The sequence below is a fragment of the Paraburkholderia kirstenboschensis genome (assembly GCF_032806925.1).
Classification (GTDB): domain Bacteria; phylum Pseudomonadota; class Gammaproteobacteria; order Burkholderiales; family Burkholderiaceae; genus Paraburkholderia; species Paraburkholderia kirstenboschensis.
Genome location: NZ_CP136512.1, coordinates 1 through 230,686, shown reverse-complemented (window position 1 = coordinate 230,686; position 230,686 = coordinate 1). Strand labels below are relative to the sequence as shown.

General features: G+C 62.6%; 183 protein-coding genes, 4 tRNA genes, 6 rRNA genes, 12 pseudogenes and 2 riboswitches (1 of these 207 cut by a window edge). Of the genes and pseudogenes, 107 read left to right on the top strand and 98 right to left on the bottom strand.

What is annotated here, in order from left to right; genetic code table 11:
- The 14 genes from RW095_RS09690 to rrf (RW095_RS09625) all read left to right on the top strand — a co-directional run.
- Positions 1–429, top strand: partial view of a DeoR/GlpR family DNA-binding transcription regulator gene (locus RW095_RS09690; protein ID WP_027779716.1) — the 3' portion only. The gene continues 327 nt to the left of window position 1, outside the view; the window shows 429 of its 756 coding nt (coding positions 328–756); its start codon lies beyond the left edge, outside the window; its stop codon occupies positions 427–429.
- A 526-nt stretch (positions 430–955) separates the two neighbouring features.
- Entirely contained in the window at positions 956–2,044 is a 1,089-nt protein-coding gene (phnS, locus tag RW095_RS09685) for a 2-aminoethylphosphonate ABC transporter substrate-binding protein (RefSeq protein WP_317018722.1), read from the top strand.
- A 119-nt stretch (positions 2,045–2,163) separates the two neighbouring features.
- On the top strand, positions 2,164–3,264 hold the full coding sequence (gene phnT, locus RW095_RS09680) for a 2-aminoethylphosphonate ABC transport system ATP-binding subunit PhnT (protein WP_317018720.1): 1,101 nt from the start codon (positions 2,164–2,166) through the stop codon (positions 3,262–3,264).
- A complete protein-coding gene (phnU, locus tag RW095_RS09675; RefSeq protein ID WP_317018719.1) occupies positions 3,242–4,189 on the top strand; it encodes a 2-aminoethylphosphonate ABC transporter permease subunit in 948 nt (315 codons plus the stop codon). The genes phnT and phnU overlap by 23 nt, the downstream gene beginning before the upstream one ends.
- Complete coding sequence (gene phnV / locus RW095_RS09670) at positions 4,179–5,042, top strand: 2-aminoethylphosphonate ABC transport system, membrane component PhnV (protein ID WP_317018718.1); 864 nt, start codon at positions 4,179–4,181, stop codon at positions 5,040–5,042. The genes phnU and phnV overlap by 11 nt, the downstream gene beginning before the upstream one ends.
- Before the next feature lie 84 nt (positions 5,043–5,126).
- On the top strand, positions 5,127–5,873 hold the full coding sequence (locus tag RW095_RS09665; RefSeq protein ID WP_317018717.1) for a phosphonate utilization associated transcriptional regulator: 747 nt from the start codon (positions 5,127–5,129) through the stop codon (positions 5,871–5,873).
- Positions 5,874–5,937: 64 nt separating this feature from the next.
- Complete coding sequence (phnA, locus tag RW095_RS09660; RefSeq protein ID WP_317018716.1) at positions 5,938–7,215, top strand: phosphonoacetate hydrolase; 1,278 nt, start codon at positions 5,938–5,940, stop codon at positions 7,213–7,215.
- A complete protein-coding gene (phnY, locus tag RW095_RS09655) occupies positions 7,212–8,663 on the top strand; it encodes a phosphonoacetaldehyde dehydrogenase (protein ID WP_317018715.1) in 1,452 nt (483 codons plus the stop codon). The genes phnA and phnY overlap by 4 nt, the downstream gene beginning before the upstream one ends.
- A 4-nt stretch (positions 8,664–8,667) precedes the next feature.
- Positions 8,668–9,228 carry a phosphonate degradation HD-domain oxygenase gene (locus tag RW095_RS09650; RefSeq protein ID WP_317018713.1) on the top strand — a complete coding sequence of 187 codons (561 nt, stop codon included), beginning with the start codon at positions 8,668–8,670 and terminating at the stop codon, positions 9,226–9,228.
- A 547-nt stretch (positions 9,229–9,775) separates the two neighbouring features.
- Positions 9,776–11,310 (top strand): 16S ribosomal RNA (locus tag RW095_RS09645).
- 76 nt (positions 11,311–11,386) lie between these two features.
- Positions 11,387–11,463: transfer RNA gene (locus tag RW095_RS09640), tRNA-Ile, on the top strand.
- 54 nt (positions 11,464–11,517) lie between these two features.
- Positions 11,518–11,593 (top strand) — tRNA-Ala (locus tag RW095_RS09635).
- Between the two features lie 380 nt (positions 11,594–11,973).
- Positions 11,974–14,854: ribosomal RNA gene (locus RW095_RS09630) — 23S ribosomal RNA — on the top strand.
- 223 nt (positions 14,855–15,077) lie between these two features.
- A 5S ribosomal RNA gene (rrf, locus tag RW095_RS09625) occupies positions 15,078–15,191 on the top strand.
- The 16S, 23S and 5S rRNA genes sit together here with 2 tRNA genes alongside, the layout of an rRNA operon.
- Before the next feature lie 140 nt (positions 15,192–15,331).
- Here rrf (RW095_RS09625) and RW095_RS09620 read toward each other — a convergent pair.
- A pseudogene (locus RW095_RS09620) lies at positions 15,332–16,335 on the bottom strand (LysR family transcriptional regulator).
- A gap of 195 nt (positions 16,336–16,530) precedes the next feature.
- Here RW095_RS09620 and RW095_RS09615 point away from each other — a divergent pair.
- The 3 genes from RW095_RS09615 (at position 16,531) to RW095_RS09605 (ending at position 20,720) form a co-directional block, all read left to right on the top strand.
- Positions 16,531–18,696, top strand: a complete 2,166-nt coding sequence (locus RW095_RS09615) for an FUSC family protein (protein ID WP_317018712.1) — start codon at positions 16,531–16,533, stop codon at positions 18,694–18,696.
- Between the two features lie 141 nt (positions 18,697–18,837).
- Entirely contained in the window at positions 18,838–19,050 is a 213-nt protein-coding gene (locus RW095_RS09610; protein WP_128586852.1) for a hypothetical protein, read from the top strand.
- Between the two features lie 155 nt (positions 19,051–19,205).
- Positions 19,206–20,720: an acetyl-CoA hydrolase/transferase family protein gene (locus tag RW095_RS09605; RefSeq protein WP_317019810.1), complete on the top strand. Its 1,515-nt coding sequence runs from the start codon at positions 19,206–19,208 to the stop codon at positions 20,718–20,720.
- A gap of 62 nt (positions 20,721–20,782) precedes the next feature.
- Here RW095_RS09605 and RW095_RS09600 read toward each other — a convergent pair whose 3' ends face one another.
- Positions 20,783–21,037: a GlsB/YeaQ/YmgE family stress response membrane protein gene (locus RW095_RS09600; RefSeq protein ID WP_317018710.1), complete on the bottom strand. Its 255-nt coding sequence runs from the start codon at positions 21,035–21,037 to the stop codon at positions 20,783–20,785.
- 367 nt (positions 21,038–21,404) lie between these two features.
- Between RW095_RS09600 and RW095_RS09595 the strand changes: the two genes are divergently transcribed.
- Positions 21,405–21,941, top strand: a complete 537-nt coding sequence (locus tag RW095_RS09595; protein WP_317018709.1) for a hypothetical protein — start codon at positions 21,405–21,407, stop codon at positions 21,939–21,941.
- A gap of 76 nt (positions 21,942–22,017) precedes the next feature.
- On the opposite strand, the gene RW095_RS09590 is transcribed toward RW095_RS09595, so the two are convergent.
- The gene (locus RW095_RS09590) at positions 22,018–23,181 is read right to left on the bottom strand and encodes a metallophosphoesterase (RefSeq protein WP_317018708.1); all 1,164 of its coding nucleotides are present in this window, start codon (positions 23,179–23,181) and stop codon (positions 22,018–22,020) included.
- A gap of 401 nt (positions 23,182–23,582) precedes the next feature.
- On the opposite strand from RW095_RS09590, the gene RW095_RS09585 reads away from it, so the two are divergent.
- Positions 23,583–23,921 (top strand): hypothetical protein, encoded by a 339-nt coding sequence (locus tag RW095_RS09585; protein WP_317018707.1) that lies wholly within the window; start codon positions 23,583–23,585, stop codon positions 23,919–23,921.
- Positions 23,922–23,931: 10 nt separating this feature from the next.
- On the opposite strand, the gene RW095_RS09580 is transcribed toward RW095_RS09585, so the two are convergent.
- Positions 23,932–24,516 carry a malonic semialdehyde reductase gene (locus tag RW095_RS09580; RefSeq protein WP_317018706.1) on the bottom strand — a complete coding sequence of 195 codons (585 nt, stop codon included), beginning with the start codon at positions 24,514–24,516 and terminating at the stop codon, positions 23,932–23,934.
- Positions 24,517–24,734: 218 nt separating this feature from the next.
- On the opposite strand from RW095_RS09580, the gene RW095_RS09575 reads away from it, so the two are divergent.
- From RW095_RS09575 to yjfF, 5 genes are all read left to right on the top strand, one after another.
- Positions 24,735–25,349: an alpha-ketoglutarate-dependent dioxygenase AlkB family protein gene (locus RW095_RS09575; RefSeq protein ID WP_317018705.1), complete on the top strand. Its 615-nt coding sequence runs from the start codon at positions 24,735–24,737 to the stop codon at positions 25,347–25,349.
- Positions 25,350–25,674: 325 nt separating this feature from the next.
- On the top strand, positions 25,675–26,661 hold the full coding sequence (locus RW095_RS09570) for an ABC transporter substrate-binding protein (RefSeq protein WP_128586840.1): 987 nt from the start codon (positions 25,675–25,677) through the stop codon (positions 26,659–26,661).
- A gap of 260 nt (positions 26,662–26,921) precedes the next feature.
- The gene (locus tag RW095_RS09565; protein WP_317018704.1) at positions 26,922–28,541 is read left to right on the top strand and encodes a sugar ABC transporter ATP-binding protein; all 1,620 of its coding nucleotides are present in this window, start codon (positions 26,922–26,924) and stop codon (positions 28,539–28,541) included.
- A complete protein-coding gene (locus RW095_RS09560; RefSeq protein WP_317018702.1) occupies positions 28,538–29,581 on the top strand; it encodes an ABC transporter permease in 1,044 nt (347 codons plus the stop codon). The genes RW095_RS09565 and RW095_RS09560 overlap by 4 nt, the downstream gene beginning before the upstream one ends.
- Positions 29,578–30,675: a galactofuranose ABC transporter, permease protein YjfF gene (gene yjfF, locus RW095_RS09555; protein ID WP_317018701.1), complete on the top strand. Its 1,098-nt coding sequence runs from the start codon at positions 29,578–29,580 to the stop codon at positions 30,673–30,675. Before RW095_RS09560 ends, yjfF begins: the two co-directional genes overlap by 4 nt.
- Positions 30,676–30,938: 263 nt before the next feature.
- Here the strand turns inward: yjfF and RW095_RS09550 are convergent.
- Both RW095_RS09550 and RW095_RS09545 read right to left on the bottom strand, forming a co-directional pair.
- Positions 30,939–32,169: pseudogene (locus RW095_RS09550) on the bottom strand (MFS transporter).
- 67 nt (positions 32,170–32,236) lie between these two features.
- The gene (locus RW095_RS09545) at positions 32,237–33,016 is read right to left on the bottom strand and encodes a putative hydro-lyase (protein WP_317018700.1); all 780 of its coding nucleotides are present in this window, start codon (positions 33,014–33,016) and stop codon (positions 32,237–32,239) included.
- 178 nt (positions 33,017–33,194) lie between these two features.
- Here RW095_RS09545 and RW095_RS09540 point away from each other — a divergent pair, with 178 nt between their 5' ends.
- On the top strand, positions 33,195–34,136 hold the full coding sequence (locus RW095_RS09540; protein ID WP_317018699.1) for a LysR family transcriptional regulator: 942 nt from the start codon (positions 33,195–33,197) through the stop codon (positions 34,134–34,136).
- A gap of 12 nt (positions 34,137–34,148) precedes the next feature.
- Here RW095_RS09540 and mdcH read toward each other — a convergent pair whose 3' ends face one another.
- The 8 genes from mdcH to RW095_RS09500 form a co-directional block, all read right to left on the bottom strand.
- Positions 34,149–35,081, bottom strand: coding sequence for a malonate decarboxylase subunit epsilon (gene mdcH, locus RW095_RS09535; RefSeq protein ID WP_317018698.1), 933 nt, complete (start codon positions 35,079–35,081; stop codon positions 34,149–34,151).
- Positions 35,081–35,776, bottom strand: coding sequence for a malonate decarboxylase holo-ACP synthase (locus RW095_RS09530; protein ID WP_317018696.1), 696 nt, complete (start codon positions 35,774–35,776; stop codon positions 35,081–35,083). The genes mdcH and RW095_RS09530 overlap by 1 nt, the downstream gene beginning before the upstream one ends.
- Complete coding sequence (mdcE, locus tag RW095_RS09525; RefSeq protein WP_317018695.1) at positions 35,776–36,591, bottom strand: biotin-independent malonate decarboxylase subunit gamma; 816 nt, start codon at positions 36,589–36,591, stop codon at positions 35,776–35,778. Before mdcE ends, RW095_RS09530 begins: the two co-directional genes overlap by 1 nt.
- Positions 36,588–37,475 (bottom strand): biotin-independent malonate decarboxylase subunit beta, encoded by an 888-nt coding sequence (locus tag RW095_RS09520; RefSeq protein WP_317018693.1) that lies wholly within the window; start codon positions 37,473–37,475, stop codon positions 36,588–36,590. Before RW095_RS09520 ends, mdcE begins: the two co-directional genes overlap by 4 nt.
- Positions 37,472–37,786 (bottom strand): malonate decarboxylase subunit delta, encoded by a 315-nt coding sequence (locus tag RW095_RS09515; RefSeq protein WP_317018692.1) that lies wholly within the window; start codon positions 37,784–37,786, stop codon positions 37,472–37,474. Before RW095_RS09515 ends, RW095_RS09520 begins: the two co-directional genes overlap by 4 nt.
- On the bottom strand, positions 37,774–38,727 hold the full coding sequence (locus RW095_RS09510) for a triphosphoribosyl-dephospho-CoA synthase (protein ID WP_317018691.1): 954 nt from the start codon (positions 38,725–38,727) through the stop codon (positions 37,774–37,776). Before RW095_RS09510 ends, RW095_RS09515 begins: the two co-directional genes overlap by 13 nt.
- Before the next feature lie 203 nt (positions 38,728–38,930).
- Positions 38,931–40,592, bottom strand: coding sequence for a malonate decarboxylase subunit alpha (gene mdcA, locus RW095_RS09505; protein ID WP_317018690.1), 1,662 nt, complete (start codon positions 40,590–40,592; stop codon positions 38,931–38,933).
- An 8-nt stretch (positions 40,593–40,600) separates the two neighbouring features.
- Positions 40,601–41,374 carry a GntR family transcriptional regulator gene (locus RW095_RS09500; protein WP_317019809.1) on the bottom strand — a complete coding sequence of 258 codons (774 nt, stop codon included), beginning with the start codon at positions 41,372–41,374 and terminating at the stop codon, positions 40,601–40,603.
- Between the two features lie 170 nt (positions 41,375–41,544).
- Here RW095_RS09500 and RW095_RS09495 point away from each other — a divergent pair, with 170 nt between their 5' ends.
- Positions 41,545–42,843, top strand: coding sequence for an MFS transporter (locus RW095_RS09495; RefSeq protein WP_317018688.1), 1,299 nt, complete (start codon positions 41,545–41,547; stop codon positions 42,841–42,843).
- A gap of 72 nt (positions 42,844–42,915) precedes the next feature.
- On the opposite strand, the gene RW095_RS09490 is transcribed toward RW095_RS09495, so the two are convergent.
- Positions 42,916–43,848 (bottom strand): DMT family transporter, encoded by a 933-nt coding sequence (locus RW095_RS09490; protein WP_317018686.1) that lies wholly within the window; start codon positions 43,846–43,848, stop codon positions 42,916–42,918.
- A 102-nt stretch (positions 43,849–43,950) separates the two neighbouring features.
- Between RW095_RS09490 and RW095_RS09485 the strand changes: the two genes are divergently transcribed.
- On the top strand, positions 43,951–44,838 hold the full coding sequence (locus RW095_RS09485; RefSeq protein WP_317018685.1) for a LysR family transcriptional regulator: 888 nt from the start codon (positions 43,951–43,953) through the stop codon (positions 44,836–44,838).
- Positions 44,839–44,883: 45 nt separating this feature from the next.
- On the opposite strand, the gene RW095_RS09480 is transcribed toward RW095_RS09485, so the two are convergent.
- On the bottom strand, positions 44,884–46,443 hold the full coding sequence (locus RW095_RS09480; RefSeq protein WP_317018683.1) for a carbohydrate porin: 1,560 nt from the start codon (positions 46,441–46,443) through the stop codon (positions 44,884–44,886).
- A gap of 262 nt (positions 46,444–46,705) precedes the next feature.
- Here RW095_RS09480 and RW095_RS09475 point away from each other — a divergent pair, with 262 nt between their 5' ends.
- The 8 genes from RW095_RS09475 (at position 46,706) to hutC (RW095_RS09440) (ending at position 54,686) form a co-directional block, all read left to right on the top strand.
- Positions 46,706–47,392, top strand: a complete 687-nt coding sequence (locus tag RW095_RS09475; RefSeq protein WP_317018682.1) for a hypothetical protein — start codon at positions 46,706–46,708, stop codon at positions 47,390–47,392.
- A gap of 28 nt (positions 47,393–47,420) precedes the next feature.
- The gene (locus RW095_RS09470; protein WP_317018681.1) at positions 47,421–48,257 is read left to right on the top strand and encodes an arylamine N-acetyltransferase family protein; all 837 of its coding nucleotides are present in this window, start codon (positions 47,421–47,423) and stop codon (positions 48,255–48,257) included.
- Positions 48,258–48,760: 503 nt separating this feature from the next.
- On the top strand, positions 48,761–49,621 hold the full coding sequence (locus RW095_RS09465) for a transporter substrate-binding domain-containing protein (RefSeq protein WP_317018680.1): 861 nt from the start codon (positions 48,761–48,763) through the stop codon (positions 49,619–49,621).
- Between the two features lie 87 nt (positions 49,622–49,708).
- Positions 49,709–50,431 (top strand): ABC transporter permease, encoded by a 723-nt coding sequence (locus tag RW095_RS09460; RefSeq protein WP_317018678.1) that lies wholly within the window; start codon positions 49,709–49,711, stop codon positions 50,429–50,431.
- A gap of 13 nt (positions 50,432–50,444) precedes the next feature.
- Positions 50,445–51,200 carry an ABC transporter permease gene (locus RW095_RS09455; RefSeq protein WP_128587422.1) on the top strand — a complete coding sequence of 252 codons (756 nt, stop codon included), beginning with the start codon at positions 50,445–50,447 and terminating at the stop codon, positions 51,198–51,200.
- Between the two features lie 35 nt (positions 51,201–51,235).
- Positions 51,236–52,027, top strand: a complete 792-nt coding sequence (locus tag RW095_RS09450) for an ABC transporter ATP-binding protein (protein ID WP_128596634.1) — start codon at positions 51,236–51,238, stop codon at positions 52,025–52,027.
- Between the two features lie 38 nt (positions 52,028–52,065).
- Positions 52,066–53,742 (top strand): HAL/PAL/TAL family ammonia-lyase, encoded by a 1,677-nt coding sequence (locus RW095_RS09445; protein ID WP_317018675.1) that lies wholly within the window; start codon positions 52,066–52,068, stop codon positions 53,740–53,742.
- A gap of 260 nt (positions 53,743–54,002) precedes the next feature.
- Entirely contained in the window at positions 54,003–54,686 is a 684-nt protein-coding gene (gene hutC, locus RW095_RS09440) for a histidine utilization repressor (RefSeq protein ID WP_317019808.1), read from the top strand.
- Between the two features lie 40 nt (positions 54,687–54,726).
- On the opposite strand, the gene hutC (RW095_RS09435) is transcribed toward hutC (RW095_RS09440), so the two are convergent.
- The 5 genes from hutC (RW095_RS09435) to RW095_RS09415 all read right to left on the bottom strand — a co-directional run bounded on the left by hutC (RW095_RS09435) (position 54,727) and on the right by RW095_RS09415 (position 58,741).
- Positions 54,727–55,557 carry a histidine utilization repressor gene (gene hutC, locus RW095_RS09435; RefSeq protein ID WP_317018674.1) on the bottom strand — a complete coding sequence of 277 codons (831 nt, stop codon included), beginning with the start codon at positions 55,555–55,557 and terminating at the stop codon, positions 54,727–54,729.
- Positions 55,558–55,608: 51 nt separating this feature from the next.
- Positions 55,609–56,472 (bottom strand): amino acid ABC transporter ATP-binding protein, encoded by an 864-nt coding sequence (locus tag RW095_RS09430; RefSeq protein WP_128585088.1) that lies wholly within the window; start codon positions 56,470–56,472, stop codon positions 55,609–55,611.
- Between the two features lie 17 nt (positions 56,473–56,489).
- Positions 56,490–57,152 carry an amino acid ABC transporter permease gene (locus RW095_RS09425; protein WP_317018672.1) on the bottom strand — a complete coding sequence of 221 codons (663 nt, stop codon included), beginning with the start codon at positions 57,150–57,152 and terminating at the stop codon, positions 56,490–56,492.
- A 19-nt stretch (positions 57,153–57,171) separates the two neighbouring features.
- Positions 57,172–57,822 carry an amino acid ABC transporter permease gene (locus RW095_RS09420; protein WP_317018671.1) on the bottom strand — a complete coding sequence of 217 codons (651 nt, stop codon included), beginning with the start codon at positions 57,820–57,822 and terminating at the stop codon, positions 57,172–57,174.
- A 91-nt stretch (positions 57,823–57,913) separates the two neighbouring features.
- Positions 57,914–58,741, bottom strand: coding sequence for a transporter substrate-binding domain-containing protein (locus RW095_RS09415; RefSeq protein ID WP_027780241.1), 828 nt, complete (start codon positions 58,739–58,741; stop codon positions 57,914–57,916).
- A gap of 218 nt (positions 58,742–58,959) precedes the next feature.
- On the opposite strand from RW095_RS09415, the gene RW095_RS09410 reads away from it, so the two are divergent.
- Together RW095_RS09410 and RW095_RS09405 are read left to right on the top strand one after the other, a co-directional pair.
- Positions 58,960–59,934: an isopenicillin N synthase family dioxygenase gene (locus RW095_RS09410; protein WP_317018669.1), complete on the top strand. Its 975-nt coding sequence runs from the start codon at positions 58,960–58,962 to the stop codon at positions 59,932–59,934.
- Between the two features lie 27 nt (positions 59,935–59,961).
- The gene (locus RW095_RS09405) at positions 59,962–61,383 is read left to right on the top strand and encodes an FAD-binding oxidoreductase (protein WP_317018668.1); all 1,422 of its coding nucleotides are present in this window, start codon (positions 59,962–59,964) and stop codon (positions 61,381–61,383) included.
- 10 nt (positions 61,384–61,393) lie between these two features.
- On the opposite strand, the gene RW095_RS09400 is transcribed toward RW095_RS09405, so the two are convergent.
- Together RW095_RS09400 and RW095_RS09395 are read right to left on the bottom strand one after the other, a co-directional pair.
- Complete coding sequence (locus tag RW095_RS09400; protein ID WP_317018667.1) at positions 61,394–64,804, bottom strand: alpha/beta fold hydrolase; 3,411 nt, start codon at positions 64,802–64,804, stop codon at positions 61,394–61,396.
- A 190-nt stretch (positions 64,805–64,994) separates the two neighbouring features.
- Positions 64,995–65,786 carry a hypothetical protein gene (locus tag RW095_RS09395; protein ID WP_317018665.1) on the bottom strand — a complete coding sequence of 264 codons (792 nt, stop codon included), beginning with the start codon at positions 65,784–65,786 and terminating at the stop codon, positions 64,995–64,997.
- A gap of 341 nt (positions 65,787–66,127) precedes the next feature.
- Between RW095_RS09395 and RW095_RS09390 the strand changes: the two genes are divergently transcribed.
- The gene (locus RW095_RS09390) at positions 66,128–68,065 is read left to right on the top strand and encodes an ATP-binding response regulator (protein ID WP_317018664.1); all 1,938 of its coding nucleotides are present in this window, start codon (positions 66,128–66,130) and stop codon (positions 68,063–68,065) included.
- A gap of 162 nt (positions 68,066–68,227) precedes the next feature.
- Here the strand turns inward: RW095_RS09390 and RW095_RS09385 are convergent, their stop codons facing one another.
- The 4 genes from RW095_RS09385 to RW095_RS09370 form a co-directional block, all read right to left on the bottom strand.
- Positions 68,228–68,989, bottom strand: coding sequence for a response regulator transcription factor (locus tag RW095_RS09385; RefSeq protein WP_317018662.1), 762 nt, complete (start codon positions 68,987–68,989; stop codon positions 68,228–68,230).
- Positions 68,990–69,311: 322 nt separating this feature from the next.
- Positions 69,312–69,464, bottom strand: a complete 153-nt coding sequence (locus RW095_RS09380; RefSeq protein ID WP_317018661.1) for a hypothetical protein — start codon at positions 69,462–69,464, stop codon at positions 69,312–69,314.
- Entirely contained in the window at positions 69,439–70,443 is a 1,005-nt protein-coding gene (gene cydB / locus RW095_RS09375) for a cytochrome d ubiquinol oxidase subunit II (RefSeq protein WP_317018659.1), read from the bottom strand. Before cydB ends, RW095_RS09380 begins: the two co-directional genes overlap by 26 nt.
- A gap of 23 nt (positions 70,444–70,466) precedes the next feature.
- Positions 70,467–71,879: a cytochrome ubiquinol oxidase subunit I gene (locus RW095_RS09370; RefSeq protein ID WP_131317612.1), complete on the bottom strand. Its 1,413-nt coding sequence runs from the start codon at positions 71,877–71,879 to the stop codon at positions 70,467–70,469.
- A gap of 599 nt (positions 71,880–72,478) precedes the next feature.
- Between RW095_RS09370 and RW095_RS09365 the strand changes: the two genes are divergently transcribed.
- From RW095_RS09365 to ilvD, 3 genes are all read left to right on the top strand, one after another.
- Entirely contained in the window at positions 72,479–73,330 is an 852-nt protein-coding gene (locus tag RW095_RS09365) for an NAD-dependent epimerase/dehydratase family protein (protein ID WP_317018656.1), read from the top strand.
- 29 nt (positions 73,331–73,359) lie between these two features.
- Positions 73,360–74,658, top strand: a complete 1,299-nt coding sequence (locus RW095_RS09360; RefSeq protein WP_317018655.1) for an MFS transporter — start codon at positions 73,360–73,362, stop codon at positions 74,656–74,658.
- 289 nt (positions 74,659–74,947) lie between these two features.
- Positions 74,948–76,807, top strand: a complete 1,860-nt coding sequence (ilvD, locus tag RW095_RS09355) for a dihydroxy-acid dehydratase (protein WP_317018653.1) — start codon at positions 74,948–74,950, stop codon at positions 76,805–76,807.
- Positions 76,808–76,953: 146 nt separating this feature from the next.
- On the opposite strand, the gene RW095_RS09350 is transcribed toward ilvD, so the two are convergent.
- The 3 genes from RW095_RS09350 to garL all read right to left on the bottom strand — a co-directional run bounded on the left by RW095_RS09350 (position 76,954) and on the right by garL (position 80,948).
- On the bottom strand, positions 76,954–78,969 hold the full coding sequence (locus RW095_RS09350; RefSeq protein ID WP_317018652.1) for a glycoside hydrolase family 28 protein: 2,016 nt from the start codon (positions 78,967–78,969) through the stop codon (positions 76,954–76,956).
- A gap of 203 nt (positions 78,970–79,172) precedes the next feature.
- Positions 79,173–80,087 (bottom strand): 2-hydroxy-3-oxopropionate reductase, encoded by a 915-nt coding sequence (locus tag RW095_RS09345; protein ID WP_317018650.1) that lies wholly within the window; start codon positions 80,085–80,087, stop codon positions 79,173–79,175.
- Positions 80,088–80,141: 54 nt separating this feature from the next.
- Positions 80,142–80,948 (bottom strand): 2-dehydro-3-deoxyglucarate aldolase, encoded by an 807-nt coding sequence (gene garL / locus RW095_RS09340; RefSeq protein WP_317018649.1) that lies wholly within the window; start codon positions 80,946–80,948, stop codon positions 80,142–80,144.
- Positions 80,949–81,172: 224 nt separating this feature from the next.
- Between garL and RW095_RS09335 the strand changes: the two genes are divergently transcribed.
- Positions 81,173–82,780, top strand: a complete 1,608-nt coding sequence (locus tag RW095_RS09335; RefSeq protein ID WP_317018647.1) for an aldehyde dehydrogenase (NADP(+)) — start codon at positions 81,173–81,175, stop codon at positions 82,778–82,780.
- A 113-nt stretch (positions 82,781–82,893) separates the two neighbouring features.
- Here the strand turns inward: RW095_RS09335 and RW095_RS09330 are convergent, their stop codons facing one another.
- The 3 genes from RW095_RS09330 to kdgD all read right to left on the bottom strand — a co-directional run bounded on the left by RW095_RS09330 (position 82,894) and on the right by kdgD (position 86,322).
- Complete coding sequence (locus tag RW095_RS09330) at positions 82,894–83,637, bottom strand: FadR/GntR family transcriptional regulator (RefSeq protein ID WP_201703129.1); 744 nt, start codon at positions 83,635–83,637, stop codon at positions 82,894–82,896.
- A gap of 232 nt (positions 83,638–83,869) precedes the next feature.
- Positions 83,870–85,219 carry an MFS transporter gene (locus RW095_RS09325; RefSeq protein ID WP_317018644.1) on the bottom strand — a complete coding sequence of 450 codons (1,350 nt, stop codon included), beginning with the start codon at positions 85,217–85,219 and terminating at the stop codon, positions 83,870–83,872.
- A 185-nt stretch (positions 85,220–85,404) separates the two neighbouring features.
- A complete protein-coding gene (gene kdgD / locus RW095_RS09320) occupies positions 85,405–86,322 on the bottom strand; it encodes a 5-dehydro-4-deoxyglucarate dehydratase (RefSeq protein ID WP_317018643.1) in 918 nt (305 codons plus the stop codon).
- A 233-nt stretch (positions 86,323–86,555) separates the two neighbouring features.
- On the opposite strand from kdgD, the gene garD reads away from it, so the two are divergent.
- From garD to RW095_RS09285, 7 genes are all read left to right on the top strand, one after another.
- Positions 86,556–88,145, top strand: coding sequence for a galactarate dehydratase (gene garD, locus RW095_RS09315; RefSeq protein WP_317018641.1), 1,590 nt, complete (start codon positions 86,556–86,558; stop codon positions 88,143–88,145).
- Positions 88,146–88,271: 126 nt separating this feature from the next.
- Complete coding sequence (locus RW095_RS09310) at positions 88,272–89,114, top strand: NAD-dependent epimerase/dehydratase family protein (protein ID WP_317018639.1); 843 nt, start codon at positions 88,272–88,274, stop codon at positions 89,112–89,114.
- Complete coding sequence (locus RW095_RS09305; RefSeq protein ID WP_317018638.1) at positions 89,111–90,064, top strand: SMP-30/gluconolactonase/LRE family protein; 954 nt, start codon at positions 89,111–89,113, stop codon at positions 90,062–90,064. Before RW095_RS09310 ends, RW095_RS09305 begins: the two co-directional genes overlap by 4 nt.
- 659 nt (positions 90,065–90,723) lie before the next feature.
- Positions 90,724–91,716, top strand: a complete 993-nt coding sequence (locus RW095_RS09300) for a TRAP transporter substrate-binding protein (RefSeq protein ID WP_128587178.1) — start codon at positions 90,724–90,726, stop codon at positions 91,714–91,716.
- A 161-nt stretch (positions 91,717–91,877) separates the two neighbouring features.
- Positions 91,878–92,348: a TRAP transporter small permease gene (locus RW095_RS09295; RefSeq protein WP_027779401.1), complete on the top strand. Its 471-nt coding sequence runs from the start codon at positions 91,878–91,880 to the stop codon at positions 92,346–92,348.
- Between the two features lie 7 nt (positions 92,349–92,355).
- Positions 92,356–93,708 carry a TRAP transporter large permease gene (locus tag RW095_RS09290; RefSeq protein WP_317018636.1) on the top strand — a complete coding sequence of 451 codons (1,353 nt, stop codon included), beginning with the start codon at positions 92,356–92,358 and terminating at the stop codon, positions 93,706–93,708.
- Between the two features lie 78 nt (positions 93,709–93,786).
- On the top strand, positions 93,787–94,992 hold the full coding sequence (locus RW095_RS09285) for a porin (protein WP_317018634.1): 1,206 nt from the start codon (positions 93,787–93,789) through the stop codon (positions 94,990–94,992).
- Between the two features lie 110 nt (positions 94,993–95,102).
- On the opposite strand, the gene RW095_RS09280 is transcribed toward RW095_RS09285, so the two are convergent.
- The 3 genes from RW095_RS09280 to RW095_RS09270 form a co-directional block, all read right to left on the bottom strand.
- Positions 95,103–95,294, bottom strand: a complete 192-nt coding sequence (locus RW095_RS09280; RefSeq protein WP_128587183.1) for a 4-oxalocrotonate tautomerase — start codon at positions 95,292–95,294, stop codon at positions 95,103–95,105.
- Positions 95,295–95,397: 103 nt separating this feature from the next.
- Positions 95,398–96,174: a class II aldolase/adducin family protein gene (locus RW095_RS09275; RefSeq protein ID WP_128587185.1), complete on the bottom strand. Its 777-nt coding sequence runs from the start codon at positions 96,172–96,174 to the stop codon at positions 95,398–95,400.
- A gap of 54 nt (positions 96,175–96,228) precedes the next feature.
- Positions 96,229–97,092 carry an urea transporter gene (locus RW095_RS09270; protein ID WP_317018632.1) on the bottom strand — a complete coding sequence of 288 codons (864 nt, stop codon included), beginning with the start codon at positions 97,090–97,092 and terminating at the stop codon, positions 96,229–96,231.
- Between the two features lie 251 nt (positions 97,093–97,343).
- Here RW095_RS09270 and RW095_RS09265 point away from each other — a divergent pair, with 251 nt between their 5' ends.
- Complete coding sequence (locus RW095_RS09265; protein WP_317018631.1) at positions 97,344–97,898, top strand: putative glycolipid-binding domain-containing protein; 555 nt, start codon at positions 97,344–97,346, stop codon at positions 97,896–97,898.
- On the opposite strand, the gene RW095_RS09260 is transcribed toward RW095_RS09265, so the two are convergent.
- The 6 genes from RW095_RS09260 to RW095_RS09235 all read right to left on the bottom strand — a co-directional run bounded on the left by RW095_RS09260 (position 97,873) and on the right by RW095_RS09235 (position 104,508).
- Complete coding sequence (locus tag RW095_RS09260; protein ID WP_317018630.1) at positions 97,873–99,219, bottom strand: alpha/beta fold hydrolase; 1,347 nt, start codon at positions 99,217–99,219, stop codon at positions 97,873–97,875. The genes RW095_RS09265 and RW095_RS09260 overlap by 26 nt on opposite strands.
- A 56-nt stretch (positions 99,220–99,275) precedes the next feature.
- Positions 99,276–100,187 carry an SDR family NAD(P)-dependent oxidoreductase gene (locus RW095_RS09255; RefSeq protein WP_317018629.1) on the bottom strand — a complete coding sequence of 304 codons (912 nt, stop codon included), beginning with the start codon at positions 100,185–100,187 and terminating at the stop codon, positions 99,276–99,278.
- Positions 100,188–100,232: 45 nt separating this feature from the next.
- Positions 100,233–101,828 carry a flavin-containing monooxygenase gene (locus tag RW095_RS09250; protein WP_317018628.1) on the bottom strand — a complete coding sequence of 532 codons (1,596 nt, stop codon included), beginning with the start codon at positions 101,826–101,828 and terminating at the stop codon, positions 100,233–100,235.
- Between the two features lie 161 nt (positions 101,829–101,989).
- Entirely contained in the window at positions 101,990–102,835 is an 846-nt protein-coding gene (locus tag RW095_RS09245) for a MerR family transcriptional regulator (protein WP_317019807.1), read from the bottom strand.
- Positions 102,836–102,893: 58 nt separating this feature from the next.
- On the bottom strand, positions 102,894–103,493 hold the full coding sequence (locus RW095_RS09240; protein WP_317018627.1) for a GNAT family N-acetyltransferase: 600 nt from the start codon (positions 103,491–103,493) through the stop codon (positions 102,894–102,896).
- A gap of 127 nt (positions 103,494–103,620) precedes the next feature.
- Positions 103,621–104,508, bottom strand: coding sequence for a DMT family transporter (locus RW095_RS09235; protein WP_317018626.1), 888 nt, complete (start codon positions 104,506–104,508; stop codon positions 103,621–103,623).
- A 113-nt stretch (positions 104,509–104,621) separates the two neighbouring features.
- Here RW095_RS09235 and RW095_RS09230 point away from each other — a divergent pair, with 113 nt between their 5' ends.
- Complete coding sequence (locus RW095_RS09230) at positions 104,622–106,064, top strand: aminotransferase-like domain-containing protein (protein ID WP_317018625.1); 1,443 nt, start codon at positions 104,622–104,624, stop codon at positions 106,062–106,064.
- Between the two features lie 50 nt (positions 106,065–106,114).
- Here the strand turns inward: RW095_RS09230 and RW095_RS09225 are convergent, their stop codons facing one another.
- The 3 genes and pseudogenes from RW095_RS09225 to RW095_RS09215 all read right to left on the bottom strand — a co-directional run.
- Positions 106,115–107,188 (bottom strand): TAXI family TRAP transporter solute-binding subunit, encoded by a 1,074-nt coding sequence (locus tag RW095_RS09225; protein ID WP_317018624.1) that lies wholly within the window; start codon positions 107,186–107,188, stop codon positions 106,115–106,117.
- 58 nt (positions 107,189–107,246) lie between these two features.
- The gene (locus RW095_RS09220; RefSeq protein ID WP_317018622.1) at positions 107,247–108,296 is read right to left on the bottom strand and encodes a hypothetical protein; all 1,050 of its coding nucleotides are present in this window, start codon (positions 108,294–108,296) and stop codon (positions 107,247–107,249) included.
- A 353-nt stretch (positions 108,297–108,649) separates the two neighbouring features.
- Positions 108,650–109,795: pseudogene (locus RW095_RS09215) on the bottom strand (MFS transporter); the annotation flags it as partial.
- On the opposite strand from RW095_RS09215, the pseudogene RW095_RS09210 reads away from it, so the two are divergent.
- Together RW095_RS09210 and RW095_RS09205 are read left to right on the top strand one after the other, a co-directional pair.
- A pseudogene (locus RW095_RS09210) lies at positions 109,794–110,195 on the top strand (TetR family transcriptional regulator C-terminal domain-containing protein); the annotation flags it as partial. The pseudogenes RW095_RS09215 and RW095_RS09210 overlap by 2 nt on opposite strands.
- 331 nt (positions 110,196–110,526) lie before the next feature.
- Positions 110,527–111,048, top strand: a complete 522-nt coding sequence (locus RW095_RS09205; protein WP_317018621.1) for a response regulator — start codon at positions 110,527–110,529, stop codon at positions 111,046–111,048.
- A 61-nt stretch (positions 111,049–111,109) separates the two neighbouring features.
- On the opposite strand, the gene RW095_RS09200 is transcribed toward RW095_RS09205, so the two are convergent.
- Positions 111,110–111,730: a Fur family transcriptional regulator gene (locus RW095_RS09200; RefSeq protein ID WP_317018619.1), complete on the bottom strand. Its 621-nt coding sequence runs from the start codon at positions 111,728–111,730 to the stop codon at positions 111,110–111,112.
- A gap of 141 nt (positions 111,731–111,871) precedes the next feature.
- On the bottom strand, positions 111,872–112,498 hold the full coding sequence (locus tag RW095_RS09195; RefSeq protein WP_317018618.1) for a glutathione S-transferase family protein: 627 nt from the start codon (positions 112,496–112,498) through the stop codon (positions 111,872–111,874).
- A 195-nt stretch (positions 112,499–112,693) separates the two neighbouring features.
- On the opposite strand from RW095_RS09195, the gene RW095_RS09190 reads away from it, so the two are divergent.
- Positions 112,694–114,388, top strand: a complete 1,695-nt coding sequence (locus tag RW095_RS09190) for an ATP-binding domain-containing protein (protein ID WP_317018616.1) — start codon at positions 112,694–112,696, stop codon at positions 114,386–114,388.
- A gap of 13 nt (positions 114,389–114,401) precedes the next feature.
- Here the strand turns inward: RW095_RS09190 and RW095_RS09185 are convergent, their stop codons facing one another.
- A complete protein-coding gene (locus tag RW095_RS09185) occupies positions 114,402–115,355 on the bottom strand; it encodes a phosphoribosyltransferase (protein WP_317018615.1) in 954 nt (317 codons plus the stop codon).
- A gap of 220 nt (positions 115,356–115,575) precedes the next feature.
- Between RW095_RS09185 and RW095_RS09180 the strand changes: the two genes are divergently transcribed.
- Positions 115,576–116,118 (top strand): molybdopterin-dependent oxidoreductase, encoded by a 543-nt coding sequence (locus tag RW095_RS09180; RefSeq protein WP_317018614.1) that lies wholly within the window; start codon positions 115,576–115,578, stop codon positions 116,116–116,118.
- Positions 116,088–117,938, top strand: coding sequence for an ATP-binding response regulator (locus tag RW095_RS09175; RefSeq protein WP_317018613.1), 1,851 nt, complete (start codon positions 116,088–116,090; stop codon positions 117,936–117,938). The genes RW095_RS09180 and RW095_RS09175 overlap by 31 nt, the downstream gene beginning before the upstream one ends.
- A 27-nt stretch (positions 117,939–117,965) precedes the next feature.
- Here the strand turns inward: RW095_RS09175 and RW095_RS09170 are convergent, their stop codons facing one another.
- The 3 genes from RW095_RS09170 to RW095_RS09160 form a co-directional block, all read right to left on the bottom strand.
- Entirely contained in the window at positions 117,966–118,820 is an 855-nt protein-coding gene (locus RW095_RS09170) for a helix-turn-helix domain-containing protein (protein WP_317018612.1), read from the bottom strand.
- A gap of 283 nt (positions 118,821–119,103) precedes the next feature.
- On the bottom strand, positions 119,104–120,444 hold the full coding sequence (locus RW095_RS09165) for a type II toxin-antitoxin system HipA family toxin (protein WP_317018611.1): 1,341 nt from the start codon (positions 120,442–120,444) through the stop codon (positions 119,104–119,106).
- A gap of 2 nt (positions 120,445–120,446) precedes the next feature.
- A complete protein-coding gene (locus RW095_RS09160; protein ID WP_128590615.1) occupies positions 120,447–120,701 on the bottom strand; it encodes a helix-turn-helix domain-containing protein in 255 nt (84 codons plus the stop codon).
- A 269-nt stretch (positions 120,702–120,970) separates the two neighbouring features.
- On the opposite strand from RW095_RS09160, the gene RW095_RS09155 reads away from it, so the two are divergent.
- From RW095_RS09155 to zwf, 5 genes are all read left to right on the top strand, one after another.
- Entirely contained in the window at positions 120,971–122,311 is a 1,341-nt protein-coding gene (locus RW095_RS09155) for an NAD(P)/FAD-dependent oxidoreductase (RefSeq protein ID WP_317018610.1), read from the top strand.
- Positions 122,312–122,359: 48 nt separating this feature from the next.
- Positions 122,360–122,992 carry a C39 family peptidase gene (locus RW095_RS09150; protein WP_317018608.1) on the top strand — a complete coding sequence of 211 codons (633 nt, stop codon included), beginning with the start codon at positions 122,360–122,362 and terminating at the stop codon, positions 122,990–122,992.
- A gap of 156 nt (positions 122,993–123,148) precedes the next feature.
- Positions 123,149–123,421 (top strand): hypothetical protein, encoded by a 273-nt coding sequence (locus RW095_RS09145; RefSeq protein WP_317018607.1) that lies wholly within the window; start codon positions 123,149–123,151, stop codon positions 123,419–123,421.
- 195 nt (positions 123,422–123,616) lie between these two features.
- Positions 123,617–124,552, top strand: coding sequence for a bifunctional Delta(1)-pyrroline-2-carboxylate/Delta(1)-piperideine-2-carboxylate reductase (gene lhpI / locus RW095_RS09140; RefSeq protein ID WP_317018606.1), 936 nt, complete (start codon positions 123,617–123,619; stop codon positions 124,550–124,552).
- A 297-nt stretch (positions 124,553–124,849) separates the two neighbouring features.
- Positions 124,850–126,331 carry a glucose-6-phosphate dehydrogenase gene (gene zwf, locus RW095_RS09135; RefSeq protein ID WP_317018604.1) on the top strand — a complete coding sequence of 494 codons (1,482 nt, stop codon included), beginning with the start codon at positions 124,850–124,852 and terminating at the stop codon, positions 126,329–126,331.
- Between the two features lie 75 nt (positions 126,332–126,406).
- On the opposite strand, the pseudogene RW095_RS09130 reads toward zwf, so the two are convergent.
- The 4 genes and pseudogenes from RW095_RS09130 to RW095_RS09115 form a co-directional block, all read right to left on the bottom strand.
- Positions 126,407–127,185, bottom strand: a pseudogene (locus RW095_RS09130) (DotU family type IV/VI secretion system protein).
- Positions 127,182–128,527 (bottom strand): annotated as a pseudogene (tssK, locus tag RW095_RS09125) (type VI secretion system baseplate subunit TssK). The pseudogenes RW095_RS09130 and tssK overlap by 4 nt, the downstream one beginning before the upstream one ends.
- 288 nt (positions 128,528–128,815) lie before the next feature.
- Complete coding sequence (locus tag RW095_RS09120) at positions 128,816–129,772, bottom strand: LysR family transcriptional regulator (protein WP_317018603.1); 957 nt, start codon at positions 129,770–129,772, stop codon at positions 128,816–128,818.
- Positions 129,773–130,562: 790 nt separating this feature from the next.
- On the bottom strand, positions 130,563–131,615 hold the full coding sequence (locus tag RW095_RS09115) for an NAD(P)-dependent alcohol dehydrogenase (protein ID WP_317018601.1): 1,053 nt from the start codon (positions 131,613–131,615) through the stop codon (positions 130,563–130,565).
- Positions 131,616–131,956: 341 nt separating this feature from the next.
- Here RW095_RS09115 and RW095_RS09110 point away from each other — a divergent pair, with 341 nt between their 5' ends.
- Positions 131,957–132,946 carry an AraC family transcriptional regulator gene (locus tag RW095_RS09110; RefSeq protein WP_317018600.1) on the top strand — a complete coding sequence of 330 codons (990 nt, stop codon included), beginning with the start codon at positions 131,957–131,959 and terminating at the stop codon, positions 132,944–132,946.
- A 21-nt stretch (positions 132,947–132,967) separates the two neighbouring features.
- Here the strand turns inward: RW095_RS09110 and RW095_RS09105 are convergent, their stop codons facing one another.
- Together RW095_RS09105 and RW095_RS09100 are read right to left on the bottom strand one after the other, a co-directional pair.
- Positions 132,968–133,309, bottom strand: coding sequence for a zinc ribbon domain-containing protein YjdM (locus tag RW095_RS09105; protein WP_317018598.1), 342 nt, complete (start codon positions 133,307–133,309; stop codon positions 132,968–132,970).
- 91 nt (positions 133,310–133,400) lie between these two features.
- Positions 133,401–134,878 (bottom strand): annotated as a pseudogene (locus RW095_RS09100) (diguanylate cyclase domain-containing protein).
- 181 nt (positions 134,879–135,059) lie between these two features.
- Between RW095_RS09100 and RW095_RS09095 the strand changes: the two are divergent.
- From RW095_RS09095 to RW095_RS09080, 4 genes and pseudogenes are all read left to right on the top strand, one after another.
- Positions 135,060–135,992 (top strand): 2-hydroxyacid dehydrogenase, encoded by a 933-nt coding sequence (locus RW095_RS09095; RefSeq protein ID WP_317018596.1) that lies wholly within the window; start codon positions 135,060–135,062, stop codon positions 135,990–135,992.
- 132 nt (positions 135,993–136,124) lie between these two features.
- Positions 136,125–137,234, top strand: coding sequence for an ABC transporter substrate-binding protein (locus RW095_RS09090; RefSeq protein ID WP_317018595.1), 1,110 nt, complete (start codon positions 136,125–136,127; stop codon positions 137,232–137,234).
- Positions 137,234–139,069, top strand: a complete 1,836-nt coding sequence (locus RW095_RS09085; RefSeq protein ID WP_317018594.1) for a sensor histidine kinase — start codon at positions 137,234–137,236, stop codon at positions 139,067–139,069. The genes RW095_RS09090 and RW095_RS09085 overlap by 1 nt, the downstream gene beginning before the upstream one ends.
- Positions 139,070–139,224: 155 nt before the next feature.
- Positions 139,225–140,408 (top strand): annotated as a pseudogene (locus tag RW095_RS09080) (ABC transporter substrate-binding protein); the annotation flags it as partial.
- Between the two features lie 81 nt (positions 140,409–140,489).
- Here RW095_RS09080 and RW095_RS09075 read toward each other — a convergent pair.
- The 5 genes and pseudogenes from RW095_RS09075 to RW095_RS09055 all read right to left on the bottom strand — a co-directional run.
- Positions 140,490–140,804: pseudogene (locus RW095_RS09075) on the bottom strand (TCP-1/cpn60 chaperonin family protein); the annotation flags it as partial.
- A gap of 37 nt (positions 140,805–140,841) precedes the next feature.
- Positions 140,842–141,132, bottom strand: a complete 291-nt coding sequence (locus RW095_RS09070; RefSeq protein ID WP_317018592.1) for a co-chaperone GroES — start codon at positions 141,130–141,132, stop codon at positions 140,842–140,844.
- A 100-nt stretch (positions 141,133–141,232) separates the two neighbouring features.
- Entirely contained in the window at positions 141,233–142,381 is a 1,149-nt protein-coding gene (locus RW095_RS09065; RefSeq protein ID WP_317018590.1) for a CMD domain protein, read from the bottom strand.
- Between the two features lie 19 nt (positions 142,382–142,400).
- Positions 142,401–143,912 (bottom strand): NAD(P)/FAD-dependent oxidoreductase, encoded by a 1,512-nt coding sequence (locus tag RW095_RS09060; RefSeq protein WP_317018589.1) that lies wholly within the window; start codon positions 143,910–143,912, stop codon positions 142,401–142,403.
- Positions 143,909–144,925 (bottom strand): LysR family transcriptional regulator, encoded by a 1,017-nt coding sequence (locus tag RW095_RS09055; RefSeq protein ID WP_317018588.1) that lies wholly within the window; start codon positions 144,923–144,925, stop codon positions 143,909–143,911. The genes RW095_RS09060 and RW095_RS09055 overlap by 4 nt, the downstream gene beginning before the upstream one ends.
- Positions 144,926–145,272: 347 nt before the next feature.
- On the opposite strand from RW095_RS09055, the gene RW095_RS09050 reads away from it, so the two are divergent.
- The 8 genes from RW095_RS09050 to RW095_RS09015 all read left to right on the top strand — a co-directional run bounded on the left by RW095_RS09050 (position 145,273) and on the right by RW095_RS09015 (position 154,207).
- On the top strand, positions 145,273–146,460 hold the full coding sequence (locus RW095_RS09050; RefSeq protein WP_394365116.1) for an ABC transporter substrate-binding protein: 1,188 nt from the start codon (positions 145,273–145,275) through the stop codon (positions 146,458–146,460).
- 31 nt (positions 146,461–146,491) lie between these two features.
- A complete protein-coding gene (locus tag RW095_RS09045; RefSeq protein ID WP_317018584.1) occupies positions 146,492–148,315 on the top strand; it encodes an ABC transporter permease in 1,824 nt (607 codons plus the stop codon).
- Between the two features lie 10 nt (positions 148,316–148,325).
- Positions 148,326–149,234, top strand: coding sequence for an ABC transporter ATP-binding protein (locus RW095_RS09040; RefSeq protein WP_317018583.1), 909 nt, complete (start codon positions 148,326–148,328; stop codon positions 149,232–149,234).
- 42 nt (positions 149,235–149,276) lie between these two features.
- Positions 149,277–150,017 (top strand): ABC transporter ATP-binding protein, encoded by a 741-nt coding sequence (locus tag RW095_RS09035; RefSeq protein WP_317018581.1) that lies wholly within the window; start codon positions 149,277–149,279, stop codon positions 150,015–150,017.
- A 316-nt stretch (positions 150,018–150,333) separates the two neighbouring features.
- A complete protein-coding gene (locus tag RW095_RS09030; RefSeq protein WP_317018580.1) occupies positions 150,334–151,173 on the top strand; it encodes an ABC transporter permease subunit in 840 nt (279 codons plus the stop codon).
- Positions 151,174–151,223: 50 nt separating this feature from the next.
- Positions 151,224–151,910: an ABC transporter ATP-binding protein gene (locus RW095_RS09025; protein ID WP_317019806.1), complete on the top strand. Its 687-nt coding sequence runs from the start codon at positions 151,224–151,226 to the stop codon at positions 151,908–151,910.
- Between the two features lie 33 nt (positions 151,911–151,943).
- Positions 151,944–152,948 (top strand): NrtA/SsuA/CpmA family ABC transporter substrate-binding protein, encoded by a 1,005-nt coding sequence (locus RW095_RS09020; protein ID WP_317018578.1) that lies wholly within the window; start codon positions 151,944–151,946, stop codon positions 152,946–152,948.
- 14 nt (positions 152,949–152,962) lie between these two features.
- Positions 152,963–154,207, top strand: a complete 1,245-nt coding sequence (locus RW095_RS09015) for an acyl-CoA dehydrogenase family protein (protein ID WP_317018577.1) — start codon at positions 152,963–152,965, stop codon at positions 154,205–154,207.
- Between the two features lie 48 nt (positions 154,208–154,255).
- Here RW095_RS09015 and RW095_RS09010 read toward each other — a convergent pair whose 3' ends face one another.
- From RW095_RS09010 to RW095_RS08995, 4 genes and pseudogenes are all read right to left on the bottom strand, one after another.
- A complete protein-coding gene (locus tag RW095_RS09010) occupies positions 154,256–155,311 on the bottom strand; it encodes an LLM class flavin-dependent oxidoreductase (protein WP_317018575.1) in 1,056 nt (351 codons plus the stop codon).
- A 387-nt stretch (positions 155,312–155,698) separates the two neighbouring features.
- Positions 155,699–157,093 (bottom strand): annotated as a pseudogene (locus RW095_RS09005) (IS30 family transposase); the annotation flags it as partial.
- Positions 157,094–157,229: 136 nt separating this feature from the next.
- Positions 157,230–159,815 carry an adenosylcobalamin-dependent ribonucleoside-diphosphate reductase gene (locus RW095_RS09000; RefSeq protein ID WP_317018574.1) on the bottom strand — a complete coding sequence of 862 codons (2,586 nt, stop codon included), beginning with the start codon at positions 159,813–159,815 and terminating at the stop codon, positions 157,230–157,232.
- A gap of 215 nt (positions 159,816–160,030) precedes the next feature.
- Complete coding sequence (locus RW095_RS08995; protein WP_128586112.1) at positions 160,031–160,318, bottom strand: DUF3331 domain-containing protein; 288 nt, start codon at positions 160,316–160,318, stop codon at positions 160,031–160,033.
- Positions 160,319–160,680: 362 nt separating this feature from the next.
- Here RW095_RS08995 and RW095_RS08990 point away from each other — a divergent pair, with 362 nt between their 5' ends.
- Positions 160,681–161,781 (top strand): AI-2E family transporter, encoded by a 1,101-nt coding sequence (locus RW095_RS08990; RefSeq protein ID WP_317018572.1) that lies wholly within the window; start codon positions 160,681–160,683, stop codon positions 161,779–161,781.
- A gap of 52 nt (positions 161,782–161,833) precedes the next feature.
- Here RW095_RS08990 and RW095_RS08985 read toward each other — a convergent pair whose 3' ends face one another.
- Both RW095_RS08985 and RW095_RS08980 read right to left on the bottom strand, forming a co-directional pair.
- On the bottom strand, positions 161,834–162,706 hold the full coding sequence (locus RW095_RS08985) for an alpha/beta hydrolase (protein ID WP_317018571.1): 873 nt from the start codon (positions 162,704–162,706) through the stop codon (positions 161,834–161,836).
- Positions 162,707–162,885: 179 nt separating this feature from the next.
- Positions 162,886–163,995, bottom strand: a complete 1,110-nt coding sequence (locus tag RW095_RS08980; RefSeq protein ID WP_317018569.1) for an OpgC domain-containing protein — start codon at positions 163,993–163,995, stop codon at positions 162,886–162,888.
- A gap of 476 nt (positions 163,996–164,471) precedes the next feature.
- On the opposite strand from RW095_RS08980, the gene RW095_RS08975 reads away from it, so the two are divergent.
- A complete protein-coding gene (locus tag RW095_RS08975; RefSeq protein ID WP_317018568.1) occupies positions 164,472–165,632 on the top strand; it encodes a porin in 1,161 nt (386 codons plus the stop codon).
- A gap of 115 nt (positions 165,633–165,747) precedes the next feature.
- On the opposite strand, the gene RW095_RS08970 is transcribed toward RW095_RS08975, so the two are convergent.
- Positions 165,748–166,077, bottom strand: a complete 330-nt coding sequence (locus RW095_RS08970; protein WP_317018566.1) for a hypothetical protein — start codon at positions 166,075–166,077, stop codon at positions 165,748–165,750.
- 270 nt (positions 166,078–166,347) lie between these two features.
- Here RW095_RS08970 and RW095_RS08965 point away from each other — a divergent pair, with 270 nt between their 5' ends.
- Positions 166,348–166,764, top strand: a complete 417-nt coding sequence (locus RW095_RS08965; protein WP_317018564.1) for a hypothetical protein — start codon at positions 166,348–166,350, stop codon at positions 166,762–166,764.
- Between the two features lie 458 nt (positions 166,765–167,222).
- The gene (locus RW095_RS08960) at positions 167,223–168,158 is read left to right on the top strand and encodes a M23 family metallopeptidase (protein ID WP_317018563.1); all 936 of its coding nucleotides are present in this window, start codon (positions 167,223–167,225) and stop codon (positions 168,156–168,158) included.
- Positions 168,159–168,179: 21 nt separating this feature from the next.
- On the opposite strand, the gene RW095_RS08955 is transcribed toward RW095_RS08960, so the two are convergent.
- Both RW095_RS08955 and RW095_RS08950 read right to left on the bottom strand, forming a co-directional pair.
- A complete protein-coding gene (locus RW095_RS08955; protein ID WP_317018561.1) occupies positions 168,180–168,998 on the bottom strand; it encodes an alpha/beta fold hydrolase in 819 nt (272 codons plus the stop codon).
- 440 nt (positions 168,999–169,438) lie between these two features.
- Entirely contained in the window at positions 169,439–169,837 is a 399-nt protein-coding gene (locus RW095_RS08950; RefSeq protein ID WP_128586108.1) for a hypothetical protein, read from the bottom strand.
- Positions 169,838–170,155: 318 nt separating this feature from the next.
- On the opposite strand from RW095_RS08950, the gene RW095_RS08945 reads away from it, so the two are divergent.
- Genes RW095_RS08945 through RW095_RS08935 form a run of 3 tightly spaced genes read left to right on the top strand, consistent with a single transcriptional unit; the run spans position 170,156 to position 174,173 of the window.
- On the top strand, positions 170,156–170,611 hold the full coding sequence (locus RW095_RS08945; RefSeq protein WP_317018559.1) for a (2Fe-2S)-binding protein: 456 nt from the start codon (positions 170,156–170,158) through the stop codon (positions 170,609–170,611).
- A 1-nt stretch (position 170,612) separates the two neighbouring features.
- On the top strand, positions 170,613–172,865 hold the full coding sequence (locus tag RW095_RS08940) for a xanthine dehydrogenase family protein molybdopterin-binding subunit (RefSeq protein WP_317018558.1): 2,253 nt from the start codon (positions 170,613–170,615) through the stop codon (positions 172,863–172,865).
- A 12-nt stretch (positions 172,866–172,877) separates the two neighbouring features.
- The gene (locus tag RW095_RS08935; protein ID WP_317018556.1) at positions 172,878–174,173 is read left to right on the top strand and encodes a cytochrome c; all 1,296 of its coding nucleotides are present in this window, start codon (positions 172,878–172,880) and stop codon (positions 174,171–174,173) included.
- 95 nt (positions 174,174–174,268) lie between these two features.
- Here the strand turns inward: RW095_RS08935 and RW095_RS08930 are convergent, their stop codons facing one another.
- The 7 genes from RW095_RS08930 to RW095_RS08900 form a co-directional block, all read right to left on the bottom strand.
- Positions 174,269–174,925: an amino acid ABC transporter permease gene (locus RW095_RS08930; RefSeq protein ID WP_027779333.1), complete on the bottom strand. Its 657-nt coding sequence runs from the start codon at positions 174,923–174,925 to the stop codon at positions 174,269–174,271.
- A gap of 2 nt (positions 174,926–174,927) precedes the next feature.
- Positions 174,928–175,674, bottom strand: a complete 747-nt coding sequence (locus RW095_RS08925; protein WP_317018554.1) for an amino acid ABC transporter permease — start codon at positions 175,672–175,674, stop codon at positions 174,928–174,930.
- Positions 175,675–175,715: 41 nt separating this feature from the next.
- Complete coding sequence (locus tag RW095_RS08920; protein WP_317018552.1) at positions 175,716–176,540, bottom strand: transporter substrate-binding domain-containing protein; 825 nt, start codon at positions 176,538–176,540, stop codon at positions 175,716–175,718.
- A gap of 66 nt (positions 176,541–176,606) precedes the next feature.
- Positions 176,607–177,683 carry an ABC transporter ATP-binding protein gene (locus tag RW095_RS08915; protein WP_317018551.1) on the bottom strand — a complete coding sequence of 359 codons (1,077 nt, stop codon included), beginning with the start codon at positions 177,681–177,683 and terminating at the stop codon, positions 176,607–176,609.
- Positions 177,684–177,723: 40 nt separating this feature from the next.
- Positions 177,724–178,614, bottom strand: a complete 891-nt coding sequence (locus RW095_RS08910; RefSeq protein ID WP_317018549.1) for an ABC transporter permease — start codon at positions 178,612–178,614, stop codon at positions 177,724–177,726.
- Entirely contained in the window at positions 178,611–179,600 is a 990-nt protein-coding gene (locus tag RW095_RS08905; protein WP_317018548.1) for an ABC transporter permease, read from the bottom strand. The genes RW095_RS08910 and RW095_RS08905 overlap by 4 nt, the downstream gene beginning before the upstream one ends.
- Positions 179,597–180,694 (bottom strand): ABC transporter substrate-binding protein, encoded by a 1,098-nt coding sequence (locus RW095_RS08900; protein ID WP_317018546.1) that lies wholly within the window; start codon positions 180,692–180,694, stop codon positions 179,597–179,599. The genes RW095_RS08905 and RW095_RS08900 overlap by 4 nt, the downstream gene beginning before the upstream one ends.
- Positions 180,695–181,211: 517 nt before the next feature.
- Here RW095_RS08900 and RW095_RS08895 point away from each other — a divergent pair.
- Positions 181,212–182,105 (top strand): LysR substrate-binding domain-containing protein, encoded by an 894-nt coding sequence (locus RW095_RS08895; RefSeq protein WP_317018544.1) that lies wholly within the window; start codon positions 181,212–181,214, stop codon positions 182,103–182,105.
- Between the two features lie 47 nt (positions 182,106–182,152).
- Here the strand turns inward: RW095_RS08895 and RW095_RS08890 are convergent, their stop codons facing one another.
- Both RW095_RS08890 and RW095_RS08885 read right to left on the bottom strand, forming a co-directional pair.
- Positions 182,153–183,235, bottom strand: a complete 1,083-nt coding sequence (locus tag RW095_RS08890; protein WP_317018543.1) for a calcium:proton antiporter — start codon at positions 183,233–183,235, stop codon at positions 182,153–182,155.
- Between the two features lie 489 nt (positions 183,236–183,724).
- Entirely contained in the window at positions 183,725–184,090 is a 366-nt protein-coding gene (locus RW095_RS08885; RefSeq protein ID WP_317018541.1) for a BON domain-containing protein, read from the bottom strand.
- Positions 184,091–184,521: 431 nt separating this feature from the next.
- Between RW095_RS08885 and RW095_RS08880 the strand changes: the two genes are divergently transcribed.
- Positions 184,522–185,169, top strand: coding sequence for a DNA-3-methyladenine glycosylase (locus RW095_RS08880; protein WP_317018540.1), 648 nt, complete (start codon positions 184,522–184,524; stop codon positions 185,167–185,169).
- 263 nt (positions 185,170–185,432) lie between these two features.
- Positions 185,433–185,777, top strand: a complete 345-nt coding sequence (locus RW095_RS08875) for a DUF4148 domain-containing protein (RefSeq protein WP_317018539.1) — start codon at positions 185,433–185,435, stop codon at positions 185,775–185,777.
- Between the two features lie 433 nt (positions 185,778–186,210).
- On the opposite strand, the gene RW095_RS08870 is transcribed toward RW095_RS08875, so the two are convergent.
- Complete coding sequence (locus RW095_RS08870) at positions 186,211–186,654, bottom strand: CBS domain-containing protein (protein WP_027779322.1); 444 nt, start codon at positions 186,652–186,654, stop codon at positions 186,211–186,213.
- A gap of 301 nt (positions 186,655–186,955) precedes the next feature.
- Between RW095_RS08870 and ribA the strand changes: the two genes are divergently transcribed.
- A complete protein-coding gene (gene ribA / locus RW095_RS08865) occupies positions 186,956–187,606 on the top strand; it encodes a GTP cyclohydrolase II (RefSeq protein WP_317018536.1) in 651 nt (216 codons plus the stop codon).
- A 65-nt stretch (positions 187,607–187,671) separates the two neighbouring features.
- On the opposite strand, the gene RW095_RS08860 is transcribed toward ribA, so the two are convergent.
- Both RW095_RS08860 and RW095_RS08855 read right to left on the bottom strand, forming a co-directional pair.
- The gene (locus tag RW095_RS08860) at positions 187,672–187,839 is read right to left on the bottom strand and encodes a hypothetical protein (RefSeq protein WP_317018535.1); all 168 of its coding nucleotides are present in this window, start codon (positions 187,837–187,839) and stop codon (positions 187,672–187,674) included.
- Between the two features lie 9 nt (positions 187,840–187,848).
- Positions 187,849–188,745 carry an NmrA family NAD(P)-binding protein gene (locus RW095_RS08855; RefSeq protein WP_317018533.1) on the bottom strand — a complete coding sequence of 299 codons (897 nt, stop codon included), beginning with the start codon at positions 188,743–188,745 and terminating at the stop codon, positions 187,849–187,851.
- A gap of 201 nt (positions 188,746–188,946) precedes the next feature.
- Between RW095_RS08855 and RW095_RS08850 the strand changes: the two genes are divergently transcribed.
- Positions 188,947–189,828: an AraC family transcriptional regulator gene (locus RW095_RS08850; RefSeq protein WP_317018531.1), complete on the top strand. Its 882-nt coding sequence runs from the start codon at positions 188,947–188,949 to the stop codon at positions 189,826–189,828.
- A 25-nt stretch (positions 189,829–189,853) separates the two neighbouring features.
- On the opposite strand, the gene RW095_RS08845 is transcribed toward RW095_RS08850, so the two are convergent.
- From RW095_RS08845 to RW095_RS08835, 3 genes are all read right to left on the bottom strand, one after another.
- Positions 189,854–190,681 (bottom strand): anti-sigma factor family protein, encoded by an 828-nt coding sequence (locus RW095_RS08845; protein WP_317018530.1) that lies wholly within the window; start codon positions 190,679–190,681, stop codon positions 189,854–189,856.
- Entirely contained in the window at positions 190,678–191,196 is a 519-nt protein-coding gene (locus RW095_RS08840; RefSeq protein WP_128590591.1) for a sigma-70 family RNA polymerase sigma factor, read from the bottom strand. Before RW095_RS08840 ends, RW095_RS08845 begins: the two co-directional genes overlap by 4 nt.
- A 138-nt stretch (positions 191,197–191,334) precedes the next feature.
- Positions 191,335–192,066 carry an anti-sigma factor family protein gene (locus RW095_RS08835; RefSeq protein WP_317018528.1) on the bottom strand — a complete coding sequence of 244 codons (732 nt, stop codon included), beginning with the start codon at positions 192,064–192,066 and terminating at the stop codon, positions 191,335–191,337.
- Positions 192,067–192,326: 260 nt separating this feature from the next.
- Between RW095_RS08835 and RW095_RS08830 the strand changes: the two genes are divergently transcribed.
- The 3 genes from RW095_RS08830 (at position 192,327) to RW095_RS08820 (ending at position 194,340) form a co-directional block, all read left to right on the top strand.
- Positions 192,327–192,593: a DUF4148 domain-containing protein gene (locus RW095_RS08830; protein ID WP_317018526.1), complete on the top strand. Its 267-nt coding sequence runs from the start codon at positions 192,327–192,329 to the stop codon at positions 192,591–192,593.
- A 119-nt stretch (positions 192,594–192,712) separates the two neighbouring features.
- On the top strand, positions 192,713–193,804 hold the full coding sequence (locus tag RW095_RS08825) for a catalase family peroxidase (RefSeq protein ID WP_317018525.1): 1,092 nt from the start codon (positions 192,713–192,715) through the stop codon (positions 193,802–193,804).
- Complete coding sequence (locus RW095_RS08820) at positions 193,801–194,340, top strand: cytochrome b (RefSeq protein WP_317018523.1); 540 nt, start codon at positions 193,801–193,803, stop codon at positions 194,338–194,340. The genes RW095_RS08825 and RW095_RS08820 overlap by 4 nt, the downstream gene beginning before the upstream one ends.
- A 10-nt stretch (positions 194,341–194,350) precedes the next feature.
- Here RW095_RS08820 and RW095_RS08815 read toward each other — a convergent pair whose 3' ends face one another.
- Positions 194,351–196,831: a GcvT family protein gene (locus tag RW095_RS08815; RefSeq protein ID WP_317018522.1), complete on the bottom strand. Its 2,481-nt coding sequence runs from the start codon at positions 196,829–196,831 to the stop codon at positions 194,351–194,353.
- A 277-nt stretch (positions 196,832–197,108) separates the two neighbouring features.
- On the opposite strand from RW095_RS08815, the gene RW095_RS08810 reads away from it, so the two are divergent.
- The 6 genes from RW095_RS08810 to RW095_RS08785 all read left to right on the top strand — a co-directional run bounded on the left by RW095_RS08810 (position 197,109) and on the right by RW095_RS08785 (position 204,431).
- The gene (locus RW095_RS08810) at positions 197,109–197,936 is read left to right on the top strand and encodes a DeoR/GlpR family DNA-binding transcription regulator (RefSeq protein WP_317018520.1); all 828 of its coding nucleotides are present in this window, start codon (positions 197,109–197,111) and stop codon (positions 197,934–197,936) included.
- A gap of 332 nt (positions 197,937–198,268) precedes the next feature.
- Positions 198,269–201,733: a DEAD/DEAH box helicase gene (locus RW095_RS08805; protein WP_317018519.1), complete on the top strand. Its 3,465-nt coding sequence runs from the start codon at positions 198,269–198,271 to the stop codon at positions 201,731–201,733.
- A gap of 249 nt (positions 201,734–201,982) precedes the next feature.
- Positions 201,983–202,252, top strand: a complete 270-nt coding sequence (locus RW095_RS08800) for a hypothetical protein (RefSeq protein WP_317018517.1) — start codon at positions 201,983–201,985, stop codon at positions 202,250–202,252.
- A gap of 200 nt (positions 202,253–202,452) precedes the next feature.
- The gene (locus RW095_RS08795; RefSeq protein ID WP_317018516.1) at positions 202,453–202,737 is read left to right on the top strand and encodes a hypothetical protein; all 285 of its coding nucleotides are present in this window, start codon (positions 202,453–202,455) and stop codon (positions 202,735–202,737) included.
- Between the two features lie 142 nt (positions 202,738–202,879).
- A complete protein-coding gene (locus RW095_RS08790) occupies positions 202,880–203,668 on the top strand; it encodes a peptidoglycan DD-metalloendopeptidase family protein (protein WP_394365115.1) in 789 nt (262 codons plus the stop codon).
- 88 nt (positions 203,669–203,756) lie between these two features.
- Positions 203,757–204,431, top strand: a complete 675-nt coding sequence (locus RW095_RS08785; RefSeq protein ID WP_317018513.1) for a septal ring lytic transglycosylase RlpA family protein — start codon at positions 203,757–203,759, stop codon at positions 204,429–204,431.
- A gap of 456 nt (positions 204,432–204,887) precedes the next feature.
- Here RW095_RS08785 and RW095_RS08780 read toward each other — a convergent pair whose 3' ends face one another.
- The 5 genes from RW095_RS08780 to RW095_RS08760 form a co-directional block, all read right to left on the bottom strand.
- Positions 204,888–205,709 (bottom strand): IclR family transcriptional regulator, encoded by an 822-nt coding sequence (locus tag RW095_RS08780; RefSeq protein ID WP_317018511.1) that lies wholly within the window; start codon positions 205,707–205,709, stop codon positions 204,888–204,890.
- 102 nt (positions 205,710–205,811) lie between these two features.
- Entirely contained in the window at positions 205,812–206,540 is a 729-nt protein-coding gene (locus RW095_RS08775) for an SDR family NAD(P)-dependent oxidoreductase (RefSeq protein ID WP_317018509.1), read from the bottom strand.
- 19 nt (positions 206,541–206,559) lie between these two features.
- Positions 206,560–207,861, bottom strand: a complete 1,302-nt coding sequence (locus tag RW095_RS08770) for an MFS transporter (RefSeq protein ID WP_317018508.1) — start codon at positions 207,859–207,861, stop codon at positions 206,560–206,562.
- A gap of 55 nt (positions 207,862–207,916) precedes the next feature.
- Positions 207,917–208,666: an SDR family NAD(P)-dependent oxidoreductase gene (locus RW095_RS08765; RefSeq protein WP_317018506.1), complete on the bottom strand. Its 750-nt coding sequence runs from the start codon at positions 208,664–208,666 to the stop codon at positions 207,917–207,919.
- The gene (locus tag RW095_RS08760; RefSeq protein ID WP_128596727.1) at positions 208,663–209,184 is read right to left on the bottom strand and encodes a 2,4'-dihydroxyacetophenone dioxygenase family protein; all 522 of its coding nucleotides are present in this window, start codon (positions 209,182–209,184) and stop codon (positions 208,663–208,665) included. Before RW095_RS08760 ends, RW095_RS08765 begins: the two co-directional genes overlap by 4 nt.
- An 846-nt stretch (positions 209,185–210,030) precedes the next feature.
- On the opposite strand from RW095_RS08760, the pseudogene RW095_RS08755 reads away from it, so the two are divergent.
- The 3 genes and pseudogenes from RW095_RS08755 to RW095_RS08745 all read left to right on the top strand — a co-directional run bounded on the left by RW095_RS08755 (position 210,031) and on the right by RW095_RS08745 (position 212,241).
- Positions 210,031–210,768: pseudogene (locus tag RW095_RS08755) on the top strand (response regulator transcription factor).
- Positions 210,765–211,883: pseudogene (locus tag RW095_RS08750) on the top strand (FecR domain-containing protein). Before RW095_RS08755 ends, RW095_RS08750 begins: the two co-directional pseudogenes overlap by 4 nt.
- A 25-nt stretch (positions 211,884–211,908) precedes the next feature.
- A complete protein-coding gene (locus tag RW095_RS08745; protein ID WP_317018504.1) occupies positions 211,909–212,241 on the top strand; it encodes a hypothetical protein in 333 nt (110 codons plus the stop codon).
- A gap of 5 nt (positions 212,242–212,246) precedes the next feature.
- Here the strand turns inward: RW095_RS08745 and bluB are convergent, their stop codons facing one another.
- From bluB to cobA, 5 genes are read right to left on the bottom strand one after another with little or no spacing between them, the layout of a single operon-like run.
- Positions 212,247–212,927 carry a 5,6-dimethylbenzimidazole synthase gene (gene bluB / locus RW095_RS08740; RefSeq protein ID WP_317018502.1) on the bottom strand — a complete coding sequence of 227 codons (681 nt, stop codon included), beginning with the start codon at positions 212,925–212,927 and terminating at the stop codon, positions 212,247–212,249.
- Positions 212,911–214,209, bottom strand: a complete 1,299-nt coding sequence (locus RW095_RS08735; protein ID WP_317018501.1) for a cobyrinate a,c-diamide synthase — start codon at positions 214,207–214,209, stop codon at positions 212,911–212,913. The genes bluB and RW095_RS08735 overlap by 17 nt, the downstream gene beginning before the upstream one ends.
- Before the next feature lie 2 nt (positions 214,210–214,211).
- Positions 214,212–214,814, bottom strand: coding sequence for a cob(I)yrinic acid a,c-diamide adenosyltransferase (gene cobO / locus RW095_RS08730; RefSeq protein WP_317018499.1), 603 nt, complete (start codon positions 214,812–214,814; stop codon positions 214,212–214,214).
- Positions 214,811–215,233, bottom strand: a complete 423-nt coding sequence (locus RW095_RS08725) for a cobalamin biosynthesis protein (RefSeq protein WP_317018497.1) — start codon at positions 215,231–215,233, stop codon at positions 214,811–214,813. Before RW095_RS08725 ends, cobO begins: the two co-directional genes overlap by 4 nt.
- Entirely contained in the window at positions 215,230–215,997 is a 768-nt protein-coding gene (gene cobA / locus RW095_RS08720; protein ID WP_317018496.1) for a uroporphyrinogen-III C-methyltransferase, read from the bottom strand. The genes RW095_RS08725 and cobA overlap by 4 nt, the downstream gene beginning before the upstream one ends.
- 230 nt (positions 215,998–216,227) lie before the next feature.
- Positions 216,228–216,472, bottom strand: a riboswitch (cobalamin riboswitch).
- A gap of 69 nt (positions 216,473–216,541) precedes the next feature.
- Positions 216,542–216,822, top strand: a riboswitch (cobalamin riboswitch).
- A 156-nt stretch (positions 216,823–216,978) separates the two neighbouring features.
- On the opposite strand from cobA, the gene cobW reads away from it, so the two are divergent.
- From cobW to RW095_RS08700, 4 genes are all read left to right on the top strand, one after another.
- On the top strand, positions 216,979–218,082 hold the full coding sequence (gene cobW, locus RW095_RS08715) for a cobalamin biosynthesis protein CobW (protein WP_317018494.1): 1,104 nt from the start codon (positions 216,979–216,981) through the stop codon (positions 218,080–218,082).
- Between the two features lie 6 nt (positions 218,083–218,088).
- Positions 218,089–221,928: a cobaltochelatase subunit CobN gene (gene cobN / locus RW095_RS08710; protein ID WP_317018493.1), complete on the top strand. Its 3,840-nt coding sequence runs from the start codon at positions 218,089–218,091 to the stop codon at positions 221,926–221,928.
- A complete protein-coding gene (locus RW095_RS08705; protein WP_317018491.1) occupies positions 221,925–222,995 on the top strand; it encodes an ATP-binding protein in 1,071 nt (356 codons plus the stop codon). The genes cobN and RW095_RS08705 overlap by 4 nt, the downstream gene beginning before the upstream one ends.
- A 74-nt stretch (positions 222,996–223,069) precedes the next feature.
- Complete coding sequence (locus RW095_RS08700) at positions 223,070–223,720, top strand: vWA domain-containing protein (protein ID WP_317018490.1); 651 nt, start codon at positions 223,070–223,072, stop codon at positions 223,718–223,720.
- A 36-nt stretch (positions 223,721–223,756) separates the two neighbouring features.
- On the opposite strand, the gene RW095_RS08695 is transcribed toward RW095_RS08700, so the two are convergent.
- Positions 223,757–224,701 (bottom strand): flagellar brake protein, encoded by a 945-nt coding sequence (locus RW095_RS08695; protein WP_317018489.1) that lies wholly within the window; start codon positions 224,699–224,701, stop codon positions 223,757–223,759.
- A 509-nt stretch (positions 224,702–225,210) separates the two neighbouring features.
- Between RW095_RS08695 and RW095_RS08690 the strand changes: the two genes are divergently transcribed.
- The 5 genes from RW095_RS08690 to rrf (RW095_RS08670) all read left to right on the top strand — a co-directional run bounded on the left by RW095_RS08690 (position 225,211) and on the right by rrf (RW095_RS08670) (position 230,627).
- Positions 225,211–226,745 (top strand): 16S ribosomal RNA (locus RW095_RS08690).
- 76 nt (positions 226,746–226,821) lie between these two features.
- A tRNA-Ile gene (locus RW095_RS08685) sits at positions 226,822–226,898 on the top strand.
- 54 nt (positions 226,899–226,952) lie between these two features.
- A tRNA-Ala gene (locus RW095_RS08680) sits at positions 226,953–227,028 on the top strand.
- 380 nt (positions 227,029–227,408) lie between these two features.
- Positions 227,409–230,289: ribosomal RNA gene (locus RW095_RS08675) — 23S ribosomal RNA — on the top strand.
- Positions 230,290–230,513: 224 nt separating this feature from the next.
- Positions 230,514–230,627, top strand: a 5S ribosomal RNA gene (gene rrf / locus RW095_RS08670).
- Positions 230,628–230,686 lie beyond the last annotated feature (59 nt).

The following is a 230,686-nucleotide window of genomic DNA, read 5'->3' as shown; positions in this document are numbered from 1 at the left end:
CTCGACCGGCACCGCCTGTCGGTCTATACGAACGACTGGCGCATCGCGCTGCTGCTCGGACGGCGCAACGACAATCGCGTCACGCTATTGGGCGGCGAGCTGTCCGATATCGAAGACGCCACGTTTGGGCTCGACACGGTCCACCAGCTCACCCAATATCACGCGGACTTCGCGTTCATCGGTGCAGGCGGCATCTCGCCTGACGGCTATCTCACCGACTACAGCCGCATGGCCGCCGAGGTGCGCAGCCGCATGATCGCCGCCGCCGACACGGTGGTGGTCGTCGCCGACCATTCGAAGTTCGGCCGTGTCACGCCGGTGCGGATCAACGGCATCGAGTCGGCGCGTTATCTCGTGACCGAACTGGCGCCCGAGCGCGCGATCGGCAAGGCGATTACGGCCCATGGTCCGGAAATCGTGATTGCCTGAGTCGGCGTGCAAGACCAGCGCGTGCGGCACGGCGACGGGGAGCGACACGCGTCGCGCCACACATGCTGCAGGCAGAGCGCAGCTCGGCGTGATTCGATCCACGGTCAGCAGCCATGCATCAGCGGCTGTGCTCAACCTCTTCACGCAACCTCTTCCGCTACCGCGTTCGGCTTGGCTATTATTGGCGAATTGTGTCAATTTTTGGAATTCGACAGAATAGTCATGGCGTTGTCATCGAAACCTGTGATCCTTGCCGTGCCCATGCAGGCATGGCAGGCAGCGCGAACGTGGTAGACAGGCTGTAAGTCTCGCTTGGCAAGACGCCGCGGAGTTGTCGGCAATCTGCAATCGGTTGGCCGCATCGGGGTCGGCTGCGGCAACATGCAATAACTCACGCAAGCAGCACTTAGCAACACGCACGCAAGCAGCAAATAAAGCGCAAACGGCGCGCACCACGCGCCGTTCAATCACAACAGGTATCGGGTTTTCCCGACCGTCTGGTTTTTTGCCTTTCGGAGAAAGCGACATGACAAAGACAAACTCCCCTCAGGCCACGGGCCTCGCACGCAAACTTCTGCCGGCGCTGGTCGCCGCCGCGATGTTCGGCGGCGTGGCCGTGCAGGCCCATGCTGCCGATGCGGTGGTGCTGTACACCGCCGACGGCCTGGAAAATCTCTATAAAGACGTGCTGCCGGCGTTCGAAAAGAAGGAGGGCGTGAAAGTCAACGTCGTCACGGCGGGCAGTGGGGAAGTCGTGAACCGCGCGACCATCGAGAAGGACCAGCCGAAGGCGGACGTGATCGTCACGCTGCCGCCGTTCATTCAGCAGGCGGATCAGAGCGGTCTGCTTCAGGCATACCAGAGCGCGAACTACAAGAACGTGCCGGCGATCGCCAAAGCGCCGAACGGCTCGTGGGCGACCTTCGTGAACAACTATTTCTCGTTCGCGATCAACCCGGAAGTCACGAAAAACCAGCCGAAAACTTTTGCCGATCTGCTGCATCCGGACTACAGCGGCAAGATCGCTTACTCGAACCCGGCGACGGCGGGCGACGGCATGGCCGTGATTATTCTGACGTCATCGCTGATGGGTGAGGACAAGGCATTCGACTATCTGAAGAAGCTGGAACAAAGCGCCAAGTTCCACACCAAGGGCACGGGTTACCTCGACGTTCTGCTCTCGCGCAACGAAATCGCGTTCGCTAACGGCGATCTGCAAATGGATCTGGACGACGCGGCCAACGGCGGCCTGTCGCTCAAGCCTGTGTTCCTCGCGGCTGCACCGGGCGAGCAACCGACCACGTTCCAGTTGCCGTATGCAATTGGCCTCATCAAGAACGGTCCGAACCAGGCGCAAGGCAAGAAGCTGATCGACTATCTGATGTCGACGGAAGTGCAGGCCAAGGTGCCGGACATCTTCGGCATTCCGGGCCGTACCGACGTGCCGCTCGCCGGCAAGAACGGCGAGACGGTCAAGCAGGCGATTGCGGGCGTGAAGCTGATTCCGGTGGACTGGAACCACGTAATGACGAAGAAAGCCGACTGGACCGCCCGCTGGAAGAGCGAGGTGATCGGTTCGTCGGGCAAGCAGATCGAAGTGGTCAAGCCGAAGTAAGCAGCTCTTCGGTCCCGCTTCTCAGTCTCGCTTCTCAGTCGAAGCACGCAGCGCTCTCGCGATCGGTGTGGATCGCCGGCGCGCTGCCTGAGCATCAATCTTGTTGGAGGATGAATCCGGTGAATACGGCCAGTCTTGCTCGGCGAGGCGCGCTCGACGCCTCACTGGACGCGCTCGGCGCCGCGCGTTCGGACGCGCCTGGCGGCGTGCAGATCGACCATCTGACGGTGCGCTTCGGCTCGCGCACCGTGCTCGACGATCTGTCGCTGACGATACAGCGCGGCGAACTGCTCACCGTGCTCGGCCGCAGCGGCTGCGGCAAGACTACGCTGCTGCGGTTCATCGCCGGGTTCATCGAGGCAGACGGACTTTCCGGCACGCTCACCGTCGCGGGCCACGATCTCACGCACGTGCCGCCGCATAAGCGCAACCTCGGCCTGCTGTTCCAGAGCTACGCGCTGTTTCCGCATCTGTCGGTATTTGAAAACGTCGCGTTCGGCTTGCGCGCGCGGCGCATATCGGCGAAGGACATCGCGCGACGCGTGGCCGAGGTGCTGAAGCTCGTGCAACTCGACGACGCCGGGCACGCGATGCCCGCGCAGCTTTCCGGCGGCATGCAGCAGCGCGTGGCATTGGCGCGCGCGCTCGTGATCGAGCCGGACGTGCTGTTGCTCGACGAGCCGCTCTCCGCGCTCGATGCCAATCTTCGCGCGTCGGTGCGCTCCGAACTGAAGGCGCTGCATGAGCGCCTGCCGGATCTGACGATTGTCTGCGTGACGCACGACCAGGATGACGCGCTCGTGCTGTCGGACCGAACGCTGCTGATGCGCGACGGCCGCATCGCGCAGCTTGGCACGCCGCAACAGTTGTACGACGCGCCAAACGACGGGTTTGTCGCGCGTTATCTCGGCACGGCGAATCTGCTGCCGCCGCAGGTCGCTTTCGGCATGGACGACGCGCGCTACAACGAACGCGAGCGTGTCGCCTGTCTGCGGCCGGAAGCGCTGCGCATCGTGCCGCTTGGTGAAGGGCAGTTGCATGGCGCGATAACGTCGGTCGAATGGTACGGCTCAGTGTTGTCGGTGTCGGTCGCGCTCGACGCGATGCCGAACGAACCGCTGCTCGTCACCATGCAGCGCGGCCACGGCATGATGCCGGAGAAAGGCGCGCGCGTTTCCTTGCGTTACGAGGCTGACGATGTCGTCCTTATCCACCCCTGAGGCGTCCAATCCGCTTCCCGCCTCGGAGGCAGCCGACGCCCGCCGCAGCGCGAGCGCCGCTTTGCATCGGGCCGCGGTAAAGCGCCGCGAGCGCGCGGCGCAATGGCATCTGCTGTTCATCGCGGTGGTCGTGCTCGGGCCGCTTGTCATCTACCCGCTCGTGCGCCTGGTGCTGCTGAGCCTGAGCGGGCCGCATGGCATCGGTCTACAGGCGTATGCGGCGTTCTTCGGCAATCCGGAGACTCGCGGCGTGATCGGCACGACGCTGTGGATTCTGTTCGCCAGCGCCGGACTCGCGTCGCTGCTCGGTGTCGCACTTGCGTCGTTGCTGTTTTTCAAGCCATTTCCGGGCGCGCGGATGGTCACGCGCTTTCTCGAACTGTTCGTCGCGTTCCCGTCGTTTCTGGTCGCCTTCACGCTGATCTTTCTGTACGGCTCGCAGGGCTCGGTCAGCATCGGCTTGCAGCGGCTCTTTCATTTAGAGGCTCCGCCGCTCGATTTCCTGTTCGGCGTGGGCGGCGTGATTCTCGCCGAGGTCGTGTTCTACGCGCCGTTCGTCGTGCGGCCCACCCTGGCCTCGTTCGCCACGCTCGACATGCGTCTGATCGAAGCCGCCAGAAGTCTTGGCGCAAGCGGCTGGATGGTCGCGTTCAAGGTAATCGTGCCGCTTGCGTGGCCGGGTATCGCTGCGGGCACGATCCTGTGCTTTCTGCTGACGCTCAACGAATTCGGCATTCTGCTCGTGCTCGGCAGCGCGCATCTGATCACCTTGCCGGTCGCCATTTACAGTTCGGCCACCGTCGACCTCGATCTGCCGACGGCGGCAGCCGGCGCGGTCGTCATGCTGATCATGTCCTTGTCGCTGTACGCGTTGTACCGCCAGGTCAATCGTCGCAAGGTAAAAGGAGCGGGCCATGGCCGATGAACTCGACCCGACCGTGCTGCCGGTCATGCACAAGAAGGCGCGCCCGGTGCGCCGGAGTTTCGTCGTGCGGATGCTCGGCGGGCTGTTTCTCGGTTTTGCCGCGCTGTTGTGCTTCTGGCTTTTCGTGTTGCCGGTAATCGTGGTCGGCTTGTCGAGCGTGGCTGCGCACTGGTCCGGCACGATCCTGCCGGCCGGCTTCAGCACCCGTTGGTTCGAGCGGCTCGGGTCGAGCGACTTCGACGCGCTGACGACGAGCCTCGAGATCGGCATGGGCGTCGCCGTGCTCGGCACGATTCTCGGGCTGTGGCTTGCGCTCGCGCTCGAAGGACGCGACCGGCGCGGGCTCGGCGTGTTCGTCGACACGATTGCGATGATGCCCAACGGCGTGCCGAGCGTGGTGCTCGGGCTCGCGGTACTGATCGCCTATCACAAGCGGCCGGTGGACCTGTCGAGTTCCGCGGCGATTGTCGTGTTCGTCCAGCTCGCGCTCGTGCTGCCCTTCTGCTACCGGTGCGCGGCGGCGGCATTGCGCCCTGAACTGACGATTCTGCGCGAAGCCGCCGCGAGCCTCGGCGCGCCTCCGTCGATGGTGCTGCGCCGCGTCGTGCTGCCGCAACTCGTGCCGGCGATCCGCGCGAGTCTCGCGCTCGGCTTCGCGCTGTCGCTCGGCGAACTGGGCGCGACGCTCACCGTGTATCCGCCCGGTTTTGCGACGGTGCCAATCGTCGTGGTCGGCCAGGTCGAGCGCGGTTACTACCTGCCGGCGTCCGCGCTGTCGCTGATTCTGCTGCTCGTTTCGCTCGCCGCGCTGCTGCTGATTGCGGCCCGTGTGCCGCGTCGTCGGATCGACTGAACTCTCGTTTCCTCGTTTCCCTGGTTGCGCGTCGTGCGGCGCGTAGACATTCCGCAAACTTTGGATGTGGCGAAATTTGTCAAAATGACCGAATATATGCAAACGACTTCTGTCGATCCGATTGAGGTTGTGCGCAGGCATTCGCTCACGACACTGGTTCGCGACGAAATCGAAAGGCACATCGTCCAGGGCGAACTTGCGCCGGGCGCCAAACTCAACGAAGCGGACTGGGCGGCGCGCCTGCAGGTGTCGCGCGGGCCGGTTCGCGAGGCGTTCCGCGCGCTCGAGCAGGCCGGGCTCGTGCGCACCGAGAAGAATCGCGGCGTGTTCGTGCGGACGGTGTCGCTCGCCGAAGCCGATGAGATTTACGCGGTGCGCGCGGTGCTCGAAGAGGCGGCGTGCCGGATGTTGGCCGCGAACATCGACGCGAGTCAGCTGGCGGTGCTGCGCGATCGGCTCGATGCCATGCGCGCGGCGCTCGATGCGCAAGATCACGATGCGTACGCGCGGGCCAACGTCGCGTTTCATGACGCGATCGTGGCGGCGGCGGGCAATCTGAAGTTGTACGAGACGTATCGAAGGCTGGTGAGCGAGTTGAGTCTTTTCCGGCGTGCGGCGCTGGTGGTGCATGCGGATGCGATGGAGCGCTCGCTTGCGGAACATCGCGCGATTCTGACTGCGCTGGCTTCGCGCGATGCCGCGCATGCCGCGGCGCTAATGCACGCGCACGTGAACGGCGGCTTGCAGCGCGCGCATGCGGCGTGCGAGGGAGGCGGCGTGACGGCTGGGGCGTTGGGAACGGCGCGCAGTGCGCCGGCTTCGGACGACTGAAGCGATCGCGTCGTCGTAACGCATTGGCTTGAGCACGCGTGCGTGGCACGCAGGGACGGGAACAATGGCAAGCGCAAACGAAAACGCGAAACAACGCACGATCGAAGTCAACGGCCGCGGCTACCGGCTGCCCTTGGAGCCGACGGTTGTGATCTGCGTCGATGGCTGCGAGTTCGATTATCTGGAAGCCGCGGTCGGGGCCGGCGTTGCGCCGTTCATCGGCATGATGCTCAAGGGCGGTGCGGCCTTCAAGGGCGATTGCGTGATTCCTTCGTTCACCAACCCGAACAATCTGTCGATTGTCTGCGGCGTGCCGCCGTCGGTGCACGGCATCTGCGGGAATTACTTCTGGGACCCGGACGCGAACGGCGGCGCGGGCGCGGAAGTGATGATGAACGATCCAGCCTATCTGCGGGCCGGCACCCTGCTGGCAGCGGCAGCCGAGGCGGGCGCGCGCGTCGCGGTCGTCACCGCTAAAGACAAGTTGCGCCGGCTGTTGGGCTGGCAGCTGAACGGCATCTGCTTTTCCGCGGAAAAAGCGGACACCGTGACGCGCGAGGAAAACGGCATCGACGAAGTACTCGATCTGGTCGGCTTGACGCTGCCCGACGTGTACAGCGCGGGGCTTTCGGAGTTCGTGTTCGCCGCCGGCGTGCGGCTCGCGCAGACGCGCAAGCTCGACCTGATGTATCTGTCCACGACCGATTACATACAGCACAAATGGGCGCCGGGCACCGAAGGCGCGAACGCGTTCTACGCGATGATGGACGGCTATCTGGCGAAGCTCGACGCGCTCGGCTGGGTGATCGGGCTCACCGCCGATCACGGCATGAACGCGAAGCACGATCCGCAAAGCGGCGAGCCGAACGTGATCTATCTGCAAGACGTGCTCGACGAATGGCTCGGCGCTCGCAAGGCGCGCGTGATCTTGCCGATCACGGATCCGTATGTTGTGCATCACGGCGCGCTCGGTTCGTTTGCGACAGTCTATTTGCCACGCGATCTCGGTGCCGCGCAGGTGATCGAGCGGATTCGCGGGCTGCAGGGCGTCGAAGTCGCGCTCGATAACCACACCGCGTGTGAGCGTTTCGAGCTGCCGAATGACCGCGTCGGCGATATCGTCGTGATCGGTACGAAGCATGTGGTGCTCGGTACTCGCCGCGACGAACATGACCTGTCGGGGCTCACGGTGCCGTTGCGCTCGCATGGCGGCTTGTCCGAGCAGGAAGTGCCGCTCCTTTTCAACCGGCGTATCGACGGATTGCCGTGCCTGGAGAGCGGAAAGAGGCTGCGCAATTTCGATATCTTCGACGTCGTGTTGAACCGCGTGTCGGCATCATGAACGCGACGCTGCGGGACCATCCGGCGTTCCGGACGGAAGCGCTGCGCCTCAAAGGCGAACGCGCTGCGCGGCCACGCTCGCTCGATGTAGTCGACCCTTATACAGGCACGCGCGTGGGCACGGTCGCGCTCGCGAGCGTCGACGATGTGCGCGCCGCATTCGAATACGCCGGTGCTTATCAGGCGAAGCTCACGCGTTATGAGCGCTCGCAGATTCTCGAACGCGCGGCCACGTTGTTGCGCGACAAGACCGAAGAGGCGTCGGACCTGATCTCGCTCGAATCGGGGTTGTCCAAGCAGGACTCGCGCTATGAAATCGGCCGCGTGGCTGATGTGTTCAAGTTTGCGGCAATCGAAGCATTGCGCGACGACGGGCAGAGTTTCTCGTGCGATCTGACGCCGCATGGCAAGCGGCGGCGCGTGTTTTCGCAGCGCGAGCCGCTTGCGGGCGTGATCGTCGCGATTACCCCGTTCAACCATCCGATGAACCAGGTCGCGCATAAGGTCGCGCCGGCGATCGCGACGAATAATCGCGTGGTGCTGAAGCCGTCCGAGAAAGTGCCGCTGTCTGCGCTTTATCTCGCCGACATTCTGTACGAAGCCGGCTTGCCCGCGCCGATGCTGCAAGTGCTGACAGGCGACCCGCGCGAAATCGCCGATGAACTGATCACGCATCCGTTGGCTGAACTCGTCACGTTCACGGGCGGCGTGGCGATCGGCAAGTACATCGCGGCAAAGGCGGCGTACCGTCGCGTCGTGCTCGAGCTAGGCGGCAACGATCCGCTGATCGTGCTCGAGGACGCCGATCTCGAGCGCGCAGCGACGCTCGCGGTGCACGGCTCGTACAAGAACTCCGGACAGCGCTGCACGGCGGTCAAGCGGATGCTCGTGCAAAAGCGTGTGGCGGCGGACTTTGCCGACCTGGTCGTCGAGAAGACGCGGGCCTGGACTTTCGGCGATCCATTCGATGCAGCCAATCAGATGGGCACGGTCATCGACGTCGCCGCCGCGCAGCTATTCGAGGCGCGGGTGAATGAGGCGATTGCCGGCGGCGCGCGGCTACGTATCGGCAATCGACGCAATGGCGCGCTGTATTCGCCTACGGTGCTCGACGGCGTGGAGCCGGGCATGACCCTTGTGCGGGAGGAAACCTTTGGGCCGGTGTCGCCGATCATCGGCTTCGACACGCTCGACGACGCGATACGTATCAGCAACGGCACATGCTTCGGATTGTCTTCAGGTGTATGCACGAACCGGCAGGACGCGATCACGCGCTTCATCAACGAACTGCGAGTGGGGACGGTCAACGTGTGGGAGGTGCCGGGTTATCGGACAGAGCTGACGCCGTTTGGCGGCATCAAGGACTCGGGGCTCGGTTACAAGGAAGGCGTTCAGGAAGCGATGAAGAGCTTCACTAACCTCAAGACTTTTTCCTTACCGTGGGAGTAATAGCGTGGCATTGAGTGTGACGGACATCCGTTCGCTGTTCGAGCAGTACGGTGACATCGCCTATAGCGGGGAACCGGTGACGCAGCTCCAGCACGCATTGCAGAGCGGTGCGCTGGCCGAAGAAGCGGGCGCCGGTGACCAACTCGTCGCGGCGGCGTTTTTGCACGATCTCGGGCATCTGCTCAATCTCCAGGGCGCGACGCCGACGGAGCGGGGCATCGACGATCTGCACCAGTACTTTGCGTTGCCGTTCTTGCGGGCAGTTTTGCCGGATGCGGTGTTGGAGCCGATCCGTTTGCACGTCGACGCGAAGCGCTGCCTCTGCGCAACTGACGACGGGTATTTCGATCAGCTTTCCGCCGATTCGGTGCGGAGCCTGGATCTGCAAGGCGGCATCTTCAGCAGCGAGGAAGCGGAGAGGTTTCTGCAGAAGCCGTACGCGCAGGACGCGCTGCGGCTGCGCAAGTGGGACGACCGCGCGAAAGAAGAACACCGTGTAACGCCGGACCTGAATCACTACCTCGATGTGGTAGTGCGCGTGATGCGTAAGAGCGCGATTGTCTGACCAGGATGGTGTAGTTTTAGTCGGTCCTCGCCGTTGCGTTAGTGCTACTTCTTGCGCAATTTCCGTGTGTCGAAATAACGCTTGCAAGGCGCTGGTCGGCTCGCTAGAATCTCGCTCTTCGTGCTCCGGACGCCGGGGCACGGGAAGCGGGAGAGCCAGCAGTGGCAAGGCTTCCAGCGGTCGCAGCAGGTTCAGTCAGTAGCAAAAACCTGTTGACGGCGCAGCCGGAGTTCTTCATAATCTCGTTTCTCTGCTGCTGATGCAGCGACGCAGAACGAAGCGGTGCCGGGTGGGTGGTGGTAAGGGCAGCGCAGCGTGAAGCGGACCGATCTTTAAAAACTAACAGCCGATAAGTGTGGGCGCTTGATGCGCGACGCGAGTCCTGCCTTTGCGGAGTATTGCGTGGGGTGGGGCGTTAAAGCGAAAGTATCAAGTCTCACACAGTAATGAAAAAGGAAGGTTTGGCCGTTGAAAGATGGTTGAACACTTCGTCAGTACGTTGAGTGAGCGACCGGGTTCGAAAGAGCCCGAAAACAGTAACAGGTTTGAACTGAAGAGTTTGATCCTGGCTCAGATTGAACGCTGGCGGCATGCCTTACACATGCAAGTCGAACGGCAGCACGGGAGCAATCCTGGTGGCGAGTGGCGAACGGGTGAGTAATACATCGGAACGTGTCCTGTAGTGGGGGATAGCCCGGCGAAAGCCGGATTAATACCGCATACGCTCTGCGGAGGAAAGCGGGGGATCCTTCGGGACCTCGCGCTACAGGGGCGGCCGATGGCAGATTAGCTAGTTGGTGGGGTAAAGGCCTACCAAGGCGACGATCTGTAGCTGGTCTGAGAGGACGACCAGCCACACTGGGACTGAGACACGGCCCAGACTCCTACGGGAGGCAGCAGTGGGGAATTTTGGACAATGGGCGCAAGCCTGATCCAGCAATGCCGCGTGTGTGAAGAAGGCCTTCGGGTTGTAAAGCACTTTTGTCCGGAAAGAAAACTTCTGGGTTAATACCCTGGGAGGATGACGGTACCGGAAGAATAAGCACCGGCTAACTACGTGCCAGCAGCCGCGGTAATACGTAGGGTGCAAGCGTTAATCGGAATTACTGGGCGTAAAGCGTGCGCAGGCGGTTCGCTAAGACAGATGTGAAATCCCCGGGCTTAACCTGGGAACTGCATTTGTGACTGGCGGGCTAGAGTATGGCAGAGGGGGGTAGAATTCCACGTGTAGCAGTGAAATGCGTAGAGATGTGGAGGAATACCGATGGCGAAGGCAGCCCCCTGGGCCAATACTGACGCTCATGCACGAAAGCGTGGGGAGCAAACAGGATTAGATACCCTGGTAGTCCACGCCCTAAACGATGTCAACTAGTTGTCGGGTCTTCATTGACTTGGTAACGTAGCTAACGCGTGAAGTTGACCGCCTGGGGAGTACGGTCGCAAGATTAAAACTCAAAGGAATTGACGGGGACCCGCACAAGCGGTGGATGATGTGGATTAATTCGATGCAACGCGAAAAACCTTACCTACCCTTGACATGTATGGAATCCTGCTGAGAGGTGGGAGTGCCCGAAAGGGAGCCATAACACAGGTGCTGCATGGCTGTCGTCAGCTCGTGTCGTGAGATGTTGGGTTAAGTCCCGCAACGAGCGCAACCCTTGTCCCTAGTTGCTACGCAAGAGCACTCCAGGGAGACTGCCGGTGACAAACCGGAGGAAGGTGGGGATGACGTCAAGTCCTCATGGCCCTTATGGGTAGGGCTTCACACGTCATACAATGGTCGGAACAGAGGGTCGCCAACCCGCGAGGGGGAGCCAATCCCAGAAAACCGATCGTAGTCCGGATCGCACTCTGCAACTCGAGTGCGTGAAGCTGGAATCGCTAGTAATCGCGGATCAGCATGCCGCGGTGAATACGTTCCCGGGTCTTGTACACACCGCCCGTCACACCATGGGAGTGGGTTTCACCAGAAGTAGGTAGCCTAACCTGCGAAGGAGGGCGCTTACCACGGTGGGATTCATGACTGGGGTGAAGTCGTAACAAGGTAGCCGTATCGGAAGGTGCGGCTGGATCACCTCCTTTCTCGAGCTAGACGCGTCAAGGTGTTGAGCGCTCACGCTTATCGGCTGTAGTAGTGAAGAAACGCAGACAGACTCAGGGGTCTGTAGCTCAGTCGGTTAGAGCACCGTCTTGATAAGGCGGGGGTCGATGGTTCGAATCCATCCAGACCCACCACTGTCTTGTCTGGTGAGCTGACCGTCTAAAAACCTCTGGGATATCTGTATGACTGGGGGATTAGCTCAGCTGGGAGAGCACCTGCTTTGCAAGCAGGGGGTCGTCGGTTCGATCCCGTCATCCTCCACCAATCCTCAATGCGTAGCGTTCTGTGTGAAAGACCCAGAGCGTTGTGCATTGGCGATTGAGCCAGTCAGAAAGATGCATGGTTATAGCAACCGTGCGATCGGCTGAACGTTCTTTAACAATCAGGAAGAAGTAGTAAAGAGATTCACGAAAGTGTACCTGGAGATGGGTACATGAGTAGGTGAATCAGGGTTGTGATTGTATCAATGTATTTTTTAAGTGATCGAAAGATTGCTTTGGAATACGGCGCAACACGAATACTCAACCTGTAACGGTTGTGCAAGCTGCCCGGCCTTCCCAGTGAAGGTTCCATCCCCTGCGGGGATCGGATGGGAGTAGGCGCTAAAGCGCCAACTCGCATCGGGAGAGACACACCCGTTATAGGGTCAAGCGAACAAGTGCATGTGGTGGATGCCTTGGCGATCACAGGCGATGAAGGACGCGGTAGCCTGCGAAAAGCTTCGGGGAGCTGGCAAACGAGCTTTGATCCGAAGATGTCCGAATGGGGAAACCCACCTCTTTTGAGGTATCCGTAGCTGAATACATAGGCTACGTGAAGCGAACGCGGTGAACTGAAACATCTAAGTAACCGCAGGAAAAGAAATCAACCGAGATTCCCAGAGTAGTGGCGAGCGAAATGGGACCAGCCTGTACTCTTTATTCTTGCTGTTAGTCGAAGGCTCTGGAAAGTGCCGCCATAGCAGGTGATAGCCCTGTAGACGAAAACAGCTGGAAAGAACTAGGTGTACGACAAGTAGGGCGGGACACGTGAAATCCTGTCTGAAGATGGGGGGACCATCCTCCAAGGCTAAATACTCGTGATCGACCGATAGTGAACCAGTACCGTGAGGGAAAGGCGAAAAGAACCCCGGGAGGGGAGTGAAACAGATCCTGAAACCGCATGCATACAAACAGTCGGAGCCTTCGCAAGGGGGTGACGGCGTACCTTTTGTATAATGGGTCAGCGACTTACATTCAGTGGCAAGCTTAACCGATTAGGGCAGGCGTAGCGAAAGCGAGTCCGAACAGGGCGTTCAGTCGCTGGGTGTAGACCCGAAACCAGGTGATCTATCCATGGCCAGGATGAAGGTGCGGTAACACGTACTGGAGGTCCGAACCCACTAACGTTGAAAAGTTAGGGGATGAGCTGTGGATAGGGGTGAAAGGCTAAACAAACCTGGAAATAGCTGGTTCTCTCCGAAAACTATTTAGGTAGTGCCTCGTGTATCACCTTCGGGGGTAGAGCACTGTCATGGTTGTGGGGTCCATTGCGGATTACTACGCCATAGCAAACTCCGAATACCGAAGAGTGCAATCACGGGAGACAGACATCGGGTGCTAACGTCCGGTGTCAAGAGGGAAACAACCCAGACCGCCAGCTAAGGTCCCCAAATATGGCTAAGTGGGAAACGAAGTGGGAAGGCTAAAACAGTCAGGAGGTTGGCTTAGAAGCAGCCATCCTTTAAAGAAAGCGTAATAGCTCACTGATCGAGTCGTCCTGCGCGGAAGATGTAACGGGGCTAAGCCATATACCGAAGCTGCGGATGCACATTTATGTGCATGGTAGGAGAGCGTTCCGTAAGCCTGCGAAGGTGCACTGGAAAGTGTGCTGGAGGTATCGGAAGTGCGAATGCTGACATGAGTAGCGATAAAGGGGGTGAAAGGCCCCCTCGCCGTAAGCCCAAGGTTTCCTACGCAACGTTCATCGGCGTAGGGTGAGTCGGCCCCTAAGGCGAGGCAGAAATGCGTAGCTGATGGGAAGCAGGTTAATATTCCTGCACCATTGTTAAATGCGATGGGGGGACGGATCGCGGAAGGTTGTCCGGGTGTTGGAAGTCCCGGTCCTTGCATTGGAGAAGGCGCTCAGGCAAATCCGGGCGCGGAATTCAAGGGTGCGAGGCCATTCACTTCGGTGAAGAAGCAATCGGAAGTGGTTCCAAGAAAAGCCTCTAAGCTTCAGTTTAACAGGACCGTACCGCAAACCGACACAGGTGGGCGAGATGAGTATTCTAAGGCGCTTGAGAGAACTCGGGAGAAGGAACTCGGCAAATTGGTACCGTAACTTCGGGATAAGGTACGCCCCTGTAGCTTGACGCCCCTGCGGGCGAAGGGTGAAGGGGTTGCAATAAACTGGTGGCTGCGACTGTTTAATAAAAACACAGCACTCTGCAAACACGAAAGTGGACGTATAGGGTGTGACGCCTGCCCGGTGCCGGAAGATTAAATGATGGGGTGCAAGCTCCTGATTGAAGTCCCGGTAAACGGCGGCCGTAACTATAACGGTCCTAAGGTAGCGAAATTCCTTGTCGGGTAAGTTCCGACCTGCACGAATGGCGTAACGATGGCCACACTGTCTCCTCCCGAGACTCAGCGAAGTTGAAGTGTTTGTGATGATGCAATCTCCCCGCGGCTAGACGGAAAGACCCCATGAACCTTTACTGTAGCTTTGCATTGGACTTTGAACCGGTCTGTGTAGGATAGGTGGGAGGCTGTGAAGCGTGAACGCCAGTTTGCGTGGAGCCATCCTTGAAATACCACCCTGATCTGTTTGAGGTTCTAACCTTGGTCCGTAATCCGGATCGGGGACAGTGCATGGTAGGCAGTTTGACTGGGGCGGTCTCCTCCCAAAGTGTAACGGAGGAGTACGAAGGTACGCTAGGTACGGTCGGAAATCGTGCTGATAGTGCAATGGCATAAGCGTGCTTAACTGCGAGACCGACAAGTCGAGCAGGTGCGAAAGCAGGTCATAGTGATCCGGTGGTTCTGTATGGAAGGGCCATCGCTCAACGGATAAAAGGTACTCTGGGGATAACAGGCTGATACCGCCCAAGAGTTCATATCGACGGCGGTGTTTGGCACCTCGATGTCGGCTCATCTCATCCTGGGGCTGTAGCCGGTCCCAAGGGTATGGCTGTTCGCCATTTAAAGAGGTACGTGAGCTGGGTTTAAAACGTCGTGAGACAGTTTGGTCCCTATCTGCCGTGGGCGCTGGATATTTGAAGGGGGCTGCTCCTAGTACGAGAGGACCGGAGTGGACGAACCTCTGGTGTACCGGTTGTCACGCCAGTGGCATCGCCGGGTAGCTATGTTCGGAAGAGATAACCGCTGAAAGCATCTAAGCGGGAAACTCGCCTTAAGATGAGATATCCCCGGGGCTTCGAGCCCCTTGAAGGGTCGTTCAAGACCAGGACGTTGATAGGTCAGGTGTGTAAGCGCAGTAATGTGCTCAGCTAACTGATACTAATTGCCCGTAAGGCTTGATCCTATAACAGGTGTGTCTCGACCCACGTTAGCGCCTTGAGCGCTTACGCGGGTCCGATCCCCGAAGGGGATGCGCTGAACCTCCCCAGGAGGTCGCAGCACACACGGTTGGGATTCAGTGTTGTGCCTGAAACAACACAACCCGCCTCACCTGATGTTGACTCATCAGAACTACTTCTTCCCCGATTGGCTGTACTGCCCCACCGGCAGTACGGCAACCCGTCATGCCTGATGACCATAGCGAGTCGGTACCACCCCTTCCCATCCCGAACAGGACCGTGAAACGACTCCACGCCGATGATAGTGCGGATTGCCCGTGTGAAAGTAGGTAATCGTCAGGCTCCCCAGCAGCATCAGAAACCCCACCCCTAAAAGGGTGGGGTTTCTGCGTTTACGCGCGTTCACGCGGCCCGGACACTAGCGCCCGGACGGCCCAATCTCCTTGCCGCCGCAGTGCAGAACTGCAACGGCGTTTCCGGCGCTAGATCACTACGTCGTGAATTTCCGCAGCCGGGTCTGGAATGCCGCGTGGCAGCGTACCCACAGCGGTATCCGTTGGCGCCATCTCTGCCAGCAACGCCTCATCGCGTGCAATCAGCTCCGGCAAACGTGTGCGCAAGAACTCGACCCATGTCCTCGTCTTTGCGTCGATACACTTCCGCGACGGATACAGCGCATAAACATTCATCTTCTGCAGCGTGTAGTCTGGCAACACGCGCACCAAGGTACCGTCGCTCAATCCGGCGATTACTGCGTAAAGCGCACCATGCCAATGCCCATCCCTTCCCGGATCGCAACGACTAGCGACTCCGCGATATTCACCTGTACTGGACCGTCGATCTGCATCGCCTCACTGCCGTTGGGCCCGTCGAGTACCCACTCGTGCGGCGCGAACGCGGGCGTTTGCAGAATCAGGCAGTGATGATCAGCGAGATCCGCCGGCCGCTGCGGCGCACCGTGCGCACTGACATACGCGGGCGATGCGCAAAGTATGCTGAACGTCGTTCCGAGCGGAAGCGAAACGAGGTCGGAATTGGGTAGCGCCGACGCTCCAATCACCGCGACATCCGCGCTGCCTTCGAAGAGATCGGGCATGCGTTGCGACAACGTCAGCTCCACAGTGACTTCCGGATAAAGCTTGCGATAGCATGAGATCGGCGGCAACACATAATGCTGGCCAATACTCGCAAAACTATGCATGCGAAGCGGGCCGCTCGGGCGCTCGTGCGCGCAACTGGCTTCTTCTTCGGCGGTATCGAGGTCGGCAAGTAGTTGCTGGCATCGCTTCAGATAACGCTCGCCGGCGGTAGTAAGCGCCAGACGGCGTGTGGAGCGATTCAGCAATCGCGTGCGTAGATGAGCCTCGAGTTCGGACACTGCGCGCGACATGGCGCCGGTCGTCGAACTAAAAGACTGCGCCGCGGCGGTAAAACTGCCGGCTTCCACTACGCGCGCGAATACGCGCATGTTTTGTAAAGTATCCATCGATCCTTCTATTTCACGGCTAAGGCAGTATTGTCCGCTCGACTGATCGACTCATTGTTGTTTGTTCTGGAAGGGACGTTCCGCCGGCGTCCAGTTAATGCCGGCATCGGATGCTTTTACAATCGGCGCCTTGTTCGCCGGTGTCCGCATTAACCGGCGCCTTCTTCCGCGACAACCCAGGCGCATTGCCTTCCGATGAAACGCCAGCGTGCGATCGGCCCGACCTCAGATTCCACTGGAAAGTGGTGCGCGTTGTTGCAAGGTTTGAGTCCTGGCGTTCTCGACTGGGCGAGCACGGACGGACTCGTCTGGCTGCACCTATTGAAGACGGTCACTGCAGGATTGCTTGCACTAGGCATAGCGATGTTGCTGGATTTGCCCCAGCCGCGTATTGCTATGACTACCGTTTTCGTGCTGATGCAACCGTTCAGCGGGATGGTGCTCGCGAAGAGCTTCTATCGGGTTGTGGGGACGGCGGTGGGCGCAATGGCAGCGTTGGCGCTCGGCGCGCTGTTCGTTCAGCAGGCTGAGTTGCACATGGTCGGTATGATTGCCTGGATCAGCGCATGTATCGCGGCGGCGGTCCGGTATCGGCACTTCAGATGGTACGGCTTTGTTCTCGCGGGTTACACGGCGGCGCTGATCGGCATTCCGAACGTGACCACACCCGACGGTCTTTTCCTCGCTGCACTGACGCGGGCAGCCGAAGTGACGGTTGGGATTGTGTGCTCAAGCGCAGTAAGTGCGTTAATCGTGCCCCAGCGCTCGAGCCTTGCACTGCTGCGGACACTACAACTCCGATACCGCAATTTTGCCGCGTTCGCGGCTGACGTGCTTTCTCACCAGGTCGATCGCAGAGCGTTTGAGCGGCGTTTCGCGGCCCTCGTCGACGAGATCGTGGGCTTTGAAGCAACGCGCATTTTCGCCGCCTTCGAAGATCCGGCGATGCGTTTGCGCAGTCATCGCCTCGGCCGTCTGAACAACGAGTTCATGGACGCTTGCGCGCGTCTGCATGCGCTGCATCAGTTGCTCAAGCGCTCTCACGCCAGCGACGCGTCCGCAACGATGGCCACTATCGCCCCGCACCTACGTGAACTGGCGGCATTGCTCACATTGCGGCGGGACGCGTCTGTCGACGTATCGCATGTGAGCGCCCGACTACGCGAATTCCAGACGGCTCTTCCGCGGCGTGTCCGACAGATAAGAAAGCAACTGCACGAACCATCGGCAGAATTGCTGGCGGATTTCGATACGGCAGCAGAGCTGCTTTACCGCTTTGTCGATGAATGCGCGAAGTACTCGGACACTTATGACACGCTTGCCCACCGTAAGCCCGGCCCGCAAAAACGCGGCGCAAACCACTACGTTAGTATAACGAACGGTTATGCGGTCGCCTTCACGTTTATCCGCTCAGCTACGGTGATGAGTATTGCCGCCTGCTTCTGGATTGCGACCGGCTGGCCGAGCGGCGGCCTCGCTGTGATTGGCGCAGCGCTTGCTTGCGCGCTGACGTCGACCTCGCCGGACCCTACGAATATGGCTGTGCAGATGGCGCTCGGCGCCGCGCTGGCGACTCTGGTCGGTTACGCGTTCACCTGCTACGTCTACCCGAACATCGACGGTTTCCCGCTTCTCTGCGTGATGCTTGCGCCCGTGTTGGCGCTGGGCGCGCATCTCGCGACCCGCAAGCGGACAGCGGGGCTTGGCGTCGGCTTTTCAGTGTTCTTCTGTCTACTCGCTGGACCGGATAACGTCGTGGCCTTCGAGCCTGACGTGGTCATCAACAACGGCATTGCCCTCGCAGCTTCGATGTTGCTTGCCGCCATTGTCCTCGCCACTGTCTTTCCCGCCGATATGCCGTGGCTCATCGAACGAATCATGGACGATCTGCGAGCCCAGGTCGTGCTCGCATGCAAAGACCAGCGGCCGGAACTCAACCAACGTTTTCAGTCGAGCACGCACGACCTCGCTTCGCAATTGCGTCTATTGCTGTCGCGGCGTTCGCGGCGCCGCCGCCATGCATTGCGCTGGATGCTGGTGACGCTCGAAGTGGGTCACGCCGTAATCGACCTGCGCAACGAAGCGAGCCGCGCCCGATATCTGCAAGCCCTCGATCCGCGTTGGCCTGCGGCCGTCGAAAGTGTACTAGATCATCTCGCGCAGCTGTTCGAGCGGCCCGACGCGCGAACTTTGGACCGCGCCTTCGTATCTGTCCGGTCCGCTATCTGGATCGCTCAGGACCTGTTGGAGGCGGTTCACACAGATCCCGGCAAACGTCACGACGCGCAGCGCATTCTGAGTTGTCTTCATTTCATTCGCACAGCGTTGCTGGACAAAGATGCGCCATTCAAACCGCGCTGACGGACGTATGTGCCCTCGCGTCACGCGCGATCTTTCCGTCGGATGGAAAGGTCACTTCCGGGCGGCCCCGTTTATTCGCGCACACAGCGGCCATATAGTTTTATTGCTGTCACGCAGTAACCGTTAGTCCTGGAGAACGAAATGAACTTGAAGATTGTCCTGACCGCCTGCTCTTTGTTTGCTGCTGTCGCTCATGCACAGACACCACAGGTCGCCCCGCAACAGCAGGCGCCGCAGCCGGTTGCCCAACGCAACGACGGCGTTGCCCCGGCGAATCCGGCCGCCGCGCCGGCGAACAAAGCCGACGAGTGCGTCGGCCCTGTGAGCTTCTGCAACATTTACTTCGGCAGCTAGGAGCGTCGAGCGGCATCACGCCGACGTCCGAAAGCTTGTCGCGGCGCATGGATCATGACGCCGCGGTCACTGCGACAATCCGACGGCCGACCAAAGCGCAACGCAGACGCGCGCACCGGTAGACTCGATCGTTGACCATGGAGAGGCCCCGTTTCATGTACGAAGACCGGATTCGCTGTCATTCGCTGCGCGATAAAGTTACATCCGCCGCCGACGCAGCGCTTGCAATTCACGATGGCATGCGCGTGGGCGCAAGCGGCTTCACGCGAGCGGGAGACGCCAAGGCGGTCCCGCTCGCATTGGCCGAGCGCGCTCGCCAAGAAGGCAAACCGCTGCGCATCACTTTAATCACGGGCGCGTCGCTTGGCCATGACGTGGACCGCGCGCTCACTGAGGCTCATGTGCTGGCGCGCCGCTTGCCGTTCCAGGTCGACAAGACGCTGCGGGACGCAATCAATCGCGGCGAGGTGATGTTCGTCGACCAGCATCTCTCGGAGACGGTCGAAATGCTGCGCGCCAACCAGCTCGGCAAACTCGATGTCGCCATCATTGAAGCCGTGGCCATTACGGAAAGCGGCGGCATAGTGCCGACCACATCGGTGGGAAATTCCGCAAGCTTCGCGATCCTCGCCGACAAGGTCATTGTTGAAATAAACCTTGCTCAGCCGCTTGCCCTGGAGGGGCTGCACGACATCTGGATTCCGGGCCTCCGGCCGAATCGCGAGCCGCTCCCGCTCGTTCATCCGCGCGATCGCGTCGGGACGCCGGCGATCGAGATTCCGCGCGACAAAATCGCGGCGATCGTTATCACCGACAAGCCGGATAGTCCTTCGACAGTGCTGCCCGCAGACACGGAGACGAGTCTGATAGCGGGTCATCTGATCGAATTTTTTCAGCATGAAGTTGCCCACGGACGTATGCCTCGGCGTTTGCCACCGTTGCAGGCTGGCATAGGCACAATCGCTAACGCTGTATTGGCCGGCTTCGTCGATGCGCCTTTCGACGAGTTCGAAATTTACTCCGAAGTGCTGCAGGATTCGACCTTCGACCTGTTGGATGCCGGCAAGGTTACGTTCGCCTCGGGTGCGTCGATCACGTTGTCTGCCGCGCGCCAGGCACAGGTGTTCGGCGAGCTCGAACGTTACCGCAGTCGCCTCGTGTTGCGCCCGCAGGAAGTGAGCAATCATCCGGAAGTGATTCGCCGGCTCGGACTGATCGCATTGAACACCGCACTCGAATTCGACATCTATGGCAACGTGAATTCAACGCATGTGGGCGGGACGCACATGATGAACGGCATCGGCGGATCGGGCGACTTTTCGCGCAATGCGTCATGTGCGATCTTCGCGACCAAGTCGACGGCGAAGGGCGGTTGCGTTTCCAGCGTCGTGCCGATGGTTCCCCATTGCGACCACAACGAACATGACGTGGACGTGGTCGTGACCGAACAGGGCTTGGCGGATCTGCGCGGTCTCGCGCCGCGCGAGCGCGCCACGCTCATTATTGAGAATTGCGTGCACCCGCAGTATCGCGAGCTGCTTCGCGACTACTACCGGGATGCATTGCGAAGCGGAGGCCAAACACCGCATCGGCTCGAAGAGGCTTTCGCCTGGCATGCGCGGCTACGCGACACTGGGTCGATGTTGCCGGCAGCGCAGGCGGCCGCTTAAGCCAGGACAAAGGTGGCGTCAGGTGCGTTGCCCCTGACGCCAGCTTTGCACCAGTGCTGCGTTTAGCCGCCGCGCCGAACGAGGCGGATGATAAACAGAAGGATGACCGCGCCGATCACAGCAGTGATGATCGAGCCGAGCCAGCCGCCACCCAGCGAAATGTGCAGCACGCGAGAGAGCCAACCGCCAATGAACGCGCCCACAATGCCGACGATGATGTCGACGATAAGGCCGAAGCCGCCGCCCTTGACGAGCACGCCGGCCAGCCAGCCAGCGATCGTGCCGATGACAAGCCAGGCAATGATGCCGTGTTCCATAATCGAGACTCCATGGTTGAGTGTGGAAAATACGCGGTGACAGAGCTTAGTCGAAGCGGATGGGGCAGTCCATATTCAGGATGCAGAATTAACATTGTCTGAAACTGTTGTAAGCCAGATGTAGACGATGCACGCGCACTGAAGCGACCAGGAAAATTCGGCGATCAACGCAGACCGATCAGCGAGGTAATACGGAGTCCAAATATTGACGGCGGTCATCAAGAAAAACACACTTACGCATGTTCTGTATCAGTCTGAGCATCGCAAGATCCTTACGCCTGCGTGGACAAATAGCTGGTTCGCTCAACGGCGTCGGTTCTCAGTCGGTTCCCCGCCGTTTTCTGCCGTTTAGGTCATCAAGGAATGTATGAAAGCTAAAGCTCTTGGCATCATTGCGGGCGCGTTGATCGCCGCCGCCCCGTTAGCGTCCTTCGCCGCAGGTCTGCCTGCTCCCTTTGAGGGAAGCAGTACCCTGCAGGCGGAAGGTGTGGTGACATCCGTCGACCATGCAAAGCATTCCGTGACTGTGCGCGACGCGCAGGGCGGCGAGGCGTCGTTCGACATTACGGACACCCGGGACCTTGCGCGAATTGCCCAGGGCGGCAAGGTTCATATCCGTATGATGCGCACCGCTGTGATCAGCGTTACGCGCGGTGCGGAGGGGAAAGGCGCGATCGCTCCTGTCGCTGCGCCACTCGGGCAGACGAACCCCGAACAGAACCTAAGCGCGCAAGTGCAGGCAATCGACCATGCTTCGGGCGTGATGGCGTTGAAGGGCGCAGACGGCTCGGTCTTCCATCTCCAGGGCCGCGATCCGGCAAAGCTGGCGAGTGTAACGCCGGGCATGCAAGTGTTGGTCGCATTCGCGCCGCAAATCAGTGTCGCGGTCGCGCCCGCACAATAACGAGCGTGTTCATGTGCCTGCCCGCTGCGTCGAGCGAACGCACCATGGGCTTTCGAACGCCGCGTTCAGCTGACACCTAGTCTGGCTCGCCGGGGACAAGGCGCACTCGGGTGATTTCCGAGGGCGCGCCAAGCCGCTTCGGCGGTCCCCAGTAACCGGTGCCACGGCTCGTGTATACCCACAATCCGTTCAGGCGTGCGAGGCCAGCGGTGAACGGTTGCTGAATCCGCACGAAGAAGTTCCACGGGAAGAACTGGCCGCCGTGCGTATGACCCGACAGTTGCAGCGTGAAGCCGGCCGCAGCGGCTGCTTCGGCGGAGCGTGGCTGATGTGCAAGCAGCACCTTTATCAACACATCGCCCGGTGCACCCGCGATTGCCGCCATCGGGTCACTGCGATGCAGCGGGTCATGATGGCCGGCCGAATAATCGGTTACGCCGGCAATGACGGCGCGCGCGCCGTCGTGCTCGACGATCACGTGTTCGTTGAGTAGCACGTTGAGCCCGAGACGCCGGAATTCGTCGATCCACGCGTTGGCTCCCGCGTAATACTCGTGATTGCCGGTAACCAGAAACGCGCCGTGGCGTGCACTCAAGCGCGAGAGCGGCTGTGTGTGATGAGTCAGCTGTGGGACCGTGCCGTCCACTACATCGCCCGTCACGGCAATGAGGTCAGGCTTCAGATGATTCACTGCGTCGACTATCGCGTCGACATAGCGGCGCTTGATGGTCGGGCCCACGTGAATGTCGCTGATCTGAACGATCGTGAAGCCATCGAGCGCGGCTGGCAGATCGTCGATCGGCACCTCGATCGTCACGACGCGCGCGCGGCGGCGGGCGTTGAAGAGCCCGACCAGAGTCGACAGCAGTGCAAGGAACGGCACGGCTGCCGCGGTGCCGGTCCGCCAACGCGCGAGAGCGATCGTGCCTGGCCAGATCGCGTCCACGGTCATCAGTGAGGCCAGCGCGAGGTCGCGCACGAATGTCAGCACCAGCAGCGAAGAGAAGAGGCCCATTGCCAGCAAGCCGACCCACGCGAGCCGGTCGCCGAGCGGTTGCCGTTTGATCGTGCGCGCAAGCATGCCGAGCGGAATAAGAAAGACTGACAGCACGAGCCACAAGCCCGCCAGCGAACGGACGGTAATGCTCACGGGCATGTCTGGGATCAGACGGAAGCCGACGTAAATGTGCAGCAGGATGCCAATCAGAATGAGGCGTACAAGGAACGATGAGCGGCGCATAGAGAAGGTGGAGGCGGGTAGGGGCCGGAATGGATCAAGCGCCGGCGGCGGCCAGTCGCTGCGGCGATGCAACTGACCGGCTGGCTCATTCTACCGGCATGCGCAAGGGCGTGCCGACGCGCGAAATGCGTGAGTGTCCAGACGCGGTCGAGCAGCTTTGCTGCGACGCAGCGATAGCCCGAGCAGGCGATATGTCCACAAAGGCGGTTCCCTAAAGCCATCCACCGTAACAGGGCGCAGCACGCTGATAACCCTAATTAAATGGGCTTTGAATTACGCGTGGGCGTGAGCTATTCTGAAAGTGAGCCGGCTGGCAGAAAGAGTCGCTGCAACGTCTACCGACACGACAGCGGTCGGATTCAGCCGGCGTTATCGCCACAACGGCGAGGCAGGAGGCGATCATGAAGCTGCTCGGATCAGGCCATCGTTTTCACCACGGCGAGCGTGCGCACCGCGCGCATCACGTGGGATACGAGGGCAGTCATGTGATGCTGCCCCTCGTCGGCCTGTCGTTGATGGCGTTGGGTTTGTACCTCGGCGTGCGCGACATCGACTTCTCCGAGGTCGGCAAAAGCGCGCTATTCGGTGTCGTGATGCTGTGCGTCGCGCTCGGTATTGCCGGGCTGTTCGGCGTCGTCGGCGCCTGGCTGCGGTCCAATGGCGATGAAACTGTAGAGAACTTCTGCTTCGTCGGCGCGGTAATCGGCGTCGTCGTGTTTTACATCGCAATCTTCACCTGAACGGCGCGCGTCACACTATCCGCGCGGCCTCGGCGAAGCTCAAGCGCGGGCTGCGCGGAAACAGTTTCGACGCATCCCCGTAGCCGAGATTGATCAGGAAGTTCGACCTGATTGTCGTACCGGCGAAGAAAGTCTCGTCGACTTTGGTCGCGTCGAAGCCCGACATTGGGCCGGCGTCGAGACCAAGCGCGCGGGCGGCGAGAATCAGGTAGCCGCCTTGCAGTGTCGAGTTGCGAAACGCGGTGTCGGCAATCGCCTTGTCATTGCCGGCAAACCAGCTGCGCGCATCGGCATGCGGGAAAAGCTTCGGCAGATGCTCGTAGAATGCCATATCCATCCCGACAATGACCGTCACCGGCGCCGCCATCGTCTTGTCCACGTTGCCTGCGGACAAGGCTGGCCGCAGCTTCTCCTTGGCAGCCGGGCTTTTGACGAAGACAAAACGTCCAGGACTGGAATTAGCCGACGTCGGGCCTAGCAGCGTCAGCTCGACAAGCTGCTCGAGCAATGCGTCATCGACGGGTTTGAGCTGCCAGGCACTGTATGTGCGCGCCTCTCGAAACAATTGGTCGAACGCCTGATCCGAAACATTCATGGTGATGGTCCAGTGAAGGTAACGCCGGAAAACGCTGGGCGCGTTCATGCCGCAATCGAAGCGCAATCGAAGCGCAATCGAAGCGCAATGAGAAGCGCCAAAACAGGCGTCCGCGAAGTCCAATGAAACCGCAAGGCGCTAAAGCAGGCGACTCGTCTGTGCCACCATAATAGCCACCGTTCCATTGCGCACGCTTGGCGCTTGTATCAGGCAATCATATGACGGACCTTTTCGACGACCTTCCGACGCCCGACGTCGCCTGGTACCCCGACTGGCTCGCGCCCGAAAGGGCCGAGCAGTGCCTCGCGCAACTCCTCGCCGAAGTCGAATGGCGGCAGGATACGATGGGTACGCCCGGCGGCCGCGTCGCGCTCCCGCGGCTAACTGCATGGCAGGGCGACCCCGACGCCGTGTATGTCTATTCCGGCATACGCAATCTGCCGCAGCCGTGGACGCCGACCGTCGCCGAACTCAAGGCCGCTGCCGAAGCGGTCAGCAATGCGCGGTTCAACAGCGTTCTGCTCAACCGCTATCGCAGCGGCACGGACAGTATGGGATGGCATGCAGACCGCGAGCGCGAGCTCGGGCCACAGCCGGTGATCGCATCGGTCAGCCTGGGCGCGGCGCGCACTTTCGACCTGCGGCATAACAAGACCGGCACCGTCCAGTCGTTCTCGCTGAAAAGCGGCAGCTTGCTGGTGATGAAGGGCGAGACGCAGGCCGAGTGGCGGCATAGGGTGCCGAAAGAGCCGCGCGTATCAGGCGAGCGCATCAACCTCACCTTCCGATGGGTCACGCCTCGCGATGAAGCGGGCAGGTCGTCGCGCGGATAAAGCCCACTCGCAGATTCGACTTCCTCCGCTTCCCATGCGCGGGCGTCAGCGCGGAGCCTTCACCCAACAGGTAAGCACATAAAAACTAAGGGCCGCTCTGACTGCCACCACGATTGACAGCCTCAATCGGTGCACGCCGCCGGGCGCCCTCACACCGCCGCACGAGCGCGCGTCCTATATCAAAATTGATATTGCCCGCGCGAATCATATGATTGGACTGTTAAGGCCCGGCACACTACGCTACATCACGATCCAAGCATCGCGAAGGCCGGTGGGCCGCGCAAATTCGATGGGTCGCCTACACAACAACGATCAGGAGACAGTCATGGCGAATACACGACGCGCCGCATGTCGCGCGTTGGGCGCGCTAGCGCTGTGCGCGGGTTTCGGCGCGCTGACGCTGGCAACGCCCGGCGCCTATGCGCAGGACAAACAGATCACGCTGGGTTTCGCCCAGGTCGGCGCCGAAAGCGCATGGCGGACCGCCAACACCGAGTCGGTGAAATCCGCGGCGACCGAAGCCAAGATCAAGCTCAAGTTCTCGGACGCGCAGCAGAAGCAGGAAAACCAGATCAAGGCGATCCGCTCGTATATTGCGCAAAAAGTCGACGTGATCGCTTTCTCGCCAGTTGTCGAATCGGGCTGGGAACCGGTGCTGCGTGAGGCTAAGGCCGCGAAGATTCCGGTGATCCTCACCGACCGCAACATCGACGTCAAGGACACCTCGTTGTACGTGACGATGATCGGCTCTGACTTCCTGGAAGAGGGCCGGCGCGGGGGGAAATGGCTCGCCGACCACTATAAAGATGCGCAAGGTCCGGTGAACATCGCCGAATTGCAGGGTACAGTCGGTTCCGCACCGGCGAATGACCGGCACGCAGGCCTCATCGAAGTGATCAAGAGCGATCCCAAGTTCAAGGTTATCGCGTCGCAAAGCGGCGACTTCACATTGGCCGGCGGCAAGCAGGTCATGGAAGCGTTTATAAAGACTTATGGAAATAAAATAAATGTAGTTTATGCGCATAACGACGATATGGCGCTCGGCGCTATCCAGGCAATGGAAGAGGCGGGCATGCATCCGGGCAAGGACGTCATTGTCGTTTCGTTCGATGCAACCAAGGGCGGCTTCCAGGCGATGGCCGCGGGCAAGATGAACGTCGACGTGGAATGCAGCCCGTTGCTCGGACCGCAACTCATGTCGGCGGTAAAGGATGTGGTGGCCGGCAAGCCTTTGCCGAAGCGCATCCTGACCGAAGAAACAGTATTCCCGATGAGCGTTGCGGCGCAGACGTTGCCGACGCGAAAGTACTAGGAAAAGTACTTAGGTTTCCTTTCTATTCGCTTGTATGCCACAACGGTTAATCCGGCACGAGCATTAGCAGAGGAAGCTGCAATCGAGCTTTAAAAGTTTCTCCAGCGGTGCCTGACCGTCCGATTGCTTGGGCAGCGGACGGTCTCTTTTCACCCGATGCTGGGGCTTGCCGCAACAACGGCAACGACGGCAACGAGGGCAACAAGGCACGGCGCGCCAAGGCACCACGACACCAATACACCGCCGCTCGAGCGAGGTCTATGACGCATCCCGCTTCCGAACCGAATCCGCCGGCCACGAGATCGACCGCGTCCGTTGCAGCCATCGCTGCAGGCGAGCGCGACGTGAACCCATGCGAGCCGATTCTTGCCACCACCGGCGTCAGCAAGACGTTCCCCGGCGTCAAGGCGCTGCAACGCGTCGATTTCCGGTTGTTCCCCGGCGAAGTTCACACGCTGATGGGGCAGAACGGCGCCGGTAAGTCCACCCTGATCAATGTGCTTACGGGCGTGATCGCACCCGACACCGGGACGATCCGGCTCGCGGGCGAAGTCGTAGCCTTCGCGTCGCCGCAGGAAGCCGAGGCGGCGGGCGTGCGCACGCTTTATCAGGAAGTCAATCTGTGCCCGAACCTGTCGGTCGCTGAAAACATTTTCGCCGGCCGGCAGCCACGACGGTTTGGCGCGATCGACTGGCCCGACATCAAACGCCGTGCGCAAGCCGCCTTGGCACGCCTCGATATCACGCTCGACGTGACGCGCTCGCTCGACGCGTATCCCATCGCAGTGCAACAGATGGTGGCGATCGCGAGAGCACTTTCCGTCGATGCACGCGTGCTCATACTCGACGAGCCCACGTCGAGTCTCGACGACAGCGAAGTCGCACAGCTTTTCAAAATACTTCGGCATCTTAAACAATCCGGCATCGCGATTCTGTTCGTCACGCACTTCATCGAGCAGACGTATGCTATTTCCGATCGCATTACGGTCATGCGCAACGGCGAGCGCGAGGGCGAGTACCTCGCGCGAGATCTGCCGGCCGACCAACTGGTCGCGAAGATGGTGGGTCACGAGCGCATGAGCGAGCGTCTTCGCGAAGCCGCGCATGAGGCGTCTGGTCCCAGCGGAACAGAACAAGGGGAGCGGGCAGCGTCGGCGTTTATCGAATTGCGCGGCGTGGGCCGGCGCGGCACGTTGCAGCCGATCGACCTGAATGTCGAGCGCGGTCAGATACTTGGGCTCGCCGGACTGCTCGGTTCAGGCCGCACCGAGACGGCGCGGCTGTTGTTCGGCGCGGATCGCGCCGATAGCGGCACGATGCTCGTGGATGGCAAACCCGTACGGCTGCGCTCGCCGCACGATGCGGTGCGCCACGGCATTGCGTATTGCGCGGAAGACCGCAAGAAAGAGGGCATCGTCGCGGACCTGTCGATTCGCGAGAACATCCTGCTGGCATTGCAGGCAAGACGTGGATGGTGGCGCAAGATCAGCCGTCAACGTGCGCGCGAACTGGCCGATCTGTGGATCGAACGGCTCGGCATCAAGGCCTCGGATGCTGAACAGCCTATCGGGCTTCTGTCGGGCGGCAATCAGCAGAAAGCGCTGCTTGCTCGCTGGCTCGCCACCGATCCGAAACTGCTGATTCTCGACGAACCCACGCGCGGCATTGATGTCGCCGCGAAATTCGACATCATGGACCGTCTGCTCGCGTTGTGCGCGAACGGTCTGAGCATTCTGTTCATTTCATCCGAGATCAGCGAAGTGCTGCGCGTCAGTCATCGCGTGGCCGTGTTGCGCGACCGCCGCAAGATCGCGGAAGTCGAGGGCAAGGCGTCGAATGAAGACAATATCTACCGACTCATCGCGGGGAGCGGCGAATGAAGCTATCGAACTGGCTCGCGCGTGACGGCGTCGAGCGTCCGTTGATCTGGCCGTGCGTGACGCTGGCGTTGTTGTGCGCGTTGAACCTGTGGGTCAATCCGCATTTTCTGTCGCTGCGCATGCTCGACGGTCATCTGTTCGGCGCGCCGATCGACGTGCTGAATCGCGCCGCGCCGCTCGTGCTGGTCGCGACCGGCATGACGCTCGTTATCGCGACGCGCGGCATCGACATTTCGGTGGGCGCGGTCGTCGCAATCGCCGGCGCCGCCGCGGCGACGATACTCGCGACGCAACCCGTGCCGACTGGCGGCCTCATCGCGCAGGCATTGCTTGCGGCGCTGATCGTCGGTGTGTTGAGCGGCATGTGGAACGGCTTGCTCGTGTCGTTTGTCGGCATGCAGCCGATCATCGCCACGTTGATTCTCATGGTCGCGGGTCGGGGCATCGCCCAGTTGCTGACGGCGGGGCAGATCATTCCGATCGGCGCGCCCGGCTATCTGTTCGTCGGCGGCGGGTACTGGCTCGGTGTGCCGTGCTCCGTGTGGATCGCGACGCTTGCCGTGTTGGCGACAGCGGCGCTCGTCGAGGGAACGGCGCTCGGGCTCTTTATCCGCGCTATCGGTGTGAATCCTGTCGCCACGCGCCTCGTCGGCTTGCGCTCGAAGGCGCTCGTGTTCGCGGTGTACGGCTTCTCCGGACTGACCGCGGCGATAGCGGGCATCCTCATCAGCTCGAACGTGCGCAGCGCCGACGGCAACAACGCCGGCCTTCTGCTGGAACTCGACGCTATTCTTGCCGTGACGCTCGGCGGCACGTCGATGCTCGGCGGCCGCTTCAGTCTCGCGGGCACGGTGCTCGGCGCCCTGATCATCCAGACGCTGACCTACACGACGTATTCGATCGGGGTGCCTCCCGAAGCCACGTTGGTCGTGAAGGCGGCGGTAGTGCTCACGGTTAGCGTAATCCAGTCGCCAGCCGCGCGCGCACTCGCAATGTCGTTCGGAATGCAGATGATCAAGCAACGCGGGGTGGCACGATGAGACGATTTTTCTCGGCGTGGGCTCATATCGTCGATCCGCGCACGTTGCCCATCGCGGTCACGATCCTGCTGTTCTGCGCGCTGTTCGGCTTCGGCTCAGTGATGTACACCGGTTTCTTCTCGTGGCAGGTATTGCTCGATCTGCTCGTGGACAACGCCTTTTTGCTGATCGTTGCAATTGGCATGACGTTCGTGATCGTGTCGGGCGGCATCGACCTGTCGGTGGGCTCCGTGGTTGCCCTCACCACCATCGTCGAAGCGGTATTGTCCGAACGCCTTCATTTGTCGGTGTGGGTCATCGTGCCGATCGTTTTGTTGATGGGCACCGTGTTTGGCGCCGTGCAGGGCGCGCTGATTCACTTCTTTCGCCTGCAGGCGTTTATCGTGACGCTCGCCGGCATGTTCTTCGCGCGCGGCTTGTGTTTTCTGATCACCACACAGTCGATCACGATCACGGATCCGACCTTCCACGCCATCTCGGCATTCCGGTTGGACATCGGCATCGGCTCTGTGACGGCGAACGTGCTGCTCGCATTCGTCGCGCTGCTCGCTGCCATCTACGTCGCGCATTTCACGCGTTTTGGCCGCAACATGTACGCGGTAGGCGGCAATGCGGGCTCTGCCTTGCTAATGGGGCTGCCGGTCGCGCATACGCGCATCGGCGTGTATGCGCTGAGCGGCTTCTGCTCGGCGCTCGGCGGCGCTGTTTTCACCTTCTACGTGTTGTCCGGCTACGGCCTGCAAGGGCAAGGGATGGAGCTCGACGCCATCGCGGCAACCGTGATCGGCGGAACGCTGCTGACGGGCGGCGTCGGCTATGTGGTCGGTTCGCTGTTCGGCGTCGGCATTCTCGGCACGATCCAGACGTTGATTACGTTCGACGGCACACTCAGTTCCTGGTGGACCCGTATCGTGATCGGCGCGCTGCTTTGCGCTTTCTGCCTGCTGCAACGGCTGATCGAACGGCATGCAAAGTCGGTGCGGCGACCTGGCGGCACCGGCGCGGTCGTGACGTCGGGACGCGAGCGCGGGCAAAGCGAGCCTTCGAGCGCATCGGACTCCCATGTGATAGGATGCGCGCCCGAACAGGCGTGAATGGCGGCCGGCGGCGGGGGTGAACCGCTGGTCTTAACAGCGGCCTGAACAGCGGCCTCTAGAGCGGCCTGAACGGCGAGCCATGCGGCGGATAAAGCGGCGCGGGATAAAGCGGCGGCATGTAGCGGCGCCATGAAGAGGCGACATGAAGCGGCGGCATGCAGCGGCGCCACGAAGCGACAGACGTCAGCCGCGGATATAAGCGACGGGCTCAAACGGCGACCTCAACGACCCATCGAAACCCGCCACACCCACCGCAATCCTCACTCCCTCAGCGCCCGCCCTCGCGTTTCCGGCAGCGTAAGCGCGGCGAGAATCACGATGCCGTAGGCCGCCGCCGCGAATGCGCCGATCGCGTGGCCAAGCGTCATCGTTTGCGACACGTAGCCGATCAGAAACGGGAACGTCGCCCCGATAGCTCGCCCGAAGTTGTAGCAGAACCCTTGGCCCGAGCCGCGGATCCGCGTCGGAAACAACTCGGTCAGGAACGCGCCCATGCCCGAGCGTGTAAATCGACGCAATCGCGCATGAAGCGACGGCGAACGCGATGAACGCGCGCTTGCGGCCAATACGGTCGCTGACATACGCGCCTGTCAGATATCCGCAATACGATCCGACGATCACGACGCCAAGGTAGCTGCCGGTGCCGATCACGCTCAAGTGCCGCTCGGTTTTCAGATACGTCGGCAGCCATGTGGTCACCGCGTAATAACCGCCCTGCACGCCGGTCGCGAGAATGGATGCGCGCAGCGTCGTCCAGACAATATCGCCGCGGAAAATGTCGAATATTGAAGGACGCGCCTGTGCCGCATCCTGAGCTTCTTTTTGCCGCCGATGCACCTCCGGTTCTTCGACGAAGCGGCGGATCCAGATCACGAACGGCGCCGGCGCAATGCCGATCGCGAACAGCACGCGCCACGCGTAATCGGCGGGGACGAGCGAGAACACGGCCATGAAGAGCAGCGTCGACACGCCCCAGCCGATTGCCCATCCGGCCTGCACGAGTCCCACGGCCTTGCCGCGGTCGCGCGCGCGGATCACTTCGCCGATCAGCACGGCGCCCGCGGTCCATTCGCCGCCGAAGCCGAGTCCCATCAATCCGCGCGCCCACAGCAGTTGCGAGAAGTTCTGCGCGAGCGCGCAGGCCAGCGTAAAAATCGCGAACCAAAGAATCGTGATCTGCAAGGTTTTCACGCGGCCGACGCGATCGGACAGCACGCCCGCCGCCCAGCCGCCGACGGCCGAACTGAGCAGCGTGACCGTGCCGATCAGTCCCGCGTCGCCGCGCGTGATGCCCCACGTCGCGATCAGCGTCGGAATCACAAAGCTCAGGAATTGCGTGTCCATTGCATCGAGCACGTAGCCGATCTTGCAACTCCAGAACGCGCGCTTCTCGGCAGCGGAGATCTGCCGATACCATGCAAATGGGCCTTTCGCTGCGACGGACTCGTCGTAGCGCTCGGCGTCCGCGGTCAACTGCGCTTTGCTTTCCATGCTTGAACTCCGGTCGTCGTGATGGGCCGCGTCTTTGCGCGCGGCTTGCGGATGAAATGGCGCCGCACTAGATGACGGCGAGCGAGGCGTTGGGAATGTCGGTGACGAGCATGTGTCCCGGCTTGTGCGCGATCGCGAACGGCAGGCGCGCGCTCTCTATCGCGACTTGCGGGGTGACGCCGCATGCCCAGAACACCGGCAGCTCGTCGCTGCGCACTTCGACTGCATCGCCGAAATCGGGCCGGCCGAGATCGCGAATGCCGATCAGCGACGGGTCGCCGATATGCACGGGAGCGCCATGCACCGCGGGAAAGCGGCTTGTGATCTGGATCGCGCGGATTGCGTCGGCGGCGTTCATTGGGCGCATCGAGACGACGCGGTTGCCGCGGAACACGCCTGCGGGCACGTTGGGTTCGCGCGTGCGATACATCGGCACATTGACCTGCTGTTCAATGTGACGCAGGGCGATGCCTTCGCGCCGCAGCATCTCTTCGAATGAAAACGAGCAGCCGATTGCGAACACCACCAGGTCGGCGCGCCAGAGTTCGTTGAGGCTGCGCACTTCCTCGGCGCGTTCGCCGTGGCGATACACATAAAACGCGGGCACGTCGTTACGAATATCGAGGTCCGCGCCGAGCGAGGGCACGCGCCACTGGCCCGTCTCACCGATTCCGAGCAATGGGCACGCCTTCGGATTGAGCGTGCAGAACCGCAGGAAATCGGCGGCGTATTGCTGCGGAAGAATGGCGAGATTGGCTTGCGCGTAGTCGCCGCAAAAGCCCGCGGTGGGGCCCGACAGACGGCCGCTGCGTATCTGCTGACGAAATTCGGATGGCGTGTAGGACATGAACGGCTCGCTTCGGATTTGACGGACGGGACCTTCTGATGCGTTCCAGAGTAGTAATGTCAAAAATATCCATCCAGCGAGTTTTTCTTCCGTTTCGTTAAATTAAACTTAACGGCGGGACTGCCGCTTTACGGCGATCATGCCGCCTCTTCATCCGCTGCTTGCGAGACTTCATGCAATGAATACCCGCTTCGTCGAAACATTCCTGACCCTCGCCAGGCTCGGCAGTTTTCGTGCTACGGCGGCGGCGATGCACGCAACGCCCGCCGCCATTTCACTGCGTATCAAGACGCTGGAGTCGGAGCTCGGCGTCGAATTGATCGAACGCGATGCGCCCGAGTTCAAGCTCACCGCAAATGGCGAGCGGCTACTTGCGCACGCGCGCTCGGTGGTGCAGGCCACGCGTTCGCTGCAACTGGCCGCGCAGGACGAAACGCAGTTGGCGACCCGGCTGCGCCTCGGCGTGATCGAGACGGTCGTGCATAGCTGGTTACCCGACTACATTCGCATGCTGAACCTGGAGTATCACCGCATAGTCGTGGACTTGACTGTCGATTCGAGCGCTGTGCTCGGACCTCGCCTGCGCGCGGGCGAACTCGATCTCGTGATCCAGGTGGAAGAAGCGGGCGACCAGGAGACATCGATTGTGTCGGCGCTGCTGGCAAGTTATCCGGTGCGCTGGATCGCGCGCAGCGACCTGATTCCCGCGAGTCGCGCGAAGCATGTCGCGGCGCTGCTGAGCAAACCGGTACTCACGTTCGGGCGCGGCACGGCGCCGCAAATCGCGGTGGAGGCAATCGTGCACACGCTGGCCACGCGCGCCGGCGTACCGCTCGCCGATACGCAGGTGACGTGCATGCCGTCGGTGGCGGTCATCGTCAAACTGTTGCGCGACGGCTATGGCATCGCGGCTGTGCCCGCGCTTTTTGTCGAGCCGTATCTGACGAGCGGAGAGTTGGGGCAGTTGCAGGTGCGTCCGCTGCCGCCCCCGATCAACGTGGCGATGTACTACCGCGACGATGCCGACGTCGGCGTGCTCGCGGCGGCGCGCGTCGCGCGCAATGCATGCGATGGGTATGCGAAAGCGATGGGCCGGCAGTTGATCGAGAAGCGCCAGTAAAGCGCGGCTTGCCTATCTGGTTTCGAGGCGCCGCCGTGCCGTCGCCGTCAGGCGTTCAAGCGGAAGCGTGCTGGCCGCGAGCGCGGCGACATCCGGATAGTGTTCGCGCGTGATGTCGGTCAACACCTGGCCGGGCGGCGCTTCTATCGCGACGCGCATGCCCATTTCCTGCATGACGGTGAGCGCGTCGAACCATCGCACGGTGTAGCGCATGTTGGTCGCAAGGTCGTCGCGAATCGCGTCAGCCGTGTATAAGGGGCGGCCGCCGCGATTGCCGATGTAGATGCTTTGCGGCGCGCTGAAGTGAATGGTACGCGCGTAGGCCGACAGTTCGTCGCTCGCGTTCGCGAGCAATTCGCAATGCGAAGGCACGCTGACCGCGAGGCGCGTCGCCTTGCGTGCCCCCGCAGCCAACGCACGGGCGAGGAAGCTGTCCAACGCGGCGTTCGCACCCGCCATGACGATCTGGCGCGGCGCGTTCACGTTGCCGATGTAGACGGGCGGCTCGCCCGCTTCGGCATGCCGGGCGGCGAGCGTCGCGAGCTCGTGCTCTGTCAGGCCCGACACTGCCGCAAGACCGTAACCCGACGGGTACGCGGCCTCCATCAATTCGGCGCGACGGCGAACCATGTTCAATGCGTCGTGGAAGGTGAGCGCGCCGCAGCTGACCGCCGCCGGGTATGCGCCCACCGACAAGCCGGCGCTCATCTCAGGCTTCAGCCCTTCATCGGCCAGCGCGCGGGCGAGGGCCACGCCCGCCACGGTCAAGCCGCACTGCACGGCAACTGTCGAGCGCAATGCGTCTGGCGTGTCGAGCGTGAGGATGTCGATGCCAAGTACGCTGGAAGCCTCGTCGAGCGTCGCATGCACGGCGGGATGCGGCGGCAGGCGATGCAGGAAGCCGTCGGTCTGCGCGCCTTGGCCCGGGAAGATCAGCGCGAGCATCAGACGTCAGTCGGCTGAACGACGGCCCACGGATCGGCAAGCAGTTGCGGACCGCTTGCGTGGCGCGCCATCACGCGCGCCTTGCCCGCGGCCCACTCGGCTAATGCGACGCCGCCTGCAGGCGTTTCGAGCTGCGCGTCGATGCGAATGCCGGTTTGCCGCGAGAGCGCGTCGAACCGGTCCAGCAAGTCTGCGGCGCATTCGCGCGACAATCGTTCCGGTGTCCGAATCAAAAGATCGAGATCGCTCGATTCCGACACAGTGTTTCTCCGCGTCGCCAGTTCGAAACCCGCGCTGCCGGTGGGGCCCCACACGAGTCGATTCAATTCGCTCGTCGAGTCCCGCTGCAACGCGGCGAGCGCGATAAAGGCAGGCGATGCGCTGCGCCCCGCGAGCGGTTCGTTCCGCGCGAGTGCTTCGGGCGCGGTCGCTTCGACGATCTCCGCCGATGCAACCCATGTGCCGTACCGCTGCGAACGCTGCGCGCCGCGCACGCCAACCGCAACGACGCCCTGCGCGGTAAGCGCACGCCGCACGACGGCATATGGCGCGCGCTCGAAAGCGTCGCGGACCCACGCCGGTTCGCCATCGAACGCAGCGAGGCGCCGCAAGTGCAGCAGGTCGTGCGGCCGCCAACGCGCATCAGACGGCCCAGCGCACAGCGCAGTGAAGGGCGGCGCGGCACAGACCCGCATCACACGGCATCCCATTGTTCAGCGAGCCGCCGCCGCACTTCGATAGACGCCGCGCGGTTCTTCTGCGCAGCCGCCGATTCGAGCCGGCGCGACAGATTACGGCTGCCCGTGCGTGCGCTGCTGATCTGTTCGCACAACACCTGCTGCACGCGCCGGATTTGCGCGGCGTCCGGTGCGTCCGCGTCGATGCCTTCTATCAGCTGATCGAGCAGACCGAGCTTCGCGAACGAGGCCATCGAGTAAGACATCGGCACGATCGTTTCGCCGAGTGCGTCGAGCGCTTCGACCGTGCGACGGGTGACACGCGCGGCGGCTTCCTTGCCCATCGCGTGGACCATCGTGCCAGGTGCATCGAGTGCGACGATGCGATTGGCCTGGTAGCCATGTGCGAGGAATGCACCCGACATCGCCGGTCCGACGATCAGCGCGATGACCGGATGCCCCGCATCGCGAGCGGACGCATAGGCGTCGACTGCGGCGGCACACGCGAGGTGAATGCCGAGCATTTCCTCGCGATAACCATACGCCTGACTTTTCACATCGACGATCGCGACGATCGGGCGGCGCGTGCTGCTCGCCGCATCGACCGCGATCGTCTCGCGGACCGCTCGTGCGAGTTGCCAGCCTTGTTCGAGACCGACCACGTTGTCGGTCGCGCGCGGAAAGCGGTTGCCGGCATCGGGCACGACGGTGATGAAGCGCGCGGTCTCGTCGCCGAGCGGCGCGTCGCCGCTCCACACCGGCGCCGCGCTGCGGGATTCGCCGGCGAGCGCGTGGAACCAGCGCGCGCCGCGGCTCAGTTGGGTGTCGCTCATGCTCGCTCCTTGCGCGGCTGGTTTTCAGTTTGCTGCGTCGAATAGACCTCGCGCATGCTTTCCGGCGTCACGTTGGCCGGATCGATCCGCGCGAGCCGCTGCAAGAACGTGTCGACCTGTTCGCTTCGGTGTGCAGCCGGTACGCCCAGTGCGAACGCGGAACGCACGCCGGCGCGCACGGCCTCGGCGTCGTCGTCGACGAGGCTATCGGCGAGCGCCGTCGCCGCGCGCTGTTCCCCGCCGATCAGTTGCCACACGCGGCGCCGGTCGCTTGCATCCAGCTCCTCGATGCCGGCTTCCTGTTCGATCACCTCGGGCCCGTTCATGCCGAGCCTGCCCTGCTTCGTCACGACGAGGTACGAACACAGCGCAGCCGCGAGCGACATGCCGCCAAAGCAGCCGACCATGCCCGCGATCACGCCGACCACCGGCACATGACGGCGCAGCGCAACGATCGCCGCCTGCATCTCGGCGATCACAGCGAGGCCCAGGTTGGCTTCCTGAAGGCGCACGCCGCCGGTTTCGAACAGCACAACCGGACGCACGATCTTGCCGCGCTCGCAATCGCGCAGCGCCATTTCGAGCGCCGCCGCGATCTTGCTGCCCGACACTTCGCCGATGCTGCCGCCCTGGAACGCCGATTCGATCGCGGCGATCACAGCGGGCTCGCCGTCGATCGTGCCGCGCGCAATCACGCAGCCGTCGTCGGCCTGGCAAACGACGCCTTGCAGCGGCAGCCAGGGCGACTCGATCCTGTCGAACGGGCCGAGCAGTTCGCGGAAGGTGCCCGCATCGAGCAGCGAGCGGGCGCGCTCGCGCGCAGGCAATTCGATGAAGCTGTCGCGCAGCAGCGGCGCGGCATGCGTGCTTGCAAGCGTGCTCATGCGTCGTCTCCCTGTTCGGCGGCTTCGATGGCTTGAGCGAGCCGCAACGCCACGATGCCCGGCGTCGCACCGAAGTCGTTGATCTCGATTTGCGCTGCGCCGTCGTAGCGGGTGAAAAAACGGTCGAGCACGCTTTTCCAGATGTGACTGTAGCCGTCCACGCTCGTGCGCACGACGACATGCGCGGTCAGCGCGTTCGCGTTATCGGCGGGCGCGAGCAGCACTTCCAGATCGCCCGAGCCGACCACGCCGACATGAGCGCGGGTCGTGACGGCGCGTTGCGCCGGATAGTCGAAGGTCAGATGTTCCATGTGGCTGAGCTCCCGCCGGCGTCGTGATGCGCCAGCATGTCGAGAAAGAGGGTGGCGGCGAGCAGGTCGGCTGCGCCGCCGGGCGATGCGTTGAGCGACAGCAGTTCGTGTTCGAGTGCGGCGAACGCGGTCTTGCCTTCGTGTGTCGAGCTTCCACCGGCTTGCAGCACGCGGCGCGCGCCGCGCTGTCCGGCATGCAAGCCGGCGAGACCCGCGCGATGCAGCAGGCAGGTGTCGTCGAGCGAAGCCATGATCGAGAGCAGGGCGTCGATGCGCGCGTCGTCTTCGGCGATGCCGCGCTCGCGCGCCGCGATCAACGCGGGCAAGCCCGTGCCGATCACATGCGGAAAGCCATCTTGCGCTTCGCGGCGTGCGCCGCCGACCTGATACCGCTGTCGTGCGCGCTCTCCGTGACTGTCGGTGGCAGCGGCGAAGCGGTCGGGGAAGCAGGCGATCTGCGCCGCGCGTCGGCAGATGTTCGATGCGTCGAGCCGGCCCGCGGCCTGCGGCAACGACGCGCCCGCGACCAGCAGTCCGACGATCCAGATTGCGCCGCGATGCGCGTTGCTGCCGCCTGTCGCGCGCAGCATGTCCTGCTCGCCTGCGCGGCCGATCTGCGCGAGTTCCGTACGCAATAGCCCCGACGGTTCGCCGCGGCGGCGCGCCGCGCGCGCGAGCGCGCCAAAGGTCGGTTCGAGCGCGTGCGCCGAGCGCCGCATGATCGCGAGGTCGAGGTCGCGATGCGCGCCGCTGCCGCGCAGATCGACAAGCGCCGGCTTCGGCGTGAGTTCGGCTTCGTCGATCAGGGCGGTCACGGCGTAATGGGCGAGTTCGGCGTCGGTGAGCAGGTTTTGCGCAGGCTTGCTGACGCGAGCGGCCGGCAACTGGGCGCGCTCGCGCAAGGCTGCGGGCGCTCGCGTTATCGGCTCGTGAGTGTGCATGCTTTGCGCGGAACGCAATTCATCGCGGTCAGGCCAAGCAGTCGCAGAAGTCGTTAGCAGCTCGTGAATCTGCATGCTCTGCGCGGAAGACGATTCGTTTCGCTCAAGCATAGCAGTAGCCGCGCTCCGTACCGGCTCCTGAACTTGCACAGCCTGTGCGGACGACCGCTCTTCGCGCTCGAACAAAACAGCAGCGGCTCTCATCACCAGCTCCTGAAGCGAGCCGGCGGCGCGTACAGACCGCCCGACCACGTGACCAGATCGTCGATGCTGCGTGCCGCCAGCAGCGAACGCTTCGCTTCACCGCGGCGAATGCCGAGATCTTCGGGATACGCCACGATGCCACGCCGGCGCAGTTCGGCGGTTTTCTCAGGCTTCGCGCGCAAGCCGATCGGCGTCACGCCGGCCACGGCGGCGATCGCGGCGCGCCGTTCGTCGATGCCTTCGGCCTTGTGCAAATGCGCGATGCCTTCCTCGGTGACGACATGGCTCACGTCGTCGCCATAGATCATGACCGGCGCGACTGGCATGCCGTTTTTCGCACCCACGGCGACGGCATCCAGTTCGTCGACGAAAGTCGGCTCGCCGCCTTTCTTGTACGTCTCCGCGAGTTGCACGACGAGCTTCTGACCGCGCGACACGGGCCCCTGATCCTTCAGAAGCTTGAGCCACGCTTCGCTCGAATGACGGCGACCGCGCGGATCATGGCCCATGTTCGGCGCTCCGCCGAAGCCGGCGAGACGTCCGCGCGTCACCGTGGATGAATTGGCGTCCGCGTCGATCTGCAACGTCGAGCCGATGAACAGGTCGACACCGTACTGCCCGGCCAGTTGGCACAGCACGCGGTTGGAGCGCAGCGTGCCGTCGTTGCCGGTGAAGAACACGTCCGGACGCGCCTCGATATACGCCTCCATGCCGACTTCGCTGCCGAAGCAATGGATGCTGTCGACCCAGCCCGATTCGATCGCGGGGATCATCGTGGGATGCGGATTGAGCGTCCAGTTGCGGCAGATCTTGCCCTTCAGGCCGAGCGACTCGCCGTAGGTGGGGAGCAGCAACTCGATCGCCGCGGTGTCGAAGCCGATGCCGTGATTCAGCGAACTCACGCCATATGGTTCGTAGATGCCGCGTATCACCATCATCGCGGTCAGCACCTGGAGGTCGCCGATATGGCGGGGATCGCGCGTGAAAAGCGGCTCTACGGCAAAAGGCCGGTCGGCCTGCACGACGACGTCGACCCACGACCCCGGAATATCGACACGCGGCAGTTCATCGACGATCTCATTGACCTGCACGATCACGATGCCGTGACGAAACGCGGCCGCCTCCGCGATGGTCGGGGTGTCTTCGGTGTTCGGGCCAGTGTAGAGATTGCCGTGACGGTCGGCCTTTTCCGCGCAGAGCAGCGCGACATGCGGCGTCAGGTCAACGAACATGCGCGCGTAAAGTTCGACATACGTGTAGATCGCGCCGATTTCCAGCTGCCCGTCTTCGAGCAGTTGCGCGACGCGCAAGCTCTGCGGCCCGGCAAACGCAAAATCCACTTTATGCGCGATACCGCGCTCGAACAGCGTCAGATGCTCGGGGCGGCTGATGCTCGATATGAGCAGATGCACGTCGTGAAGCTTCTGCGGATCGACTTTCGCCAGCGAGCGCGACAGAAAGTCCGCCTGCTTCTGGTTGTCGCCCTCGAGCGCGACTCGGTCGCCTGGCTGGATCAGCGTTTCGAGTGCATCGACGATGCGGCTCGGCGACAGTACGCCGTTTTCGAGCCATGGCGCGATGGCGGCGAGGCGGCGGTTCTTTTCGTCGCGGCGCGTAGTCCATGAACGTGCGGCGGATGACGCTTCGGCGGATGGGTTCATCGGCTCAATCAGCTCCCGGTGGTGGTGCGCGGGGGTCTGCCGCGCGGCTTGGGCCGGTTCGCGAGCGCGGCTTCCGCCTGCGCGCGTTCGGTCAGGAAACGGTGGAGCAGCTCGCCCGTGCCGAGCAGGTGCGCAACGACGAGCGCTTGCGCGCCCGGCACGTCGCGCCGTTGCACGGCGTCGAGCAATTCGCTGTGTTCATTGTCGGATTCGCCCTTGTACGAAGGCAACCCGAATTTCAGGCGCAAATACCGTTCGCCGCGCCGATGCAGAACGCGGATCAGATCTTCGAGCTGAGGACGCGCGGCCGGCGCATACAGGCTCATATGGAACTCGGCATTACGCGCGACGTACAGCGACGGGTCCGGCTCGCGCTCCGCCGCGCGGCACAGCGCCACGGATTCGCGCAGCGTGGCGGCGGTGTGTTTGGGTATTGCAAGCCCGATGGCAAGGCTCTCCAACGCGGAGCGGATCTCGTAGATTTCACGCGCTTCGTCCGCGGACAAGGGCGCGACGGTTGCGCCCTTGTGCACCGCGACCTTCGCCCAGCCTTCGGTCTCCAGCAGGCGCAAGGCCTCCCGCACCGGGATCGCGCTAACCGAAAAGTGACGGGCGAGCGCGTCCTGGCGCAGCGGCGCGCCAGGCGCCAGCGTGCCGTCGATAATCGCCTCGCGCAACGCCTCCGCGATTACGCGGGACGTGCTCTCTCGGGGCGCGGCCGCAGGAAGAAGCGGGGGGCGCACGGGGGCATCCAGGGGAAAACCATCGGTTGCGTCGTTCATAGGTTCAAATATTATATATAAAATGACGTGAATTAAAGGCGGGCAAACCCGGAATTTGTCTCCGGAGTCCCGTAGGGTCCTGCCGTCTTGAACGGCAACCATCGCTCACCGACAGCTCGCGTCCGGTCGTTTCCCTTTCAATGCAGGTAACAGCAGGCAGGAGGAGCACGATGAGTTCACTCACCGACCGCACGTCGGCCGCACGGCGCCGCACGCCGTTGAATCGCTCGCAGATCGCGGGTTTTTGGGGCGCATGGGCCGGCTGGACGCTCGACGGCATGGACTCGTTCATCTACGCGCTCGTGCTCACGCCGGCGCTGACCGAGCTATTGCCGCGCTCCGGCTACGCGGCGACGCCCGCCAACGTCGGGCTGGCCGGTTCGATTCTGTTCGCGCTGTTCCTGGTGGGCTGGGGCATGTCGTTCATATGGGGGCCGCTCGCCGATCGCTTTGGCCGAACCAAGGTCCTGGCCGGCACGATCTTCACGTTCGCGATTTTTACGGGGCTTGCCGCCACCTCTCATAACGTGTGGGAGTTGGGGATCTATCGCTTCATTGCGGGCGTCGGCATCGGCGGGGAATGGGCGCTCGCCGGCACCTACGTGGCGGAAGCCTGGCCGGAGGATCGTCGCAAGATGGGCGCCGGTTATCTGCAAACGGGTTATTACGCGGGCTTCTTTCTGGCGGCGGCGCTCAATTACACGATTGGCGTGCACTTCGGCTGGCGTGCGATGTTTCTGACGGGAGCCGTGCCGGTCGTCGTCGCGATTCTGATCCTGCTGCGCGTGAAGGAATCCGAGAAATGGCAGAAGGCCGAGGCGCAAGCCGAACGCGCGAAGCCGCTGCGCGAGATCCTGGGACCGGCCTACCGGCGGCGCACATGGGTCGCGTGCACTCTGTTGACCATCGCCATCATCGGTTTGTGGGCGGGCGCCGTGTACGAGCCGTCGGCCGTCATTCAGCTTGCGTCCAAGGCCGGCATGGCGAAGAACGATGCGATCAGAATGGCGTCGCTCGCAACCGGCTTGCTGTCCATCGGCACGATTCTCGGTTGCCTCGCGCTGCCGCCGCTTGCGGAACGCTTCGGCCGCCGCAAGACGCTGGCGTTTTACTTCGCGGGAATGGCGGTGGCGATCACAGGCAGTTTCGGCTGGGCCTTCTATTTGCCGAACGGGCTCGCGCCTTTCATCGCGTGGCTGTTCGTGCTGGGTTTTTTCGGCGGCAACTTTGCGCTGTTCAGCTTGTGGCTGCCTGAGCAGTTCGAAACACGCGTGCGTGCGACGGCGTTTGCGTTCTGTACGTCGTTCGGACGGTTCGTCGGCGCGGGCGTGAACTTTCTGCTTGGCGCGGCGGTTCTTCACATGCACACGCTCGGGGTGCCGGTGGCGCTGACGGCGCTCGTGTTCGTCGCCGGTCTGTTCGTGATTCCGTTCGCGCCGGAGACGAAGGGTGAAGTGCTGCCGCAGTAAGTGTGGCGGGCTGCGCGGCGTGGTGCTGGCCGTTTGCCGGCACTTATTTACGATCAAGCCTGCACGCGCAACTCACTCTGCATGACGCCCCGCGCGCCGGCGTGGAAGCAGCAACGAAAATAGCGGCCAGCCGAGATTCACGCCGAGACTCGCGATCACGATCAGCGCCATACCCGAGAGTTGCGGCAGCGAAAGCGCGCGGCCGTACACGAGCGCATCGACGGCAATCGCGGTGAGCGGATAGACGAACAGCAGCACGGCGATGATTGGTGTAGTTAGCTTCGGCAACGCGCCGTAGATCAGCACATACGAGAGCCCCGTGTGCAGAACGCCCATGCCGACGATCCAGAACCACTGCATTGCCCCGATATGCACGGCGTCAAAGGGCGCAATAAGCGGCGCGATGATCGGCAGGCACACCACGCCCACTGCGCATTGCGCGAGTGTCAGCAGGTGCGGGCGCAAATCGCCGAGTCCCTTCGCGATCAACGTAACGCTCGCATACAGCACCGAGCCGGCCAATGCTTCGCCGATGCCGATCAGATAGCTCGTATGGCCTTGCAGATTTTCCGTGGCCGCAACGCCCGACGCGAGCACGAGCCCGACGAAGGCGGTCGCGATCCAGCCAAGCCGATCCGCGCCTAGCCGTTCGTTGAAAAGCGCCGCGCCGATCAGCACGACCCAGAACGGCTGCACGTGGAACACCACGGTGGCGACCGCAATGCTGGTTCGATGGATCGCATCGAAAAAGCCGACCCATTGCGTGACCATCAGCACGCCGGAGATCAGCGCGAGTACGACCGTGCGCCGTGTGAAATGTGCGCGCGTGAAGAAGCCCTTCCACGCGCAGTACGCGGCCAGCGAGAGAAACCCGAACAGGCAGCGAAAGAACACCAGTGTCAGCGCGCCGAGCCGCGCTTCCTCGACGAAGACGCCTAGCGTGCCCATCAGCAGCCCGCCGCCGGCCAACGTGATGGCGCCTTGTTGACGTTGGGTGAGGGCCATGCCGATCGTCTCCGTGAAGTGATGCCGTCAAGTATTGCGCCGCTTGCGCGGCATTCACAAACGAATTAAATTGAGAAGTTCCATAAGCGGGATTGATAAATCATGCACCCGGAATTCGACGCCGATCTGTTGCGCACTTTCGTTGCGGTCGTGGATACGGGCAGTTTCACGAAAGCGTCGGCAACCGTGCATCGCTCGCAGGCCGCCGTCAGCATGCAGATCAAGCGGCTCGAAACCATGCTCGGCACCACGCTGTTCGCGCGCAATACGCGCAACCTCTCGCTCACGCGGCCCGGCAATACGCTGCTTGAATACGCGAGGCGCGTGCTGGCATTGCACGAGGAAGCATGGTCGGCGATCGTGCGGCCCGAAGTTACTGGACGCGTTGTGCTCGGCGCGCCGGACGATTACGTGTCGTCGCTGTTATCGCCGGTCTTGCGGCGATTTTCGAATCTGTACGCGCACGTGGAAATCGAAATTGTCTGCGCGCAGAGCACGTCGCTCGCGCCGATGCTGGCCGACAACAAGATCGATCTCGCCTTTGTCACGCGCGACCGCAAATTGCGCGGCGAATTCGTTCGCAGCGAGCCGATGGTGTGGGTAGGGGCTTGCGTCGATACGCCGGTGCTGGCGGCGTCGCCATTGCCCGTCGGGCTATACGAGCCCGGCTGCGTGGCGCGCCAGCATACGCTGGCCGCGCTCGACGGCGCGCGGATTCGCTATCGCGCCGCATTTAGCAGCGCGAGCCTGATGGGCCTCGTCGCAACGGTGGACGCGGGGTTGTCGGTGGTTGCGCTCACGCGTTGCAGCGTGCCGCCGCGCCTCGCTATTCTCGGCGAAGCACAAGGCTTGCCGAGGATAGAGCCGCTGGAAATCGTGGTGGCGCGCAGCGCGAAGTCGGACCGGCCGACCTGCGATTATCTGGCCGCGCAGATGGTGCAGGATCTGTCGTTACGCACCCAGCCGCGCGGGTCGGCGGCCGCGTTGTGAACTGGTGCAGCGAGCTTCACGCGTCCGGTCGCAGCGCGGAGCGTATCAAAACGTAATGTTCGTGCGCAGGCCGACGACGAAGGTGTTGCGCAGCGGCTTCGTCGGATCGTTTGGATTCTGACCGGCGCCCGCGTTGAACGTGTATTGCGCGTCGGCCTGGAGCATCCACCACGGGGCGATCTGATACTGATAGGTCGCTTCGAGCGCGGTTTCACTCGTTCGAACACCATACGGGCCGCCGCTGAATGCCAGGTTATCCTGATCGATTCCGTGTGCGTGGCTGCCGATCTTGATGTATGTGAGCGCCAGACCCGCGCTGTCATTGTCGCGGCCGGCGAACGGCGCCTTGAGCACGACGCCGAGATTGGCCGCGACGCTCACCAGATTGCGGTCACCCGGCGCGCCCATCACGCGCGCAAACACGCCGAGGCTGCGCGCTTCGCCCGGGTTGGGCCGCCAGATCATCTGATCGGCCACCGCGTAGAAACTGTAGTCGCCGCGATGGCTTGCCGCGACACCCGTTGACGCGGGACTCGCGAGCGACACACCGTTGCTGTCGTAGCGTTGATCCGCGAAGCGGCCATTGTTGTACCAGACACCGATCTTGTAGGTGCCCGGCAGTCCGCCTCCGGCAGTGCTCGCCGCAGGCGCGGTGTCGCCATCGGCCGGCTGGTTGATCGCATACTGCAACTCGCCGATGAACAGCGTGCCGTTATGCAGGTTGAAATTAGTCCCGCTGCGGTTGTTGGGATTGTTGCCGAGCGGATCGCCGTCGAACACACCGGCGAGCGCCGTCAATGAAGGCGTGATCTGTCCGCGCACGCGCACGCCGAGCGCCGACAGCGGGTACGCCGGCCCGCCCGACGGCATGTCATATGTGGGCAGCGCGGGCCAGCCGAACATCGTGTTGATAAAAAGCGCGGAGTACGTGCTGGCGATGAACTCCTGGTCGATACTTTGCTGACCGATCTTCACGTCGACGCGTTTGTTCAGGAACGACTGCTGATACCACAGCTCCCACAGGCGCGTGCTGTTATCGGCTTCAATGCCGCTTGCCGTATTCAGCGTGCCGAGTTTGTCGCCGCTGAAGTTGCCCCCGTGAATCTGCAACGCGCTCACGTTGAACTGGCCGCCCGGCAAGCCAAACGCCTTTTCGGTATCCAGTTGGACGGCCGCGGTGGTGACGCCCTCGTACGCGGCGCCGCGCGCGAGGCCGCCGCGCAAGTTGCCAAGCAGTTCGCTGGTTTCAGTGAGAGCGAAGCTCACGCCATATTTGCCGAGCCACGGGCGCAAGCCGCCCATGTCGCCGAACATCTGGTCGCGGCCCCAGAAGCCGGTCTCGCTGGCTGCGGCTTTGCCCGTGTCCGCGGCTGCTGCTTCGTTTGTTTTGCTTGCATCGCGCGCGGCGTCGGCATTTGCGGCTGCGTTGGCATCGCCTTGCGCCATTGCCGCACCCGAAGTGCAAGCCCATGCGAACGCCGTGCACCACGCGATGCGGCGAAACGAACGCGTGCAGCTGCGCCCGGCGGCCTTGCCGCCAGATGGCGGAAACTCGAAGCGGACAGGCAAGGATGCGACGGGGCGAATGGATCGGGCGAGCTTCATCAAAATGCCTTGAATGTTGTTATCGACTGCTTTCGTGCGTCGCGGCGTTAAATAGCTATTTAACCGGGCGCGGGCCGGCATCGGTTCGCGCGAACCGGACAATGGGCGTGATCGTACCGAGGCAAGATAGGTGCGTCAACGAGATGCAAACGACTCGCGCGAACACGCCCGGGACCGACGAGTTGATAAATTCGTGCGAACGCGTAACGGTGCGGCTTGTCGAACCGCACGAGTTTCCGCAGTCTCTTACAAGGAGTTACATATGATAAAGCGTGTCCTACTGGTTTCGTTGCTGGCGAGCGCCGGTCTCTTCGCAAGCGGCGTCTCGAACGCACAGTTGAATCTCAAACAGTTCGGAATTGGTGGCGGGGACACATCCGCGGATGCTGGCGCGGCGTCGTCGGGCGGTGTATCGCAGTTATTGCAAACCTATGTGGGCGCGAATCAGCAGGTGTTGAGCGGGCAGTCGTCGCTTGCGTCCGCAATGGGTTTGTCGAGCGCGGCTGGGCAGGCGCAGCAGGCTGCCGGCTTGCTGAGCGGCGGCACGCCGTCGGTCAGCCAGTTGACGCAAGTGGGCAGCACTCAGCAGTCGCTGTCGCAAACGTTGACGCAGGCATTTGCCAGTCGCGCAGGGGGAGCGAGCAACGCATCGCAAACGCCGGTGAACAAGCAGGCGTTCACCGACGGCCTGTCGTCGCTCGGTAAAGGCGTCAGTCAGTATTCGAGCTTGCAGTCCAGCCTCGGCAGCATCGGGCAAATGAATCCTGCTTCGCTGCTGCAGGCCGGCATGAATCCGCAGACGGCGCAAAGCGCGTCGTATATCGCGCAATCGGCGCCAGGGCAGTTGCAATCGCTGATGTCGACGCTCAGTTCCGCGGTACAGTTTGCAACGAGCCACGGTATCAGCGTGCCGTCGATCGCCAAGTCGGCGCTCGGAGGCGGGCAGTAGCGCAACAAGAACCAGACGGACGATGCCTATGTCACACACACTCAACCTCGACAACTACTTCGAACGCATTGGCTATACGGGCCCGCGTGTGCCGACGCTCGAAGTGCTGAAGGCAATCCACCGGTCGCATCCGCGAGCCATTCCGTTCGAAAACCTGAATCCGCTCACGCGCCGCGCGGTGAAGCTGGACCTCGAATCCGTCGAAAGAAAACTCGTCGACGATCGCCGGGGCGGCTACTGCTTCGAGCAAAACGCGCTGCTCGCGAACGTGCTGATCGAACTGGGCTTTCAGGTCACGCCGTTGCTTGGGCGAGTGCTGTGGGGCCGGGAGCCCGACGCCGTTCCGCCTCGCACGCACATGGTGCTGCGAATCGATCTGGATAACGAAGCATGGATCGCGGACGTGGGTTTCGGCAGCGTCACGCTGACTTCGCCGCTGCGGCTGACGCCAGCACTTGCGCAACGCACGGACCTCGGCATCTTCCGTCTCGCCGACGCCTCGCACGACGCGCTGTATCTCGAAGTGCAGGCGCGCGATCAAACGTGGTCGCGCGTCTATCGTTTCGATTTGCATCCGGTCGAGTGGATCGATTACGAAACCTCGAACTGGTACACGTCGACGTCGCCGGAAGCGGTTTTCGCGAGCAATCTGATCGTGTGCCGCGTATTGCAGGAAACGCGCCTCACGCTGTTGAACGATCAACTGAACGAGCGCGCCGCGGACGGCAGTATCGTCCGCGAGCAGCGCGTCGCGAGCGCTGACGAACTCGCGGCCTGTCTGCGCGATCGCTTCGGTCTGAGCACCGGCGACATCGACCTGGCGGAGATCTTTGACCGCGTGCGCACGCGGGCGGATTCCGAGTAACCGGCAACAGCGACGATCACCCGCCTGTGTAAGCCACGATACGCGTTGCGGGCATGAGAGTGCTGCTGTTCGACGCGGCAGCCCCCTCGCGTGACCGGCCGGCTAGTGGTCTCTGCGTGAACGCGGCAGGCTCGGCTTATGGGTGGGTTTATGGCTCGCGGACCATGATCCCGCTTTCCCCCGGCGCCGTCGTTCCTCTCATCGAGTAGACGTATCCACCCGGCGCACCTTCGCGGCGAATTCGTCCAACCTGTCTAGACAAAGTGCACCATGCCGACGCATCCGCTCCGGCTCGGCAGGTGTGCGCCTTAAGCGGAATTGTCCTCGCGAAGCCCCAGCCGGCCGCGGCTTATAGGGGCTTACCCGATGATCGGGCAATTTTTCGTGAATCTGCTTGCGATGGCTTTTTGACTCATGCAGACTTGTCTATACAAATTCAGCGACGTTCAAAACGCTGGTTCGCATTTCGGTTCGACAGTTTCCTCAATCAAAGGAGTTTCGACGTGAAAGTGAAACGCACCACGGCAGCAAAAGCATTGATCGGCGCCGTGCTCGGCGCCGCGGCGATTTTCGCCGCACCGGCGCAGGCGAAGGACTGGAAGACGGTGACGATCGCGCTCGAGGGCGGCTATGCACCGTGGAACCTGACCTTGCCCGGCGGCAAGCTCGGCGGTTTCGAACCCGAACTGGTCGCGAACCTCTGCGAGCGCATCAAGCTGCAATGCAACCTGGTCGCGCAAGACTGGGACGGCATGATTCCGGGTCTGCAAGCCGGCAAGTTCGACGTGTTGATGGACGCGATCTCAATCACACCGGAGCGCGAAAAGATCATCGCGTTCTCGAAGCCATATGCGGCCACGCCCGCCACGTTCGCGGTGGCCGACGCCAAGGTGCTGCCCAGGGCCGCGGCTGACGCGGGCGTCGTCAAGCTCACGGGCGATCCCAAGTCCGATCAGCCGACCGTCGACGCGCTGCGCAAGCAGTTGAAGGGCAAGACCATCGGCATCCAGTCCGGCACCGTCTATACGAAGTTCATCAACGAAGGCTTCAAGGACATCGCCACGATCCGCGTCTACAAGACGTCGCCCGAGCGTGATCTCGATCTGGCGAACGGGCGTATCGACGCGTCGTTCGACGACGTGACGTATTACGCCGCGAACATCGACAAGAAGGAAACCGCGTCGATCGTGATGGCCGGCCCGAAGATCGGCGGCCCGATCTGGGGTCCGGGCGAAGGTCTCGCGTTCCGCAAGCAGGACGCCGATCTGAAAGCGAAATTCGACACCGCAATCAGCGCGGCACTCGCCGACGGCACCGTGAAAAAGCTGTCCGCCAAGTGGTTCAAGACCGACGTCACGCCCTGATTCAAGAGGCGTTGCACGAATGCTGCATGCGTGGGCGCGAGTTCGCGCATGCAGCTGTTTCATCGTCGTCATGACGGGAGGTAGGCAATGGCTCTGATACAGATGCTCGGCTTCGGGCCGGAAGGTTGGGGCGGCGTGCTGCTGCTCGCGGCGTTGATGACTGTCGCGCTCACGCTCGCGGCCCTCGCGGTCGGGGCCCTATTCGGCGCACTGGTCGCTGCGGCCAAGCTGTCGCGCCTGCGCACACTGCGCGTGATCGGCGACATCTACACGACGGTGTTTCGCGGCGTGCCCGAACTGCTCGTCATCTATCTGTTCTACTTCGGCGGCTCGACGCTCGTTACGACCGTTGGCCAGTGGTTCGGCGCCGAGGGCTTTGTCGGCGTGCCGCCGTTCGTGATCGGCGCGCTCGCCGTCGGCATGATTTCCGGCGCGTATCAGGCGGAGGTGTATCGCTCGGCGGTGCTCGCGGTATCGCGCGGCGAGCTGGAAGCGGCGCGCTCCATCGGCATGCCGAGCCTGACCATGGCGCGCCGCATCCTGATTCCGCAAGTGCTGCGTTTCGCGTTGCCCGGCATCGGCAACGTGTGGCAACTGAGCCTGAAGGATTCCGCGCTGATCTCGGTCACAGGTCTCGCCGAACTGCTGCGCACGAGTCAGGTGGCGGCGGGCTCCACGCATCAATACTTCACGTTCTTCGTGGTCGGCGGCGCGTTGTATCTGCTGATGACCAGCATCTCGAACCGGGTCTTCAACCACGCCGAGGCACGCGTGGGCCGGTCCTTCAAGCGCAACTTCGCGCGCAACTGACGGCGACGGCATCATGAACTTCGACTTCGATTTTCTGTTGGATACGGTGAAGCAGTTGCTCGCCGCCGTGCCGACCACGCTCGGCCTCTTCTTCTGTTCGCTGATTCTCGGTGGGCTGCTGTCGCTCGTCATCGTCACGATGCGTGTGTCGCCGCACTGGCTGCCGAACCGGTTCGCGCGCGCTTATATCCTCGTGTTCCGCGGCTCGCCGCTCCTGATCCAGATGTTCCTGGTGTACTACGGCATGGGTCAGTTCGGCGTGATTCGCGAGAGCTTCATGTGGCCGGTGCTGCGCGAGCCGTATATGTGCGCGGTTTTATCGCTCGCGCTCTGTACCGCCGGTTATACCGCCGAAATCATTCGCGGCGGCTTGATGGCCGTGCCGGTCGGTCAGATCGAGGCGGGTTATTCGATCGGTTTGTCGGGCTTTGCGCTGCTGCGCCGCGTGATCGGTCCGATTGCACTGCGCCAGTGTCTGCCCGCTTATTCGACGGAAGCCGTGCTGCTCGTCAAATCCACCGCGCTCGCGAGTCTCGTGACCGTGTGGGAAGTGACCGGCGTCGCGCAGCAGATCATTCAGCAAACGTATCGCACGACGGAAGTTTTCATCTGCGCCGCGCTGATCTATCTGTTCCTGAACTTCATTATCGTGCGCGCACTCGGCATGCTCGAAACGCGCCTGTCGCGGCATCTGCGTGCGGCGCCGAAGCAAACCGCGCCGAGCCGCCCGGTGTCCGCCACCACCGAAGCACGCCGCGCCGCGCCTTGAGCGCCCGGCCATTCCGGATGAACCTGGAGAATTCCATGAACGCTACGGCACCCGTTGCACTGTCGGTCAAGAACATTCACAAATCGTTCGGCGACCACCACGTGCTCAAAGGCATTTCGCTCGACGCTCATCAAGGCGACGTGATCTCGATTCTCGGCGCGAGCGGCTCGGGCAAAAGCACGTTCTTGCGCTGCCTGAATCTGCTGGAAACACCGGACGACGGTTCGGTCGCGCTCGCCGGAGAAGAACTGAAAATGAAGCGCCGCGGCGACGGCAAGCTGCAACCGAGCGACCGCCGTCAGGTGGACCGCGTGCGCTCGCAACTCGGCATGGTGTTCCAGAACTTCAATCTCTGGTCGCATATGACGGTGCTCGAAAATCTGATCGAAGGGCCAATGCGCGTGCTAAAGCGCAGCCGCGCCGAGTCGGTGGAAGAAGCCGAGGCGCTGCTGGCGAAAGTCGGTCTCGCGGAAAAGCGCGGCCATTATCCGGCGCATCTGTCGGGCGGGCAGCAACAGCGTGTGGCGATTGCGCGCGCGCTCGCCATGCATCCCAAAGTGATGCTGTTCGACGAACCCACTTCGGCGCTCGATCCCGAACTCGTTGGCGAAGTGCTGCGCGTAATGCGCTCGCTTGCCGAAGAAGGGCGCACGATGCTGGTGGTCACCCACGAAATGGGTTTTGCGCGGCACGTGTCGAACCGCGTGATGTTCCTGCACCAGGGGCAAGTGGAAGCCGACGGCACGCCTGACGAAGTATTCGTCGAGTGCAAGTCGGAGCGCTTCCGTCAATTCGTGTCGAGTCATCAGGACCGCACGACCAACTAATCCGTATCGCCAGGCAATCTACCGAGCAGAGCAACATCATGGCCGTGATCCGTTCCGATCGTCCTTTCGACTGGGCCCAGGTGGCGGCGGTCGCCGCCGGCGAGCCGCTCGAACTTTCCTCCGACGCCCGCGCGCGCATCGCGGCGGCGCGTGTGCTGGTGCAACAGATCGTCGAGCGCGGCATTCGCGCGTATGGCGTGAATACGGGCGTGGGCGCGTTGTGCGACGTGATCGTGTCGCCAACCGAACAGCGCACGCTGTCGCGCAACATTCTGATGAGTCACGCGGTCGGCGTCGGCGCGCCGCTCGGTGTCGCCGAGACGCGCGCAATCATGGCCGCCGCCGTCAACAATTTCGCGCATGGGCACTCGGGCATCCGTATCGAGGTCGCCGATCAACTCGTGGCCTTGCTCAACGCCGACTGCTTGCCTGAAGTGCCGGCGTTCGGCTCGGTCGGTTATCTGAGCCATATGGCGCATATCGCGCTGGTGTGCATCGGCGAAGGTCATGTGCGGTATCGCGGCGAGCGTCTGAAGGGGCGCGACGCGTTGCACATGCTCGGCCGCGAACCGCTCGTGCTGGAAGCGAAGGAAGGGCTCAGCCTTATCAACGGTACGCCTTGCGTGACCGGGCTTGCCGCGTTGGCGCTTGCACGCGCGGTGCGTCTGCTGGATTGGACCGATGTCGTCGCCGCAATGAGCTTCGAGAATCTGCGCGGCCAACTGGCAGCATTCGATGAAGACTCGCTCGCGCTGCGCATTTCACCGGGACTGAACCTCGTAGGCGAACGCATGCGCACGGCGCTTGCCGACAGCGGCATTCTCGCGGCTGTGGTCGGCCAGCGCACGCAAGATCCGCTCAGCATGCGCACCATTCCGCATGTGCACGGCGCGGCGCGCGACGTGCTTGCCGCGACCGCCGACGTGGTGGATCGCGAACTGGCGTCGATTACCGACAACCCGATTGTCGCGGGCACGCCGGAAGATCCGCGCGTTTATTCGCAGGCGCATGCGGTGGGCGCATCCATTGCGCTGGCGATGGACAGCCTCGCCACCGCCATCGCGCAGGTCGCCGCGATGGCCGAACGGCGGCTCGATCGTCTCGTCAATCCGCTGGTGAGCGGCTTGCCCGCGTTTCTCGCCGAGCCTGGCGGCACTTGCTCGGGCTTCATGATCGCGCAGTACACGGCGGCCTCGCTGGTTGCGCAGAACCGGCGCCTCGCGCTGCCCGCGAGTCTCGACGGCGGCATCACGTCGGGCTTGCAGGAAGATCACCTGTGCCACGCGACGCCTGCCGCATTGAAGGCGCTGGAAATCGTCGACAACGCAGGGCGCATCGTCGCGATAGAGCTGCTGGCCGCGGCGCAGGCCTACGACCTGCAAGTCACCGGCGCACCACCGGCGCCGCATACGCAGGCGTTGTGGCAACGCGTGCGGCAGATCGTGCCGACGTATCGCGACGACCGTCCGCTCGCGGACGACATGAGCGTGGCTTTCCGGATGATCGCCGGCGAGGCGCCGCCGCCGTTGCCTGGACCTGACAAGATGAGGCAGCACAATTTCAGCGTCGTTGCGGACGCGTCTGTCGGGAAGCTCGCAGCGGCGAGTAACTTTCCCGCCGCCGCGAACAGTGTTAGCGATACGGCCGGCGCGATCAATATGGCCGGCCAGATCGCCATCGCAGGCGGCGCGCCGGTCGTCGCTCACGTGGCCTGATGGAGACAAAACCGGTGAGCGGGCCTACCCGCCGGCGAACCGACCGAGGTGTCCCCAAGGGGACTTACTGCGGGGCGTAAAAGCGGTACAACGGATAGGATCCGCAACCCACCCACGAGGTCGGAGTGAACACAACTACAAATGAGCAAAAGCAAGCACAACACAGCGCGCAAACAGGTGCACAAGCGGCCGCACAAATAAGCGCGCGAAGTGGCGGCAACGTGGACCGCGCCGCTTGCAAGGAGACGCCGGCGAAAGCAATGCCCGCCTATGAGCAGATCAAGCGCTATGTGATCCGGCGTATCACCGAAGGCGACTGGAAGCCGGGCGGCCTGATCCCTTCCGAAACGGAACTGGTGAAGGAGTTTGGCGTCGCTCGCATGACGGTTTCGCGCGCGCTGCGCGAATTGACCTCTGAGCGCGTGCTGACGCGTGTGCAGGGTTCCGGTACGTTCGTCGCGCCGCAGCGGTACGAGTCGACGGTACTGGAAATCCGCAATATCGCCGATGAAATCGCCGCGCGCGGTCATCGTCATTCGGCCCGCGTGTTGACGCTCGAACCGAGCGACGATCCGCAGGCGCTCGAAGCGCTCGGTTTGTCGAGCGGCCCGGCGTTTCACTCGTGCATCGTGCACAGCGAAGAGGGCGAGCCGATCCAGTACGAGGATCGCTACGTCAACCCCAAGGTGTTCCCCGAATATCTGCAGCAGGACTTCACCATCGAGACGCCGAATCACTACATGGTGCGTCTCGCACCGATTCAACGCGCGGAGTTTCGCATCTATGCGCAGAAGCCGGACGCGTACGTGCGCCGTCATCTGTCAATGGAGATCGGCGAGCCATGCTTGCAGCTATGGCGTCGTACCTGGGTGGGCGACGACGCGGCGACGTCCGTGCAGTTGTGGCATCCGGCCTCGCGTTTTCATCTAGCGGGCAATGTGTGACGCGCCAACACGGCGAGACCAACTTGTGGCGCGCAGCGCGTCAGCCTTGCCGTTGAGACATATCCGGCGAAAAGCGGCAGCCGAGCCGATAACGCGAGCCGGGATGTACGAACCGCGCGAACGTCACGGCAACACCACTCGTCCACGTTCGGCGCACGAGCGTGAGACAAGGTTCTTCCGCGCGAATTTCGAGTAGTCCGGCTTCGGCCTGAGTCGGTAGTCCCGCGTCGACAATGTGTTCGACGTCGTGCGCGGGCACCGTTTCAAACAGGTATTCCGACGGCCTGATCGCCGAAAAATCCTGCTGCAAAAAATCCGGCGCAATGGCCGGATTGACGTAGCGGTCCTCCAGCTGCACCGGCAAGCCGTTCTCGCGGTGCACGCAAACCACATGAAAAACCGAAGCGGCCGGCGCGAGCCCTAACGCATTCGATACCACGACAGAAGCGGTCTCGCGCTGCAAAAGCACGGTACGGTAGCTGTATTCGTGTCCGCGCGAGCGAATCTCGTCGCCGATATGCGCGATCATCAGGAGCGTGGATTGCGGCCTCGCTTGCGCGACGAACGTGCCGACGCCCGACACGCGCGTAACCAGCCCTTCGTGCGCCAGCTCGCGCAGCGCGCGATTGACTGTCATGCGCGAAACGCCCAGCGTCGCAACGAGATCCAGTTCGGAGGGCAGACGCTCGCCGGCCTGACGCGCGCCCGATTCGATGATGCCGCGAATATGATGCTTGACCTGCTCGTAGCGTGCGGCCGGCGCTTCGCCTGCAGCGCGCGTACCCGGAGTCGCGTCGCGCGTGCTTTGAGCCGCGGCGGCTGGCGGCTTGCCGCGGGCTTTGTGGCTCTTGCCGCGAAGCATGGAGGACATCGGCAGCCCCTGGTTACTGTCCGCGCAATGCGGTCGGGGCAGGGCGCGCGTTCATAGCGGCTCTGCGTCGTCTGGGCCGCGCGCCCAGAAAGCGTTGCGGTCGAAGTAGTTCTGCAGGAACTGCCGCAAGCGGGGCTGTCCGGCGTCATGGAAAACTTCGCGCGGTTGGCCTTGAACAGCAATGCGTCCCTGGTCAATGAACATGACCTTGTCCGCGACCTGCGCGGCGAAGCCCATTTCGTGCGTGACGACGGCCATTGTCATGCCGTCGCGCGCGAGTTGCTTCATCACTTGCAGCACCTCGCCGACGAGTTCGGGATCGAGCGCCGAAGTGGGTTCGTCGAACAGCATGATGTGCGGCTCCATTGCCAGCGCTCGCGCAATGGCCACGCGCTGCTGCTGGCCGCCTGAAAGTTTCGCCGGGTATGCATCGCCCTTATGCGAGAGGCCCACTGTTTCGAGCATCGCGTTCGCGCGGCGGCGCGCGTCGGCGTGCGGCAGGCGCCGCACGCGCACCAGCGCTTCCATTACGTTGCCGAGCGCCGTCATGTGCGGCCATAGATTGAATTGCTGAAACACCATGCCGACGTTACGCCGCACGCGATTGATCTCGCCTTGCGACGCGCGCACGCGCTTGCCGTTGCGCTCGCTATAGCCGAGCAGTTCGCCTTCGATGCGCACGTCGCCGTGATCGTACGTTTCCAGCGCAGCGAGGCAGCGCAACAGCGTGCTCTTTCCCGATCCGGAAGGCCCGATGATGCACACCACCTCGGAGCGGGCAATCTCCAGATCGACGCCGCGCAGCACTTCGACTTCGCCGAAGCGTTTGCGAAGATCGCGCACTTCGATCAGTGGCGAACCATGTCGGGTGTCGACGGCGGACGCGGAAGAGGGCATGTCGGCGATGGCGTTCATGAAGTAATCCGATTCCTTTATGCCATGAAACGCGCGATGCGGGTTTCGGCCCACATGCCCGCGCGCGAAGTCAGTTCGACGAGCGCGAGATAGCACACGCACAGCATGAGCAGCGTTTCGACGAAAGCGAAGCTCGCCGAGCCGATGCCGGTCAGCACGAACGTCAATTCGGGCACCGTGACGATGGACAGCACAGCGGTCTCCTTGCTCAACACGATGATGAGGTTGGTCAGCGCGGGCACGATCAACACCAGCATTTGCGGCATCTGAATGCGCCACACGGCCTGGGCGCGCGTCAGGCCGAGACACGACGCCGCTTCGAGGTGGCCGGGCGGCACCGATTGAAACCCGGAGCGGAACGCTTCGGCGAAATAGGCGCTGCCATAGAGGCCGAGACCGAGCACGCCGGCTGTCATCGGTTCGAGCGTGAGGCCGAACGACGGGCCGCCGTAGTAGAGCAAAAACAGTTGCACGAGAAACGGCGTGCCGCGAAAGAGCTCGATATAGAAGCGCAACAGGCCGCGTACCCAGCGTCCGCAAAAGAGCTGCAGCACCGCGATCAGAAAGCCGATCAGCATGCCGATCATGACGCCCGCCGCCCAGGTGTCGAGCGTGGTGGCGAGGCCCGCTGCAATCGGCTGAAGATTATGCGTGATGACGGTGGGATCGAACTGTTGCATAGCGTTGGCTCCGGGTCGATCAGGCGTGCTTCAGACGGTACTCGGCGGCATGCGCGATGAGCGCGAGCGCACCGCAAATCACGAAGTAAATGAGCCCTGCCGCAAGATACGCTTCGAGCGGTCTGTAAGTACTCGCGGCGATGTTCTGCGCGGTGCGAGTCAACTCCGCTACACCGACAACCGAGATCAGCGACGAGGCCTTGATCAGCAGCACCATTTCGTTGACGAGCGACGGTAGCGTCAGGCGAAACGCCTGGGGCACGAGAATGCGCCGGAGCGTATCGAACGGCGAGAGGCCGAGCATGCGCGCGGCTTCTATATGACCCGGCGGAATGCTGAGAAAACCGCCGCGCAGAATTTCGGCGATATAGGAGGCCGAGCACAGCGACACCGCGCTGATCGCGGCCACGAGCGGCGATACGTTGATGCCCGCGAACGGCAGCAGGTAATACACCAGCAGCAATTGCACGAGCATCGGCACGCCGCGAAAGAAAAACACATACGCACCGCCGAATCTGCGCGCGGCGCGATTCGGCGACAGGCGCGCCGCGCACACGCCGACCGCGACGAAGAAGCCAATGAAAAGACCCGTCAGCGAAACGCCGATGGTGGCAAGCGCCGCGTGCAGCAAGAGCGGCATGCCCTGAACGAAGGCGGTCGTGCTGAACATGGGTGTCGCCCTCACCAATGTGCGCTAGATGCGCACCAGGTGCGCAGCAAGTGTGCGCTGAGTGCGCGTGTTATGTGCCTCTGAAACGAGTTCAATAGTTCGGCGCGGGCATGGTCGTTGGGGCGTCCATCGCAACGCCGAACCACTTCTTCTGCAAAGTCGCGAGGCGTCCGTCGTTGTGCATTTTCACCAGCGCCGCATTGAAAGCGTCTGCGAGCGGCTTGCTGTCGGCGTCTTTGCGCAGGCAGTACGCGAAGTACACTTTCGCGCCGAACGGCGGTTGCACCACCGCGAACGTTTCGGGACGCTGTTTGGCGACGTAGGCAATGTTGGTCATTGAATTCGCCACCGCGGCAATGCGGCCGGCGGCGAGGTCGGCATAGGCCTGGTTGTTGTCGACGTATTCGCGGATTTCAGGCGGCTTCGGCAACGTGGCGACATATGCCTTCAACTGATCGAGCTGGGCCGAACCCTTGCCCGCGCCCACGGTCTTGCCCGCAATGTCCGACGATTGCTTGAGCGCCGTGTCGTTCGCGCGTTTGAGCAGCGCGTCGGTGGCGTCCGCAACCGGCAGCGTGTACGTGTAGCGCTCCATGCGCGCTTTCGTGACGGTGAGCGGGCCGCCCACCATATCGAACTTGCCCGCTTCGAGGCCGGGCAGCACGCTCGGCCACGGCAAGTCGATAAAGCGCACCTTCACGCCGAGTTCCTTACCAACCTCGGCGAACAGATCCTTGTTGAAACCCGCTTGCTGACCGTTTTCGAGGAAGTCGAAAGGCGCGAATTGCATCTCGGTCCCAACCACGAGTTCGCCGGCCTTCTTCACTTTGGCGAGCTGGTCCTCCGCATGAGCGGCGACACTTGCGGCGCACAACGCCAGCATGACCAAACGACACTTCCAGCCTGAAAGGATGCTCATGGGATTCTCCGGTTGGCAAAGCGATGCCCGCACAAAGCGGCTCGGCGCAAGTCATTCGAGGCAGTATATACCGCAGTTTTCGCGCAAAATAAATAAACACGCGAGTAGAGAAAAGCACTTATGCGAAGCACCGCGCGTTCACTTGCGAGCACGCTTTTGGCGGTATATACCACTGCAATGCCTTGGCGATCCCGCCGATCCTCTCACGGAGCAACGCGATGCCTGTGACCCGTATTCCACTCATTGACTTTGCCGGCGTGCGCGCGGGCGACCCGCATGCGTTGCAGCGCGTGGCGCGGGAAATCCGCGAAGCGTGCACGACGATCGGCTTCTTCTACATCGTCAATCACGGCGTGCCGCAAGCGACAATCGACGCCGCGGAACAGGCCGCGCGCACGTTCTTCGCCGTCGCACCCGAGATCAAACGGCGCGCGGCGGTCAACCATCGGCATCGCGGTTTCAATGCGCTTGGCGACGCGACCATGTACCAGGCGAAACGGCCCGATTACAAGGAGTTTTTCAGCATCGGACTCGAATTGCCGGAAGACGACCCGGATGTGCTCGCGGGCCAGGCGCTGCGCGGACCGAACAACTGGCCGGACTTCATGCCCGAGCTGCGTCCCGCGTTGTACGGTTATTACGAGGCGGTGGGCGCATGTGGCGCCGATCTGCTGCGCGCGGTGGCGGTCAGTCTCGGCGTCGACGAACATTTTTTCGCACCACGTTATACGAAGCGGATGCAGCGCACGCAGATGGTCTACTATCCGCCGCAGCCGCCTCAGTCGGACGAGGATCAATTCGGTGTCGCGCCGCACACCGATTACGGCTGCATCACACTGCTGTGGCAGGACCAGGTGGGTGGCTTGCAGGTGCGTGAAATCGCTAACGATACCTGGATCGATGCGCCGCCTGTGGAGGGCAGTTTCGTCGTGAACGTCGGCGATCTTCTCGCACGCTGGACCGACGACCGCTTTCGCTCCACGCTTCATCGCGTGATCAATGCGTCCGGGCGTGAGCGTTATTCGATCGCGACGTTCTACGATCCAACCTACGGCGCAATTGTCGATCCGCGCGACCTCGGCGCGAGCGCGGACCATCCGAAGTATCAGCCGGTGGCCGCGGGCGACTATATTCTCGGGCGCATCAACGATTCGATGGGTTATCGGAAGAAACACGCTGCTCAAACGACATAAGCAAACAGGCAACCGAAGGAACACTGCATGACGGACAACAGCAACGCGAACGCGCCGGTCGGCACGGCGCCGCTTGCGGCAACGCTCGACGCACTGCGTGCCGCGCTCGGCAATGAGGCGGTGCGCGTGGGCGACGAGATCGGCGAACGCGCGCTGACCGACTGGACGCGCCACGCTCCGACGCGGCCAGCCGCATTGCTGCTGCCGCGCAGCACGGAAGACGCCTCTCGTGCGCTCGCCATTTGCCACGCGGCCTGTCAGCCAGTGGTGCCGCAGGGCGGTATGACGGGGCTGGCCGGCGGAGCGATCGCTCGCGCCACTGACATAGCGTTGTCGCTCGAACGCTTGACTGGCATCGAGGAAATCGACGCGGCTTCGGCCACGCTGACCGTACGCGCCGGCACTACATTGCAAACCGCACAGGAAGCGGCGGCGCAAGCGGGCTTTGAACTCGCGCTCGATCTCGGCGCGCGCGGCTCATGCCAGATTGGCGGCAATCTCGCGACCAATGCAGGCGGCAATCGCGTGATCCAGTCGGGCACCGCGCGCGACCAGGTGCTGGGTCTCGAAGTCGTGCTCGCCAATGGCGACGTGCTGACCTCGCTCGGCAAGATGGTCAAGAACAACACCGGCTATGACCTCAAGCACTGGTTCATCGGCTCCGAAGGCACGCTCGGCATCATCACGCGCGCGGTGCTGCGGCTTCACCCGCAGCGCGCCGCGCGTCACACGGCGCTCGTCGCGCTGGACGGGTACGATGCGGCCGTCAATCTGCTTCGGCGTCTGTCTACGCGTTTCGGCAACGACATCGGCGCATTCGAAATCATGTGGCCGGACTTCTACGATTTCGGCGTGAAGCTCACGGGCACACGTTCGCCGTTCGACGGCTCGCATCCGCTCTATGCGCTAATCGAACACGCGAGTTTCGATGCAAGCGACACCGGCGAGCGCTTTTCCGCGGCGCTCACCGAGGCGCTCGAGCAAGGCGCGATCCGAGACGCGGTGATTGCACAATCAATGGCGGACGCGCGTACGTTATGGGCAATTCGCGAATGCACCGCCGAATTTCCGGTGCGGCTCGACGCGATCAATTTCGACGTGAGCGTGCCGATTAGCGTGATCGGCGACTTTGTCGAGCGCTGCCGCGCGGCCCTGAACGAACGGTGGCCCGGCAACGAATCCTATTTCTTCGGGCATATCGGCGATTCGAATTTGCATGTCACCGTGGACGGCCATTCGATCCCCGGCGTCGATCATCATGCCGTGTACGCGTTCGTCTACGAAATGCTCGGGCCGCTGCATGGGTCCGTGTCGGCGGAACACGGAATCGGTTTGCTCAAGCGCGAGTTTCTGCCTATCTCGCGCTCGCCCGCCGAACTGGCGGCAATGGCAGCAATCAAGCATGCGCTCGACCCCCACGGCATTCTGAATCCGGGCAAGCTGTTTTGAAACTGCTGCGTCAATGGGCGTTCAGATAGCGCGCAATAGACGGATAGACATCGACCGCCGCGTTCTTGCCGAAGATGCAGTCGATGTGTCCGTAGCCAGGGATCAGATACCGCTCATAAGGCTGCTCGGGAAACGCATTGACGAGCATCTCGTAGGTGAGCGCGGTGCTTTCCGGCACATACGTTTCGTTGCGGTCGCCGTGAATGAAACCGATCGGAATGCGCATGCCGTCGAGGCCTTTCATGCCGCGCGCGCCTTTTAGATAAACGTCGTCACCATCGGCGTTGACGACGTTGCCCGCGCGCACCATTGCGGCAAGATGCTTGAACACGCCGACGTCGTGCACGCCGAGCAATTCCTGCAAATTCGAATGAAGTGTCTCGCTCACCTGAGCGTGTTCGTAGAGCAGGCCATACATGAAAGTCGCGCGATGACAGATCGGGTTGCCGCAGCCCTCGTCGTGATCTACCGGATAGAGCCGCAATGCTTCGTCGAACAGATTGTGCGGCCACCTTTCGTTCTCTGTATAGGCGGTGAGGTCGGTCACGCCGAGGTGCTGCATGATGTCGGGAATATGCAGGCCCGCCTTGATCCTGCCGAGCCGGCCGGGCACCGGATGCGCGGCCACCTGCGATATCACCGCCGAGCGCACGCCTTCGAGTCCCGCCATCAGCGACATGCTCAACGCGAGGCCGCCCATGCAGTGGCCGAGCGCCTGAATATCCGCTGCGCCCGTCACTTCGCGAATCTTCGCAACGGCTGCGGGAATGTCCTCGAGCGCGACCTTATCGACGTTCGTCGGCACGAAGACGCTCGGCATTTCGATGCTCACGCGAAGATCCACGAGCCACACGTCGTAGCCCGCGGCACACAGATATTCGACGAGGTTGGTGCCGATGAGATCCGTCGAGTAGATGCGGCTCGACACGCCCGAGCCGTGAATCAGCAACACAGGGCGCGCATTCTTGCGCGCGGGATCGACATAGCGCGTGAGCCGCAGGTGCGTGCCGTCCCGTGTGTCGAAAAAGAACACCTGCGGTGCCGGCGCACGCAGTGCACGCTTCAAGCGTGGCGCCGCGTTCGGGTCGTAGTACTGCAAAGGCGCGGCTACTCCGCCATATTCGTTGAACAGCACGCCGGCGAAGAACTTGCCGAACTTCAACGTCCATTCGAGACGCGTTTTCAGATCGGGCGCATTGGTGACTTCGAGTGTGCGTTGCTGTTTGAGAAAGTTTTCCGGCGTGATGACCAGCTTCGCGCTGCCGATAGGCGGCGCATCCGTTGACGGCGCTTCGCGAACTTGCGCATACAGCGTATTCGTTTGCTCCCACAACTCGAGCGGCGACGTGCGCGTAATGATCTTTTGCCCGCTCAGATACCAGGTCTTGCCTTCAGCCGAATTGAGCGTCATTCGGTAGTTCATGTTGCGCTCGTCCACATCGTCCGGGTCGGCCACGAAGAGATTGAAGGTGCCCTCCGTGATCGTCATTGGCTGCGCGGACAGAGCGGGGCAGGTCAGCGTGCCGGCGGTTCCTGCCAGATGATCGGGATCGCCAAGCATATCGGCGAGGTCGTCGGATTCCACGGTGAGCGTGAACGCCATTGGGCTTGCGGCGGCCTCGTTCGCGCCGGCCGGCGTGTAGTGGCCGACCATGGTTTCGGTGAAGCGCAGTCCGATCTTTGGCACGGGTGGCGTGTCGGCGGTGCCCTTCGAATCGTAGTCGATTGTCCAGCCTCGCGATGCCGCCAGCAGCGCGCAATTGCGTTCGGCGAGCGCCGAGATCGTCCACAGCGGATTCACGCCGAGCGACATGGGCATGACCGCGCCGTCCATCACGTAGAGGCCCTCGTGCACATCGGTGCCGGTCATACCGCTAAAAACGCGGCCCGTGTGATCGACCACACCGTGTTCCGCGTCCTCGCCCATCGCGCAGCCGCCAAGCGGATGCACGGTCACGGTCCGGTTGCCGAAAATGTCGTTCGAAATCGGATCGCGCAGGTATTTGCCGCCGAGCGGGGCCGTCGCTTTCTTCAGCGTCTCTTCGACGGTTGCGAAAATCGGCTGCTTGCCCGCGTTTTCCCAGGCTATGCGCGGCCGTCCCTTTTCATTCACACTGATCTGGCCGCTTTCGTCGTCGTGCGCCATCACAAGGTAGCTTTGCGTGTGATTGAGCGCGCCGCGATAGGGTCCGTGCAGCAGGCCTTCGACGATTCGTGCATCGTATGCAAGCTGCTGTTCTACCGTGCGCGGCCCCGAAACATCCACGCCCGCGAGCGGCGCGGCGGCGCCTAGCATGCCGACGAGCGCCGCGCCGACCGGCCCGGCGAGCGAGCCTTCCTCGATCACGAAGCCGTCTTTGACGTCCGCGGTATTGCGATGATCGATCAGGCCAGTGATAGTCGGGCCGACCGGAGGTATTTCGCGCTCGACATGCGCGCCCCAGCCGACGCCGTTGATCACGTCGTCGGTGTTGTACGCGAAAGCGAGCACGTCGCCGTTGCCGGTGAAGCGCTTGCCGAGCATGGCGGATACGCTCAAGCCCTCGTTGCGCGAACGCAAGAGCAACGCGCTCGAACCGATTGTTCCCGCCGACACGATCACGATGTCGGCGGTGACGAAGAGATCGGGCGCGTCGTAGCTCTCGCGGCCGAGGCGTACCAGCTGGTAGGCGACTCGCCACCTCTGCTTGTCGGCACTGCGCACCACCGAATGCACCGCGGCTCCAGTGAAGATCTGCGCGCCATGCGCGACGGCATCAGGCAGATAGTTCATGTGCGTGGAATTCTTGGCGTCGTAGTTGCAGCCCGAGTTGCAGTCGCCGCAGCCGATGCACGCTTTCTGCGCGACGCCGGCCGCGTTGGTGCGGTCCTCGAACGTGACGGTCACAGGCGGCGTGCTGAAGCGGTCCGCCATGCCGAGCGCCTCGGCGGATTTTCCGAGCGCCACCAGTTTCGGCAATTCGCGGAAGCGCCCCGGGACCGGCGACGGTTCCAGCATGTCCCAGGCACGCTGATAACCTTTGTCGCGGCCGGCCTGATCGCCGCGCAATGCGGTAGGCCAGCGCACGTCGTCCCATAAGCGCGGATCGACTTTCAACGCGACATTGGCGTTGATCAGCGAAGTACCGCCGAGGCCGCAGCCGACCACCGCGTTGACGTCGTCGTTCACATGCACTTCGAGCAGCGCGAGCGGCGAGCCGATTTGCGCAAGTGCCGTGTTGTACTGCATCTGCTCGGCGCCCTGAAAAGGCGTGCGCGGGAATTCGCCAGCCATGTATTCGCGCCCGCGTTCGAGCACGCACACGCTGCGGCCAGCGCGCGCCATTCGGCTTGCGGCGATGGCGCCGCCGTAACCCGAACCGATCACGACGACTTCGTAGTGCGATTTCATCGCCGTCACGGCGCTCGATAAGCGGTTCATACTGGACCACCTCGTCAGGTCGATGCTGGGAACGGATCCCGGCTGCGCAAGGAAGACGGCGCGCTGCCGCGGTTTTTTTATCGTAGGCGGTGCGCAATGACAAAAAAAGGCGCATCGACGCGATGCGCGACGCGGCATGGGTGCCGCCCCCGGTTTTTGCCTTTTGCCTGGCGCTTGTCCGTTTGCGCTGTTACGCGGCTACTTCATTCATTTCGCTATCGCTCGATTCGGCCGCAAGCAGGTTGAGCGCAAGCAGAATGGCGCCACGATTGTCGATGTCTATCTCGATGCCGAGCACGTCCGTGAGCCAGCGGCCGATCTTCGTGTTGGAAAAATCGTCGGCGGTGGCCGTCTTTTTCATGGTGACGCCGAGTTTGACGGCGCGATAGTGATACGAGGGCACACGATGCTGGGCCGCAACCGCCGACAATCCGCCTTTGCCTTCCGAGCACCAGCCGAGGCTGCCGGCCAGCACGATGCGCTCGGGCTCGTCGAGGCTTTCGATAAATGCGCGGGCTGCGAGCCGCACCCCTTGTTCGTTGAGACCATATTGCAGCAGCACGCTTTGCACCGGGTCTTCCAATGCCTGGGCATGCAGATCGATTTCCTGCGCCATGCCGTCGGTTTCCATCGACACGTTGCGTTGATGGCCGGCGCTGCGCAGGCAGTCGATCAGATAGCGGCGAAAATACGCGCACAGTGCGTAGCCGTTGGACGGCGCGCTGTCCGCGCAGGCATGCGTTTCGGTGTGGCCGGGCGCGAGGCGCAGCACCTTGGAATAAATGAACTGCGCGACCAGTTCTTCCTTGTCTTCGCCGAGCGCCTGCAATTCCAGCGGGTGATACGTACGTAGTGCCCGCTTGACCAGTTCGACCATCGACACCATTTCGTCGGCGGACAGTCGGGTACGACGGCGCCACAGATCGGGCAGGATCGCATCGTCGAGATTGCGGACGAACTCGTGGCTCGGAACTGCGCCCATGAAAGCCTCCATTAGGGTAAGGCGAGAAGCGCGGTGAGCCTCGACTGCAGGCGAATAGTTGACGTTGGAACGGTTGCGGCCGCGCGATGTTGTGAAAGCAGTATGGTCGCCGGCGACGGCTTCGCATATATGGATTAAGTCGTAGCTGGTGGGTAAACTGCCGGGTAAACCATCCGACAGGGTGCCTCTCATTCGTCTGATGAGAAAGCGGTCCCGCTGTGCCGCTGCATTGCCGCAGACCGTGCAAGCTCTTGCGCAACACGCCGGGCCGCGCTTCGTGCTGGCGCCGGGTTTTCGCACCACATCACCGAATTTGCCGTGCCCGACAAGGAGACCGCGCGATGCGGGCTGACCCGATCCAGCGTGCAATCGACGAAGACCTGGTGCGCGTGCTGTACGCACAAGACCCGATCGCGTTCTTCTCGCACTGGTTTTCGATCGCGGTGCTCGTGGCCATCTACTGGCCCGCGATACCATCGCCGCCGCTCTTCATTGCCTGCTTCGGGTTCTATGCGGCGGCCAATTGCGCGGGCCTCGCGCTGTGGATCTGCAACCGGCGTTATCCGCATCTCGTGTCGCCGCGCGGCTGGATCAATCTGCATGCCGTGCGTGGCGTGCTGCTTTACAGCGCGCCCGGTATCGCCATCTGGTTCGCGTTCCAGAGTCCGCAGAGCGATTTGCCGCTGCTGCACACGGTGATGCTAGTCACGCTCGCAGCGGGCGTGTTCATGTCGAATGGTTTCGACATGCTCAACTTCGCCACGGCCATTCCATTCCTGCTGTTCCCGTCGATCGTGCTGCACTTCGGCACCCATACGTTCGACCGCACGATTCTTGCCATCGTGCTCGCGTTCTTCTTCTGCGCGATCAACGTGTATGCGCTTAGCTACCGAAAGCTGTTCCAGCAGGTGGTGCAGGCCCGCGTCGATCAGCAGTACCTGGCGGAATCGCTCGCGCTGCAAAAGCATGTCGCCGAAGAGGCCAGTCTCGCGAAAACGCGCTTTTTCGCTGCAGCGAGCCACGACCTGCGTCAGCCGCTGCATGCGATCGGGTTGCTCGCGGCGTCGCTCAACGATCCGGCGGCGACGCCCGCGCAGCATGCGAAGACCGCCGAGCACATCGTCTATAACGTGGAAGCACTGAATCAGCTGTTCAACCAGGTGCTCGATCTCGCGCGGCTCGAAAGCGGCGTCACGCAGGTGATCCGTCTGCATTTCCGGCTCTCCGAGTTGTTCGAGCGCGTCGGCAGCCAATATCGACCGCAGGCGGCGGCCAAAGGGCTCGCGCTGCGGATCGCGCCGACGTCGATGGTGGTTCACGACGATCCTGTGCTGCTCGAACGCGTGCTGAGCAATCTGCTGTCGAACGCGGTGCGCTATACCGAGGAAGGCGCAATCTGGCTCGGCGTCCGGCGCGCGGGGCGAACCGCGGGCGGCTATATCGAGGTGCGCGATTCGGGCATTGGCATTGCCGCTGAAGAGCACGAGCGCATCTTCGAGGAGTTCTATCAGGTCGCCAACCCGCAGCGCGACGCGCGCCAGGGCCACGGGCTCGGGCTGCCGACGGTCAAGCGTCTCGTCGGCATGCTGGGCGGCGAGTTGCAGTTGCGCTCGGCGCCGGGCCGCGGTTCGGTGTTCCGCTTCCCGGTGCAGGCGGGCGACGCGAGCGCAATCGTCGCGAGCCTGAACGAAGCGGTGGCGGGCGGACCGTCGGCACAAGGGCGGCAGGTGCTGTGCATCGACGACGAACCGTCGATTCTCGAAGGCCTTTCCGCGCTGCTCGGGCGCTGGGGCTGCACGGTGCGCGGCGCACGCGACGAAGCCGCTGCGCTGGCCGCGCTCGCGGATGGTTTCGTGCCGGACGCGGTGCTATGCGATTATCAGTTGGCCAATCACAGGACCGGCGCGCAGGCGCTCACGGCGGTGCGCGGCATGCTCGCGCGCGCAGGTCACGAAGGCGTGGTGACGCTGCTGATCACGGGCGACATGGCGTCGGCCGAACTGGCTGCGCTCGCATTGCAAGGCATTCCGGTGTTGCACAAGCCGGTTACGGCGGCGCGTTTGCGGCGCACGCTGGAAATGCTGTGGCAACAGGCGGAGCTCGACAAGGGGCATCAGGGCGCCGCTCTGGAATTGCCTGCGGGCCGGAGCGCCGATGCAGGCCGTGAAGGGACCGTGCTGAGCGAAGAGACTGGCGGCGATCACGTGATCATGCCGCAAGGCACGGCGCGAGTCGAAGTGCGGCATCGTCCGCAGAGCGCATCGCAAGAGGAAGGGTAGGCGGTGATAGTAGGGAGGTCGCGGGTTTTCGCAGCAGCGCGGCGCGAGGGTCTGGAATGGGCGGAGGCAAGCACACGCAAGCACGAGCAAAAGCAGATCCGCTTCACGACGTGCCCGCAAGAGTTCATAAACGCGAGCACGTCGCGCTGGCGACCGCCACCGCTACAGCGTCTTCCCAGCTTCGAGCCAGCCGTTGATCACCGCGATTGCCGTCGACCGGTTGTGCACGCCGAGCGCCCGGAAAATCACCGACAGATGCACTTTGACCGTGCCCTCCGCTACGCCGAGTTCGCGCGCGATCATCTTGTTGGTCCAGCCGCGATGCACGAGCCGCATGATGTCCTGCTGACGCGGCGACAGGTTTTCAAGCAAATGCTGCTGATGCGGCTGCAACGCCTGAAGCTGTGCGACCGGTTCGGTTAGCGTCGCCGTGCTCTGGCCGGCGCTGCCTGGCGCTGCCTGCTGCGACAATGCAGCACCCGCGTGCTGCGCGCATGAGTCCGCGGATTGTGCGTCGCGTGAGCCCAGCAGGCTCAGCGCTTCCATCGGCACATATGCGCCGCCCGACAGTACCAGTTCGATCGCCTTCAGCATCACGCTCGCGGGCTGCCGCTTGGGCACGAAGCCGAGCGCGCCGGCGGCGAGCACCGCACGCATTTCGTCCGGTGACTCTTCGGCGGAAAGTACCACTACCGGCAGAGCAGGATTGGCCTTCAGCAATATTTCGAGCGACGACGCGCCGCTCATGCCCGGCATATGCAGATCGACGATCGCGAGATCGTGATCGGCGTCGGGCCGCGCGGCGGCGGCCAGGGTTTCCCAGGTATCGGCTTCGTCGAACTGGGCGTCGGGGTCGAGTCCGCGGAGCATTCCCTTGACGCCTTGCCGGATCAATTCATGGTCGTCCGCCACAAGAAACTTCATGATGTCTCCACGAGTCGGGCTTGCGTGTTGTGGACTACCGCCGTTGCTGGGTCTTGTTCTACTTCTATTGTCGTGAATCGCATCATTGCCGGCTACCCCGTGATCATAAGCCGACCGGTGCGGCTCGCCGCCCCGGTCATTCTGCTCGTGGCATCGCCGGCGCCACGTTTTGTCTATGCCTTGTCCAGGCAGGTCTCACTCGCGCATCAGTTCCGGCTTGCTACGTAGACGAGCCGCGCGCGCTGTTTTTGAAGCTGCGGCGGCCCGATACGAAAGCTTATGCCGGCCGGATAAACCGCACGAGCGCTCGCGCGGCGAGCTGTCATTTGACTGCAAATAGCGTTGCATTCATCAGAAGCTTGAAGGCGAAGCCGAGCGACATCGCCGAGCCCACGCCCAAGCACCACAGCGCAATGAACCAGAGCCAGCCCGGCAGCTTGCGCGCGGAGTCAGTGATAGTGATGTTGGTCGCCATGACGCACCTTGCCTCGAAATACCCAGTAACCCATCGTCGTGTACGCGACGATGATCGGCAGAATCACCGCTGCGCCGACCAGCGTGAACGTCTGGCTGGAGCGCGGCGCGGCCGCTTCCCACAGCGTCACGCTCGACGGTATCGCGTACGGCCACAGGCTCACCAGCAGCCCGGCGTAACCGAGCAGCACGAGCAGTAACGCGAGCACGAACGGCGTGTTGTGGTGCCGCTCTCGCACCGCGCGGCGCATGAAGACCGCGCAGGCCGCGACCATGAACGGGACGGGCAGTAGCCGGTAGAAGAGACCCTCATGGAACCAGCGCTGCGCGATGTTCGGGTCTTGCAGCGGCGTCCACAGGCTCACCATCGCGATGAAGCCGAGCAGCACGGCAGTCAGCGGCCATACCACGCGATGCAGGCGGCGCTGCAGATCGCCTTCCGTTTTCGCGACCAGCCAGCAGCATCCCAGCAACGCGTACGTGACGATAAGCCCGAGGCCCGTCAGCAGGCTGAACGGGGTGAGCCAGCCGAAAGCGTCGCCGGCATAGGCGCCGTCGATCACCGGAATGCCTTGCAGAAATGCCCCGAGCACGACGCCCTGGAAAAACGTCGCGCCCGCCGAGCCGCCGATGAACGCGAGGTCCCACATGTGCTTCGTGCGGTTCGCCTTCGCGCGAATCTCGAAGGACACGCCGCGAAAGATCAGGCACACGAGCATGAAGATGAGCGGCAAATACAGCGCTGACAATACGGTGGAATACACCATCGGAAACACGGCGAACAGCGCGGCCCCGCCGAGCACGAGCCAGGTCTCGTTGCCGTCCCAGACCGGTGCGACGGTGTTCATCATCAGGTCGCGTTCCTTCTCGTCTGGGAAGAACGGAAAGACAATGCCGATGCCAAGATCGAAGCCATCCAGCACGACATACATGAAAAGGCCTAGCGCGATGATTGCGGCCCACACTACGGTTACGTCCATTTTGTTCTCGCAGGCGATCAGGGTTAGGCGGCGTCGATCATCTGATCGGCGGCGGAGAAAGGGCGGCGCGCGGTCTGGTTCGGCGTTTGCCCGGGCACGCCGTGCGGCGTGTGTCCAGGCAGCGCCGGGCCCGAGCGCATCAGCTTGAGCATGTAATAGATGCCCGTGCCGAACACGAGGAAATACACGACCACGAACGCCATCAGCGAAATGCCGACCTGTTGCGCGGTGAGCGGCGACACGGCCTGCGACGTGCGCATCACGCCATATACGACCCATGGTTGACGGCCGGCTTCAGTCGTGACCCAGCCGGCCAGCAGCGTGATGAAGCCGCTTGGGCCCATCGCCACGGCGACGCGCTGGAACCACTTCGACTCGAACAGGCGCCCGCGACGGCGCAGCACCCACGCGGCGACCGACATGACGATCATCAGCACGCCGAGCCCGGCCATGATCCGGAAGCTCCAGAACACCACTGTCGAGTTCGGCCGGTCTTGCGGCGGGAATTCCTTCAGGCCGCGTATTTCGCCGTCCCAGCTATGCGTGAGAATCAGGCTGCCCAGGTGCGGAATCGACACTGCATAGCGCGTGGTCTCCGCCTGCATGTCGGGGATGCCGAACAGGTTCAGCGCGGTGCCGCCTTTTTCGGTGTCCCACAGACCTTCGATTGCAGCGATCTTGGCCGGCTGATATTCACGCGTGTTCAAGCCGTGCTGATCGCCGACGAACGCCTGGATCGGCGTGAGAATCAGCAGCAGCCACAGCGCCATCGAGAACATCTTTTTGACCGCGGGGTCGCGCCGTCCGCGCAGCAGATGCCACGCGCCCACCGCCGCCACGACGAGCCCCGCGACGATGAACGCCGCGAGCGCCATATGCGCGAGCCGGTACGGGAACGACGGATTGAAGATGATCTTGAACCAGTCGAGCGGCACGACACGGCCGTTGACGACTTCGAATCCTTGCGGCGTCTGCATCCAGCTATTGGAAGCAAGAATCCAGAACGTGGAGATCAGCGTGCCGATGGCGACCATCAGCGTCGCGCCGAAGTGCGCGCGCGGACTCACGCGCTGCCAGCCGAACAGCATGATGCCGAGGAAGCCGGCTTCGAGGAAAAACGCGGTCATGACCTCGTACATCAACAGCGGTCCGGTGACGGGACCGGCGAAACTGGAAAAGCCCGACCAGTTGGTGCCGAACTGATAGCTCATCACGACGCCGGACACCACGCCCATGCCGAAGGCAACCGCAAAGATCTTCGACCAGAAGAGGCACAGGTCTTTGTAGTACGCCTTGCCGGTTTTCAGCCAGCGCCATTCGAGCACGGCGATAAAGCTCGCGAGGCCAATGCTTAGCGCCGGAAAGACGATATGGAAAGAGACGGTGAACGCAAACTGGATGCGGGCAAGGTCGAATGCCGATATTGCGGAGTTCATGATCGTGAAGGGCGTGATGCCGCGTGGGCGGACTACGCGCGTCGACCGGTGTCGGTGCGCACTGCGTTTCGCAGATGGCCGAAGATTAGGGGAAGAGTCAGATTTATGCTGCGCCGCGACGTGCGTCAAAAAACCGCGTTGTTAGATGGACCGCGACGGTTCGTACGCTGCAAGGCGTTGACGTATATCAGCTTTTTTTTATTGCCTGTTTCGCCGCGATTAAGCGACGTGACGTGAAACTGCGGCAATCGACCGCGTCGCAGCAAAGCTTGAGAGGGAGTTGCTCCTGCTGGCGAGGCGCTCGCGATGCCTAAGAGGTGGCCGGGGCTAGATACAGGACATGTCGTCAAAGCTGACATTAGCGATGCACGATCAAGTTATACGACATCGCACGAACATGTGCGCTTCATCGCAGGGTTCAGCGATGAGAAAGCTTTTAAAGACGCCTCCTGATAAGGGTAAATGCCTAATTGAAATACGCTTCTGCATCAGAGATAGTACGTTATCGTACAACCAGATCGCGCAGCAGGCGATCTCACCCAAGCCGAGGTGTGGATTTATCCACGCCGCTCGCGAGCCGGTGCAGTAAAGGAACCCCTATGAAGAAGATTGCCCTGAGTGGCGCCGGAGGCCAGCTTGGCTCGGTCGTGCGCGCCGCGTTCATTGCGCGCGGCACGCCTGTGCGTTCGGCGGCGGGCTCGAAGCCGCTGACGCCTCTCGTCCATGGCGAGGATGTGATGCACGGCGACCTGCGCGATCCGGCGGTTGTCGATCGGCTGCTCGACGGCGTCGACGTGCTGATCCACTTCGCCGGGACGAGCGTGGAGCGTCCGCTGCCTGAGATCATCGAAAACAATCTGCGCGGTCTCGTCGAGGTGTACGAGGGCGCGCGCCGACACGGCGTCAAGCGGATCGTGTTCGCAAGCTCGAATCACGCGATCGGCATGTACCCGGTGACGGAGCGCCTGAGCCTCGACTGCGAACTGCGCCCGGACGGCTTCTATGGCCTGAGCAAGGTGTGGGGCGAAGCGCTCGCACGCATGTACTGGGACAAGCATGGCATCGAGAGCGTGTGCGTGCGCATCGGCAGTTGTCTCGAGCGTCCGACCGAGCCGCGTCATCTGAGCACCTGGTTCGGTCACGCGGACCTTATGCATTTCCTCGACCGCTGCATCGAAGCAGAAGAGCTGGGCTTCATCACGGTGTGGGGCGTGTCGGCCAATACGCGCAGCTGGTGGGACAACAGCGGCGCGGAGCGTCTCGGATACACGCCGAAGCAGAACGCCGAAGACTACGCCGTGGAAGTTCTGGCGCGCCCCAATCCGCTCGACGCATTGGGTCAGCGCTTCCAGGGCGGCGGGTTTGTCGGCATCGACTACTCGCGCGAGGACGCGGATAGCGGCGCGGGCAATGCGGCCGGTTCGGCCGATTCGGCCGCGCGGCCGTCCTGAAAGTTCAAGTATCACGAGGAGACGCAGCAATGAAGATCAAGGGCATCCGCTGGTGGATGGTCAGTCTGGTCGCGGCCGGGCTCATCATCAACTATCTCGCGCGCAATACGCTGTCGGTGGCCGCGCCGACGTTGATGAAAGACCTGCACATCACGACCGAGCAATACGCTCACGTGGTCGTCGCGTGGCAGCTTTGCTATGCATTCATGCAGCCGGTCGCGGGCTTCCTGCTCGATACGGTCGGCACCAAAATCGGTTTTGCCGCATTCGCGCTGGCGTGGTCGCTCGCCTGCGCGGCGGCGGCGTGGTCGACCGGATGGCGCAGCCTCGCATTTTTCCGCGGCCTGCTAGGCATTGCCGAGGCGGCTGGCATTCCGGCCGGCGTGAAGGCCACCAGCGAGTGGTTCCCGGCAAAGGAGCGTTCGGTTGCGATCGGCTGGTTCAACATCGGTTCGTCGATCGGCGCGTTGCTGGCGCCGCCGCTCGTGGTGTGGGCGCTGCTGCACGGCCAGTGGCAACTGGCGTTCGTGATCGTCGGTGTAGCGGGCATTGTCTGGAGCGCCGTGTGGATGCTGCTGTACAAGCATCCGCGCAATCAGAAACTGCTCGGCGACGAGGAGCGCGACTACATCCTCAGCGGCCAGGAAGCGAAGCACAGCGATGCGGGCGCGCCCAAGCGCAGCTGGTCGGCCATGCTGCGCAGCCGCGACTTCTGGGCGATCGGCATTCCGCGCATTCTGTCGGAACCGGCATGGCAGACGTTCAATGCGTGGATTCCGCTTTACATGATGACCGAGCGTCACATGAATCTGAAGGAAATCGCACTATATGCATGGATGCCGTTTCTCGCAGCGGATATCGGCTGCGTGCTCGGCGGCTATCTGAGCCCGCTGTTTCATAAGTACGCGAAGGTCTCGCTGTTCACGTCGCGCAAGATGGTGTTCGTGGTCGGCGCGCTGTGCATGATCGGACCGGCGTGCGTGGGCCTCGTCGCAAGTCCGTACGTGGCTGTTGCCCTGCTGTGCGTCGGCGGCTTCGCGCACCAGACCTTGTCCGGCGCGCTGTATGCGATCACGTCCGACATGTTCGGCAAGAACGAAGTGGCTACCGCAACGGGCATGGGCGGCATGGCCGGTTATCTCGGGGCTGCGGCGTTCACCGCGTTGTTCGGTGTGCTGGTCACGCAGGTCGGCTACAGTCCGCTGTTCGTCGTGCTGGCGGTCTTCGACATTATCGCGGCTGCCGTGGTGTGTCTGCTCGCGAAGAGCGCGGACAGGACCCCGGAGCCGCGTTGGACCCAGACGGGTGGTGCGGTCACCGCCAAGTAAGCGGCGATAAGTCCGCCCGCGTGAGCCGGCGCGAAGTTCCGGCCTGAGTAGAAACGCAGAGCGGCGCCTTCGTGCGCCGCTTTCTTTTATGAACCGCCTGTTGCGCATCACCGCGATCTGCAGCGCGACAACCCGAAGGCCGCGCGCGTGAGCGGCACGCTGCCGGGGGCTGTGGGATAATTGCGCGCTTTGCCCGGGGCGCGGCTCAAAAGGTTGTTCGCACGGGCGCTCGAGGGGCCTTCACTCCCTTGGCCCGCTTCTTTCAAGCGATATTCATTCAACCACCACGATGCCCGCATACCGTTCCAAAACCTCCACCGCCGGCCGCAACATGGCTGGGGCGCGCTCCTTGTGGCGTGCCACCGGCATGAAAGACGAAGACTTCTCGAAGCCGATTATTGCGGTGGTCAATTCGTTCACCCAGTTCGTGCCCGGACACGTGCACCTGAAAGACCTCGGCCAGCTCGTCGCACGCGAGATCGAGGCCGCGGGTGGCGTAGCCAAAGAGTTCAACACCATTGCCGTCGATGACGGCATTGCGATGGGCCACGACGGCATGCTGTATTCGCTGCCGAGCCGCGACATCATCGCGGATTCGGTCGAATACATGGTCAATGCGCACTGCGCCGACGCGATGGTGTGCATCTCGAACTGCGACAAGATCACGCCCGGCATGCTCATGGCCGCGATGCGCCTGAACATTCCGGTGATCTTCGTTTCCGGCGGCCCGATGGAAGCCGGCAAGACGCGCCTCGCCAATCCGAAGACCGGCACGATCGAGTTCAAGAAGCTCGACCTCGTGGACGCGATGGTGATCGCCGCCGACAAAGCCTATTCCGATGCCGACGTGGCCGAGGTCGAACGCTCCGCATGCCCGACCTGCGGCTCGTGCTCGGGTATGTTCACGGCTAACTCGATGAACTGCCTGACCGAGGCGCTCGGCTTGTCGTTGCCCGGCAACGGCACCGTGGTCGCGACTCACGCGGACCGCGAGCAGCTCTTCAAGCGCGCCGGCCGCCGCATCGTGGAACTGGCCCGCCAGTACTACGAGCAGGAAGAGGCAAGCGTGCTGCCCCGTGCAGTCGGCTTCAAGGCGTTCGAAAATGCCATGACGCTCGATATCGCGATGGGCGGTTCCACCAACACGATCTTGCGCCTGCTGGCAATCGCACGCGAAGCCGAGATCGACTTCACGATGACGGACATCGACCGTCTGTCGCGCGTCGTGCCGCAGCTGTGCAAGGTGGCGCCCAATACGAACAAGTACCACATCGAGGACGTGCATCGCGCAGGCGGCATCATGGCGATTCTCGGCGAGCTGGACCGCGCCGGCAAGCTGCACACGGACGTGCCCACGGTGCACGCGCCCACGTTGAAAGACGCGCTGGATCAGTGGGATATCGTGCGCACCGAAGACCAGGCGGTCAGGACCTTCTACATGGCGGGCCCGGCCGGCGTTCCGACGCAAGTGGCGTTCAGCCAGAACACGCGCTGGCCCAGTCTCGATCTCGACCGCGCCGAAGGTTGCATCCGCTCTTACGAGCATGCGTTTTCGAAGGAAGGCGGCCTCGCGGTGCTGACGGGCAACATCGCGCTCGACGGCTGCGTGGTGAAGACCGCCGGCGTCGACGAAAGCATTCTGGTGTTCGAGGGCACGGCTCACGTCACCGAATCGCAGGACGAAGCGGTGGAAAACATTCTGGCGGGCAAGGTCAAGGCGGGCGACGTGGTGATCGTGCGCTACGAAGGTCCGAAGGGCGGCCCCGGCATGCAGGAAATGCTTTACCCGACGAGCTACATCAAGTCGCAGGGCCTCGGCAAAGAGTGCGCGCTGCTGACGGACGGCCGCTTCTCGGGCGGCACTTCGGGCCTGTCTATCGGCCATTGCTCGCCGGAAGCGGCAGCGGGCGGCGCGATCGGCCTCGTTCGCGATGGCGACAAGATCCGCATCGACATTCCGAACCGCACGATCAACGTGCTGCTGTCGGACGCCGAACTTGCGAGCCGCCGCGCCGAGCAGAACGCGAAGGGCTGGAAGCCCGCCAAGCCGCGTCCGCGCAAAGTGTCGGCCGCGCTGAAGGCCTACGCGAAGCTGGTCATGTCGGCCGATAAAGGCGCGGTGCGCGACCTGTCGTTGCTGGAAGATTGATTGCGATAACCGCTTCGGCCTGTTTTCGTTTCGCAGAAAAACCGCTCATCCGAGCGGTTTTTTTTGCGCAGGTTTTTGCTCGGCCTCGAAGCGCGTCGCAGGTCGCCTGGGGCGCGGCGGAGCGAAAGCCCCACCGCGTTCGACGCCTAGCGCTGGTCAGTCACATTCGTGTTGTACGTCGTCGAGCCGATCACCACGTTCTTCAACGTGATGCCATTGACGTTGTACGCATAGATCGGCCCGGGCGTGGTCGAGGTGGCCGGTCCCGCGCAAACCGCCGTGCCCAGGTTGCAGTTGGAGATGGTGACGCCCGTGATAGGCGGGATCGTCGGCGCGGGCGTGGGGCCGTTGTAGTCGAACGCAACCGGCCCTTGTGCGACGATTGCCTGGAAGCACGAACCGGTGACGCCGCCGACGGTAACGTTGCTCGCCTGCACGTTCGATATGTTCACGTTCTGCACGACGGCAGGCCGCGTTCGTATCGCGTCATTGGCGGGCTGATAATCGCAGTCGAATGTGATGAGACCGCCTTGGGCGGCTGACGGATTGGCCGCGCTCGCGGTGGCGACGCCGAGCGGCACCGTGCCGTTGATCGGGCTGCCGGCGAGCAGCGCGCTGCCGTAGCCGCCGCCTTTCAATGCGACGCCGTTGGGCAGCGTCACCTTGTCGACATAGAAGTTCTTCACGAAGCCGCCGCGATTCATGTTCGTCTTGATGCGGATCGCGATGTTCAGCGGATTGGTCGCCCAGTTCTGATTCAACATTTGCAGATTGCGTGCGTAAATGTTCTGCACGCCGCCGCCCATTTCACTGCCGAGCGTAATACCGCCGTGACCGCTATTCATCGTGCAGTTCTGGATGACGTGGTTCTGCGCCGGACCGTACTGCGTATCCAGATCCTTGCCCGACTTGATTGCGATGCAGTCGTCGCCGGTATTGAATGTGACGTTGTCGCAGAGCACGTTATCGCACGCGTCCGGATCGAAACCGTCGTTATTCGGGCCGATGCTGTTGGTCGTCACGCCGCGAATCACCACGTTCTTGCAATCGGTCGGATGATGCTGCCAGAAAGGCGTGTTGTTCGTGCAGTAGTTCTCCATCAGCACATTCGTGCAGCCGATAAACTCGACCATGCACGGGCGCAGATAATGGCCGACGCCGAAGATACGCTTTGCAATCGGAACGCCGGCTTCCGAGAGAGCGGGCAAGTAGTTCTGATCTTGTTGCCATGGTGTCGTCGGACTCGTCAGCTGTGTGTAGAGCGCGTCGGAAATGCCTGGCGCGGCGGTCCGGAGGTCCACATTGTTCGGATTCCGATACACCTGCGAAGGTGTCGACGAACTCACGCAACCGTAGGCGCCATTCGAGCCCTTGAAGGTCCACCAGCACGTGGCCGTGTTGCCCGAACCTGAGAAGGGCGTCATCGCCTGGCCGTTCAGAACCGAGGTCGCATCTTCGCCGGTCAGCGCGATGTTGGTCTGATTGCGGGCATAGACGGGTGAGCCGTAGTTCAGGCAATCATTTGCCTGCCAGCGGCTGTAGAAGAGTTTGCCGTTCGCACCGCAGTCTACCGGGCCGTCCTTCGCATAGTCCGCCGGATTCGGGCTGAAATAGATCGTGCAATTCGCGCTGAGGTGAAAGTTGACGTTGCTGAGCAGCACGATCGGCCCCGCGCAATACCAGGTACCGGAGGGCACCACGACGCGGCCGCCCCCGGCCGCATTGCAGGCCTGAATCGCGGCGAGAAACGCAGGCCGTGAGTCGAACGACGACGGTGCGTTGGTCTGGTTCGAGCCGGGGCTCGCGGGTGAAGAAGAGCCGGTGTACGGATTCGTCGCGGCGACAACGGCGCAAGGCTGCGCACCATATTGCGTGACGACGAAGTCGCGCGACGGGAACATGGACTGCGTGACGCTGGCGAGCGACGCGATGATTTGCGTCGCGGCGCCGGAACTGCCCCAGATCGGATCTTCCGGTGTCAGGCCGGAACTGCCCGAGCCGCCGCACGCGGACAGGCCGCCGACGAGCGTCGCACCCGCCGAGGTCCCCGCGAACACGATGAAAGCCCGGCGTCCCGGCGAAGCAGGCTCAGCGCGACCAGAGTTCGCCGATGTCGCCCCTTTGCTGCCGCTTTTATATTGAGTTGCCACGAATGTCTCCATGCCCTTGAGGGCGTTGTAAATAATCGTCGATGCTCGAAAGTACGCGGTTCATTGCGACCGCTTCAATTCCATCAGTCATCCTTAATAAATGAAAGAAACGAAGGGATTTTGTCGGCTTGCACAGAGTTGGAACGCAATACGCGCCGTTTTACCCGTTCGTTGCATGGAACGGGCAAAGCGGCGCGACCGGATGCGCGCAGGGATCAGGCTGTTTGCTGGCCGATCTCGTGATTGGCGAGCACTTCGAGCGCGCGCACCATCGCGGAGTGGTCCCACGCTTTGCCGCCGTGCGCGACGCATGCGTTGAAAAGTGCCTGACAGGTAGCGGTATTCGGCAACGAGACACCGAGTGTCTGCGCGGTCTGAAGCGCGAGATTCAAATCCTTCTGATGCAGCTCTATCCGGAAGCCGGGGTCGAAGGTCCGCTTGGTCATACGCTCGCCGTGCACTTCGAGAATGCGCGAGGACGCGAAGCCGCCCATCAACGCTTCTCGCACGCGAGCCGGGTCCACGCCGGCTTTCGACGCGAGCAGCAGCGCCTCGCCGACTGCCTCGATAGTGGCCGCCACGATCACCTGATTGGCGACTTTGCATACCTGTCCCGCGCCGACCGCGCCGATGAGCGTGACGTTCTTGCCCATCATGTCGAACAACGGCTTCACGCTGTCGAAAGTGGCCTGCTCGCCGCCCACCATGATGGTGAGCGAGCCCGCCTTCGCGCCGACTTCGCCGCCCGACACCGGTGCGTCGAGATAATCCGCACCGGTTTCGCGTACGCGAGCGGCGAACTCGCGCGTGGCCATCGGAGAAATCGAGCTCATGTCGACCACCGTCTGTCCGGCATGCAAGCCGCTCGTCAGCCCGTTTTCGCCGAACAGCACGCGCTCGACGTCAGGTGTGTCCGGGACCATGATAAAGATCACGTCCGCCTGTGCCGCGACGGCGGCGGGGCTGTCGCAAGCCTGCGCGCCGGCTCCGGTGAGATCGTCGGGCACGCCGCTGCGCGTGAAGGCAGCGAGTGTGACGCCGTTCTTGAGAAGATTGGCAGCCATGGGCTTGCCCATGATGCCGAGTCCGATAAAGCCTGCTTTTTGCATGGAATGCTCCGGAGATGTCATGGCGGCCACGCTTGTGCCGGGCTGTGTGTGCTTAGCGCCTGCTTAGCGCCCGGTTCAGCTCTGGCCCGCCGGTTTCTGCATGAAGTGTTGGTGGACCGTCTGCGCGGCGTTCCTCAAAAGCCCGAGGTCGGCGCAGACGGCGATAATGCGGCAGCCCATATCACGATAACGCTCCGCGTCCGCTTGCACCGGTGCAAGAATGCCGCTCGGTTTGCCGGCGGCCTGCGCGCGGTCGAACACATGCGCAATCGCCTCCTGCACGTCGGGATGTCCGGCGTTGCCAAGATGCCCGTATCCCGCGGCGAGATCCGACGGCCCGACGAAAACGCCGTCGACCCCGTCGACGGCAAGAATCTCGTCGATGGCGTCCACCGCTTTGTGGCTCTCGATCTGCACGATCACGCAGACGTTATCGTTGGCAATGTCAAAATAGTCGGGTACCGTCGCATAGCGGTTGCCGCGGTGACCTACCGAGACGCCGCGAATACCCTGCGGCGGATAGCGCGTGGCCGCGACCGCGCGCGCCGCGTCGTCGGCGCTATCGACGAACGGCACGAGAAAATTCGAGAACCCGCTGTCCAGCAGCCGCTTGATGACGACGCTGTCGTTGCCGGGCGGGCGCACCACCGGGGCGCTGCGGCTGTCCTTGAGCGCCATCAGTTGCGGAATCAGCGTGAGGACGTCGTTAGGCGCATGTTCGGCGTCGAGCAGCATCCAGTCGAACCCGATCACACCGAGCAACTCCGTCACGATCGGGCTGGCGAGCGAGGCCCAGCAGCCGATCAGGGTTTCGCCCCCGCGTACCGCCTGGCGAAAACTGTTGGGAAGGGACTGATAAGGCTGGCAGAGCGCGGTAGGCATGAACGTTTTCCTCGAACGGCAATGGATCGGGCTAGTTCCGACGGTGGCTTAACCGCATGTTATAGGTCGTCGTATATCTTTATCCAGAGTAGCACCGGAGGGAGTCGTTGTAACGGGCACGTTAACCCGAATCCAAGCCGAGACAAGGCGGTGCAGGTTGCGCAAGGGTGCCGCATGTTGTAGGATGACATATATCTTTAGCATTCAATCCAAAGGAAAGAGACATGTCCAATTCCAGCGAAGTCACCGGTCGGATTACCGGCGAAATGCTGATCGGCCGTAAATCGGTGCGCGGCGCCGAAGAGGCGCTGCACGCGTTCAACCCCGCCACCGGTACAGACATCGCCGAGCCGGTTTTTGGCAGCGGCACCGCTCAGGACGTCGGTCTCGCGTGCGAACTGGCGCGGAAAGCGTTCGATCCGTACCGTCAACTGCCGCTCGCCGTGCGCGCGGAGTTTCTTGAGCGTATCGCCGACGGTATCACTGCGCTGGGCGATGCGCTCGTCGAGCGTGCGCAGCAGGAGTCGGGCTTGCCGAAAGCGCGCCTCGAAGGCGAGCGCGGCCGCACGACCGGTCAGTTGAAGCTGTTCGCCCAAGTCGTTCGCTCGGGCCAGTGGCTCGACGCGACGCTCGACTCGCCGCTGCCTGAGCGCAAGCCGCTGCCGCGTTCCGATCTGCGTATGCAGAAGATTGCGCTCGGCCCGGTCGCCGTGTTCGGCGCAAGCAACTTCCCGCTCGCGTTTTCGGTGGCGGGCGGCGATACGGCTGCGGCGCTCGCGGCCGGTTGCCCGGTGGTGGTGAAGGCACATCGTGCTCACCTCGGCACGTCGGAAATGGTGGGCCGCGTGATTCAACGCGTCGCACAGGAAATGGATTTGCCCGAAGGCGTGTTCTCGCTGATCGTCGGCGCGGGCAATTCGGTCGGTGAAGCGCTGGTCGCGCATCCGGCGATCAAGGCGGTCGGCTTCACCGGTTCGCGCGCGGGCGGCCTGGCGCTGGTGCGCGTCGCGGCGGCGCGCCCCGAGCCGATTCCGGTCTTTGCGGAAATGAGCAGCATCAACCCGGTTTTCCTGCTGTCGAACGCGCTCACGCAGCGCACCGAGAACATCGCGCGCGGTTTCGTGGATTCGCTCGTGCTCGGCGCCGGCCAGTTCTGCACCAACCCGGGCCTTGCAATCGCTGTGGACAGCGACGCGCTGAAGAACTTCGTCGCCGTGGCGTCCGAGGCGCTGAGCGGCAAGCCCGCGCAGACCATGCTTACGTCGGGCATCCATTCGGCGTACACGCAAGGCGAGAGCAAACTGGCCGATATCCCGGGCGTGGAGGCGGTGGCGCGTGGCGTCGACGTGACGGGGCCTAACCAGGCGCGCGCGGCATTGTTCGTGACCGACGCCCAGACGTTCCTCGCCACGCCGGCGCTAGAAGACGAGGTGTTCGGACCTACATCGACGATCGTGCGTTGCAAGGACGAAAACGAATTGCTGCAGGTTGCCGAGCACTTTGCCGGCCAGTTGACCGCGACGATCCAGATGGACAGCGCCGACGTGCCCGCAGCCAGAAAGCTCGTGCCGATTCTGGAGCGCAAGGCCGGCCGGCTTCTGGTCAACGGCTATCCGACCGGCGTGGAAGTCTGTCACGCGATGGTTCACGGCGGCCCGTTCCCGGCTACGTCCGATAGCCGCGCGACTTCGGTCGGGACGACCGCGATCGAGCGTTTCCTGCGCCCGGTCTGCTATCAGGATTTCCCGGCCGACCTGCTGCCGCAGGCGCTGGCCGACGGCAATCCGCTCGACCTGTGGCGCCGCCGGGATGGCGAGATGACGCGCAGCTGATCATTGCGCTTGAACTGTTGCTGAAATGAAAAATGGCCGGGCAGGCGACTCCCCGGCCATTTTTTTGCATATTCGCCGTGAGAAACAGAAACGGCCAGGTGCTCAACGAGCCGTCAACTATGGCTCTCTGACATTTCGTTCGCGCGGCGCAGCCGTTCGCGGCTGTTGGACAGATGCATGCGCATTGCTGCGCGCGCGCCTTCGGCGTCGTGCCGGCTGATCGCTTCGAGAATGCTCTCGTGCTCCAGGTTGACGAGCGACAGATACGCGTCCGGCTCAGCGCGCGCAATGCCCGCCGAGTCGAGCCGGTTGCGCGGAATCAGGGCGCTGCCCATTTGCGTGAGGATGTCCACGAAATAGCGGTTGCCCGTGGCGCGCGCCACCGAGATATGGAACTGCAAATCGGCGTCGACGCTGTCGCGTCCGTTGTGACGCGTCGCTTCGATCGCGTCGAGCGCGGCGCGCATGCGCGCGATGTCTTCCGGCTTCGCGCGTTGAGCGGCGAGACCCGCACATTCCGTTTCGAGGCTGATGCGCAGTTCTAGAATAGACAGCACGTCGCGAAGCGTGGTGGCCGGCACCATGTCGATGCCGAGCTTTTCGCGCTGCGGTTCGAGCACGAAGCTGCCGATGCCGTGGCGCGTCTCGATGATCTTGCCCGCCTGCAGGCGCGAAATCGCTTCGCGGATAACCGTGCGGCTTACGCTCAGCGTGACCATGAGTTGCGATTCTGTCGGCAGCTTGTCGCCGGGCTTCAGGGCGTTTGACGCGATCTGCTCGGTGACGTAGTTGACGACGAGCTCGGCGAGATTACGAGCGCGTCGTGGCGGTGCCGCGGATGCCAGTGGTGTAGCCATCGAAAACGCCCCTTGAATCAGATAGTTGCAGAGACTTCGTGCGATCCATTATACCGTCGTCTGACGACTGATTATAGAAAGGCCGGATCATTTAGCGCCGTGCCGCCGTGCCGCCATGCCGCCATGCCGCCGTGCCGCCGTGCCGCCGTGCCGCCGTGCCGCCGAGCCTGCCTCGGCCGAGAACTGGCGGGCGCGCGGTACGGCGCTGCCGGGCGACGGCCCGGCGCGGCGATCAGCTCGGGCGCAGTTCCACGCGCTTGATGTCCTTCACGATCACGAGGTAGCTGAACACCGTCAGCAGCGCATTTGCGCCCACGAAAACCAGCGCGCCATTGAACGAGCCGCTCTTCGCCACGAGATAGCCGATCACGATCGGCGTGACGATGCCGGCCACGTTACCGAACATATTGAAGATCGCGCCGGACAAACCGAGCGCTTCCTTCGGCGACGTATCGGCGACCACCGCCCAGCCGAGCGCACCGATGCCCTTGCCGAAGAACGCGAGCGACATCAGCGCGACGACGACCCAGTCGGTGGAAACGTAGTTGCAGCCGATGATCGACACCGACAGCAGCATGCCGCCGACAATCGGCACCTTGCGTGCGACGGTCAGCGAATGGCCGCGCCGGATCAGCGAATCGGACAGGATGCCGCCGAGCACGCCGCCCGAGAATCCGCAGATCGCGGGCAACGACGCCACGAGGCCCGCTTGCAGGATCGTCATGCCGCGCGCCTGCACGAGGTAGATCGGAAACCACGTCAGGAAAAAGTACGTCAGCACGTTGATGCAGTACTGCGCGAGATAGACGCCGACGAGCATCCGGTTGCTCAGCAATTGACGCACGAGGGACCAGCCGCCTGCCTTCTCGACGTTTTCGCGACGCGCGTTGTGGTGGCCGCTCACCACGCCGCCGCCCTGTTCGATGTACTCGAGTTCCGCAGCGGACACGCCCGGGTGGTCGGCGGGATGCTTCATCACCTTGAGCCAGGTGAGGGCGAGCAGCAAGCCGGCGACGCCCATCACCACATAGACCATGTGCCAGCCGAACGCGTGCGTGAGCCAGGCCATCAGCGGTGTGAATACGACTGCCGCGAAGTATTGCGCCGAGTTGAATATCGCCGATGCCGTGCCGCGTTCCTTGGTCGGGAACCAGCTTGCCACTACCTTGGCATTAGCCGGAAAGGCCGGAGACTCCGCCGCGCCCATCGCGAAACGCAACACAAAGAGACCTGTGACCGCGGCAGCCGCGCTGCCGAGCAGGCCGATGGAGCTTTGCAGCAGCGTGAAGAGCGACCAGAGGAAAATGCTCGCGGCGTACACGCGCCGCGCGCCGAAGCGGTCGAGCAGCCAGCCGGCCGGCAGTTGCGAGAGCACATAAGCCCAGCTGAACGCGGAGAAAATGTAACCCATCCGGATCGCGTCGAAGCCGAACTCGGCGCGCATTGCCGAGCCGGTGACCGACAGCGTCGCGCGGTCCGCGTAGTTGAACGTCGTGATTACAAAGATAAGCAGCAGGATCGCGTAGCGTACTTTCGTGCGCTTCGCAACGTTCGCGGAACTTGCCGTGCGGCTCAGGTCCATGGTCATCTCCTTAGTTCTTATGCAAGGGAGCGGGCTCCCGGCCTTCGCGGCGCGGCTGCTCCCAAACGCATGTGCAAAAAACGCCCGGCGGACGGTGTTGTCCCCCGGGCGCTGTTGCGCTGCCGCCTGTGCGGCGCTCATTTCCCGGCCGACGCGAAGTCAACGCGCCGGCCAGGCGCGCAGCATCACTGCGGGCCGAGCTTCTTGATGAGCGCGTCGAGTTGCGCCATTTCTTCTTCGGTCAGATCGGTCAGCGGCGCGCGCACCGGGCCGGCGCTATGGCCAACCAGCTTTGCACCTGCCTTGACGATGCTGACCGCGTAGCCTGCGCGGCGATTGCGGATCTTCAGGTACGGCAGGAAGAACTCGTCGATCAGCTTGCCGACGGTCGCGTGGTCGTCCGCGGCGATAGCGCGGTAGAAGTCCATTGCCGTCTTCGGAATGAAGTTGAATACTGCCGACGAGTACACCGGAACGCCCAGCGCCTTGTATGCCGCGGCGTAGACTTCCGCGGTCGGCAGGCCGCCGAGGTACGAGAAACGGTCGCCCAGACGGCGGCGGATCGTCACCATGTTTTCGATTTCGCCCACGCCGTCCTTGAAACCGATCAGGTTCGGGCAGCGCTCGGCGAGGCCTTCGAGCATGTCGGCGTTGAGCTTGGAATTCGCGCGGTTGTAGATGATCACGCCCATGTTCGGCACGGCCTTGCAGACCTCTTCGGCGTGCGCGGCGATACCTTCCTGGCAGGCTTCCGTCAAATAATGCGGCATCAGCAGAATGCCGTTCGCGCCGTGGCGCTCGGCTTCTTTCGCGTACGCAATGGCGACGCGCGTCGGGCCGCCCGCGCCGGCCAGAATCGGTACCTTGCCCTTGCACACTTCAGTCGCGGTACGCACCACGTTCGAGTAGTCGTTATGCGTCAGCGAGAAGAACTCGCCCGTGCCGCCTGCAACGAACAATGCCGACGCGCCATACGGAGCCAGCCATTCCAGGCGCTCGGCGTAAGTGTCGGCGCGGAAATCGCCGTTTGCGTCAAAGTCGGTGACCGGGAAGGAGAGGAGGCATTCCGAAACGATCTGCTTGAGTTCCTGCGGTGTAGTCATGATGTATGTATCCGGGCGTCGCTATGGGTTGGAATCGGTTGGACTGGTGATCGATAGAAATGAAGATTTCTTATACGTCATCGTACAACAACAATTCGGCTAACTCAACGGGGTTTTCGCGGCATAATGCTGGTCATAGGGTAAATACGGAACATCTGGGCAAACATGTATGTTGTAGGATGACGTATGAATAGCTGGCGTAGAAGGCGTAAATCGCCATAAGGATCGATGCAATGGAACTCTCACCGCTCTACATTCGCGTTCACCCCAACGACAATGTCGCGATCGTCGTCAACGACGGCGGCCTGGGCGAGGGCGCGGTTTTTCCCGACGGCCTCGTACTGCGGGAGCGCGTCCCACAAGGGCACAAGGTGGCGCTTGCCGACCTGGCCGAAGGCGACGAGGTCATCCGCTATAACGTGGTGATCGGCTATGCGCTCAAGGCGCTGCCCAAGGGAAGCTGGATCAATGAACACGTGATCCGCATGCCGAGCCCGCCGGGGCTCGAGGACCTGCCGATCGCCACCATCAAGGCGCCGGAAATGCCGCCGCTCGACGGCTACACGTTCGAGGGCTACCGGAACGCCGACGGCTCGGTGGGCTCGCGCAACATCCTGGCGATCACCACGACCGTGCAGTGCGTCGCCGACGTCGTCGAGCATGCGGTTGTGCGGATCAAGTCCGAACTGCTGCCGAAATATCCGAATGTCGACGACGTGGTGGGCCTCGGCCACACCTACGGCTGCGGCGTGGCGATCGACGCGCCGGACGCAATGGTGCCCATCCGCACGGTGCGCAACATCGCGCTGAATCCGAACTTCGGCGGCGAGGTGATGATGGTGAGCCTCGGTTGCGAGAAGTTGCAGCCGGAGCGTCTGATGCCGCCGGGCACGATCCCCATCGCCGCGGCGCAGAATCCGAGCGAAATCGCGGATATCGGCGATCTCGGCGCCGACGAGAACGGCGACGTGGTCGTGCTGCAGGACGAAGCGCACGTCGGCTTTCAGTCGATGATCGAGTCGATCATGAGAACGGCCGAAGGGCACCTGAGGCGGCTGAACAACCGGCGTCGTGAAACCTGCCCGGCGGGGGATCTCGTCGTCGGCGTGCAGTGCGGCGGCAGCGACGCGTTCTCCGGTCTCACTGCGAATCCAGCCGTCGGCTTCGCGACCGACTTGCTGGTGCGTGCCGGCGCCACGGTGATGTTCTCGGAAGTCACCGAAGTACGCGACGGCGTCGACCAGTTGACAGCGCGCGCGGCGAACGCGGACGTCGCTCAGGCGATCATCCGGGAGATGCAGTGGTACGACGATTACCTGAAGCGCGGCGGCGCCGACCGCAGCGCGAACACCACGCCGGGCAACAAGAAGGGCGGGCTGTCCAACATCGTCGAAAAGGCGATGGGCTCGATCATCAAATCGGGTAACTCGGCGATTTCCGGCGTGTTGTCCCCGGGCGAGAAGGTGCGCCAGAAAGGGCTGATCTACGCGGCCACGCCGGCGAGCGACTTCATCTGCGGGACGCTTCAGCTCGCGGCCGGTATCAACCTGCACGTCTTCACGACTGGCCGCGGCACGCCGTATAGTCTCGCGGAAGTACCCGTCATCAAGGTCGCTACGCGCTCGGACCTGGCGCGCCGCTGGCATGATCTGATGGACATCAACGCGGGCACGATTGCAACAGGCACGGCAACGATCGAAGAGGTGGGCTGGGAGCTGTTCCGCTTCATGCTCGACGTTGCGAGCGGCCGAAAGAAGACTTGTGCGGAGAAGCTCAAGCTGCACAATGCACTGGCGCTCTTCAATCCGGCGCCGGTGACCTGATCGCCGGATTCAGCGGGCCGCGATTTCGCGGCTCGTTTTACATTGGGCTTGACGGCTCGTTGCATGACTGGCTCTATTCGCCTTTGATTGCTTCACTGACAGTGGCTACTCATAAATACAAAAGACATGACTGATTCGAATTCTGACCGCGCGGCTGCACAAAAACCTTTTCGACGCCTTCTGCTCACCGGGGCGGCGGGCAACCTCGGCACGCAATTGCGCGGCGCACTCGCCGCGTGGGCCGACGTCGTGCGCGTAACCGACATAGCGCCGCTCGGCGAAGTGGCAGAGCACGAAGAAGCGGCGATCGTCGACCTCGCAGACGAAGCCGCGGTTCACGCGCTGCTCGAAGGCGTGGATGCGGTGATCCATCTCGGCGGCATTTCCGTCGAGGCGCCTTTCGAAGATCTGCTCGAAGCGAATATTCGCGGACTGTACAACCTGTATTCGGCTGCGCAGAAACAGGGCGTGAAGCGCGTCGTGTATGCGAGCTCGAATCACGCAGTGGGTTTTCACCCAGTGACCGAAGTGGTGGATATCGACGCCCCGTTGCGCCCCGACAGCCTGTACGGCGTGACCAAATGCTTCGGCGAATCGCTGTCGCGCTACTACTTCGACCGCTTTGGCCTGGAGACGGTGTGTCTGCGGATCGGCTCGTCGTTCGAACAGCCGAAGAACCCGCGCATGCTCGTCACGTATCTCAGCTTTCGCGACTTCATCGAGCTCGTGCGCTGTTCGCTGTTCACCAATCGCGTCGGCCACGCGATCGTGTACGGCGTGTCCGACAATCGCACGAAGTGGGTCGATAACACAAAGGCGGCGTTCCTGGGCTTTCGTCCGCAGGACAGCTCGGTCCAATTCGAACATCTCTTCCCTGTCGCGGCTCCCACCGCCGATCTCGACGATCCCACGCAACGCTTCCAGGGCGGCGCCTTTGTGCTGGCCGGACCGATGGAGCCGAAGCGATGAGCGCGCCGGCCAATCCGCGCGTCGAGCGAGTGGAGGCAGCGGGGCAGGCGCCGGCTCTCGTCGGTGAAAGTCCGGTCTGGCGTGTTGCCGAACAGGCGCTTTACTGGGTGGACATTCCTGCGCAAAAAATCGTGCGCCTCGTGGTGGAGACGCGCGAGCGCTCCGAATGGCTGTTGCCCGAGAAGGTCGCGTGTATCGCGTTCGACCGTCGCGGCACGGTGCTGGCAGGCTGCGAGACCGGACTCTTTGCGGTGACTCTGAGCGAGATTTCGACCGACGCCACGGCGCAAGCCGTGCGCGCTAGCGAGCCCGTCGAAGTAACCGGACGCAAGCTCGCCGCGCCTGTATTCCCTTGTGGCGACATGCGTTTCAACGACGGCCGCTGCGACCGGCAAGGTCGCTTCTGGGCCGGAACGATGGTGCAGGACATGGCCGCAGCCAATCCGGCCGGTGCGCTCTTTCGGTTCGACGCACAGGGCGTGCTCTCGGCGCCGATTGTCGACGGGCTCATTACACAAAACGGTCTGGGCTGGTCGCCGGATGGCAAAACCATGTATCTGTCCGACTCGCATCCGCTGCGCAAGCAGATATGGGCTTTCGACTACGAAGTCGAGACGGGTAAGCCGAGCAACCGCCGCGTCTTCGCAGATCTGAACCACTATGTGGGCCGACCCGATGGCGCCGCTGTGGATTCCGACGGCTGCTACTGGATCTGTGCGAACGACGCGGGCGCACTGCTGCGCTTTACGCCGCAAGGCAAACTCGACCGGCAGATTGCCGTGCCTGCGATCAAGCCGGCCATGTGCGCGTTCGGCGGGCGCAATCTCGACACGCTCTTCGTCACGTCGATTCGTCCGGGCGCGGGTGCCAACGAACATGACGGGCATCTTTTCGCGGTACGTCCTGGCGTGAGCGGCTTGCCTGAGCCGGAATTCGCCGGCGAACTCTAAGCCGCCGCGCAGTGTTGTCGAGTAGGGCGCTGGCCTGCCACCTAGCCGGTGCGCGCTGCTCACGTCCTGTTATTCATCACTCGTCATACAACATTGTCGTGCAAATGCGACATTTGCGGTTGCGACGGGTGCATCTGCGCCGTTTCAGATCCGCTGTTCATTTCTCCGCGCAATTGGCCGCACGGCCTCGCCCCGCCCCGCACGGCGCGCCTTCAGGTCATCCGTACCGAACTGTTGTTTCCTCGGGTAAATACCGTCTGTACAACTCAAACTGCGTTTAATAGACTTTATACGTCGTCATACAACGTATAAGCGCAAACAGATAGCTTTCTGCGCTTTTCGAGATGGCAGCGCGCTAAGTGGCGCACTTTGGCGCGCGCAATGGCTCGCGCGAAAGTGCGCCGACGCAGCAGAAGTACAAGAAGTCGAGTTGTCCGACAGGAGTGCTGATCATTGTGCCGGGACGTTGCACGGACAGCACGGCAAAGCGTTCGCCAACGGTAGGAGACCACGAGCGCCGCGCCGGGAGACCCAGCAAAACCATGTCACATCCGGGACGGCCGTTCTGGACTAGCCGTCCGCGACTAGCCGTCCGCGACTAGCCAGCCGTCAGCGGCCTTCCGCATCGATTGGGTGTCTATTTTTCAAGGAATGTCATGATGAACAAGAAGTTCGCCTCTTCCCGTGTTTCGTTGATCGTCGCCGCATCGGTGCTGGCCTTTGGCGCCATGTCGGCGCAAGCGCGCGTGTTCCGCGTGTCGGACGTGCACGGCGACACCTACCCGACCAATATGGCCGTGAAATACATGGGTGAGCAGATCAAGACGGCAACCGGCGGCAAGGATTCCGTGAAGGTCTTTGGCAACAGCGCACTTGGTTCGGAAAACGACACAATTGACCAGGTGCGCATCGGCGCGCTCGACATGGCGCGTGCAAACGGCGCGGCATTCAACGAGATCGTGCCCGAATCGATGATTCCGTCGCTGCCGTTCCTGTTCCGTGACATCGACCATTTCCGCAAGGTGATGTACGGCCCGGAAGGCCAGAAGATTCTGGACGCCTTCAAGGCAAAGGGAATGATCGCGCTGACGTTCTATGAAAGCGGTGCCCGTTCCATCTACACGAAGAAGCCGATCCACACGCCGGCCGACATGAAGGGTCTGAAGGTCCGCGTGCAGCCGTCCGATCTCATGGTCGACGAAATCAGGGCAATGGGTGGCACGCCGACGCCGATGCCGTTTGCCGAAGTCTATACGGGACTGAAGACCGGCCTCGTCGACGCAGCGGAAAACAACCTGCCTTCTTACGAAGAGACCAAGCACTTCGAAGTCGCGCCGATCTATTCGCAAACCCAGCATTCGATGACGCCGGAAGTTCTGGTCTTCTCGAAGAAGGTCTGGGACACGTTGTCGCCGCAAGAGCAGGAAATCATCAAGAAGGCCGCGGCCGACTCGGTGCCTTATTACCAGAAGCTGTGGACCGCGCGTGAGAACGACGCGAGCAAGACGGTGACGAAGGGCGGCGCGCAAATCGTCGCATCGTCGCAGATCGATCGCGCGGCTTTCGTCAAGGTGATGCAGCCGGTTTGGGCGAAGTACGAGAAGACGCCGCAAATGAAGCAACTCGTCGACGAGATCCAGGCAATCAAGTAACGCTCGCATCGCGCTTTCGCGACAGCGGAAAGGCCTTGCAGAAAAACTGCGAGGCTTTCTGCTGTCTGCCGGTTGCGTAACCGGTGACGGAAAGCAGCGAAAGTAGCATTACTAACGAGTAAAAACGGTCCGTCGTAGGCAAGAATGGGGTCAAGAGATTCATGAAACGGCCAAACGATTTTATCTTTCGCGCGCTGGCTGTCATCGCCTCGCTCAGCCTCGCAGCGCTGAGTCTGCTGGTGATCTACAGCGTCGTGATGCGCTACGTGTTTAGCGACGCTCCCGATTTCGTCGAGCCGATCGCATTGTTGCTGGTGATCGTGATCGCGATGTTCGGCGCAGCGCTGAAGGTCCGCGAAGGCGGCCATATCGGGCTCGATTCGCTGGTGAAGAGCTTGCCGGAAAAAGGTCAGCTCGCCGCGCACACGTTCCAGCATCTGTGTCTCATCGCGCTCGCCGTGGCGATTTTCTTCGGCTCGCTGCAGATGGCCGAGACCACGCTGCATGACAAGATTCCAATTCTCGGCTTGCCCGAAGCTCTCCGCTATGTGATCCCGGTCATTGCCAGCGTCTGCATCGCGTTGTTCTCATTCGAGAACCTTCTGACGCTTTTCGCAAAGAAACACAAATAGAACAATCATGGAACTTGCACTCCTCTCTATCAGCTTTATCGTATTTCTGGTGCTCGGCGTTCCTGTTTCGTTCGCGCTGGGGCTGTCGTGCGTGCTGACGTATCTGTATGAAGGGCTGCCCGCGGCCACCGCGATGCAGTCGATGATCTCCGGGATGAACGCGTTCTCGTTCCTCGCTGTGCCGTTCTTCATCTTCTCCGGCGAACTGATGTTGCACGGCGGCATCGCCGATCGCATCCTGCGTTTCGCGCAGGCCACGGTCGGCCATTTCCGCGGCGGCCTCGGCATGGCGAACGTCGTCGCATGCACGCTGTTCGGCGGCGTCTCGGGTTCGCCCACGGCGGACACGTCGGCAATGGGCGGCGTCGTGATTCCGCTGATGAAGCGCGAGGGTTACAGCGCCGCTTACGCGGTCAACGTGACGACGCATTCGTCGCTCGCGGGCGCGCTGATGCCGACGTCGACGAACATGATCATCTACGCGTTCGCGGCGCAAGGCATTACGGGCACGCTGAACGGTGTGCCGATGAGCGGCGTGTCGATCGGCGATCTGCTGTTCTCGGGGCTGTTGCCCGTGCTGTGGGTGATGGGCTTTGTGCTGATCGCCGCGTACTGGCAAGCCGTGCGCTATGGTTACCCACGCCGTCCCGACGGTTCGACCGGACTGCAGCGCTTCCCGGGCTGGCTGGCGGTCGCGCGGACTTTCCTCGGCGCATTGCCCGGCCTGATGGTGATCGCGATCATTCTGGTCTGCGTGGCGAAGGGTATCGCAACAGCGACGGAAGCCGCTGCTATTGCGGTGGCTTATTCGCTGGTGCTGACGGTCGTGGTGTATCGCTCGATGACGCTGAAGAAGCTCTCCTTCGCATTGTCGAAGGCCGCGAAGACCACAGGCGTCGTGCTGCTGCTGATCGGTGTATCGAACATGCTGCGCTACCAGATGGCGTATCTGGAGATCCCGGATGCGATCGAGCACATGCTCGACGGCGCAACGAGCATCCCCTGGTTGATGCTGCTGTATATCAACATCATTCAGGTATTCCTCGGCACGTTCGTGGACATGGCGGCGCACATTCTCATCACCACGCCGTTATTCCTGCCGATGGCGATGCATAGCGGCGTCGGTCCCGTGCAGTTCGGCATCATGATCCTGCTGAACTGCGCATTGGGTCTCGTTCACCCGCCGATCGGCTCGGTGCAGTTCATTGGTTGCGCGATCGGCAATGTGTCGATTGGGGAAACTACCAAGGTGGCTTGGCCTTATTACCTCGCTATCTTCAGCGCCATCAATATTGTGACTTACGTGCCGATGTTTTCCACTTGGTTGCCGAGCGTGATTAATGGACACCCGGTCTTCTGACTGAAATCCCCGATTCACCGGTTGCGCGGTTCAGACAATGACCGGTAGTCAAGAACATTTTTTTAAAGAGGAGCATAAATGAAAAAGGCACTAGCAACCTCCGCCCTTGGCCTGTTCGCCCTCGGCGCACACGCTCAGAGCAGCGTGACGTTGTACGGTATCGTCGATACGGGGATCGGCTATCAAAGCAGCTCGACGACGCTCGGCTCGACTTCGGGCGGCCGCTCGGTTGTGAAGATGAACAACGGCATCTGGGCGGGTAGCCGCTTCGGCCTGAAGGGTGGCGAGGATCTTGGCGGCGGCACGAAGGCCATTTTCCAGTTGGAGCAGGGCTTCAACAGCGCAACCGGCGCACAGAGCGTGAACGGCCTCGGCTTCAGCCGCCAGGCATGGATCGGCGTGACGAATCCCACGTACGGTACGCTGACGGCCGGCCGTCAGTACACGTCGTACTACACGCTGCTGTCGCCGTACAGCCCGACTACGTGGCTGACGGGCGCTTACGGCGCGCATCCGGGCGACCTCGATTCGCTGGATACGATCTATCGCGCGAATAACTCCCTCGTGTACACGTCGCCGAGCATGTATGGCCTGACGGTGAGCGGTTCGTACTCGCTGGGCGGCGTGCCGGGCAGCTTCAACGCCGGCTCGACGTGGAGCGCCGCGGTGCAGTACCTGAACGGTCCGTTCGGTATCGCAGCAGGCTTCCAGCGCATCAACAATTCGACGCCCGGTGGCGGTCTCTGGGGCCCCGATTCGACTACGTCGAACAATGGCGCGACGACCGGCCCGGGTCTGTCCGGCATCATCAACGGTTACCGCACGGCGCAGGCTCAGCAGCGCGTCGCGGTTACGGGCGGCTACGCGTTCAGCTCGCAATGGGACGTGTCGTTCTCGTACTCGAATGTGCAATACATTCCGGGTGTGAATTCGGCTTTCCGTCACCAGGCGACCTTCAACACGGGTGGCGCAGTACTGCACTTCAAGCCGACCGGTGCACTGGATCTGGCAGCCGGCTATAGCTACACGCGTGCGACCGAATCGAACGGTATTTCGAGCGCAGCGAGCTATCACCAGTTCAACCTCTCGCAGTACTACAGCCTCTCGAAGCGTACCGGTCTGTATGCGGTGGAAGCGTATCAGCGTGCGAACGGCCAGACGATTGGCAACAACGGCGTGAGCATCATCAACGCGACGGCCGATATCGGCGACGGTCAGAACAGCGCGCCGTCGTCGTCGCGCAGCCAGGTTGCAGGCGGCGTGGGCATCATTCACCGCTTCTAATGGCTTTAGGGTAGCGGCGGCGTGTTGCTACGCCGCCACAGCGACGCATTTAATTCATGCGTCGCAGAGCAATAAAGACGCTGCGCGCACCACGCGCGCAGCGTTTCAATTCAACTTCCGCTGTCGGACCACAAGCGTCCTCCTGTTGCCCAATTCTCGCGCTTCACGTCGGTAAGAATGATGTCCACCGAATTCGGCTCCACGCCGAGCGATTCGCAAGTCGCTTTCGTGATTGCTTCGACAAATTGGCGTTTCTGTTCCAGCGAACGGCCTTCAAACAGTTCGATATGAAACGTGGGCATGGTTCAGCTCCGTTGAGAATGTAATCGACGCCGCGCGCCGCATGATTAATTGCGGCATTCATCGCGCGGTATGGTCAGGCGTAATTCACGTATTAGTGGCCTATCAGTCGCGATAGGTCGGATCGAGACGATCCAGCTTGCGCAGCAACGCAGGCCATTCAAGTGTTCCTTCAATTGCGCCGCCGTCATGCAGTCGCTCGGCCGTGCGCGTGGCGACCGCGTCGTCGGGCACGACCAGTGGGGCGCCGCAAGCTTGTGCCTGCAACTGGATCTCGCACGCTTTGAGCAACGTGGCCATCAGCACGTACGCTTCGGCGACGGTGCGGCCCACGGTCAGCGGGCCGTGATTGCGCAGCAGCATGGCCGGCTTGTCCGCCAGATGCTCGACGAGGCGCCGGCTCTCGGCCGGCGTGAAGGCGAGGCCGTCATAGTCGTGATACGCGAGCTGCCGATAAAAACGCAGCGCGTGTTGTGACGCGGGCAGCAATCCCGCTGGCTGTGCGGACACGGCCACGCCTGCCGTGCTGTGCAAATGCATCACGCAGAACGCGTCTGCGCGAGCCGCATGCACTGCGGCGTGAATGGCGAAGCCCGTCACGTTCACCGCATGTTCGCTCGCGCCGACAATGTTGCCGTCGATGTCGATCTTGACGAGATTCGACGCGCTCACCTCGTCGAATGCAAGACCGAACGGATTGATCAGAAAGTGGCCCGGCTCGTCTGGAACGCTCGCGGAGATGTGTGTGTAGATCAGGTCGTCCCAACCGTTGAGCGCGACGAGGCGATACGCGGCGGCCAGGTCGACGCGAGTCTGCTGCTCCGCTTGCGACGTCGGCCCGGATTGCGCAATGCGGCCTGCGGGTGTGTGGATGAAAGACATACATGTCTCCTCAGGTTGTCTGATATTCGCCGATCCTGCCTGACGGCCGGAGTCTCAGCGAATGGTACGCTGCCTCAGCCATTGCACGCTCCACGTTGCAGCGACGAACGGTGCGCTTAGCGCCGCGAAGCCGACGTAAGCCGCCGCCGCTTGCAACGCCACAGAAATAGCCACGCCGCCGAGCATCCACAAGACGCCGCAATCGGTCAGTGCGAGTGCAGTGAGGGCGCCGTTGAATCCTAGCAGGCCTGCGTCGAACGAGCTTGCCGCCGCGCCCAGCAGAATATGCAGGCTGCTTGCGAGTGCCGCGCCAATCAGCGCGCACAGCGCGTGTCGTGTCGATGCCGCCGCGATCCCGATCAGCACGAATGCACCGGCCAATGCGCCCGACGCGAAGCCGGTTTGCGCGAGACCGGCGAGTACGCCGGTGCCGAGCTGCGCCGCGTCGAGTGTAGATGTTGCTGCGAGACGCGCCGGCTCAGGTCCGCTTGCCACCATCGGCAGCCAGAGCCACGTGACGATCAGGAACGGGCTTGAGAAGTAGCCCAACTGACGCGTGCGCAGCCATCGCGACCACGGTTCGAGAAGCCATGCCGTGCCTGTGGCTGCGAGAATCGCGATTGCGGCGGCCGTCGCATTGTCGGCAATGAAGCTGAACGCGGCGAGTCCGGCCAATGCGCCGTTAAAGCCGTGCAGACCGGCGCGCAGGTCATCGTCGGAATAAGCGGTAAGCATCGCACTCACGTTGGCCGCGACTGCGCCGATCAAAGCAGCACATGCAAGGCGCGGGTCGCAAAGCAGCCAGCCTGCAACGAGGCACGCGCCCGTGAATGCGTTCGCCTGGAGCACGATCTGCCCAAGGCTGCGCAGCAGTGTGCGCAAGGCGGCGGGGTGCGCTTCGGTCGCGGCGGCGTGCATGGTTTCCGGTGGATGAGCGTTCGGCGGCGCGCGTCTTTGGAATCGAATGGCGCGCCATAGGCGAAGAGTTGCGAACCGCGAGCATAGGGCAAGGGCGCGGCGGCGTGCATGGTCGCGCGTTGATAGTGGCTATTTGCAGAGCCTTCGCACGATGTGACGGTAGGACGACGTATCGGCGATTGTCCGGCGTTCGCGCTACGATATGAAGCGCGACGCGCTTGCCGCGCGTTTCATCATAGGGAGGCCATTTGATGCGGGAACTACGGTGGGCATCGCAAGAGGGCGACGGAGTCGAACACCTGTCGTTCGACGCACGCGACGACGGCTTCGAAGTAGAAAGCGTCGTGGTCGGGCAGCGCTACGGCAAGGCCTACGGGTTGCACTACAAAGTGCGCTGTGACGCGCAATGGCGCACGCGTTACGCATGGCTGAAGATCGTGGCCGGAGGAGAACTGGAATTGCACGGCGACGGCGAGGGCAATTGGCGCGATGGGCACGGCCTGCTGTTGAGCGCCATTGAAGGATGCATTGACATCGACATTGCCGCTACGCCGTTTACCAACACGTTGCCGATTCGCCGGCTACAACTTACGCAAGGGGAGCGTCGGCCTATCCAGGTCGCGTACATCTCTACACCGGACTTGCAGGTGACGCGCGTCGAGCAGGCGTATTCGTGTGTCGAGTTGAACCGCGAGTATCGCTATGAAGGGATCTTCCGCGACTTCACGGCGAATATGAAAGTTGACGATGACGGCCTTGTAATCGACTATCCCACGCTATTCACTCGCCTGCCGCGCGAGCGTTGAACAAGGACGTGACCGAGCCACCCGGCTCGGTCAGATGCCGCGCGACAAAGCGTTCGATCTGCATGGGGTCACGCGACGCGTCAACGCGTTCGGTCACGCGCAGCCACAGCGGCCACATGCGTACTCGGCCCATGCGCCACACAAGTTCCGGCAGCCACGGCAGATGAAAAAAGAAGATGTACCAGGATCTGAGCATCTGACGAATGCCGACGCGCGGCGAACGGTTCGTCATCCTACGTTTGTTGTGAGCGTCATGTCCTCCGCGCAACCCGACCGACCCTTGATCAAGGCATGGGCCGGAGATAGAGGTAAATGACCTGATGCGGCCTTTGAATTGCGGGTCGGTTACTGCTTCCCAGCTTTGAATGGACCCCCACTCGTGGCCGACCAGATGAAAGGGCTGCTGGCCGCAGGCGGCATTCACGACTGCGCAAAGGTCGGCGGCGAGTCGTTCGATACGGTATCCGTTGCGTGTGGCCGGCGCCTCCGATGCGCCGGCGCCGCGCACGTCGTAGCTTATGACGCGGTAGCGCGAGTCGAGTTGCGCGCGATTGTCGTGATCCCACGGATGAAAGCCGGGCCGGAAAAAGCTCAGCCATTCAGCGGCAACACGTGGAAAGACGCCATGACGCGGGCCGTAAAGATATTTCACGACGCGCCACATGCCGCGCAGATGACCGCCGCGTTTGCGGTCTGCAATCAGGAGGCGTACACGGAAGTCGAACACGATCAGCCAGAAAGTGATGGTGGTGGCGAGCATGACGCCTGTACGTAGCAGATAACGCCCGAGTCCAGGCTTGAGTACCGTATTCCACACGTCGTAGGAAACGGCTTTGTGCTCGGTTTCTTCGAGCGCGTGCCACGTCCACATTTGCGCATAACCGTCGACGGACCCTCCGATGCGCGACGCGTCTTCGAGCAGCAGGCCCGCAAGCATGGCCGTGTAATGTTCGAGGCACACGGTAACGGCCAATTGATACGGATGCGGCAGCACCTTGCGGCCGAAGTTGAGAATCGCCCACAGCCGTTTGTCTAGCTTATGCGCAGGCAAGCCGGCTTGTTCCAGCAGATCGTTGTATTCGACGTGCTCGCGCGTGTGCATCGCTTCCTGGCCGATAAAGCCGAGTACCTGCTTCTTGAGCACTGGGTCGTCGATCTGATCGCGATAGTTGCGCACGCTGTCCATGAAAAAGCGCTCGCCAGCGGGAAAGAGCAGCGAAAGCGCGTTGAAGAAGTGTGTCACATGCGAGCCTTGTGCGTGCCAGTCGCATGCGCGGTCCTGCGGGAGGTTGAAGCGTAAGTCGCGGCGAATGGGCATCATGGCCTTTCTCCTCGTGATTCCTTGAGCGTCTGGATGGTGCTGTCAGGCGCGTTACATCAAGCGCGCCTGCCGCTGGCAAGCTGCGCCGCGCGCCGGGCGCGTTTCTCCGCGATGCGCTTCATGCGCCGCGTTTGCAGCACGACAAGTGCCTGGTAAGCGGCGGGCAGCGTGCGCGCGAGCCAGTCGGCGGCGCGCGCATCGCGGCCGATCAGCACGCGCCGCTTGTTCCTGCGCACGGCGTCGAGGAAAACACGGGCGCCTTCGTCGGCGGTGGTGATGAAGAGCTTCTCGAAGTCGTCTTTGCCTTGCTGCTCGTTCTCCAGCATGAAGCCGACCATGTTCGGCGCAATGCGGCTCGACTGCGCGATGCTTGTACGGATGCCGCCCGGATGCACGCACGTAGCCGACACGCCGCATTTCATCAGGTCGAGTTCCTGGCGCAGCGCCTCGGTGAAGCCGCGGACCGCGAACTTCGTCGCGTTGTAGCCGCTCATGCCAGGCTGCGCGAAAAGGCCGAATACACTCGACGTGTTGACGATATGGCCTTCGCCCGACGTCTTCAAATGCGGTAGAAACGCTTTGGTGCCATGCACGACGCCCCAGAAGTTGATGCCGACGATCCACTCCAGATCCGCGTATTCCATGCCTTCAATCGTACTCGAGAGCGCGACGCCCGCGTTGTTGAACACGAGGTTCACGCGCCGATGCTGCTCGACGGTTTCCGCGGCCCACGCGAACATTGCGGTTCGGTCCGAGACATCGAACACAGCGGTGGTGATCAGCAGCGGCGCGCCAACGATATGCGGCGCGGCCGTCTGCGCAAGCCGAGCGGTCTCCTCGAGGCTCGTCGCGTTGCGGTCGGCAAGGGCCAGGTGGCAGCCTTCTCGCGCGAGCCGGATCGCGAGCGAGCGGCCCATGCCGGAGCCCGCGCCTGTTATCGCGGCAACCTTGTCGTTGAAATGCTTCATTGGTTCTCCCGTCCTCTCTGAAGGTGCGTTGTCGTTATGCGTGTTTCAGGTGGCTTCAGCCGATGCGGCAGCCTCCGCGCTAGCGTGCACGCTATGCGGCGAGGCCGTATGTGTGGCCGGTGTCTCGGGGGCGGACGTAAAAGCGAAGTAATCGTCCATGCTGAAGGTGCTGGTGGCCTGGCGGAATTTGTACGCGAACCCCGGCCACAGCGTGGTATTCGTGCCGGTTCTCGGATCGAGATACCAACTCTTGCAGCCGCCCGTCGACCAGATTGCGCGGCCAAGTTTGTGCTGGATCTTTTCGTTGTATGCGCGCTCCACCTGCGGGCGAACTTCGATCGCCTCGACACGTTCGCTGCGCATGGTCTTCAGCGCGCGCAAGATGTACTCGACTTGCGACTCGATCATGAACACCATCGAGTTGTGGCCGAGTCCCGTGTTCGGACCCACGATCATGAAAAAGTTCGGATAACCAGGCAACGCCGTTCCGAGGTATGCATGCGCGCCGTCGCGCCATGTATCGACGATGTCGACGCCGCCGCGTCCGCGCGCCACGCCTCGCGGGAAAGGATCGGCGACCTGGAAGCCGGTGCCGAAGATCAGACAGTCGACCGGATGACGCGCGCCGTCGCTCGTGATCACCGCGTCTTCGTCGATGCGCTCGATAGCGCTCGCGGTCACCGTTACGTTCGCACGCGACAGGGCGGGGAAGTAGTCGTTCGAGATCAGAATGCGCTTGCAGCCCATTGTGTAATTCGGCGTGAGCGTCGCGCGCAATTGCGGATCGCGCACCTGCCGGTGTAAATGCCGCTCGGCGACTTTCTGCGCGGTCTTCATTAGCGAGGGATGAATCGCGAAGCCGAGCGCGCGCGATTCGAGCATGCAGTAGAGCGCCGAACGCATGATCTTTTGCGTGACTGGTACGTGTCTGAAAAGCCACTGCTCGAACGGTCGCACCGGGCGGTCGGCCTTCGGCATGATCCACGGCGGCGTACGCTGGAACACATCGAGATGCGCGACGCGAGAGGCGATTTGCGGCACGAACTGGATCGCGCTCGCGCCGGTGCCGATCACGGCCACGCGTTTGCCTTCGAGCGGATATGCATGATCCCAATGCTGCGAGTGAAACGAGTTGCCCTTGAATCGTTCGATGCCGGGAATGTCGGGTATCGCCGCGCGCGAGAGGCCGCCCATCGCCGGGATCAGGACGCGCGCCGACCACTGTTGTCCGTTGGCGAAGCGCAGGTGCCAGCGGTGGCGCGTGTCGTCGTAGACAGCGCTCGCAAGTTCATGACCAAAACGCAGATGCCGCGCGACGCCGAAGCGTCGCGTGCATTCCTCGAGATATGCGCGGATTTCCGGCTGACGCGCGAACATGCGGCTCCAACGCGGATTCGGTGCGAACGAAAACGAATAAACGTGCGATTGCACGTCGCACGCGCAGCCCGGGTAGTGGTTGTCGCGCCATGTGCCGCCGACCGAATCGGCTTTTTCCGCGACCATGAAATCGGTGAGGCCGAATTGCCGCAAGCGAATCGCAATGCCTAGCCCCGCGAAGCCGCTCCCGATAATGGCGATGTCCGTCTCGACACGCGCGAATGCGCCATGGTCGGCGGCGTCGTGTGGCATGCGTGCGTTCATTCGGACCGCCTCCTTATTACGCTCTTAACTGTTACATTGATTGATGTAACGATAGGGCCGAACAACGGACGACGCAAGAGGACGTCTAGACGCCAAACTCTAGGGGTGAAGAGCGCGGGGGCTCACGCGATTGCCAGTGACGCGCCGGCCGGCGCATCGGACTATTTCTTCGGCCGCTTCGTTTTACCGGCGGAGCGGGCCAGCTTCTTTTCCATGATGGCCGTGACGCGATCGCCGAGATAGTCGCCGGAGGCCTCTTCAAGCGCGCGGTTCATCTCGCTTTCAACGAGCACCATAGCGAGCGGCCGCACGCGCCAGATCGCCTCAACGAGGGCCGGCACGTCGGCGGGCGGCGGCAGCGCATCGGGATCGTAGCGGTCCAGTTGGCGGACCACCAGGTCGACTAGCGCGTTGGCGATTGCGCTGAAATGCGGCCGCGCGACGCCGACGGCGTCGAGCAGATCGGCAAGCGGAATGCCTTCTTTCGCGAGCGTGGCGCCGGCGGCGAGAGCAGTGGGGCTGCCCGAAACGAACGACAGGCCGTCGCGTTCCAGCAGGCCGAGATCGACCGCTTTCGCGAGGGCGCTCGGAGAAGCTTTGTCACCGAACATTTGCAGCAGTTCGACCAACGAATACTTCTTCGGATGTTCGCGCGACCAGCGCCCGCCAATCGCGGTTTCGAGGCCCAGAATGGAGCGAAGATCGTGGCCTTCGTCCACGGCCTTGATCAGATCCTGGATGTTCGCGAGCGTGTAGCCGCGAGAAAGCAGATGATTGATCAGCTTCAGACGCGACACGTGCGTGTCGTCATACACGCCCACCCGGCCGCGCTTTTCGGGTGGCGCGAGAAGGCCGCGGTCCTGATACGCCCGCACGTTTCGCACCGTCGTGTCGCTCACACGCGCGAGTTCGTCGACGGTGTATTCGTTGCGCGGCGCGGCGCCTGTGGACATGTCCGAGGCGCCGGGCGAGGATGACGGCGAGGTGGAGGGCGGCGTGTTAGGCATGCCCGGAATTTTACCCCGCTGCATGGAGGCGGACCAGCACGACGCTCGGGTTGCGGCGTTAGAGTCCGCAGTCCGGCGGCGTCGAAGCACCCGCACCCAGGGTCCGTTGCATCAGCGTGGTGTCGAGCCATCGGCCATGTTTGAAACCCACTGCCTTCAATGTGCCGGTCAACTCGAAACCCAACTGCTTATGCAGCGACAGTGATCCGCCGCTGCCGCCGTCCGCGATCACGGCGACCATCTGGCGCCACGGCCCGGTTTCGCATTGCTCGATCAGCGCTTGTAGCAGCACACGGCCGAGGCCTCGTCCGCGAAAGGCGTCGCTCACATAGATCGAATCTTCGATGGTGTTCCTGTACGCGGCGCGAGGGCGGTACGGCGTCGCATAGCAGTAGCCCGCGACTTCGCCGCCGATCTCGGCAACCATGTACGGCAGTCCATGGCTGCGCACCGACGCGAGCCGCATGCGCAGATCGTCGACGGAAGGCGGCACTTCTTCGAAGGACGCGACGCCGGTCAACACATGGTGCGCGTAAATGGCCTGGATGGCGGGAAGGTCGGCTTCGGTTGCGTCGCGGATAAGCGGGTCGCTGTCGGGCGACACGGCGGTTGCAGCGGTTGCGTCCGAGGCGCCGGATGCGGGGCGGGCTGTGCTCATACGTGGTCCTGGTGCGGCCGGGTCTGGCCTATCGTGTCTCTTCTTCTGACGATACGTTTGACTATGCCCGCCGCGCGCGCAAATTTGAAGCCCGTCAAAAATCGTTGCGTGAAGACGCAACGCGGGTTCAGGCCGCGCGGCGCGCAGGCGTCGCCCTGGAGAAGCGCCGGGCGCCGGCCACGCACGCCACCACCGCGACGGTGACGGCGATCATCGAGGGCGGCACCTGTTCGTGCAGCAACAACCCCGCAAGCACCAGTCCGAAAAACGGTTGGAGCAATTGCAACTGTCCGACTCCCGCGATGCCGCCAAGGGCGAGGCCGCGATACCAGAATACGAAGCCGATCAGCATGCTGAACAGCGACACATAGCCGAGACCCCAAAGCGCCGCGTGGCTGACGCCCTCGAACGAAGCCGGGCGGGTCCACCATGCGAGCGGCAGCATCAGCGGAAGCGACAACACCAGCGCCCACGAAATGACCTGCCAGCCGCCGAGATGCCGCGACAGCCGCGCGCCTTCCGCATAACCCAGCCCGCAGACGACGATCGCGGCGAGCATCAGCGCGTCGCCCAGCGGAGACGCGTCGAGGCCGTGGCGCATCGCGAACGCGACCACCGCGCCGCTGCCGAGCGCCGAGAAAAACCAGAAGGCCGCTTGCGGACGCTCGCCGCCGCGCAGCACGCCGAAGATCGCGGTGGCAAGCGGCAGCAGCCCGACGAACACGATCGCGTGCGCGGAACTGACATGGCGCAGCGCAAGCGCGGTCAAGAGCGGAAAACCGACCACCACGCCGAGCGCGACGATGACGAGCGGAACAATGTCGCGCCGCGCCGGACGCGCTTCGCGGAATACGAGCAGCAGCAACAGACCGAGCGTGCCCGCGATGGTCGCGCGTGCCACCGTCAGGAACACGGGATCGAGCCCTTGCACGGCGATGCGAGTGGCGGGCAGCGAGCCGCTGAAAATCAACACGCCTATGAGCCCGCTCAGCCAGCCGTTCGTTGTCTTGTCCATCGAAAGTCCACGCGTATTGGAATGAAGCGTATAGCATCCGCTTCCCGCGCGGAAAGGTTAAGCTACGGATCAGTACAATTCACGCAAACTGTACCGACTAAGGAGCAGTACAGATGGAGCAAGGTGGGCATATGCAAGGGATTGAGAAACCGCAAGGCACGCGTGTAGGCATCGTCATGAACCATCTGCGCGAACGCATTGCAAGCCGCTCGCTGATGCCGGGCTCGCGCGTGCCGTCGATCCGCGTCATGACCGAAACGCTCGGTGTGTCGAAGTCGACGGTGGTGGAGGCGTATGACCGGCTCGTTGCCGAAGGCGCGATCGTGGCCCGGCGCGGCTCGGGATTTTTCGTTTCAGGCCATGCACCGCCGCTCGCGCTCGCCGATCTCGGGCCGCGTCTCGATCGCGAGGTGGATCCGCTGTGGCTCACGCGCCAGTCGCTGCAGCCTGGCTCCAAGGTGCTGAAGCCGGGTTGCGGCTGGATGCCGGCCTCCTGGCTGCCTGAGGACGGCGTGCGCCGCGCGTTGCGGGCCATAGCGCGCGATCCGCAGTCGCCGCTCGCCGATTATGCGAACCCGTATGGCTTGCCCGCGCTGCGTCAGCAGCTTGCCTGGCGCCTCGCGCAGCATGGCGTGGAAGCGCCGCCTGAACAGATCGTCCTGACCGACGGCGGCACGCACGCGCTCGACCTCGTGTGCCGCTTTCTGCTCGAACCGGGGGACACGGTTCTGATCGACGACCCGTGCTATTTCAACTTCCAGGCGCTGTTGCGGGCGCATCGCGCGCGTATCGTCGGCGTGCCTTATACGCCGTCGGGCCCGGACCTCGCGGCCTTCGAGCGGGCGCTGATCGAGCATCGTCCGCGGCTCTATGTGACCAATTCCGCGATTCATAACCCCACCGGCGCGACGCTCGCGCCGGCGGTCGCGCATCGGCTGCTGAAGCTGGCCGGCGAACACGGTCTGATCGTTGTCGAGGACGATATCTTCGCGGACTTCGAAGACGAAGCCGCGCCGCGTCTTGCCGCCTTCGACGGGCTCACGCGCGTGGTGTCCATTGGCAGCTTTTCGAAGACGCTTTCCGCGGCGGCGCGTTGCGGCTTTATCGCCGCACGTGCCGAATGGATCGAGCCGCTGATCGACCTGAAACTCGCCACGTCGTTCGGCAATGGGCAACTCACGGCGAGCGTCGTGCATCGGTTGCTGATGGACGGCACTTACCGGCGTCATCTCGAGTCGATGCGCGCGAAGCTCGCGGACGCGATGGGCGAGACCATGCGCCGCCTGGGCTACGCGGGCCTCGATGTATGGACGCAGCCGCGTGCGGGCATGTTCGTGTGGGCGCGTTTGCCCGATTCCCTCGATGCCGCCGACATCGCACGCCATGCGTTAGGCGCAGATGTCGTGTTCGCGCCGGGCAATGTATTCAGCGTCTCGCAGTCGGCGGCGGGTTACCTTCGCTTTAACGTGTCGCAATGCAACCGGCCGAAAGTGTACGAGGCCTTGCAGCGCGCAATGGAAAGCGCTGCCGCATCCGGCGAGCGCAAGCGGGCGTGATCGCGGGAGGAGCGCTCACATATGCGTTAGCGCTCCGCACTCGCATGCATTTACTTGCACAGCAGAAGCAGGCGCTCCTGATTCGTGCAATTGGTGCGCGGCTTTTCCGCGACCTGAGCCGGGGCGGTGTTGATGCCTGCGCTTCGGTTCGCAACACACGCGCGTAAATGCTTCTCGACCGGCGGGTAATATTTCCAGCCGCGCACGAGGCTGGGCAATTCCAGCTTGACCTGCTTCCATTTCGGATGGCCGTGCTCCTGCAGATTGTCGAAGTTCGCGCATAGCGAGTCGGCGAAATGATTCAGGTTGCCGACGGTATCGCGCAGACCATAGTCATAGGTGACGAGGAAGGCCTTGACCGTCAGCGTCGGCACGTCTTCTTTCAGCCAGTTCGGATAGCTGCTTGCACGGATCGTGGCGGGGAAATAGGTCTGCTTCGCGCGAACGGTTTCGGGTGCCGTGGGCTCCGCTTTCAGCAGACGGATCTGCTGTAGCAGTTCCGGGTTCATATCGTTGAACAGTTTTGCCGGCTGGCCGACCACGATGATTGCGACGTCCACTTTCTTGACGATCAATGCGGCAAGTGCATCTTCGTTGCTCAGGTGCTGGATGTTCTGTTCGGGAATGGCCTGACCGAACATCAGGCGATACAGGGTAGTCGCCGATTGCGCGGTCCCGCTGCCGAGCAGACCGACGCTGATGGTCTTGTCCCTGATGTCGCCTAAACTTTTGAGCGGCGAATCCGCGCGCACGACGACGTTAATCTCTTCGTCGTAGAGCGGCATGATGAGGCGCAGAGGGCGGATCGCCGTACCCGCGTCGGGATTGCCTGAGTTGGCCATGTCGACGTAGGCCTGATACACGTCGGACTGCACCAGCGCGAGTTTCACGCCGGGCTCGAAGCGCATGCGCTGCACGTTCTCCGCAGACCCCTTCGACGCGACCACGGTGAGATCGATGCCCGCCGGCTGGGCGACCCATTTCGACAGGTCCTGACCGATTTGAATGTACGTGCCGCGTTCCGGGCCGGTGACGATCTTGTAGTGCGCGGGTTCGGCACTCAGCAGCGAAGACGTGATCAGCAGCATCGCTCCCAGCCATCCCGTCAGGAGTCTCTTTAGCATGGTCTGCACCTATCGGGTCAGGTTGGCAAGTTTTCGGCCGTTAGATTCGGTATCCGAACTATTGGACGGGGGGCTGCCGCAGCAGCTTCGCGGTGGTCGTTGTCTGTGAATTGAGCGGCGCCCAGCCGGTTTCCCGAATCACCCGCTCGAGGATCGTCTTTGCCGCGTCGTTGCCGGTGTCTAGCGCGAGAGCCTCATTCGCATGCTCACGTGCGCACGGCCACGTTTGCTGATCGGCGCACATCTGCGCCGCCAGCAACGCGGCGTCGCGGCGCGCGGTCAAAGGCTTCAATTCGGCGGCGAGACTTTGCGCTTCGCTGCTGTCGGGTTGCAGCGATTGCACTGCGCCGAGCGCCGCTTGCGCCGCGCTCAGATCGTTGGCGTGCAACGCGGCGCGAGCCGCCCGCAGGGCTTGCGCGGCGTCGCGGAATTGCGGTGTGGCCGGTTTCGCTGAAACCACCGCTATCGGTACAGTGGCCGGTATTGCCTGTACGGTGTTTCGCACGCCGTCCGTGCCGGTGGATTTGCCGGGCATTGCCGCGAGGCGCGAGTCGGCTGCCTGATCGGGCGAGTATCGCGCGATGGTACCCGTTGTCGTTCTGGCGTTGTGGGCGGTCTCTGCGGATTGCTCGCCGTTGCTGTAATGCAAGTCGCGGCTGTCGTTGAATAGCGCATAGCCGACATACGCCAGGCCCGCGGCGACAATGGTCGCGCTCGCGAGCAGCGCGTGGCGCATGCGCAGACCCGCGTGATGCGTGAGTTCGGCAGGATCGGCGACGGGCAGCAGCGGCGTGTCGGGCGAGAGTAGCGACGAAGACGACGCCTGAAGCGCGCCTGCCGGGGCGAGATTGAGGCCGGCGTGCAGCGCGCCGCCAGGGAAGTCGGGCTCGTTGAGCGCCGGCGCGCCGAAGCCGTCGTGCAACGTCGACATGCTCATCGTGCTGGTTCGACTCTCGTGCAGCGCGCTGCGTGCAGGTGCGCGTGCGTCGGCATCGAGCGGATGAACCGAGCCGCAATACGGGCAATGGTCCACTCGCCGGTAGAGGGCACCGCCACATTGTTTGCAGGGCGTCGGAAAGCGATCGCCGGCTAAGGTTTGAGTGGACATGCTATGGCTCCAACTGAGGAAAACAATGCCGTTACGGCATGCTCCCGATCGCGTTTGAAGCGGTATGGGTATCCGCGGAAACCACGATCTACATGCGCCAGAGAGTCCGGGCAGGCAAGCGAGCGATGCTTGCATGCCGTCCGTTTCAATATGTGGCGTTTCGAGACGGACGTCAATGGACGATCGACCCTATGTTGTGTGCGCTAGCGCACATTACCAGGTAGGACGAATGATCGTGCACACCGTGAGGACGAACGCGCGCGATTCTTTTTGTGGTAGGGCGCGCATTTCGCAGACGAATTTCGGGCGCACGCAATCACTATTTCCATGAGGCGGCGACGAAGTGCGACGCTTCAATGCTGACGCAACGGATGGTCCTTGAGCAGCCATGCGAGCACGAATGCGACGAGTACGACACACGCCGCGGACAGATACACCGTATGCAACGCACCGGTGAATGCTTGCAGATAGTCGGCGCGCAATGCGTCAGGCAAATGGCGGATCGCGGCGGGCCCGAGTGCGTGCGGCAATTCCGTGTCCGGTGAGATCAGCTTTTCGAGCCGCGCGGCAAGGCCGTTGGAGAACACGGCGCCGAACGCGGCCACACCGATCGACCCGCCCATCGAACGAAACAGCGTGGCGCCCGATGTGGCCACACCCATATGCTTGAACTCGACGGTGTTCTGCACGGCGAGAATGAGCACCTGCATCACCATGCCGAGACCGCAACCGAGCACGCCCATGTCGAGATACATCACATGAATCGGTGTGTCGATCTGCAGGCGCGCGAGCAGCAACATGGCGATCGCCACGAGCAAGGTGCCGGCAATAGGGAACATGCGATAACGGCCAATTTTGGTGATCAGGCGACCTGTCACCATCGATATGATGAAGAGGCCGCCCATCATCGGCAGCATCTGCATGCCGGCTTGTGTCGGCGTGGAGCCCTTGACCACCTGCAGATAGAGAGGCAAAAACGTGACGGAGCCGAACATCGACACGCCCACGATGAAGCCGATCAGACTGCTCAGCAAAAACGTGCGCTGCCTGAAAAGTTCGAGCGGCATGATCGGTTCAGGCGCGCTGCGTTCTTCGTGGATGAAACCCCGGATCGCAACGAGCCCCATGCCAAGCGTGATCCACAATTGCGGCGACGACCACGGCAAGATCGTGCCGCCCTGGCTCGTGAACAGAATGACGCAGGTGAGCGCGCCAGCAAGAAACGCAGCGCCCATATAGTCAATGGTGTGCTTCACGTGCTGCAGATGCGGCTTGAAGACCGCGCCGATCACAGCAAGCGAGACGATGCCAAGCGGCAGGTTGATATAGAAAATCCAGCGCCACGTAAGGTGTTCGACAAGAAAGCCGCCGAGCAGCGAACCGACTACGGTTGCGAGACCGAACACGCCGCCGAACACGCCTTGATAGCGGCCGCGCTCCGCGGGCGGAATGACGTCGGCGATTGCGGCCATTGTCACGACAAGCAGACCGCCGCCGCCGTTCCAGGAGCATGCCGACGATCCCGTCGCGGCGATCATGCAACTCGCGGAGCGCATGGTGCAGGCGGCGGTCGAGCGGCCGTGGTTTCCGTCGTTATGGGTGCGCGAAGTAATTAGCGATAGCGGCCTGCTGCGTCAGCGCATGCGGGAGCGTTCCGGGGACGCAAATCAGAAGACGTCGCTTGCCACCGTTGAGCGATGGCAAAAGGAAGGGCGTTTGAACCCGGCGCTCGAGCCGTCGCTGATGTTCGTCACGCTGCTCGGCTTGACGCTACTGCCCCTGGCCACGTCGAAGCTATGGCGCCGCGATCCCAAACGTCGCCTGATCGGTGGCGACGAGATCGCGCGCCACGCGGTGGCGCTTCTCGTACAGGGCATTAGTCCGAAGATACCCGGCTAACCGATGCGGTCCATCTCCTGCACGGCATGCGATGCGCGGCACACAACGTGCTACTCAGGGGGTAAATGCGAACGCCGTGCAACGGGTTGCCGGCGTCGCTGAAGAAATCGGCAGGAGTGAAGAAAAGGCGCCGGCGGCAAGTGACAGCAATCAATGCACGTGCCGCCGCGGCGAATCGGGTGTCGGCACCGGTCGCCGCGGAGATGGACGCCGGGAGCCGTTTTTTCATTGGCGTGCAATTTTGGCGCGTTACTGTGCGCGCGTTGCATGGGGCCATGTCTACAATCGTGGGCCTTTTTTGCAACTCGGCACATGAATTCGAGTCGGAATCATGAACAGCAATATCGCGGCCGCGCAAATCGGCGGCAAGCAAGCCTCCCAGCAGGGCGACACGTTGGCCAAGCCTGACGGCCTAACCGGATTTTTAGAGCAACAACAGAAAATGAACGGAGCATTGAGACTCGATCAGGCCACGATCGTGCTCGTAGAAGACGACCCGGACAGCCGGGAATCGCTGACCTTGTTGCTGGAAGCGGAAGGGGCAAACGTCGTTGCCGTGGCGGATGCGGAAGAGGGTGTCGAAGCCGCCGTCCGGCTGCTGCCGGATGCGGTGGTATGCGACCTCGAACTGCCTGCCATGGACGGCTTCTACCTGATCCAGCGGCTGCGTGATCACGAGATACGCGGCGATCACGCGCCTTCGGTCGCGGTGGCGCTGACGGGGCATACAGACGACGCCTACCGTCTGCGAAGTATCGGCGAAGGCTTCCAGCATTTCATGACCAAACCGGCGTTACCGGAAGCTCTCGTGACTCTGCTGCACGACGCCATAGGTGCACGCGGGGCGCGCTGAGCGGGTCACAGCGCGGCGCGAAGCGTGAAAAGCTTTGCGCCGCAGCCACAACACATTGCCGCTATTTAGCGGCGACGGGCGCCGTCGATCCCGTCTTCGGCGCAGCTGCTGCGGCCGCCTCTGCGGCCTCTGCCGCCTGACAGGCGGAACACAATCCCTTCAGTTCGATTTCGTCGCTTGCGATCCGGTAACCCGCGTCTTCGATTTGCGCGACGAGCGCCTGGCGCAGCTTCGGCTGATGCAGTTCGGTGACGTTGCCGCACTGCTGGCAAACCACCAGAATGCCGTGCTGGCATTGCGTCAGATCGTGGCACACCGTGAATGCATTGATTGATTCGATCCGATGCACGAGACCTGCCGACAGCAGAAAGTCGAGCGCACGATAAACCGTGGGCGGCGCAGAGCCGGGATGAATCTGGCGCATGTCGTCGAGCAGCGAATACGCCTTGGTGGCGCGTCCCGAATTCAGCAGCAATTCGAGCACTTTGCGGCGGATCGGCGTGAGCTTCTCGCCGCGTTCGCGGCAATACTCTTCCGCAAGGGCCAGCGCGGCTTCGGGCGAGTCGCCGTGCGTATGCCCCGGCGACTGAGCAAGGGCGTCCGCGGAAGCAGCGGCTTTCTCCGTGTGCGCGGGACTGGCTGAGTTTGCAGCGTTAGCGGCGGCGGGCTTGGCGTTCTTCATGCGTCGATTATAAAGGCCAACCAAGGCCAACGCCTGTCGCCGCGGCGGCTTACGTCGCCGCGCGGGGCGCGCTTATGCCGGGCGACGTCGACCGACCGGTTCCACGGTGCTGCGGATCGCGCACCGCCTGGCCGCGCTAGTTCACGTGAGCGGAAAGTCGACGTATTTCTTGAAGCCCGGGCGCGTCGCAATGCGCGAATACCAGCGCTCCAGATTGGGTAACGGCGGACGCTCCACGCCGTCCAAGCCGAACCAGCGTTTCGCATACGCGCCGATCACGATATCGGCCAGCGTGAACTTGTCGCTTTCAAGGAAAAAGCGCCCTTGCAGATGCGTGTCGAGAAGCTGCCACAGCGCGGTGACGTTGCGGATGTCGTCGGCCAGTCTGGCCGCGTCGCGCTGTTCGGGCGGCGTGCGCACGAGCGCCCAGAACACCGGCCGCTCCGCCGGTTGCAGCGTGGACAGCGACCAGTCCAGCCAGCGGTCGATGCTCGCGCGTAGCCGCGGTTCGGCGGGATACAGCGGACTGCCCGCGCCGTACTGCAGCGCCAGGTAGCGCAGGATCGAGTTCGATTCCCACAGTTCGAAGTCGTCGTCGACCAGCGTGGGAATCTTGCCGGTCGGGTTCATTGAAAGGTACGCGGGTTCGTTATTGCGGCCGAATTGCATGCCCGCGTCGATGCGCTCGTACGGCAGCACCAGTTCATCGCAGCACCACAAGACTTTTTGCACGTTGACTGAATTCGTGCGTCCCCAGATCGTAATCATCCGGTTAATCCTTTTTTGTCGACAGTTGGCAAGCCGTGCATCGCGCGCGGCGTTCAACCAGTAACGATACACGATGCGCATGCGTTTTGATGCGCGCGCAGCGAATGCGGCCACCTCGCAACGAAACATCGGAGCGCCGGCCGCTCCTCAATGCGTTGCGTACAATGAGCGCACCGAAATACGACGAGGCACCGCATGGCCCGCATTGTCCCCGACGACTGGAAGAGCCTCGCCGCCACCGGCGCGGCGTCGCGCGAGCGGGAAACGCTCGCATTGCTGGAACAGGCGCTCCCCGACGATTACACGGTCTATCACGGCGTGCACTGGACGCGGCTCAATCAGAACTTTTCTGTATTCGGCGAGGCCGACTTCGTGATCGTCAGTCCGGCCGGGCGCGTAATGATCGTCGAACAGAAGACGGGCTTTCTGCGCGAAACGCCGAAGGGGCTCGTCAAGGTTTATCTGCAGACCGAGCGCAATGTGGCAATCGCGCTCGCGCATACCATCGAAGGGTTGCACCGGCGCTTTACCGCCGCGTTCGGCGCGGGCACCTATTTCGTCGAAGAACTGTTGTATTGCCCCGACCATATCGTGAAGGACGCCGCGATTGCCGGCGTGAATCCCGCCCGGATCGTCGACGCGACGCGCCGCGACCGGCTCGCCGCGGTGATTCGCGAAGCGTTGCCGGCCGACGAACCGCGCCTGCCGTGCGCGTCGAAAATCCACCACTTTCTCGCCGACGAACTTGCGCTCACCCCTGACGCAAGTGCTCTCGTCGGCCAGGCGGGCACGCTTGTCACGCGGCTCGCTGGCGGCCTTGCAACATGGGCGCGGCGGCTCGAATTCTCGCCGTTTCGCCTGCGCGTGATCGGCACGGCCGGCTCCGGCAAGACGCAACTGGCGGTGCAGGTAATGAAAGACGCCGTCGCGCGCGGCCAGCGTCCGTTATATGTGTGCTTCAACCGGCCGTTGGCCGACCATATCGCGCGCGTGGCGCCGCCCGAGGCGAAGGTCGCCAACTATCATCAGCTGTGCGACTGGATTGCGCGCGATGCTGGCCGCGAGCCCGATTTCGAGTCAGGCCAGGTGTTCGATCAACTCGAAGCGATGTTTGCGGAAACGCCGATCGACGCGCGCTGGCAATTCGACGTGCTGATCGTCGACGAAGGCCAGGATTTCCAGGAGCCGTGGGTCGCCGCACTCGAACGCCTGCTGCGCCCGGGCGGCGCGTGGTGGTGGCTCGAAGATCCGCTGCAGAATCTGTACATGCGCGAACCGGTGGCGCTCCCCGGCTGGACCACGCTGAAAGAAACCACCAACTATCGCAGCCCGCGCGACATTCTCGATTACGTGCGCGATGTGGTCGGCGCCGCGGTGCCGGTCGCGTCGGCGTTGTCGTCGGGTAGTCCGTTCGACGGCTCCGACATTTCGTTGTCCGTCTACGACGAAGCGAATGCCGCCGAGGGCAGCATCGAAGCGACCAAGCGCGCCATCACGCAGGCTCTGTCACTTGGGTTTCGCAAGCAGGACATTGCGGTGCTGTCGTTTCGCGGACGCGAAGGCTCCGCGATGACCGCGCAAGATCATCTCGGCCCGCATCGGCTGCGCAGCTTCACCGGGAAGTACGATTTGTTTGGCAATCCAGAATATCGCGACGGCGACGTTCTCTTCGAATCGATCTACCGTTTCAAGGGTCAGGCGGCCCCCTGCGTCATTCTCACTGAAGTCGACTTCGATGCATTCGACGAACGTATCGCACGCAAGCTGTTCGTCGGCGCCACGCGGGCAACGATGAAGCTCATCATCGTCGCTTCGCAGCGCGCGGCCCAGCATCTGCATCTGCGCGACGGCAAGGAGAGAAAGGAGAACAAGGAAGCGCGCGAAGCGTGACGCGCGCTCAAGCTCACTCCGACGCCCACGCGCGCGCGCCGACCAGCATGCCGGTGCGCGTATGCGCGTCCCACCAGATCACGCGCAATAGCGGCGCCTGCTGCGCGATCAGCAAGGCCTGCACCGGATCGCTTTCCACGAAGTGCGTGACGCCGCCCGCCAGCGCCGCAGCCGCTTTGTGAGCGGCCGCGCCGGCCGGGCTTTCGTCGTGCATGCCGGGCGTGCGCATCACCAGTTGCATGTGGCCGAAGCCGTGCCGCTCCAGCCACGCCTGCGTGCGCGCGCGGTCCATTTCAGGCCGGCCCGTGATGATCGTGCGAACGCGCTTGAGGTCGATGCCCGGTAGCACTTCGAACGGCAGCAGTGCATCGCGTTCGAGCAGCGCCGCGGCGAGATCCTCGTCGTAGCGCGCGAGCGGCACGTCGGGCAGCAGAATGCCGTCGAGGTCGATCGCATAAGTCGCGTAGTGGTGATCGTCTGCCATTGCCGGCGCATCGCCGGCTTCGACGCGCGCCCAGTCGTCGCGATAGCGCTCTGTGTAGGCCTGGCGTTCCCACGGGAATAGCGCGAAGTAGCCGCGCGCGTCGATTGCATAGTCCGGCTGCGTGCGGCTCAGGTCGTCGACGGCGCCCGTCAGTGTCTTCACATCGAGGCCATGCTGTTTGAGGAACGCAAGGCAATCCACGAGCGTAAAGCCGCGGCCCGCAATGTCCTCGCACAGCAGAACCTTCGAACCGGCGGGCGGGATGGGCAGCGTCGAGTCCCACGCCACTGTGCGCGACATGCGGTCATAGCGCAGAAACGCAACCGGCGCGCCGGCCGAGTGCGAGACCATCAGTGCGAGCGGAGCACCGCCGCGCAGAATGCCGATTGCCATCGCAAAACCTTCGGCGAGCAACGCGGGTTGCAGCGATTCGATCCAGTGATCGAGTTGCTCATAGGTGAGGGGCAAAACCGGCTTGTTCATAACGCTCGTGGGGTCGCGCAACGCGTGTGGGAAGACCGCCGCCTGAAGCGCGACGCGCGTTGGCAAATAGGGCGGCGGTGGGCCTTCGTTTTTTCCTGCAAAGAATTTTGACGATATTATGCATGCCGTTCAGCGATCGCGCGTCGGGGTGGCGCGCGTTACGGCAAACGCGGGGCGATGCGCCGCAAGAAAAACAACAGACCACGGAATAAAAAAGCAGATGACCAAAGTGACTGCAAGACTGCAACGCAGATTTGGCGCGCAGGCACGCGCGCGGTGGGCAATGGGGTTGATGTTCGCGCTGGCTGCCTGGAGCGTGCAGGCACAGACGGACGCGACGGCGCTCTCGCTCGACGTCTCCGGCAAAATCGGCAAGACGAACGACGCGGCGCACCGTTCCTATCGCTTCGCCGAGGCGCAGCTGCTCGCGTTGCCGGCCCACTCGATCACCACCGCCACGACCTGGACGCCGCGCTCCACCTTCACAGGACCGCTGCTCGCGGATATTCTGAAGACGGTCGGTGCGTACGGCACGCAAGTCGAAATCCGTACGCTCGACGACTACACCTCCACGGTCCCGGTATCGGATTGCGACCGCTACGGCGTGGTGGTGGCGTACAGCATGAACGGCCGGCGCCTGAAGATCAGCGACTTCGGGCCTCTGTTCCTCATCTATCCGCGCGACGCGTTCCCCGATGAACTCGCGGGCGCTTCGGGCGATTCGAAATTCGTATGGCAGATCAAGGCACTCATAGTCAAGTAACGCGCCGTCCGTGGCGCCGGGTTTTTTATGTGCTGATCTGGCTCACTGCGCTCGCCGCGCCCGCGGGCGCGATCGGCTATCTGCTCTACGCGAACCTGCTCAATCCGGGCACGACCGAGTCGCTCACAGGCTCGTACGACGGCTTCTATTGGGACGCGGCGCAACTGCAAATCGCCTACGCGCGCTTCGAGAATCAGCTGTTGCTCTACCAGGCCGGCGTCGATGACGACTATCAGCGGCTCACGTTGCGCTACCAGTTGCTGCAATCGAAACTGCACGTCATGGAAGGCTCCACGCTCAGGCTCACGACGCAAGTCGCGCTGGTGCAACGGCAACTCGACGAAATCCACGCGCTCGACCGCATGCTGACCGGCCTGGCTCCGCAGGTCGCGTCACTGCCGAGCGATCCAGGCGCGGTCAACCGGATCGTCGCGCAATTGCGCCAGCACTGGAACGAAGTGAACGATCTCGCGCTGAGCCGCCGTTTCGCCGATGTCGCCGACCGCGAAGCCATGAACCGCGATTTCATCGACAAACGCCGGCTGCTTTTTGCGGGCGGCATGATCCTGCTGCTGCTGTCCGCTGCGGCGACACTGCTGCTCGTGGTCAACGGCCGGCGTCGCACGCGACTCATGCATCAGCAGCACGCGGCGCTCGAAGCCGAGCACGAGGCGAGCCGCGCGGCGCGCGAGGCGAGCCTCGCGAAAGACGCGTTTCTCGGCATGATCAGTCATGAGCTGCGCACGCCGTTGCATGCGATTGTCTCGTCGATCGAGTTGCTTGGATTCAACTATCACTCGGAAGCCGATCGCAAGGTGATTCAGCGGCTCGAAACCGCGGCGCGGCATCTCGAAGCGCAGATGAAGGACCTGACCGATTACGCGCGCCTCGGCGCGGGCAAGCTCGAACTGCGCCATGAGCATTTCGAGCCGCGCGAACTGCTGGCGTCGATCGTCGACGAACATGCAATGTCCGCCGCCGCGCGAGGGCTGAAGCTCGAGAGCGAGGTGAGCGGCGCGAGCGGGCTCGTCGATTCGGACCCGCACCGCATTCGTCAGATCGTCAATAACCTCGTCACCAACGCGATCCGTTATACGGAACGCGGCTCGGTGCGCGTGAAGCTGATGCAGCGGCCGGCGCTGCTGAGCTTCATAGTGAGCGACACGGGACCTGGCGTGCCGCCGGCGCAGATTCCGCTGATCTTCGAAGAGTTCACGCAGCTGGACAGTTCGCGCACGCGCCGCTTTGAAGGCGCGGGCATGGGACTCGCCATCGTGCAGGGACTCGTGAGGTTGTTTGGCGGCAGTGTCGAAGTGTCGAGCATGGTGGGCGAGGGCACCACTTTCACCGTGACGATTCCTGTTACGCCGGTCGCGCTTGCGCAGCCGCCGGGCGTCACTGCGCAGGCCGAGCCGGGCGGCGCGCGGCCCAGCGTGCTGATCGTCGATGATAACCGGCTGATGCGCGAGTCGCTCAGCGAAATGGTCGCGCATATGGAGTTCGACGCGCACGCGGTCGCCAATGCGGACGATGCTCTCGCGTGGCTCGATGCGCACCGTTGCGATGTCGTGCTGCTCGATCTGCATATGCCCGAGCGCGACGGCTACGCGTTTCTCGCGGATCTGGCTGCGCGCGGCGGGCCGTCGTCGGGCGTGCCGGTGATCGTGGTCAGCGCTTATGCGCCGGAGGCCGGCGCGGGGCAGGACGGCGGGACAGAGAACGGCACGCTGCCGTTCTTCGAGGCGTTATTAAAGCCGGTACATTACGGGGATTTGCGCAACGCATTGCAGCGCGCGCTCGCTTCGCGGCATACCGTCTAAGACAGCGCTGGCCGGTTCAGGACCCGTTCACGGCCGGTTCAGCCGCTTGGACAGATCGGCCACCAGAATCGCCATGCGCGCGGGCTTTTCGTAGCAGGCGACGTCGTAGTTGCGGATCACCTGGCTGATCTCCGATTCGCTCGCCTTGCCGGTCAGCAATTCGCCGGTCAGAACGAAGATCGGCGCATCGGGATTTTCCGACGCGCGCACCGCGCGAATCGCGGCCGCCGAGGTCTGCGAGCCGAACAGCCAGTCGATCACGATGCCGTCGAACACCTGGGTTTGCAACTGTTCGGCGAAAGCCGAAAGGCCGTAGATCGCCACTGCGGTGAAGCCGCTGCGCTCGAGATAATCGCGCAGATTGTCGGCGCTTGCCTGATCGTCGTCGACAACGGCGATGGTCGGCTTGTCCGTTTCCGCGCGGCGCGGATAAATCTCGATCTTGTGGACTTCATAGGCGCTTTGGTAGAGCGCGCCGTCGTGACGCGCGACGCGCCACTGGCCGAGCTTCGAGTACGCGACGAACTCCGGCCGGCTGCCCGGTTCGAGCGCGGCGCCGACCCAGGCGGTGCACGGCAGCTCGATTGCGCCGACGCAGAACATGGCCTCCTGCGCAATCGCGCCGACCATGCCTGGGTCGAGCGATTGAGCGCCGAACAGTTGCGCGGCGGGCTCGCCGTACACCTCGGCGACCTTCTTGATTTGCGACAAGGTCCACGGGCTATTGCCGCGCAGCTTGCGGTGCCCCTGCGAAAAACTCAGATCGAGGATGCGGCAAAGTTCTGTGGTTTGCTGTCGCTTGCCGATTCCATGCCGGCTCATCAACTCGCGCACGCGCTCGGCGACTGCGATGGAGTCTGGTGAGTGTGTTTCGTTGGTCATACTGCGTGAAAATCCGCCGTCTTAAAGGGCTGTGGGGGGCGATACGGCAGGCGTAACGCGGCCGTGCATCATGGACACAGGGCAAAGCAGTACGCGGGGGACAGCAAATGTACCGTAAAAACATCGCGGTCAGGGTTTTTGTAAAGGCGCCGCTTGCCTCTGTCAGAGAAAGCCGGAAATCCGACAGACTTAACGGTCATACTCGCGCACCCATTATGTGTAGCGCGTAAAACACATTTTACCGATGAAACCGGGCTGTATCCACCGAGCGCCCTAGGCGCTGTCAGTTCGCCGGCATCTTTGCGAGTTTCGCGGCCGAGTTCCGCAGGCCCTTGAAGATCCGCTCGGCGACCTTGCCAGGAAATCGTTCGGGTAGTTCCGCCGAGACCTGTTCGATCACGTTCGGCGTCTGCCCGATCAGGTGCTCGATCAGCGGTTCGGCGCTCGCGCCATACGAGCACTTGAGCGCCATTGTGTTGAAGTGGCGCCGCTGCACGTCGCGAAAAGCGTCGTGCTTGCTGCGCGACCACATGCCCATTGCGAGGCGCGCCTTGAACCACGACCATTGGTTAGGGCCGCTGCCTTCCACCGGCCAGATCGACATGACGTCGTAGAGCGGCGTCAGCCGGTATTGGCCGCCCGCCAGCAGGCGAATGCTGAAATTTTTCGCGTGGCCGTCCGGCGCGGCGAGCATCCAGAAGAGAATCTGGCTCGCGAGCAGAGTTTCGATGTCTTGCGCGGCCGCGACCGACTGCTGCAGAACGCGCGCTAGATCGAGCACGCCCGGACCGCCTTCGTTCTCGTACTTGCGATGCGAAGGCACGCCGTACACCTGGCAAAAGTCTTCCTGAGGCAGGCGCAGCAGCCATTGGCCGCTCGAATGCAGTTGCCGGTCGAAACGCTCGACGCTCAGCACGCGTTGCTTGCCAAACGTCACGATTTCCGTGTTCGCTACCGGCAAGCCGTAAGCGCGCAGTATGCGCAGGCACAACCATTCGTTTTCGACCGAGGTGCTCAGATCCGCCAGCTTGTTGCCGACGAGTCCGAGCGGCAGCTTGAAGATATGCGTGGTGGGCGTGGCGCCGTGCGGCCGTTTCCATTGTTCGTCGTGCCACAGCAGCGCGGTTTTCTCCTGTGCCCCGGCGAGCGAAATACGGAAATCGTCGCTTTCCTCTGTTGCGCCGAGCGCGGGGGCGGTGACGGTGCGTGTCAGCATGGTCTCGATTTCGGCATCGGTCAGCGGCGTGCCCTCGATGCGGTCCACGCCCACCGGCGCGTCGTCTTCGGGCAGCAACTGGACGGCGCCCACGCAGTCGCGGCCGATGGCTTGCAGCAGATCGAAGGCGTCCAGTGTTTCGGTCCTGTAGCGCTGAGCGATACGTTTTCTGATGATGTCGCTGTCGGGCAGCAGGTTGTCGAAGTAGTTGAGCACCCGCGGCCCTTTGTGCGCGAGGTTGCCGGGCATGAAAGGCAGCGAGAGCGACAGCGGCCGGCCGGCGGGCGAGCCGATCCATGCGGCGTCGTAAGAAAATTCCATCGGACCGCGGGCCGGAAGGCGCCAGACGCCGACGCGTTCGCCGTTCGCCCAGACGGAAAGCACGCGTGAGTGGGTCGAGCGGGCCATGCTTACCATTCGGTGGAAAGCGCCGGTTCGGACCCCGGCTGGTTCTTGTCACGCAGCTGCAACTGCAACCCATACGCACCGCACAGCGATAGCAACTGCGCGACCGTCAGCGCGGCGGCGTCGGTTTCCCACGCTGAAATGCGGCTTTGACTCACGCCGACACGCGCGGCGGCTTCGGCCTGCGTAAGACCCGCTTGCCGGCGGCTTGCAGCAAGCAGTTGGGCGATTTGATCCGGCGTGGCGATGAGATGCAGCATGGCTAAATATCCGTCAAACGAATAAGTGCATTTTATTCGCCGTGCGAATATTTGGCAAATATTCGCGTGGCGAATATCCGGAAAATATCTGTCATGCGGATATTTGCAATTTATTCGTCGCGCAGATAAACCGCGTCCTGGCTGAACCCGGCGAATCGCCTCGTCGCGGAGCGGCTCCCGCAGCGCTTCGCGCGCCGTTGCCATTGCGGACATTGCGGACAATCGGTTCGCCTGCCAAGATTACGCTCGCACTTAAAACCACTCCGCCGATGACCACGACTTATCCGCTGCACGCCGGCTTCACCGTCGCCGACCAACCGTTTCCCCAACACGCAGACGTGGTGATCGCCGGCGCCGGCATCATGGGTTGCGCAGCAGCCTACTACCTCGCGCGGCGCGGGTTGTCCGCGGTCGTACTCGACAAGTCGCGCATTGCCGGCCAGCAGTCGTCGCGAGCCTGGGGTTTCGTGCGCCAGCAGGGCCGCGAATCCGCCGAAGTCTCGTTGATGATGGCGAGCATACCGTTGTGGGAAACGCTCGAGCGCGAGTTGAACTTCGATCTGGAATGGCGCCAAGGCGGCTGTCTTTACGTGGCGAGCAGCGAAGACGACTGGACGTCGTTCCAGCAATGGATGGACGTCGCGCGAGAACACGGACTCGACACGCGTACGCTCGATCGAAAGCAGATCGATTCGGTAGTGACCGGCATGCAAGGCCCAGCGCTCGGCGGCCTCTATACCCCGAGCGACGGTCAGGCGGAGCCGCGCCGCGCCGCTGCTGCTTTCGCGGCGCGGGCGGGGGAAGCGGGCGCGCTATTTTTCGAAGGCTGCGGCGTGCTCGGCGTGGAGCGCGCGGGCGGCGCGATCGCCGGCGTCGTGACCGAGCGCGGAACCATCCGCACGTCGCGTTTCATTTGCGCGGCGGGCGCGAGTAGCTGGCGTCTTCTGAAAACACTGGGCCTCGAATTGCCGCAGCAGGCGGTGCGCGGCACCTGCATGCGCACGAATCCATTGCCGCCCGTCACCGCGTCCACGTTCTGGGGACATGGCCTCGGCGTGCGGCAACGCGCGAACGGCGCGATCAATCTCGCCGACGACATGCAGGTCGACGTCGACATGACGCTCGGTCATTTCCGTGCGCTGAAATGGTTTGTGCCCGAACTGTGGAGTCAGCGCCAGAAGTTCAGCTTTCATCTGAACGGCGCCTGCTTGCGCGACTTGCGCGACCGTCTGCCGGGCAGCGTGCCGCAGAGCGAGCGCGTGCTGCATCCGCGCGATCCGCATCCGCAACCTAACGTGAGCCACGCGCCCCGCGCGCTTGCCAAACTGCGCTCGCTGTTTCCCGCGCTGAAGGACGCGCAGGTGGTCGAGTCATGGGCGGGTTTAATCGATGTGCTGCCCGACGGGATTCCGGTGATCGACGCCCCGCCGCAGGTCAGCGGTCTCACGATCGCCACGGGCTTTTGCGGCCATGGTTTCGCCATGGGACCTATCGTCGGCAAGATGCTTGCGGAAATTAACGACGGCGGTCAGGCGTCGCTGGACCTGTCGGCATTTCGCCTGCAGCGTTTTTTCGACGGCACCATGCAGCGGCCTCGCAGCATGTTGTAAACGCGTCTGCCGTTTTCACGTCCCACACTTTGCATTCATCGCGTCAGCATGAACGAACCGACCCTGCGCCACGCCGGCGTGCCGTATCACACGCAATGGGGCAGCCCCGAATGGGTTCGCCATATCGTCGAGCAGAACGGCGATCCTTGCGACGACCCCGGCTGGCAGAAAAGCGGCTTCTCGGACCCGGAACGCTACCGCTTCTGGGCCAAACGCCTGTGCGGTCTGACGTGCCTCGAATCGGCACTCGACTACTGGCGTATCGAACACCCTCCGCGCGCCGCGCTGCTTGACGAAGCGCTCGCGCACGGCGTGTATCGAATCAGGGACGACGGCGGCGTCGACGGTCTTATCTATCACCCGTTTGCGGCGTGGGTGCAGCGGGCGTTCGGGGTACGCGTCGACGTGTTGTCACAGGCTACGCTCGAAGAGATCGCCTCGCGCCTGAATTCGCGGACGCTCGCCATTGTCTCCGTCAGCCCTGAGATTCGCTATCCGGAGCGGCCCAATCAGCGCCAGGGCGGGCATCTGATTCTGCTTCATGGACGCGACGCGAACGGCGTGTGGTTCCACAATCCATCGGGAATCGGGCCGCAACAGGCCGACGTCTACCTGCCGTTCGCGACGATGACGCGGTTTTACGCCGGCCGCGGCATGGTGCTTGGTTTAGGTGACGGCTGACGGCTGACGGCTGAGGGCGAGGGCTGAGCAGCGAGCGCGGCAAGGCGGTGTGGCACGCACAACCGGCACAACCGTCCCCATCACGCCGCGCCGCAGTTGATCGGGCCCGTTTTCTGCTGTTACGCGCTGTATCGACATTGCGATACAGGACCCGACATGACTCGAATCCACACCCTGCTCCCCGCGAGCCTCTTAGCACTCGGCGCACTCAGCGCCGGTACCGCGGCGCATGCCGCGACGCACGACGAGCAGGCCAAGGCCTGTCGCGGCGACGCGATGCACTTTTGCGCCGCGGACATTCCCAACAAAGCGAAAATCACGGCCTGCATGAAGCAGCACATCGACGAACTCAGCCCGCCGTGCCGCGCAATGTTCAAAGGCGGCAAAAAGTCCGGCGACAGCAGCGGGAATTCGGGCGCCGCGCAGTGAGTCCGCTGTGAGCGAGCAGGACATGCGCGACACCTGAGACACGCGCGGAGTTGCAGCGCCGTCATGCTTGGCGTCATGGCTAGCTTCGCGGCTACCCGTCATTGCCACCGCCTTCACAAGAGATCGTATTGCGCGCTCGGGAGGCGGCGAGGCGTCGTAGAATCGCCTGTCTCCACCGCGACCAGACATCCGCTCATGACCCGTCCGACCACGCAGATTTTCGACGCCGCCGCCACCGCGCGGCTCACACCGTATGCCGCACTCGTCGACGCGTTAAAGAGCGCGAGCATCGAGTACGCGCAGCAACGGATAACGAGTCCTGAGCGGCTTGTCGTGCCGCTGAACCAAGGCGGCATTTTGCTGTCGATGCCGGCAACCGCGCCCGATCTCGCAATCCACAAGCTCGTCAACGTGTGTCCCGGCAACGGGTCCCGCGGCTTGCCGACGATCCACGGCCAGGTGATGGCGTTCGACGCCGACACCGGCGAGACGCTGTTCATCCTCGACGGCCCCACGGTGACGGGCCGCCGTACCGCTGCCATGTCGATGCTCGGCGTCCGGACGTTTGCCGCGGCCACGCCCCGCGAGTTTTTGTTGATCGGCACCGGCACGCAGGCGCTCAATCATCTGGAAGCGATAGGAGAGCTCTACCCCGACGCCCGCGTGTGGGTGAAGGGCAGTGCGCCGGCGCGCGCCGAAGCGTTTTGCGCCGCGCATCGCGGCAAGGCCTTCGAGGTCAGGCCGCTTGCGGCCCCGGACGCAGCGCTGCCCGAGTCGGTCAACACGGTCATTGCGCTGACCACGAGCCGGCAACCCGTCTATGACGAAGCCCCGCGCGCGAGCCGCCTCGTGATCGGCGTCGGCGCGTTCACGCCCGAGATGGTCGAAATCGGCGCGCGGACGATCGTGGACAGCGCGCTTTTCGTCGACGACGAGGCCGGAGCGAAACACGAAGCCGGCGATTTCATCCAGGCAGGCGTGGATTGGAGCGACGTTCGGGGCATCGCGGCAGTGCTGGATAACTCCGTGCCGTTGGAGGCGCAAACGCCGATCGTTTTCAAAAGCGTCGGCTGTGCCGCGTGGGATCTGGCGGCGTGCCGGGTTGCGCGCGAGGCTTTGTCTGGCGGCTGAGCCAGGTACGCCGACGCCCACTCAGCCCCCACAACGCCCATCGCGTCCAGCCCAATAAGAAAACCCCGTCGAAACAGAGGCTTCCCGAGCCCGTTGGCATATTGCGCCACCCTGCGGCGCATGTTGCCGTGCAAACAATCGCAAAACGTTGCACCATAGGCGTTTGCCAGAAAAATGTGCCGATCAGCGTGCCACGAGGCCGCGCATCCGCTTTTTCTGCCTTTGCCCCAGGCCCCGGCTCCAATGGTCCGTTGGCTCCTGGCAACGCCTTCTTTCTCACGACGCTGCGACCGCGCTATGACGACCCAACACGCTTCTGCGACTCCCGACCTTCCGCTCGACATGATCATCTTCGGCGGCACCGGCGACCTGTCGTTTCGCAAGCTGCTCCCCGCGCTGTACATGGCGCATCTGCACTGCAACCTGCCGCCGGAGACGCGCATCCTCACGATCGGGCGCAAGCCGTGGTCGCGCGAAGAGTACATCAACGAGTTCATGGAGCAGAAGGCCAAGCCCTTCATCGAAAAGAAAGCATTCGATGCCGCCGCGTGGGACAAATTTCTCGCGCTGTTCGAATACGTGCGCATGGACGTCGACTCGGCCGAAGACTATCAGCGGCTGAAGGAAGCGTCGCGCGAAGGCGTGCGCCGCGTGTTCTATCTCGCGACGTCGCCCGATCTGTTCATGACCATTTGCGAGAACCTCTCTGGGGCGGGGCTGGTGGACGACAACTCGCGCGTCGTGCTCGAAAAGCCGCTCGGCCACGATCTGGCGTCCGCGCAGGAGATCAACACGGCGGTCGGCAAGCATTTCAGCGAAGCGCAGATCTACCGGATCGACCACTACCTCGGCAAGGAAACCGTGCAGAACCTGATGGTGCTGCGCTTCGGCAATCCGATTTTCGGCCCGCTGTGGCAGGCGCCCTATATCAAGCGCGTGCAGATCACGGTGGCCGAAACGGTCGGCGTGGGCAGCCGCGCCGGCTTCTACGACAAAACCGGCGCGTTGCGCGACATGGTGCAGAACCACCTGCTGCAACTGCTGTGCATCGTCGCGATGGAGCCGCCTGTGTCGCTCGACCCGGACGCGGTCCGCGACGAAAAGCTCAAGGTGCTGCGCTCGTTGCGGCCCATGACGCCCGAGGACATCGCCCGCGATACCGTGCGCGGCCAGTACACCGCGGGCGCGGTGGACGGCGAGGCGGTGAAGGGCTATCTCCAGGAAGACAACGTGCCGGCGGGAAGCCGCGCGGAGACGTTCGTCGCGTTGCGCGCACATATCAACAACTGGCGCTGGGCCAACGTGCCGTTCTTCCTGCGTACCGGCAAACGCATGCAGAAAAAGGTGTCGGAGATCGTCATCGAATTCTCCGAACTGCCGTTCTCGATCATTCCGAGCGGCGGACGCAACTACGGCAACCGTCTCGTGATCCAGTTGCAGCCGGAAGAGTCGATCCAGTTGCAAATGCTCGCGAAGGAACCGGGCAGCGGCATGCACATGCTGCCGGTGAATCTGAACCTCGACTTGCAGCAGGCGTTCACCGAGCGTCGCGCGGAAGCCTACGAGCGTCTGTTGATCGACGTGATTCGCGGACGCCTCACCCACTTCATGCGCCGCGACGAACTGGAAGCTGCGTGGGCCTGGGCCGAGCCGATTCTCGAAGGCTGGGCGAAGTCGGGCGAGCGGCCCCGTAACTACACCGCCGGCACATTCGGACCGGCTGCGTCTACGGCGCTGATGGCGCGCGAGAATGCGGTGTGGGCGGAGGAGTCGCAGTAAGCGGTATGGTCTGTCGCGCAATGAAAAACGGCCCGCTCAATCCACGCGGGCCGTTTTACTTGTATCGCCCTGACCTCAGGGCAACGAGATCGTTAGCGTGGCCGATTGCGGCCCCAGCTTGACCACCTGCGAATAGGGCGCCAACGTGCGCAAGGTCTGATCGCGCAAATACGTGTTCAGGCCAAGATAAGCCAGCAGTCCCACCAGCGCGAACACCGCGCCGATCGACCACAACGGCACTTCGCGCTTCAGACGGTGCGCGACCTGATCGGGCAACGGCCAATGCGGTGCGAACGGCGCACGCTTGCCCTTCATGTGCGCGATTTCGTCGCCGATGCGCGCGGTCAGATACGCAAGCTTCTCCGGCCCTTCCAGCAAGTACTTGCCTTGAAAGCCGAGCAACAGGCACATGTGGAACACCTCGCGCGATTGCAGACGGGCCGCGCCTTGCGCGCGGCATTCCTCGAGATACTGGAAGAATTTTTCGCCCGCGAGCTGCTCGCCGAACAGCACCAGTTGCAGCGGCCGCCGCTCCCATTCCGTGCGAATCTTGAACGTGGACGACAACACCGACTCGTCTATCGCCGCGCAGAACGCAAACTTCGACGCGTAGACGTCTTCTGCGGAGGCATTGAGCTTTTTCGCGCCGCGCTCGAAGTCGCCGAGAAACTGCTGAATGCGCTGGCTGAATTCGTGCGCTTCGCCAGGCTCGCGGCCGTTTTTCAACAGGAACAGCATGAAGAAGCCGTCGTACAGCAGTCGAGTAGCGAACGGACCTGATAGCTCGTCTCGGCCGCTGGCGCGGGCGTCGCGGCTGGCGTGCTGCCGCCGAAAAGTGAAGGCGCGTAGCTCATGATGTGACCGCGATGAGTTCAAGTTGAAGATCGTTGATGCCCGAGGGCGCATAGATCATTGCCGATTGCGCTTGCAACATGCGCTCATACAGCGCGCCGCGCGGCTCGAAGGAGAAATAGCATGCGCCCGGCCGCGCCGGAATCGCAGGTGGCACCTGCGGCGTGTAGACGAGCCGCACGCCAGGCATGGCCGAGAGCACGAGCTTGTCGACGTCGTCAGGCGCGCCGACCTTGAAGCGCGGCGGCACCGCTTCGACCAGTTCGGCGGTGGGCATGTCGGCGGATACGGCAATGTAGAAAAGCGTCTTGTCGTCGATCTTGCCGGAGTCGAGCCGACCCGCATGGAACGACGGACGCACTTCTTCGAGCGCGATCGCGAAGTAGCGTGTGGAGATCACGGTTTCCAGCAGATCGCGCAGGATCATATCGAGCCGGGCAAAGCCGGGGCCCGGGTCGTCGTGACGATAAGCCGGCAGGTCGGACAGCGCGTAGCCCTTGGAAAACGTCATCAACTGGCCGGCGAGGCGCAGCAACTCCTGAAAGAGCCGCTCCGGATGCAGCGCCGAATGCTGATACAGATGAGCGAGCGACGCGAACGCCGCGCTCGCCGTGTGCAGCAGCCAGAACGAGGCAATGTCCCCCGAACGGAACTCGATGATGTTCTTGGTCGGTTTGCGGTGAAAGCCGTACAGCGCGTTGACCTTGGCCTGCAGCGCGTCGATTAGCTGGCGCAGCCGCTGATGCAGAACCGGCGAAGCGTCGATTGCGAGGCACGGCGGCACGAAGCTGTCGTCGATTTCAAAGCCCGACGTGGCCGTGCGGCGCACGGGCACGAGCGGCACCGAAAGCAGTTGATCGCGCGGCTCGCTGTGCGCGATCAGCTTGACGCTCGTTTTGAGGAAGGTGATGTCGGCTTCGGCGGCGTCGGTGAAATGATCGGCGACGGGCGTCTGCTCACTGACGTAGCGCGCCACGAAGCCCGCGTTGCTGTCGTGCGAATAGTTGGCGCCCGTTTCGCGCAACGGATGCAGCGCGAGATAAAACGTAAATTCGTTGATGCCGTCGGGTAACGTGTCCAACGCGATGGCCGGCGGCAGGTCGTCCGCTTGTGGCGCCGAATACAGCGCGCCGTCGGGAAACACCAGCGAAAGTTCGCTCACGCGCAGCACATTGCTGCCAAGTGCGTCACGGTCGAAGCGCGCCGAACGCACGCCCCAGTTGTACGGCTGGATAGCCTGAATGGATTCGAACAGGCGCGCCTCGTGATAGGCGTCCTGACGCTGAAAATGCTGCGGCCTCAGAAACAGGCCTTCCCCCAGAGCACTTTTGCGGAATAACTCATCTCAAACCTGTTATATGGGTTCAGCGTGCGGCGCGCCCGCAATAAGCCGATTCGGGCGCCGCATTGTTAATTCTCTGGAAAATGTTAAATCTCGTTGTCCCCGCATCTTTCGCGGCATGTTTTAACCGCAGCTAACCGCGGAAAGCATATTCAGCGGCTGCGCGGGCAATCGCTTCGACAACCATAACTTCTTCAATTTCTATGTGGACCTGCTGACCCGGCCGGTGCCGCTGCCAGGCTGATCGGATTGTGACTCGTGTACTGCTGCGAGGCTGCATCGAATCCGCTTCACGCGGGATGCAAGCCACGCAGCAATTGACGCACGCGCGAAAGGTCCTGATCGACATGCTCGGCGTTTTCGAACAACTCCGCGAGCCAATCCACGAATGCGCGCACGCGCGGCGACACACGGCGATTCTTCAGATAGGCGACCGAGACAGGCATTGGCACAGGCTTCCATTGCGGAAGTACTTCGCGCAATAGCCCTGAGTCGAGGTACGGTTGCGCGGCGATCCGGGCGGGTTGAATGAGTCCGTGGCCTTGCAGTCCGCAGGTGAGATACGCCTGCTCGTCGCTGACCTTCACGAAGCCATTCACTTTAACGCTTTGTGCTTCGCCGTCCACTTCGAAATCGAAAGCGACTTCGCGGCCGTTATGCGGCGACATGCAATTAACCGCGACGTGCCCGCGCAGGTCGTCGAGGTCGGTGGGCGTGCCGTATCGCGCGAGATAATCCGGGCTCGCGCAGGTCACATGCTCGAGCGTGCCGAGATGCCGCGCGACGAGATTCGAGTCGGGCAATTCACCGAGCTGGATGCTGCAGTCGATTGCTTCGGACACCAGATCCACCGTACGGTTGCTGACGCCCACGGCGAGGTCCAGGTTGGGATAGCGCGTATGGAAGTCGTCGAGCGCAGGCAGCACGATCGCGCTTGCCACCGAGCCGGGCATTTCGATGCGCAGGCGGCCGGTGAGGTTATCGGTGGCGTGCCGGATGCTGGCTTCCATTTCGTCGATATCGGCGAGGATTTGCGCACAGCGTTCGTAATAGGCGGCGCCTTCCGGAGTGACGCTGAGCCGCCGCGTGGTGCGTGCGAGCAACTGCGTGCCGAGCAGGGCTTCCAGATTCTGGACGATGGTAGTCGCCGACGCGCGCGGAATGTCCAGCGATTCCGCTGCGCGGGTGAAGCTGTTCGTGTCCACGATCCGGATGAAAGTGCGCATGGCGGTTATTCTGTCTATCATTCGGTGCCTCTCGTTTGGGTTGGCTTTTTTGCCTGTGCGGCCGGCTTGTTTGGGTGCTTGATTAACTTCGCTAGGGTTATGTTTTGGGGCCTTTGGCCTTTCCTTGATTTCACGGCGGTCTATTAGCGTTGCCCCTGTGCGGGGCAGCACTTACTTTCTTTGCCGCCGCAAAGAAAGTAAGCAAAGAAAGCGGGCTCACACCGCTAGCTCATAAGTGGGCGCCGTGGCTTGCAACCGGTAGTGGTGCATCTGGAATCTGTGCTTTCGCACACTCCGCGCCAGTGACAAAGCAGTCATTCTTCCGGCGGCGCTTCGCGCGCCGTGGCGGTAGTTCGTAGAAACCGTTGGTACATTTGTGCTTCAGGCAATCAAGCCGCGCCCGAGAGTTTTCGACCGGAGCACCGCCTAAGGCGGCACCCGCCGCAACAACGAAGCGCGGTGTTCGATTTACCTTTCCGGCGAGCGCGCCGCGCGAGGCGGGAAGCATGACTGCCTTGTCACGAGTGCGGAATGTGCGAGAGCACGGGTTCCAGATGCACCACTGCCCGTTCTGAGCCAGGGGACTCACTTATGAACTAGCGGTGTGAGCCGCTTTCTTTGCCTACTTTCTTTGCGGCGGCAAAGAAAGTAGGTGCCGCCCCGCACAGGGGCAACGCTAATAGACCGCCGTGAAATCAAGGAAAGGCCAAAGGTCCCAGGCAGAAACAGAACTCCAAACCACAAAAGCCCAAAAAACAGTCCACCGCCCGCAGGCGCGAAAAACAACCGCGCCGCAGGCAGAAAACCGCAATCACTTCCGCAAAGAATCGAGATCGATCACAAACCGATACTTGACGTCGCTCTTCAGCATCCGCTCATAAGCCTCATTAATCTTCTGCATCGGGATAACTTCGATATCCGAAGTGATTCCATGCTCACCGCAGAAATCTAGCATCTCCTGCGTCTCGGCAATCCCGCCGATCAGCGAACCTGCCAGCCGGCGGCGCTTCATAATGAGGTTGAACACTTGCGGCGACGGATGATCGTGCTCCGGCGCGCCCACCAGCGTCATCGTTCCGTCGCGTTTGAGCAGGTTAAGGAACGGGTTCAGATCGTGCGGCGCAGCCACCGTATTCACAATCAGATCGAAGCTGTTCGCATGCGCTTCCATTTCTTGCGCGTTCTTCGAGATCACCACCTCGTGCGCGCCCAGCCGCTTCGCGTCCTCGATCTTCGACGGCGACGTCGTGAACAGCACGACATGCGCGCCCATCGCACGCGCCAGCTTCACGCCCATGTGACCCAAACCGCCGAGGCCGACAATGCCGACCTTCTTGCCGGGGCCGGCGCCCCATGTGCGCAGCGGCGAATACGTCGTGATGCCCGCGCACAACAACGGCGCGACGCCGGCAGGATCGAGATTTTTGGGCACACGCAGCGTGAATTCTTCGTCGACGACGAGTTGCGTCGAATAACCGCCGTACGTAATCTGTCCGTCGACTCGGTCCACGCCGTTATAGGTACCGACGAAACCGTTCTCGCAATACTGCTCGAGCCCTTCGGCGCAACTTACGCAAGTGCGGCACGAGTCGACCAGGCATCCGACGCCTACGAGATCACCCGCCTTGTACTTCGTGACGTCCGGTCCCACTGCGGTGACGCGGCCGACGATCTCATGACCGGGCACCACTGGGAATACGGTGTTCTTCCATTCGTTGCGGGCCTGATGCAGGTCGGAGTGACACACGCCGCAATACAAGACTTCCATCTGCACGTCATGCGCGCGCAGTTCGCGGCGCTGGATTTCAAACGGGGCGAGCGGCGCGCTGGCGTCGGTCGCGGCATAGGCATATGTCGTGCTCATGGGTAGCTCCAGCAAAAGAGGGTGAATGTTGCAAGGCGCCGGCGATGGCGATACATGTCGCCGATGCGGCCAGTTCATGCGAATGTTTCGGATCAGAGCGTCAAACCACCGCGCGGATCGCAACGCCCGCATGGGTGGCGGGTCATCGACGGGAACTGCCGACCAGACCGGGGCGCAGCGCGGAAAGGATGTTCCGGCAGGGTTCCCATAGTAGGAGCCCGCGGCCAGTCAGTGAATACCTGAATGTCTTGAAGATTTGCCTAAAACTCCTGGAGAAGAGCGCGGCAGGCTGATTGGTGTTAAATTTCAAGCATTATTCTCTTGCACGTCACTATATCGTCATGTCGCAGCACTCGTCCGAACTGTCGTCACCTATAGCCGAACTTGCAGCGGCCGACGCCGCGCAGCAGCGCCTGATCGAAGTATTCGACAAGCTCGCGCCGAAGCCGGGCATGACGCGTTCGAGCCTGGAAGGCGTGAATCTGATGCGCGCCAACAACCCGCTGCCGCGCATGCCGGTCATGTACGAGCCGAGCATCGTAATCGTGTGCCAGGGGCGCAAGCGCGGCTATCTCGGCGACCAGGTGTTCCAGTACGACGCGCAGCAATATCTCGTGCTGTCCGTGCCGCTGCCGTTCGAATGCGAGACCGAGGCGAGCGTTGATGAGCCGTTCCTCGGCATCTCCATCCGGGTCGATCTGACCATGGTGGCCGAGTTGCTGATGGCGCTCAACGAAACCCAGGGCGCCGCGAAGAACGAACCGCTCGGCATCTACTCGACGCCGCTCGATTCCGCTTTGAGCAGCGCGGTGCAGCGTCTGCTGGACGCGCTTGTGTCGCCGCTCGACGCGCGCATTCTTGCGCCCAGCATCGTGCGCGAAATCTGTTATCGGGTGTTGACCGGCGAGCAGGGCGACGCGATTCGCGCGGCGCTCACGCATCAGAATCACTTTGGCCGCGTTGCAAAGGCGCTGCGCCGCATCCACGCCGATTATGACGGCGCGCTCGACGTCGATACACTCGCTGCCGAAGCCGGTATGAGCCTCGCTGTTTTTCACGCGCAATTCAAGGCGGTGACAGCGACTTCGCCGATGCAATACGTAAAGACCACACGTTTGCATCACGCGCGTTTGTTGATGGTGCAAGACGGTTTGAATGCGGGCGCGGCAGCGGCGCGCGTAGGTTATGAAAGCGCCTCGCAATTCAGCCGCGAATTCAAGCGCCTTTTTGGCTTGAGTCCCGTAGACGAAGTAAAGCGCATGCGGGCAATCTACGACTCACCGTCGCCGCGAATCGTGAAGCCGGTCTCGCGCTATGTCACTGCCGTGTGAGCGCGCTTTCTCACACCTTGCTCACACCTTCTTCAGATACGCCGCCTTCAACATGAAATTGCCGGCGTCCATTTTGCAGTCCACCTCATGATCGCCGCCGACGAGCCGAATGCTCTTCACTTTCGTGCCCATCTTCAGTGTGATCGACGAGCCCTTCACTTTGAGATCCTTGATCAGCACCACGGCATCGCCGTCGGCGAGCGCATTGCCGTTGGCGTCCTTGATCACGCGTTCGTCTGACTCGTCAGCGGATGTGGCGGCGGCGATTGGCCACTCGTGCGCGCAGTCCGGACAGACATAGTTCTCGCCGTCCGGGTAAGTGTTTTCCATTGCGCATTGGGGGCAGGCGGGAATTGTCGACATGATTCTTTTCTTTTCAGAAGGCGCGGTGCGCCGCGGATCGGTTGAGGGGCGGGCGAGTATAGCCGACCCCTGCGTCGCGCTATCCCGCTTTTTAGACGCCGCTGGCGTTCACACCGGGCCGCAGTTCGTAGTGCGAGCGTTTTTCTTCGTACATCAGCAAATCCGCGCGCTGCACGCCGGCTTCGAGGCGGTCTCCGCGTTGGCAGGTCGCGGCTCCCATCGAAAAGCTCAGCGGCGAGCCCGGATAGAACTGGTTGTTCATTTCGACGAGTTGGCGAATCGCGTCGATCATCGCCACGCCGCCGCGCTCGTCGGTGTTCGGCATCAGGACCGCGAACTCGTCCCCGCCGATGCGCGCGGCCTGGAACGGCGACTCCATGGCTTTCGCCAGCACTTCGCCTGCGCGGCGCAGCAGCGCATCGCCGGCAGCGTGGCCGAGCTGGTCGTTCACGCGTTTCAAGCCGTTCAGATCGGCCATGATGATGGTGACGGGCCACGGACCTTTGCGCTCGAGCCGGTTCAGTTCGTCCACATAGAACGAACGATTGCGCAGCTTGGTGAGCACGTCGTGCTTGCCGAGAAATTCGAGGTACGCTTCGGCCTTCTTGCGTGCGGTGATATCGGTCAGAGCGACGAGCACGAGGTCCCAGTTCTTTTCGTGGCCAGGCAGCACCGAGAATTGCAGATGCACGTGCACCTCGCTGCCGTCGAGCGCATAGTTGAGCACCTCGCGCTGCTGGAACTGTTTGCCTTCCCACAGGTCGAGTAACTGCTCGCGGAAATGCGGGCCCATGTCGTCGCGGAACACTTCCGGCAGGCGGGCGAGCAGCGTTTTTTTGTCCGGCGCGGCGAACATTTCGAGCGTGTGCCAGTTCACGTCGAGCACGTGAATCTCCTGCATGCAGCGCTCGACGAACTCCGGATGTACGTCTGTAAACACACGGAAATCGCTAATGCCGGCCGCGCGCGCCTGATCGAGCAGATGCTTGACCGCGCTGAAATCTTCGACCCATAGCGATACCGGCGAATGTTCGAACAAGCCACGCGCATATTCCTCGGCGAGCGTCACGCGATGCCGCGCACCCTCCAGTTCGGTGATGTCTTCCACCGACACCAGCACGCGGTCCCAGCGCTCCTCGTGACCCGGCAGCACGGAGCCCTTGAGCAGCACGTCGAGGCGCCGTCCACCGAGCGTGTAGTTCACGGTCTGGCTCGTGAAGTGCGCTTGCCCGGCCCACAACTGACACAGTTCCTCCAGGTGCGTCTTGAGCATGTCGTCGCGGAACACAGTGGCAAGGTTGTCGTTGAGCGTGTCGAAATCAGCGGCCTCGAACTGCGTCAGCGTCTTCTGATTCACCTTGATGACGGAATGCTACGTGCGCATTCGGCGATCCGTTCGGGCGCATCCGCGAAGTGCGCGCGCAGGTCGGTCACGCCTTCGGCGCGCCATGCGTCAAACAGATCGCGCACGCCGCTGAAATCTTCGACCCATAGCGAGACGGGCGCGAGGTCGAACATTTTCGAATCGTCGTTGGCGGGCTTAGGGGCGCCTGGCAGAGTATCCAGCATGAGGTTCTCTTAGCGGAAAGTGCGGCTATTTTACGGCCCCTTAAAAGCCGCCTAAAAACAAACGGCTTTCATCGGCTTGCAGCACGGCTTCGCGTCAGCACGCATTTTTCGGTCTTGCTACACTCGATTTCACGCGTTTCGTCCGCCAACCTGCAAACACGCCACGAAGAAAAAGACCGACATGAAGCCTTCTCTGCTGATCCTCATTCATCTCGATGACGCGAGCCGCGCTTGCATCGCGGCAGAATTCGATATCGTCTACGCGCCCGATTCGACGCAACATCCCGCTGCCATCGCCGCTCACGGCGGGACGATCCGCGCGGTATTGACGAATGGCACACGCGGGCTCAGCGCGACTGAGATCGACCGCATGCCGAAGCTCGAATTCGTCAGCGCACTCGGCGCAGGCTATGAAAACGTCGCCGTGGACCATGCGCGCTCGCGCGGCATCGTGCTCGTGAACGGAGCGGGCACCAACGATCACTGCGTCGCCGACCACGCGTTTGCGTTGCTCCTGTCTATCGTGCGCGATGTGCCGCGACTCGACGAGGCGACGCGCGAAGGCGTGTGGCGCGACGCATTGCCGATGCGTCCCAACGTCTCGGGCAAGCGCCTCGGCATCGTGGGACTCGGCAACATCGGCGAGAAAATCGCGCGGCGCGGCGCCGGCTTCGACATGGAGATCGGCTATCGCAACCGTAAGCCGCGCGAAGGCACATCGTTGCGCTATTTCGACGACGTCGAAGCACTCGCGCGGTGGTGCGACTTCCTCGTGATCGCGACGCCCGGCGGTGCGGGCACGCATCACCTGATCGACGCCAGCGTGTTCGAGGCGCTGGGTCCGCGTGGCTTCGTCGTGAACGTTTCTCGCGGCAGCGTGCTCGACACCGCGGCGCTCGCGCAAGCGCTCGCAGCGGGGACGATCGCAGGCGCGGCACTCGACGTCTACGAGGGCGAGCCGCAGCCGCCCGCCGCGTTGCTGAAGCTGCGCAACGTCGTGTTGACACCGCACGTCGGCGGACGCTCGCCCGAGGCAATAGCGGCATCCGTGGACAATTTTCTGCGTAACGCTACCCGGCATTTCGCCGGCGAGCCGGTATTGACCCCGATCTGACCGGGCACCGCTGTGTTTCGTCTGTCCACGGGGACGCTGTGAACGCCACCGCCTACGCATTTGTCAGAGGTGCAATGGCGTGGCGGTAGACTCATAATAAGTATCCCGCGTCACAGTCGACCCATTGGTGATATGAAACGCAGAGATGCGCTCGTTGCATGCTCGCTAGGCGCTCTGCTGGGCCCGATCAGCCTGGCTCGCGCATCGGCGGGCAGAGCCCGCGTGGTTTTCCTGAATCCGGGTGAGGCCGTCGAGCACGGTACCGGGCAGCACTGGCAACTGGTGTCGCAGTTCATGGGCATTGCGGCGCGGTCTTTCGACATGCGTCTCGACATACTGTACGCAGAGCGGGATCATCTGCTCATGTTGCGTCAGGCCGAAGAAGTCGCGCGCCGCGCCGATCCGCCTGATTACGTGGTGATCGTCAACGAAAAGATGGCCGCGCAGCAGATGCTTCAGTCGCTGGCTCGCTCGTCTTCGAAAGTTATCGTCATTCATAACGACGTCACCGCGCGGCAACGCCGTGAGATCGGCGACGAGCGACAAGCCATACAGAACTGGATCGGAACGGTGACAGCCAACGCGACGAACGGCGGCTATCGTCTGATGAGCTATTTATGCGGCCGGCTGGCCGGCGAACCGGCAAGGGTGATCGGCATCACCGGAGACCCTAACACGCCGGTTTCGCAGGAGCGCGCCTCGGGTGTCGACGCGTTTCTGTCGCGCGCCGGTGGCTCGCGAATCTATCAACTGGTGTTCAGCGACTGGAGCTACGCGGACAGCGAGGAAAAGACACGCGTACTGCTTGCGCGCTATCCGGACACCAATCTCGTTTGGGCCGCTAACGATTCAATGGCGCTGGGTGCACTCAACGCGGTCAGGTCGCGCGGCGCCCACGTGCTCGTCGGCGGCATGGGCGCGCTGCGAGGCGCACTGAGCAGCGTCGCCGAAGGCGGGCTCGCCGCGATGGTGGGCGGCGACTACTTCATCGGCGCGTGGGCGATGGTGCTGCTATACGACTACGATCACGGCAAAGACTTTGCGGCATCGGGAGGCGCGCGCCAGACGCCGGATTTTCTGAGCGTGGTTGATCAGGGCAACGTCGAGCGCTTCAGCCAGGCGATCTTCGATCATGGCGACGAACTCGATTTCACGATGTTCTCGAAGGCGCGGCACCCCGAACCTGGCTCCTACGATTTCAATCTCGCACGGCTTCTCGGTCCGTTCGCCGGAGGCGGGTGATGCATCCATTTGCGCTTCCGGGGCTACGCTCGTTGAATCTGCACGCGAAGCTCATGCTCGCGCTCGCGATACTGGTCGCGGTGGTCGCGGGCACGTCGGCTTACCTGCTGATCGAGCACCAGCGCGCGCAGAAATTTTCCGAACTCGAAGAACGCGCCGCGCGGATTTCCGATCTCTTCAGCCGTTCGCTCGCGTTGCCGCTCTGGAATGTGGACCGCGGCGCGATCAGCGCCCAGCTTTCCGCGCTTTCGCCGAATCCGGAGGTCGTGCAGTTCACGGTCACGGCGGTAGGCTATGGAGTCGTGGCCGAGGTCAAGGGCGCACGCCGCGCCGACCCGTCCAGCGACGTGGTGCGCGTGCGGCCGATCGAATATCAGCCGCCCGGCGATGCGCCGCGCGAGAAGCTCGGCGAGGTCCGCGTTCAACTTTCGAGAGCCCCGGCGATGCAAGCAATGCGCGATGCGCGCAACGCGATTCTCGCGACGATAGCCGCCATGGTCGCCACGCTCTACGCCGTCACTCTCGTCCTGCTGAACGGCATGGTGCGCGGCCCCATCAACCGGCTCGAGGAAATGGTGGACCGCATGGCAGGCGGCAATCTCGACGCACGTTGCGCAGTGGAATCCGACGACGAACTCGGTCGCCTCGCTGCGCGCGTCAATGCAATGGCGGACCGCCTGCGCGAATCGACGGCGCGCCTTTACGACAGCGAACAGAAGTACCGCAGCATTGTCGAGAACGCGCTGGAAGGCATTTTCCGATTGCATCGGAACGGCTGGCTGGAGGAAGCCAATCCGGCGATGGCGCGTTTGCTCCGCTACGACAGTGCGGCGGCGCTAGTGGCTGCGGGAACCGGCGGGCCGGACAAGCGGCCGTTTTCGCCCAAGCAGGTGGAGGACCTCTTTGCGCGCCTGAAGCGGGACGGCGAAATAGCGGAGCTCGATCTGCGGCTGACCCGGCCTGACGGCACGGCTATCTGGGTACAGCTGAGCGCGCGCGGCGTCGCGCACTCGCACGGCGATATCGTTCGGCTCGACGGCTTGCTCGCCGATGTCACGGCTCGCAAGCACGCGCTCGAAAATTTGCGCCGTCATCGCGACGAGCTTGAGGTGGAAGTCGCTGAGCGCAAGCGCACCGAGCAGGAACTGCGGGCTTCGCGCGAAGAGCTTCGGCAATTGTCCTGGCACCTCGAAGTGATTCGTGAAGAGGAACGAAAGCGTATCGCACTCGAGATTCACGACGAACTCGGCCAGCTTCTGACCGCACTGAAGATCGACATTTCACTGCTGCAGATGAAACTGGCGGGCAATCCGGACGCGCAGGGCAAGACCCACGCAATGCGCGAACTCGTCGAGAAAACCATGTGGATGGTGCGCAATGTCGCCAATCATTTGCGGCCTGCAGCGTTGAATTTCGGCATTGTGTCCGCGCTCGAGTGGCTCGCGGAGGACTTCAACGGACGTCACCGCATTCGCTGCTCGGTCGTGACATATGGCGACGAGCCCGTACTCGAGGATTCGCGCGCCACGGCCATTTTCCGCATTGCGCAGGAATCGCTCACCAATGTGGCGCGCCACTCGCGCGCATCGCGCGTGGTATTGACGCTGCGTTCGGGCGAGGCGTCGATCGACCTGGAGATTCGCGACGATGGTTGCGGTTTCGATCTGAATGCCGTGTCGGCCGGGCACCGCGGCTCGTACGGATTGCTCGGGATGGCCGAGCGCGCCCGGCTGATCGGCGGAGCGCTCTCGATTGCGAGCAGCGCCAGTTCGGGCACTGTCGTCGCGGTGCGAATACCACTATCGGATGATGTGCGGGCCACGTTCGCGTCGTGAGTTGGCGTGACGGGTCGTTTTAATCCCGCCCTGTGGGTTTCAGCCTGAGTTGAACTGTTAAATCAAATCAAATCAAACCAAACCATAGACTTAGACGCCGCAAATGCAAGCAGCACCACGTCCAGGTCCTTCCCCTTTTCCGTGGTGTGGTACTTTTCAGCGATCCCGGCTTCGACAAGAAAATCGCCGGCATTGATCGCGTCGACGATTACACCGTGCGCTTCGACTGAAAGAGCCGGACGTGATCTTCGCGCGCGATCTTGCGATGAGCTTTGCGTCGATTCTTTCCGCCGAGTACGCGGCAAGACTTTCGGACGCACATCGCGAAAGCGACATCAACCAGTTTCCGGTCGGAACGGGACCATTCACGTTCCGCTCGTATCAGAAGGACGCGTTGATTCGCTAAGACGCGAATCCCGATTACTGGCAGCCTGACGACGTGAAGCTTGCGCATCTCGTGTTTGCAATCACGCCCGATCCGGGGGTACGCATTCAGAAGCTCGCGAGCGGCGAGTGCCAGGTGTCGGTCTTTCCCCGGCCCGCGGATCTCGACGTGGTCAAGCGTAATGCCGCGCTGAAGCTGGTCTCCGGCGTTGGCTTCAACGTGGGATTCGTTGCGTACAACACGCAGCACGCGCCGCTGAACCGCGTGGAAGTCAGACGGGCGCTCGACATGGCGATCGACAAGCCTGCGATCATCAAAGCGGTGTTCTCTGGCAACGCGACGGTCGCGACCAACCCGATGCCGCCCGCGCAATGGTCTTACGACAAGGCGTTGAAGGATGCGCCGCTCGATCCCGCAAAAACGAAGGCGCTACTCGCGCAGGCTGGTTTTCCCGATGGTTTCGAACTGACGCTGTGGGCGATGCCGGTGCAGCGCCCGTATAACCCGAATGCGCAACTCATGGCTCAGATCATCCAGCAGGACTCGGCGAAGATCGGTGTGCGCGCGAAGATCGTCAGCTACGAATGGGGAGAGTACAACCGGCGCGCGAAGCAGGGCGGCGAACATGACGCGATTCTGTACGGCTGGTCGGGCGATAACGGCGACCCGGATAACTGGCTTGGCACTTTGCTCGGCTGCGATGCCGCGCATGGCAGCAATGTCGCGAAGTGGTGCAATCCGGCGTTCAATGGCTTGATCGAGAAGGCGCGCGGCAGCGCAGACGTGAGTGAGCGCACGCGCCTGTATGAGCAGGCGCAGGTCATCTTCAAGCAGCAGGTGCCTTACACGCCCATTGCGCATTCAATCGTGTCGCTGCCCGCCTCAACACGGGTGAGCGGACTCGTATTTTCGCCGTTGGGTAGTCATCGTTTTGATGGCGTCTCGTTGCGTTAGACAGCGGTGGACTTATGTCCTTGCCCCGAAAATTGCGGATCAAACCGTCTGTCAGCAGGTTCGTCATGTTGGAGACGCTACCAGTCCCGCAGTGACGTATTTCTGATCTTCGCAGACGATAGCCTGAGCGAGCACGGTGGCAGTCGTGGTGCCGTCACCTGCGGCATCGCTCGTACGGGACGCCACTTCCTTCACAAGCTGCGCGCCGATGTTCTGCACGCTATCCGGCAATTCGATTTCCTTCGCAACCGAGACGCCGTCCTTGGTCAAAACCGGCGAACCGAAGCTGCGCTCCGGCACGACATTGCGACCCTTTGGTCCTAGCGTCACCTTGACGGCGTTAGCGAGGATGTTGACGCCTTCCACGAGTTTCGAGCGAGCGACGTCGCTGAAAATAACTACTTTCGCTGCCGTATGCGTTTTCTCCGCCTGTTTATTGAGTCACCACTGCGACCACGTCTTCTTCGCGCAGCACGAGCAGTTCGTTGCCATCGACCTTCACAGACTGCCCTGCGTACTTTCCGAAGAGCACGCGCTCGCCGACTTTCAGATCGGGTTCAATGCGTTTGCCGTCGGCGTCGCGTTTGCCTGGACCCGCGGCGATCACTTCGCCTTGATCCGGCTTTTCGGCGGCGCTCTCCGGAATCACGATGCCGGAAGCGGTTTTCGTTTCCTGGTCGAGCCGCTTGACGATCAAGCGGTCGTGCAATGGACGTAGGCTCATCACTTTTCCTCGTTGAGTATTCAGCACTCATCGTTTATTCGCAATTCGCAATTCAGAGTCGCGCGTATGCATTTGCTTCGTTTGCTGCTCTGCGCCGAACCTATTGTGGAAATACCGGCTCGCCTGACGACAGCATCAGCCGGTTGGCCCACGCGAAGATCGCCACCGCCTGACTCAGATCCCATATGTCCGCGGAAGAAAGTCCCACAGCGCGCAGTGCTTCCAGCGACGCATTGTCGGTGGCATCGGGATGCACCGTCAGCTCAATCGAGTAGCGGACGATTGCGCGCTCCCGCTCAGTGGTGCCGGCGGTGTCTGGATTGGCGAACACCTGGCCGATCACGTCATCACGCCGGGCGAGTTGGATGAATCGTTGCGCGTGAACCGACGCACAATACACGCAGCCGTTCACGCGCGACACCACCGTACTCGCCAGTTCGCGTTCCGCTCGCGACAGTCCGCCCGGCGCATACATGATGCTGTTGAAAGCGCCCGAGCGTTCGCGCAGAATTTCAGGCTGGTGCACGAGCAACAGGTAATAGTCCGACGTCTTCGCCTTCGGATGGCTTGCTTCCAGCACGGCGAGTTGTTCGGGCGTGGCCTGGTCGAGCGAAACGGTGTTCAGCCACGCTTTCCAACCGAGGGTGTCGGCAGTGAAGGCATGCGCGCTGCTCACGTCCTCTCGCGGCGCGCCAGCGTTGCCGTCAGAAAGCTTTGGATCATTCATGGCCCTCAGCGTTGCGACGAGACGCACCTGATACGACACGAACGCCATCAGTTGCGACAGTGCGACGATGGCAGGGGTCGTCAGCCCCGCAGCTTGCAACGTCGACAGTTCCTTGGGCCCTGCAATGGCAGCTCGTGTAATCAGCAAGTGCGTGTGCGCGAGGATCGCAGCGAGCCGGGTGTCGTCGACGGCAGCCGGCCCGCTCGCCACGATCCGATCCAGCGCAGCAGCATGTGTGGCTCGGTCGTGGCTTTCGGTCAGCAGCCGCTCGCGGTAGAAGCGCGCAGCATCAACGGATGGCGTTAGCCACGCTGCGTACCACGCGGCGTAGAGACGCTCGTCCAGCGTAAGCCCGACGACGTCCGGCGAAAACAATGCGTCGTAGCTGCCTTGCGTGTAGCGCGTCGCTTCCGCGCGCGCAGCGCGCAATGCGGCGACGTCGCCGTCGGCGGCGAGGCCGGACAGTTGCGACACGACATCAGCAGTGTCAATTACGGGGGTGGAACGGGATGTTGTAGACATGCGTCGTAGCTCGGTTGGATCAGGGCGTGGCATTGGCTGCGATGACGCCCGCATCGGGGTCGGACCATTCATCGCCGCCAAGTTCGGCCGTGGCGAACGCTTGCAGCGCCGCGTAATGCCGCTCACGGTCGGCATCGAACAACATGGCGGCGATGGCGCGCGCGAGCCGCTGCGCACCGTCGCTGATCGCGGGGATATCGCCGGCCACCTTGCCGTGCGTCAGGCTGGCCGCATGGTTGAAGCAATGAATGCGCGCGAGAGCCGGGCACGAATGTCCATTGCGCGGTTGGAAAGCGAAATTGCGGTCGAGATCGGGCGATGCAGCAAGCTCGTCGTTCAAAACATCTGCGCCGGGCAGGAAGCGGTCGCGCCAGCGCCGCACCTGTGGTGCGATCGCAGCAAATTCGGGGCGTGTGTCCAGTTCCGACTGAAAGCCTGTCGCGAAGATCAGGAAGTCGACATCGTAACGCCGCTTTGGTGTCTCCACGGTCAGCCACTCTGTTCCGCTGGCTGCACGCGGACCGGTGTTGACTTCGATTGAAAGGATCGGGCTGCCGAGATGAAAGCGGGCGTTCGCATGGCGCGAAACGCGCAGCACGCTGTCGCGCGGCGGCGGCGTTTGGGTCTGAGCGGAGTAGTGCAGGAACCGCCACTTCCATTCGTCCGGCAGATGGAGGAAACCATGCACCAGCCCCGGGCTTCCTATCCCCGTCAACTTGTTGATACGTGGCAGTTCCTTGCGCCGGATAAACAGGTCGACGCTCGCAGCGCCGGCTTCCAGCGCGCTGGCGGCATTGTCGAAGGCCGACGCACTTGCACCGACCATGCCTACGCGCCGTCCGCGCAGCGCAGAAAAGTGGATATCGTCCGACGAGTGCGCGTAAAGATGCGCGGGCAGAGCGCGCGCCACTTCCGGAACGAACGGCCCGCCCAAGCCCTCGCGTCCAGTAGCAAGCACGACGTGGCGTGCCAGGATGCGTTGGTTTCCTGTCTCTGAACCGGTTGCTTGCAGTTCGATCAGGCCGTCTTCGCGCGGCAGCACCGCGGTGATCCGCACGCCGTTTTGGACTGGCAGATCAAGAATCCGGCGATACCAGCGCAGGTACTCCATCCATTGCACGCGTGGAATCTTGTACAACTGCTCCCATTGATCGCGCCCGAACTGCGCTTCATACCATGCGCGGAAGGTGAGGGCGGGCAGGCGCAGCGCTGGGCCTGTCAACTGTTTCGGCGAGCGCAGCGTCTGCATACGTGCGTAAGTGACCCACGGACCTTCCTGTCCCTCGGCTGCCTGATCGAGGACCCGCTGATTGTCGATGCCCAGCAGCCGCAGTTCGGCGCTCGCGGCGAGTCCGGCCATGCCGCCGCCGATGATCGCGACGTCGAGTGCGCGGTCGCCATCCGAGAAGTGTGCCGGTACCCACGAGGGCGCAGGTAGTTCGAGCCAGGCGAGGTCCTGGCGCAGACGTGCTTCGAGTGCGGCGAGTCCATCGGACGCGTCAGTGTCGCTTCGAGCAGCAGGAGAATTCATGCCGATACCTCTGTCATGTCGGTCTGGCCGGTGTCGGCACTGTCGGTCACCAGCCGATCCTGTCGGTTCGCCGCGTGTTGCACCGAGCCGGGCATAAGGCGCGCGCACACGCGGCCGAGCGACTCGATGACCTGACTGGCGGCGGGCCCGGGGGGCTTGCCCGCCAATGTGGCAACGCCGAACAGGAACGGGATATGAACGTCGATGGGCCGCACAACCGTGCCGTCGATAGGCGTGCCATAAGCGGTAGCGGGGTCGACCACCGCGACGCCTAGTTGGGCGTGCGCGGCCATCACCGCATTCAGCGATGCATTTGTTTCGAGCGCAACAAGCGGCTTGAGCCCGGCTTTCGAAAATGCAGCATCGATGCGATGCCGCAGGCGATAGCGATTCGCTACGGTAACGACTGCGTGGCCCGCGATCTCCTCGAGCGTCAGCACCTCCCGGTGCGCTGATGGATGGTCGCGATGCAGCACGGCGACGCACGACGCCTCGACGATGTAGTGAATGTTGAGCGCCGCATGATCGAGCGGTAGCGTTGCGATGCCCACTTCGACCGTCCGCGCGAGCAATGCCTGGACCACCTGCTCGGCGGAGGCGCTGCGCAACTGCACGTCGACTGGATGGCCGCGTCCGCCGTCTTGCCTGGATGGAAGCTGCGCAACGTGCTCATTCAACGACGCCACAGCGCGCGGCACCAGCGCCGCGGCAAGCGCAGGCGTGGCCGCAACGCGTAGCGGCCCATGCATATCCGCGCCGATTGCACGTGCGCTCGCCCGAATCGCATCGAGCCCAACGAGCGATCGTTCAACCTCTTCATACAGGCGGAACGCGCGACCAGTTGGCGTGACACGCGGCCCTTTGCGTTCGAACAGCGCATAGCCGATCTCCTGCTCCAGTTCCTGAATCATGCGCGTGACGCCAGGCTGCGAGCGGCCCATCAGTTTTCCTGCGCCGGTCATGCTGCCCGCCGACATTACTGCTGAGAAAGCTTCGAGATGATGCAGTTCCATCCACCGTTCCATGTATTCCGTTCATGTTCGTTCGGAATTGTAGGGGCGGGTGCATGCAGGATTCTTATAATAAATTCGCCTTTGCAAAGCCTGATTGCGCGAATGGCACGAACGGGTGGAGTGTGTGATGCCGCAACAGAGAAGCTGCCGTGCAACCGCAAAAGTCCCTTCAAACAGGGCCTGAAATCAGGATTGACGCGAGTGGCGGACCAGCACCAAGTTAGCTTTCTTGTCCGCACTATTAGCTTCGATCTAAAGACGGAATAACGTTCTTCGCTAATCTTCGTTGGCGCGTTACATGCCGGATGGTTTCATCGACGAACTTTACTTCAGAGTGTGAGACCGGCATGTCGAGTGTATTGAAGGGACGCGTTGATTGGGTCCGTGCGTGGAGCACGTTGGCGAGCGCATTCATGATCGCTGTGAGCGCGTTTGCGCAAGTCGGCGTCGCGAACGCAGCGGGCGACCCGTACGTGGTCGGCGTCACCGGTCCGTTGAGCGGGCAGGACGCGCAATACGGCGAACAGTGGAAGCGCGGCTTCGAGCTCGCGCTCGATCAGGTGAACAGCAGCGGCGGCATCAACGGGCATCAGTTGAGTTACGACTTCGAGGATAGCCGCAGCGATCCGCGTCAAGCGGTGCAGATCGCGCAGAAGTTCGTCGACGACAAGCGCATTCTCCTGGAGCTCGGCGATCTTTCCAGTGGCGCGTCGATGGCTGCGTCGCCCGTCTATCAGCGCGGCGGCCTCGTGCAGTTCGGCTTCACCAATTCGCACCCCGACTTTACGAAGGGCGGCGACTATATGTGGAGCACGGCGATCAGTCAGGCAGAGGAGCAGCCCATGCTCGCGCATTACGTCACGGCGGGTCTCGGCTTCAGGAAGATTGCAGTGCTGTATCTGAACACCGACTGGGGCCGCACGAGCAAGGACATCTTCGCCAAAGCCGCAACCGCGAACGGCGCACAGGTTGTCGCGGCGGAAGGTTATCAACCGAATGAAAAAGATTTCCGCGCAACGCTGACCCGCGTGCGCAGCGCGAATCCCGATTCGATCGTGCTGATCTCGTACTACTCGGACGGCGCGCAGATCGTGCGGCAAGCGCGCGCGGCTGGCGTACACGAGCCTATCGCGGCAGTCGGCTCGGTGTATTCGCCGAAGTTCCTGGACCTGGGCGGCCCCGCCGTGAACGGCGTGTACACCGAGTCCAACTTCTTTCCTGGTGACCCGCGTCCCGAAGTGCAGAGCTTCGTGACACGCTATCGCGCGAAATATGGCAGCGACCCTGACACGTTCGCCGCCCGCGCGTACGACTCGATGATTCTCGCAAGCGAAGTGATTCGCCGTTATGGCGCAAACCGCAGCGCTATCCACGATGGCTTCGCGAAAATCGACAACGTGCCGAGCGTGATCTTCGGCAAATTCCGTTTCGATCCGCAGACTCGCCGTGTAGCAGGAGCGAAGAACCTGGAACTGGTCGTAAAGGATGGCAAGTTCGCGCTATGGGATGGCGCGCAGGCGGCACGCGCGCAATGACGCGGCGCATTTCGTACGGGATAAAGCGGTTATGAGCGCCTGGTTCGACTACACGATCAACGGGCTGATCGTCGGCAACATCTATGCGTTGCTCGCGGTCGGGCTCGCATTGATTTTCGGCGTGTCGCATCTGATCAACTTCGCACACGGCTCCGTATACATGGTCGGCGGCTTCATCGGCTGGCTGTGTCTCACGCGGATCGGCTTGCCATTGCCGGTCGCGCTGCTCGCGACAGTGGGCGGCTGCGCGCTGCTCGGCGTGCTGATCGAGCGAATCGGTCTGCGTCCGCTGCAAGGCGCGGCGCGGATCGCGCCGTTGCTCGCGACCATCGGCATCAGTTTCGTGCTCGATCAGTTGGCGCAACTGCTCTTCGGCCCCGATCCGCGTCCGGTGCCGAGCACGTTGCCCGACTGGTCTATAGCGATAGGCGGCGCGACGCTCGGCTCGCTCGACGTGTTGATTGCCGCAACCGGTGTTGGCGCTGCGGCAGTGCTCTATGTGTTCCTGCGCTTCACGCGGCTCGGCTGGGCCGTGCGTGCAACCGCACAGGACCGCGACGCTGCGCAACAGATGGGTGTGAATGTTCACGCGGTCAACCGTGCCGTGTTCGCTATCGCGTGCGGACTCGGGGGCTTGAGCGGTCTGCTGGTGGGCATGTACTACAACAGCATCGACCCCGCGATGGGTTTTCAGGCAACGCTCAAGGGCGTCGTCGCGCTGCTCATCGGCGGTTTGGGCAATGTGCCCGGCGCAATCGCCGGAAGCCTGCTGCTCGGTCTGGTCGAGAGTTATGGCGTGGCGCTCTTCGGCACGAGCTATCGGGATCTGTTCGCCTTCGTGCTGCTGTTGGTGTTTCTCGTGTGGCGTCCCAACGGACTGTTCAGCTCCAACCGGCGTTTGCCGCCCGAGCCGCTGACGGGCACGTTTCTTTCGTTCCGGCGGGCGTTGCGCTTGCCACGCCGTGTCGTCGCGACAGTGGTGATCGCTGCCTTCGTGCTGCCGCTCGTCACGTCGTCATCGTATTTGCTGCAAACGCTGACGAATGGCTGGATCTATGGCTTGCTTGCGTTAAGCCTGACGCTGGTCGCGGGCACGGTCGGCCAGATTTCGCTCGGACACGCGGCGTTGCTGCTGATCGGCGCATACGCTTCCGCGCTCTTGTCCACCAATCTGGGCTGGTCGCCCGGCGTGACGATTCCTCTCGCAGGCGTCATGACCGCTGGGATAGGCACGCTGCTCGTTTATCCGTCGTTCCGGCTGCGCGGCCACTATGTGTCGATCGCGACGCTCGGCATAGGCGAGATCGTCGGGCTCGTCGTGTTGAATTGGGACGGCCTGACTCGCGGTCCCGTGGGCATTACCGGCATTGCGCCGCTTTCACTGTTCGGCTGGCCCCTCGCGAGCTCGCGAGCGGTCTACTGGTTCGCGCTCGCGGTGCTGGTCGCGCTCGGCCTGTTGCAGGTGCGGCTGTTGCACTCGCATCTTGGGCGAACGTGGCGCGCGATTCGCGAGGACGACGTAGCGGCGCGCGCATACGGCGTACGACCTAACCGCTACAAGGCGATCGCCTTCGCCTGCGGCGGTTTCGCGGCAGGCATCGGCGGGGCCATCGCGGCGCATCTGTATAGCTACATCAACTACCAGACGTTCGATTCGCAAGTCTCGATTCTCGCGCTGACGATGGTGATACTCGGCGGCCTCGGCAGCGTGGCCGGCGCGGTGGTCGGTGCCGTTGCGCTGATCAGCTTGCCCGAACTGTTTCGCTTCGCCGCCGACTACAGCATGCTGATCTACGGTGTCGTGCTGCTTGTGCTGGTGCGCTTTCGCCCGCAAGGTTTGTTCGGCACTGCATGAGGACAACACGATGACTCAGGCAACGACCCATAGTGGAGACATTTTGCTCGACGTACGCCGCGTGACGCGGCGCTTCGACGGACTCATCGCGGTGGATAGCGTCAACTTTTCCGTCGCGCGCGGCGAGTGCGTGAGCGTGATAGGACCTAACGGTGCGGGTAAATCGACGCTATTCAATCTGCTGACCGGCATGGATGTTCCGGACGAGGGCGAGGTTCGCCTCGACGGCGAAAACGTCGCGGGCATCTCGCCCGAGCGTCTCGCTGCGCGGGGTGTGGCGCGGACGTTCCAGCATGGCCGCGTATTCGGCAACCTGAGCGTGCTCGACAACGTGCTGATCGGCGCGCATTCGCGGCTGAAGTTCGCGAGACCTGGGTGGCCGGTGGTCGGCGCGTTTTCGGAAGTGCTGCGGGCGCTGATGCGTCCCGCCACGCTGCGTCGGGAGGAAGAAGCATTGCGCGCCGATGCCGAAGCGATCATCGCGCGATTCGGCACGCGCCTAACGCCGCGCATGGACCAGCCGGCGCATAGTCTGTCATACGCGAATCGGCGGCGTGTGGAGATTGCGCGTGCACTGGCGTTGCGGCCTCGCATGCTGTTGCTGGACGAGCCGACGGCAGGCATGAATGAATCGGAAACTGCCGAGATGCTGGAACTGATTGCCGAACTCAAGAGCGACGGGCTGACCATCCTGCTGATCGAGCACAAACTGGATCTGGTGATGCGCCTTTCCGCCCACGTGCTCGTGCTCGACAACGGACGGAAGATCGCCGCCGGTCTACCCGATGTCGTGCGCAACGACCCGGCCGTAATCGAAGCGTATCTGGGGCATCGGCACGTGGGTGGCAAAGCGCCGGTAAGCAATGACGCAGGCGTCGCTCGACTCGACCCATCTATAGCGGGCGCGCAGCACGCGTGAACGCCACGACTTGTCCAACTCGCCGCGAAGAATACGCTAGCCATGACAGAACCGCTTCTCAAGCTTGAAGGAATCGACACCTTTTACGGCCAGGTGCAGGTCCACTTCGGTGTGAATCTCGACGTGCCGCTCGGCGAGATTGTCAGTTTGCTCGGCGGCAACGCGAGCGGCAAGTCGACCGCGATGAAGATCATCCTCGGTCTCCATCGGCCTCGGGCGGGCAGTATCACGTTCGACGGCAAGATCATTAACGGTCTGCTGACCCCGCAGATCGTGAGGCTCGGGGTCGCGTCAGTACCGGAAGCGCGCCGTCTGTTCGGCGACATGACGGTCCGAGAGAACCTGCTGATGGGCGCTTTCACGCGACGCGACCGCGACGGAATTGCGCAAGACTACGAGCGCATGCTCGAGCTTTTCCCGCGCGTGAAGGAGCGACTGGCGCAGCGCGCCGGCACGTTGTCGGGCGGCGAGCAGCAGATGCTCGCGATGGCGCGCGCATTGATGAGCCGTCCCGCGCTCGTCTGCATGGACGAGCCGACGATGGGCCTCTCGCCGCTCTACGTCGACAAGGTGCTGGATCTCATTCGCACGGTTAACCAGCAGGGCGTGACTTTCTTCATGGTCGAACAGAACGCGAGTCTCGCGCTACAGATCGCGCATCGCGGATATGTATTGCAGACCGGACGGGTCGTGCTTTCGGGCAAGGCCAACGAGTTGCTGGGCGACCAGCGGATTCGGGACGCCTATCTGGGCGGCGCGCTAGCTGCGGAGACGGCGTCTTGAAGCGAAGACATAAGCCGTCCAGCAATGCTGCGAACCTCCAGGCGCGATTGCTGGAAAGTAAAGCATAAAAAAGCGTTTGTCATGGCGTCGCCTGACAGCTTCTAATAGTCAGCTTGTTTCGCGACGGGTTGAAAGCCCCTCGCACTGGGCGCGAGCGTCCATGCTCGCTCCCCGGAATGGGGCGGCTCGACGCCCGCAAGAAAGCCGCACCGCGAGTCTCCTTCATCAAAGGCAAAGCAATGGCGCTCTGCGCAGTGACGATCGGCTTCTGATTCGCACCGCCGCGCGCCGTCTCCACAGCTGACATGGAAATGGCATGGCCGACCTGACTTCTACCCGCAGCCGCTATGTCGCTGCTCAACCAACCCGCTCGGGCGTTCCCAGGACGACGCTGTACAGCTGGCTTTCGTGGATGATTCCGGCCGCCGTTGTGCTGCTATGGGAAGCTGCGGCCCGCCTCGGGCTCATTGCACCGCAAGTGCTGCCTGCCCCAAGCAGCGTCCTGGAAACGGCGCTTAACCTGGCCCGTAACGGCGACCTCTTCGTTCATCTCGGTGTCTCACTGCTGCGCGCCGCGGGCGGGTTTGTCATCGGCGGAACGCTCGGCCTTGCACTCGGCATTCTCGTCGGTTTTTCGCCGCTCGCGCAGGCGCTTCTCGATCGCTCGATCCAGATGGTGCGCGCTATTCCGTTCCTCGCGATGCTGCCGCTTGTGATCGTCTGGTTCGGAGTCGGCGAAACCGCGAAGATTTTCCTGGTCGCGCTGGCGGTGTTCTTCCCGATTTATATCAATACGATGCTCGGCATTCGCCAGCTGGATCCGAAGCTGATGGAGCTGGCGCGTGTCGTCGGGCTCGATCGGGCGGCGGTCGTGCGGCGAATCATTCTTCCGGGGGCAATGCCGTCGATTCTCACCGGCGTGCGCTATGCGCTCGCGCATGCGTGGCTCGCGCTGGTCATCGCCGAAACGCTCGCCACGACGAAAGGTCTCGGCTTCCTGGCGATGGATGCGCGCGAATTTCTCAACACGAACGTGATCGTCCTGACCATGATCGTCTACGCGATGATCGGCGTCGTGGCGGACGCGCTCGTGCGGCTGCTGGAAGCCCGCTTCCTGTCGTGGCACGCGAACTACGCGAAAGGAGCAAGCAAGTGAGCGAACGCATCGCCACCGTCCGCGATCATGTCGCTGCAGACCCGGTCAACATCAACGCCGGCGCGCACACACTGGCCGTAGCGGTCCGTGGATTGCAGCGGCGCTATGGCAGCCGCGTCGTAATCGACTCTCTGGACCTCGACATTCACAAGGGTGAATTCGTCGCGCTGCTCGGCGAGAGCGGCTGCGGCAAGACGACGTTGCTGCGTGCGCTTGCGGGACTCGATCTGCCCGACGCGGGGACGATCCGCGCGCCGGAGCGCCCGTCGGTCGTCTTCCAGGAGCATCGTCTGTTGCCTTGGGCGACGCTGTGGGAAAACGTCGCGCTCGGTCATGAAAAGACGATTGGCCGCCACGGCGCCGCGCTTGCGCTCGCCGAGGTCGGACTTGCCGGCCGCGAAGACGACTGGCCGCGCAACCTCTCAGGCGGTCAGGCTCAGCGCGTGGCGCTCGCACGGGCGCTCGTTCCGGAGCCGGCGCTCCTTCTGCTCGATGAGCCGTTCGCCGCGCTCGACGCGCTGACTCGCATCAAGATGCACGGACTCGTCAAGGAGCTCGTCGCGCTGCACCAGCCCGGCGTGCTGATCGTCACGCACGACGTCGACGAAGCGCTGACCCTCGCCGACAGGATTCTCGTGATGCGCGCCGGCCGCATCGCGGCCTCCTTCCGGCCGAAAGAGCAGGCCGGCACGCTGCGTCGCATTCTGCTCGACGAGCTGGGCGTCCCTTCTCACTAACAGATATCGCCATCAACCGAAGGACCCAAAAGCATGACTGATTCATTGTTGAGCCGCCGCCTGGTGTTGCGCGCGGCGGGCGGCCTGCTGGCCGGCGTCGCTGCCGGAGGGCTCTTTCCTGCGCACGCAGCCGAGCCGCGCAAGCTGACGCGCAACACCGACACGGTACGCATTGGCTGGGGCTACGGTAGCCTGCCGGACATCGCGAAGCAGCGCGGCGTATTCGAGAAGACGCTCGCGGCCAAGGGCATCAAGGTCGAATGGATCGGGCCGTTCCCGAACCATGCGCCGTCCATTCAGGCTGTCGTCGGCGGCAGCGCGGACTTCGGCTTCTGGGGCTCGACGACACCGGCACTTGCCGCGATGCTGGCCGGCTCGCCGATCGTCTTCAACGCGTTCGACATCTATTCGCCGCGCTCCACTTCGATCATCGCGAAGAAGACGAGCGGCATCAATTCGGTCGCGGATCTCGCGGGCCGCAAGGTCGCCGTGAACCGCTCAGGACTTGGCGAATTCCTGCTGATCGCGGCGCTGGAGAAACATCGCGTCGACCGCGACAAGGTGCAATTCGTTTATCTGAATCCACCCGATGCGGCGCCGGCTTTTGCGCAGGGCAAGGTCGATGCGTGGTCGATGTGGTCGCCGGGCGTGGACATTGCGCGCTTTTCGAATGACGCGAAGGACATTTTCAACGAAGGCCGCGACCTGGACTTTCTGATCGACTACAGTTCGCTGGTCACGCGCCGCAAGTTCACCGAAGAAAACTCCGAGCTGATTCGCGCGGTAATCGACGCGTATCACGTGGAAGGGGCGTGGCAGTCGGCCCACTCGGCGGAAGCAGAGCAGCTCGTGCAGCGCGAGGGCAAATATCCGGACCAGGTGCGCGACTATCTGGCGAGTCTCAAGCGCGTGAACCAGTTCCACGAGGCAGACGACGCCGCCTTCATCGCGCAATTTCAGCGCGCCGCCGACTGGCTCGCGGAGCGCAAGATAATCAACTCGCGCATCAAGGTTGCCGACTACAGCATCAGAGTTTGAACCCGGGCGCCCGCATGACTGATACCAATAGCATCAAGGAAGCGAGTTACGCGCGGGGCGTCTCGCCGCTGACCGTAACGCTCGGCTTCGCGAAGATTCTCGCCGATATCTCAGCGACCGCGGCGACGCGCGAACGCGAGCATCGTCTACCGCACGATGAGATCACAGAGCTGAAGGCGCTCGGCTTTGGCGCGCTGCGCCTGCCGTTGGACGAGGGAGGCCACGGCGTGTCGCTCGGCGGTCTGTTCGTCGTCGCTCGCGACGTGGCCGCGGCGGATTCGAACATTGCGCATGCGTTCCGCAATCATCTGTGGCAGGTCGAGACGGCGCTCAGGAAGAAGGATCATCCGTTCCACGCGCACGTGCTGGGACTCACCGCGCAGAGAAAGACCGTTGGCTTGAGCTTTACCGAGAGCGATGTAACCGCGGCCGGGGCGCGTCCTACAAAGGTTTTGAGCCGGCTGGAATGGGACGCTTCGCGCGACCTCTATGTCGGTTCGGGGGAGAAGGTATACGCAACGGGAAATTTGTACAACGACGCATTTATCGGCTCGGCTGTGGAGAGCCGCGCGGGGCGAACTGTGCAATACGTGCTGGAGCGCGGCGCGGGCGTGAGCAACGGCGACGACTGGAACGGTTTCGGCCAGCGGCTGACCGGCTCGGGCACGGCCCGCTTTCGCGACGTCACCGTGCCTGCGGCACACCTGTACCCGCTTGATCCTCCGCGACCGGACGAGGCCGCGCCTTGGGGCTTCACGTTCCACCAGGTTTATCTGACCAACTGCATTGCGGGCATCGTGCGCCGGGTCGCGCTGGATGCCGTCGAAGTGTTGCGCACGCGGAGCCGCAATTTTTATCACGGCGAAGCCGCGCATCCTGCCGACGAACCCGTGCTTCAGTCGCAACTCGGACGTATCCGCGCCTATGCGGCGAGCGTCGAAGCTACCGCTGACCGCGCAGTCGCTGCCCTCCAGCGCGCATGGGACGCTTACGGCACAAGCGGCGAATATGAAGCCACGCTCGCCGCCACGCTCGTGGCGTCGGAAGCCAAAGTCGTCATCGACGACCTCGCTCCGCAAATAGCAAGCTGGCTGATCGATCTCGGCTCGGGCTCGGTCGTCTCACGTTTCGGCGCGCTGGACCGGCACTGGCGCAACATCAAGGTGATTGCCTCGCACAATCCGCGGTTATATAAGGAGCGTCTGCTCGGGCAACATCTGCTGACTGGCCACTTGCCGCCGACCGGCACGTTCTTTTAGACGTGCGCGCGGTCTCTGCTTGCGACTCGAATGCGATGACCCGCGCGTTCAGCCAAGCAGACGACGCACGCGCGGCATGACTTCCTCGGCGAAAGCGGCCATGTCCGCCTCGAAAGGCTGGAACTGCAGCATGAACAGTTCGATGCCGGCACGATGGAAGTCGACGACGCGTCGAGCGACCGTGTCGTAGTCGCCGACGAGGCCCGCAGCCGTGCCGCCGTTCGAACCCACCCGAGGTGAGCGCGCGAACGTCTGGTGCATGACCGCATTCGGATCGATGTTGGCCTTTTGCCGCTCGCGGAGCGGCTTGTCGAGGTCTGCAAGGGCGAACAGGTGATCGAGGTGAGCATCGGCGGCGGCCTGCGTCTCCCGAGCGATCACGAAGGCCGACAGGCCGAAGCGCAACGCATCGTGGCCAGGAGGCCGCGCACGCGACGAGACATCCGCGATAAGACCCGCCACGTCGTCGTGCGGCTGCCCGTTGATGAACCACACGTCGCCATGAGCGGCCACGAGCGAGCGCGCCGGCTCCGACTCGCCGCCGACATAAATGCGTGGCCGCGCGCGGAACGGATCGGCCGGACGCAACTGATAGTCGTCGATGCGAAAATTGTCTCCGCGATGGGTGACGGCTTCGCCGCGCAACAATGCGTCCACGACCGAGATCCATTCGCGGCCGTATGCGTAGCGCTCGTCGTGTTCGGCAAAGCCAATGCCGGCGCGTTCGAGTTCCGGACGATTCCACGCGTTGACGAGGTTGATCGCGAAACGTCCGCCGCTGATGTGTTCTATCTGCTGCGCCATTTTCGCGAGCACCACCGGATGGTACAGATACGGTTTGATCGCGGCGATGATCTCGATGCGCGAAGTCAGCGCCGCTAACGCGGCCGACGCGGTCCACGCTTCGAGTTGATCGAGCGAAGGGTCATGCGGATTGACGGTGTGCTGCGCGACGAGCACAGAGTCGTAGCCGAGCCGCTCGGCTTCGAGCACGAGGGCCTTATTGCGTGCCCACGAGGCGTCGTACGGTTCCGCGGGATCCTGTAGCGCCGCACGGCTTCCATGTACGAGCGCCCAAACGCCGAAGCGGGGAGGGTTGGACATCGCCTGTGACTCCGAGACAGAGTGTGGAAACTGTCTATGCTAACGCGCGCCCGCTTATGGCTTTCGAAGTTCTGGCGATATGCAATTGCCGCATCGGCATTTAGCTGCCGAGACTTCGCTGCGGAGCGTTGTCACGCCGTGTCGAGTTCATCTTGGCGCGCGTATCGCTGCGTCATTGACCCGTGCCCTTTGTCACCACGGCAAGCTTCGTCACGCCAGCATGCTCGATTGCCGCCATTGCCTTGGCAACAGTGCCGTACGGTACGCCCGCATCGGCTTGCGATACAGAGCTAACGCTTGCGGCGCTAGAAGCTGCTGTGCGAACGCGCAGACCGGCGCTGGGGAGCTGCATTCATCATAGTGACAGAGGCTGTCAGGGCGGATTCGACCGGTCGTCGCAACACTGGATTGTTGAACAGACCTTAGGTACTCGTCCAGGGCTTCCGCAGGCGTCTTCCATCCAAGAGTTTTTCGCGGCCTTGAGTTCAACGTATTAGCAACGGCTCGGATCTCCCGAGCACTCCACCGGGACAGGTCTGTGCCTTTTGGAAAGTATTGTCGTAGAAGTCCGTTGGTGTTTTCATTCGTGCCACGCTGCCACGGGCTTTGCGGGTCGGCGAAGAATACTTTCACGCCAGACTCTATAGTGAAGCGGGCGTGATCGGAAAGCTCCTTGCCACGATCCCATGTCAATGACCGCCATAACTCAGCAGGCAAGCCTGTCACAGTCTTCTTGAGTGCGTTGGCCATCGTGACGGCCCCGTAGCCGGCTAGCGCAGGCCCGTTCTTCGTCCGCGGAATCAACCCGTAGCCTTTCTCTCGAGGTAAATGCACGAGCATTGTGAAACGGCTTGATCTTTCCACCAGCGTCCCGATGGCGGATCGATTCAGGCCAATGAGGAGGTCGCCTTCCCAATGGCCCGGCACAGCACGATCTTCCGCCTCTGCAGGCCGACTGGAAATCATCACCTGTTCACTGACATGCGCCCACGCCTTAGCACGTGCTCTCGCTCGCGGAACGCGCAACGCGCGCCCGGTGCGCAGGCAGCCCACCAGCTCGCGCTTGAGTGCGCCGCGCCCTTGAATATAAAGCGCTTGATAAATGGCTTCGTGAGAGATGCGCATAGACTCATCATCCGGGAAATCTACGGGCAACCGATTAGCAATTTGTTCGGGTGACCAGCCGTTGACCCACTTTCGGTCCCCGCGATGCGGCTTATTTCGCCCCTTAAACGGTGCCTGCCTGGGCCCGGCAATTTTACGACCGTCAGCATCATGTACCTTGCCCTCCAAGCGCTCCTGTACATATTGACGCAGTTCTACATTAGTCGCCAGTTTCGCGGGCTTGGGTCGTTTAGCGAACCGTTCTGCCTTCCACTGCGCAACCGAAGCACGATACTCGAGACACCCACCTCGAGTCGCAGCATTGCGCGTAAGTTCTCGTGATACGGTTGATGCATTTCGTCCGATACGGCGGGCGATCTCGCGCACCCCGAACCCCTGGACAGAGAGCAAGGCTATTTCTTCTCGCTCAGCGAACGACAAGTATCGACCAGCGATGGGTTTGGACATGAATAGTGGCATGCCGCCACGATAGCGGAACCAGCGCGAGCCCACCGCTTGAGATGCGCCTACCGCCTCCGCTGCTTTCTCGCTTGTAATACCAGTCGCGATCTGTTGCCAAAACCGACGCTCGATCTCATGTCCAAGTGATGGCGCGCCCGGCGAGTACATCGCTGCTCGCCCTGTCAACCGATACACCTGCTTTGCACTTCGTCCCATGCAACGCCTCCTCGATCAAAGGTGTTGCGACGACCGGTCGAATCCGCCCAGTATGCGAGCGCTGCTTACCGTGATGCCCTATATATCAACTTATGCTGTCTCCCCCAACTTCCGATACTTAGCGGCCCGCGCCGACTCACCCGCAAGCCCCCACTTCGCCGCACGCCGTGCAGAAGTCGCAGCCGTCCTTGCGGATCACGGCGTTCGCACCGCATGACCCGCATTTGCGCCCCAGCATCGTATGGAGTCCTGGTGGCGCGCCAGGCCGAGTCAATTGCAACGCGCTGGTTTCGGCTTCGCCCGGATGCGGGCGAATGCCGAAGTCCGCGGGCAGCGCGGTTTCCGCTTTCATGTGTCCGCGCGGCAAACGCGCGAGCAGACGCGATGGAACCTGATTGCCCTCGGCATCGAGGAATCCACGGCGGTGCAGGATCTGTTGGATTGCAAAGGCGAGGGCGGCTACTTCCGAATCGTGCCAGCGCGGTGTGCGGTGACCGTCCAGACGCTGCACTTCGCCAAGACGCACTTGCCCGCGATCCCACGACACCTTGCGCATATCCTGCAGATTGCGCGCGACGAACCCGCCTCGCGCGGCGAGCGACAGCGAACGCATGGTCGCCGTGATCCATTGCTGCGATTCGTCGCGCTGACCGGTTGGAATAAAGAACTCGATGGGCCGCTCGATCGTCACGTCTTCACCGCCGAGACGCCCCGTCACTTCGATAAACGAGACCGCGACGTACAGCGATTTTTTGCCGGCTTGCGTCAGATACTCGACCTTCTCGATTATCGCCGGCAACTCGCCTTTCGGCCGATGGTCGATCGCGATACGCAGCGGATCGAGATCGGTTTCTGCCAGCGTGTCGTCGGCTTGCGGCGGGCTCACGCTGAGCACCGCGCCGAGCGTTTCGTTCGGCCGATACGTGGCGAGACCCTTGAGGCCGCTTTTCCACGCATCGAAATAGAGGCTTTCGAAGGCTCCGAACGGATAGTCCGCGGGCACGTTGACCGTCTTCGAGATCGACGTGTCCACGTAAGGCTGCACGGCCGCCATCATGTCCAGATGATCGCGCGCGGACATTTCGAGTGCGCTGACAAAATAGTCGGGCAACCGGCTCACGTCGCCGCCCAGCTCGCGATAAAGCCGGTATGCGTAGTCTTCGACATCGAACGATTCACGGCCGCCGTCTGCCATCACCTTCATGCGCGTGTAGGTCCACGAGAATGCGGGCTCGATGCCGTTGGACGCATTGTCGGCGAATGCGAGGCTGACGGTGCCGGTCGGCGCGATCGACAGAAGATGGCTATTGCGAATACCATGCCGGCGAATCGCCTCCTTGATGTCATCGGGCAGGCGCGATGCGAAGGTGCCGGCTTCGAGGTAGCGCGCGGCATCGAAGAGCGCAAACGCGCCGCGCTCCCTGGCGAGTTCCACCGAAGCGCGATACGCCTCGTCGCGCATCAGCCGCGCAATGCTCACGGCGAAGTCGCGGCCTTCCTGCGAGTTGTAGCGCAAGCCGAGCATCACGAGCGTGTCGCCGAGTCCGGTAAAGCCCACGCCGATACGCCGTTTCGCGCGCGATTCGTCGTATTGCTGCGGCAGCGGCCACAGCGTGACGTCGAGCACGTTGTCGAGAAAGCGCACCTGCGTGCGCGTGCGCCTCGCGAGACCGTCCCAGTCGAATGACGGCTTGCCGCCTTTCATTTGCGCGAACGGATCGACCACGAAACGCGTGAGATTCAACGGGCCGAGATTGCAGCAGCCGTAAGCGGGCAGCGGTTGCTCGCCGCATGGGTTGGTCGCGCGAATCGTTTCGACGGCGCGCAGGTTGTTGTCGTCGTTCATCCGCGAGATGAAGACGATGCCCGGTTCGGCGACGTCGTAAGTGGAGCGCATGATGCGGTCCCAGATCTCGCGCGCGGGCCGCTCGCTGTACACCCACAGACCGTCGTCCCGCTGCCTGACGTCGCCTGCCGCGCGCAGCGCCGGCGATGGTTCGGCGCGATGCACGAGTTGCCAGGGTTGATCTTCTTCGACCGCCCGCATGAATTCGTCGGTCACGCCGACGGAGACGTTGAAGTTGTTCCAGCGTCCCTTCGAATGCTTCGCCTCGATGAATTCGAGCAGGTCCGGATGATCGCAGTCGAGCACGGCCATCTGGGCACCGCGCCGCGACCCCGCGCTTTCGACCGTGCGGCAGGACGCGTCGAACACATCCATATAACTGCACGGACCGGACGCAGACGAACTCGTGGTGTGAACGCGCGCGCCCTTGGGCCGGATCGCCGAAAAGTTGTAGCCGACGCCGCCGCCGCGCCGCATCGTCTCCGCTGCCTGCAGCAGTGCGACGTAGATGCCGGGGAGCCCTTGTTCGTCGACGCCTTGAATCGCGTCGCCGACCGGCTGCACGAAGCAGTTGATCAGCGTGGCCGCGATGCCGGTGCCCGCCGCGCTCATGATCCGGCCGGCGCCGAGCGCGCCGTGCCGCAGGTTGTCGACGAAAAGCGCTTCTACCGATTCGCGCAGTTCCGGCGGCTCGGCCTCGGCGACGCCGCGGGCGACGCGCTTGAAGACGTCGTCGGCGGATTGCTCGTCGCCTTTCGCGTACTTTTCGAGCAGGACGTCGGTGGAAAATTGCTGCGGAGCGACTAGCGGAGTGGGAGGCGCGCTCGCCGCGCGGGTGTCCGGCCGGGTCGACGGATGCGGCGTGTCTTCTGCCATGGTATGCCCTCAAGCGGCGCCGTGGCGCGCACGGCGCGATTGGTGGAGATGCACGTCACTTTACCGCCGCGCGGTGAGCCGGCAGGATGACTTGACGCAAGCAGGTCCACCTTAACGCACGTGGCGAAGGGCCGCAATCGGGGGGGCTTTTCGGGCGGCGCGGTCGGGGAACCGGACAGCCGCGCCGGCATGCAGGCGGGAATACAGCAGAAAAGTCAGGCTTCGGCAGGTAGCGCGCCGACGATTTCGGCGCAGATCATGGCTGAAGCATTCGACGGCGCTGGGCGCTCGGCCGGCTTGAATACCGCGTCGCCGCGTCGAATCTTGCGACGCGTCACTGCGCACGTTCCCGAAGTGTGCGCGGACCTGCGCCGCCAACGCTGCTCGCCGTAATGACATCGTCCAGGCTCGACCCAGCGGATCACCAGCGTCGTGTCGGAGCGCTCGAGAATTTCGATGCGTATGCCGTTGGTACCGTCAAGGGGGATGGACTCCAGGGTCATCATCGTCGGCTCCGTATTTGTGAGTGTGCCGAATGTAGACCCGCGCGCCCCTGAGAGCCATTGTGTCCCCGTTGAAACACTGTTCCCCAATTAGCAACAATCCGACTTGACTTTAGATGGGGCTTGAACTGGCGGGGCCTGGCGCTGCGCTTGCTAGCGCAAAGTGAGATAGGAGCGCTTTTTGCAACGCAGTGTTGTAGCCGCTGAGACACCAAAACGGCGGTCAGAGGCATTCGCGCGCTTCCTTTAAGATGTCGTTGTCATGGTTCGAGCGCGTCCCGCAAGTCTAACAAGTTTGGCTTTTTCGGGTCGGCTCGCGCGCATCCCGGTCTCAACATACATGCATGAATAGAAGAGCTCACATGAATTCACGTCCACCCGCCACCCCGCCAGAGTCGACGCATTCCACGGTGTCGCTGGCGACGCCTGGGCGCCTCAAGAAGCAGAGAGCGGCTTCGCTGGTGCTTTACATCGGGCTCGTGCTGCTGGCGTTGTGGGTCGTGCGCGACTTCATTGCGGTGGTCGCCTGGGCAGGCGTGCTGGCCATCGCGCTATGGCCGCTGCTGCGCAAGGTCGAAGGCAACCGTTGGCTCACCGGGCGTACGACCTTGATTGCGGCCGTGCTGACACTTGCGATAGCCTTGCTCGTAGCGTTGCCGGTCGGCATCGGCCTTGCGCAGGCCTTGCGCGAAGCGCATGACCTCACCGAGTGGTTCAAGACCGCGGAGGAGAACGGCATCGCAATGCCGGATTTCCTTCACCGGTTGCCGTTCGGTGCGCAGCAGGTCGCGGCCTGGTGGCAGACCTATCTCGCGCCGCCCTTGCGCGATTCCGCGGCGATGAAGGGCTTGCACAGCAACACGGTCGTCACGCTAGGGCGGCACTTCGGCGCGCGCGCCGTGCATGCGGTCACCGTCTTCGCGTTCGTGCTCGTGACGTTGTTCGTGATCTTCCAGGCAGGGCCGCGTCTGTCGGGTGCATTGACCAGAGGCCTGCGGCGCGGTTTCGGCGAAGACGGCGCGCAGCTCGTCCAGCGCATGGCCACGGCGGTACGGGGCACCGTGTCGGGACTGGTGGTGGTGGGACTAGGCGAAGGCGCGTTGCTCGGCGTCGCCTATTTCGTGACTGGCCTGCCGCACGTGGCGCTGCTCGCGCTCATCACGGCGATTGCCGCGATGTTGCCGTTCTGCGCGCCGCTTACCTTTAGCCTCGCCGCGTTGTGGCTGTTTTCGCAAGGGTCGGTGGCGAGCGCAATCGGTCTACTGGTGTTCGGTTCGATCGTGGTGTTCGTCGCCGAGCATTTCGTGCGGCCGGTACTGATCGGCAATTCGACGCGCCTGCCTTTTCTGCTCGTGCTGTTCGGCATTCTCGGCGGCGCTGAGACGTTCGGCCTGCTCGGCCTCTTTATCGGACCGGCGCTGATGACCGTGCTGATGGTGCTCTGGACCGACCTCGTGCAATAGTTGCATGCGCATTGTTGCGATGCGCGGCTCAGGCATCCGCGCGGCGCCCGGCTCAGGGCCGGTGATTCGACGGATGTTCCTGCGCCGGCAGTCTGGCGCAGCCGAGCGTGTATCTCAATGCACCCGGCAGCAGGGCGCTCCATACGTCCCAGGTGTGGCCGCCGTCGATAATGCGCAGCGCTGCCGGATTGCCTGCTATCCGAAGCTGCGTGTAAAGCAATGACGCATCGGCCTGAATTGCGAGATCGTCGTCGCCGGCGGCGATGAAGATAGGCACGCGATAGGGCCGGCTCATATAGCGCTCCCATTGCGCCGGATAGTTCAACTCATGCCAGATGCGCGCATCGAATTGGCGCTCGCCGAACACGCCGACACGCCGCGCGGCCGAACCGCGCGGCGGCTCGTTCGCATAGATCGCGGGGCTCAGCAACAGTGCGCCGCAAAACCGTTCCGGCTGCGTCATCACGTAGCGCAACGCGCCGAAGCCGCCCATCGAGACGCCGCCGATCATCCGCCCCGCGCGCTGCGTCGACACGGCGTAGTGCGTTTCTATCTCGGGCAGGAGATCGTCGAAGAAAGCGGTTTCCATCTTCTCCTTGCGATCGACGTACCAATCGGTGCCGCCTTGCGGCATCACGACCGCGACCGGCGGGATATCGTGGTGCTCGATCAGCGCGTCGACCGTGCTTTGCAGATGGCCTTGGGTGATCCAGTCATTCGCGTCGCCATTGTTGCCGTGCAGGAGATAGATGACCGGAATGCGCGCCGCGTCCGGACGATAGCCGGTCGGCAGATAAAGCGTGTAGGACCAGTCGCGTCCGAGCGCGGACGAATGGAAGCTTCGATTCGTTACCGTGCTTGCAGAAGACGAAGCGCCGCAAGCAGCGCAAAGAACAGCCAGCACGGAGTGTAGGAATAGACGCATGTCAGGGTAGGAAGCAGCCGCGCCGGATGAGGCGCGGCCGTCATGCTATCAGCATCCGGTGGATCTTTGACCAAAGAGGTTTGCGGCGATCCTCTGTGCTGAATGCCAGGCACGCGCTGGTAGGAGCCGTGCAGAGCGACGCATCCGCGTGCTGCCGTGCGCATGTGCCTTCGGGCGCTTTACGGCGACGTGCGGAGCCGCGTGCTGAAAAGACGTGTCACGAGGCGCTTGAGCGGCTCGGTCCCACACGCGACGGCGAAGAGGGCCGTGACCGCGCACGCATCGGCGAGCAGGCCTAGCGGATAGTTCAGATAGCCGTCGGTTGCCGCGTACAGCACCGAGTCCACCACGAGCGAGATCACTGCGCCGGCGATGAAGCAAAGCAGCCCCTTACGTCCTATGACGCCGATCAACGGCAGCAACTCGGCGAGCTTTTTCGCCCAGCCAAGCTCGATCAGGTTGGCGACAAGCCATGCGATGGCGAGGAAGTTAACCGCTCGCAAGTAGGACAGATTCTGCTTGAAGCTCGCATCGAGCGGCTCGCGTTCAATGAAGAGCTTGTAGTAAGCCGCGACCGCCACTATCGAGCACGCCGCGAGAGTGGCGAGCCAGCCGAGGCGATGTTCGCTCACTCGCTGATAGACCGGCTGGCAACGCGCAAGCGCGCCGAGCACGAACAGCAACTGCCAGGCGAACGGGTTGAAGTCCCAATGCATGTCGGGTGCGGCCGGCAGATAGGCGTTGACGGCCGGCGCGCCGGCCCACAGCGCGACGCTGCCGGCAAGCAGAAGCCAGGGCTTGCTGCGCGCAAGCGGCAGGATCATCGGCACGAGCAGTGCGAAGAAAGCGTACATGGGCAGCACCGACGCAAGGTAAGGCTGGCGGCGGAACAACAGGATGTCACGCATGGCGGCGACGGGCGTGTCCATCAGATCGTCGAGGTCGGTGATCGCGAGATTCGGCGCCTCGATGCTGAATGCGTTCAGGACCGCGCTCACGAGCAGCATCAGGCCGGCGGTGACGAGAAACGCGCGATAGATTTCCAGCGAGCGCCGCAGGAAGCGGTTGCGCGCGATGGTTTCGCTACGCCGCTCGGCGAGCGCCGCGTAGGCCGTCGCGGTGGCAAAGCCGCCGAGAAAGACGAAGACTTCCGCGGCGTCGCACAGCGCGTACGCGTGCAGCGTGACGCGCGACAAAATACTTCCGCCGATGTGGTCCACCACGATGATGAGCAGAACGAGTCCGCGAAAAAAGTCGAGCTCGACTAAACGGGATTGCGACAGTTTCATTGTTTTTATGCCAAAAGCAGCCCCGTGCGACGGCGCGCTCTTTCAGCGCGTCGGGCGTCTCACAAGGCTTTGGAATAGTGGGATGAGTGCTGAGGCGGCCACGCAACCGCGTTGCCGCTTTCAACCGGCGGTGAAGGCACGGTTGCACGATGCAGTAAAAATGACCCGGGCAGCGCGGCGGAGTTCCGCTGGGGTGCCGCGAAAGTCAGCAATTATATTTCTTTCTGTGACAAGTCTGCTTTGAGTCGTGCACTTGGGAAGCGCGCCCGCATGGGTTGTCCGCTGAATAGGCGTTTAAGGACAGTGGAGATTTCGCAACGTTTTGACATATCCAGGCGACACCCAATGGACGGACGGCTTACGGCGTGTGAGGATTTCCCGTAAGCGCGTCAGGCTTCCAGAAGCGCGTTGTCGTTGGGTCAAGAAGAAGGCGTCGGATCGAGTTAGGCCCGTTACTCGAGTGCAGGGGGATCGTCATGAACAAGCAAGTGTTCGCGCTCGCTGTTTCCACCGCTGTGTCCGCCGCTTTTAGCGCACCAGCTTCGGCGCAGACGAGCGTTACGCTGTACGGCGTACTCGACGAAGGTATCAACTACACGAACAACGCCGGCCGCGGGCATGTCTACGAGTTGGCGAGCGGCTATGCGCAAGGCAGCCGATGGGGGCTCAAGGGCGCGGAGGAACTGGGTGGCGGCCTCAAGGCGATTTTCCAGCTCGAGAATGGTTTCGACCTGAGTTCCGGGCGATTCAATCAGGGTGGCCGGATGTTCGGGCGGCAGGCTTTCGTCGGCTTGAGCGCGGAGCGCTTTGGCACGTTGACATTTGGGCGGCAATACGATTCGGTAGTCGATTATCTGGCGCAGACCACGGCCAATGGCAATTGGGCCGGCTCGCTGTTCTCGCACCCCTACGATAACGACAACACGGATAACTCGTTTCGCCTCAACAACACCGTCAAATACACGAGCCCGTCGCTTAGCGGTTTTCAGTTCGGCGGCACTTACAGCTTCAGTAACGATACCAACTTCGGCAATAACCGCGCATATAGCGTCGGCGGGCAGTATGCCTATGGAGGCTTGCTCGTGAGCGCCGCCTATTTACAGGCCAATAATCCGGGCAATGGCGCGAATGGTGCAATTACCGCCAATGACGCCAGCTTTATCGCAACCCGTATGCGCGTATTCGGCGGCGGCATTACCTATAACTTCGGGCCGGCTACGGCGGGCTTTGTGTACAGCAACTCGAATTATCTGAATCCGACCGGTAACGGTTATCTCGGCATTGCGCCGCTGGTGCCGCCCGGCGTGTTGCTGAACTCGTTGAAATATCAGAACTTCGAGTTGAACGGAAAATACCAGTTTTCACCGGTGCTGTTCGTCGGGGCCCAGTACGTATATACGATGGAAAACTACGACGCGTCGAGCGGCGGCGTCAAACCGAAAATCCATTCGTTTGGTTTGATGGCCGATTACAACCTGTCGAAGCGCACCGATGTCTACATTCAAGGCGAGTACCAGCACGTGACCGGCGACTCGACGTACTCCATACTCGATGAGGCGTTTATAACCGGCGCACAAGCGCCGTCGTCGACATCGAAGCAGGTCGTGGTGCGCGCCGCGATACGGCATAAATTCTAGATCCGGGTCTGTGCGCCGCCGGTAACGACAATGCAAAACAAAACGCGCCTCGATGAGCAATTCACGAGGCGCGCCGTTTTTGCCGGCCATTCGCACCGGCTGCTTTATTTGATGCTCAGCTCATCAAGACGTTTTGGACCAGAATGCCGGCCATCACGCCTGCGGGAATGCCAAAGGTTCGGCCGCGAAGGGTTGCGCTCAGATCTTCGTCGAGAATAAAGCTGCTGCGGCGCTCGCTCCACACTGTCTTGTACAGAAGCGGCTTGGTGCCGGCGATAAAGAGCGAGATGACCGCTGTCGCAATGACCTGTTCGAGCGCGTGCAGTCTGGCCATGAATGGGGAAAATTCGGCCCCGACGCAGAACAGCACCATGATGGCAGTGGCGATCACGGCGCCAAAGAAAAAACCGCCCATGAAGCGGTTGGCTGATGTAAGAGAATCCACTTGAGCCTCGACTTCTTCATCGTCCGGACGAGGGTTGATGAAGCAAAATATTCTGAAGGGAAGGTATTCCGTTGAGCAACTGGGGAGCTTTTTGGGTGCGCGGCAGTCAGCATCAAAAGAGACCTAAGAATATTTTTTTTATGCTCTTCAACCTATCGTCCGTTTCCTAATCAGGCTTCGGAGAAATCCTAAAGCGCCAGGGCGACTGCGGGCCCCGCCCCGGCTCAGTCGACCGTGGGACGTTGGCCAAACTTGTTTGATGGAGATTTCATGAGCAATCGCGCGACGCAAATTCTTCCTCACCATCGCTATGTTCATTCGCTGGGCGCGCCGCTCGCCTGCGTGCAAGGCACAGTCAGCAAAGTATTCGCGAGTCCGGACAACCACCACGGCGCGAATCATCAGCATCTGGTCGTCAAGATCGACAAAGTGTTGAAGTTCGAAGGCGGCGCGCAAAACCTCGTCGGCACGGAAGTGTTCGTGGCGATTCGATTCGGCGACAACGAGGGACTGTCGGAAGAGATTCCCGGACTGCAGGCCGACCAGCCGATCGAGGTGCAAGGCGAGTACATTCCCGAAGCGAGCGCCTATCCGACCGACGACAATTCCGACCCGGTACTGCCGGTGCTGCACTTCACTCACCATCCCGTCGGCTACGTGCGCTATGCGGGGCAGTACTACAGCTAGCGCTTGCCGGCTCGGCTGTTGTGCTTGGCCCATCGCGTTTCTCGAACCGGCAATTCAAGTTCTGACGGCGGTGTGCCGTTAAGCAGATGGCGTCGATCGCGCTGCCGGGACGACCCTGTGCGTTCGCACACCGTTGCGCGCGCAACGACGCATGCAAGGCCGTGCGTAACGTTTGTATCAGACTGTGTGACGCGCCGGGTTTTCTGTCGAAGCCACTTTACAATTCGGCTGGAAATTTAATCCGGTCTGGCCCCGTCCGCGGAAAGCGTGGCTGCTTTGAGCGCCCTGTTCGCCGCCGAGCGAGCGACGAACCGACAATGCGGGCCAGTCGGCTAAGCGAGGCGAGGCAGGGCGAGGCAGGCCGGGTCGCAACACGAAAAGCTGCGCGTCGTTGAATCGCGCGCACCGAATGCGGCAAGGCGCCTCGGCCCGCCAACAAGATAAGTCAGGATTCGAACATGATCGGAAAGCGTTTCGACAGAGCAATAATGGTCAGCGTCGCCGGCGCGTGGCTGGCGCTTGCGATGACCGGTTGCGCGAACGTGGGACACCAGGGTGCGCAGGGCGATGCGGCATCGGTGCCAGGCGCCGCAAACGCGGCGGCCACGGCGGGACCGTCTGCGTCGGCGAATACGCCGGCCGTAGCAGGCGCCAATGAAGCCTCACCACTCAAGAAAGCGCCGCCGCTGGTCTATCGGGTCAAGCGCGGTGACACGCTGGCGCGCATCGCGCAGCGTCATCATTGCAGCGTCGGGCAGTTGCAGGCGTGGAACGGCCTCAAGGCATCGTCGCGATTGAAGCGGGGCCAGGTGTTGCGGGTTGCATCGCCGGAAACCGTGCAAGCGGTCAACGCGGCCGCGGCTGCCGCCAAAGCCACCGCTGCTACGTCGAGCGTCTCTGCCGCGCAGGCTTCCGTGGCCGATGGCGCCGCAGCCGGATCGTCGTCAGCTGCGCAAGCTTCGGCCGGCCCCAGTGCCGCCGAAGCGCGCGAAGTTGCGCAACAAACCATGCGGCACGCGAACGGTGTTGCGCTCGCATGGCCGGCGGGTGGCCGGGTGGTCGAAGCATTTCAGCCGGGCGAGACGCGCGGCATAGAGATCGGCGGCAAGCCCGGCGATCCGGTTCGCGCTGCGGCCGACGGCAAGGTCATGTACGCCGGCACGGGGCTGAACAGCTACGGCAGCCTCATCATCGTCCAGCACAACAGGGACTTTCTGACCGCCTATTCGCATAACCGCAAGCTGCTGGTCAAGACGGGCGACATTGTTCGACAAGGGCAGCAGATCGCCGAGATGGGCGACCAGAACAACTCACGCGTTTCGGTCGGCTTCGAATTGCGCCGCGACGGCAAACCGATCGATCCAATGCCGTATCTGCCGCAAGGGCGCGGCTAGGCGCACCCTGCCGCGGTGGCTTTAGTCGAGCCACCCGAGCGCCGCCGCGACGATTGCTTCCGGCGCATCTTCCTGCACCAGATGGCCTGCGCGCGGCACGGCCTGAAAGCGCGCCTGCGGAATCAGCGCGGCCAGACGACGGCCGCGCTCCAGCGCAATCCACTGATCCTCTTCGCCCCACAGAATCTGCGTCGGACAGCGCAATTGCGCATAGCGGGGTTCCACTTCATCGGTGTAGCGCTGATCCATTTGCGCGATCTGCCGGTAGAACGCGGCTTGCCCCGTAGCGCCGAGCCATGGCGTCACGTACGGCACAAGCTCCTGATCTGTGATGTCGCGCGCGATCGCGCCGCGCACATACGCGTTGACCACGGCCTCGTGAATATATGGCGGCAGTCCCGCGAATGCGTCACCGTGGCGGCGCACATACTGTACGAACGGCGAACCCCACGGCGCGAGCGCGACGGGATCGATCAGCATGAGGCTGCGGTAGTCTGAACCGTTAATCAGATGCGCGCGCAACGACGTGGCCCCACCGAAGTCATGCGCGATCACATCCGGGCTTTTCAATTGCCAGTGAGCGAGCAGCTCGGCGAGCAACTCATTCTGGATACCAAGAGACACGTCCTGGCCGTCGCACATGGCGGACTGCCCATAGCCGAGCAGATCGTAATAATGGACCGTGCGAAGTTGCGCGAGATGTGGGGCGATGCGATGCCACACATAGGACGAAAACGGCGTGCCGTGCACCAGCACGAGTGGCGGGCCGGTTCCTGTCACGTTGAAGCGCACGCTTTGATCGCGGAACGTAAAAGTTTCGGGTAGTGGCCAGTCGGTCATGGCAGTGAGCGGTCGTGACGAAGTCTGCTTACGTTAGCAGGGCTCTTGATATCGTGCATCACGGTTTTGCGTGGTCTCGCGGGCAGGTGCCGCGATGCACCGCCAAGCTCCACTCGGCGCAACCACCCACCCGCGCACCCATGTCCCGCAAAAGCTCACCTTCAATTTGTTCAGCAAACCCAGGCAATTTTGCCGATACGTCTTTCATCGCGCTTGCACAGCACGTCCGTCGACGGATCACGCATCCATCATCTTTACGAATCGCGCATGAATGCCCTTGAATTACGGCAATTTTGCGCGGTCACGGTTGGCAAAGCCTGGTAATCATTGATTGGCGAAGGTCCGGTCGCATATGAATAACCACGCCGGATAGACGCAAACTCTTCACATCCACCCGCTTGCGAAGGTGAGGAAATCCGGGAGCCGCAGCCCGCAGGTGCCTACTTGGCCTGCGTGCCGCGCAAGAGTTGCGATACCTGGCCATGCAAATGCAATATCGCGGGATCGGCATGCAACAGCGGCAGATAGCGCGGCAGAAAAATATTGTTCGGCTGGTCGGGGGAAAAGAGGCCCGTGACGGCTTCGGCAGCGGCGAACCGGTCGGCGGCGTCGGCTTCGTTGTCGTCGAGAATTTCGTCGACGTTCGCGATGATTGTAGAGAGTGGCGTGAGCCAGCGAAAACCGGTACCGTTGATCAGCACTTGCAGAAAGGCCGCAGGCGTGACCGGGCCGAATTCTTTCTCGTACGACGCGCGCTCATGATCGAGTATGGCCTTATGCAGCGCCAACAAAGGTTTGCGGATCTCCGAGAGGAATTGGGTGCATTGCTGGTCGTTCATGATGCGGCTCCTTCGGATAGTCAGTGCAGGGCCCGTCCATGCTAACAAAAATGCGGCGCTTGGGGCCGCTCTGTGCGAGCGCAGCGCAATGGCGGGGGTCCAGGCGAACTTCGTAATGCACGGCTACAATTCGCCGAACCCTCACAGTCCATTGGCGCGATGCCTGGCGTGCAGTTACGCGACGACGCCTTTGCGACGGCGCACATTGGCATCGTGCATTAGTCACTGCTGTCGAATAAACGCGGCGAGTCATTGCGTTTGGAGCGCCAGCCGTGACTAAACAGCCTGGCAAAAAATAAACCCCTCAAGGAGTCGCTCATGACAACATTCAATATCAACGGCGAGACACATACCGTCGACGCGCCGCCCGACATGCCTCTGTTGTGGGTCCTTCGCGATCTCGTCGGCTTGACCGGCACGAAGTTCGGCTGCGGTATCGCTCAGTGCGGCGCCTGCACCGTTCATCTCGACGGCGTCGCGGTGCGCTCATGCGTATTGCCGGCGGCGGCTGTCGGCGACAAGAAGATCACCACCATCGAAGCGGTCGGCATCACGCCCGCGGGCCAGAAGGTGCAGCAGGCGTGGCGTGAACTCGACGTGGTGCAATGCGGCTACTGCCAGTCGGGCCAGGTCATGTCGGCGGCCTCGCTGATTGCGAGCAACCCCAATCCCACCGATGCGGACATCGACGCCGCCATGGCAGGCAACATCTGCCGCTGCGGCACGTACAACCGCATTCGCGTCGCGATCAAGCATGCAGCGAAGGGAGTCTGATATGTCGCAAGGATTGCTCGATGCACAGAACGGCGCAACGTCCTCACACGCCGAGGCGAACGGAAAGCGCGGCGTGTCGCGCCGAACGTTTCTCAAGCTGGGCGTGACAGTGGGCGCGGCGGCGGGCGGCGGGTTGCTGCTCGGCTTCAGCATGCCGGCCGTCAGCCAGGATCAGAAGGACGGAAAGTCGGTAATCGGCGGCGATGCAAACGAAGCGGCGCAGAACGGCGTGTTCGCACCCAATGCGTTCATCCAGATCGATACGGCAGGCAAGGTTACGCTGGTGATTCCGAAGGTCGAGATGGGTCAGGGCGTCTATACGTCGATTCCAATGTTGATCGCCGAAGAACTCGAAGTGCCGCTCGACACCGTCACGCTCGACCACGCGCCGCCGGACGAGAAGCTCTTCACAGACCCACTGCTCGGCGGCCAGCTCACCGGCGGGTCGACGTCGATCCGCTATGCATGGGAGCCGATGCGCAAGGCAGGAGCCACCGCTCGCATGCTGCTCATCGGCGCGGCCGCGCAACAGTGGCAGGTGGACGCCGCGAGCTGTCATGCGAGATCCGGTCAGGTCATTCACGCGGCGAGCAATCGCAGCATCGGCTATGGCCAACTGGTCGATGCCGCGGCCAAACTGCCGGTGCCGCAGAACGTGTCGCTGAAGGATCCGAAAGACTTCAAGATTATCGGCACGGCCGTGAAGCGCCTCGACTCGCCGGAAAAAGTGAACGGCACCGCGACGTTCGGCCTCGACGTGCGAGTGCCCGACATGGTCTACGCGGCCATCGCGAACTGTCCGGTGTTCGGTGGCAAGCTTGCGAGCGTCGACGATACCAACGCGAAGAAGATCCCAGGCGTGCGTCAGGTCGTCAAGATCGACAACGCGGTCGCCGTGATCGGCGATCACACGTGGGCGGCCAAACGCGGGCTGCAGGCGCTCGACATCAAATGGAACGAGGGCACGGACGCAAAGCTTTCGATGAAGCAGATCGTCGACGATCTGGCCAATGCGTCGCAACGCAACGGCGCGGTCGCACGCAAGGACGGCGACGTGGTGCACGGCTTTTCGAACGCGAAGACGCGAGTCGATGCCGTCTATCAGCAGCCGTTTCTTGCGCATGCCACGATGGAGCCGATCAACTGTACGGTGCATGTGCGCCCCGATGGCTGCGAAATCTGGCTCGGCTCGCAAGTGCCCACGCGCGTGCGCGACGCGGCGATGGCCGTGACCGGCTTGCCCGCCGACAAGATCGTCGTGCATAACCATCTGATCGGCGGCGGCTTTGGTCGCCGGCTCGAGTTCGATATGGTCACGCAGGCGGTCAAAATCGGCAAGCAGGTGTCGACGCCCGTCAAAGTGCTGTGGACGCGCGAAGAAGACATTCAGCACGACATGTACCGGCCGTACTACTACGACAAGATTTCCGCCGGTCTCGACGCGAACGGCAAGCCGCTCGCGTGGCAGCACCGGATTGTCGGTTCGTCGATCATGGCGCGCTTTGCGCCGCCCGCGTTCAAGGACGGGCTCGATCCCGACGCGGTCGAAGTCGCGTCCGATCTGCCGTACGACTTGCCCAACCAGCTCGTCGACTATGTGCGCCAGGAGCCGCACGCAGTTCCCACTGCGTTCTGGCGCGGCGTGGGCCCGACGCGCGGCACATTCGTGGTCGAAAGTTTTATCGACGAACTCGCGGCCGAGGCCAAGGTGGACCCGGTCAAATACCGGCGCGATCTGCTCGGCAAGACGCCGCGCGCGCTGAACGTGCTGAACACCGCCGCGCAGGCGGCCAATTGGGGCAGCGCGGTGCCGAAGGGGCAAGGGCGCGGCGTGTCGGTCATGCATGCGTTCGGCAGCTACTTCGCGATCGTCGTCGATGTCGCGGTCGATCAGGGCGAGGTGGCGGTCAAGCGCGTGGTGTGCGCGGTGGATTGCGGGATGGTCGTCAATCCGAACACCGTCGAAGCGCAGGTGCAAGGCGGCATCATCTTCGGCATTACGGCGGCGCTTTATAGCGAGATCACGATCAAGGACGGCCGCGTCGAGCAGAACAACTTCACGGACTACCGGATGCTGCGTATCGACGAGACGCCGCCTATCGACGTGCATATCGTGAAGAGCAGCGAGGCGCCGGGCGGCATCGGCGAGCCGGGAACAGCGGCGCTCGCGCCCGCGCTGACCAACGCGATTTTCTCGGCCACCGGCAAGCGGCTGCGGCAATTGCCGGTCGGCAGCCAGTTGAAAACCGCTTAACGGGAGCCCGACATGAAAAACACTCTGAAGGGTTTCGGTGCGGCGCTATGCGTGGCGTTGCCTTTTCTGACCCAGACATCGACGGCAAGCGCGGCGGCATCCGCAGCCGACCAGGCGCTCGTGGAACGCGGCGCTTATCTGGCGAAGGCCGGCGATTGCGCCGCATGCCACACGGCGCCGAAAGGCAAGCCGTTCGCGGGCGGCTTGCCGATGAACACGCCGATGGGCCAGATCTACACCACCAATATCACGCCCGACCCGCAAACTGGGATCGGCGGCTATACGGAGCAGGACTTTGCCCGCGCGATGCGTGAAGGTGTCGCGAAAGACGGGCACAACCTGTACCCGGCGATGCCGTATCCGTCGTATGCAAAGGTCAACGACGAAGACATGAAAGCGCTGTACGCGTTCTTCATGAGCGGCGTTGCGCCGGTGCAGCAGGCCAATCGCGAGCCCGACATCAAATGGCCGATGAACATGCGCTGGCCGTTGAAGCTCTGGAACATGGTGTTCCTCGAGAAGGGCGTGTACCAGAACAAGCCGGGCAAGGACGTCGCATGGAATCGCGGCGCCTATCTGATCCAGGGACTCGGGCACTGCGGCTCATGTCATACGCCGCGCGGCATTGCGTTCCAGGAGAAGGCGCTCGACGAAAGCGGCAGCGCGTTCCTGACTGGCGGTCTGCTCGACAACTGGTACGCGACGAACCTCACCGGCGAACCTAACGTGGGCCTCGGGCGCTGGAGCGATCAGGACTTGCAGGCGTTCCTGAAGACCGGCGCGAATCGTCACGCTTCCGCATTCGGCTCGATGACGAGCGTGATCAACAACAGCACGCAGAGCTTGAACGACGGCGATATCGCGGCCATGACGACGTATCTGAAGTCGCTGCCGGCGGTGGGCGGCAACGGTGCGCCGCCCTATAAGTACGATCCGCAAGCGACGAAGGTGTCGCTCAACCGTCCCGCGAACGATGCTGGCGCGCGCGTCTACACCGCGTATTGCATGCATTGTCATGGCGTCGACGGACGCGGTTTCGCGCCGATGCTCGCGCCGTTGGCGGGCAATCCGAACGTGCTGGAGAAGGACGCGTCGTCGCTCATCAACGTGACGTTGAACGGCACTGAGGACCTCGTGATCGGCGGCATTCCCGCGCCGTATCCGATGCCGAAGTACGCGCCGGTGCTCAACGACCAGCAGATCGCCGACGTGCTCACGTTCGTGCGTGCCGGCTGGAACAACGGCGCGCCGGCAGTCACGGCCGCCGACGTGACGAAGCTGCGCAAGTCGACTCAAGCGGCGCGCTAGCAGCAGCGTAAAGCGCGAGCGCATGAAAAAGCGTCAACCGTCTTTCGGCGGTTGACGCTTTTTACCTTCTGCGACGCAACCGGCTCGCGCGGTCTCTAGCGATGCTGTCCAACCTTTTGCCGCTTCTCCAGCACGCGTGCGTACCAGGTCAGCGGAAAGCACATCGCGAAGTAGATCATTGCGACCATCCCGTAGATCGGAAACGGGCGGAACGCTGCGTTCGTGATCATCGTGCCGGTCTTCGTCAATTCAGTGAAGCCGATGATCGACGCCAGCGCAGTGCTCTTGACCACCTGCACGAGAAAGCCGACTGTCGGCGCAACGGCGATTTTGAGCGCCTGCGGCCAGACGATATAGCGCAGCTGCTGGCTGAACGTCATGCCGAGACTCGCGCCGGCGGCCCACTGACCGCGCGGCACGGCTTCGACACAGCCTCGCCAGATGTCGACCAGATACGCGCTCGTATAAAGCGTGAGCGTGACCGTCGCCGCGACCCACGGCGAGACGTCCACGCCGAGGAGCGGCAAACCAAAAAACGCGAGAAAGAGTTGCATCAGCAGCGGCGTGCCCTGGAACACCTCCACGTAGAGCACGACGATGCGGCGCAGCCACGCGAGCGGCGACACGCGCATCGCGAGCAGGATCAGCCCGACGATGCCGCCGCCGACAAACGCGATCAACGAAAGCAGCACCGTCCAGCGCGCGGCGAGCAGCAGATTGCGAGCAATGTCCCACAGGGTGAATTCGACCATGATCAACGCTCCGCGGGCAGGGTACGGGCGCCGCGCCACATCAGGCGGGCGCGCCAGCTGCGAGGCGCGCTCTCGGCGCCGCGCGCGGTGCGGCCCGCGAACAGGCCGCGTCCGAACCGGTTGAGGATTTGCCGCAGCGCGATGGACAGCAGCAGATACGTCGCGGTGATGATCAGGTAGCTCTCGAACGAGCGGAAATTGCGCGACTGGACGAAGTTGGCCGCGTACGTGAGATCGGGAACGGAGATCTGCGACACCACCGCCGAGCCGAGCATCACGATCAGCACCTGGCTCAGGAGCGCGGGAAACACATTCGCGAGCGCCTGCGGCAGCACGATGTAGCGGAACACTTGCCGCCCATGCAGACCGAGCGCTTGCGCGGCCTGAACCTGGCCGCGCGAAATGGAGTCGATGCCCGCGCGCACGATTTCGATTGCGTAGGCGCCGAGGTTGACGGTCATCGCCAGAATCGCGGCCTGTATTTCGTCGATATGAATGCCGAGGCTCGGCAAGCCGAAGAACACGAAGAACAACTGCACGATGAACGGCGTGTTGCGGATCAGTTCCACATAGCTCGCCACGACCCAGCGCGCCCATTTTGGTCCGGCCACCGCGACGCTCGCGCCCGCGATGCCGACCACACCGCCGAGCAAGGTCGAGATCGCCGTGAGCCCCAGGGTGACGGCGACGCCGCGCGCGAGCATCCCCGCATAGAGGCCGAAGCCGCTGAAATCGAACGCATAGGTCATGACGTGGCGCTCATCGTGAGGGCAAACTCCGTGCAGGAAATTCAGAGGTCGGCCGGCAGCGGCGTGCGCAGCCATTTCTGCGAAATCGCGTTCATGGTGCCGTCCTTGCGGGCCTTGGCTATGGTTTCGTCGACTTTCTGCTTCAGACGCGGCTCGTTCTTGTTCAAACCGACGTGATCCGGCGAGCTGAAGAGCGAGAACTTCTGCTCGGGATCGTTCGCGGGATGACGCGCGAGAATCGTGGCGCCTACGTCGTTGCCGACGACCATCAACTGTACCTGACCAGAAAGAAACGCCGAAATTGCTCCGTTCGGATCGTCGAAACGTTTGATGTTCGCGCTGGGCGGCGCGATCTTCGTCACGCTCAGGTCTTCCAGCGTGCCGCGCGCGACCGAAATGGACTTGCCCGCCAGATCGGCGGCGTTTTTCACCGGCAGTACTTTCGGGCCGAACACGGCGAGGTAGTACGGCGCGTACGGCTGCGAAAAGTCGATCACCTTCTCACGCTCGGGCGTCTGGCCGACCGACAGCAGCATGTCCGCCTTGCGGTCCGCGAGGTACGCCATGCGGTTGTCGCCCGTCACCTGCACCAGTTCGACCTTTGCGTTGAGCGCGCGGCCGATCAGATTGGCAACGTCGATGTCGTAGCCCATCGGCTTCATGTCCGGCCCAATGGAGCCGAACGGCGGATAGTCCATGAACACGCCAATGCGCACGGTGCCCGACTTGGCGATGCTGTCGAGCGCATCGGCATGAGCGGCCGGCGAAAACGCGCTGAGCGCGCCAGCGACGGTGAACGCGAGGGCCGCGGCGAGCGTGGCGAATGCGCGGCGCGCTGTTGATTGAACGGGCTTGAGCTGATTCATGGTCTGTCCTCTGTCGAATATGTGCAACTGTTGTGTTGGAATGCGATGGAAGTCACTGTACCGCGGTCACTGCACCGCGCGCGCGGCGATCAGCTTGCACGCGTGCGGCGGCAATTCGGCGAGCACCGGCATGCCGAGCGCAAGGCCCGGCGTTTCGCGCGGCGTGGTCGCGGCGGTCAGCGTGAAGCCGGCGCAATCTATCGTCGCCTCCAGCGAGGCGCCGACGTCGCGGATAAACGTGACCGTACCGGCTAGGCGGTTCGGGCCCGCGGCGTCGTCGGTCGCGGATTTCACGCAGACGTCCTCGGGACGGATCAGCAGCCGGATGTCGCTCGTGGACTCCGGAACGCGAGCCGCCTGCGACACCGCAATGCGCACCCCGCCCGGCAGACTCACCGCCCCGGCGCCGTCGTAAGTGACCGGCAGAATATTACCCAGTCCGATAAAGTCGGCCACGAACTCACTGACCGGATCGCGATAGATGTCGAGCGGCTTGCCGACTTGAGCGATGCGGCCTTTTTCCATCACGACGATTTCATCGGCCATCGTCATCGCTTCGCGCTGGTCGTGCGTGACCATGATCGTCGTGATGCCGAGGCGCTGTTGCAGAAGGCGGATTTCAACCTGCATCGCTTCGCGCAGCTTGGCGTCGAGCGCGGAAAGCGGTTCGTCCAGAAGCAGCAGTTTGGGCTGCGACGCAATCGCACGCGCAATCGCCACCCGTTGCCGCTGGCCGCCGGAAAGCTGCGTGACCGGCCGGTTCGCCATATGCGGCAACTGGATCAGTTCGAGCAGTTCGGCGATCCGGCGCGCCTGTTCGGGCTTCGGCGTCTTGCGCAGCTTCAGCGGATAGGCGACGTTTTGCGCGACGCTCATATGCGGAAACAGCGCGAGCGACTGGAACACCATGCCGAAGTCGCGCTGGTTGGCCGGCACGCGCGTGATGTCGCGGCCCGCGAATTCGATGCTGCCCGAGGTCGGCGTTTCCAGGCCGGCGATCATCCGCAGCAAGGTGGTTTTGCCGCAGCCGGACGGGCCGAGAAAGCACACGAGCTTGCCGTCCGGCACACTCAGATCGACGCTGTCGACAGCATAGGCCGCGCCGAAGCGCCGGGTCACGGCCTGCAAGGTCAGATGAGTCATCGGATGCTCCAGCAAGAAGGCGTCGAAAAAGCACAAGCGGTCACAGCGCAACTCCTTCGTCGCCGATCAGCTTTTCGAGCAGCCAGATCAGCGCGAAATCGATCGCGACGATAAACACCGCGAAGCAGAACACGGTCGGATCGAGCGACGACACCGTGCGGCTGTAGAGCCACACAGGCAAGGTCATCGTGTCGATGGTGTACAGGAAGAACGTCACGGTGAATTCGTTGAACGACACGATGAATGCGAACAGCATGCCGGCGAGAATGCCGGGTCGCATCAGCGGCAGGATCACGTCGACGAGCGCGCGGCCGGGGCTCGCGCCCATCACGCAGGCCGCTTCCTCGAACTCGGAACCAATCGAGGCGACCGACGCCGCGCAGTTTTTCACCGTGAAGGGCAGGGCCAGAATCACGTGCGCGATGATCAGGCGGAATACGCCGAGCTCGCCCGGCAGCACGTTGAAGACGAGCAACAGCGACAGGCCCAGCATCACGAGCGGATAGACGAGCGGCAACGCGACCAGTTGCTCGACCGCCGGTTTGCCGCGAAAGCGATAGCGGCTCAGCGCGTAAGCGGCGGGCACGGAGACGAGCGTGGCGATCAGCATGGTCGACAGCGCGACGATCAGGCTCGTGCTCAACGCGGCGCCCATCGAAAGCGAATTGGTTGCGTCCGGCGACGCGAAACTCTGCCATGCGGCGCGATACCAGTGCAGACCGTACGCGCGCGGCGGAAATTCGAGCGTGTCGGCCGCGCTGAACGACATCGTGATCATGGTGAGAATCGGCAGCGCGGCGACGAACAGCACGACAGCCGCGAGCAAGGCCGTGGCCTTGCCGAGCTGACCGGGCAGAGCGTTCGACAGACGCGGCGAACGGGGTGGCGGCGACGCACGTTGCAGGCGCGCGGCCGGGATGGGCGTGCTCATGCGTGGGGCTCCTCGGCGAGACGCTGCGTGCGGCGCACGAGTCGTTGTGAAAGTGCCATCACGGCGAGCGTCGCGATCATCAGCACCACACCGGATGCCGACGCGGCCGGCCAGTTCAGCAAGGGCGCGACCTGATCGTGAACCAGTACCGCGAGCATCGGCACGCGGCGTCCGCCGAGTAACAGCGGCACGGCGAACGCGCTGGCGTTATAGGCGAACACCAGCAGCGCGCCCGACACCAGACCAGGCATGGCGAGCGGCAACAACACATGCCGCAGCGTTTGCCAGCGCGTCGCGCCGAGCGTCGCCGCGGCTTCCTCGAATGAACTGGAGACGGCGCGCATGGCACTAGAAAGCGGCAGCACCGCAAGTGGAAACGCCGTCTGAATCAGGCCGAGCAGCACGCCGTTTTCACGATACAGCCACATCAACGGACGATGCATGAGACCGCTGCCGAGCAGCGCGTGATTGAGCAAACCGGCCGGGCCGAGAATGATCAGCCAGCCATAGCCTTGCAGCAGCAGATTGACGAGCAGCGGCAGCAGCACGCCGGCCAGCAACAGCCGCCGCGCAAGACGCGACTTGGTGCGCGCCATCGCAAGCGCGACCGGAATCGCCAGCAGCACCGCGCAGATCATGCTCTGGAACGCGAGCTTCAACGTGAGCCACAACGACCGCATGAAGTAGCCGTCCAGCAGATCGGCGTAGTTCTGCAGCGTGAAGCCATGCCATTCGTTGCCTTGCGTGCCGAAGCTCATGCGTAGCACGACGAGCGCGGCCGCGCCGAGCACGGCGAGAAACAGCAGGATCGGCGCGAGCAGCAGCCATGGCCGAGCCTTCTGCGCGACGCTGGCCGCAGGCGCGTCGGGTGCCGCTCCCCGTGCCGCGTGGAGCGCGGCGCCCACGCCAGGCGCCGCCTCGTGTGCCGTGGCATCGGAGGCGGCCGCTGAAGCACGCCGCGAGAAGCGCGCGGGCATCGTCGTCATGCCGAAAAGATTTCGGTGTAGCGCTTGATCCACGCGGGCTGCACGGCGGCGAGCGCCTTGTCGTCATGCAGCACGGCTTTCTCGGCGATCTGCTGCGCGCTCGGCACGAACGCGCGGCTTTCGGCGGGAATCACCGCTTTCGAATTGACCGGACCGTTGAGCACGTCGGCGGCCATGCGGCCTTGCACGCCTGCATCGAGCGAGTGGTTGATGAAGGCGTGGATGAGATCGCTGTCGCCGGGATGCGATTTCGGGATCACCGTGAACATCAACTGCGTGGCGAAGCCTTCTTTCATGCCGTACGTCACGCCCATCTTGTATTCGGGCTTGCGAATCTGAGCGGGGAAGAAGGCCGGCGAATAGATGCCGCCAATGTCGAGCGAGCCGGTGCGAAAGAGATCGGCCACCTGATTCGGATTTTCACCGAGCGTCATTACGTGGTCTTTCAGTTGCATCAGTTTCTTGAAACCGGGCTCGATGTTCTGCTGTGAGCCGCCGTTCATCTTCGCGGCGATGATCGCCAGGTCGACCGCTTCGGCCCATTCGGGCGGCGGCAGGAACAGGCGTCCGGCATATTTGGGGTCCCACAGCGCTTCATACGAAGAAGGCGCGGTTTTCACCGTCGACGTGTTGTAGATCAGACCGTCGGACCACAGCAGATAGCCGATGCCGAAGCCGTTCGCGCCAGTGCGGTATTGCGGCGCCACTTCTTTCAGGTTGGGCAGTTTGTCGAGATCTGGCTTCATCAACAAGCCCGCATCGCCGAGACCGGCTGCTCCGACGCCCGCCAGCGTGATGACGTCGTAGGTCGGGCGCTCGCCCGCGGCCTTGACCTTCGCGACCATGCCGGAGGTGCCGTCGGCGCGATCGGCGATCACCTTCGCGCCGGTCTTCGCGGTGAACGTGGCGGCGATGTTGCGCAGTGCGGCCGCGCCTGTGTCGTCCGACCAGGTCAGCAGGCGCAACGTCTTGCCGCTGAAGTTCTGCTGCTGCTGCGCGCGCAGATTGACGAACGGCATCGGCAACGTGGACGCCGCGAGCGCTGCGCCAATCGTCTTGATGGCCTGCCTTCTACCCCGTTTGATCTCTTGCATGGCGGTCTCCCTATATTGAACGCCTGTTGCCTGGTGATAATCGCTGTGACCGCTGCCGCCGCATCGCACCGTCCGTTCGCGTTGCGCGGTGCGTGCTGTGAATGCACTCTAGGTTTGCCAAAATCCCTCAACAAACGAAATATGCGCATGGGCGGCATGACGGAATCTCATGCGCGGCGCATCCGGCGAAGTGCTGAAAGCCCGTAACGCGATCGGCTCGAACGTTGAGCCACCGGGGCATTCGGGTTAACGTCCATGCTTTTGCGCGATCCGCACTTGGCCGTAGGTATGAGCAAAGCTCGGTTCTGGTGCGTCGGCGGGGGCTCGTGCCCCGCAGCAGTGCGCGGTCTGCACTTTCGACGCGTTTTTACATCGACGCATGAGCGCAGCGCATGTCACTGAGCGTTGCCACGACTCGTGCGGCGAAGCGCGATCGCGTATCCTGTTGGCTGGCGACGAGTATCGACATCGATTCCGTCTCGCCGCCTCAATGATTTTTTCTGATCCGGATACTTCGATGCGACGCCTTCCGCCGCTCAACGCGCTGCAGATTTTCGAAACGGTTGCGCGCCACCGCAGCTTCACGCGTGCCGCCGATCATTTGTGCCTCACGCAAGGCGCGGTGAGCCGGCAGATCATCGCGCTCGAGGACTACTACAAGTTTCCGCTCTTCAAGCGCCACGCGAAAGGGCTGACGCTGACCGCCGAAGGCGAGTTGCTGCTGCCGGCAGTGAAGGAAAGCTTCGCGCGAATCGAGGAGATTTCGCTGCGCCTGACACGCCAGCGCACGGACCTCGCGCTGAAGGTGCCCACCTGCGTGATGCGCTGGATGCTGCCGAAGATCATGCGCTTCCAGGCCGAATATCCGGACCTGCATGTGCAGATCACGACGACATGGCAGCACGACGTCGACTTTCAGCTCGAACCGTTCGACGCCGCGATTATCTATGGCTCGTCGCCCGGTGCGGACGTGCAGGCGGTGCCGTTATTCGAGGAGCGTCTCACGCCCGTGTGCGCGCCCGATCTGTTGAAGGACAAGCCGCTAGTGGCCGTCGGGGATCTCGCGCGGCATACGCTGTTGCATCCCACGCGCGATCATCGTGACTGGAAAATGTGGCTTGCCAAGGTCGCCGAAGCAGACGCGGCAAATGCGCGCGAGATCGACGCCGAGCACGGGCCGAGCTTCGACACCCTCGACATGGCGACCAACGCCGCGTTGCAGGGTTTCGGCGTGGCCATCAGCGACCTGGCGCTGATCGACGAGGACGTGGCCGCGAGGCGTCTCGTGCGGCCCTTCGATATGGTCCTCAAAACGGGTTGGCGCTACTACTTCGTGTATCCGGATTCGGTCGCGCATCAGCAGAAGCTGAACCTGTTTCGCGACTGGATCGCTGCGCATTGGGAAGAGTAGGCGTCAACGGCCCGCGCGTTGGAAGGCGGGGCAGCAGAGTGCAAACTTCACGGCGCGAACGACAGGAACAGATACGCGGCGAATAGCGACAGATGCACCGCGCCCTGAAGGATCGTCGTGCGCCCTGTGCTCAGCGTCAGTGTGCCGACAATCAGCGTGAGCACGAGCAGCACGGTCTCCTTGCCGTCGAGGCCTAGCACGAGCGGTTGCCCCGTCGTCAGGAACACGGCGGCCACGGTTGGAATGGTCAAGCCGATGCTCGCGAGCGCGGAGCCCAGCGCCAGATTCAGGCTGTTCTGCAAGCGGTCGGCGCGCGCCGCGCGCACGGCGGCGAGGCCTTCTGGCAGCAACACTAGCGCGGCGATGATGATGCCCACCACCGCCGGCGGCGCGCCCGCATTCTCAACCGCTGTCTCGACGACCGGCGACAACACTTTCGCGAGCAGCACCACCGCGACGAGACACGCCAGCAGCAAGCCGCCGCTCGTAAGCGCGAGTCCGGCGCTGGGCGGCGCGGCGTGCACGTCTTCGTCGGGCACGCCGGCGAGAAAGTAATCGCGATGGCGAACCGTCTGCACGAACACGAATACGCCGTACAGCACCAGCGACGACACGCCGGCGAAAGCGAGTTGCGACGGCGACAGCACCGGGCCGACGCTCGTCGTCGTGTAGTTCGGCATGACGAGGGTTAGCACCGACAACGACGCCAGGACGGCGAGAGCCGCAGCCGCGCCGCGGCTCTGAAAATCCTGCTCGCGATGGCGAATGCCGCCCACCAGCAGACACAGTCCGACGATCCCGTTGCAGACGATCATGACCGCGGCGAACACGGTATCGCGTGCCAGGCCCGCTTTCTCGGGGCCGGAAGTCAGCATGACAGAGACGATGAGCGCGACCTCGATCACGGTCACGGCCACAGCGAGCACCAGCGTGCCAAACGGTTCGCCGACCCGGTGCGCGACCACTTCCGCGTGATGCACGGCCGTGAACACCGCGGCGCAGAGCGCGATACCCACCAGCACGAGCAGCAACTGGTTGCCCGGCAATGCGTAGGCCGCGCCCAGCACGATCCACGCAACCAGCGGCACGGCGAGAGTCCAGCGGGGCAAGACGGTCGGCGGCTTGGTCATCGGGCTTCCTTTTGTCTGGTGCTTGTTCCTGGTCGTGCGACGAGGCGGGCTTCGGAAAGGGGCGGCGACGAACTAATCCGATGCGTTAGGAGGATGGCGCAACGGTTTGAATGGTAGAGCTTTTTGTCAGGCGCGGGGAAGGATTGTTCATGGCGGTGCGGGTCGTGGCAGCGCAAGTTGGGGCTGGGGGTTGCCACGCCGGAATTGCCAAGTCGGGATTGACACTGCGGACTGCGGACTGTGCCTGTGAGCTGTGACCTGCGGACTGCGGACTGCGAAGGGGCAATCCCGAACTGCGACCGGCCAACTGCCAACTGCCAACTGCCAACTGCCAACTGCCAACTGCCAACTGCCAACTGCCAACTGCGACGCCTGCTGCAAGATTTGCCTCAAGCCCGTTGCACCCGGCAGACTGCCAACGTCAGGCAACTCGACGCCAGCACCCGCCTATGTTGCTGCCGGCGCCACGAGAGCGCCGGCTTCTGCTCGTTACTGGCCGACCGGACGAACCGTCAATGCGTTCTTCACCGACGTCACGCCGGCCACGCCTTGCGCCGCTTGCGTGGCAAGGTCGACTTGCGACTGGTCGGGCACCGTGCCCGCCAGCGTCACCGCACCTCCGCGTGCACGCACGTTGATGTTCGCGACACTCAAGCCCTTCGTCTTGGAGAGCGCGCTACGGACCTTGCGTCCGAGCGCACGGTTGGCAGCCTTGGCCTGCTTGCCCGTTGCCGCCGACGACGCCGCGGTTGCCGGTGCCGTCGCCGACGCGTCGCTGCTTTGGGCGGACGCGTTGAGCGATGCCAGTACGATCAGCGCGCCGCCGACCATCTTCATTGCCGTGGATGCTTTCATGCGAGTTTCTCCTTGTCGTGAATATGCTCGTCCCCTGGCGGAGACCATGTGTTGCACTACGGGTACAGCGGAATCAAATCGGAAGGACGTTGCTGCGGGTCTTGCAAATGCTTGAGTCTGTCAAGCTCATCGCGGCTGCTTCGACGGGCCGAAGCCCCTGTGAGCTGGCACAGGCGTGCTTCGGGCCGGAAGCAAACGATACTCCAATTGGTTCCAGGGTGAACGCGGCGGTGCCTGGAATGAGGCTTTGCTACAACGGTGAAGCCATGATGCGCAAAGCTTTGCTGCATATCCGGGCGCGCTGGTGTAGGTCGCGGCGTCTCGCATTCCCAAAAAGTGGACTAACCAACGCATCAGCCCACGGCCGAACGAACGCACGAACCAACGCATGAACCGACGCTCGAACCAACGCATTCAAAAAGGCACGCTGCATGCGCAAACCATTGCTTCACATCATCCCTTTGTCGCGTGACGATTTGCCCGTCGGGGCGGCGGACCTCGCGCGTTTCATGATCGGCAAATACCTCGTGCACGATGTACCCGAAGGGCGTATGAGCGGCCGCATCGTCGAGACCGAGGCATATCCGGTGGGCGATTCGACCAGCCATGCGTTCATCGGACGCCGTCCATATAACGGCTCCATGTTTCTCGCGCCCGGCTACGCCTATGTGCGGCTCACCTACGGGCTATCGTACATGCTCAATATGTCCGCCGAAGCGGAGGACATCGGTGCGGGCATTCTCATTCGGGCGATAGAGCCGCTCGAGGGCCTGCCGCTGATGGAAGCGCGCCGCCCCGGCGTGCCGTTGCGCGACCTGGCGCGCGGACCCGGCCGTCTCACTATGGCGCTGGGCATCGGCCAGTCCTTCGACGGCCGCGATCTTTGCGGCGGGCGCGACCTGTGGATCGGTGTCATCGAGAAAGGCGATGTACCGGTGGGTGTGACGACACGCATTGGCTTGTCCCGCGAAACGCATCGGCCGCTGCGTTTTTTCGAGCCGGGCAGCGCGTTCGTCAGCGGCCCGCGCAAGCTGCTTCTTGCACCCCGCGCGGACCTCGGCGGCAATTCGCAAATTTGACCGTCTCGCGGCAGTGGGCCTGGCAGATAAGCGCCGTGGCTGCGAAACACAGGAGGTCAAGCGTTGCACCCTGGCAAATTATTACGGCAGCGATGCAACCTGCATTTCCCGCTGCGGCAATTCCGTCTGACTTTTTCGATTACGCCAATTATGTATCTCACAATTAGGGGTTTTCCCTCGGTGCACCGGTGACTAGACTGGAATCACTCGCTTCCACGCGGTGTGGCAAGCAGCAAATAAAACCCGGTCTGGAGGTAATAATCATGAAATCGCTTATCAAGGGAGTCGCCATCGCAGTCGTTCTCGCCGCTCCGGTTGCATCGTTCGCTCAATCGAGCCAGCAACCCGTGACGCGTGCGGAGGTCCGCAACGAACTGATCCAGTTGGAACAGGCGGGCTACAACCCGGCGGTCAGCAATGACCCGAACTATCCGGCCGACGTCCAGGCCGCCGAGCGTCGCGTTCAGGCGCAAAACCCGGCAGTCGCGCAAACGCAATTGCCAGTTGCCGACACCAGCGGCTACGGTGGCGTGGCGAATGGCTCGTCGCAATCGGGCGGTGTGCGTGAGCAGATGACCGGCCCGAAGTCGGTGTATTTCGGCAACTAAGTTTCGGCAACCAAGCCACGTCGACAGCATCAGGTAGGTGAGTCTGCAACCGGCGGGTCACGTCGATACGGCCGCAGAGCGCTGGGTCCATAATCGCGATGCAGCCGGTCTGCAGCAAGCATTGCAAGTCTGGATGGTGAGCAGGAGAGCGCGCCCCGTTAGAACAGGCGGCGCGTGAACCTTCAAGACTAAATTAAAGTATCGAATCACGTGGTTGTGAGGCGTTGCGCGGGCTGGCGCAAAGGCTCAAATCCGTGGTCCATAGCCAGTCAGGCAGTGCCGTAGCCCTGCGCGCTACCAAAGCAGGGCGCCGGCACAGTGCTGCGCGGTGTCATGCACCGTCCAGAATTCACAAGAACCTCCGCTGCCGCAAGGTAGCTTCGCCCAACCGTTCAGCGATTGGGCTTTTTTTGCGGCTCGCAGGCGCGGCGCGTCAGGGGCGCTCGCCGTGAATATAGAACTCCAGTTGCTGAATGGTGAACTGCTGTTCGGCGATGATGTTCTTCACGAGGTCGCCGATCGACACCATTCCCACAAGCCGGTCGTTTTCAATCACCGGCAAGTGGCGCATACGTCGCTCGGTCATGAGCGCCATGCAGTCGTCGGTGGTCTGCTCGGGGCGCACGAAGCGCACGGCTTTGCTCATGATCTCGCGTACCGGCGTGGCCTTCGAAGACCGGTCCATCAGCACGATCTTGCGCGCGTAATCGCGCTCCGTGACGATCCCCGCAATGCTGTCGCCATCCGTAACGACGAGCGCGCCAATGCCTTTCTCGGCCATCAGCTTGATCGCTTCATAGACGGAGTCGTCGGCCCGTATCGTGTAGACGGTCGTGTTGTTCGGTTTGGTTTTGAGAAGCTGTGCAACGGTTGTCATGGAGCGGCTCCGTTTCGCGGTGCAGCACGCCGGCGCGGCGGCTGTCGAGGACCAAGCGATTCCAGTATAGGCGCGCCGCGCCAGCGAGTGTGTTCGGGAATACCTGGAGCGCGCAAAGCGTTTAGTTCGGGTAAGCGGCCTCGCGCTGTTTGCATTTGCGGCGCATCGGGCGCTTCACTGGTGCATGATCCGTGCGCCATGCATGGGCATACGGGTGCGGTTGGCCGATTAGCGGTAAACTCCTGTCCGTACCTTATCCCCGGTTTGATCGGGTTCATGTTCAGCACCATTGCCTAACGCCATGCTCATGTCTCACGATCCGTCGCCCGTAGTAGACGGCGCCATCAACGGCGAATGCGTCGTTCTCGACGCCACCGCCACGCTTCCCACGCGCTACGGCACGTTCACCTCTTACGTGTTTCGCGTGGTCGAAAGCGGCGCCGAACATCTTGCGCTCGTGATGGGCGACGTCGCGAACAGGTCTTCGGTGCTGACACGTTTGCACTCCGAATGCCTGACGGGCGACGTGCTCGGCTCCTACCGCTGCGATTGCGGCGAGCAGCTCGATCTGGCGCTACGCTATATCGCTGCCGAAGGCTGCGGCGTGCTGCTGTATCTGCGTGGTCACGAAGGCCGCGGCATCGGTCTGTCGAACAAGATCCGCGCTTATGCGCTGCAGGAGCAGGGGCGCGATACCGTCGAGGCCAATCTCGATCTCGGTCTGCCGGACGACTCACGCGAATACGACTCGGCGGCGGGCATCCTGCGCACGCTGAAAGTTACCTCGGTCCGCTTGATGAGCAACAACCCCGAAAAGTTCGACACACTGTCCAAGCACGGCATTCCGGTCTGCGAACGCGTCGCGCTCGCCATCCCGATGCGTGAGGAAAACGAGCGCTATATCCGCACGAAGCAGCTTAAGTTCGGGCATTACTTCGACGAGAACGAATAAACCACGCCGCCGCTAGCGCACCCATATCGTCGCAACAACATCTGGACGGCCGAGCACTTCCCGCTTTAGAACAAGCCGAAGTCATCGTTGCTGTCGGGAATCGCGTTGAGCAGATCCCGAAGCGCGCGCCAGCCCACGAGTGCGGATAGAGTGAGCACGAGCGCGAGCAAGCGGCTCGCATGCGTGGACGTTCGCCTCGGCTCGTATCTCAACGGGCAGGTCGACATTTCCATGCTCCTCGATCATGCGCTCTGGGCCGCGCTGTGCGGCACGATCGCCGCTAACGCCTGCGCCAACGTCGTGGGACCGAATCGCCGTTCACTGACGCCCGCTTGCACGTCGATGCGCCCCGCGTTGTGCGCGTCGTAAAGATCCACGATGAGCCGCGCGTGTTGCTCGCCCAAGCCCGCGCCTTCGAGCATCGCCGCCCATTGCTCCCGCGGCACGGCGTGCGGCATGACCGGCCGGCCCGCCAGTTCGCCGATAGTACGAGCAACGTCTATCACGCTGACGCGTTCTTCACTTTCTATGCTGACCACGCGCGGCGAATGCTGAGGCGGCTCGCCGTCGAGCAGCAATTGAGCCGCCAGCGCGCCGACATCCTGCGCAGCCACAGTAGGAAAGTGCTTTTCCAGCGGATGATGCAGGCTCGGCAACACGCCTTTCGACAATGCGAGCGGCAGTACGCGCGCCCAGTTGTGCATATGCTCGGCTGCGCGCAGGAACGTCAACCGGGTGTCGACGGTACCGAGTTGCGTTTCGAGGTAGTGGAACAGCGTCGTGATGCCCGTTCCGCTCACGTGTTCGGCGCCGTAGTCGGAAAGCGCGAGCACATGTGGCGGCGGATTTGCGCGCAATGCTTCGACGCTCACATCGATCATGCCGCGCATCGCGTTTGCCGGGTCATCGTGATGGCGCGGCACCGGACACAAAATCTGCACCGCGTGCGCGCCTTCCAATGCGCGCGCCACCGCAGCCCGGTCGTGCAAATCGGCGAGCGCGACATCGCAGCCGATTTGCGCGAGCGCATCGGCCTGCGCCACGCTACGAACCACGGCGCGCACGTGGCGGCCCGCGCGTCGCAATGCGGCTGCGCTTACTTTGCCGACATTGCCGCCTGCTCCAAAAATCACGAACATGGGGTGCTCCTTACCGGATCGTCATGGCCGGATCATAAGGACGCGTCCAGCGGAAAACGCGCATGCAAAGATGCGTGTGAGCAGATTCGGATGACTCTTTGCTTATCGCCGCCGCGCGCGGGAGCCAGGAGGCGTATTGAGCGCAGGCCCGAAAAACCATGCACAATGCCCGCAGACCGACTGCCATCCGCGAGATAAACGATGAATGCCGTCCCTGAGACCCGCACGCAGATCCCACCCGCGCACAGCGGCTCCCGTATCGCGCTGCGTTCGAGCCGAATGCTTGGCTGGCAGGGTTTCGGCGCCGAGCTGGTGAACGTATCAGCCGGATTGCACCGGATACCGGCGTTCAAGCACCATCGGGTCGGCGTGCATGTGGGCGCGCCCGTCAGAGCGCACTGTCATTGCAACGAGAAACCGCACTCGCGCATTCAGGCGCACGGCGACGCCGATGTGATTCCGGCAGGACTCGACGGGCAATGGAGCGATGAATCGGCCTGCACGATTTTTAGCGTATGGATCGGCGAAGATTTCACGCGCAGGACCGCTGAACAGTTGGCGCTCAAAGCGAGCGGTGCGCAGATTCGCCCGCAATTCCAGATGCGCGACCCGCGCTTTCAGCATCTTGCGTGGGCCTTGCGCGCGGAACTGGAAGCAGACGTGGCATCGGACCCGCTCTACGCCGAAAGTCTGTGCACGGCAATGGTGGTACGTCTGATCGGCGGCGCTGCGTCGCTCGACGACAGGCGGCGCACCCTCGCGCCGAGAACAGCGGCGCGCGTGACGGAGTTTATCGAAGCGCATCTCGACCGACGCCTCACCTTAAGCGAGCTTGCCGCGCTTGCCGACCTCAGCGTGCCGCATTTCAAGGTGCTGTTTCGCGCGACGCTCGGCGTGCCTGTCCATCAATACGTGGTGCAGCGGCGTGTAGAACGCGCGCGAACGCTGTTGCTGCAAGGCCGGCTGAGCGCGAGCCAGGTCGCGCTCGACGCGGGCTTTGCACACCAGAGCCACATGGCGCACTGGATGAGCCGGCTCCTCGGCATGACGCCGCGCGAGCTCGTGAAGTCGGGCGCGCGCTGACGTACCGCACCAGACGGTATCTGCATCAGCCCGGCGGCGCCGCCGCTGCCGTCAATTGCGAGTAGACGTCATGCGACAGTTGCAGCAACTGCTTGCGGTCGATGCCGCCTGACACCGCATAGCCGAAATCGCCGTCGACCCAATAGAACACGTTAACCGGCCCGTCCTGATAGAGCTTGAATGCCGTCGTGTTCGCGTTCACCTTGCGGCGCGAGATGCACAGCGTCACCCGTTCGCCATTCTGGTCGCGATACATGAACTGCGCGGTGTCGCCGTCCGGACCAGGCAACAGGCGGCCACCCGAGAGCGCGAAGCCTGCCTTCGACAACATGGGCGGATGCACATTCGTGCCGAGGCGACTCGCAAGCCACTGCACGAAGTCCTGCTCGCGATCCGCGTTCATGTCGGTGGGCCGGTCGACGGCCGGCATATATACGACATGCGCAACCGCAGCCTGACGCGCGAATACTTCGCTGCTGTCCGCACTGACAGGGCGCGTGTTAGACGAGCCCGCCACCGAGGGCAACGCGTCGCGTCCCATATGCGTGCCGACGCCGATGCCGATCCCCATCACCAGCGCCGCCGCCATCCCCGCGAACTGCGGCCAGTTGGCAGCGACGCGCGAGCGGCGCGGCGCGCCCGGCTGCAAGCGCTTCGGCACGGGTTCGTTCAACACGCGGTCGTAGCGCTCATGAAACATGCTGTTCAGCGAGAAATAATCGCTGATGCGCGTGGCCAGATCCGGATTCTGTTCGAGCGCGCGCTCGACATCCGCACGTCGTTCCTCGGACAGCGTGCCGTCCACATAGGCGTGCAGTTCTTCTTCGCTAATCGGCGTAATTTGCTCGCTCATCGCACCACCTGTAATTTCGCACCGGGCTGGCTGCCCGCCATCAATGCCCGAAGCCGTTCGCGACCGCGCGAAAGCCGCGACATGACCGTGCCGATGGGCACGTTCAGCGCGAGCGCGACGTCGGCGTAGCTCATTTCCTCGAGACCTACCAGCAGCACGACTTCGCGCTGCTCGACGGGCAAACGCTGCAGCGCGTAGTCGAGATCGCGCATTTCCAGCGAACGGGCCTGTTGCGCCGGCACGGCGAACTCGCTTTCATGCACGCTTTCGTCGTCGACCGCCACGTGAACCGCGCGTGACGACGCCTTGCGCGCCTGATTCGCGAACACGTTGTGCATGATCGTAAATAGCCAGGCGCGCAGATCGGTGCCGGCCTGGAACATTCCGGTGCGGCCGAGCGCGCGTTCGAGCGTGTCCTGCACCAGATCGTCGGCCAGGTCGCGATTGTTGATCAGCGCCCGCGCGTAGCGCCGCAAGCGCGGCACGTGTTCCATCAACTCGTCACGAACATCCATTATTCATCCCGGTCATGGGGCCTCTCGTGGACAAGGAGCGGCGGCGCTTCGTCGGGCGTCGCACGCGTTTGTAGTGCAAACACGCGTGAGCGCATTTTATTCCGTTGATTGAACGACACGCCGCAAGATCGTGCGGTTTCATTGCATGGTCATGACGTCGGCGGCGCGCATCAGACCGTGTGTGCGTGCATTGCCGGCGACCACGAAGCGCTGCCGCTGCGCCGTCCATGTCAACAGCCGCACGTCGCCGATGCGGCGCGCCGACCATTGCGGCTGCGCGGGCGCGAGCAGCGCGAGCGTCGACAGCACCACGACCGGCTCGTTATCGCCATTCAAATAGATGAATTCGGTGGCGCGCTGCAGCAGACCGAGCGACACGACGCGCTGATCCACGAGCCGCAGCCCAATCGCTTCCAGGTTGGGGGCGGACGGGTCCCTGCGGGTCGGCGATGCGGCGGGAAATGGCGCGGCGGCGGTTTCGGCCAACGCCATGATGGCTGCGTTGTTAAGCGCCTGCCGCGTGACCTCGGTGGCCGCCAGCCAGCCGCTCACGGCGATGCACGCGATAACGAGCGCAACCAGCGCCCTGAGCGGCTTGCGCAAGCGCAGCCTCAAAGCGCTGCCCCAGCGGCTGTCGGAGTCTCGCCGCCCGTTGAATGCGCTAGCCGCTGGTTCGTCGGCGGTCTGAAAGGAGCGCTGCATCTGTTCGTTCAGCTTGCCGTAGAAGGCGACCCGGCGCGCTTCCGCCGGATCGCGGCCGAGATAGTCGCGCAGAAACGCGGCGCGCGCCGGCGACAGCGTGCCGTCGGCGTAGGCCTGAATGTCGGCTTCGGAAAGCGGCGAATCGGTAGGGGCGTCGTTCGGGTTCATGATGAAAGGTCTCCGGGCAGGATCCGGCTAATGAGGTGCAAACACCGCCGCGCACCGGTTTATTCCGCTCGCGTGACCCAAGTTTGCGCAACATCTTTTACTGTGCCATCGCGGCGTTGCGGAAGCTAGCGAACCCATTCGCGAACTGCTTTATTCCGCGGACCGGATATGTTTTTTACACGAGACTTGCACAGGAATAAAAGCCGGTGAAGCGTGGTTCTCCCTGATGCAAACCCGCACACAACTCACCGGAGTTCATCATGAAGAAGATCGCTTTTGCCGCATTGTCCGTCGTCGTTCTGGCCGCTTCGTCGAATGTTTTCGCCCAAGGAAAAACCCGTGCTGAGGTCTACCAGGAACTGATCCAGGCACAACAGAACGGTCTCGATTACGTGACCGACGCATCATATCCGGACGTCAGCCCGGTCTTCGCGCATATGGTCGAACAGCACAAGCAGGCGCTTGCTGCCGAGGCGGCCGCGAACCGCGTCGCGAGCGACGCCACGCCGACGGACAGCATGAATTGAGCGCCTTTGAAATGCCGACGGCCGGCGCGCGTGGCGAACGGGCGCGCCGGAAATCGAACGGAATAGACTTGCGCCGCGCGTGTTAGCAAATCAACGCACCGATTCAGCAAGGAGTCTCCGTGACAAAAAACACCGTTCCCGATCATCTACCTCATTGCGTGCCGTGCCGGCTCGCCGCGATTGGCGCCGTCGTGCTTCTGCTCGCAGGCGGCTTCGCTTATACGGCGGGGTGGCTGACGCCGCAACGCCTGAGCGCGCCGCGCATCGTCGATACGTTTCAGGCCGTGGCCGGGCAACCGCATCCGGGCTATCGCCGCAATCATGCGAAGGGCCTGTGCGTCGAAGGTTATTTCGACAGTAACGGCCAGGGCGAGCGGGTCTCGCGCGCGGTCGTATTCGCGCCCGGCCGCACGCCGGTCACCGGACGCTTTGCGGTGCCCGGCGGCAATCCGTCCGCGCCCGATACGAGTTCCCCGGTGCGCAGTCTCGCTCTGCTGTTTCAATTGAAGAACGGCGAGCAGTGGCGCACCGGAATGAACTCGACACCTGTCTTCGCAGTGCATACGCCTGAGCAGTTCTATCAGCAACTGCTCGCCGCAACGCCCGATCCGGCGACCGGCAAACCGGACCCGGCTCGACTCAAGGCCTTCTACGCAGCCAATCCGGAGACCAAGCCGTTCCAGACGTGGGTGAAGGCGCATCCGCCTTCGTCGAGCCTCGCGAACGCCGCGTACTACGGCATCAACGCGTTCCGCTTCACCAACGAGACCGGCGACACGCGCGCGGTGCGCTGGGCGATGGTGCCCGAGACGCCGTACGGGCCGATTACGGACGCCCAAAAGGCCGAGAAGAACTTTCTCGCGGCGGACCTGGACGAGCGTCTGCAGAGCGGCCCGTTGCGCTGGCATCTGATCCTGACCGTTGCCCATCCTGGCGATCCCACCGACGACGCCACGCTGCAATGGCCCGCCGATCGCGAGAATATCGACGCGGGGACGCTGGTCATCGAGCGCAGCACCTCGCAGGAAAACGGCGCTTGCCGCGACGTCAATTTCGATCCGACGATCGTGCCGGCCGGCATCGCGCCGTCCGACGATCCTTTGCTCGCCGCGCGCTCGGCTGCCTATGCGCTGTCGTTCAAGCGCCGCACGCGCGAGGAAACGCTGCATCCCGAGCTTCATCAAGCCCCGGCACACGGAGAGCGCTCATGACGCGGACCCGCACGCACTTCAGTCCGCTAGCGCGGTTTCTGCACTGGACGATGGCGCCGCTCATCGTCGCGATGCTGTTCATCGGCGTCGACATGGTCGCAACCGTTTCGCGCGCGCATGACACGCTGATTGCGATTCACAAGCCGCTTGGCATCGCTTTGCTGTTGCTCGTGGTGATACGCGCAAGCGTGCGCATCCGGCGCGGCAGTCCGCCATTGCCTCACGACATGCCCGCATCGCAAAGAATGGCGGCGAAGGGCTCGCATGCGGTGCTCTATGCGTTGATGTTTGCGATGCCGCTGATCGGGTGGGCGATGCTGTCCGCGGCTGGCTATCCGCTCACGCTATGGGGTCCACTGCATTTGCCGCCGATCGCGCCGCACAGCGTCGAGCTTTTTGCGGTGCTGCGCGCATTGCATACGTGGCTCGCTTTTGCGTTGTTCGGCACGGTGCTGCTGCATCTCGCGGCGGCGCTGTTTCATGGCCTGATCCGCCGCGACGGCGTGTTTTCGAGTATGGCGCGCGGCGGACGCTAGACGTCGCGCGCTACTTGCGGATTCGCTCGGAGCGGGGATCGTAAGGCGCCTTCACGTGAAGAGTAGCCGGCAGCGATTCGCCGGCTACGTCGATCGCATACGCGCCGCTCGTCAGATACGCGGGGTCTGCTGCGCCATCGGGATTGTTCACATAGCCCATCGCGACCGGACAGCCGAGCGTATGGCCGAAAGCCGCCGAACTCACGAAGCCGACCGGTTTGCCGTCGCGCAGAATCGCTTCGCCGCCCCATAGCATGCGATCCGCTGCGCCGTCCGCAGTCAGCACCACCATGCGACGGCGCAGCGGTTTGTCGCGTAGTTCGAGCAGTGCGGCGCGGCCGCGGAACGGAATGCCCGAGTCGAGTTTGCATGCGAATGCAAGGCCCGCTTCAAACGGATTCGTGTCCGGTGTCAGCTCGCGGCCCCATGCGCGGTAACCCTTTTCGATGCGCAGCGAGTCGATCGCGTAGTAGCCCGCATTGACGAGGCCAAACGCTTTGCCGGCTTCATGCAAGGTCTCGTACACGCCCACTGCGAATTCGACCGGCACGTACAGCTCCCACCCGAGTTCACCGACATAGGTGAGGCGGGTCGCGCGCACGGTTGCATAGCCGATATCGACTTCGCGGCTTTGGCCGAACGCGAACGACTCGTTGCGCCAGTCCGCTTTCGACACGCTTTGCAGCAGTTCGCGCGAGCGCGGTCCCATCACGGCGAGCACCGCATATTGGCTCGTCACGTCGACGAGCACGCAGTGCTTATCGCGCGGAATTGCCTTGTCGATCATGTCGAAGTCGCGCGTGGTTTGCGCGGTGCCGGTGACGAGCAGGTACTGATCCGCGGCGAGGCGCGTGAGCGTGAAGTCCGATTCGTAATTGCCGCGCTCGTTGAGCATGCCGGTGTAGACCGCGGTGCCCGGCGGCACGTCGACGTCGTTCGCAACCAGGTTTTGCAAAACGCTTTGCGCGTCGCGGCCTTTGACGAGAAATTTTGAAAACGACGTCATGTCGAAGAGCGCCACGCCTGCGCGACACGCACGGTGTTCGGCGCCGCTTAACGGCAGCCAGTTCTGCTGGCCGAAAGCGTAGTGGATGCGTGCTTCGTCGCGCGTCGGCGCAAAGAAATTGGCGCGCTCCCAGCCCATCTTGCTGCCGAAACACGCGCCGTCCTCGCGCAGCAATGCGTATAGCGGCGAGCGGCGAAACGGACGGGCGCTGTCGAGTTCGCGATTGGGCCACGGCATCGCATAGTGCAGGCCGAGCGTCTCCTTCACGCGGTCGTGCAGCCACGTGTCGTTGCCGTTAAAGCGTGCAAAGCGGCGGATGTCGACCGGCCACAAATCCATGGTCGGCTCGCCCGCCACGATCCATTCGGCCAGCGCCATGCCGGCCCCGCCGGCCGAGGCGATGCCCATCGAGTTGAACCCCGCGCCGACAAAAAAGCGTCGCAGTTCGGGCGCCTCGCCGAGCATGAAGTTGTTATCGGGCGTGAACGATTCCGGACCGTTGTAGAACTGGCGGACCTGCGCCGTTTCGAGCGCGGGTACGCGTTGCAGCGCGTTCGTCATGAGGATTTCGAATTGATCCCAATCGTCGGGCAGCAACTGGAATTCGAAGTTTTCGGGAATGCCTTGCATGCCCCACGGTTTCGCGTCGGGTTCGAAGCCGCCCATGACGAGGCCGCCCACTTCTTCCTTGAAATAGATGAAGCCGTCCGGATCGCGCATGACGGGCAGGTCGGGGTGCACGCCGGCAATGCGTTCGGTGACGATGTAGTAGTGCTCGGCCGAGTGCAGCGGCACCGTGACGTCGCACAGGCGGCCCACGGCCTTGGCCCACTGGCCGGCGCAATTCACGACGATCTCGGCGCCGATCGTGCCTTCGTCCCCGTTCTTGTTGCGCCACGCAACGCCACTCGCTTCGCGTGCGCCGTGGGCGTCGCGCGTGTGGATAGCGCTCACGCGGGTGTTCTCGACGATGCGCGCGCCGCGCATGCGGGCGCCGCGAGCGAGGGCCTGGGTTAGATCAGTGGGATTCGCCTTGCCGTCGCCGGGCAGCCAGACGGCGCCGAGCAGGTCGTCGGTGCGCATGACAGGCCATAGATCGCCGGCCTCGCGCGCGCTGATCACGTCGCACGTCACGCCGTACGCGCGGGCCACGGCCGCGGTGCGCTTGAGTTGCGTCATCCGCTCGGCGGTGCGGGCGACCGACAGCGAGCCGCATTGTTTCCAGCCCGTTGCAAGGCCAGTCTCGGCTTCGAGCTCCGCGTAAAGCGCGGTCGAATAGCGGATCAGCTTCGTCATGCTTTCCTGAGCGCGCAACTGGCCGACCAGACCGGCCGCATGCCACGTCGTCCCGCAGGAAAGCTGGCCTTGTTCCAGCATGACCACGTCGGTCCAGCCGAGCTTGGTCAAGTGGTACGCAACCGAGCAACCGATGATGCCGCCGCCGATGATGACGACGCGCGCGTGCTCGGGGATGGGTGTGGACATGTGTTGGAACCAAGTGATCAGTGTGCGAAGATTGCCGCACAAATACACATAAAGCAACGGGTGATCGGGCGTCGGTAGGTTGGTGGCGTCGAGACTTATGGATGTCATATGTGGACAGCAGATTCCTTATAGAGGCTCAATGGCGACCGTTGCCGTGGGACGACGCCTTGACGCGCACCGAAGATTTCGATGTGGTTTTGCGTGGGAATATATGTGAACTGCCACGGCGAAACGTTGTTTTTGCTAGACTCACCCAAATCCTCATTCGCCCCATTCCATGTTCTCGACCCAACGCCAGAGCGAAATCCTGCAGCTCGTTCGCGAGCAACGCACCTGCACGATCACCGGTCTTGCCGCGCGCTTCGAGGTTTCAGACGAGACCATCCGCCGCAATATCAAACCGTTGATTGCGCAGGGCCTGCTTCTGAAGGTCCACGGCGGCATCATGCTGCCCGAGCGCCTCGACGAGCCGCCGTTCGAGCGGCGCATGGGGGCGAGTCTCGCGGGCAAGCGGGCGATCGGCGCGCGCATCGCGGAACTGGTGCGCGACGGCGACTCGCTGATCCTCGACGGCGGCAGCACGTGCGTGCATATCGCGCGGGCGCTGACAGCGCGCTCCCGGCTCACGGTCGTGACCAACTCCATCGAAGTGGCTCGCCTGCTCGCACCGCGCAACGGCAACCGCGTGTTCATCGCGGGCGGCGAACTGCGTGCCGACGACAGCGCCGCGACCGGCGACAGCGTTCAGGCTTTTCTGCGCCAGTTTCATGTGCGTTACGCGATCGTCTCGGTGACCGCCATCGACATGCAGGGGCGTTTCATGGACGCGCTTCCCGCCGACGTCGCGTATTCGCTCGCGGCGTTCGCTCAGGCGGAGAGTCGCGTGGTCGCGGCGGATCACGCCAAATTCGGGCATAGCGCGTTGCTGCACGCGTTCGGCGCGGATTGCGTGGACCTGCTCGTTACCGACGAAGCCCCCGCGCCGGCCCTTGCGCAAGCGCTGACGGCCGTCGGTGTGGAGGTGCTCGTCGGCGCGCCGCCCGGCGGTGGGGCGAAAAGCTGCGAGGAGGGCGAGGACGGCGAGGACAGCGCGCGCCCTTTGTAGCAACCGGCTTACCCTTTTAGCTCATCAACCGTAGCTGAATCCAGCCTGCGCGTCCGCCTTTGTCGCCGCTTGCGCAGTCCGCCCGGCGGGCACGCGGACATCCTTCGTCGGGAGCGCCTCGAACGCGGACACTGCCCGACGCACCCCAAACCCGCCCGCAGGCTACCGCCACGCGAGCGCCACCTCGCACAGCCAATTCGCGCGAACGCGTAAAATGGCCGGTTATCACTGGCAGCCAGGCTCCGGGCGAACCAAGCGGTGGACAGCGCCGTCCGCCGGCAGTTGCCTCCCGCGCCGCCTGCCTTCGCCGGGCTTGAAGAGGATGCACCCAGATGTCGTCAGTTTTCTTTGATCGGGAACGGATTGCAGAATGGCTCGGTGAAAATACCGTCGCCAAGGCGCGCGCGGTCGGGCCCGTCAGCAACGTGACATGGCACGGGGCCACGCTGACTGGCGACGTGCAGGGCTCGCAGCCGCTTCCTTACAGAACGCGTGTACGTTTTCGCACCGACGGCGGCTTGCCGTGGGCCCAGAGCGACTGCACCTGCCCGGTCGGCCGCAATTGCAAGCATGTCGCCGCGCTGCTGCTGGCCGAGCTCGAATACCACGACGAGATGGACCACATCATCAACGTGGACGGCGATGAGCGTGACGAAAGCGCCGCCGTCTTCGCCCGATTTGCAGCGGCGGAACGCACCGCTCTGCAATCCGGCGTGCGTCCCGAACTGGTCAGCTGGCTCGAACGCTTCCGGGCACGCGCGGAAGCCGCCGACGCCGCTGTCCAGAAGGCGAGCGCCGCGCGCACCGAGACGCTCGCCTACCGGCTGAACTGGTCTGACTTCCACATGCGGCACGAGGTCGTGCTGCACCGCGCGCGCTGCAATCCGGATGGCCGGATCGTCTCCGTCGGCGAAACGTGGGGCAACGTCGAAGCGGCGCTCGTGAAGCAACCGGGGTTCGTGTCGGACGAAGATCTGTCCATCTTGCGCGGCCTGTGGCTCGGCCGTTCCCGCGAAGACTTCAGGCAATTCATTCTGCGCGGCACGAGCGGCGCGGAGATGCTGCAAAAGCTCATTGCCACCGGGCGCCTCTTCGTCGACTTCAGGATTGCGCCCGGTCATGACGGGCCCACGCCGCTCGCGCGTGCGGCCGACCGGCCCGGGCGCATCGAATGGGAGCCGCTTGCCGACCAGCGGCTGCGCCCGGTTCTGTGCACCGAGCCGCGCGCCAGCATGGTGTTGCCCACCGAGCCGGTCTGGTATGTGGACGGCGTGGCCAACGAGGCCGGTATCGTGCGCTCGTCGCTACCGTTCCAGCAATTGCCCGATTACCTCGCGATGCCGCCGATCTCGCTCGCCGAAGCGCCCCTTGTCGCGTCGGTGCTGCGCGAGGTCGCGCCGGATTTGCCGCTGCCGCCCACGCATGACGCGCCGGCCATCCGCGTGATCGACGTGGAGCCGGTGCCTGTGCTCACGCTCAATAGCCACGCGCTGCCGTCCGCCGGAAAGGCCAAGGGCCTCGCCGTCGAACTGGCCGGCGTGAGCTTCGACTATGACGGCGTCAGCATCAACGTGGACAGCAGCGTGACGCTCGTGCCCATGCCGGGCGGCGACGTCATTCATATCCGCCGCCGCTACGAGGTCGAGAAGAAGCGCCTGCTCGAACTTCGCAAGAGCGGGCTGCAGAAGGTGCCCACGAGCCGCGTGTTCACGTCGCGGCAACTGCCCCAAACGATGCTCGGCCTGGCCGATGCGGACGCCTGGTCCGCGTTTATCAGCGACGCGGTGCCGGAACTCGTCAGCAAAGGCTGGCGTGTGACGATGGCGCCGGAGTTCCGCTACAACGTCATCGAGATCGATGCGATCGACGGCACCGCGCATCAGGCGGGCGACGGCTGGTTCGATCTTGAAATGGGCATCCGCATCGGCGAGCGCAATGTGCGGCTCGAGCCGTTGCTCGCCGATCTGTTCCGGCGCGACCGGCGCTGGCTCGGCGGCGCGCTGGAGGCGATTGCCGACGACGAACCCATCGAATTGAAAACCGAAGAGAACAAGCGCCTGCGGCTGCGCGCAGACCGGCTCAAGCCGGTGGTGCGCGTGTTGGTCGATCTGTTCGATTCGCTCGGTGCGAGCCTGGCCGAGGGCGCACCGCTGCGCGTGCCTTCCGTGGACGCAGGCCGCCTTCAGGCGTTGAGCGATACCGGACGCTGGCAATTTCGCGGCGACGATTCCATCCGTGAACTCGCGCAGCGTTTGCAAGCCGGTCCCGGCTTGCGCGAGGTGCCGGTGCCTCACGGACTGCGCGCGGAACTGCGCGCGTATCAGCAGCAGGGTCTCAACTGGATGCAGTATCTGCGCGAGCAGGGTCTCGCGGGTGTCCTTGCCGACGATATGGGCCTTGGTAAAACTGTGCAGACGCTTGCGCATATCCTCGCCGAGAAGGAAGCGGGCAGGCTCGACCGGCCGGCGCTGATCGTGGTGCCGACCACGCTCGTGCACAACTGGCGCGAGGAAGCACGGCGCTTCGCGCCCGAGCTGAAGGTGCTGGTGCTGAACGGCCCGCAGCGCAAGGAGCGCTTCGAGCGGATCGGCGAACATGAACTGATCCTGACGACGTACGCATTGCTGTGGCGCGACCAGAAGGTGCTTGCCGAACACGAATATCACCTGCTGATTCTCGACGAGGCCCAGTACGTGAAGAACGCGACGACGAAAGCCGCGCAGGCAATCCGCGGCTTGAACGCGCGGCACCGGCTGTGTCTGACGGGCACGCCGCTCGAAAATCACCTGGGCGAACTATGGTCGCAGTTCGATTTTCTGCTGCCGGGTTTTCTCGGCAGCCAGAAGGACTTCACGCGCCGCTGGCGCAATCCGATCGAAAAGAATAACGACGGCGTGCGCCGCGCGTTGCTTGCACGTCGCATCCGGCCATTCATGCTGCGGCGTCGCAAGGACGAGGTCGCGAAAGAGTTGCCGGCCAAGACGACGATTGTGTGCTCCGTCGATCTGGAAGGTGCACAGCGCGATCTGTATGAAACCGTGCGTACGGCGATGCAGGAGAAGGTGCGCGCCGCCGTGAGCGCACAGGGTCTCGCGCGCAGTCACATCATCGTGCTCGACGCGCTGCTGAAGCTGCGGCAGGTGTGTTGCGATCCGCGACTTGTGCGCACGCTGCGGACTGCGGGCGAGGGCGGCGAACGCAGCGAAGACGCAGCCGGCAAGCCGGCGAGCCCCGATAAGGCGGAAAAGGGCGCACGAGGCATGCGCTCCGCCAAACTCGACCTGCTGCTGTCCATGCTGCCGGAGCTGATCGAAGAGGGACGCCGCGTGCTGTTGTTCTCGCAATTCACCGGCATGCTCGCGCTGATCGCCGAGGCGCTGAACGAAGCGGCGATTCCCTATGTGATCCTGACCGGCGACACGACGGATCGGATCACGCCCGTCGAGCGTTTTCAGCAAGGCGAAGTGCCGCTGTTCCTCATCAGCCTGAAGGCGGGCGGCGTGGGGCTGAACCTCACCGCTGCGGATACCGTGATCCACTACGACCCGTGGTGGAATCCCGCCGCCGAGAATCAGGCCACCGACCGCGCGCATCGACTCGGACAGGACAAGCCCGTGTTCGTCTACAAACTGATCGCGGCGGGCAGCATCGAAGAAAAGATCGTGGAATTGCAGGAGCAGAAGGCCGGTCTTGCCGACAGCATTCTCTCCGAAGACGCCGCCGGCGCGGCCAAGTTCTCCGACGACGACATCGACGCGCTGTTTGCGCCGATGCCCGAGCTCGAAGGCGGAAGGTGACGCGAACCGTTTCGGGACAGTGCGCGCCGGTCGTGCGTTCGAACATGAAGCAATAGCATCAGCCATTGAATACGGACGTTTTCCCGGTATTCAAAATCCCCAGATTTGACTCCGCATTGTTCAAAGACGTCACAAGTCGTCAAGAAACGCGGAGTTTGTCTATCTGCCGTCAACGGTTGTTTCCCGTATTCGTTGAACACGCGACCATCATCGGGTCAGTCAACGCAGTACGTTAAGGAAATAACCGTCATGAACAAGCATTTCGTCGCCGCCGCTGTCGCCGGCCTCTTCTCGATCGCAGCGTTCGCGCAGGCTTCGGCACCGGTCGCGGCCTCGTCGCAAGCTGCTGTTGCTGCGCCGCAAGAAACAAAGCCGGCAGTCCAGCACCATCACGCCACGAAGCAACACAAGCACGCGCATAAGCATGCGCACAAGCATTCGCACCATGCAGCATCGGCTGCCGGCGGCGAACAAAATGCCGCACCGGCATCCGACGAAGCAGCGCCCTCCAAGCCGTAACCTTTACGCCGCGTAGCGAGCCTGTGAAGACGCGGGCCGGTGCATGGCATCGGCCCGTTTCCTGTCTTGCCGTTCATTTCAGAAAATCTGCGCGAGACGCAGAGCACCGTCTTCTTCAGGCGGGCCAGTCGCGGGTCGACGGCGCGGAGCGTCGTTGGCGTTCTCGTTCGGATTCACATCTAGTTAGTTAGGACTCTTGTATGAAACGTATTTGTATTTCGATCGCGTTTGGTTGCGCGATGAGCCTGTCCGTCGTCGCTCAGGCAAAGAGCTTCGACTTCGCGCTCAGCCCCTCCGTGCACACGACTGCCAATGCTCCAGTGACACAAGGCTGGCACGACGGCCGCTATTGGGACGGTCACCGTTCGTGGAGCCGCGAGGAGTGGGAAGGCCGGCGCACGCACGCAGCGGGCGACCACGATGCTTATCGCTTCAATCGCGACACTCATTGCCCGCCGGGCCACGCGAAGAAACACGAGTGCTGATGTTCACGCCCGCATTGAACGCGTGCGCCGGTTGCGCAGCGTGTTCGACAGGCGGACCTCTCCATGCCGATCGCCGCACCACCGTAGCGGCGGTCGCTCGATGCGCCGCCTTGCACCATCCCGATCTCGTCCCACTGTTCCAATGAAAATGTGTTTGCCCCGTTGCGCCTTACCGGCCGTCCCGATCCTGCTCGCCTTCTCATTGGCCGGCGCGCTGAGCGGTTGCTCGCTGCTGGCGCCGAGCGGCCAGCCTGCAAGTCCGCCGATGACGTGGCCCTCTAGCCGAGTGCCTGCAGCCCCTAATGAGGCAATGGTTCCGGCTGGCTTCTATCGGGTGAATTCGGGCGATACCTTGACCGGCATTGCCAGGGCCTTTGGCCGCGACGCAGTGGCCATTGCCCACTGGAATCATTTGTCAGCGGATGGCGCACTGGATGCCGGCCAACTGCTGCGCGTCGCGCCGCCAGCGGGAGTTGCGAGCGCGCCTGCCGTATTGAATGCGCGCACGCCTGCAAGCCCCGAACCTCACACGAACGCAACTCAGAGTGTTGCGCCCATCGGCAAAGCGCGGCTTGCATGGCCGGTCAACGGTGCCGTTGCAGCGCCGTTCGTGGCAGGAAAAACCAAGGGTATTGCGATCGCCGCGGCTGCCGGCGAGCAGGTGAGAGCGGCGGCGAGCGGCAGAGTCGTGTACGCGGGCGGCGGCATTGCGGCTTATGGTCTGCTGGTCATCATCAAGCACGACTCACATTTGCTGACCGCCTATGCGAACAACCGCGCGCTGCTCGTGAAAGACGGCGCGCTCGTCAAGAAGGGGCAGGCGATTGCTGAGCTTTCCTCCGACTCCCACGGCGACGCTTCTTTGCATTTCGAAGTGCGCGACGGCGGCAAGCCCGTCGATCCGCTCAACTATCTTCCGAAGCGCCCTTAAGCCGATGCTTACGCGGCATCGCCGCTTCCTCGAACCGGACTCGACGCGGCGTGCTGTGACATGCAGCGCGCTGCGCAATGTAATGCCTATGACCTTTCGCTTCACCAACCGCACGGGTTTCACCGGCTTTCTCCGCCTGGCTGCAAAAAATCCTCTCGGTGTCATGCTCGCGTCGCTTGGCTGTGCGTGGGCGCTGGCCGGCTGCGCGCCGCCGGTCGTCGAGCATGCCGCCCTAACCAGCGGCAAGCCGGCCATTCGCACGGTCGAGCGGACGGCGCCTCATGCGTTGCAAGATCGCTATAACGATGGTGACGAGCGCGGCGCTGCACTCGCGCCGAGCTTATCGGCTGAACAGCCGCGATCCCAAGCGCAGTCCGCGGACGACGATTCGCCGGCAGTGCCGGCCTGCGCATGCAGCAGGCGCTTTCTGCAGACCGGCCTCGCGTCGTGGTACGGCAAGATGTTCCATGGTCGCCGCACCGCGAGCGGCGAGCGCTACAACATGCACGCATTGACCGCCGCGCACCTCACTTTGCCCCTGGGTGCCTGTGTGCGTGTGACGGCAGTGGGGCGCGCACGTTCGGTGGTCGTGCGGATCAACGACCGTGGGCCGTTCGTGCACGGACGGATCATCGATCTGTCGTATGCCGCTGCGGAGGCGATCGGTGTGAACGTTGCGGGCACCTTGCCGGTCAAGCTCGAATACATCGCGCCCGCGCGTGGCGTGGACGGCGCTCGTCGCTGCGTGAACCGGGCAGCCTGAGGGTTGACCGCATGCCTTGGAGATTTCGATGTAGCCGGATTTCGCGCGACTTACGCTTGAAAGAATCGCTTCCCCACGTGAGATCTCGCGCGTTCGCGCCCGACTGTAACAAATGATCGCCGTCTGTAAATGTTCAAATTTCGACGCCTGTCGTCGCAAGGATTCGATGCCTAACGGTGTTGAATTTGCGGGCCTGGTTATTACGGCCTGCGTAATATCTACCGCGTCGTTCGTTACAAACGTAGTTCTTTCATCTTGAGGATGATTTGCATAGCGGGTACTTTTCGTCCACTCGTGAGGTAGCCCCCGCGAGCGTGTGGTGTTTTTTAGCGGCGTCGCGTCCCAACCGGGCACGACGCCGTTTTTTTTCGCATTGGCCGAGCAGGGCAGCAGGAGCCTGGCCGTCGCTGCTATTGGCGTGTGCGGCCGGTTCCTACGCGGCGAGTGTGTATCCGGCTAGCGTCCCGCCGTCGGCCCGAGGCGCGCGGCGACGGCGCGGCAAGCGGCCAGCAGCGGCTCGATGTAGCGGCTTTGCGGGTCGTTTTGCAGCCGGAAGGTCGGCATGCTGATGCTGATGCAGCCCACCGTGCGCCCGTCGGCGCCACGAATCGCCGCGCCGTAGCAGGAGATCGCCTCTTCGTTCTCCTCGCGATCTTCGGCGTAACCGCGTTGCTCGGTCGCGATCAGTTCGCGGCGGATTTCGTCAAGGTCGGTCAGCGTGTTGGCAGTGAAGCGTCGCAGCGGCGCATGCACGAGCAGCGCTTCACGTTCGCGCATGTCGAGCGTGGCGAGATAGGCCTTGCCGACCGAACTGGACGTCAGCGATACGCGCGTGCCGATGCGCGACGCCATACGCACTGCATGGGGACTTTCGAGCTTTTCGATGTAGACCATCTCGCCCTGGCTCGGCACCGCGAGGTGGATCGTCTCCGAGGTGCTGTTGCGCAGATCCATCAAAGCGTCCACCGCTGCGAGGCGCAGATCCGAACGCTCCCAGCTGCGGCTCGCCAGATTGACGAGGCGCGGACCGAGGTTGAACGTGTTGCCGGTCCCGGTCGCGACGATCATGCCTTCCGCCTGCAACGCGGCCACGATCCGGTGGACCGTGGGACGCGGATAGCCGCTTGCGGCACTGAGTTTCGCGACGTTGGGTGGCGCGTCGGCATCCGCGACGAGTTGCAGGACTGCAATGAACTTCGAGAACGCGGCGGCGCCGGCCACGGTTTTTGCATCGGCGCCGCCCTTGTCGGCGGACGGCTTGGGATCGGTAGTAGACATCAGGCTTACATGAGCGAAGTTGGCCAATTATGCCTTCATTTCCAGGCCCTGCCGGCACCGGTCCACGGCGAGATGCTTTCACTGATCGCGGCGCCGGGCCGCTTATGCAACCAGATAGCCGCCGTCGACCGGCACGATTGCGCCGGTCATGAACGACGCAGCCGGCGTGCACAGAAACACCGCCACCTGCGCCACTTCTTCGGGCGTTCCCCAGCGCCGCATCGGCGTGCGATCCAGAATGGCCTGTGAGCGACCCTCGTCGTCCTGCAATGCCTGCGTGAGAGGCGTCGCGATCCAACCCGGCGCAATTGCGTTCACGCGGATGCCGTCCGCGGCATAGGCAATCGCCAGAGACTTCGTCAACTGAGCGACCGCCCCTTTGCTGGCGCTGTATGCGGGCACGAGGCCGCCGCCGAAAAAGCTCAGCATGGAGGCCGTGTTCACAATGCAACCCGACGAGGCTTTCAGCAGTTCTCGCGCGCCGGCGCACACGCGCATCGTGCCGTTCAGATTGATGTCCATCACGCGTTCGAATACGTCGATACGGTGTTCCTCGACACGGCTGATGACGCCCGCGCAATTGACGACGATGTCAAGATGTTCGAACCCGTTCAGCATCGCAGTGACATCGTCGGCGGAGCGCACGTCGAGCGTCGCACGCTCGACTTCGCTGCGCAACGTGTCCGGCGCGCCCTCGGGCAGCGGAAGACCGGCGGCCACTGTCTTCGCGCCGAGCTGCGCGAGTCCGTTCGCGATTGCCGCGCCGATGCCGGAGAGCGCACCGGTTACGAGAGCGGTTTTACCTTCGAGTAGATCAGTCTGGAATGTCATGTGTATCGGCAATGAGCGTTCAGGTACGTTGGGTTGCGAGCGCCTCGGAGCGCGGCGCGGGCGCCACTTCCTTGACGACGAACAGGTAGACGAACGCAGCGGCGAAGGCCACGCCCGCGCTGATCAGCAGCGCATTCACGAACGAATGCGTTTGATCGACCACGATGCCGGTGATGACCGGCGCAAACGAGCCGCCCAGGTAGCCGCCGAAGTTCTGCATGCTGCCGAGCGAAGCAACGAGATGGCGGGGCGCCGCCACGCTCACTAATGCCCATGCGCTGCCGCTCGAAAGATTCACGAACAGCATGGCGAGCGACACATAGACGATCGCAAGCGTGGTGCTCGGCGTGTAGGCGGCGGGAACCGTGAACGCTGCCGCGCCGATCAGACCGACGCACACGGGCCACTTGCGGCTTTTAATCGGCGCCATGCCGCGCTTGAGCAGGTAGTCGGCGATATAGCCGCTGCTTGCCATGCCGATGGTGCCGAAAATATAGGGAATCGTCACCAGCCAACCCGTGTGCGCGATGCTCAGATGACGCTCCTTCTCGAGATAGCCGGGCAGCCAAGTGAGATAGAGCCACACCATGTAGATCACGCCCATGAAGCCGAAAATCATCCCCCACGTATTGCGCAGTTTGAAGAGCGCACCCCATTCGGCAAACGTGAGTCCTTTCGGGCTTTGCACGGCCTCGGCGCCTTCGTTCAGATGAGCGGTTTCGGATTCGGTGAGCGCGACCTGATCGCGATTCCGGTAGAACATGTACCAGCCTATCGCGACGACGACACCCAGCACGCCCATGACGATGAACATGGTTCGCCATCCGAATGAAAGCATGAGCACGGTGAGAAGCGGCGGTGCGAGCATAGGCGCGATGGTCGACGACGAGATAAACGTGCCGGTTGGCGCACCGCGCTCGCGCACGGCAAACCATTCGTTGACCACTTTTGCGCCTGCTGGAAAGAGCGGCGCTTCGGCTATGCCCAGCACGATCCGTGCGGCGAGAAAATGATTGAGGGTCTGGATGAAGCCGCCCGCGACCTGCGCAAGCGACCAGACCAGCATGCCCAGACCCAGCACGACGCGCGATCCGAACCGGTCCAGCAACGCGCCCACGGGCAACTGCGCGAATGCGTACGCAAGCGAAAACGCCGACAGCAACAGGCCCATCTGCGCAGCGGACAGATGGAGCTCCTCGCTCACGAGGTGATTCGCAATCGACAGCGTGCTGCGATCGAGATAATTGACAATGCCGGCAATCGTCAGAAATACGACGGCGACTATCTGTATGCGTTTCAGGCGCTGGGGTTTCTGCAGCATATTCGTCTCCTGGCCAATCTGGCTCTGATATGTAGGGAATGTGCGGAGCGAGCGTTTAGTAGGTCGCGCGTCCGCCGGAAAGATCGAAGATCGCGCCGGTGCTGAACGAGCAGGAATCCGAACAAAGCCATAGTGCGAGATCGGCCACCTCCTGCGTCGTGCCGAGCCGGCCCATCGGGCTCTTGTCGATCATGGTCTGCACATGGCTTGGCGACATCTGTTCGAGAAGTGGCGTCTGAACGGCTGCGGGCGCGATACCGTTCACGAGGATGCCGGTTTGCGCCAGCTCCTTGCCGAGCGATTTCGTCATCGCGATCACACCCGCTTTGGCAGCGCTGTAGGCCGACGAGTTCGGCGTGCCTTCCTTGCCCGCGAGCGAAGCCACGTTGACGACACGTCCGGCGTTCGCGCGACGCATCACCGGCACCACGAGGCGGCTCACGTGATAGGTGCCGAGGAGATTCACCTCGATCACGCGCTGCCATTCGAGCGGATCGTATTCGTCGAGCGGCATCGTGGGCCCGGCGAAGCCTGCATTGTTCACGAGGTAGTCGATGCGTCCGTATGCATCCAGCGTTGCGGCGAGTGCGGTTTCGATCGAGTCGACACGCGTGATGTCGACAGCGAAATGGCGCGGTGCACGCGGCGCATCGAGATCGCCCGGCACGCGGTCCCAGTTCACCGCCGACGCGCCGTTGCGCGCGAAGGCGTCGCAAATCGCGCGTCCGATACCGCCCCCCGCGCCCGTCACCACGGCGACACGGCCGGAAAAGTCGTATCCGGCGAAGCTCGAGCGGCTGTTCATCGGATGAACTGGTCCACGAAATCTTCGCCGAGTCCTACGGCCGCGTAGTGCTTACGGCACATGTCGATCTTCGTGAACACGTCCTCGTAGCCGGTGTAGTTGCCGTAGGGGTCGCAATAGAACATCACGCCGTTGACCTGGAAGTAAGTGATCATTTCCTCGACGTCTTCGGGCACGTAGAGCGTGTGCGTCTCGCCGGGCGGCTCGTACACGTAGCTGCCTTCGGTCGCGACCCAGTCATGCTCCAGATACCGCCAGCGGCCCTTGAGCACCATGCCGTGCACGGCTTGCGGATGCCGGTGGCGGCTCAGCACGCCCGACTTGCGAACGCGCAGCAGATTCATCCAGTAGCCTTGCGACGCGTTCAGGCACAGCGGGCGGAACGAGACGTTCTCGGCTTGCGGCACCCAGACGCGCTCGTCCGTCGGAATTGCAGAAGGAACGACAATTTCCTGTTGCGCTTCTTTCGGGAAAGGAAGCTGGTACGGCGTCATGGGTGAATGGGTCGCCTCTGGCATGCGTGCTCTCCTTACGTGTGTCCATAATATGGACGCTATGTCCATGATGTGGTTGATTATGGGATGGCGTTTATAGATGGGTCAAGCCTGGGGATTTCACTTAGTCCGTGGTCTCGCAAGCCACGTCCGTGATGAAGGGCGCCTTGCCCATCGAAATCCGATCACCGCATGATCGACCGTATAGTTTGTGAGGACTTGACGGCTTCATTGCGCGTCTACAACGCGACATCGGACCGATTTGACAATCCTTAAACGATTTATTTCGAGACCGTTTCTATACTCACTCAAATTGTCAAATCGCTGTTTCCGAAAAGCCTGCCGCAGTTTGAAAAAAGAAAGTCGCGGGGCCTGCACCCGTGCGAGAGAGCCCACTTTCTTATATGGCGAGCCCATACGGGCCGAAAGTAACCGGCGGGACCTGAGAGGCGCCGCGAATGGCGCGCAGAACCGGCAGAAGCGGTATGCGGCCCGACAGCCGCCGTCGCTGAACCGTTTAAGGGCATTCAGCAAAGATCGACCGTCTTTTCGATTATGATTATCGGCGGCTGATAATCGCCGCTCCCGAATCGAAAAATGCGCGCTAATTTTGAGATGGGGTGGCAGCAGGGTTGTATTGGGCGCGAGGCGAAGGACCATTAGTCGAAAGAGAGTCAAAGAAACTTCAAACCGAAGATGAATGAAAAGCCGGATCGCCGGTGCCGGCGTGCACCGGCATCCCGGTCGATCCGCCGGATTGCCGGTAACCGGTCGCGGCCGCTGAGATGCGGCTGCGCCAGTTACCAGCGAACGACGAACAAACGACGAACAAACGACGAACAAACGACGAAGTCGCGTTGCGGGGTTTTTATGAGAATTGCTGTCCTGGATGACGATTCGGCGCAGGCCGATCTGGTTTGCCAAACGCTGTCGGCGGCGGGCCATGTTTGTCACGCATACGGCGCGGGGCGCGAACTGGTGCGGCAGTTACGGCGTCAGACATTCGACCTGCTCGTGCTCGATTGGAATGTGCCTGACATGTCGGGCGAGGAAGTATTGCGCTGGGTGCGGGAAAGCCTGTCAGAACGCTTGCCCGTGCTGTTCATGACCAGCCGCGGACAGGAGAGCGACATCACGTCGATCCTGAACATCGGCGCCGACGACTACGTCGTCAAGCCGGTCCCGGCCGCCGTACTGCTCGCGCGCGTCGGTTCGCTGCTGCGCCGCGCCTATCATCTGAAGCCGCCGGCGGCGAGGGAAGTCTTCGGCGAATTCTAGTTCGATCTGCATGCAAAGCATGTAGTGGTGCGCGGCAAGAAGGTGGCGGTCACGCAGAAGGAGTTCGAGCTCGCGCTGCTGCTGTTCCAGCATCTGAGCCGGCCGCTGTCGCGCGCGCATATTCTCGACGTCATCTGGAAGCAGGCGACGGACATCCCGTCGCGCACGATGGACACGCACGTCTCGATGCTGCGCAGCAAGCTCGGTCTGCGGCCCGAACACGGCTACCGTTTGACGCCGATTTACGGCTATGGCTACAGGCTGGAGCGGTTGCAGTCCGCGAGCGATGCACCGGCAGCCGCAGACCGTCCGCAAGCGGGGCAGGCGTGACGTTTTCCGTCGACGGCGCTTCAGCCATGCGCGGCAGGGCCGGCTCGACGGGCCGCCGCGCGGGCGCCGTGCTGGCGGCCGCGGGACTGTTCGCGTTGGCCTGCTTCGCGCCCGCTTCGGCCCATGCGCAGCCGTCCCGCGCGTCGAAGCAGCGCGCGAAAGCCGCGCCGCCCGCCTATGTTTCCTACGTGACGCACGCAGGCGACACACTCTATGAAATCGCGAGCCGCTATCTCAGCGATACCGGCGACTGGGCCGTGCTCAGTCGTATCAATCACGTGCCCGCACCGCGTCGCATGGCGGCCGGCATTGCGCTGCGTTTGCCAGCCGACAAACTGAAGCAGGACCCGGAGACGGCACGAGTGATCGCGACGAGCGGTCCGGCCGAACATGCGTCCGGCGCGAGCCGTTATCTGCCGCTCACGACTGGCGCAACGCTTGACGAAGGCGATCGCATCCGCACTGGACCCAACGGCTTCGTCACACTGGAGTTGTCCGACGGCTCTCATCTGACGATGACTCAAAACGGCACGCTCGACATCGACAGGTTGCGGCGGACCACGCTGACGGGCGCCGGCGACCGTCAACTGGAACTGCGCCGCGGGCAGGTCGAGAGCCAGGTCACGCATGCCACTAAGAAAGACGACCGCTTCCAGATCCGTTCGCCGTCGGTGGTCGCGGGCGTGCGCGGGACGCGCTTCAGGGTCGCTTACGACGGCGACGCGCAAACCCACGGCAGTCGAAGTGCTGGACGGCGCGGTCGGCGTCGATCCGGTCGCGGCGCTCTCGCGCAAGTCGGCACCGCTGCCGGGCGTGCCGCTGCAGGCGTCGGCGCAACTGCTCGCGGCGCGCTTTGGCAGCGTTACGCGAGCCGGCGCCGCGATAGGCGATGCAGTCGCGCTGCTTCCCGCACCGACGCTCAGGGAGCCGGCGAGAGTGCAGGACGGCAAGACGGTGGCCTTTGATCTGATTCCGCGGATCTGTCGGGCGGGCAACTGGTGGTGAGCGATCTGCCGCCAGGCGTCTATTACTGGACCATCGTTGCCGAGCAGTTCGACAACGGCCGCTTGTACGAGACGGCCAGCGCAGTTCGCACGTTTATGCTTGCCCGCTGACGCTGGTAGATTCAATGGCTCGCACGTGGTCGCGCAGATCGGTGTTGGTGTGAGCGACTGCGCGTCTGGCGATTGCGGCCCGCTGACCGACGCACCGGTCTCGCTATTCGGCGCACGCGTCTACCGTCATACGCTCACGCTGCGGTTTTTCGAACGCGCGAGCGGGCGCGAAGTGTACAAGGTCAGCGCGGCAAGTACAGACCACGACGCCGATCCGCTGAGCGCCTTGCCCGCGCTGATCAGAAGCGCGCTGGTGCAATTCCCGTTCGACCCACCGGCCGACTGGCGCGTTAGGTTGCGCACGAATGAAAAGCGCGGCGTGCCGGACGTGGTCTCGGTGACGCCGCTCCAAAAATAACACCGCTACAGCGGATCGCGCGGTGACTGCTCCTGCGGTATCGGATCTTCGGGCCAGCGGTTTTCAAACACGCAATCGGCGAGCGGCGTGCGCTCCGCCCATCGCTCGGTTTGCAGCATCGGTTCGCTATAAAAATGGTCGACGTGGCCAAGACACAGTATGGCGACGGGCCGCGCGCCTTCCGGCATGCGCAGAAGCCGGCGCACTGCGTCGACGTCGAACAGGGACACCCAGCCCATGCCGAGCCCTTCCGCGCGGGCGGCGAGCCACATGTTCTGGATCGCGCACGCCACCGATGCGAGGTCCATTTCCGGCAGTGTGCGGCGGCCGAAAATGTGCCGCTCGCGGCCGTCCATCAGCGCCATGACGAGCAGTTCTCCGCATTCCAGCATGCCTTCCACTTTCAGCTTCATGAACTCTTCGCGGCGTTTGCCGAGCGCGTCGGCGGTGGCAAGCCGTTCGCTTTCGACGTTCGCATGCAAGGCGCTACGCAAGCCGGGATCGGTGATGCGCGCGATGCGCCACGGCTGCATGAAGCCCACGCTCGGCGCATGATGCGCGGCATCGAGCAGACGCTGCAATACCGCGGCATCGACGGGATCGCGCACGAAATGGCGCATGTCGCGGCGCTCGTAAATCGCGCGATAGACCGCGTCGCGGTCGGCTTCGTTAAAAGGCTTCGCCATTGAACAGAGCGGCCGTGAAGGCCGGGTTGGAGGGCCAGTAAGCGTGCATGTAAGTCGCGACAATCGAGCCGACGCGATATACAGCCTCGCCCGGTGCATCGCCTTGAGGCCGCGTGGCTGAACGCAACGGCGAGAGCGACATGCTCAGCTTCGAGTAGTGAAACGTGTGGCCGGTCATTGGACCATGCATGCTGTCGATCTGTTGCATGCCGAGCCCCGTGAAGCGTGTATGCATCGTCGCGTGACCGGGCAGCAGGCCGAGCATCGACGTGCTGACACCTTGCGTGTCGGTGAGCATATCGAGCAGATATAGCATGCCGCCGCATTCGGCGACGAGCGGTTTGCCGGCCGCCGCGTGCGCGCGGATGGCCGCGGCGCTGCGGGCATTCGCGGCGAGCGCCGCCGCGTGCAGTTCAGGATATCCGCCGGGCAGATACAACGCGTCGGTGTCGGAGGGCAACGCTTCGTCGGCGAGCGGCGAAAAGTAGTGGACATGGGCGCCGAGCGCTTCGAGCAGCGTGACGTTGGCCGGGTAGATGAACGAGAAAGCGGCATCGCGCGCGATGGCAATTTTTCTGTTGTGCAGAAGGCGCGGAAGTACTTGCGGTGTGGGCGGGCCAAACTCCACGGCGGGCGGCAACTCGGCCAGCACTGTATGACTGAGCGCGTCGGCGGCGCGATCCAGACGCGCGTCGAGATCGTCGATTTCCGCGGCCTGATGCAAGCCAAGGTGGCGATCGGGCAATTCGATTTCGTCGCTGGCGGCAATGTGCCCGCACCAGCGTAGCGGGGGCGGCAACGCCTCTTCGAGCATTTGCGCATGACGCGAGGAGCCGACGCGGTTTGCGAGCACGCCATGAAACGGCACCTGAGGCCGGAAATTGGCGAGGCCGAATGCGACCGCGCCGAAGGTCTGCGCCATCGCCTTGGCCGAAATCACCGCGAGTACCGGCACGCCGAAAGCGGTCGCGAGATCGGCGCTGCTCGGCGTGCCGTCGAAGAGACCCATCACACCTTCGATCAGGATCAGGTCGGCTTCGTCCGCCGCCTGCGCGAGAAGATTGCGGCAGGCGTCCCTGCCGACCATCCACAGATCGAGCGACAGCACAGGCGCGCCGCTTGCGCGCGAGAGGATCATCGGATCGAGAAAGTCGGGCCCGGTCTTGAACACGCGCACACGCCGCCCCAGTCGCCGATGGTAGCGCGCGAGGCCCGCGGTAATCGTGGTCTTGCCTTGACCCGACGCGGGCGCGCTGATAAAAAGCGCGGGGCAGGCGGACACCTTCAGAACTCCACGCCGCGCTGCGCCTTGACGCCTTGCTCGCGGTACGGATGCTTGACGATACGCATCTCGGTGACGAGGTCGGCGGCTTCGATCAGCGCGTCGGGCGCGTGGCGGCCGGTCACGACCACATGCAGCATCGCCGGACGCGCGTTGATGACGGACAGCACTTCGTCGAGCGGCAAATATTCGTACTTGAGCACCGTGTTCAGTTCGTCGAGGATGACCATCTGATAATCGCCGCTTTCGATCATCCTGCGTGCTTCGTCCCAGCCTTTGCGCGCGGTGGCGATGTCGGCGTCGCGGTTCTGCGTGTTCCAGGTGTAGCCGTCGCCCATCGTCACGAAGTCGCAGTTGGCAATTGCGCCGAGGAAGTCGCGCTCCGACGTATGCAGCGCGCCCTTGATGAACTGCACGACGCCAAGGCGCATGCCGTGGCCTAGCACACGCACGGCCATGCCGAAGGCGGCGGTTGTCTTGCCCTTGCCGGTGCCGGTGTTGACGATCAGCAGACCCTTTTCGACGGTCGCGTTGGCCTGCTTCTTTTCGTGGCCTTCGCGCCGGCGTTCGGTCATGCGTTGGTGCGATTCGCGATCGGTCTTCATGGAAGGTCCTGTTGGATGATGGTGACAGTGTCTGCTTGTGCGGGTTCGGTCGAAGCAATCGCCACGGTGACACCAGCGTAAACGGTTTTGCGAGCGATCAGACGCGCGGTGCGGGCGGCGGCCACCCCGAGCAACGCGCACGGTTCGCACACGCCGTCCACGCCGAGATGCTCGCGCGCGGCGACCGACGGTTCGTGAACGCTGATCGCGGCAATCTGCTCGCGGTTGAACACTTGCAGCGGCAACCCGTGACGCGCGCAGAATTCCAGCAGGCCCTGTTCGTCCGCTTTCGTTTCAATAGAGGCTACCGTTGCAATCTCTTCGAAGGCGTGCGAACCGAGCGCTGCGCGCACCGCCGTTTCGATTTCGTCCGCCGATGTATGCAGGCGGCAGCCGATGCCCACGCTAAGCGTTTTCATTTCGCGTCCGGCGAAGACGCCGCATCCGATGAGCTTGCCGCGGCGGCACGCGCGAGCGCCAGCGACGCGACGCCGCCGATCACCACGATCGCAGGCGAGCCGAGTCCCGCACGCGCGACGGCATCGGCAAATTCGCCGAGGGTGGAAAGTGCATGGCGTTGCTCCGGACGCGTGGCCGATTCGATTGCCGCACACGGCGTGTCGGCGCGCATGCCGGCCGCGAGCAATGCGCCGACGATGTCGTTCAGCCGCCGCATGCCCATGTAGATGACGAGGGTCATGCGGGTGGCGGCGAGCGCGGCCCAATCCGGCTCGCTGCTGCCCGCGCCGTGGCCGGTCACGAATATCACGCCTTGCGCGTGATCGCGGTGTGTAACCGGAATGCCGATAGCCGCGGGCGCCGCGATTCCCGCTGTGATTCCGCTGACGATCTCCACTTCGATACCTGCGGCATGCAGCGCCTGCTGCTCTTCGCCGCCTCTGCCGAACACGAACGGATCGCCGCCCTTGAGCCGCGCGACGCTGCGCCCGGCACGCAGATGCTCGAGCATTTGCGCGACGATGCCTTCTTGCGGCGTCGACGGATGACCGCCGCGTTTGCCGACATAGAGAACTGACGCATCGGCGCGCGCGAATTGCAGCACGTCGGGATTCACGAGATCGTCGACGAGTATCACGTCGGCTTGTGCGAGGGCGCGCGTCGCCTTCAGCGTCATCAGTTCGACGTCGCCGGGACCTGCGCCGATCAGCCACGCGCGTGTCATCGCGGCTCGCTAATCGTGCACGGCAACGACGTTGCGCGCCACACCGACACGCACCATGCGGAGCGGCACGCGAATGGGCCCAATTGAGTGGAGATCGAAGTCATTCAAGCGGTGTCTTCACGCACGACGGCACGCGCGGGTGCGGACCCGGTCGCTGCATCGTGCTTCAGCGCCTTCACATCCGTCCCTCGCGGATTCCGGCTGCCGGCGGCGTGACGTCGTGAAACGCGCGGCCGCCTCCGCGTCTGGCCGGTATCCGGGCTGGCGGCCTCACGCGCTTTGCCTTCCCGTCCGCATTCATTCGAATGTATCGGACAGTGGCATCGAAAACGCATGCGCGGTGCAGCATGAACATTGCACCGCAGGTCGCTTACCGTTGCGGGGACAGCACAGATTGAGCGCAGGAGCGCTGCCTGTTTCCCGTTTAACTGCACACGCGAATGCATGTGCGGGCACCAAACGCGCGCATACGATAGCACACGAGAAGCCCGTGCGATAAGCGCGCCGGGCCCGCGTTTCCTTGACGGCGCCAGACGGTGGGCCTACACTCGCACGCACTTCTGGTGCTCGTGTGCGCGCTCGTGCGCATGCAGTTAAACGGGAAACAGGGCGCCCGCCTGTCACGGTTTGGGCCAACCTGTGCTGCCCCCGCAACGGTAAGCGAAAAGTGACGTCATGGCCGTTCGCATGGCGCCGCAGTGCCGGCTTCGATGTCCACGCGCAAGGCCGCGTGGGCATATCACCACTGGGCGAGAAATCACTCGTTCGGGAAGGGGAAGCGGCGCTTTCGCCAGCCCGGATACCGGCCGGAACACGAAGGGCGAACGTCGCGGGGATGCGGCGCTGCGCTCATGCCCTCACACCCGTTTTCTGCGTTTTCCTGTTGTAGCAAGGCCGTCGTTCATGCCAGAGGCGCGCGCTTGACCTCATGCGTGCCCACTACGCCGGCCGGCGCCTGCAACTTCTGGAATGGACCTCACGATGCAAACTCAAATGCGCAAGATCCCCGTCACCATCGTCACGGGCTTTCTCGGCAGCGGCAAGACCACGCTCTTGCGGCACATTCTTCAGCATGCGGGCGGCAAGCGCATCGCGGTGATCGTCAACGAGTTCGGCGAGCTCGGTATTGACGGCGAAATCCTGAAGGGTTGCGGCATCGGTTGCGACGAGAACGGTGTCGAAACAGAAGGGCAATTGTATGAACTCGCGAACGGCTGCCTCTGCTGCACGGTCCAGGAGGAATTTTTTCCGGTGATGGAAAAGCTCGTCGAGCGCCGTGAGCAGATCGACCATGTGCTGATCGAAACATCGGGGCTCGCGTTGCCGAAGCCTCTCGTGCAGGCGTTCAACTGGCCGCAGATCAAAAACAGTTTCACCGTGGATGCGGTGATTACCGTGGTCGACGGCCCCGCTGCCGCGAGCGGCCAGTTCGCAGAAAACCCGCTCGCCGTCGACGCGCAGCGCAAAGCCGATCCCAATCTGGATCATGAATCGTCGCTGCACGAGTTGTTCGAAGATCAATTGTCCTCAGCCGATCTGGTGATTCTGAATAAAACAGATCTGCTCGATGAGGCTCGTCAGAACGCGGTCGAAGCGTTGATACGCGAAGAGATTCCGCAGCAAGTGAAGGTCGTGCGCGCGCAGATGGGGCAGCTCGATCTGCACACGCTGTTCGGGCTCGAAGCGGCCTCGGAAGAAACGATTCATTTGCGCCACGACCATCACGGTTCGGCGGACGACGCGGATCATCATCACGATGAGTTCGATTCGGTGGTCGTGCATGCAAACGCGCTGTCGCGCGACGCGGTAATCGCCGCGCTGCAAGCGCTCGTTCAGAGCAACACCATTTACCGTGTGAAGGGTTTCGCGGCCTTGCCGGGCGCAGCAATGCGTCTCGTGATTCAAGGCGTGGGCCGGCGCTTCGACAGTTATTTCGACCGACGCTGGCAAGCCGGCGAGGCGGGCGAAAGCCGCTTCGTGCTGATCGGCGAAGACCTCGACCAGGCCGCGCTGCAACGCGCGTTCGACGCGGCGCTGGGCTTGTCGAACGCCCCAGCGTCGGGCGTCGCGGCGCAGCAGGCGTAAGCGCACATGCATCTGCTGCGCACCACGCCGGGCGGTTTCGTCGACGATACGCAAGGCGTGATCCGTATCGATCAGCGGCCTGCGGATATCGTCGTGCTCAGTTCGGCGGACACCACGCTGTCGCTGCTGGCAAGTGCGTTTCCTCGTCTCGGCGACGGCTTTCCGAGCGTGCGCCTCGCAAACGTGACCTATCTGCGGCAACCGGCGTCGGTGGATTTCTACGTCGAAGATGTGCTGCAACACGCGCGCGTTGTCGTAGTCGATCATCTTGGCGGCGAAGCGTATTGGCCGTATGGCATCGAACAGGTCGTCGCGCTAGCGGAGCGCAAACAGCAAACGCTTGCGATGTTTTCGGGCGATCTGCAGGAAGATCCCAATCTGCTTGCGCGCAGCACCGCGGGCGCTGATCTATGCCATCAGTTGTGGCGTTATTTGCGGGAAGGCGGTCCGCAGAACGCCGAGGCGTTTCTGCGCTGCATCGCGCATCGCGCGCTTGGTTGGGGACAGGAGCCAGCGCCGCCGCGCGCGTTGCCGGCCGCGTCGCTTTACCATCCACAACGCGACACGCCGACTATCGCCGACTGGCAAGCGCGCTGGCGGCACGATGCGCCGGTTGCGGCGATACTTTTCTACAAGGCGCATCTTCAGGCGGCCAACACAGCAGTGTTCGACGCGCTGATCGAAGCGCTCGAATCACAAGGCGTGAACCCGCTGCCAATCGCCATTACGTCGTTGAAAGATGCGGTGAGTCGCGAAGTCGTGCAGTCGTTGTGCGCTCAACATAACGCGGCACTCGTGCTCAATACGACTGCGTTCGCCGCTTCCGCGATCGATGACGCGGAACCGCTCGCGCTCGCCGGCGATGCACCCGTGCTTCAGGTGATTTTGAGCGGCGGCAATCGCGAGGACTGGCTCAAGGACAATCAAGGCCTGAATTCGCGCGACATCGCCATGCATATCGCGCTGCCCGAAGTGGACGGGCGCATCATCACGCGCGCGATCAGTTTCAAGGGACTCGCGTATCGCTGTCCGCATACGGAAGTCGATGTGGTGCGTTATCAGCCGGATCTCGAACGCGTGGGCTTTATCGCCGAATTGAGCCGCCGCTGGAGCCGCCTGCGCTCGCTCGACAACGCGGACAAAAAACTCGCGCTGATTCTCGCCAACTATCCGATGAGCGAGGGGCGCATCGGGAATGGAGTCGGGCTGGATACGCCGGCGTCGGTAGTCGGAATTCTGTCGATGTTGCGCGACGAAGGTTATCGCGTCGCAACGGTGCCCGCGAACGGCGACGCGCTATTGCAGAAGCTCACCGAGGGCGTGACGAACGATCCCGTGGTGCGCGATCTGCGACCCGCTTTGCAAAGCCTTGCGCTTGCCGATTACCTCACACATTTCAACGCGCTGCCCGCCGAAGCGCGCGATGCGCTGAATGCGCGTTGGGGCCCGCCGGAGCAGGACCCGAGCGTGCGGCGCGGCCGTTTCATGATTGCGGGTTGGCGCTGCGGCCACGTGTTCGTCGGCATTCAGCCGTCGCGCTCGCGTGAGCAGGGCGATTACGCGAGCTATCACGACGCCGAGCTCGTGCCGCCGCATGCGTATCTCGCGTTCTATTTCTGGCTGCGTCATCAGTTCGGCATCGACGCGGTCGTGCATGTGGGCAAGCATGGCAACCTCGAATGGCTGCCCGGCAAGAGCGTTGCGTTGAGCGATACGTGCTGGCCCGATCTGATTCTCGGGCCCATGCCGCATCTGTATCCGTTCATCGTCAACGATCCGGGCGAGGGCAGTCAGGCCAAGCGCCGCGCGCAAGCTGTCATCGTCGATCATCTGATGCCGCCGCTCACGCGCGCCGAAAGCTACGGTCCGTTGCAAGATCTCGAGCGCCAGGTCGACGAATACTACGAAGCGCTGATGGTCGACCCGCGCCGCTCGAGGCTGTTACGGCGCACGATTCTCGCGACTATCGTCGAACATAAGCTGCATGAAGAATTGAGCCTGTCCGAGCCGAAAGGTGAAGACGACGAAGATGTGTTGCTCACGCGCGTCGATGCGTGGCTGTGTGAATTGAAGGAAGCGCAGATTCGCGATGGTTTGCACACGTTCGGCCAATCGCCGCAAGGAGTGCAACGACGCGATACGCTGCTTGCGTTAGCGCGCTTTCCCGTCGGCGATGGGCAAGGTAGCAACGCAGGGTTGATCGATGCGTTGGCGCGCGATCTGCGGATCGATCATTTCTTCGACCCGCTATCGGTGGATTGGTCCGCGGCCTGGACCGGTCCTCGTCCCGACATTCTGCAACAGGTCAGCGATGCGCCGTGGCGGCATAGCGGTGATACGCGCGAGCGTCTGGAACTGTTCGCAGCGGAAATGCTGCGGAGCGTATGCGAACCGCGAATGCATGGGCATACGGATACGGATACGGATACGAATACGCACGCGTCGAGCGCATTGGCCGAAGCGAGCCTGCCGCAAGCCGGGCGCGTGATCGAGCGCTTGCGCAACGACGTGCTGCCGCGGCTCGACGCATGCGGGACGCAGGAGATGACGCATCTTAGGCGCGGTCTCGAAGGGCGTTTCGTGCCGCCAGGGCCGAGCGGTTCGCCATCGCGTGGTAGGCCCGATGTGCTGCCGACTGGCCGCAATTTCTATTCGGTGGACACGCGAGCGGTCCCGACACAAGCGGCCTGGTCGCTCGGGCTGAAGTCGGCGCAGCAGTTGATCGAGCGGCATTTGCAGGAGCATGGCGATTACCCGCGTGCGATTGGTCTGTCCGTGTGGGGCACCGCAACAATGCGCACCGGCGGCGACGACATTGCGCAAGCGCTGGCATTGCTCGGCGTGCGGCCGAAGTGGGCGCCGGGAAGCCATCGCGTGACCGACTTCGAGATCATGCCGATCGAGGCGTTCGACCGGCCGCGCATCGACGTCACGTTACGTGTATCAGGTTTTTTCCGCGACGCGTTTGCGAACGTGATGCATCTGTTCGATGCTGCGGTCCAGGCCGTCGCCGACCTGGACGAACCTGCTGAACTGAACCCGATTCGCGAGCGTGTGCTGCGTGAACGCGATGCGTTGATCGCACGCGGCATGGACGCAGCCGAAGCGCGCAAGCGTGCCGGCTGGCGCGTATTCAGTGCGCGTCCGGGCGCTTACGGCGCCGGTTTGCAGGACATGATCGACTCGCAACAATGGCAGACCGATGCGGACCTCGCCAATGCCTATCAGGCTTGGGGCGGTTATGCGTACACGCAGAAAAGCGCGGGCGAAGAAGCGCGTCACGCATTCGGTACACGCCTTGCCGCGATGGATGTAGTACTGCAGAACCAGGATAACCGCGAACACGATCTGCTCGATTCGAATGACTACTATCAATTTCAGGGCGGCATGGTCGCGGCCGTGCGCCATCTTGCGGGCAATCAGCCGAGCGTTTATCACGCCGACCACAGCAATCCCGCCGCGCCGCGCGTTCGCACGCTTCATGAGGAGATCGCGCGCGTAGTGCGCTCGCGCGTGGTCAACCCGAAATGGATCGACGGTGTAAAGCGGCATGGCTATAAGGGTGCCTCTGAAATTGCCGCAACGGTCGATTATCTCTATGGCTATGATGCGACCGCGCGCGTGGTCGCCGATCATCAATATGCGCTCGTCACCGACGCTTATCTGAACGATGCGGATACGCGCGAGTTCTTGCAACGCCACAATCCGCATGCGTTGCACTCGATTTGCGAGCGCCTGCTAGAAGCGATGCAGCGCGGTCTGTGGCAGGCGCCCGGGGACTATCGCGCGCAAGTCGAACAGCATCTGCTCGCGAGCGAACAGCAGATTGAAGGAATGCAACCATGAATGCACCCAGGCAGGATGCACGGCAAAATCCGGCGCAAAGGCCCGCGTTTCCCTTCGCCGCATTGATCGGACAGGCGCCGTTGCAGCAGGCGCTGTTGCTGGCGGCGATCGATCCGGGGCTGGCTGGCGTGCTGGTGAGCGGGCCGCGGGGCACGGCTAAATCGACAGCGGCGCGCGCGCTCGCCGAGTTGTTGCCGGAAGGGCAACTGGTGAATCTGCCGCTCGGCGCGAGCGAGGATCGTCTGATCGGCACGCTCGATATCGAAACCGTACTGCGCGACGGCTCCGTGCGCTTTTCGCCGGGGCTGCTCGCCAGGGCGCATCGTGGCGTGCTGTATGTGGACGAAGTGAATCTGCTGCCCGATGCGCTCGTCGATGCGTTGCTCGACGCCGCAGCGAGCGGTGTGAACACCGTCGAACGCGACGGTGTATCGCATAGTCACGAGGCGAGCTTCGTGCTGATCGGCACAATGAATCCCGAAGAGGGCGAGTTGCGGCCGCAATTGATCGACCGCTTCGGCTTGATGGTGGAGTTGCAGAACTGTTTCGAGCCGCGCGTGCGTGAAGAGATCGTGAAGGCGCGGCTCGCCTTCGATCTCGATCCGGTGGCCTTTCGCGCTGGTTACGCTCGAGAACAGGCGCATTACGTCGAGCGGATCCGCGCGGCACGCGAAAAGGTCGCGCAACTTTCTTTCGACGACGCCGTGCACGCGCATGTCAGCGCGTTGTGTATCGACGCCGCAGTGGACGGCTTGCGCGCCGACCTCGTGATGCTTCGCGCCGCGCGAGCGCTCGCGGCGTTGGAGCAGAGCGATGCAGTAACGTCGCAGCATGTGGATCGTGTTGCCGAAGCGGTTCTCGTGCATAGGCGGCGTCAACGGGATACGTCGACTGCTAACAGTGCGGCTGGCGGCGAAACGGTGCCGCGCGATTTACCGCAGAGTTCGGCTACGCCCTCATCTTCTGACGTCGAGGCCGGCGACGGCGACTGGGGTTATCTGCCGCCGCAGCCAGCCGCGACGACGCACGTCAAAGGCGTGATACCGCTTAACGTAAAAAAACGCTGAGCCATCGGAAGGGCGCCGCCGCTGACTCACGCAGCGGTTTTCGATGGCGGCAACGGGCGCAGACGCACTCGCGTTTGTGCAGCGATGCGCGTGGACATCTACGTGGCGAGCCGGGACGGCGTATCGCATGGCCGCAGACATTTGCTGCGAGTGGACAGCGACGGGCGAAGGACCAGCGGGAAGATCGCGGGCAACCCGCGCTGCGTGCCGGAGATCTGCGTTTCGTGCGCGAGACGCCGCGCGGCGGAGTGCTGCACTGCTTCGTGCTCGACTGCTCCGGCTCGATGCTCGCCGGTCAGCGCCTTGCACTCGCGAAGGGCTTGTTGGTTGCGCTGTTCGACCGCGCAAGTGCGATGCGTGCCGAGGCTGCGCTGATCTGCTTCGGCGGAGCCGGCGCGGACCTGCGCTTCGGTCCCGCAGTGCCGCGCTGGTGGAACGAGCGTTGGCTTGAGCCCGTCGGCGGTGGCGGCGGGACGCCGTTCGCAGCGGGCATTCGACATGCAGCGCAGTTGCTCGAGCGCAGCGCGCGCCGCAACCCGGCGCAACAGCGCTGGCTGTGGGTTCTGACCGACGGCCGCACGACTGATCAGGCGACGCGCCCGTTGGATGCGGACGAAGTCGTATTCGTCGACTTCGAGCGCGGCGCGATACGGCTCGGCAGCTGCGAGCGAACGGCGAGCGCGTGGGGCGCACGCCGCGTCACACCGGAAGAACTGATCGGTTGACGGGTAGGCGCGCTTCGCGGGCCGCCCGCTTCGTGCTTATTTGAAGCCCTGCGACCACTGCTGTACATCGTCCTGACGATCGAACACAAAGACCTTTATCGCCATCTGCTGCGCTGGTTCGAGTTGATCGAATTCGAGTCCATGAACCGACGAAGCATCGGCGCCAGCGCTTTTCTGCAGGTTGCGGATCACGGTCGCGGTTTGTATCTCTGTGTCCATCTCCGCCGATCTGAGCCGGAAAGCCACGCGCAACCGGTCGCCGACGGCGCCCAAGGCCCACGGCGCCATCAGCGACATGCCAAGCGCGCTGAGGCTCTTCGCCACGCCGAGGCCGTCGTACGTGTCGCCGGTTTCACCGATCCCGAAGCGCACCGCGAAATGCGTTTGAACGCGAATCGACTTGCGTTCGCGCAGACGGCGGATGGGGCCGGGTCTGGATAGCACCACGTAATCGAACGGAGAGCGGCAGACGGCTTCGACGGTGCATACGAAACGGAACACCGCCTGACTTGCTATCGCGACGATGTCGATGTTTTCGCCAAGGCTGAGCGCAAGCATGCGGCCCTGCTGAAGCGGCGGAGTGATGAACAGCGAATGATTCGGCGCAAAACCGATGATGCGGCATGGATGCATTGGTGCACCGCTGCCGACTTGCAGGCGTACGCCAATCAATGCACCGATTTCGACGTGCATGTCGGCGGGCGTCAACGGGTTGTCCGCCTCGGCATGCAGGTCCGCTTCAACTGCTGGATGTGCTGCTGCGTCGGGCAGGTCGCCGCGGCGCGGCTGGAAGTGCTGGAAGAGAAATGCGCGCTCGTCGGCAGTCGCGAGAACAGTGCCGCTTGCAAAGAGCAGCGAGCCGTCGGCATCGACGATCGGCCACTCGAGCGGTGCGCCTACCGGCACCGCGTCGGCGCTGAGGACGGGCGAAGGCAATGCGAGCGCGGAATTCGGGACTTGCTGGTCGGCTGATTCGTCCATTGAACAGCGATCATTTGAGTGGCGGGATATCCAGTTTAACGGCGCCCAGCGAGAGAGCTTTAGTTGGTGCGGGACTGCAAAGGCGGCTTTCGACTGTTCGTGATCCGGCGGACCGGCAGATTGTATTGGATGCCTAACTATTCTTGAGCGCGGGAGGAAAGTACTGTTTGTTCCGTTTCTCAACTTTCTGAAAATAATTGCAGTTGAGGGGTTGACGGGCTGCGGGCCGCATCGCATAATTCGCCTCCCGTTTGATGACGGACGCGAAGAAAGCAGAGCTTCTTCACGAATGATCTTTAAAAACTAACAGCCGATAAGTGTGGGCGCTTGATGCGCGACGCGAGTCCTGCCTTTGCGGAGTATTGCGTGGGGTGGGGCGTTAAAGCGAAAGTATCAAGTCTCACACAGTAATGAAAGGAAGGTTTGGCCGTTGAAAGATGGTTGAACACTTCGTCAGTACGTTGAGTGAGCGACCGGGTTCGAAAGAGCCCGAAAACAGTAACAGGTTTGAACTGAAGAGTTTGATCCTGGCTCAGATTGAACGCTGGCGGCATGCCTTACACATGCAAGTCGAACGGCAGCACGGGAGCAATCCTGGTGGCGAGTGGCGAACGGGTGAGTAATACATCGGAACGTGTCCTGTAGTGGGGGATAGCCCGGCGAAAGCCGGATTAATACCGCATACGCTCTGCGGAGGAAAGCGGGGGATCCTTCGGGACCTCGCGCTACAGGGGCGGCCGATGGCAGATTAGCTAGTTGGTGGGGTAAAGGCCTACCAAGGCGACGATCTGTAGCTGGTCTGAGAGGACGACCAGCCACACTGGGACTGAGACACGGCCCAGACTCCTACGGGAGGCAGCAGTGGGGAATTTTGGACAATGGGCGCAAGCCTGATCCAGCAATGCCGCGTGTGTGAAGAAGGCCTTCGGGTTGTAAAGCACTTTTGTCCGGAAAGAAAACTTCTGGGTTAATACCCTGGGAGGATGACGGTACCGGAAGAATAAGCACCGGCTAACTACGTGCCAGCAGCCGCGGTAATACGTAGGGTGCAAGCGTTAATCGGAATTACTGGGCGTAAAGCGTGCGCAGGCGGTTCGCTAAGACAGATGTGAAATCCCCGGGCTTAACCTGGGAACTGCATTTGTGACTGGCGGGCTAGAGTATGGCAGAGGGGGGTAGAATTCCACGTGTAGCAGTGAAATGCGTAGAGATGTGGAGGAATACCGATGGCGAAGGCAGCCCCCTGGGCCAATACTGACGCTCATGCACGAAAGCGTGGGGAGCAAACAGGATTAGATACCCTGGTAGTCCACGCCCTAAACGATGTCAACTAGTTGTCGGGTCTTCATTGACTTGGTAACGTAGCTAACGCGTGAAGTTGACCGCCTGGGGAGTACGGTCGCAAGATTAAAACTCAAAGGAATTGACGGGGACCCGCACAAGCGGTGGATGATGTGGATTAATTCGATGCAACGCGAAAAACCTTACCTACCCTTGACATGTATGGAATCCTGCTGAGAGGTGGGAGTGCCCGAAAGGGAGCCATAACACAGGTGCTGCATGGCTGTCGTCAGCTCGTGTCGTGAGATGTTGGGTTAAGTCCCGCAACGAGCGCAACCCTTGTCCCTAGTTGCTACGCAAGAGCACTCCAGGGAGACTGCCGGTGACAAACCGGAGGAAGGTGGGGATGACGTCAAGTCCTCATGGCCCTTATGGGTAGGGCTTCACACGTCATACAATGGTCGGAACAGAGGGTCGCCAACCCGCGAGGGGGAGCCAATCCCAGAAAACCGATCGTAGTCCGGATCGCACTCTGCAACTCGAGTGCGTGAAGCTGGAATCGCTAGTAATCGCGGATCAGCATGCCGCGGTGAATACGTTCCCGGGTCTTGTACACACCGCCCGTCACACCATGGGAGTGGGTTTCACCAGAAGTAGGTAGCCTAACCTGCGAAGGAGGGCGCTTACCACGGTGGGATTCATGACTGGGGTGAAGTCGTAACAAGGTAGCCGTATCGGAAGGTGCGGCTGGATCACCTCCTTTCTCGAGCTAGACGCGTCAAGGTGTTGAGCGCTCACGCTTATCGGCTGTAGTAGTGAAGAAACGCAGACAGACTCAGGGGTCTGTAGCTCAGTCGGTTAGAGCACCGTCTTGATAAGGCGGGGGTCGATGGTTCGAATCCATCCAGACCCACCACTGTCTTGTCTGGTGAGCTGACCGTCTAAAAACCTCTGGGATATCTGTATGACTGGGGGATTAGCTCAGCTGGGAGAGCACCTGCTTTGCAAGCAGGGGGTCGTCGGTTCGATCCCGTCATCCTCCACCAATCCTCAATGCGTAGCGTTCTGTGTGAAAGACCCAGAGCGTTGTGCATTGGCGATTGAGCCAGTCAGAAAGATGCATGGTTATAGCAACCGTGCGATCGGCTGAACGTTCTTTAACAATCAGGAAGAAGTAGTAAAGAGATTCACGAAAGTGTACCTGGAGATGGGTACATGAGTAGGTGAATCAGGGTTGTGATTGTATCAATGTATTTTTTAAGTGATCGAAAGATTGCTTTGGAATACGGCGCAACACGAATACTCAACCTGTAACGGTTGTGCAAGCTGCCCGGCCTTCCCAGTGAAGGTTCCATCCCCTGCGGGGATCGGATGGGAGTAGGCGCTAAAGCGCCAACTCGCATCGGGAGAGACACACCCGTTATAGGGTCAAGCGAACAAGTGCATGTGGTGGATGCCTTGGCGATCACAGGCGATGAAGGACGCGGTAGCCTGCGAAAAGCTTCGGGGAGCTGGCAAACGAGCTTTGATCCGAAGATGTCCGAATGGGGAAACCCACCTCTTTTGAGGTATCCGTAGCTGAATACATAGGCTACGTGAAGCGAACGCGGTGAACTGAAACATCTAAGTAACCGCAGGAAAAGAAATCAACCGAGATTCCCAGAGTAGTGGCGAGCGAAATGGGACCAGCCTGTACTCTTTATTCTTGCTGTTAGTCGAAGGCTCTGGAAAGTGCCGCCATAGCAGGTGATAGCCCTGTAGACGAAAACAGCTGGAAAGAACTAGGTGTACGACAAGTAGGGCGGGACACGTGAAATCCTGTCTGAAGATGGGGGGACCATCCTCCAAGGCTAAATACTCGTGATCGACCGATAGTGAACCAGTACCGTGAGGGAAAGGCGAAAAGAACCCCGGGAGGGGAGTGAAACAGATCCTGAAACCGCATGCATACAAACAGTCGGAGCCTTCGCAAGGGGGTGACGGCGTACCTTTTGTATAATGGGTCAGCGACTTACATTCAGTGGCAAGCTTAACCGATTAGGGCAGGCGTAGCGAAAGCGAGTCCGAACAGGGCGTTCAGTCGCTGGGTGTAGACCCGAAACCAGGTGATCTATCCATGGCCAGGATGAAGGTGCGGTAACACGTACTGGAGGTCCGAACCCACTAACGTTGAAAAGTTAGGGGATGAGCTGTGGATAGGGGTGAAAGGCTAAACAAACCTGGAAATAGCTGGTTCTCTCCGAAAACTATTTAGGTAGTGCCTCGTGTATCACCTTCGGGGGTAGAGCACTGTCATGGTTGTGGGGTCCATTGCGGATTACTACGCCATAGCAAACTCCGAATACCGAAGAGTGCAATCACGGGAGACAGACATCGGGTGCTAACGTCCGGTGTCAAGAGGGAAACAACCCAGACCGCCAGCTAAGGTCCCCAAATATGGCTAAGTGGGAAACGAAGTGGGAAGGCTAAAACAGTCAGGAGGTTGGCTTAGAAGCAGCCATCCTTTAAAGAAAGCGTAATAGCTCACTGATCGAGTCGTCCTGCGCGGAAGATGTAACGGGGCTAAGCCATATACCGAAGCTGCGGATGCACATTTATGTGCATGGTAGGAGAGCGTTCCGTAAGCCTGCGAAGGTGCACTGGAAAGTGTGCTGGAGGTATCGGAAGTGCGAATGCTGACATGAGTAGCGATAAAGGGGGTGAAAGGCCCCCTCGCCGTAAGCCCAAGGTTTCCTACGCAACGTTCATCGGCGTAGGGTGAGTCGGCCCCTAAGGCGAGGCAGAAATGCGTAGCTGATGGGAAGCAGGTTAATATTCCTGCACCATTGTTAAATGCGATGGGGGGACGGATCGCGGAAGGTTGTCCGGGTGTTGGAAGTCCCGGTCCTTGCATTGGAGAAGGCGCTCAGGCAAATCCGGGCGCGGAATTCAAGGGTGCGAGGCCATTCACTTCGGTGAAGAAGCAATCGGAAGTGGTTCCAAGAAAAGCCTCTAAGCTTCAGTTTAACAGGACCGTACCGCAAACCGACACAGGTGGGCGAGATGAGTATTCTAAGGCGCTTGAGAGAACTCGGGAGAAGGAACTCGGCAAATTGGTACCGTAACTTCGGGATAAGGTACGCCCCTGTAGCTTGACGCCCCTGCGGGCGAAGGGTGAAGGGGTTGCAATAAACTGGTGGCTGCGACTGTTTAATAAAAACACAGCACTCTGCAAACACGAAAGTGGACGTATAGGGTGTGACGCCTGCCCGGTGCCGGAAGATTAAATGATGGGGTGCAAGCTCCTGATTGAAGTCCCGGTAAACGGCGGCCGTAACTATAACGGTCCTAAGGTAGCGAAATTCCTTGTCGGGTAAGTTCCGACCTGCACGAATGGCGTAACGATGGCCACACTGTCTCCTCCCGAGACTCAGCGAAGTTGAAGTGTTTGTGATGATGCAATCTCCCCGCGGCTAGACGGAAAGACCCCATGAACCTTTACTGTAGCTTTGCATTGGACTTTGAACCGGTCTGTGTAGGATAGGTGGGAGGCTGTGAAGCGTGAACGCCAGTTTGCGTGGAGCCATCCTTGAAATACCACCCTGATCTGTTTGAGGTTCTAACCTTGGTCCGTAATCCGGATCGGGGACAGTGCATGGTAGGCAGTTTGACTGGGGCGGTCTCCTCCCAAAGTGTAACGGAGGAGTACGAAGGTACGCTAGGTACGGTCGGAAATCGTGCTGATAGTGCAATGGCATAAGCGTGCTTAACTGCGAGACCGACAAGTCGAGCAGGTGCGAAAGCAGGTCATAGTGATCCGGTGGTTCTGTATGGAAGGGCCATCGCTCAACGGATAAAAGGTACTCTGGGGATAACAGGCTGATACCGCCCAAGAGTTCATATCGACGGCGGTGTTTGGCACCTCGATGTCGGCTCATCTCATCCTGGGGCTGTAGCCGGTCCCAAGGGTATGGCTGTTCGCCATTTAAAGAGGTACGTGAGCTGGGTTTAAAACGTCGTGAGACAGTTTGGTCCCTATCTGCCGTGGGCGCTGGATATTTGAAGGGGGCTGCTCCTAGTACGAGAGGACCGGAGTGGACGAACCTCTGGTGTACCGGTTGTCACGCCAGTGGCATCGCCGGGTAGCTATGTTCGGAAGAGATAACCGCTGAAAGCATCTAAGCGGGAAACTCGCCTTAAGATGAGATATCCCCGGGGCTTCGAGCCCCTTGAAGGGTCGTTCAAGACCAGGACGTTGATAGGTCAGGTGTGTAAGCGCAGTAATGTGCTCAGCTAACTGATACTAATTGCCCGTAAGGCTTGATCCTATAACAGGTGTGTCTCGACCCACGTTAGCGCCTTGAGCGCTTACGCGGGTCCGATCCCCGAAGGGGATGCGCTGAACCTCCCCAGGAGGTCGCAGCACACACGGTTGGGATTCAGTGTTGTGCCTGAAACAACACAACCCGCCTCACCTGAGGTTGACTCATCAGACACTACTTCTTCCCCGATTGGCTGTACTGCCCCACCGGCAGTACGGCAACCCGTCATGCCTGATGACCATAGCGAGTCGGTACCACCCCTTCCCATCCCGAACAGGACCGTGAAACGACTCCACGCCGATGATAGTGCGGATTGCCCGTGTGAAAGTAGGTAATCGTCAGGCTCCCCAGCAGCATCAGAAACCCCACCCCTAAAAGGGTGGGGTTTCTGCGTTTACGCGCC

Bases quoted from the DNA above. Each gene is read 5' to 3' on its own strand.
- phnS (WP_317018722.1), top strand. From the start codon at position 956: ATGACAAAGACAAACTCCCCTCAGGCCACGGGCCTCGCACGCAAACTT.
- phnU (WP_317018719.1), top strand. From the start codon at position 3,242: ATGTCGTCCTTATCCACCCCTGAGGCGTCCAATCCGCTTCCCGCCTCG.
- phnV (WP_317018718.1), top strand. From the start codon at position 4,179: ATGGCCGATGAACTCGACCCGACCGTGCTGCCGGTCATGCACAAGAAG.
- RW095_RS09665 (WP_317018717.1), top strand. From the start codon at position 5,127: ATGACCGAATATATGCAAACGACTTCTGTCGATCCGATTGAGGTTGTG.
- phnA (WP_317018716.1), top strand. From the start codon at position 5,938: ATGGCAAGCGCAAACGAAAACGCGAAACAACGCACGATCGAAGTCAAC.
- phnY (WP_317018715.1), top strand. From the start codon at position 7,212: ATGAACGCGACGCTGCGGGACCATCCGGCGTTCCGGACGGAAGCGCTG.
- RW095_RS09615 (WP_317018712.1), top strand. From the start codon at position 16,531: ATGAAACGCCAGCGTGCGATCGGCCCGACCTCAGATTCCACTGGAAAG.
- RW095_RS09610 (WP_128586852.1), top strand. From the start codon at position 18,838: ATGAACTTGAAGATTGTCCTGACCGCCTGCTCTTTGTTTGCTGCTGTC.
- RW095_RS09605 (WP_317019810.1), top strand. From the start codon at position 19,206: ATGTACGAAGACCGGATTCGCTGTCATTCGCTGCGCGATAAAGTTACA.
- RW095_RS09600 (WP_317018710.1), bottom strand. From the start codon at position 21,037: ATGGAACACGGCATCATTGCCTGGCTTGTCATCGGCACGATCGCTGGC.
- RW095_RS09595 (WP_317018709.1), top strand. From the start codon at position 21,405: ATGAAAGCTAAAGCTCTTGGCATCATTGCGGGCGCGTTGATCGCCGCC.
- RW095_RS09590 (WP_317018708.1), bottom strand. From the start codon at position 23,181: ATGCGCCGCTCATCGTTCCTTGTACGCCTCATTCTGATTGGCATCCTG.
- RW095_RS09585 (WP_317018707.1), top strand. From the start codon at position 23,583: ATGAAGCTGCTCGGATCAGGCCATCGTTTTCACCACGGCGAGCGTGCG.
- RW095_RS09580 (WP_317018706.1), bottom strand. From the start codon at position 24,516: ATGAATGTTTCGGATCAGGCGTTCGACCAATTGTTTCGAGAGGCGCGC.
- RW095_RS09575 (WP_317018705.1), top strand. From the start codon at position 24,735: ATGACGGACCTTTTCGACGACCTTCCGACGCCCGACGTCGCCTGGTAC.
- RW095_RS09570 (WP_128586840.1), top strand. From the start codon at position 25,675: ATGGCGAATACACGACGCGCCGCATGTCGCGCGTTGGGCGCGCTAGCG.
- RW095_RS09565 (WP_317018704.1), top strand. From the start codon at position 26,922: ATGACGCATCCCGCTTCCGAACCGAATCCGCCGGCCACGAGATCGACC.
- RW095_RS09560 (WP_317018702.1), top strand. From the start codon at position 28,538: ATGAAGCTATCGAACTGGCTCGCGCGTGACGGCGTCGAGCGTCCGTTG.
- yjfF (WP_317018701.1), top strand. From the start codon at position 29,578: ATGAGACGATTTTTCTCGGCGTGGGCTCATATCGTCGATCCGCGCACG.
- RW095_RS09545 (WP_317018700.1), bottom strand. From the start codon at position 33,016: ATGTCCTACACGCCATCCGAATTTCGTCAGCAGATACGCAGCGGCCGT.
- RW095_RS09540 (WP_317018699.1), top strand. From the start codon at position 33,195: ATGAATACCCGCTTCGTCGAAACATTCCTGACCCTCGCCAGGCTCGGC.
- mdcH (WP_317018698.1), bottom strand. From the start codon at position 35,081: ATGCTCGCGCTGATCTTCCCGGGCCAAGGCGCGCAGACCGACGGCTTC.
- RW095_RS09530 (WP_317018696.1), bottom strand. From the start codon at position 35,776: ATGCGGGTCTGTGCCGCGCCGCCCTTCACTGCGCTGTGCGCTGGGCCG.
- mdcE (WP_317018695.1), bottom strand. From the start codon at position 36,591: ATGAGCGACACCCAACTGAGCCGCGGCGCGCGCTGGTTCCACGCGCTC.
- RW095_RS09520 (WP_317018693.1), bottom strand. From the start codon at position 37,475: ATGAGCACGCTTGCAAGCACGCATGCCGCGCCGCTGCTGCGCGACAGC.
- RW095_RS09515 (WP_317018692.1), bottom strand. From the start codon at position 37,786: ATGGAACATCTGACCTTCGACTATCCGGCGCAACGCGCCGTCACGACC.
- RW095_RS09510 (WP_317018691.1), bottom strand. From the start codon at position 38,727: ATGCACACTCACGAGCCGATAACGCGAGCGCCCGCAGCCTTGCGCGAG.
- mdcA (WP_317018690.1), bottom strand. From the start codon at position 40,592: ATGAACCCATCCGCCGAAGCGTCATCCGCCGCACGTTCATGGACTACG.
- RW095_RS09500 (WP_317019809.1), bottom strand. From the start codon at position 41,374: ATGAACGACGCAACCGATGGTTTTCCCCTGGATGCCCCCGTGCGCCCC.
- RW095_RS09495 (WP_317018688.1), top strand. From the start codon at position 41,545: ATGAGTTCACTCACCGACCGCACGTCGGCCGCACGGCGCCGCACGCCG.
- RW095_RS09490 (WP_317018686.1), bottom strand. From the start codon at position 43,848: ATGGCCCTCACCCAACGTCAACAAGGCGCCATCACGTTGGCCGGCGGC.
- RW095_RS09485 (WP_317018685.1), top strand. From the start codon at position 43,951: ATGCACCCGGAATTCGACGCCGATCTGTTGCGCACTTTCGTTGCGGTC.
- RW095_RS09480 (WP_317018683.1), bottom strand. From the start codon at position 46,443: ATGAAGCTCGCCCGATCCATTCGCCCCGTCGCATCCTTGCCTGTCCGC.
- RW095_RS09475 (WP_317018682.1), top strand. From the start codon at position 46,706: ATGATAAAGCGTGTCCTACTGGTTTCGTTGCTGGCGAGCGCCGGTCTC.
- RW095_RS09470 (WP_317018681.1), top strand. From the start codon at position 47,421: ATGTCACACACACTCAACCTCGACAACTACTTCGAACGCATTGGCTAT.
- RW095_RS09460 (WP_317018678.1), top strand. From the start codon at position 49,709: ATGGCTCTGATACAGATGCTCGGCTTCGGGCCGGAAGGTTGGGGCGGC.
- RW095_RS09455 (WP_128587422.1), top strand. From the start codon at position 50,445: ATGAACTTCGACTTCGATTTTCTGTTGGATACGGTGAAGCAGTTGCTC.
- RW095_RS09450 (WP_128596634.1), top strand. From the start codon at position 51,236: ATGAACGCTACGGCACCCGTTGCACTGTCGGTCAAGAACATTCACAAA.
- RW095_RS09445 (WP_317018675.1), top strand. From the start codon at position 52,066: ATGGCCGTGATCCGTTCCGATCGTCCTTTCGACTGGGCCCAGGTGGCG.
- hutC (WP_317019808.1), top strand. From the start codon at position 54,003: ATGCCCGCCTATGAGCAGATCAAGCGCTATGTGATCCGGCGTATCACC.
- hutC (WP_317018674.1), bottom strand. From the start codon at position 55,557: ATGTCCTCCATGCTTCGCGGCAAGAGCCACAAAGCCCGCGGCAAGCCG.
- RW095_RS09430 (WP_128585088.1), bottom strand. From the start codon at position 56,472: ATGAACGCCATCGCCGACATGCCCTCTTCCGCGTCCGCCGTCGACACC.
- RW095_RS09425 (WP_317018672.1), bottom strand. From the start codon at position 57,152: ATGCAACAGTTCGATCCCACCGTCATCACGCATAATCTTCAGCCGATT.
- RW095_RS09420 (WP_317018671.1), bottom strand. From the start codon at position 57,822: ATGTTCAGCACGACCGCCTTCGTTCAGGGCATGCCGCTCTTGCTGCAC.
- RW095_RS09415 (WP_027780241.1), bottom strand. From the start codon at position 58,741: ATGAGCATCCTTTCAGGCTGGAAGTGTCGTTTGGTCATGCTGGCGTTG.
- RW095_RS09410 (WP_317018669.1), top strand. From the start codon at position 58,960: ATGCCTGTGACCCGTATTCCACTCATTGACTTTGCCGGCGTGCGCGCG.
- RW095_RS09405 (WP_317018668.1), top strand. From the start codon at position 59,962: ATGACGGACAACAGCAACGCGAACGCGCCGGTCGGCACGGCGCCGCTT.
- RW095_RS09400 (WP_317018667.1), bottom strand. From the start codon at position 64,804: ATGAACCGCTTATCGAGCGCCGTGACGGCGATGAAATCGCACTACGAA.
- RW095_RS09395 (WP_317018665.1), bottom strand. From the start codon at position 65,786: ATGGGCGCAGTTCCGAGCCACGAGTTCGTCCGCAATCTCGACGATGCG.
- RW095_RS09390 (WP_317018664.1), top strand. From the start codon at position 66,128: ATGCGGGCTGACCCGATCCAGCGTGCAATCGACGAAGACCTGGTGCGC.
- RW095_RS09385 (WP_317018662.1), bottom strand. From the start codon at position 68,989: ATGAAGTTTCTTGTGGCGGACGACCATGAATTGATCCGGCAAGGCGTC.
- RW095_RS09380 (WP_317018661.1), bottom strand. From the start codon at position 69,464: ATGGCGACCAACATCACTATCACTGACTCCGCGCGCAAGCTGCCGGGC.
- cydB (WP_317018659.1), bottom strand. From the start codon at position 70,443: ATGGACGTAACCGTAGTGTGGGCCGCAATCATCGCGCTAGGCCTTTTC.
- RW095_RS09370 (WP_131317612.1), bottom strand. From the start codon at position 71,879: ATGAACTCCGCAATATCGGCATTCGACCTTGCCCGCATCCAGTTTGCG.
- RW095_RS09365 (WP_317018656.1), top strand. From the start codon at position 72,479: ATGAAGAAGATTGCCCTGAGTGGCGCCGGAGGCCAGCTTGGCTCGGTC.
- RW095_RS09360 (WP_317018655.1), top strand. From the start codon at position 73,360: ATGAAGATCAAGGGCATCCGCTGGTGGATGGTCAGTCTGGTCGCGGCC.
- ilvD (WP_317018653.1), top strand. From the start codon at position 74,948: ATGCCCGCATACCGTTCCAAAACCTCCACCGCCGGCCGCAACATGGCT.
- RW095_RS09350 (WP_317018652.1), bottom strand. From the start codon at position 78,969: ATGGAGACATTCGTGGCAACTCAATATAAAAGCGGCAGCAAAGGGGCG.
- RW095_RS09345 (WP_317018650.1), bottom strand. From the start codon at position 80,087: ATGACATCTCCGGAGCATTCCATGCAAAAAGCAGGCTTTATCGGACTC.
- garL (WP_317018649.1), bottom strand. From the start codon at position 80,948: ATGCCTACCGCGCTCTGCCAGCCTTATCAGTCCCTTCCCAACAGTTTT.
- RW095_RS09335 (WP_317018647.1), top strand. From the start codon at position 81,173: ATGTCCAATTCCAGCGAAGTCACCGGTCGGATTACCGGCGAAATGCTG.
- RW095_RS09330 (WP_201703129.1), bottom strand. From the start codon at position 83,637: ATGGCTACACCACTGGCATCCGCGGCACCGCCACGACGCGCTCGTAAT.
- RW095_RS09325 (WP_317018644.1), bottom strand. From the start codon at position 85,219: ATGGACCTGAGCCGCACGGCAAGTTCCGCGAACGTTGCGAAGCGCACG.
- kdgD (WP_317018643.1), bottom strand. From the start codon at position 86,322: ATGACTACACCGCAGGAACTCAAGCAGATCGTTTCGGAATGCCTCCTC.
- garD (WP_317018641.1), top strand. From the start codon at position 86,556: ATGGAACTCTCACCGCTCTACATTCGCGTTCACCCCAACGACAATGTC.
- RW095_RS09310 (WP_317018639.1), top strand. From the start codon at position 88,272: ATGACTGATTCGAATTCTGACCGCGCGGCTGCACAAAAACCTTTTCGA.
- RW095_RS09305 (WP_317018638.1), top strand. From the start codon at position 89,111: ATGAGCGCGCCGGCCAATCCGCGCGTCGAGCGAGTGGAGGCAGCGGGG.
- RW095_RS09300 (WP_128587178.1), top strand. From the start codon at position 90,724: ATGAACAAGAAGTTCGCCTCTTCCCGTGTTTCGTTGATCGTCGCCGCA.
- RW095_RS09295 (WP_027779401.1), top strand. From the start codon at position 91,878: ATGAAACGGCCAAACGATTTTATCTTTCGCGCGCTGGCTGTCATCGCC.
- RW095_RS09290 (WP_317018636.1), top strand. From the start codon at position 92,356: ATGGAACTTGCACTCCTCTCTATCAGCTTTATCGTATTTCTGGTGCTC.
- RW095_RS09285 (WP_317018634.1), top strand. From the start codon at position 93,787: ATGAAAAAGGCACTAGCAACCTCCGCCCTTGGCCTGTTCGCCCTCGGC.
- RW095_RS09280 (WP_128587183.1), bottom strand. From the start codon at position 95,294: ATGCCCACGTTTCATATCGAACTGTTTGAAGGCCGTTCGCTGGAACAG.
- RW095_RS09275 (WP_128587185.1), bottom strand. From the start codon at position 96,174: ATGTCTTTCATCCACACACCCGCAGGCCGCATTGCGCAATCCGGGCCG.
- RW095_RS09270 (WP_317018632.1), bottom strand. From the start codon at position 97,092: ATGCACGCCGCCGCGACCGAAGCGCACCCCGCCGCCTTGCGCACACTG.
- RW095_RS09265 (WP_317018631.1), top strand. From the start codon at position 97,344: ATGCGGGAACTACGGTGGGCATCGCAAGAGGGCGACGGAGTCGAACAC.
- RW095_RS09260 (WP_317018630.1), bottom strand. From the start codon at position 99,219: ATGATGCCCATTCGCCGCGACTTACGCTTCAACCTCCCGCAGGACCGC.
- RW095_RS09255 (WP_317018629.1), bottom strand. From the start codon at position 100,187: ATGAAGCATTTCAACGACAAGGTTGCCGCGATAACAGGCGCGGGCTCC.
- RW095_RS09250 (WP_317018628.1), bottom strand. From the start codon at position 101,828: ATGAACGCACGCATGCCACACGACGCCGCCGACCATGGCGCATTCGCG.
- RW095_RS09245 (WP_317019807.1), bottom strand. From the start codon at position 102,835: ATGCCTAACACGCCGCCCTCCACCTCGCCGTCATCCTCGCCCGGCGCC.
- RW095_RS09240 (WP_317018627.1), bottom strand. From the start codon at position 103,493: ATGAGCACAGCCCGCCCCGCATCCGGCGCCTCGGACGCAACCGCTGCA.
- RW095_RS09235 (WP_317018626.1), bottom strand. From the start codon at position 104,508: ATGGACAAGACAACGAACGGCTGGCTGAGCGGGCTCATAGGCGTGTTG.
- RW095_RS09230 (WP_317018625.1), top strand. From the start codon at position 104,622: ATGGAGCAAGGTGGGCATATGCAAGGGATTGAGAAACCGCAAGGCACG.
- RW095_RS09225 (WP_317018624.1), bottom strand. From the start codon at position 107,188: ATGCTAAAGAGACTCCTGACGGGATGGCTGGGAGCGATGCTGCTGATC.
- RW095_RS09220 (WP_317018622.1), bottom strand. From the start codon at position 108,296: ATGTCCACTCAAACCTTAGCCGGCGATCGCTTTCCGACGCCCTGCAAA.
- RW095_RS09205 (WP_317018621.1), top strand. From the start codon at position 110,527: ATGAACAGCAATATCGCGGCCGCGCAAATCGGCGGCAAGCAAGCCTCC.
- RW095_RS09200 (WP_317018619.1), bottom strand. From the start codon at position 111,730: ATGAAGAACGCCAAGCCCGCCGCCGCTAACGCTGCAAACTCAGCCAGT.
- RW095_RS09195 (WP_317018618.1), bottom strand. From the start codon at position 112,498: ATGATTACGATCTGGGGACGCACGAATTCAGTCAACGTGCAAAAAGTC.
- RW095_RS09190 (WP_317018616.1), top strand. From the start codon at position 112,694: ATGGCCCGCATTGTCCCCGACGACTGGAAGAGCCTCGCCGCCACCGGC.
- RW095_RS09185 (WP_317018615.1), bottom strand. From the start codon at position 115,355: ATGAACAAGCCGGTTTTGCCCCTCACCTATGAGCAACTCGATCACTGG.
- RW095_RS09180 (WP_317018614.1), top strand. From the start codon at position 115,576: ATGACCAAAGTGACTGCAAGACTGCAACGCAGATTTGGCGCGCAGGCA.
- RW095_RS09175 (WP_317018613.1), top strand. From the start codon at position 116,088: ATGGCAGATCAAGGCACTCATAGTCAAGTAACGCGCCGTCCGTGGCGC.
- RW095_RS09170 (WP_317018612.1), bottom strand. From the start codon at position 118,820: ATGACCAACGAAACACACTCACCAGACTCCATCGCAGTCGCCGAGCGC.
- RW095_RS09165 (WP_317018611.1), bottom strand. From the start codon at position 120,444: ATGGCCCGCTCGACCCACTCACGCGTGCTTTCCGTCTGGGCGAACGGC.
- RW095_RS09160 (WP_128590615.1), bottom strand. From the start codon at position 120,701: ATGCTGCATCTCATCGCCACGCCGGATCAAATCGCCCAACTGCTTGCT.
- RW095_RS09155 (WP_317018610.1), top strand. From the start codon at position 120,971: ATGACCACGACTTATCCGCTGCACGCCGGCTTCACCGTCGCCGACCAA.
- RW095_RS09150 (WP_317018608.1), top strand. From the start codon at position 122,360: ATGAACGAACCGACCCTGCGCCACGCCGGCGTGCCGTATCACACGCAA.
- RW095_RS09145 (WP_317018607.1), top strand. From the start codon at position 123,149: ATGACTCGAATCCACACCCTGCTCCCCGCGAGCCTCTTAGCACTCGGC.
- lhpI (WP_317018606.1), top strand. From the start codon at position 123,617: ATGACCCGTCCGACCACGCAGATTTTCGACGCCGCCGCCACCGCGCGG.
- zwf (WP_317018604.1), top strand. From the start codon at position 124,850: ATGACGACCCAACACGCTTCTGCGACTCCCGACCTTCCGCTCGACATG.
- RW095_RS09120 (WP_317018603.1), bottom strand. From the start codon at position 129,772: ATGATAGACAGAATAACCGCCATGCGCACTTTCATCCGGATCGTGGAC.
- RW095_RS09115 (WP_317018601.1), bottom strand. From the start codon at position 131,615: ATGAGCACGACATATGCCTATGCCGCGACCGACGCCAGCGCGCCGCTC.
- RW095_RS09110 (WP_317018600.1), top strand. From the start codon at position 131,957: ATGTCGCAGCACTCGTCCGAACTGTCGTCACCTATAGCCGAACTTGCA.
- RW095_RS09105 (WP_317018598.1), bottom strand. From the start codon at position 133,309: ATGTCGACAATTCCCGCCTGCCCCCAATGCGCAATGGAAAACACTTAC.
- RW095_RS09095 (WP_317018596.1), top strand. From the start codon at position 135,060: ATGAAGCCTTCTCTGCTGATCCTCATTCATCTCGATGACGCGAGCCGC.
- RW095_RS09090 (WP_317018595.1), top strand. From the start codon at position 136,125: ATGAAACGCAGAGATGCGCTCGTTGCATGCTCGCTAGGCGCTCTGCTG.
- RW095_RS09085 (WP_317018594.1), top strand. From the start codon at position 137,234: ATGCATCCATTTGCGCTTCCGGGGCTACGCTCGTTGAATCTGCACGCG.
- RW095_RS09070 (WP_317018592.1), bottom strand. From the start codon at position 141,132: ATGAGCCTACGTCCATTGCACGACCGCTTGATCGTCAAGCGGCTCGAC.
- RW095_RS09065 (WP_317018590.1), bottom strand. From the start codon at position 142,381: ATGTCTACAACATCCCGTTCCACCCCCGTAATTGACACTGCTGATGTC.
- RW095_RS09060 (WP_317018589.1), bottom strand. From the start codon at position 143,912: ATGAATTCTCCTGCTGCTCGAAGCGACACTGACGCGTCCGATGGACTC.
- RW095_RS09055 (WP_317018588.1), bottom strand. From the start codon at position 144,925: ATGGAACTGCATCATCTCGAAGCTTTCTCAGCAGTAATGTCGGCGGGC.
- RW095_RS09050 (WP_394365116.1), top strand. From the start codon at position 145,273: ATGTCGAGTGTATTGAAGGGACGCGTTGATTGGGTCCGTGCGTGGAGC.
- RW095_RS09045 (WP_317018584.1), top strand. From the start codon at position 146,492: ATGAGCGCCTGGTTCGACTACACGATCAACGGGCTGATCGTCGGCAAC.
- RW095_RS09040 (WP_317018583.1), top strand. From the start codon at position 148,326: ATGACTCAGGCAACGACCCATAGTGGAGACATTTTGCTCGACGTACGC.
- RW095_RS09035 (WP_317018581.1), top strand. From the start codon at position 149,277: ATGACAGAACCGCTTCTCAAGCTTGAAGGAATCGACACCTTTTACGGC.
- RW095_RS09030 (WP_317018580.1), top strand. From the start codon at position 150,334: ATGGCCGACCTGACTTCTACCCGCAGCCGCTATGTCGCTGCTCAACCA.
- RW095_RS09020 (WP_317018578.1), top strand. From the start codon at position 151,944: ATGACTGATTCATTGTTGAGCCGCCGCCTGGTGTTGCGCGCGGCGGGC.
- RW095_RS09015 (WP_317018577.1), top strand. From the start codon at position 152,963: ATGACTGATACCAATAGCATCAAGGAAGCGAGTTACGCGCGGGGCGTC.
- RW095_RS09010 (WP_317018575.1), bottom strand. From the start codon at position 155,311: ATGTCCAACCCTCCCCGCTTCGGCGTTTGGGCGCTCGTACATGGAAGC.
- RW095_RS09000 (WP_317018574.1), bottom strand. From the start codon at position 159,815: ATGGCAGAAGACACGCCGCATCCGTCGACCCGGCCGGACACCCGCGCG.
- RW095_RS08995 (WP_128586112.1), bottom strand. From the start codon at position 160,318: ATGACCCTGGAGTCCATCCCCCTTGACGGTACCAACGGCATACGCATC.
- RW095_RS08990 (WP_317018572.1), top strand. From the start codon at position 160,681: ATGAATTCACGTCCACCCGCCACCCCGCCAGAGTCGACGCATTCCACG.
- RW095_RS08985 (WP_317018571.1), bottom strand. From the start codon at position 162,706: ATGCGTCTATTCCTACACTCCGTGCTGGCTGTTCTTTGCGCTGCTTGC.
- RW095_RS08980 (WP_317018569.1), bottom strand. From the start codon at position 163,995: ATGAAACTGTCGCAATCCCGTTTAGTCGAGCTCGACTTTTTTCGCGGA.
- RW095_RS08975 (WP_317018568.1), top strand. From the start codon at position 164,472: ATGAACAAGCAAGTGTTCGCGCTCGCTGTTTCCACCGCTGTGTCCGCC.
- RW095_RS08965 (WP_317018564.1), top strand. From the start codon at position 166,348: ATGAGCAATCGCGCGACGCAAATTCTTCCTCACCATCGCTATGTTCAT.
- RW095_RS08960 (WP_317018563.1), top strand. From the start codon at position 167,223: ATGATCGGAAAGCGTTTCGACAGAGCAATAATGGTCAGCGTCGCCGGC.
- RW095_RS08955 (WP_317018561.1), bottom strand. From the start codon at position 168,998: ATGACCGACTGGCCACTACCCGAAACTTTTACGTTCCGCGATCAAAGC.
- RW095_RS08950 (WP_128586108.1), bottom strand. From the start codon at position 169,837: ATGAACGACCAGCAATGCACCCAATTCCTCTCGGAGATCCGCAAACCT.
- RW095_RS08945 (WP_317018559.1), top strand. From the start codon at position 170,156: ATGACAACATTCAATATCAACGGCGAGACACATACCGTCGACGCGCCG.
- RW095_RS08940 (WP_317018558.1), top strand. From the start codon at position 170,613: ATGTCGCAAGGATTGCTCGATGCACAGAACGGCGCAACGTCCTCACAC.
- RW095_RS08935 (WP_317018556.1), top strand. From the start codon at position 172,878: ATGAAAAACACTCTGAAGGGTTTCGGTGCGGCGCTATGCGTGGCGTTG.
- RW095_RS08930 (WP_027779333.1), bottom strand. From the start codon at position 174,925: ATGGTCGAATTCACCCTGTGGGACATTGCTCGCAATCTGCTGCTCGCC.
- RW095_RS08925 (WP_317018554.1), bottom strand. From the start codon at position 175,674: ATGACCTATGCGTTCGATTTCAGCGGCTTCGGCCTCTATGCGGGGATG.
- RW095_RS08920 (WP_317018552.1), bottom strand. From the start codon at position 176,540: ATGAATCAGCTCAAGCCCGTTCAATCAACAGCGCGCCGCGCATTCGCC.
- RW095_RS08915 (WP_317018551.1), bottom strand. From the start codon at position 177,683: ATGACTCATCTGACCTTGCAGGCCGTGACCCGGCGCTTCGGCGCGGCC.
- RW095_RS08910 (WP_317018549.1), bottom strand. From the start codon at position 178,614: ATGAGCACGCCCATCCCGGCCGCGCGCCTGCAACGTGCGTCGCCGCCA.
- RW095_RS08905 (WP_317018548.1), bottom strand. From the start codon at position 179,600: ATGACGACGATGCCCGCGCGCTTCTCGCGGCGTGCTTCAGCGGCCGCC.
- RW095_RS08900 (WP_317018546.1), bottom strand. From the start codon at position 180,694: ATGCAAGAGATCAAACGGGGTAGAAGGCAGGCCATCAAGACGATTGGC.
- RW095_RS08895 (WP_317018544.1), top strand. From the start codon at position 181,212: ATGCGACGCCTTCCGCCGCTCAACGCGCTGCAGATTTTCGAAACGGTT.
- RW095_RS08890 (WP_317018543.1), bottom strand. From the start codon at position 183,235: ATGACCAAGCCGCCGACCGTCTTGCCCCGCTGGACTCTCGCCGTGCCG.
- RW095_RS08885 (WP_317018541.1), bottom strand. From the start codon at position 184,090: ATGAAAGCATCCACGGCAATGAAGATGGTCGGCGGCGCGCTGATCGTA.
- RW095_RS08880 (WP_317018540.1), top strand. From the start codon at position 184,522: ATGCGCAAACCATTGCTTCACATCATCCCTTTGTCGCGTGACGATTTG.
- RW095_RS08875 (WP_317018539.1), top strand. From the start codon at position 185,433: ATGAAATCGCTTATCAAGGGAGTCGCCATCGCAGTCGTTCTCGCCGCT.
- RW095_RS08870 (WP_027779322.1), bottom strand. From the start codon at position 186,654: ATGACAACCGTTGCACAGCTTCTCAAAACCAAACCGAACAACACGACC.
- ribA (WP_317018536.1), top strand. From the start codon at position 186,956: ATGCTCATGTCTCACGATCCGTCGCCCGTAGTAGACGGCGCCATCAAC.
- RW095_RS08860 (WP_317018535.1), bottom strand. From the start codon at position 187,839: ATGGAAATGTCGACCTGCCCGTTGAGATACGAGCCGAGGCGAACGTCC.
- RW095_RS08855 (WP_317018533.1), bottom strand. From the start codon at position 188,745: ATGTTCGTGATTTTTGGAGCAGGCGGCAATGTCGGCAAAGTAAGCGCA.
- RW095_RS08850 (WP_317018531.1), top strand. From the start codon at position 188,947: ATGAATGCCGTCCCTGAGACCCGCACGCAGATCCCACCCGCGCACAGC.
- RW095_RS08845 (WP_317018530.1), bottom strand. From the start codon at position 190,681: ATGAGCGAGCAAATTACGCCGATTAGCGAAGAAGAACTGCACGCCTAT.
- RW095_RS08840 (WP_128590591.1), bottom strand. From the start codon at position 191,196: ATGGATGTTCGTGACGAGTTGATGGAACACGTGCCGCGCTTGCGGCGC.
- RW095_RS08835 (WP_317018528.1), bottom strand. From the start codon at position 192,066: ATGAACCCGAACGACGCCCCTACCGATTCGCCGCTTTCCGAAGCCGAC.
- RW095_RS08830 (WP_317018526.1), top strand. From the start codon at position 192,327: ATGAAGAAGATCGCTTTTGCCGCATTGTCCGTCGTCGTTCTGGCCGCT.
- RW095_RS08820 (WP_317018523.1), top strand. From the start codon at position 193,801: ATGACGCGGACCCGCACGCACTTCAGTCCGCTAGCGCGGTTTCTGCAC.
- RW095_RS08815 (WP_317018522.1), bottom strand. From the start codon at position 196,831: ATGTCCACACCCATCCCCGAGCACGCGCGCGTCGTCATCATCGGCGGC.
- RW095_RS08810 (WP_317018520.1), top strand. From the start codon at position 197,109: ATGTTCTCGACCCAACGCCAGAGCGAAATCCTGCAGCTCGTTCGCGAG.
- RW095_RS08805 (WP_317018519.1), top strand. From the start codon at position 198,269: ATGTCGTCAGTTTTCTTTGATCGGGAACGGATTGCAGAATGGCTCGGT.
- RW095_RS08800 (WP_317018517.1), top strand. From the start codon at position 201,983: ATGAACAAGCATTTCGTCGCCGCCGCTGTCGCCGGCCTCTTCTCGATC.
- RW095_RS08795 (WP_317018516.1), top strand. From the start codon at position 202,453: ATGAAACGTATTTGTATTTCGATCGCGTTTGGTTGCGCGATGAGCCTG.
- RW095_RS08790 (WP_394365115.1), top strand. From the start codon at position 202,880: ATGAAAATGTGTTTGCCCCGTTGCGCCTTACCGGCCGTCCCGATCCTG.
- RW095_RS08785 (WP_317018513.1), top strand. From the start codon at position 203,757: ATGACCTTTCGCTTCACCAACCGCACGGGTTTCACCGGCTTTCTCCGC.
- RW095_RS08780 (WP_317018511.1), bottom strand. From the start codon at position 205,709: ATGTCTACTACCGATCCCAAGCCGTCCGCCGACAAGGGCGGCGCCGAT.
- RW095_RS08775 (WP_317018509.1), bottom strand. From the start codon at position 206,540: ATGACATTCCAGACTGATCTACTCGAAGGTAAAACCGCTCTCGTAACC.
- RW095_RS08770 (WP_317018508.1), bottom strand. From the start codon at position 207,861: ATGCTGCAGAAACCCCAGCGCCTGAAACGCATACAGATAGTCGCCGTC.
- RW095_RS08765 (WP_317018506.1), bottom strand. From the start codon at position 208,666: ATGAACAGCCGCTCGAGCTTCGCCGGATACGACTTTTCCGGCCGTGTC.
- RW095_RS08760 (WP_128596727.1), bottom strand. From the start codon at position 209,184: ATGCCAGAGGCGACCCATTCACCCATGACGCCGTACCAGCTTCCTTTC.
- bluB (WP_317018502.1), bottom strand. From the start codon at position 212,927: ATGGCGAAGCCTTTTAACGAAGCCGACCGCGACGCGGTCTATCGCGCG.
- cobO (WP_317018499.1), bottom strand. From the start codon at position 214,814: ATGAAGACCGATCGCGAATCGCACCAACGCATGACCGAACGCCGGCGC.
- RW095_RS08725 (WP_317018497.1), bottom strand. From the start codon at position 215,233: ATGAAAACGCTTAGCGTGGGCATCGGCTGCCGCCTGCATACATCGGCG.
- cobA (WP_317018496.1), bottom strand. From the start codon at position 215,997: ATGACACGCGCGTGGCTGATCGGCGCAGGTCCCGGCGACGTCGAACTG.
- cobW (WP_317018494.1), top strand. From the start codon at position 216,979: ATGCAAACTCAAATGCGCAAGATCCCCGTCACCATCGTCACGGGCTTT.
- cobN (WP_317018493.1), top strand. From the start codon at position 218,089: ATGCATCTGCTGCGCACCACGCCGGGCGGTTTCGTCGACGATACGCAA.
- RW095_RS08705 (WP_317018491.1), top strand. From the start codon at position 221,925: ATGAATGCACCCAGGCAGGATGCACGGCAAAATCCGGCGCAAAGGCCC.
- RW095_RS08695 (WP_317018489.1), bottom strand. From the start codon at position 224,701: ATGGACGAATCAGCCGACCAGCAAGTCCCGAATTCCGCGCTCGCATTG.